This is a genomic window from Bacillus sp. KICET-1 (genome assembly GCF_027721405.1).
Taxonomy (GTDB): Bacteria; Bacillota; Bacilli; order Bacillales; family Bacillaceae; genus Bacillus; species Bacillus velezensis.
In genome coordinates this window covers 395,412-626,097 of the sequence record NZ_CP113515.1, presented here as the reverse complement: position 1 = coordinate 626,097, position 230,686 = coordinate 395,412, and the positions used below count along the sequence as shown (strand labels likewise).

The 230,686-nt window shown below is 48.4% G+C and carries 204 protein-coding genes, 5 pseudogenes, 1 riboswitch and 1 other annotated feature (1 of these 211 running past the window's edge); of the genes and pseudogenes, 146 read left to right on the top strand and 63 right to left on the bottom strand.

Annotated features, from left to right (window positions below; all coding sequences use genetic code 11):
• The first annotated feature begins 67 nt into the window (after positions 1–67).
• On the top strand, positions 68–1,135 hold the full coding sequence (locus tag OVA33_RS03110; protein WP_041481818.1) for a branched-chain amino acid aminotransferase: 1,068 nt from the start codon (positions 68–70) through the stop codon (positions 1,133–1,135).
• A 40-nt stretch (positions 1,136–1,175) separates the two neighbouring features.
• Here the strand turns inward: OVA33_RS03110 and OVA33_RS03105 are convergent, their stop codons facing one another.
• From OVA33_RS03105 to OVA33_RS03090, 4 genes are all read right to left on the bottom strand, one after another.
• Positions 1,176–2,579: an amino acid permease gene (locus OVA33_RS03105; RefSeq protein ID WP_162886252.1), complete on the bottom strand. Its 1,404-nt coding sequence runs from the start codon at positions 2,577–2,579 to the stop codon at positions 1,176–1,178.
• Between the two features lie 113 nt (positions 2,580–2,692).
• Entirely contained in the window at positions 2,693–3,640 is a 948-nt protein-coding gene (mmuM, locus tag OVA33_RS03100; RefSeq protein ID WP_017419331.1) for a homocysteine S-methyltransferase, read from the bottom strand.
• 115 nt (positions 3,641–3,755) lie between these two features.
• Positions 3,756–5,192: an alanine/glycine:cation symporter family protein gene (locus tag OVA33_RS03095; RefSeq protein WP_017419332.1), complete on the bottom strand. Its 1,437-nt coding sequence runs from the start codon at positions 5,190–5,192 to the stop codon at positions 3,756–3,758.
• Positions 5,193–5,216: 24 nt separating this feature from the next.
• The gene (locus tag OVA33_RS03090; protein WP_017419333.1) at positions 5,217–6,200 is read right to left on the bottom strand and encodes a glutaminase; all 984 of its coding nucleotides are present in this window, start codon (positions 6,198–6,200) and stop codon (positions 5,217–5,219) included.
• A gap of 243 nt (positions 6,201–6,443) precedes the next feature.
• On the opposite strand from OVA33_RS03090, the gene OVA33_RS03085 reads away from it, so the two are divergent.
• The 4 genes from OVA33_RS03085 to OVA33_RS03070 all read left to right on the top strand — a co-directional run bounded on the left by OVA33_RS03085 (position 6,444) and on the right by OVA33_RS03070 (position 10,449).
• Positions 6,444–7,736 carry a two-component system sensor histidine kinase GlnK gene (locus OVA33_RS03085; protein ID WP_017419334.1) on the top strand — a complete coding sequence of 431 codons (1,293 nt, stop codon included), beginning with the start codon at positions 6,444–6,446 and terminating at the stop codon, positions 7,734–7,736.
• A gap of 1 nt (position 7,737) precedes the next feature.
• The gene (locus OVA33_RS03080; RefSeq protein WP_017419335.1) at positions 7,738–8,685 is read left to right on the top strand and encodes a glutamine utilization two-component system response regulator GlnL; all 948 of its coding nucleotides are present in this window, start codon (positions 7,738–7,740) and stop codon (positions 8,683–8,685) included.
• A gap of 295 nt (positions 8,686–8,980) precedes the next feature.
• The gene (locus OVA33_RS03075) at positions 8,981–9,901 is read left to right on the top strand and encodes a macrolide 2'-phosphotransferase (protein ID WP_065180914.1); all 921 of its coding nucleotides are present in this window, start codon (positions 8,981–8,983) and stop codon (positions 9,899–9,901) included.
• A gap of 48 nt (positions 9,902–9,949) precedes the next feature.
• Positions 9,950–10,200 (top strand) — a binding site (T-box leader).
• Between the two features lie 87 nt (positions 10,201–10,287).
• Complete coding sequence (locus OVA33_RS03070) at positions 10,288–10,449, top strand: tryptophan RNA-binding attenuator protein inhibitory protein (RefSeq protein ID WP_014416821.1); 162 nt, start codon at positions 10,288–10,290, stop codon at positions 10,447–10,449.
• Positions 10,450–10,490: 41 nt separating this feature from the next.
• On the opposite strand, the gene OVA33_RS03065 is transcribed toward OVA33_RS03070, so the two are convergent.
• Entirely contained in the window at positions 10,491–10,874 is a 384-nt protein-coding gene (locus OVA33_RS03065; protein ID WP_003156684.1) for a DUF2512 family protein, read from the bottom strand.
• 153 nt (positions 10,875–11,027) lie between these two features.
• Between OVA33_RS03065 and OVA33_RS03060 the strand changes: the two genes are divergently transcribed.
• The 4 genes from OVA33_RS03060 to tatC all read left to right on the top strand — a co-directional run bounded on the left by OVA33_RS03060 (position 11,028) and on the right by tatC (position 14,468).
• A complete protein-coding gene (locus OVA33_RS03060) occupies positions 11,028–11,456 on the top strand; it encodes a cell wall hydrolase (protein ID WP_003156683.1) in 429 nt (142 codons plus the stop codon).
• Between the two features lie 263 nt (positions 11,457–11,719).
• Complete coding sequence (locus tag OVA33_RS03055; protein ID WP_017419337.1) at positions 11,720–13,471, top strand: alkaline phosphatase D family protein; 1,752 nt, start codon at positions 11,720–11,722, stop codon at positions 13,469–13,471.
• Positions 13,472–13,483: 12 nt separating this feature from the next.
• Entirely contained in the window at positions 13,484–13,681 is a 198-nt protein-coding gene (locus OVA33_RS03050) for a twin-arginine translocase TatA/TatE family subunit (protein WP_003156681.1), read from the top strand.
• A 61-nt stretch (positions 13,682–13,742) separates the two neighbouring features.
• Positions 13,743–14,468: a twin-arginine translocase subunit TatC gene (gene tatC, locus OVA33_RS03045; RefSeq protein WP_017419338.1), complete on the top strand. Its 726-nt coding sequence runs from the start codon at positions 13,743–13,745 to the stop codon at positions 14,466–14,468.
• Here the strand turns inward: tatC and pcp are convergent.
• Complete coding sequence (pcp, locus tag OVA33_RS03040) at positions 14,465–15,112, bottom strand: pyroglutamyl-peptidase I (RefSeq protein WP_063636920.1); 648 nt, start codon at positions 15,110–15,112, stop codon at positions 14,465–14,467. The two genes, tatC and pcp, sit on opposite strands and share 4 nt — an antisense overlap.
• 71 nt (positions 15,113–15,183) lie before the next feature.
• Between pcp and OVA33_RS03035 the strand changes: the two genes are divergently transcribed.
• Entirely contained in the window at positions 15,184–16,311 is a 1,128-nt protein-coding gene (locus OVA33_RS03035) for an aminotransferase class V-fold PLP-dependent enzyme (RefSeq protein WP_025650178.1), read from the top strand.
• A gap of 36 nt (positions 16,312–16,347) precedes the next feature.
• On the opposite strand, the gene lmr(B) is transcribed toward OVA33_RS03035, so the two are convergent.
• Both lmr(B) and OVA33_RS03025 read right to left on the bottom strand, forming a co-directional pair.
• Complete coding sequence (lmr(B), locus tag OVA33_RS03030; RefSeq protein ID WP_007609218.1) at positions 16,348–17,787, bottom strand: lincomycin efflux MFS transporter Lmr(B); 1,440 nt, start codon at positions 17,785–17,787, stop codon at positions 16,348–16,350.
• 36 nt (positions 17,788–17,823) lie between these two features.
• Positions 17,824–18,390 carry a transcriptional regulator LmrA gene (locus OVA33_RS03025; protein WP_017419341.1) on the bottom strand — a complete coding sequence of 189 codons (567 nt, stop codon included), beginning with the start codon at positions 18,388–18,390 and terminating at the stop codon, positions 17,824–17,826.
• A 177-nt stretch (positions 18,391–18,567) separates the two neighbouring features.
• On the opposite strand from OVA33_RS03025, the gene OVA33_RS03020 reads away from it, so the two are divergent.
• The 4 genes from OVA33_RS03020 to OVA33_RS03005 all read left to right on the top strand — a co-directional run bounded on the left by OVA33_RS03020 (position 18,568) and on the right by OVA33_RS03005 (position 22,794).
• Entirely contained in the window at positions 18,568–19,683 is a 1,116-nt protein-coding gene (locus OVA33_RS03020; RefSeq protein ID WP_017419342.1) for a type II asparaginase, read from the top strand.
• A gap of 196 nt (positions 19,684–19,879) precedes the next feature.
• Positions 19,880–20,524: a lipase EstA gene (locus OVA33_RS03015; protein ID WP_017419343.1), complete on the top strand. Its 645-nt coding sequence runs from the start codon at positions 19,880–19,882 to the stop codon at positions 20,522–20,524.
• A gap of 137 nt (positions 20,525–20,661) precedes the next feature.
• On the top strand, positions 20,662–21,732 hold the full coding sequence (locus OVA33_RS03010; RefSeq protein ID WP_017419344.1) for a helix-turn-helix domain-containing protein: 1,071 nt from the start codon (positions 20,662–20,664) through the stop codon (positions 21,730–21,732).
• A gap of 129 nt (positions 21,733–21,861) precedes the next feature.
• On the top strand, positions 21,862–22,794 hold the full coding sequence (locus OVA33_RS03005; RefSeq protein WP_014416832.1) for an aldo/keto reductase: 933 nt from the start codon (positions 21,862–21,864) through the stop codon (positions 22,792–22,794).
• A gap of 43 nt (positions 22,795–22,837) precedes the next feature.
• Here the strand turns inward: OVA33_RS03005 and OVA33_RS03000 are convergent, their stop codons facing one another.
• Positions 22,838–23,833, bottom strand: a complete 996-nt coding sequence (locus tag OVA33_RS03000; protein ID WP_017419346.1) for a DUF5105 domain-containing protein — start codon at positions 23,831–23,833, stop codon at positions 22,838–22,840.
• A 122-nt stretch (positions 23,834–23,955) separates the two neighbouring features.
• Here OVA33_RS03000 and OVA33_RS02995 point away from each other — a divergent pair, with 122 nt between their 5' ends.
• Both OVA33_RS02995 and OVA33_RS02990 read left to right on the top strand, forming a co-directional pair.
• Positions 23,956–25,362, top strand: a complete 1,407-nt coding sequence (locus tag OVA33_RS02995) for a YcdB/YcdC domain-containing protein (RefSeq protein ID WP_110085287.1) — start codon at positions 23,956–23,958, stop codon at positions 25,360–25,362.
• A gap of 200 nt (positions 25,363–25,562) precedes the next feature.
• The gene (locus OVA33_RS02990; protein ID WP_063636917.1) at positions 25,563–26,921 is read left to right on the top strand and encodes a YcdB/YcdC domain-containing protein; all 1,359 of its coding nucleotides are present in this window, start codon (positions 25,563–25,565) and stop codon (positions 26,919–26,921) included.
• Here OVA33_RS02990 and OVA33_RS02985 read toward each other — a convergent pair.
• Positions 26,918–27,421, bottom strand: a complete 504-nt coding sequence (locus tag OVA33_RS02985; protein ID WP_021495286.1) for a peptidoglycan L-alanyl-D-glutamate endopeptidase CwlK — start codon at positions 27,419–27,421, stop codon at positions 26,918–26,920. The two genes, OVA33_RS02990 and OVA33_RS02985, sit on opposite strands and share 4 nt — an antisense overlap.
• 109 nt (positions 27,422–27,530) lie before the next feature.
• Here OVA33_RS02985 and OVA33_RS02980 point away from each other — a divergent pair, with 109 nt between their 5' ends.
• Together OVA33_RS02980 and OVA33_RS02975 are read left to right on the top strand one after the other, a co-directional pair.
• Positions 27,531–28,652: a response regulator aspartate phosphatase gene (locus OVA33_RS02980; protein ID WP_014416837.1), complete on the top strand. Its 1,122-nt coding sequence runs from the start codon at positions 27,531–27,533 to the stop codon at positions 28,650–28,652.
• Between the two features lie 116 nt (positions 28,653–28,768).
• Complete coding sequence (locus OVA33_RS02975; protein ID WP_017419351.1) at positions 28,769–29,545, top strand: glucose 1-dehydrogenase; 777 nt, start codon at positions 28,769–28,771, stop codon at positions 29,543–29,545.
• A 3-nt stretch (positions 29,546–29,548) separates the two neighbouring features.
• Here OVA33_RS02975 and OVA33_RS02970 read toward each other — a convergent pair whose 3' ends face one another.
• Positions 29,549–30,787 (bottom strand): MFS transporter, encoded by a 1,239-nt coding sequence (locus OVA33_RS02970; RefSeq protein WP_017419352.1) that lies wholly within the window; start codon positions 30,785–30,787, stop codon positions 29,549–29,551.
• Positions 30,788–31,137: 350 nt separating this feature from the next.
• Between OVA33_RS02970 and OVA33_RS02965 the strand changes: the two genes are divergently transcribed.
• The 4 genes from OVA33_RS02965 to OVA33_RS02950 all read left to right on the top strand — a co-directional run bounded on the left by OVA33_RS02965 (position 31,138) and on the right by OVA33_RS02950 (position 35,521).
• Positions 31,138–32,817, top strand: coding sequence for a glycoside hydrolase family 13 protein (locus OVA33_RS02965; protein ID WP_128974173.1), 1,680 nt, complete (start codon positions 31,138–31,140; stop codon positions 32,815–32,817).
• A 185-nt stretch (positions 32,818–33,002) separates the two neighbouring features.
• Complete coding sequence (locus tag OVA33_RS02960; protein WP_128974174.1) at positions 33,003–33,974, top strand: metal ABC transporter substrate-binding protein; 972 nt, start codon at positions 33,003–33,005, stop codon at positions 33,972–33,974.
• Positions 33,975–34,028: 54 nt separating this feature from the next.
• Positions 34,029–34,724 carry a metal ABC transporter ATP-binding protein gene (locus OVA33_RS02955; RefSeq protein WP_063636915.1) on the top strand — a complete coding sequence of 232 codons (696 nt, stop codon included), beginning with the start codon at positions 34,029–34,031 and terminating at the stop codon, positions 34,722–34,724.
• On the top strand, positions 34,682–35,521 hold the full coding sequence (locus tag OVA33_RS02950; protein ID WP_007409044.1) for a metal ABC transporter permease: 840 nt from the start codon (positions 34,682–34,684) through the stop codon (positions 35,519–35,521). Before OVA33_RS02955 ends, OVA33_RS02950 begins: the two co-directional genes overlap by 43 nt.
• Before the next feature lie 44 nt (positions 35,522–35,565).
• On the opposite strand, the gene OVA33_RS02945 is transcribed toward OVA33_RS02950, so the two are convergent.
• A complete protein-coding gene (locus OVA33_RS02945) occupies positions 35,566–36,561 on the bottom strand; it encodes an LLM class flavin-dependent oxidoreductase (protein WP_017419355.1) in 996 nt (331 codons plus the stop codon).
• 275 nt (positions 36,562–36,836) lie between these two features.
• Between OVA33_RS02945 and OVA33_RS02940 the strand changes: the two genes are divergently transcribed.
• From OVA33_RS02940 to OVA33_RS02895, 10 genes are all read left to right on the top strand, one after another.
• Positions 36,837–37,433 carry a TerD family protein gene (locus OVA33_RS02940; protein ID WP_015239102.1) on the top strand — a complete coding sequence of 199 codons (597 nt, stop codon included), beginning with the start codon at positions 36,837–36,839 and terminating at the stop codon, positions 37,431–37,433.
• A gap of 23 nt (positions 37,434–37,456) precedes the next feature.
• Positions 37,457–38,038 carry a TerD family protein gene (locus OVA33_RS02935; protein ID WP_003156648.1) on the top strand — a complete coding sequence of 194 codons (582 nt, stop codon included), beginning with the start codon at positions 37,457–37,459 and terminating at the stop codon, positions 38,036–38,038.
• A gap of 32 nt (positions 38,039–38,070) precedes the next feature.
• Complete coding sequence (locus OVA33_RS02930) at positions 38,071–38,649, top strand: TerD family protein (protein WP_003156645.1); 579 nt, start codon at positions 38,071–38,073, stop codon at positions 38,647–38,649.
• Between the two features lie 38 nt (positions 38,650–38,687).
• The gene (locus OVA33_RS02925) at positions 38,688–39,461 is read left to right on the top strand and encodes a TerC family protein (RefSeq protein ID WP_003156644.1); all 774 of its coding nucleotides are present in this window, start codon (positions 38,688–38,690) and stop codon (positions 39,459–39,461) included.
• 73 nt (positions 39,462–39,534) lie between these two features.
• A complete protein-coding gene (locus OVA33_RS02920) occupies positions 39,535–41,157 on the top strand; it encodes a YceG family protein (protein WP_063636914.1) in 1,623 nt (540 codons plus the stop codon).
• A 6-nt stretch (positions 41,158–41,163) separates the two neighbouring features.
• Entirely contained in the window at positions 41,164–42,252 is a 1,089-nt protein-coding gene (locus OVA33_RS02915; RefSeq protein WP_007609246.1) for a toxic anion resistance protein, read from the top strand.
• A gap of 115 nt (positions 42,253–42,367) precedes the next feature.
• On the top strand, positions 42,368–43,570 hold the full coding sequence (locus OVA33_RS02910) for an MFS transporter (protein ID WP_063636913.1): 1,203 nt from the start codon (positions 42,368–42,370) through the stop codon (positions 43,568–43,570).
• Positions 43,571–43,952: 382 nt separating this feature from the next.
• Entirely contained in the window at positions 43,953–45,209 is a 1,257-nt protein-coding gene (gene opuAA / locus OVA33_RS02905; RefSeq protein ID WP_003156640.1) for a glycine/proline betaine ABC transporter ATP-binding protein OpuAA, read from the top strand.
• Positions 45,210–46,058: a glycine/proline betaine ABC transporter permease subunit OpuAB gene (opuAB, locus tag OVA33_RS02900; RefSeq protein ID WP_003156639.1), complete on the top strand. Its 849-nt coding sequence runs from the start codon at positions 45,210–45,212 to the stop codon at positions 46,056–46,058.
• Positions 46,058–46,939 carry a glycine betaine ABC transporter substrate-binding protein gene (locus OVA33_RS02895; protein WP_007409051.1) on the top strand — a complete coding sequence of 294 codons (882 nt, stop codon included), beginning with the start codon at positions 46,058–46,060 and terminating at the stop codon, positions 46,937–46,939. The genes opuAB and OVA33_RS02895 overlap by 1 nt, the downstream gene beginning before the upstream one ends.
• A gap of 34 nt (positions 46,940–46,973) precedes the next feature.
• Here OVA33_RS02895 and OVA33_RS02890 read toward each other — a convergent pair whose 3' ends face one another.
• A complete protein-coding gene (locus OVA33_RS02890; RefSeq protein WP_015239106.1) occupies positions 46,974–48,095 on the bottom strand; it encodes a M20 peptidase aminoacylase family protein in 1,122 nt (373 codons plus the stop codon).
• A gap of 133 nt (positions 48,096–48,228) precedes the next feature.
• Between OVA33_RS02890 and OVA33_RS02885 the strand changes: the two genes are divergently transcribed.
• The 4 genes and pseudogenes from OVA33_RS02885 to OVA33_RS02870 all read left to right on the top strand — a co-directional run bounded on the left by OVA33_RS02885 (position 48,229) and on the right by OVA33_RS02870 (position 53,679).
• Complete coding sequence (locus OVA33_RS02885; RefSeq protein WP_063636912.1) at positions 48,229–49,662, top strand: YfcC family protein; 1,434 nt, start codon at positions 48,229–48,231, stop codon at positions 49,660–49,662.
• A gap of 91 nt (positions 49,663–49,753) precedes the next feature.
• Positions 49,754–50,243 (top strand): annotated as a pseudogene (locus tag OVA33_RS02880) (DUF6773 family protein).
• A 232-nt stretch (positions 50,244–50,475) separates the two neighbouring features.
• Positions 50,476–52,455, top strand: a pseudogene (gene amyE, locus OVA33_RS02875) (alpha-amylase).
• A gap of 270 nt (positions 52,456–52,725) precedes the next feature.
• Positions 52,726–53,679 (top strand): L-lactate dehydrogenase, encoded by a 954-nt coding sequence (locus OVA33_RS02870; protein ID WP_017419362.1) that lies wholly within the window; start codon positions 52,726–52,728, stop codon positions 53,677–53,679.
• 41 nt (positions 53,680–53,720) lie between these two features.
• On the opposite strand, the gene OVA33_RS02865 is transcribed toward OVA33_RS02870, so the two are convergent.
• A complete protein-coding gene (locus OVA33_RS02865) occupies positions 53,721–55,253 on the bottom strand; it encodes an MDR family MFS transporter (protein ID WP_071181514.1) in 1,533 nt (510 codons plus the stop codon).
• A 114-nt stretch (positions 55,254–55,367) separates the two neighbouring features.
• Here OVA33_RS02865 and OVA33_RS02860 point away from each other — a divergent pair, with 114 nt between their 5' ends.
• The 3 genes from OVA33_RS02860 (at position 55,368) to OVA33_RS02850 (ending at position 57,348) form a co-directional block, all read left to right on the top strand.
• Entirely contained in the window at positions 55,368–55,829 is a 462-nt protein-coding gene (locus OVA33_RS02860) for a MarR family transcriptional regulator (RefSeq protein WP_017419364.1), read from the top strand.
• 63 nt (positions 55,830–55,892) lie between these two features.
• The gene (locus tag OVA33_RS02855; RefSeq protein WP_007409057.1) at positions 55,893–56,522 is read left to right on the top strand and encodes a LysE family translocator; all 630 of its coding nucleotides are present in this window, start codon (positions 55,893–55,895) and stop codon (positions 56,520–56,522) included.
• A 64-nt stretch (positions 56,523–56,586) separates the two neighbouring features.
• Positions 56,587–57,348: a YqcI/YcgG family protein gene (locus tag OVA33_RS02850; RefSeq protein WP_017419365.1), complete on the top strand. Its 762-nt coding sequence runs from the start codon at positions 56,587–56,589 to the stop codon at positions 57,346–57,348.
• Position 57,349: 1 nt separating this feature from the next.
• Here the strand turns inward: OVA33_RS02850 and OVA33_RS02845 are convergent, their stop codons facing one another.
• Positions 57,350–58,678 carry an amino acid permease gene (locus OVA33_RS02845; protein WP_025650190.1) on the bottom strand — a complete coding sequence of 443 codons (1,329 nt, stop codon included), beginning with the start codon at positions 58,676–58,678 and terminating at the stop codon, positions 57,350–57,352.
• Between the two features lie 124 nt (positions 58,679–58,802).
• Here OVA33_RS02845 and OVA33_RS02840 point away from each other — a divergent pair, with 124 nt between their 5' ends.
• Together OVA33_RS02840 and nadE are read left to right on the top strand one after the other, a co-directional pair.
• Positions 58,803–59,399, top strand: a complete 597-nt coding sequence (locus tag OVA33_RS02840) for a DUF1989 domain-containing protein (protein WP_011996295.1) — start codon at positions 58,803–58,805, stop codon at positions 59,397–59,399.
• Between the two features lie 134 nt (positions 59,400–59,533).
• Complete coding sequence (gene nadE, locus OVA33_RS02835; RefSeq protein WP_007409061.1) at positions 59,534–60,352, top strand: ammonia-dependent NAD(+) synthetase; 819 nt, start codon at positions 59,534–59,536, stop codon at positions 60,350–60,352.
• 45 nt (positions 60,353–60,397) lie between these two features.
• On the opposite strand, the gene OVA33_RS02830 is transcribed toward nadE, so the two are convergent.
• The 3 genes from OVA33_RS02830 to OVA33_RS02820 form a co-directional block, all read right to left on the bottom strand.
• A complete protein-coding gene (locus OVA33_RS02830) occupies positions 60,398–60,682 on the bottom strand; it encodes an antimicrobial peptide LCI (RefSeq protein WP_017419366.1) in 285 nt (94 codons plus the stop codon).
• Positions 60,683–60,861: 179 nt separating this feature from the next.
• The gene (tmrB, locus tag OVA33_RS02825) at positions 60,862–61,455 is read right to left on the bottom strand and encodes a tunicamycin resistance ATP-binding TmrB (RefSeq protein ID WP_063636910.1); all 594 of its coding nucleotides are present in this window, start codon (positions 61,453–61,455) and stop codon (positions 60,862–60,864) included.
• A gap of 53 nt (positions 61,456–61,508) precedes the next feature.
• Positions 61,509–62,297 carry a sugar phosphate isomerase/epimerase family protein gene (locus OVA33_RS02820; protein ID WP_017419368.1) on the bottom strand — a complete coding sequence of 263 codons (789 nt, stop codon included), beginning with the start codon at positions 62,295–62,297 and terminating at the stop codon, positions 61,509–61,511.
• Between the two features lie 217 nt (positions 62,298–62,514).
• On the opposite strand from OVA33_RS02820, the gene OVA33_RS02815 reads away from it, so the two are divergent.
• The 9 genes from OVA33_RS02815 (at position 62,515) to OVA33_RS02775 (ending at position 73,270) form a co-directional block, all read left to right on the top strand.
• Complete coding sequence (locus OVA33_RS02815; RefSeq protein ID WP_017419369.1) at positions 62,515–63,825, top strand: MFS transporter; 1,311 nt, start codon at positions 62,515–62,517, stop codon at positions 63,823–63,825.
• 125 nt (positions 63,826–63,950) lie between these two features.
• Complete coding sequence (locus OVA33_RS02810) at positions 63,951–64,511, top strand: shikimate kinase (protein WP_003156609.1); 561 nt, start codon at positions 63,951–63,953, stop codon at positions 64,509–64,511.
• Between the two features lie 140 nt (positions 64,512–64,651).
• Positions 64,652–65,608 carry a cephalosporin C deacetylase gene (cah, locus tag OVA33_RS02805; protein WP_025284201.1) on the top strand — a complete coding sequence of 319 codons (957 nt, stop codon included), beginning with the start codon at positions 64,652–64,654 and terminating at the stop codon, positions 65,606–65,608.
• Positions 65,609–65,673: 65 nt separating this feature from the next.
• A complete protein-coding gene (locus tag OVA33_RS02800; RefSeq protein ID WP_063636909.1) occupies positions 65,674–66,459 on the top strand; it encodes a nucleotidyltransferase domain-containing protein in 786 nt (261 codons plus the stop codon).
• Positions 66,460–66,646: 187 nt separating this feature from the next.
• Entirely contained in the window at positions 66,647–67,558 is a 912-nt protein-coding gene (locus OVA33_RS02795; protein WP_087920787.1) for a proline dehydrogenase family protein, read from the top strand.
• A gap of 17 nt (positions 67,559–67,575) precedes the next feature.
• Complete coding sequence (pruA, locus tag OVA33_RS02790) at positions 67,576–69,123, top strand: L-glutamate gamma-semialdehyde dehydrogenase (RefSeq protein WP_003156602.1); 1,548 nt, start codon at positions 67,576–67,578, stop codon at positions 69,121–69,123.
• Positions 69,124–69,214: 91 nt separating this feature from the next.
• Positions 69,215–70,669, top strand: coding sequence for a sodium/proline symporter PutP (putP, locus tag OVA33_RS02785; RefSeq protein WP_017419372.1), 1,455 nt, complete (start codon positions 69,215–69,217; stop codon positions 70,667–70,669).
• A 156-nt stretch (positions 70,670–70,825) separates the two neighbouring features.
• A complete protein-coding gene (locus OVA33_RS02780; RefSeq protein WP_003156600.1) occupies positions 70,826–72,061 on the top strand; it encodes a proline utilization transcriptional regulator PutR in 1,236 nt (411 codons plus the stop codon).
• A gap of 198 nt (positions 72,062–72,259) precedes the next feature.
• Entirely contained in the window at positions 72,260–73,270 is a 1,011-nt protein-coding gene (locus OVA33_RS02775; RefSeq protein ID WP_017419373.1) for an NAD(P)/FAD-dependent oxidoreductase, read from the top strand.
• 53 nt (positions 73,271–73,323) lie between these two features.
• On the opposite strand, the gene cobA is transcribed toward OVA33_RS02775, so the two are convergent.
• From cobA to OVA33_RS02755, 4 genes and pseudogenes are all read right to left on the bottom strand, one after another.
• On the bottom strand, positions 73,324–74,763 hold the full coding sequence (gene cobA, locus OVA33_RS02770) for a uroporphyrinogen-III C-methyltransferase (protein WP_017419374.1): 1,440 nt from the start codon (positions 74,761–74,763) through the stop codon (positions 73,324–73,326).
• A 66-nt stretch (positions 74,764–74,829) separates the two neighbouring features.
• Positions 74,830–75,150 carry a nitrite reductase small subunit NirD gene (nirD, locus tag OVA33_RS02765; RefSeq protein ID WP_017419375.1) on the bottom strand — a complete coding sequence of 107 codons (321 nt, stop codon included), beginning with the start codon at positions 75,148–75,150 and terminating at the stop codon, positions 74,830–74,832.
• Between the two features lie 20 nt (positions 75,151–75,170).
• The gene (gene nasD, locus OVA33_RS02760) at positions 75,171–77,588 is read right to left on the bottom strand and encodes an NADPH-nitrite reductase (protein WP_063636908.1); all 2,418 of its coding nucleotides are present in this window, start codon (positions 77,586–77,588) and stop codon (positions 75,171–75,173) included.
• Between the two features lie 120 nt (positions 77,589–77,708).
• Positions 77,709–77,837, bottom strand: a pseudogene (locus OVA33_RS02755) (hypothetical protein); the annotation flags it as partial.
• A 147-nt stretch (positions 77,838–77,984) separates the two neighbouring features.
• On the opposite strand from OVA33_RS02755, the gene OVA33_RS02750 reads away from it, so the two are divergent.
• The 5 genes from OVA33_RS02750 (at position 77,985) to OVA33_RS02730 (ending at position 82,772) form a co-directional block, all read left to right on the top strand.
• Positions 77,985–79,187, top strand: a complete 1,203-nt coding sequence (locus tag OVA33_RS02750) for a GTP-binding protein (RefSeq protein ID WP_014416870.1) — start codon at positions 77,985–77,987, stop codon at positions 79,185–79,187.
• 64 nt (positions 79,188–79,251) lie between these two features.
• Positions 79,252–80,388 (top strand): zinc-dependent alcohol dehydrogenase, encoded by a 1,137-nt coding sequence (locus OVA33_RS02745; RefSeq protein ID WP_007609290.1) that lies wholly within the window; start codon positions 79,252–79,254, stop codon positions 80,386–80,388.
• 14 nt (positions 80,389–80,402) lie between these two features.
• On the top strand, positions 80,403–80,837 hold the full coding sequence (locus OVA33_RS02740; protein ID WP_014416871.1) for an RDD family protein: 435 nt from the start codon (positions 80,403–80,405) through the stop codon (positions 80,835–80,837).
• Positions 80,838–80,953: 116 nt separating this feature from the next.
• Entirely contained in the window at positions 80,954–81,232 is a 279-nt protein-coding gene (locus tag OVA33_RS02735) for a YckD family protein (protein WP_263612330.1), read from the top strand.
• 103 nt (positions 81,233–81,335) lie between these two features.
• Positions 81,336–82,772, top strand: coding sequence for a glycoside hydrolase family 1 protein (locus tag OVA33_RS02730; RefSeq protein WP_104843069.1), 1,437 nt, complete (start codon positions 81,336–81,338; stop codon positions 82,770–82,772).
• A 40-nt stretch (positions 82,773–82,812) separates the two neighbouring features.
• Here OVA33_RS02730 and comJ read toward each other — a convergent pair whose 3' ends face one another.
• The 4 genes from comJ to hxlA all read right to left on the bottom strand — a co-directional run bounded on the left by comJ (position 82,813) and on the right by hxlA (position 85,189).
• A complete protein-coding gene (gene comJ / locus OVA33_RS02725) occupies positions 82,813–83,211 on the bottom strand; it encodes a competence protein ComJ (protein ID WP_007609299.1) in 399 nt (132 codons plus the stop codon).
• A 20-nt stretch (positions 83,212–83,231) separates the two neighbouring features.
• Positions 83,232–83,669 (bottom strand): NucA/NucB deoxyribonuclease domain-containing protein, encoded by a 438-nt coding sequence (locus tag OVA33_RS02720; protein WP_003156588.1) that lies wholly within the window; start codon positions 83,667–83,669, stop codon positions 83,232–83,234.
• Positions 83,670–83,999: 330 nt separating this feature from the next.
• Complete coding sequence (gene hxlB, locus OVA33_RS02715) at positions 84,000–84,557, bottom strand: 6-phospho-3-hexuloisomerase (protein WP_025650327.1); 558 nt, start codon at positions 84,555–84,557, stop codon at positions 84,000–84,002.
• Positions 84,554–85,189, bottom strand: a complete 636-nt coding sequence (gene hxlA / locus OVA33_RS02710; RefSeq protein WP_015239130.1) for a 3-hexulose-6-phosphate synthase — start codon at positions 85,187–85,189, stop codon at positions 84,554–84,556. Before hxlA ends, hxlB begins: the two co-directional genes overlap by 4 nt.
• Before the next feature lie 231 nt (positions 85,190–85,420).
• Here hxlA and OVA33_RS02705 point away from each other — a divergent pair, with 231 nt between their 5' ends.
• The 6 genes from OVA33_RS02705 to OVA33_RS02670 all read left to right on the top strand — a co-directional run bounded on the left by OVA33_RS02705 (position 85,421) and on the right by OVA33_RS02670 (position 113,964).
• Complete coding sequence (locus tag OVA33_RS02705) at positions 85,421–85,783, top strand: transcriptional activator HxlR (protein ID WP_007409352.1); 363 nt, start codon at positions 85,421–85,423, stop codon at positions 85,781–85,783.
• Between the two features lie 590 nt (positions 85,784–86,373).
• The gene (gene srfAA / locus OVA33_RS02700) at positions 86,374–97,128 is read left to right on the top strand and encodes a surfactin non-ribosomal peptide synthetase SrfAA (RefSeq protein WP_117363978.1); all 10,755 of its coding nucleotides are present in this window, start codon (positions 86,374–86,376) and stop codon (positions 97,126–97,128) included.
• A 21-nt stretch (positions 97,129–97,149) separates the two neighbouring features.
• Positions 97,150–107,910, top strand: coding sequence for a surfactin non-ribosomal peptide synthetase SrfAB (gene srfAB / locus OVA33_RS02685; protein WP_128974176.1), 10,761 nt, complete (start codon positions 97,150–97,152; stop codon positions 107,908–107,910).
• A gap of 34 nt (positions 107,911–107,944) precedes the next feature.
• Positions 107,945–111,781 (top strand): surfactin non-ribosomal peptide synthetase SrfAC, encoded by a 3,837-nt coding sequence (gene srfAC, locus OVA33_RS02680; RefSeq protein ID WP_063637001.1) that lies wholly within the window; start codon positions 107,945–107,947, stop codon positions 111,779–111,781.
• Between the two features lie 19 nt (positions 111,782–111,800).
• The gene (gene srfAD, locus OVA33_RS02675; protein ID WP_061861841.1) at positions 111,801–112,532 is read left to right on the top strand and encodes a surfactin biosynthesis thioesterase SrfAD; all 732 of its coding nucleotides are present in this window, start codon (positions 111,801–111,803) and stop codon (positions 112,530–112,532) included.
• A 121-nt stretch (positions 112,533–112,653) separates the two neighbouring features.
• Positions 112,654–113,964, top strand: a complete 1,311-nt coding sequence (locus OVA33_RS02670; protein WP_025650007.1) for an aminotransferase class I/II-fold pyridoxal phosphate-dependent enzyme — start codon at positions 112,654–112,656, stop codon at positions 113,962–113,964.
• A 35-nt stretch (positions 113,965–113,999) separates the two neighbouring features.
• Here the strand turns inward: OVA33_RS02670 and OVA33_RS02665 are convergent, their stop codons facing one another.
• The 6 genes from OVA33_RS02665 to OVA33_RS02640 form a co-directional block, all read right to left on the bottom strand.
• Complete coding sequence (locus OVA33_RS02665) at positions 114,000–114,674, bottom strand: 4'-phosphopantetheinyl transferase family protein (protein ID WP_014416880.1); 675 nt, start codon at positions 114,672–114,674, stop codon at positions 114,000–114,002.
• A gap of 98 nt (positions 114,675–114,772) precedes the next feature.
• A complete protein-coding gene (locus OVA33_RS02660) occupies positions 114,773–115,402 on the bottom strand; it encodes a YczE/YyaS/YitT family protein (protein WP_017419384.1) in 630 nt (209 codons plus the stop codon).
• Positions 115,403–115,501: 99 nt separating this feature from the next.
• Positions 115,502–116,245, bottom strand: a complete 744-nt coding sequence (gene tcyC, locus OVA33_RS02655; protein WP_017419385.1) for a cystine ABC transporter ATP-binding protein TcyC — start codon at positions 116,243–116,245, stop codon at positions 115,502–115,504.
• Positions 116,246–116,257: 12 nt separating this feature from the next.
• Positions 116,258–116,962, bottom strand: coding sequence for an amino acid ABC transporter permease (locus OVA33_RS02650; RefSeq protein WP_003156375.1), 705 nt, complete (start codon positions 116,960–116,962; stop codon positions 116,258–116,260).
• The gene (gene tcyA, locus OVA33_RS02645) at positions 116,949–117,746 is read right to left on the bottom strand and encodes a cystine ABC transporter substrate-binding lipoprotein TcyA (RefSeq protein WP_020955311.1); all 798 of its coding nucleotides are present in this window, start codon (positions 117,744–117,746) and stop codon (positions 116,949–116,951) included. Before tcyA ends, OVA33_RS02650 begins: the two co-directional genes overlap by 14 nt.
• A 129-nt stretch (positions 117,747–117,875) precedes the next feature.
• Positions 117,876–118,748, bottom strand: a complete 873-nt coding sequence (locus OVA33_RS02640; protein ID WP_063637000.1) for a transcriptional regulator BsdA — start codon at positions 118,746–118,748, stop codon at positions 117,876–117,878.
• A 91-nt stretch (positions 118,749–118,839) separates the two neighbouring features.
• On the opposite strand from OVA33_RS02640, the gene OVA33_RS02635 reads away from it, so the two are divergent.
• From OVA33_RS02635 to OVA33_RS02620, 4 genes are read left to right on the top strand one after another with little or no spacing between them, the layout of a single operon-like run.
• Positions 118,840–119,454 (top strand): non-oxidative hydroxyarylic acid decarboxylases subunit B, encoded by a 615-nt coding sequence (locus OVA33_RS02635; RefSeq protein ID WP_104843074.1) that lies wholly within the window; start codon positions 118,840–118,842, stop codon positions 119,452–119,454.
• Positions 119,455–119,456: 2 nt separating this feature from the next.
• Positions 119,457–120,878, top strand: coding sequence for a phenolic acid decarboxylase BsdC (bsdC, locus tag OVA33_RS02630; RefSeq protein WP_017419387.1), 1,422 nt, complete (start codon positions 119,457–119,459; stop codon positions 120,876–120,878).
• 17 nt (positions 120,879–120,895) lie between these two features.
• Positions 120,896–121,123 (top strand): non-oxidative hydroxyarylic acid decarboxylases subunit D, encoded by a 228-nt coding sequence (locus OVA33_RS02625; RefSeq protein ID WP_017419388.1) that lies wholly within the window; start codon positions 120,896–120,898, stop codon positions 121,121–121,123.
• Positions 121,123–121,584, top strand: coding sequence for a hypothetical protein (locus OVA33_RS02620; protein ID WP_017419389.1), 462 nt, complete (start codon positions 121,123–121,125; stop codon positions 121,582–121,584). Before OVA33_RS02625 ends, OVA33_RS02620 begins: the two co-directional genes overlap by 1 nt.
• Positions 121,585–121,626: 42 nt before the next feature.
• Here OVA33_RS02620 and OVA33_RS02615 read toward each other — a convergent pair whose 3' ends face one another.
• Entirely contained in the window at positions 121,627–123,105 is a 1,479-nt protein-coding gene (locus OVA33_RS02615) for a peptide MFS transporter (protein ID WP_017419282.1), read from the bottom strand.
• Positions 123,106–123,383: 278 nt separating this feature from the next.
• Here OVA33_RS02615 and OVA33_RS02610 point away from each other — a divergent pair, with 278 nt between their 5' ends.
• Positions 123,384–125,129: a right-handed parallel beta-helix repeat-containing protein gene (locus OVA33_RS02610; RefSeq protein ID WP_017419281.1), complete on the top strand. Its 1,746-nt coding sequence runs from the start codon at positions 123,384–123,386 to the stop codon at positions 125,127–125,129.
• A 92-nt stretch (positions 125,130–125,221) separates the two neighbouring features.
• On the opposite strand, the gene OVA33_RS02605 is transcribed toward OVA33_RS02610, so the two are convergent.
• A complete protein-coding gene (locus OVA33_RS02605) occupies positions 125,222–125,443 on the bottom strand; it encodes a YczF family membrane protein (protein WP_014720711.1) in 222 nt (73 codons plus the stop codon).
• Positions 125,444–125,564: 121 nt separating this feature from the next.
• On the opposite strand from OVA33_RS02605, the gene gerKA reads away from it, so the two are divergent.
• The 10 genes from gerKA (at position 125,565) to OVA33_RS02555 (ending at position 136,352) form a co-directional block, all read left to right on the top strand.
• Positions 125,565–127,205 (top strand): spore germination protein GerKA, encoded by a 1,641-nt coding sequence (gerKA, locus tag OVA33_RS02600; RefSeq protein WP_063636999.1) that lies wholly within the window; start codon positions 125,565–125,567, stop codon positions 127,203–127,205.
• Entirely contained in the window at positions 127,192–128,418 is a 1,227-nt protein-coding gene (locus OVA33_RS02595; protein WP_063636998.1) for a Ger(x)C family spore germination protein, read from the top strand. The genes gerKA and OVA33_RS02595 overlap by 14 nt, the downstream gene beginning before the upstream one ends.
• A 24-nt stretch (positions 128,419–128,442) precedes the next feature.
• The gene (locus OVA33_RS02590; protein WP_063636997.1) at positions 128,443–129,561 is read left to right on the top strand and encodes an endospore germination permease GerKB; all 1,119 of its coding nucleotides are present in this window, start codon (positions 128,443–128,445) and stop codon (positions 129,559–129,561) included.
• Between the two features lie 168 nt (positions 129,562–129,729).
• Complete coding sequence (locus OVA33_RS02585; RefSeq protein WP_117364003.1) at positions 129,730–131,055, top strand: LLM class flavin-dependent oxidoreductase; 1,326 nt, start codon at positions 129,730–129,732, stop codon at positions 131,053–131,055.
• A 13-nt stretch (positions 131,056–131,068) separates the two neighbouring features.
• On the top strand, positions 131,069–131,560 hold the full coding sequence (locus OVA33_RS02580; protein WP_003156352.1) for a GNAT family N-acetyltransferase: 492 nt from the start codon (positions 131,069–131,071) through the stop codon (positions 131,558–131,560).
• A gap of 28 nt (positions 131,561–131,588) precedes the next feature.
• Positions 131,589–132,380, top strand: a complete 792-nt coding sequence (locus OVA33_RS02575) for an amino acid ABC transporter substrate-binding protein (RefSeq protein WP_014416894.1) — start codon at positions 131,589–131,591, stop codon at positions 132,378–132,380.
• Between the two features lie 22 nt (positions 132,381–132,402).
• Positions 132,403–133,077 carry an amino acid ABC transporter permease gene (locus OVA33_RS02570; protein ID WP_007410261.1) on the top strand — a complete coding sequence of 225 codons (675 nt, stop codon included), beginning with the start codon at positions 132,403–132,405 and terminating at the stop codon, positions 133,075–133,077.
• Between the two features lie 13 nt (positions 133,078–133,090).
• Positions 133,091–133,840, top strand: coding sequence for an amino acid ABC transporter ATP-binding protein (locus OVA33_RS02565; RefSeq protein WP_003156349.1), 750 nt, complete (start codon positions 133,091–133,093; stop codon positions 133,838–133,840).
• 17 nt (positions 133,841–133,857) lie between these two features.
• On the top strand, positions 133,858–135,009 hold the full coding sequence (locus OVA33_RS02560) for a M20 peptidase aminoacylase family protein (RefSeq protein WP_063636995.1): 1,152 nt from the start codon (positions 133,858–133,860) through the stop codon (positions 135,007–135,009).
• Positions 135,006–136,352: an MmgE/PrpD family protein gene (locus OVA33_RS02555; RefSeq protein WP_025650001.1), complete on the top strand. Its 1,347-nt coding sequence runs from the start codon at positions 135,006–135,008 to the stop codon at positions 136,350–136,352. The genes OVA33_RS02560 and OVA33_RS02555 overlap by 4 nt, the downstream gene beginning before the upstream one ends.
• A 103-nt stretch (positions 136,353–136,455) precedes the next feature.
• On the opposite strand, the gene OVA33_RS02550 is transcribed toward OVA33_RS02555, so the two are convergent.
• Both OVA33_RS02550 and OVA33_RS02545 read right to left on the bottom strand, forming a co-directional pair.
• Positions 136,456–137,139 (bottom strand): ABC transporter ATP-binding protein, encoded by a 684-nt coding sequence (locus OVA33_RS02550; RefSeq protein ID WP_025650000.1) that lies wholly within the window; start codon positions 137,137–137,139, stop codon positions 136,456–136,458.
• Between the two features lie 14 nt (positions 137,140–137,153).
• Positions 137,154–138,587, bottom strand: a complete 1,434-nt coding sequence (locus OVA33_RS02545) for an ABC transporter permease (RefSeq protein WP_128974177.1) — start codon at positions 138,585–138,587, stop codon at positions 137,154–137,156.
• A 212-nt stretch (positions 138,588–138,799) separates the two neighbouring features.
• On the opposite strand from OVA33_RS02545, the gene OVA33_RS02540 reads away from it, so the two are divergent.
• From OVA33_RS02540 to OVA33_RS02525, 4 genes are all read left to right on the top strand, one after another.
• Positions 138,800–139,483: a two-component system response regulator YclJ gene (locus OVA33_RS02540; RefSeq protein WP_014416901.1), complete on the top strand. Its 684-nt coding sequence runs from the start codon at positions 138,800–138,802 to the stop codon at positions 139,481–139,483.
• Positions 139,470–140,897, top strand: coding sequence for a two-component system sensor histidine kinase YclK (locus tag OVA33_RS02535; RefSeq protein ID WP_088056326.1), 1,428 nt, complete (start codon positions 139,470–139,472; stop codon positions 140,895–140,897). The genes OVA33_RS02540 and OVA33_RS02535 overlap by 14 nt, the downstream gene beginning before the upstream one ends.
• 158 nt (positions 140,898–141,055) lie before the next feature.
• Complete coding sequence (locus OVA33_RS02530; RefSeq protein WP_014304340.1) at positions 141,056–142,204, top strand: Rap family tetratricopeptide repeat protein; 1,149 nt, start codon at positions 141,056–141,058, stop codon at positions 142,202–142,204.
• The gene (locus tag OVA33_RS02525; RefSeq protein ID WP_003156334.1) at positions 142,188–142,307 is read left to right on the top strand and encodes a phosphatase RapC inhibitor PhrC; all 120 of its coding nucleotides are present in this window, start codon (positions 142,188–142,190) and stop codon (positions 142,305–142,307) included. The genes OVA33_RS02530 and OVA33_RS02525 overlap by 17 nt, the downstream gene beginning before the upstream one ends.
• Positions 142,308–142,457: 150 nt before the next feature.
• Here OVA33_RS02525 and OVA33_RS02520 read toward each other — a convergent pair whose 3' ends face one another.
• Both OVA33_RS02520 and OVA33_RS02515 read right to left on the bottom strand, forming a co-directional pair.
• Positions 142,458–142,568 carry a YjcZ family sporulation protein gene (locus tag OVA33_RS02520; RefSeq protein WP_369878517.1) on the bottom strand — a complete coding sequence of 37 codons (111 nt, stop codon included), beginning with the start codon at positions 142,566–142,568 and terminating at the stop codon, positions 142,458–142,460.
• Between the two features lie 79 nt (positions 142,569–142,647).
• Positions 142,648–144,012 carry an aspartate kinase gene (locus OVA33_RS02515; RefSeq protein WP_025649998.1) on the bottom strand — a complete coding sequence of 455 codons (1,365 nt, stop codon included), beginning with the start codon at positions 144,010–144,012 and terminating at the stop codon, positions 142,648–142,650.
• A gap of 413 nt (positions 144,013–144,425) precedes the next feature.
• On the opposite strand from OVA33_RS02515, the gene OVA33_RS02510 reads away from it, so the two are divergent.
• From OVA33_RS02510 to OVA33_RS02495, 4 genes are read left to right on the top strand one after another with little or no spacing between them, the layout of a single operon-like run.
• On the top strand, positions 144,426–145,379 hold the full coding sequence (locus tag OVA33_RS02510) for an ABC transporter permease (protein ID WP_015239156.1): 954 nt from the start codon (positions 144,426–144,428) through the stop codon (positions 145,377–145,379).
• Positions 145,369–146,316 (top strand): iron chelate uptake ABC transporter family permease subunit, encoded by a 948-nt coding sequence (locus tag OVA33_RS02505; RefSeq protein ID WP_014416905.1) that lies wholly within the window; start codon positions 145,369–145,371, stop codon positions 146,314–146,316. The genes OVA33_RS02510 and OVA33_RS02505 overlap by 11 nt, the downstream gene beginning before the upstream one ends.
• Entirely contained in the window at positions 146,310–147,068 is a 759-nt protein-coding gene (locus OVA33_RS02500; RefSeq protein ID WP_012116804.1) for an iron ABC transporter ATP-binding protein, read from the top strand. Before OVA33_RS02505 ends, OVA33_RS02500 begins: the two co-directional genes overlap by 7 nt.
• A gap of 21 nt (positions 147,069–147,089) precedes the next feature.
• Complete coding sequence (locus OVA33_RS02495) at positions 147,090–148,034, top strand: siderophore ABC transporter substrate-binding protein (protein WP_063636990.1); 945 nt, start codon at positions 147,090–147,092, stop codon at positions 148,032–148,034.
• Between the two features lie 41 nt (positions 148,035–148,075).
• Here the strand turns inward: OVA33_RS02495 and OVA33_RS02490 are convergent, their stop codons facing one another.
• From OVA33_RS02490 to OVA33_RS02475, 4 genes are all read right to left on the bottom strand, one after another.
• The gene (locus OVA33_RS02490; RefSeq protein ID WP_063636989.1) at positions 148,076–149,500 is read right to left on the bottom strand and encodes an MDR family MFS transporter; all 1,425 of its coding nucleotides are present in this window, start codon (positions 149,498–149,500) and stop codon (positions 148,076–148,078) included.
• Positions 149,501–149,517: 17 nt separating this feature from the next.
• On the bottom strand, positions 149,518–150,393 hold the full coding sequence (locus tag OVA33_RS02485) for a TetR/AcrR family transcriptional regulator (protein WP_003156326.1): 876 nt from the start codon (positions 150,391–150,393) through the stop codon (positions 149,518–149,520).
• A 160-nt stretch (positions 150,394–150,553) separates the two neighbouring features.
• A complete protein-coding gene (nfsA, locus tag OVA33_RS02480; protein WP_063636988.1) occupies positions 150,554–151,300 on the bottom strand; it encodes an oxygen-insensitive NADPH nitroreductase in 747 nt (248 codons plus the stop codon).
• 16 nt (positions 151,301–151,316) lie between these two features.
• The gene (locus tag OVA33_RS02475) at positions 151,317–151,604 is read right to left on the bottom strand and encodes a putative quinol monooxygenase (protein WP_025649995.1); all 288 of its coding nucleotides are present in this window, start codon (positions 151,602–151,604) and stop codon (positions 151,317–151,319) included.
• 141 nt (positions 151,605–151,745) lie between these two features.
• Between OVA33_RS02475 and OVA33_RS02470 the strand changes: the two genes are divergently transcribed.
• Complete coding sequence (locus tag OVA33_RS02470) at positions 151,746–152,060, top strand: ArsR/SmtB family transcription factor (protein ID WP_025649994.1); 315 nt, start codon at positions 151,746–151,748, stop codon at positions 152,058–152,060.
• Positions 152,061–152,087: 27 nt separating this feature from the next.
• On the opposite strand, the gene gabR is transcribed toward OVA33_RS02470, so the two are convergent.
• A complete protein-coding gene (gene gabR, locus OVA33_RS02465) occupies positions 152,088–153,497 on the bottom strand; it encodes a MocR-like transcriptional regulator GabR (RefSeq protein ID WP_063636987.1) in 1,410 nt (469 codons plus the stop codon).
• Positions 153,498–153,604: 107 nt separating this feature from the next.
• On the opposite strand from gabR, the gene gabT reads away from it, so the two are divergent.
• The 4 genes and pseudogenes from gabT (at position 153,605) to gdh (ending at position 158,232) form a co-directional block, all read left to right on the top strand.
• Positions 153,605–154,912, top strand: coding sequence for a 4-aminobutyrate--2-oxoglutarate transaminase (gene gabT / locus OVA33_RS02460; protein ID WP_063636986.1), 1,308 nt, complete (start codon positions 153,605–153,607; stop codon positions 154,910–154,912).
• Between the two features lie 105 nt (positions 154,913–155,017).
• A pseudogene (gabD, locus tag OVA33_RS02455) lies at positions 155,018–156,407 on the top strand (succinate-semialdehyde dehydrogenase).
• A gap of 155 nt (positions 156,408–156,562) precedes the next feature.
• Positions 156,563–157,426 carry a RhaT/GlcU family sugar-proton symporter gene (locus OVA33_RS02450; RefSeq protein WP_014416913.1) on the top strand — a complete coding sequence of 288 codons (864 nt, stop codon included), beginning with the start codon at positions 156,563–156,565 and terminating at the stop codon, positions 157,424–157,426.
• Between the two features lie 20 nt (positions 157,427–157,446).
• Positions 157,447–158,232, top strand: coding sequence for a glucose 1-dehydrogenase (gene gdh, locus OVA33_RS02445; protein WP_007609424.1), 786 nt, complete (start codon positions 157,447–157,449; stop codon positions 158,230–158,232).
• A gap of 45 nt (positions 158,233–158,277) precedes the next feature.
• On the opposite strand, the gene OVA33_RS02440 is transcribed toward gdh, so the two are convergent.
• Genes OVA33_RS02440 through OVA33_RS02430 form a run of 3 tightly spaced genes read right to left on the bottom strand, consistent with a single transcriptional unit; the run spans position 158,278 to position 161,135 of the window.
• Entirely contained in the window at positions 158,278–158,889 is a 612-nt protein-coding gene (locus tag OVA33_RS02440) for a YcnI family copper-binding membrane protein (RefSeq protein ID WP_007410287.1), read from the bottom strand.
• A 12-nt stretch (positions 158,890–158,901) separates the two neighbouring features.
• Positions 158,902–160,530: a copper resistance CopC/CopD family protein gene (locus tag OVA33_RS02435; RefSeq protein WP_063637004.1), complete on the bottom strand. Its 1,629-nt coding sequence runs from the start codon at positions 160,528–160,530 to the stop codon at positions 158,902–158,904.
• 32 nt (positions 160,531–160,562) lie between these two features.
• Complete coding sequence (locus OVA33_RS02430) at positions 160,563–161,135, bottom strand: DeoR family transcriptional regulator (RefSeq protein WP_017419264.1); 573 nt, start codon at positions 161,133–161,135, stop codon at positions 160,563–160,565.
• Between the two features lie 176 nt (positions 161,136–161,311).
• On the opposite strand from OVA33_RS02430, the gene OVA33_RS02425 reads away from it, so the two are divergent.
• The 5 genes from OVA33_RS02425 (at position 161,312) to OVA33_RS02405 (ending at position 165,313) form a co-directional block, all read left to right on the top strand.
• Entirely contained in the window at positions 161,312–161,653 is a 342-nt protein-coding gene (locus OVA33_RS02425; protein WP_003156306.1) for a hypothetical protein, read from the top strand.
• A gap of 175 nt (positions 161,654–161,828) precedes the next feature.
• Positions 161,829–163,268, top strand: coding sequence for a PTS mannitol transporter subunit IIBC (locus OVA33_RS02420; RefSeq protein ID WP_014720723.1), 1,440 nt, complete (start codon positions 161,829–161,831; stop codon positions 163,266–163,268).
• Between the two features lie 25 nt (positions 163,269–163,293).
• Entirely contained in the window at positions 163,294–163,725 is a 432-nt protein-coding gene (locus OVA33_RS02415; protein ID WP_012116817.1) for a PTS mannitol transporter subunit IIA, read from the top strand.
• A 1-nt stretch (position 163,726) separates the two neighbouring features.
• A complete protein-coding gene (locus OVA33_RS02410) occupies positions 163,727–164,848 on the top strand; it encodes a mannitol-1-phosphate 5-dehydrogenase (RefSeq protein WP_063636985.1) in 1,122 nt (373 codons plus the stop codon).
• 69 nt (positions 164,849–164,917) lie between these two features.
• Positions 164,918–165,313 (top strand): 3-hydroxyacyl-ACP dehydratase FabZ family protein, encoded by a 396-nt coding sequence (locus OVA33_RS02405; protein WP_063636984.1) that lies wholly within the window; start codon positions 164,918–164,920, stop codon positions 165,311–165,313.
• A 38-nt stretch (positions 165,314–165,351) separates the two neighbouring features.
• Here the strand turns inward: OVA33_RS02405 and OVA33_RS02400 are convergent, their stop codons facing one another.
• Entirely contained in the window at positions 165,352–165,516 is a 165-nt protein-coding gene (locus tag OVA33_RS02400) for a hypothetical protein (protein WP_003156294.1), read from the bottom strand.
• A gap of 127 nt (positions 165,517–165,643) precedes the next feature.
• Here OVA33_RS02400 and OVA33_RS02395 point away from each other — a divergent pair, with 127 nt between their 5' ends.
• The 9 genes from OVA33_RS02395 to OVA33_RS02355 all read left to right on the top strand — a co-directional run bounded on the left by OVA33_RS02395 (position 165,644) and on the right by OVA33_RS02355 (position 173,054).
• Positions 165,644–166,393 (top strand): Cof-type HAD-IIB family hydrolase, encoded by a 750-nt coding sequence (locus OVA33_RS02395; RefSeq protein WP_003156292.1) that lies wholly within the window; start codon positions 165,644–165,646, stop codon positions 166,391–166,393.
• 206 nt (positions 166,394–166,599) lie between these two features.
• The gene (locus tag OVA33_RS02390) at positions 166,600–167,364 is read left to right on the top strand and encodes a 5-oxoprolinase subunit PxpA (RefSeq protein ID WP_007609444.1); all 765 of its coding nucleotides are present in this window, start codon (positions 166,600–166,602) and stop codon (positions 167,362–167,364) included.
• A 22-nt stretch (positions 167,365–167,386) separates the two neighbouring features.
• The gene (locus OVA33_RS02385; protein WP_017419260.1) at positions 167,387–168,601 is read left to right on the top strand and encodes an NRAMP family divalent metal transporter; all 1,215 of its coding nucleotides are present in this window, start codon (positions 167,387–167,389) and stop codon (positions 168,599–168,601) included.
• Positions 168,602–168,605: 4 nt separating this feature from the next.
• Positions 168,606–169,400, top strand: coding sequence for a putative hydro-lyase (locus OVA33_RS02380; RefSeq protein ID WP_025649988.1), 795 nt, complete (start codon positions 168,606–168,608; stop codon positions 169,398–169,400).
• Between the two features lie 29 nt (positions 169,401–169,429).
• Positions 169,430–170,161, top strand: coding sequence for a 5-oxoprolinase subunit PxpB (pxpB, locus tag OVA33_RS02375; protein ID WP_021495106.1), 732 nt, complete (start codon positions 169,430–169,432; stop codon positions 170,159–170,161).
• A gap of 2 nt (positions 170,162–170,163) precedes the next feature.
• Complete coding sequence (locus OVA33_RS02370; RefSeq protein WP_117364005.1) at positions 170,164–171,171, top strand: 5-oxoprolinase subunit C family protein; 1,008 nt, start codon at positions 170,164–170,166, stop codon at positions 171,169–171,171.
• Positions 171,172–171,188: 17 nt separating this feature from the next.
• On the top strand, positions 171,189–171,938 hold the full coding sequence (locus OVA33_RS02365) for an IclR family transcriptional regulator (RefSeq protein ID WP_063636982.1): 750 nt from the start codon (positions 171,189–171,191) through the stop codon (positions 171,936–171,938).
• Positions 171,939–172,002: 64 nt separating this feature from the next.
• Positions 172,003–172,644, top strand: a complete 642-nt coding sequence (locus tag OVA33_RS02360; RefSeq protein ID WP_017419256.1) for a GDSL-type esterase/lipase family protein — start codon at positions 172,003–172,005, stop codon at positions 172,642–172,644.
• Positions 172,645–172,838: 194 nt separating this feature from the next.
• Entirely contained in the window at positions 172,839–173,054 is a 216-nt protein-coding gene (locus tag OVA33_RS02355) for a YczI family protein (protein WP_369719110.1), read from the top strand.
• Here the strand turns inward: OVA33_RS02355 and OVA33_RS02350 are convergent.
• Positions 173,025–173,345, bottom strand: coding sequence for an antibiotic biosynthesis monooxygenase family protein (locus OVA33_RS02350; protein ID WP_017419255.1), 321 nt, complete (start codon positions 173,343–173,345; stop codon positions 173,025–173,027). The genes OVA33_RS02355 and OVA33_RS02350 overlap by 30 nt on opposite strands.
• Positions 173,346–173,501: 156 nt before the next feature.
• On the opposite strand from OVA33_RS02350, the gene OVA33_RS02345 reads away from it, so the two are divergent.
• From OVA33_RS02345 to OVA33_RS02305, 9 genes are all read left to right on the top strand, one after another.
• Positions 173,502–175,505 (top strand): penicillin-binding transpeptidase domain-containing protein, encoded by a 2,004-nt coding sequence (locus tag OVA33_RS02345; RefSeq protein WP_017419254.1) that lies wholly within the window; start codon positions 173,502–173,504, stop codon positions 175,503–175,505.
• Between the two features lie 113 nt (positions 175,506–175,618).
• Positions 175,619–176,521, top strand: coding sequence for an aldo/keto reductase (locus OVA33_RS02340; RefSeq protein ID WP_063636981.1), 903 nt, complete (start codon positions 175,619–175,621; stop codon positions 176,519–176,521).
• 299 nt (positions 176,522–176,820) lie between these two features.
• The gene (locus OVA33_RS02335) at positions 176,821–178,905 is read left to right on the top strand and encodes a BglG family transcription antiterminator (protein WP_063636980.1); all 2,085 of its coding nucleotides are present in this window, start codon (positions 176,821–176,823) and stop codon (positions 178,903–178,905) included.
• Between the two features lie 222 nt (positions 178,906–179,127).
• Complete coding sequence (locus OVA33_RS02330; RefSeq protein ID WP_063636979.1) at positions 179,128–180,642, top strand: class I adenylate-forming enzyme family protein; 1,515 nt, start codon at positions 179,128–179,130, stop codon at positions 180,640–180,642.
• A 158-nt stretch (positions 180,643–180,800) separates the two neighbouring features.
• Complete coding sequence (locus tag OVA33_RS02325) at positions 180,801–181,661, top strand: SDR family oxidoreductase (protein WP_063636978.1); 861 nt, start codon at positions 180,801–180,803, stop codon at positions 181,659–181,661.
• A gap of 12 nt (positions 181,662–181,673) precedes the next feature.
• Entirely contained in the window at positions 181,674–182,177 is a 504-nt protein-coding gene (locus tag OVA33_RS02320) for a D-lyxose/D-mannose family sugar isomerase (RefSeq protein ID WP_014304360.1), read from the top strand.
• A gap of 86 nt (positions 182,178–182,263) precedes the next feature.
• Positions 182,264–182,887 carry a GNAT family N-acetyltransferase gene (locus tag OVA33_RS02315; protein WP_038456983.1) on the top strand — a complete coding sequence of 208 codons (624 nt, stop codon included), beginning with the start codon at positions 182,264–182,266 and terminating at the stop codon, positions 182,885–182,887.
• Between the two features lie 6 nt (positions 182,888–182,893).
• Positions 182,894–183,316 (top strand): pyridoxamine 5'-phosphate oxidase family protein, encoded by a 423-nt coding sequence (locus OVA33_RS02310; RefSeq protein ID WP_003156270.1) that lies wholly within the window; start codon positions 182,894–182,896, stop codon positions 183,314–183,316.
• 497 nt (positions 183,317–183,813) lie between these two features.
• Complete coding sequence (locus tag OVA33_RS02305) at positions 183,814–184,623, top strand: lipid II flippase Amj (RefSeq protein WP_014416933.1); 810 nt, start codon at positions 183,814–183,816, stop codon at positions 184,621–184,623.
• Between the two features lie 37 nt (positions 184,624–184,660).
• Here OVA33_RS02305 and OVA33_RS02300 read toward each other — a convergent pair whose 3' ends face one another.
• Positions 184,661–184,951 carry a DUF3817 domain-containing protein gene (locus tag OVA33_RS02300; RefSeq protein ID WP_063636977.1) on the bottom strand — a complete coding sequence of 97 codons (291 nt, stop codon included), beginning with the start codon at positions 184,949–184,951 and terminating at the stop codon, positions 184,661–184,663.
• A gap of 176 nt (positions 184,952–185,127) precedes the next feature.
• Here OVA33_RS02300 and OVA33_RS02295 point away from each other — a divergent pair, with 176 nt between their 5' ends.
• From OVA33_RS02295 to OVA33_RS02250, 10 genes are all read left to right on the top strand, one after another.
• Positions 185,128–185,562 (top strand): transcriptional regulator LrpC, encoded by a 435-nt coding sequence (locus OVA33_RS02295; RefSeq protein WP_007410180.1) that lies wholly within the window; start codon positions 185,128–185,130, stop codon positions 185,560–185,562.
• 63 nt (positions 185,563–185,625) lie between these two features.
• Positions 185,626–187,812: a DNA topoisomerase III gene (locus tag OVA33_RS02290; protein WP_003156261.1), complete on the top strand. Its 2,187-nt coding sequence runs from the start codon at positions 185,626–185,628 to the stop codon at positions 187,810–187,812.
• 233 nt (positions 187,813–188,045) lie between these two features.
• Positions 188,046–189,131, top strand: coding sequence for a hypothetical protein (locus OVA33_RS02285; protein ID WP_017419246.1), 1,086 nt, complete (start codon positions 188,046–188,048; stop codon positions 189,129–189,131).
• Positions 189,112–189,960: a diguanylate cyclase domain-containing protein gene (locus tag OVA33_RS02280; protein WP_025649983.1), complete on the top strand. Its 849-nt coding sequence runs from the start codon at positions 189,112–189,114 to the stop codon at positions 189,958–189,960. Before OVA33_RS02285 ends, OVA33_RS02280 begins: the two co-directional genes overlap by 20 nt.
• Positions 189,950–191,677 carry a DUF2334 domain-containing protein gene (locus OVA33_RS02275; RefSeq protein WP_025649982.1) on the top strand — a complete coding sequence of 576 codons (1,728 nt, stop codon included), beginning with the start codon at positions 189,950–189,952 and terminating at the stop codon, positions 191,675–191,677. Before OVA33_RS02280 ends, OVA33_RS02275 begins: the two co-directional genes overlap by 11 nt.
• Positions 191,670–192,932: a glycosyltransferase family 2 protein gene (locus OVA33_RS02270; RefSeq protein ID WP_017419244.1), complete on the top strand. Its 1,263-nt coding sequence runs from the start codon at positions 191,670–191,672 to the stop codon at positions 192,930–192,932. The genes OVA33_RS02275 and OVA33_RS02270 overlap by 8 nt, the downstream gene beginning before the upstream one ends.
• A gap of 5 nt (positions 192,933–192,937) precedes the next feature.
• Positions 192,938–195,043 (top strand): cellulose biosynthesis cyclic di-GMP-binding regulatory protein BcsB, encoded by a 2,106-nt coding sequence (locus tag OVA33_RS02265; protein WP_025649981.1) that lies wholly within the window; start codon positions 192,938–192,940, stop codon positions 195,041–195,043.
• Positions 195,044–195,177: 134 nt separating this feature from the next.
• Positions 195,178–195,324: riboswitch (cyclic di-AMP (ydaO/yuaA leader) on the top strand.
• Positions 195,325–195,480: 156 nt separating this feature from the next.
• On the top strand, positions 195,481–197,301 hold the full coding sequence (locus OVA33_RS02260; protein ID WP_128974178.1) for an APC family permease: 1,821 nt from the start codon (positions 195,481–195,483) through the stop codon (positions 197,299–197,301).
• 53 nt (positions 197,302–197,354) lie between these two features.
• Entirely contained in the window at positions 197,355–197,801 is a 447-nt protein-coding gene (locus OVA33_RS02255) for an NUDIX hydrolase (protein ID WP_017419242.1), read from the top strand.
• Positions 197,802–197,858: 57 nt separating this feature from the next.
• Positions 197,859–199,580 (top strand): pyruvate oxidase, encoded by a 1,722-nt coding sequence (locus OVA33_RS02250; RefSeq protein ID WP_014304370.1) that lies wholly within the window; start codon positions 197,859–197,861, stop codon positions 199,578–199,580.
• A 161-nt stretch (positions 199,581–199,741) separates the two neighbouring features.
• Here the strand turns inward: OVA33_RS02250 and OVA33_RS02245 are convergent, their stop codons facing one another.
• The 5 genes from OVA33_RS02245 to OVA33_RS02225 form a co-directional block, all read right to left on the bottom strand.
• Complete coding sequence (locus OVA33_RS02245; RefSeq protein ID WP_022552619.1) at positions 199,742–199,972, bottom strand: hypothetical protein; 231 nt, start codon at positions 199,970–199,972, stop codon at positions 199,742–199,744.
• A 380-nt stretch (positions 199,973–200,352) separates the two neighbouring features.
• Positions 200,353–200,910 (bottom strand): hypothetical protein, encoded by a 558-nt coding sequence (locus tag OVA33_RS02240; protein ID WP_017419238.1) that lies wholly within the window; start codon positions 200,908–200,910, stop codon positions 200,353–200,355.
• A 96-nt stretch (positions 200,911–201,006) separates the two neighbouring features.
• Positions 201,007–201,291 carry a hypothetical protein gene (locus tag OVA33_RS02235; protein ID WP_014720743.1) on the bottom strand — a complete coding sequence of 95 codons (285 nt, stop codon included), beginning with the start codon at positions 201,289–201,291 and terminating at the stop codon, positions 201,007–201,009.
• A gap of 515 nt (positions 201,292–201,806) precedes the next feature.
• A complete protein-coding gene (locus tag OVA33_RS02230) occupies positions 201,807–202,073 on the bottom strand; it encodes a hypothetical protein (RefSeq protein ID WP_014416946.1) in 267 nt (88 codons plus the stop codon).
• A gap of 105 nt (positions 202,074–202,178) precedes the next feature.
• On the bottom strand, positions 202,179–203,456 hold the full coding sequence (locus OVA33_RS02225; RefSeq protein ID WP_088056325.1) for an Nramp family divalent metal transporter: 1,278 nt from the start codon (positions 203,454–203,456) through the stop codon (positions 202,179–202,181).
• A 655-nt stretch (positions 203,457–204,111) separates the two neighbouring features.
• Here OVA33_RS02225 and OVA33_RS02220 point away from each other — a divergent pair.
• Positions 204,112–204,465, top strand: a complete 354-nt coding sequence (locus tag OVA33_RS02220) for a hypothetical protein (protein WP_007410203.1) — start codon at positions 204,112–204,114, stop codon at positions 204,463–204,465.
• A 58-nt stretch (positions 204,466–204,523) separates the two neighbouring features.
• Here OVA33_RS02220 and OVA33_RS02215 read toward each other — a convergent pair.
• The 3 genes and pseudogenes from OVA33_RS02215 to OVA33_RS02205 form a co-directional block, all read right to left on the bottom strand.
• Positions 204,524–204,739: pseudogene (locus OVA33_RS02215) on the bottom strand (DUF2188 domain-containing protein); the annotation flags it as partial.
• A gap of 57 nt (positions 204,740–204,796) precedes the next feature.
• Positions 204,797–205,204: a DUF5360 family protein gene (locus tag OVA33_RS02210; protein ID WP_063636974.1), complete on the bottom strand. Its 408-nt coding sequence runs from the start codon at positions 205,202–205,204 to the stop codon at positions 204,797–204,799.
• Entirely contained in the window at positions 205,201–205,566 is a 366-nt protein-coding gene (locus OVA33_RS02205; protein ID WP_017419236.1) for a DMT family transporter, read from the bottom strand. The genes OVA33_RS02210 and OVA33_RS02205 overlap by 4 nt, the downstream gene beginning before the upstream one ends.
• A gap of 166 nt (positions 205,567–205,732) precedes the next feature.
• Here OVA33_RS02205 and OVA33_RS02200 point away from each other — a divergent pair, with 166 nt between their 5' ends.
• The 4 genes from OVA33_RS02200 (at position 205,733) to OVA33_RS02185 (ending at position 207,839) form a co-directional block, all read left to right on the top strand.
• A complete protein-coding gene (locus OVA33_RS02200) occupies positions 205,733–206,539 on the top strand; it encodes an EcsC family protein (protein ID WP_063636973.1) in 807 nt (268 codons plus the stop codon).
• A 100-nt stretch (positions 206,540–206,639) separates the two neighbouring features.
• Positions 206,640–207,011: a glucose starvation-inducible protein GsiB gene (gsiB, locus tag OVA33_RS02195; RefSeq protein ID WP_012116853.1), complete on the top strand. Its 372-nt coding sequence runs from the start codon at positions 206,640–206,642 to the stop codon at positions 207,009–207,011.
• 133 nt (positions 207,012–207,144) lie between these two features.
• The gene (locus OVA33_RS02190) at positions 207,145–207,486 is read left to right on the top strand and encodes a cupin domain-containing protein (protein WP_063636972.1); all 342 of its coding nucleotides are present in this window, start codon (positions 207,145–207,147) and stop codon (positions 207,484–207,486) included.
• On the top strand, positions 207,480–207,839 hold the full coding sequence (locus OVA33_RS02185) for a DUF4937 domain-containing protein (RefSeq protein WP_021495086.1): 360 nt from the start codon (positions 207,480–207,482) through the stop codon (positions 207,837–207,839). The genes OVA33_RS02190 and OVA33_RS02185 overlap by 7 nt, the downstream gene beginning before the upstream one ends.
• Positions 207,840–207,875: 36 nt before the next feature.
• On the opposite strand, the gene OVA33_RS02180 is transcribed toward OVA33_RS02185, so the two are convergent.
• A complete protein-coding gene (locus OVA33_RS02180) occupies positions 207,876–208,697 on the bottom strand; it encodes a manganese catalase (RefSeq protein WP_014416954.1) in 822 nt (273 codons plus the stop codon).
• Between the two features lie 83 nt (positions 208,698–208,780).
• Positions 208,781–209,833 carry a TRAP transporter substrate-binding protein gene (locus OVA33_RS02175; protein ID WP_017419232.1) on the bottom strand — a complete coding sequence of 351 codons (1,053 nt, stop codon included), beginning with the start codon at positions 209,831–209,833 and terminating at the stop codon, positions 208,781–208,783.
• A gap of 80 nt (positions 209,834–209,913) precedes the next feature.
• Here OVA33_RS02175 and OVA33_RS02170 point away from each other — a divergent pair, with 80 nt between their 5' ends.
• The 8 genes from OVA33_RS02170 (at position 209,914) to OVA33_RS02135 (ending at position 218,261) form a co-directional block, all read left to right on the top strand.
• The gene (locus tag OVA33_RS02170; RefSeq protein WP_063636971.1) at positions 209,914–211,536 is read left to right on the top strand and encodes a two-component system sensor histidine kinase DctS; all 1,623 of its coding nucleotides are present in this window, start codon (positions 209,914–209,916) and stop codon (positions 211,534–211,536) included.
• Positions 211,511–212,182 (top strand): response regulator, encoded by a 672-nt coding sequence (locus tag OVA33_RS02165; RefSeq protein WP_063636970.1) that lies wholly within the window; start codon positions 211,511–211,513, stop codon positions 212,180–212,182. Before OVA33_RS02170 ends, OVA33_RS02165 begins: the two co-directional genes overlap by 26 nt.
• A 108-nt stretch (positions 212,183–212,290) precedes the next feature.
• On the top strand, positions 212,291–213,547 hold the full coding sequence (gene dctP, locus OVA33_RS02160) for a C4-dicarboxylate transporter DctP (RefSeq protein WP_007410214.1): 1,257 nt from the start codon (positions 212,291–212,293) through the stop codon (positions 213,545–213,547).
• Between the two features lie 185 nt (positions 213,548–213,732).
• Entirely contained in the window at positions 213,733–214,782 is a 1,050-nt protein-coding gene (locus OVA33_RS02155; protein ID WP_128974179.1) for an AI-2E family transporter, read from the top strand.
• 101 nt (positions 214,783–214,883) lie between these two features.
• Positions 214,884–215,810 (top strand): ABC transporter ATP-binding protein, encoded by a 927-nt coding sequence (locus OVA33_RS02150; protein ID WP_012116860.1) that lies wholly within the window; start codon positions 214,884–214,886, stop codon positions 215,808–215,810.
• Positions 215,803–216,570: an ABC transporter permease gene (locus tag OVA33_RS02145; protein ID WP_007410217.1), complete on the top strand. Its 768-nt coding sequence runs from the start codon at positions 215,803–215,805 to the stop codon at positions 216,568–216,570. The genes OVA33_RS02150 and OVA33_RS02145 overlap by 8 nt, the downstream gene beginning before the upstream one ends.
• A 94-nt stretch (positions 216,571–216,664) precedes the next feature.
• Positions 216,665–217,000, top strand: coding sequence for a hypothetical protein (locus OVA33_RS02140; RefSeq protein ID WP_003156210.1), 336 nt, complete (start codon positions 216,665–216,667; stop codon positions 216,998–217,000).
• Between the two features lie 115 nt (positions 217,001–217,115).
• The gene (locus tag OVA33_RS02135) at positions 217,116–218,261 is read left to right on the top strand and encodes an acyl-CoA dehydrogenase family protein (protein WP_071181548.1); all 1,146 of its coding nucleotides are present in this window, start codon (positions 217,116–217,118) and stop codon (positions 218,259–218,261) included.
• A 25-nt stretch (positions 218,262–218,286) separates the two neighbouring features.
• Here OVA33_RS02135 and fbpB read toward each other — a convergent pair whose 3' ends face one another.
• Positions 218,287–218,433: a Fur-regulated basic protein FbpB gene (gene fbpB, locus OVA33_RS02130; RefSeq protein ID WP_003156206.1), complete on the bottom strand. Its 147-nt coding sequence runs from the start codon at positions 218,431–218,433 to the stop codon at positions 218,287–218,289.
• Complete coding sequence (locus OVA33_RS02125) at positions 218,420–218,599, bottom strand: Fur-regulated basic protein FbpA (protein ID WP_025649970.1); 180 nt, start codon at positions 218,597–218,599, stop codon at positions 218,420–218,422. Before OVA33_RS02125 ends, fbpB begins: the two co-directional genes overlap by 14 nt.
• A 216-nt stretch (positions 218,600–218,815) precedes the next feature.
• Here OVA33_RS02125 and OVA33_RS02120 point away from each other — a divergent pair, with 216 nt between their 5' ends.
• On the top strand, positions 218,816–219,709 hold the full coding sequence (locus tag OVA33_RS02120; protein WP_017419229.1) for a cation diffusion facilitator family transporter: 894 nt from the start codon (positions 218,816–218,818) through the stop codon (positions 219,707–219,709).
• Here the strand turns inward: OVA33_RS02120 and OVA33_RS02115 are convergent.
• Positions 219,706–220,023 carry a thioredoxin family protein gene (locus tag OVA33_RS02115; protein ID WP_003156200.1) on the bottom strand — a complete coding sequence of 106 codons (318 nt, stop codon included), beginning with the start codon at positions 220,021–220,023 and terminating at the stop codon, positions 219,706–219,708. The two genes, OVA33_RS02120 and OVA33_RS02115, sit on opposite strands and share 4 nt — an antisense overlap.
• Before the next feature lie 153 nt (positions 220,024–220,176).
• On the opposite strand from OVA33_RS02115, the gene OVA33_RS02110 reads away from it, so the two are divergent.
• From OVA33_RS02110 to OVA33_RS02090, 5 genes are all read left to right on the top strand, one after another.
• Complete coding sequence (locus OVA33_RS02110) at positions 220,177–221,262, top strand: D-alanine--D-alanine ligase (RefSeq protein WP_017419228.1); 1,086 nt, start codon at positions 220,177–220,179, stop codon at positions 221,260–221,262.
• Between the two features lie 76 nt (positions 221,263–221,338).
• Complete coding sequence (locus tag OVA33_RS02105; RefSeq protein WP_017419227.1) at positions 221,339–222,709, top strand: UDP-N-acetylmuramoyl-tripeptide--D-alanyl-D-alanine ligase; 1,371 nt, start codon at positions 221,339–221,341, stop codon at positions 222,707–222,709.
• A gap of 330 nt (positions 222,710–223,039) precedes the next feature.
• Positions 223,040–224,524, top strand: a complete 1,485-nt coding sequence (cshA, locus tag OVA33_RS02100; RefSeq protein ID WP_003156196.1) for a degradosome RNA helicase CshA — start codon at positions 223,040–223,042, stop codon at positions 224,522–224,524.
• Positions 224,525–224,639: 115 nt separating this feature from the next.
• Positions 224,640–225,119, top strand: coding sequence for a PH domain-containing protein (locus tag OVA33_RS02095; RefSeq protein ID WP_003156195.1), 480 nt, complete (start codon positions 224,640–224,642; stop codon positions 225,117–225,119).
• Positions 225,109–226,575 (top strand): PH domain-containing protein, encoded by a 1,467-nt coding sequence (locus tag OVA33_RS02090; RefSeq protein ID WP_071181549.1) that lies wholly within the window; start codon positions 225,109–225,111, stop codon positions 226,573–226,575. Before OVA33_RS02095 ends, OVA33_RS02090 begins: the two co-directional genes overlap by 11 nt.
• Here the strand turns inward: OVA33_RS02090 and OVA33_RS02085 are convergent.
• Positions 226,572–227,171: a rhomboid family intramembrane serine protease gene (locus tag OVA33_RS02085; RefSeq protein ID WP_003156193.1), complete on the bottom strand. Its 600-nt coding sequence runs from the start codon at positions 227,169–227,171 to the stop codon at positions 226,572–226,574. The two genes, OVA33_RS02090 and OVA33_RS02085, sit on opposite strands and share 4 nt — an antisense overlap.
• Before the next feature lie 92 nt (positions 227,172–227,263).
• Between OVA33_RS02085 and acpS the strand changes: the two genes are divergently transcribed.
• The 5 genes from acpS to ndoA form a co-directional block, all read left to right on the top strand.
• Positions 227,264–227,629: a holo-ACP synthase gene (gene acpS / locus OVA33_RS02080; protein ID WP_007609580.1), complete on the top strand. Its 366-nt coding sequence runs from the start codon at positions 227,264–227,266 to the stop codon at positions 227,627–227,629.
• A gap of 164 nt (positions 227,630–227,793) precedes the next feature.
• On the top strand, positions 227,794–228,801 hold the full coding sequence (locus tag OVA33_RS02075) for a LolA family protein (RefSeq protein ID WP_007410230.1): 1,008 nt from the start codon (positions 227,794–227,796) through the stop codon (positions 228,799–228,801).
• Between the two features lie 116 nt (positions 228,802–228,917).
• Complete coding sequence (gene alr / locus OVA33_RS02070; RefSeq protein WP_065180972.1) at positions 228,918–230,087, top strand: alanine racemase; 1,170 nt, start codon at positions 228,918–228,920, stop codon at positions 230,085–230,087.
• 119 nt (positions 230,088–230,206) lie between these two features.
• A complete protein-coding gene (gene endB / locus OVA33_RS02065) occupies positions 230,207–230,488 on the top strand; it encodes a type II toxin-antitoxin system antitoxin EndoAI (RefSeq protein ID WP_003156188.1) in 282 nt (93 codons plus the stop codon).
• A 5-nt stretch (positions 230,489–230,493) separates the two neighbouring features.
• A protein-coding gene (gene ndoA / locus OVA33_RS02060; protein ID WP_003156187.1) for a type II toxin-antitoxin system endoribonuclease NdoA crosses the window boundary here: on the top strand, positions 230,494–230,686 show its 5' portion. Its footprint extends 158 nt past the window's final position; the window shows 193 of its 351 coding nt (coding positions 1–193); it begins with the start codon at positions 230,494–230,496; its stop codon lies beyond the right edge, outside the window.

The window sequence follows — 230,686 nt, the reverse complement described above, 5'->3', positions numbered from 1 at the left end:
GACAGAAAAAACATGCAGCCCAGAGAAGACTGAAAATTTAAACAATTAGAAGAAAGGTGTGCTTTTGTTGAATCAACTGATTGAAAGACGTAAGGTCACAGCTAGAAAAGAAAAACCGGATTCCGCTTCATTGGGATTTGGCAAGTACTTCACAGATTACATGTTTGTCATGGATTACGAAGAGGGGAGAGGGTGGCATGATCCGAGAATCACACCTTATGAACCGGTCCATCTGGATCCTTCCGCATCGGTTTTCCATTACGGGCAGGCCGTATTTGAAGGGCTTAAGGCTTACAGGTCAGAAGACGGACGGGTGTTGATGTTCCGTCCTGACCAAAATATAAAACGGCTGAATAAATCGTTACGGCGGATGAGCATGCCGCCTCTTGACGAGAAGCTGGCGCTGGAAGCATTGATACAATTGGTGGAGCTGGAGCAGGAATGGATACCGATAGAAAAAGGAACCTCTTTATATATCCGTCCGTTTGTGATTGCGACTGAGCCTTCTTTAGGCGTCCGGCCTTCAAAGCGTTACAAGTTCATGGTTGTTTTGACGCCGGTCGGTTCGTATTACGGCGATCAGCTGAAACCGATCCGCATTTATGTGGAGGATGAGTATGTGCGCGCCGTCACCGGCGGAGTGGGCGACGTCAAAACGTCCGGAAATTATGCGGCCAGCTTACAGGCTCAGCGGAAAGCCGAAGAACTGGGGTATGATCAGGTGCTTTGGCTCGACGGAGTGGAAAAGAAATATGCCGAAGAGGTAGGCAGTATGAATATCTTTTTCATCATAAACGGAGAGGCCGTAACGCCGGCGTTAAACGGAAGCATTCTCGGGGGCATCACACGCGCATCTGTGATAGAGCTGTTAAAAAGCTGGGGCATCCGTGTCAGAGAAGAACAGGTCGCCATTGATGACATCTATGAGGCTGCGATGAGAGGCGAGGTGTCAGAGGTATTCGGTACGGGAACCGCGGCCGTCATCTCGCCGGTCGGCGCGCTGCACATTCACGGAGAAACGATTGAGCTGAATAACGGTTTGATCGGTGAAGTGTCAGAAAGGCTCTATGAAACGATTGCCGGCATCCAAGTCGGGAAGGTGCGGGATTCGTTCAGATGGGTGGTTGAAGTATAAATGAAAAAAGAACCCTTGCGCTGCAGGGTTCTTTTTTCGGTTATTGGGATTTTACGGCTTGCACGCGGGCTCTGCTTTTCCGGTTTTTCAAGTAATAAGCGGTGTAGCAAACGGCCATAAATGCAATTCCGCAATAAAGGGCGATGGCCTGGTTCGGATCAAAAGCGATGCCGATACAGGAGGCGAGGCACAGGAGAAAGGCCGCTATCGGTACGGCCGGATATCCCGGCGTCCTGTATTTCAAGTCTGAAAGCTGGTGCCCTTCTGTAAGAAACCGTCTTCTGAACAAAAATTGCGATGCGGCGATGCTCATCCACACAGCCACTACCGCAAATCCTGAGACGGAGACGAGAACAAGATAGACTGTATCCGCTGCAAATACGCTTGACAACAACGACAGAATGCCGCCGATCATACTGAAGATCAGAGCGTTAAAAGGAATGCCTTTAGAGGTCAGCCTGGCAAAGGCGGGATGAAGCTCCCCTTCTTTAGACAGGGACCACAGCATACGTGATGACGCGTACAGCCCTGAATTGGCCGCGGACAGAAGCGCCGTTAAAATGACGAAATTCATCAGATCGGCCGCATAAGGCACGCCGACTCTGTCAAATACCGTGACAAACGGGCTTTCAATCACACCGGCTTCCTTGATGGAGATCATCCCTGACAGCACAAAAATCGTTCCGATAAAGAAAAGCGCCAGCCGCCAGACTGTGGTCTTAATGGCGCGCGGAACGGTTTTTTCCGGATCGGCGCTTTCCCCGGCGGCGATTCCGATCAATTCCGTCCCTGAAAAGGCGAAATTTACTGAAAGCATCGTCATCAGTATCGGGAAAAAGCCATTTGGAAAAAGGCTGCCGCCATCCGTAAAGTTCGACAGCATAGGTGCGGCCTCACCGCTTTTCATCGGGACGAGGCCGAACATCGCCGCTCCGCCCAATAAAATAAACAGTAAGATGGCTAAGACTTTAATGCTTGAGAACCAAAACTCCGATTCAGCAAAAAATTTCACGGAGAAGGCGTTTAATAAAAAGATGAAAAGAGCGAATACCGCACTCCACATCCAAACTGAAGTATGCGGGAACCAGCGCTGCATGAAGAGCCCGGCCGCCGTGAATTCAGAGCCCAGCGCCACCGCCCACGTCAGCCAGTACAGCCATGCGACCGTAAAGCCCGTCGCGGGCCCGATATAGGTCTTCGCATAGGTGTGGAATGCGCCCGTCACCGGCATGGCCACTGACAGTTCACCGAGGCAAAGCATGACAAGATAGACGATGCCCGCGCCCAAAAGGTAAGCGAAAATGGTGCCCGCCGGACCCGCCTGATGAATGGTATACCCAGAGCTTAAAAACAGCCCCGTTCCGATCACACCTCCGAGTGATAGCATAAAGAGGTGTCTGCTTTTCATACTTCTCTGAAAATTCGTCTCGTTCTTGTTGTTCATTTTTTTCCAACTTTCTGCGAGGGCCGTTCTAATAAAAAATCTCATGCCGGCGAACGGCACGAGATTCCGGCGAACCGGCTTTTTGAATAGAATATACAAACTATTCCGATTAGTCAAGTTGTTTTTAAGGTTTTGGCCCAATCGGCAATGGCTTGGATGTCCGCGGGTTTCGTCCGGCAGCAGCCTCCGATCAGGCTCACGCCGTTTTCGTACCAGCTTTGCGCGCTTTTTCCGAAATGGTTTTCGCACGCTGCGCCTTTCCAGGTTTTTGTCACCGGGTCATATTGTTCACCGGAGTTCGGATAGGCGATAATCGGTTTGGATGCTGCCCGTTTGATTTCTTCTATCAGCGGCGGAATATGTTCGATCGGTGTGCAGTTGATGCCGATCGCTGCGATTTGGCTGCAGGAGTCAAGCAGGGACGCGCATTCGGAAATAGGCGTGCCTTCGCTGATATGCCGTCCGTCTTTAGCGCTGAAGCTGATCCATGCATAAGTGCCGGGGAATTCCTCCAGCAGCCTTGTGATCGCTTTTGCTTCTGACAGGCACGGAATGGTCTCACAGGCCAAAAGATCGGCACCGGATTCTATGAGGGCTTTCATCCGGGGGCGGTGAAAGCTGATCAGCTCATCTTCCGTCAGTCCGTAATGCCCGCGATATTCAGAGCCGTCAGCGAGGCTCGCGCCGTAAGGTCCGATAGAAGCGGCGACCAAAGGTTTGGGCCGGTGTAAACGGTTTTCTTCATGCGCCCAAAATTCATCGCGTGCTTGTGCGGCAAGTTCAACAGATGTCTGAATGAGACGTATCGCATCGGTTTCCGGGATGCCGCGCGCTGCAAATCCTTCAATTGTCGATTGATAACTGGCGGTGATCGCGCAATCAGCGCCGGCGGCAAAATATTCTGCATGCACCTGTTTGATCAGTTCGGGTCTCTCCAAAAGAATTTTGGCCGACCACAGATCGTCATGTAAATCACAGCCCATCCGCTCAAGCTCGGTTGCCATCGCGCCGTCTATGATCATAACCGGGTATTCATTTAATATTTGTGTAATGGGATTCATAGGCCTTCCTTTCTGACTTTACTGAAAATATATAAAAAGGGTAATGGACGCTATTCTCTTTGTCAATGAACCGGCGGAAAAAAGGTGTTCAGGACGCTGCCCGAACACCTTTTGTTTAGGAAATGTTTTTGCCTTTCGCGCTTTTCGCGATATCTGAATACTCCCAGCATTCGATCCCGTCATCATCAGGGAGCACATCTCTGTAAAAGACGGGGTCCTTTCCGGCTTTCTTTTGCCGGGCATAATCGCTCAAAGCGGCAAACGCTTTTTTCGACAGAAGGAAAATCGCGATTAAGTTCACGACCACCATTAAACCCATGAACAAGTCAGCCATATCCCACACAAGCTGGACTTTGGAAATACAGCCGAACAGTACCATTCCGAGCACGCAGATGCGGTAAATGAACAGCCATTTTTTATTCTGGCTTAAAAATCCGATATTGGTTTCTCCGTAATAATAGTTGCCCATCAGAGCGCTGAAGCCGAACAAAAGCATTAAGACGGCAAGGAAACCTGACGCCCACGCGCCGATATGGTCGCTCAAGGCGGCCTGAGAAAGCGCGATGCCGCTCAGTCCCGGCTGGTGATAAGCGTCTGAAAATAAAATGATAAGCGCCGTGCTTGTACAAATGACGAGCGTATCCGTCAGGACGCCGAATGCCTGAATGAGCCCCTGTTTCACCGGGTGGCTCGTCGTAGCTGTCGCCGCCGCGTTCGGAGCGCTTCCCATACCCGCTTCATTTGAGAAAATCCCGCGTCTTACACCTTGCATCAAGGCCGCACCTAAAGCGCCGCCCGCTGCCTGATCAATGCCGAACGCATTTTTTATGATTAGCGACAGAACGCCGGGCAATTGGGTGATGTTCGTCAGAATGACAAAGAAAGCGACACCGATATATAAAACGGCCAAGACGACTACGATGTATTCCGCCATTTTCGCAATTCGTTTGACGCCGCCGAAGATTACGCCGCCGAAAACCAAGATTAAAATAATGCCCAATGTAAGCCGGCTGGTGCCGAATGCGTTTTGAAAGGCGACGCTGATCGTATTGGATTGAACGGAATTAAAAACAACCCCGAATGACAGTGTGATTAATACGGCGAACAGCGCGCCCATCCAGCGTTTCTTCAGGCCTTTTTCCATGTAATAGGCAGGTCCGCCGCGGAATCCGTTTTGATCTTTTACTTTATAAATTTGGGCCAGCGTGCTTTCAACAAAGCTTGAAGCCGAACCGATGACTGCGATAATCCACATCCAGAAAATAGCGCCCGGACCGCCGAGTGCGATCGCAATGGCGATTCCGGTAATATTCCCGGTTCCGACACGCGCCGCCATACTGATGCAAAATGCCTGAAACGGGGAAATGCTGTTTTTTGTCCGGGCGGCCGCGCCTTCCTTCAAAACCCGGATCATTTCCTTCAGCATGCGGACTTGCAGACCCTTTGATCTGAACGTAAAAAACAGTCCCAGAGAAAGAAGCAGTACGATTAACAGTTTTGACCATAAAAAATCATTTGCCGAGCCGATTACATTTTCAAGGAATTCCTGCATCCAATCACCTCTTGGTTCATTTGATTAAAAAATACTGAGCTCCCACTCCTGTGCAATATGTTTCAGCAGCATGCCGCCGGTCAGGCTGTTGCCGTATTCATCAATGGCCGGACCGTAAATGCCGATGCCGCAGCCGTTATGAAAAGGCTGCTCTCTTCTGGCGCTTGGGGGAACCAATGCCATGATGCCGCCGGATACCCCGCTTTTGGCCGGGACGCCGACGAAAGCCGCATATTTGCCTGACGCATTGTACATCCCGCACGTCAGCATCAGGGCTTTGGCGAGTTTCGCGACATCTTTCGGAATGACCTGTTCCCGTCGGATCGGATGGTAGCCGTCATGGGCAAGTATCAATCCGATTAAAGCGATGTCCTCGGTTGTACTCTCCATGGCGCACTGCTTTAAATACACTTCAAGCGTTTCTTCCACATCCGCCTCGAGAAAGTTCGTTTCTTTTAAATAGTAGGCGAGCGCTCTGTTCCGATGTGCGGTCTGCCATTCAGAACGGAAGACCTCCTCGTGAATGTGAGGCCGTTTTCCTATTAATTTTTCAAAAACGGAAAAGAGATATTCTAATTTATTATGCGCCGTTTCACCCGGAAGCAGCGAGGCGACGGTAATGGCGCCGGCATTGATCATCGGATTGAAGGGCTTCCCGGGTTTATGGATTTCAAGCCGGATGATAGAATTAAACGCATCACCCGTCGGTTCCACGTCCACACGATCCAGCACATAAGGAATGCCTCTGGACATGCAGGCGGCAATAAAGCTGATGACTTTTGAGATGCTCTGCAATGTGAACGGCACATTCCATTCACCGGCATGAATCATTGAGCCATCCGGCTCTAATATACAAATGCCCAGCTGAGAGTCGTTGATTTCTCCGAGGGCGGGTATATAATTTGCGCTTTTTCCATTGACGGAAAACGGTCGGTAATGCTCGACCCAATCTTGTAAAAGTGAAGCCAGTTCCTCTTTTTCAAGGCGCTCTCTGACCATATCTTTCATAACATTCCTCCTCTATTGCAAGCCTGTCCGAAGCGGAAACCGGTCTTGGAAAACGTTTTCAAAAATAGCGTGTTCCATGTTAATGTATAATGACATCTACAGAATCATACAAAATACGACAAAATCATTCTTAAAATAAGCCGATAGATTTATAAATCAGCCGGAGCGTCCCGCCATTCGGGTCTAAAGAAATTTGCGGACTGTATCGGTCTTGTTCAAAATAGACAGAAGAAGGAAGTGATTGTGATCAGGCTCGACTATTTACTGAAAAAAGACGGCTATCTTTTCGCCCTTATGCTGATCACCGTGCCGCTGGCGGGGGAACTGAAATTTTACCCCCTGAATGAGGTATATCGGATCAGCTTCGGCGCCCCGGCTTTTTTCTTTTTTCTTCTGCTGCTTCGGCATGTGCCGGCGGTATTGTCAGGGCTGTTGACAGGTGCAGCCGTTGTGGCATTCCGGATCGGCCTGGCGTGCTGGGGGGGAGAGCATGCCGGATTTACGGCGGCTTTTTTCAGCCAATATCCCAGTTTCTTTTTTTACTTTACATATGCCTGTTTGTTTTATGTGCTGAAGGTCAGGCTTTTTTGGGATCGGCCGCTCATGATCGGGTTTCTCGGTTTTCTCATTGAAATGGCGTCCGATGCCGTTGAAATGACGGTTCAGTTTTCCGGCGGCAAGCAGATTATGATGCCGGACAAGCTGGCGGATATTGCGGTTATCGCTGTTTCTCACACATTTATTGTGCTGAGTTTTTTCAACGTGATGAAGCTGCACGAATCTCAGGTCAGGGAAAAACAAACGAGAAAGCAGCATGAGCACATGCTGATGATTGTGTCTAACTTATATGAAGAAACGATTCATCTGAAAAAAACGTTAAAAACGACGGAGCATGTGACGAAAGAATCCTATCAGCTGTATCGGGAAATGAGCGGGAACGACCGGGAGCTCGGGAGCCGAATGCTGCGCCTTGCGGGAGAAATTCATGAAGTGAAAAAAGACAATCAGCGAATATTCGCCGGTCTGTCGAAGCTGATTTCAAATGAGAGATTCCGGGATTACATGAATGCCGCCGATCTGGTCGGCCTCGTTATCCGCATCAATGAAAAATACGCCGAATCTTTAGGCAAAGACATTCAATTCAAAAGCGTGATTGAAGGAGAACACCCCGATTATCACGTCTTTACCGTCCTGTCGATCTTAAATAACCTGACCGCCAATGCCGTCGAAGCCATGGGTGACAGGGGTGAGATCCGCCTCGCGCTGCGCAGGGCTGAGGGGGAGATGGCCGAATTTGAGGCGGAAGATGACGGTCCCGGCATCCCGGAAAAAATCGGAGAGGTAATCTATGATCCCGGATTTACGTCCAAATACGATGAATTCGGCACACCTTCAACGGGCATTGGGCTTTCATACGTGAAGGAAATCGTAACCGAACTTGACGGAGACATTTCCTTTCATAACAAGCCAAAAGGCGTCATATTTACGATTAAACTGCCGGTGAAGCATTTGATTGCAGAAAGGATGAACTCATAATATGCGTTTTTTTATAGCTGATGATGACCGGGCGATCCGTTCCATTTTAAAACAGATGATTGAGGACGAGGACTTAGGCGAAGTCGTCGGTGAGGCAGAGGACGGAAGCCAGATTGAAGGGCATTATCTCCATTTCAAACAAGTCGATATTTTATTAATTGATCTGCTGATGCCGGGTCGGGACGGGATTGAGACGATCCGGCATCTTCAGGGGTCGTACAACGGAAAAGCAGTGATGATATCGCAGGTGGAGGCAAAGGAAATGGTGGGAGAAGCTTATTCTCTCGGCATCGAATACTTTATCCATAAACCGATCAACAAAATCGAGATCGTCACCGTTTTGCGAAAAGTAAAAGAGCGGATTGAACTGGAAACGTCGATCGGCGACATCCAACACTCGTTAAGCCGTCTTATTCAGCGGAATGAGCCGAAAAAAAGCGGGCCAGGGAGTGTGCGCGAGAAATCAATCAAAGAAACAGGAAAATTTCTTTTATCGGAATTAGGCATCGTGGGAGAAAGCGGGGCGCATGACCTCATGGCCGTCCTTCACTATTTATTTGAGGATGAACAGGCGGAAAGAAACATCCCGTCTTTAAAGCAGATGTTTACAAACGCCGCCATCCGGAAGCTGGGGCCTGCGGCGGCACAAGCTGAGGTTAACAGAGAAATCAAAGCCTCGGAACAGCGGATCAGAAGGGCCGTCATTCATTCGTTAAACCATTTCGCCTCATTGGGCACAACTGATTTTTCAAACCCCAAATTTGAATATTACGCCTCGAAATTCTTTGATTTCCCCGCTGTCAGCAAGAGAATGAAAGAAATGCAGGCTAAGGAAACCGTGCCGCTTTCTCCGGTTAAAGTAAATATGAAAAAATTCATTCACGTCTTTTTTTTGGAGGCGAAAGATTTACGTGAAGGATCAAAATTTGTCAGCGGAGGCAGCCGGTAAGCTGATAAATAGGGTTTACGTATATAAGGTTTTTGTGTAAAATAATGTTAACTAAGAAGGAACGGAGGGATCCTGATGGCTGATCAAATTCCGGTTTTCGCACTAATGAAATAGTGTCAAAGTCTCTGCCTTGAGCGCGGAGGAAACCGGGATTGTCTGCCTGAATAAGGAACCTGACAGTAATAGTGAGGGGGCGGCGATTATGCCGCCCTCTTTTTGGCGTCTTCACATATCTCTTTCTCCTCCGCCTCAGGCGAAGCTCTGTGTCAGTAAATAAGGGAAATGGGGAAACGAAATGACAAAACAAAGGGAAATAGAATCCGTTTTGAACATCGCAAAGGAAAATGGCTTACGGTTAAAATATGAAGGGGCGGACATAAATGAAACGGGTATGGACTTCCAAGTCGTATTTGCTGAAGATGACAGCGGCATGACATGGGTGCTCCGAAAGCCGCGCCGTCCCGATGTTATCGATAGAGCGGCTGCAGAAAGCGGCGTTCTCGCGTTTCTCCGCAGCCATGCCGCGGTAGCAGTGCCCGATTGGCGGATTCATACACCGGAACTGATCGCTTATCCGAAACTGGACGGAATACCCGCTGCCGCAATTGATCTGGATAAGAAACAGTATGTCTGGAATATGGAACACGAGCCGCCTTCAGACGGTTTTGTCGGCTCGCTTGCCGCGTCATTAGCTGAGCTGCACGGGGCAGACCCGGATGCGGCCTCCAGATCCGGAATTGAAATCATAAAACCGGATGACGTCAGGCAAAGGGCGGCGGAATCAATGGATCACATAAAAAAAGAAATCGGGGTCTCAGAGCCGCTTTGGAAAAGATGGCAAACGTGGATAAATGACAGTTCGTACTGGCCTGATTTTTCCGCGCTGATCCATGGCGACTTGCATCCTCCGCATATTTTGATCGGCGAAAATCAGCGTGTGACGGGTCTCCTCGATTGGACGGAGGCAAAGGTTGCCGATCCGGCCAAGGATTTTGTCCTTTATCAAGTGATATTAGGAGAAAAAGAAACAAAACGGCTGATGAAGAGCTACGAAGCTGAAGGCGGGCGCGTCTGGCCGAAAATGCAGGAGCATGTGACAGAATGGCAGGCCGCTTATCCCGTGGAAACGGCGAAATTCGCGCTTCAGACGGGGCAAGAGGAGCATATGCAAATGGCGCGGGACATGCTCGGCCTGTCCAATCCGAAAGGTTATTGACTTCCGCCGGATGACAGCGTATGATACATTTTAAAATAAAAGAACGGATGAACAATGCTGAGGAAGAGTAAGTACGCATCAGCGCGCGGGGTTCAGAGAGTCGGTGGCCGCTGTGAACCGATCCCCGTCCGGTGCCAAATGGGCTTCTGAATTGCTGCGCTGAAATGACAGTAGGCGGTGCCGGGATTCTTTCCCCGTTATCAAGAAAGGAGTATTGAAACCGTGTGTTTCTGTACTTTTTGAGAGAATGGCTCTTCAGCCGTTAATAAAGGTGGCACCGCGAAAACCTCGTCCTTTGATGGACGGGGTTTTTTGTGTTGTTAAGGAGGTGATGGCCATGGAAAGTGAATGGAGACGGACAGACAATCAAAAAAGGAGGGATATTCATGGTGATCGCAACCGACGATCTTGAGCTCACGTGTCCGCATTGTGAAGGAACCGGCCAGGAGAAGGAAGGGACGCCCTGTCCGAAGTGCGGCGCGAAGGGCGTCATATTGACGGCTCAAGGAAACACGCTGCTGCATTTTATCAGAAAGCATATTGATTAGTGAAATCAAACGAAAAAGGCCGTTATCCGGCCTTTTTTACGTTATTCGGACCGGGGTTCTAAAAAACGGGACCCGCCCAAGTCTTTTCTCATCAGATAGATATGGAAAAAATATTCTCCGACGGCGATGATGACGGCGGAAATAAGGGCGGCAAACGCCAGTCTTCCCCCGGAAATGCCCATGGACAGCGGCATTCCCATCAGCCAGACAACAAGAAACGCGATTCCGAAATCAGCGGACGCCGCCGTGATATTATTCCATCTCGGAAGCACGTACAAGTCGCCCGTAAAGTAGGAAACGGCTCCCAGCACAATGGTCATCAGCAGCACGTCGCCGAATGTAAAGCGAAAACCTAAGCCGAGTATCAGATACAGAATAATGATGGTCATAATGCCTTTAATGGCAAGCGCTTTAATGTGTTCCATGCGAATTCCTCCTTATGGAAATCATGTTAGTATGTTTCCTCATAACGTGAAATATAAACCCTTTTTTCGTGAACATTTGTTTTCTGGCTTTTGGCTGTCATCACTGGGCCGCTGCTGAATATGATGAAAGGAGAAAATACGGGAGGTGTCATGATGGCAGTCGTAAAAGCGTCGAGCGCCGATGTCGATCTAATGGCAAGGCTGCTCAGGGCGGAAGCGGAAGGCGAAGGGAAGCAGGGAATGCTTTTGGTCGGCAATGTGGGAATCAATAGGGTGCGGGCGAATTGTTCTGATTTTAAAGGCCTGCGCACCATCAGGCAGATGGTGTTTCAGCCGCACGCGTTTGAAGCGGTGACTCACGGATACTTTTACCAGAGACCGCGTGAATCCGAGCGGAGGCTTGCCCGCAGGAACATTAACGGAGAACGGTTTTGGCCGGCTAAATTCAGCCTGTGGTATTTTAAGCCGCCGGGCAACTGCCCGCAGACTTGGTATGGCCAGCCGTTTGTCGCCAGATTCAGATCCCACTGCTTCTATCAGCCGACAGGTGAGACGTGCGAAAACGTGTACAATACATTTTAATCCCGGGCGCACCGTTCTTAGAATGAACGGTGTTTTTTTAATGTTTTGTGAAGAAAAATAGGAAAAAAGTGCGCTTGACGGATGACAAGCCAAAAAGAAACAGAGGGGGTTTTCTCCCGGCGGGGCAAGGTTTGTCGAAACAATGTGAAAAATGTCTCCCGCCGTCCATTTTTCAGCCTTACAAACCCTTCACACTTCTTCATAGCGGTTTAACATTTCTTTTTTATAATAAGGGCGATCAATGAGACGAAAGGGGAACTGACATGACACATGACGGCCGTTTAGATGAATGGATCAAGGAATTGGAGAACAAAAGCTTTCAGAACAATACGTTTGACCGCCGCGCATTTATACAGGGCGCCGGGAAAATCGCCGGTCTTTCCCTCGGGTTAGCGATCGCGCAATCCATCGGCGCGTTTGAAGTGAATGCCGCTCCGAAATTTTCAAACTATCCGTTCACCCTCGGCGTAGCCTCCGGCGACCCGCTGTCTGACAGCGTCATTCTCTGGACGCGTCTTGCCCCGGACCCGCTGAATGGGGGCGGCATGCCGAAGCAGGCCGTGCCGGTAAAATGGGAAATCGCTACTGATGAACATTTCCGTCACATCGTCAAACGCGGAACGGAAATGGCCAAGCCGAATCTCGGACACTCCGTCCATGTCGAGGCGGACGGGCTCAAGCCCAATAAAGTGTACTATTACCGGTTTAAAAGCGGGCATGAGCTCAGTCCCGTCGGCCGGACGAAAACGCTGCCCGCTCCCGGCGCTGACGTATCCGCCATGACGTTTGCATTTGCCTCATGCCAGCAGTATGAACACGGCTATTATACGGCGTATAAACATATGGCGAAGGAAAAGCTTGATCTCGTGTTCCATCTCGGAGATTACATTTATGAATACGGACCGAACGAATATGTGTCAAAAACAGGAAATGTCAGGACGCACAGCAGCGCTGAAGTGTATACACTGTCAGATTACCGCAACCGTCATGCCCAATACCGCTCTGATGCCAATCTGAAAGCCGCCCACGCCGCATTTCCGTGGGTCGTGACGTGGGACGATCATGAGGTGGAAAACAATTATGCCAATATTATCCCTGAAAAAGGCCAATCCGTGGAAGCGTTTGTGCTCAGGAGGGCCGCCGCTTATCAGGCTTATTATGAACACATGCCGCTCAGGCGCATGTCATTGCCGAACGGTCCTGATATGCGGCTGTACAGGCAATTTTCTTATGGCAATTTGGCATTGTTCAATGTGCTTGATACAAGACAGTACAGAGATGATCAGGCCAACGGCGACGGGAATAAGCCGCCTTCTGATGAGTGGAGAGACCCGAAGCGTACATTGATGGGGACAGAACAGGAGCAATGGCTCTTCGGCAATTTAGCCGCCTCAAAAGCGAAGTGGAATGTGCTGGCGCAGCAAATCTTTTTCGCGCAATGGAATTTCGGAACAACCGCCAATCCGATATACAGCATGGATTCATGGGACGGCTACCCGGCGCAGCGGGAGCGGGTCATCAATTTTATAAAAAGCAAAAACCTGAACAATGTCATCGTGCTGACGGGTGATGTTCACGCAAGCTGGGCGTCAAACCTGCATACCGATTTTAACCAAACGAATTCAAAGATTTTCGGAGCCGAATTCGTCGGGACTTCCATTACATCTGGAGGAAACGGGGCGGATAAACGGGCCGATACGGATCAGATCTTAAAACAAAACCCGCATATTAAGTTTTTCAACGATTACCGCGGCTATGTCCGCTGTACGGTGACCCCTGCCCAATGGAGAGCGGATTACAGAGTGGTGCCGTACGTGACGGAGCCGGGGGCTGAGGTATCCACGCGGGCTTCATTCATTTATCAGAAAGACCAGACGGGGATTCGGAAGGTCTCTCAAGCGGCGGTTGCAGGCGGTTTAAAGCAGTCAAACGAGGTGGAAGAGGATCGTTTCTTCGCCCATAACAATGCGCATGAAAAGCAAATGAGAAAGAAACGGGCCAAAATCTCACAATAAGGAGGCACACTCATGTTTTCAAATATCGGCATTCCCGGGTTGATCCTGATCTTCGTCATCGCTCTCATCATTTTCGGACCTTCAAAGCTTCCGGAAATCGGCCGTGCCGCCGGCCGCACGCTGCTTGAATTTAAAAGCGCCGCAAAAACACTGGTCTCAAATGAAGAGCCGGACAAGCAGACGGCTGAGAAAGACAAAACGGCAGGCTGAATCCTGACATGGGGGCAGACGAATCCGCTTCTGCCTCTTTCTCTATAAGGAGGATGTACGATTGGATAAAAAAGAAACCCACTTGATCGGGCATTTAGAGGAAGTCCGGCAGCGTCTCATTAAAACCGTTATCGCCTTTCTCGTGTGTTTTATCGGCGCCTGCTGGTTTGTGCAGGATATTTATGACTGGCTGATCAAGGATTTGGATGGCAGGCTGGCCGTTTTAGGGCCGAGCGAGATTTTATGGGTGTATATGATGATTGCGGGAATATGGGCCCTTACGGCAACGATTCCGGTTGCGGCCTTTCAGCTCTGGCGTTTTACGGCGCCGGCCTTGACCCCGTTTGAACGCCGCGCCGCTTTGCTTTACATTCCGGGGCTTTCGGTTTTGTTTATCATCGGAATTTCCTTCGGGTATTTTGTGCTGTTTCCGATTGTGCTCGGATTTTTAACACAATTGTCCGCCGGCCATTTTGACATGGTATTTACGGCGGACAAGTATTTTACCTTTATGCTGAATCTTACATTGCCGTTCGGATTTTTATTTGAAATGCCTCTGGCCGTCATGTTTCTGACACGGCTCGGAATCGTGAATCCAACCCGGCTGGCAAAGGCGCGGAAGCTTTCGTATTTTGTGCTGATCGTCGTCTCTGTGCTGATTACGCCTCCGGATTTTATGTCTGACTTTCTCGTTATGATTCCGCTGCTTGTCCTCTATGAAATCAGTGTGACGCTGTCCCGCATCGTTTACCGGAAGAAATGGGCCGAGGCGCCGTCTGCAGCTTAGTGAAGTTCGCCTCCGCCGGTCTCAATATCGTCCTCATGCGCCGCGGCGGTCACCGCGGCGATTTTGAGCGCTTTTGTCACGAGATCCAGGCTGAGGCTCGGCGCAGACTTCTGCAAGGTTTGCTCCGGAATGTACGGGATGTGTATAAACCCGCCGCGGATGTGGGGATGATGGCAGGCGATTTCATCCATCAGGCCGTAAAAGAGATGATTGCATACAAACGTCCCCGCCGTGTAGGATACAGCCGCGGGAATGCCTTCCTTTTTGATTTCCTCAACGATCCGTTTGATCGGAAGGCCGGTCCAATAGGCCGCGGGACCGTCTTGAGAAATGTTTTCCCCGACAGGCTGGTTTCCTTCGTTATCCGGTATGCGCGCCTCATTGAGATTGATCGCGACCCGTTCCGGCGTGATCTGCATTCTGCCGCCTGCCTGTCCGACACAGATGATAATGTCAGGCTGATGCTTTTTGATCGCCTTGCGCAGCACGGCAAGAGACTTATAAAAAACGGTCGGCACTTGTTCGGATACGATAGAGGCGGAGCCCTCAGCGGCACCGTTCAGCCGTTTGACCGCTTCCCATGAAGGATTGACAGTTTCCCCGCCGAAGGGGTCAAAGCCTGTCAGCAATACTTTTTTCTCCATATAAAACCCTCCTTTTCTTTTTACCATACTCTATAATGGACATATATTCCTGCCGAAGGGGGAAACATGTCTTGAATTCGCCTCTGATGCAATACCGATCTTTATTTCCGGCGCTCCGCACACATACGATGCTCGCCAGCTGCTCTCAAAGCGCTCTTGCCCTGCCGGTTTCAAAAGCGATCAATGACTACCAGGAAAGCCTGCTTCAGCATGGCGGAAACTGGGAAGAAGCCATTGGACGTACGGAGCAGGCAAGGTGTGAATTTGCGAAATTGATCGGCGCCCATCCTGAAGAAATCGCCGTTTTACCTTCAGTAACGGCTGCTGTCTCTGCCGTCGTTTCTGCTTTACCGGATTGCCGAAAGAAACAGGCGGTGTATACGGAATTGGATTTTCCGGCGATCGCCCACATTTTGAAGGCACAGACTGAGATGGAGCTTTCAGTCGTGCCGTCTGAAGATGGAATGATCCCGCTAGAGCGGTATGAGACGTACATATCGGAACAGACGCTTTTCACCTGTGTGCCCCATGTGTCATATACGTCGGGGTTTGTCCAGGATATGAAGCGCATTGCCGAGATATCCGCAAAGAAGGGATCGCTTCTTTTTGTCGATGCTTATCAATCGGCGGGGCACATCCCGATTGATGTAAAAGAATGGGGAGTTGATATGCTGGCCGCGGGTGCGAGAAAGTATATGCTCGGCATACCGGGAACGGCGTTTCTTTATGTCAGAAAGGAACTTGCCGAACGGCTGAAGCCGAAAGTCACCGGGTGGTTCGGGCAGCAGCGGGCGTCGATGCTGGATTTAACCCGTTTTTCTTATGCGGACGGAGCCAAACGCTTTGAGACCGGGACCCCGGCATTTATCAGCATATATGCGGCACAGGCGGCTTTATCTCTATTAAACGATGCCGGCACAGACCGCATTCACCGGGAAGTAAAAAAACTCAGCGCATTTGCGTATGAATACGCTTCTGAAAAAGGACTGAATCTCACAGGGCCGCCGTCTGCCGATGACAGACCCGGCATGATTTCCATACGGGATGAAAAAGCGGCGGAAACGGCTGCGCTGTTGAGGCGGAAAAACATCGTATGCGCACCCAGCGGACAAATCATCCGGCTGGCGCCTCATTTCTATAACACGGCTGACGATCTGATCTATGCGATTGATGAACTGGCTGAAGCGCGCGGTATATAAAAAAAACAGCAGACTCACGGGGAGCCTGCTGTTTTCTTATGAATGATTCACTTTGACCCGTTTCATAAAGAAAGCGCTGATCAAGCCGATAACGGCGACAATCATCGCGAAGATAAAGGCGTGCTGGACGCCCGCAATCAGCGCGTGAGAGTATGCGGAAGGATCATTCGGGTTTTTCGCGGTGCTCATATAATTTTTCTGGCCGGCCGCCATGATGCTGACCGCCACCGCAGTGCCGATTGCGCCGGCCATCTGCTGGAGCGTATTCATAATGGCTGTTCCGTCCGGATAAAATTCCGGCGGCAGCTGATTTAAGCCGTTCGTTTGCGCCGGCATCATGATCATGGAAATGCCGATCATCAGGCATGTATGAAGCGCGACAATCAGAAGCGCCGTAGAAGCGCCGTTAATGTTTGAGAAAAACGAAAGCACAGTTGCCGTGATGACAAATCCGGGAATGACAAGCCACTTCGGCCCGTATTTATCAAACAGACGTCCCGTCACCGGAGACATAAAGCCGTTTAAAATACCGCCCGGCAGCAGGATGAGCCCGGACGTAAACGCCGTCAGCATCAGTCCGCTTTGTAAATACATAGGCAATAGGAGCATTGTCGATAAGATAACCATCATACAGATAAACACAATCACGACACCGAGAACAAACATCGGATAGCGGAAAGCGCGCAGATTCATCATCGGCTGCTTCATTGTCAGCTGCCTGATGGAAAATAAGATGAGCGCGATCGCACCGACAGTGAGTGAACCGATAACCGTCGGGCTTGACCAGCCGTCTGATCCTTCGCCCGCATTGCTGAATCCGAATACGATGCCGCCAAACCCGATCGTAGACAGAATAATGGAAAGCACGTCAATTTTCGGTTTTGTAATGTCAGACACGTTCTGCATGTAGGCGATGCCGAATAAAAGAGCCAACACAAGAAACGGCAGGGAAATCCAGAAAATCCAATGCCAGTTCAAATGCTCTAACACAAGCCCTGAAAACGTCGGACCGATCGCAGGAGCGAACATGATGACAAGCCCGATCGTCCCCATCGCCGCTCCGCGCTTATGCGGCGGGAAGATGACGAGGATTGTATTAAACATCAGCGGCAGCAGCAGCCCGGTTCCTAAAGCCTGCACGATTCTTGCCGCCAAAAGAAACGGAAAGCTCGGCGCAAGCGCTGCAATCAGCGTGCCGATAATGGAAAAAGCGAGTGAAACGATAAACAGCTGTCTCGTCGTAAACCATTGCAAAAGCAGACCTGATACCGGCACAAGAATACCGAGAACGAGCAGATAGCCCGTCGTCAGCCACTGGACGGTCGCAGGAGTGATATGTAGCTCCTTCATCAGATCAGTCAGGGCGATATTCAGCGCCGTTTCACTGAACATGCCGATAAACCCTGCCGTCAGCAAAGAAATCATGATCGGCATGACTTTATATTGTTTGGAAGGCTGAGCGTTTTCCAAAATCATTCTCCTCTCTTTCTATACGTACATGTCTCTCGTATTTTATGTCTTCAGCAGGTTGGGGATTTGTTTAGAAATATGGAGGATCGGCATTTTGTCTTTTTTGGCTAAGGACACAATGATGCCGCCTTCTATCATGGCATTTAAAACAGTGCTGATTTCCGCCGCTTTCTCATCAGAAAAACCGGCTGATCTTAATTTGCCCGCGAACAGATTCTCCCATTCCTGATAAGCGCTTTGACAGGCCTGCCGGAGCTTTTCGCTCTTTAAAGCAGTCTCGGCAGCCAGTAAACCGACAGGAAACCCTTCAAAATTCTCCGGACATGTGAATTGCCGTGATAAGTCCTGTAAAAACGCTTGAATGCTTTCCGCAGGATCAGGATAGGCATCAAGGCTTTCTTTTATTTTCATACGGATATAATGGCTCATTTCATTGACAGCCTCAATGGCGAGCTGCTCTTTGCCGTCCGGAAAATGATAGTAAAGAGAACCTTTCGGCGCACCGCTTTCTTTAATAATCTGATTCAGTCCCGTGCCGTAATACCCCTGAAGCTGAAACAGCCTGGTTGCCGCGGCGAGGATTTTTTCACGAGAATCTCCATAGCTCATAATGTTCCCACCTTACTGATTTGTGACAAATTTAAAATATAGTGACTGGTCTATTATCTGGATTTCGCATGACGGTGTCAAGAATTTTTAACGGTTATTTTCTTCGGAAGGTTGCCTGACAAGCGCGTTGACCGGTGAGAGGAAAATCTTCATAAATAAAGAAAAGGAGAGAAAAGAATGAAAAAACAATTCATGCCCTTCATTACATTTATCACGGCTCTGCTCTTCATCGCGGCCGGCTGCTCCCAATCTCCTCAAACGAAAGAAACACCGCCCCAGATGGCAGCCGCAGCCTCTGCGAAAAAAGACGGACTTCCGAATATTAAAATTCTTGCCACCGGCGGCACAATTGCAGGCGCTGCTCCTTCGAAGACGTCCGCTACGGAGTACAGGGCGGGGGCAATCGGAGTTGATGCCCTGATTCAGGCCGTTCCGGAGATAAAAGAGGTCGCGCATGTGAGCGGAGAACAGGTTGTGAATATCGGCAGCCAGAATATGAATAACGAGACACTGCTGAAACTTGCAAAACGGGTAAACAAGCTGCTCAAGTCTGATGATACAGACGGCATTGTCATTACACATGGAACAGACACACTTGAGGAAACCGCCTACTTTCTCAATCTGACGGTCAAAAGTGACAAGCCCGTTGTTGTCGCCGGGTCAATGCGGCCGTCCACGGCGATCGGAGCGGACGGGCCGTCCAACTTATATAACGCTGTAAAAACAGCGGCTGCGCCTGATGCGAAAGGCAAGGGGACGCTTGTCGTATTAAATGACAGAATCGCTTCGGCGCGCTATGTGACAAAAACCAATACAACCGCGGCCGACACATTCAAATCGGAAGAAATGGGTTATATCGGAACAATTGCTGATGACGTCTATTTTAATAACATCATGACCCGAAAGCATACGAAGGATACAGATTTCAAGATAGATAAACTTGATAAACTGCCGCAGGTCGATATTATATACGGCTATCAAAATGACGGAAGCTATCTCTTTGAAGCCGCCGTAAAATCAGGAGCGCAAGGCATTATTTTTGCAGGCCCGGGAAACGGCTCAATGTCTGATGAGGCCCAAAAAGGCGCCGTAAAGTCGGTCAAAAGCGGGCTGGCGGTCGTCCGCTCCACAAGGACGGGAAACGGAACGGTAACACCTAATCGAGAGTATGAAAAAGACCATTTGACAGCTTCAAACTCTCTCAACCCTCAAAAAGCGCGGATTCTTCTGATGCTTGCGCTGACAAAAACGCATGATCCTAAGCGGATTCAAACCTATTTCAATGAGTACTAGGAGTAGAGAACCGGGTGTTCTCTCCTTTGTTGGTATGCCGTATTAAAGCATAAGCGTGCTTTCGGGAAAGGGGCGTCTTTCTCATTTTTCCGCTCTTTTTTTAATTGTTGAAAACAGTAAAAAATACACTATTTTTTCCTTTTCTCCTCTAATAGAATGAAAACTGCAAAAATATTACATAGCAGGAGGAAAGTTCATGAAACATATAAAAAGCAAAATCCTAGTCATCCTTACAGTTTGTATGCTGTCCGTCATTTCCGTATTTGCCTTCCAGCCGACCGTATCGAAAGCCTCCTCAGGGCATAACCCTGTTGTCATGGTCCACGGAATCGGCGGGGCGTCCTTTAACTTCGCGGGAATCAAAACATACTTGGCATCCCAAGGCTGGTCAAGAAAAGAGATGTACGCCATTGATTTCTTAGACAAAACCGGAAACAACAGACACAATGCGCCGAGACTGTCCAATTACGTGAAAAAAGTGCTCAGCGAAACAGGTGCGAGTAAAGTCGATATCGTCGCGCACAGCATGGGCGGAGCCAACACACTCTATTACATTAAAAATCTTGACGGCGGAGACAAAATCGCAAACGTCGTAACACTGGGCGGAGCGAACGGCCTTGTGACCAACCGGGCGCTTCCGGGGACTGATCCGAACCAAAAGATTTTATATACATCGATTTACAGCTCAGCGGACTTAATCGTCATGAACCCGCTGTCACGGCTGATCGGCGGGAAAAACGTGCAGATTCACGGTGTCGGACACATCGGACTTTTGATGAACAGCCAAGTAAACGGGCTGATTAAAGAAGGTCTGAACGGCGGCGGACAAAATACAAATTAACAGTTTCAAAGCCCCGGAGAATGAGAATATCCCGGGGTCTTTTTTTTCTTCCATATTCTTTTTTCGCCGTAAACCAAGCCCTCTGAAGTTATTTTTGTTAAAATAATAAAGTTATATCAGAATTCGGAGGGTTTATTGTGGGAAAAGTGAAAAGAAATGCCCCTTGCCCATGCGGCAGCGGGAAGAAATATAAAAAATGCTGCGGAAGCAAAGAAGCTGCCATTCCGGCAGACATCGCGGCAAAAGAAGCGAAACAGATTCAGGAAAGCCTAATGGAGTACGCCTTTACAGCACATAGAGACGGCATATCATCATTTATTAACCAGCACGCATTCATTACGGAGCTGGACAGACAGACAAAAGACATCGGAGTCTTCAACCTCGGCATCTGGGGAATTTTCTTCCGTCCGCTGGCAGGCGGCAAGACGATTTTTGAAGAATATCTTCAGAAAAAAGCCGGCGGGATCAACCGCCCGAAAACACGGGAAATCGTTGAATCATGGAAAAGCATGACACCTGCCGTTATGGTGCTTGAAGATGTGAAAGAAGGAATGATTCACTTTGAAGATGTGATGACGAAAAAACAATTCAAAGTGGAAATGGACGTCAGCCAGCAGGATCTTCCGCCGGCGGGAAGCCTGATTCTCGGCTATCCGATCCACGAAGCGGAAAAAGCGGAGTTCTTCATGCAATTTACGATCTTCCCTGTGAAGCGGACCGAAGCTCTAATCAGCAAAGTGAAAAAGGCGGCGGCCCCGGCCCTTGCGGAAGGCAAATCGCCTGAGCGCTTTATGCAGGAAAACTTCGACACTGTGCTGGCCGCTCTTTTAACAACTGCGGAAGAGTCTGAGCAGGCTGCTGAAGAAAAACAGACGGAGTGGGCGAACGACATGGAGAAGGAAACGGCGGACGCCATTGAAAAAGGCCTGAGCGGGGATGAATACCCGGCTGAGCTGGTTCCGGCCGTGATTGATCTGTGGAAAACGTTCTGTGTCAAAAAAACACCGACGATCAGAAAGCCTGAAGCTTTCGCGGCGGCGGTCGAATATTACGTGAACAGCATTTCTCTGAACGGCGCGTCCGTTTCTCAAGCCAAGCTGGCGAAGAAGTACGGCGTCAGCGCCTCAACGATTTCCAGCCGCTATAAGGAAATCGAGGGTGCTCTCACGGATGAAGCCGAACGCTTCGCCGCAGCTCTGACATCTTAATACACAGCAAAAAAACCTTGAAGGGCAAACGCTTTTCAAGGTTTTTTCTATAGATAGGCTCTCAGGCAGGATAATTCTTACCGGTTATCTAATACTAAACAGAGCGATAAAAGGAAGGGAGCCTGAGCCATGGATGAGACACGTACGCTGGGCAGGACGGATTTACGGGTAAAGCGTATCGGCTTTGGCGCTAATGCGGTCGGAGGACATAATCTGTTTCCGAATCTTAATGATGAAACGGGAAAAGAACTCATCCGCACAGCGCTGGACGGCGGCGTCAATTTTATTGATACGGCGTTTATATACGGTTTGGGGCGTTCCGAAGAGTTAATCGGTGAAGTTGTCGCAGAGCGCGGCGTGCGGGACAGCCTCGTGATTGCGTCAAAAGGCGCGCACAAAGAGGTCAACGGACAGATCGAGCTGGACAACAGCCGTGAATTTCTCCGGAGTGAGGCGGAAAACAGCCTGAAGCGGCTGAAAACAGACGTGATTGATTTGTATTACGTCCACTTCCCTGACGGCAAAACACCGCTCTCCGAAGTGGCGGGCACGCTAAAAGAACTGAAGGACGAAGGGAAAATCAGAGCAATCGGCGCGTCCAATCTCAGCTTCCGGCAATTGCAGGAGTTTAACGCCGACGGCTATTTAGAGGTTTTTCAATCGGAATATTCACTGATTCAGCGTGAGGCGGAGCACGATCTGCTGCCTTATTGTGAAAAGAACGGCATTTCCTTTATTCCTTATTTTCCGCTTGCTTCCGGCTTGCTGACGGGAAAGTTTACAAAAGACACAGTCTTTGAGGACAGCCGAAAGAACAGGCCGCCGTTTCAGGGAGAAGCTTTTCACCAAAACCTGGAGCGAGTGGATAAGCTTCGGGCCGTTGCGGAAGAAAAAGGGGCGCAGACAGCGCATATCGCACTCGCATGGCTTCTGTCGCAGCCGGCGGTGGATGCGATCATTCCCGGAGCCAAACGCCCCGACCAGCTGAAACACAATCTGGACGCGCTTCATGTGCAGTTAACCGAGGATGAGGTTCAATTTATCAGTGACATCTTTAAGTGAAAATAAAAAAAGGAAATAGCCTGCGCTATTTCCTTTCTTGTTGTCAGGACGTTTTCAAAAACGCTTCTGTCAATCCTTCCAGATCGGCGTCTGTATCCAGATACCACTGGCCGCGGGCGTTTTTCTTCATCTCGATTTCTCTTGTAACGGAAGAAGAAGCCGGTTTCAGGCGCATAAACTCTTCCGGATAGACAGAAAGAAGGTGGCTGACAATTTCGTTTTCATCAGCATCAGGGTGCTTTCCGGCATAGTCTTGCACGCGGTCTTGCAGCTGGCCCGCAAGCGGAGACATATCAAGCGGCGTCACTTTTGCTTCAAGGACGGCTTTTTTGCCTGACATGGATTTGGTATGCACCTTGAGCTCCGTGTTATCCCGAAGCGCTGATGACATGGCGTCAATAATAGCGGTAATGGCTTTTGAATCCGCCTGTTCTTGTGAAATGCCTGCTGAGGTGATAAAGCTGGCTTTCGCCGATTCCTGATATGCGGCGGCCGTCATTTTTTCATTTACACCGGTCAGGCGGGTGAAATCTTTATTGTGCTTGCCGTACAGCATCACATCAATGTAGGCGGATAATGCGTCCGCCGGGTCAGGTTTTGCGTTTGAGGCTGTGCCTTTGACTTTCAGTTTATAAGATAAAGGCTTCGCGTCTTTTGCCTGCGGCTGATATACCAATTCATAGGATTTGCCTTCGTCAGCCGTGAAGTACAGATTGCCCGTCACTGTCTTACCCGCATGAAGCGTGCCGCTCTGCAACAAGTCTTCCTTATCGGCCTTGGCTGTTTTTGCGTCATCCTGATAAAGCGAGAAGTCGCTGCTTTTGACGGTAAGCGGGTCTTTGCCCGTATTTTTGACGGTGACCGTTACTTTCAGCGCGGCCGAATGTTCAGTATCGTCTGAAGCGGCCCATGCCGTCTCTTTTATTTTCACTTTCGCCGTGCTGCTTTCCTGGCCGCCGCTCGTTTCGCTGCTGCATGCGGCGGTAAATGCCGTGAGAAGCAGAATGAAAAACACGGCGCTCATTTTTTTGATGGACATCTGGTTTACCCCCTGTTGTTATTAATTCGATAGTCATGAAGACAGACAGGTTAATTATACTAGTTTTGTATAAAAGAGTCTTGGTAATCATCAATCTTTTTGGAAGAAAAGGAAGTGTTATGATGAAAAAAGAAGAGTTGAAACAGCTGGCTCTCCGAATCGGAAACGTACCTGCCCGCTATGAGAGTAATGTGGAAGAATACCAGGAAGATGAGGTTCTGTTTTGGTGGGAAGATAAGAATGATCCGGAAGCCGGCATCATGGTCGAATTAGACCGGGACGGAAAACTGAAATACTTATCCCGTCCGGCTTTCCGGACTGATCTGCCGCCTCTTTCGGAATCGGACATAGAAGAACGGATGCGGGCGTTTTTAGAAACCCATCGTCCTGGGGCATTGGTTGAGTTCGAATTGGAAAACAGCGGCTCCGCCAATGATGGTGATGTGAGATATTCCTATGTTCAGATGGCTGACGGTCTGCCGCTCCCGCTGACCGGGTTTTACGTCGATCTGTCTTTGACAGGGGAAGTAACCGGCTTTTCTTACCATGGGAAGGCCGATAATCTTGTAAGACCCGGAACAATTGCGGACAAGCGGGAAGCATTGGCTCACTTTGTCAAACATATTGAAGCAGAGCTGTTGTTCACCGTGCTGCATCAGTCCGTCTATGTGCAGGGGGATGACAAGCCCCATCTCGTCTATGAAATCGTGTCTCCGACGCGGCCGATATCGGCCGATCTGAAGGAAGAGGAAGAGAATGAAGAAATAGACGAATATGAAGAGCTGGAAGACGACACGCTGCCGTATGTCCCGATTTCACGCCCTGCACCTGAAGCGGAAAAGATGAGCATCAATGACATGATCGGGCTGCACGACGGTTTTTATAAAGAGAGGGAAAGCGATCTTGGAGAGGGCTGTATCGGCATTGCCTGGCGTCCTGAAAAAACAAAATCCGTACGGGAAGATAAAAGCTTTGAAAGTCTGTTAAAAGAACGGAATGAACACGTATTGAAAACAAGGTATGATAAAGAATCGGGCCGGCTCACCGGGGTGATGTCATTTATAAAAGTTGAAGGCGAACCGGTGTTTTCCGAGGAAGAATGCCATCACAGGGCCATCCGCTTTTTGTTCGCCATGTTTCCGGAAGCGGATCAGTATTTCCGGGTTCAATATGATGAACCGGATGATGAAGGAGAAAACGCAGGGCTTACATTTAAGGCTTGTCCGGGCGGTGTTGATTTGCGATTCGGAGAGGGGAGAATCTGTGTCAGCAAAAAGACGGGTCTTGTCACTGTATATATGCCGCCGGAAATTGATCCGAAAGAGCTCGAGGAAATCGATCCCGTTCCTTCATTGACATTGGGAGAGGCGAAGGACGCGATCCGCCGGGCCATCAAAGCAGAGCTCGCTTGGGATCGTTGTTACGATGACGACAGCTCCGGGAAAGTGTACAGGCTCGTATACAAACCGGTTTTCCCGCGGTTTATTGAGGCTCATACGGGAGAAGTGATTACGAGTTTAATAGGCTGAAGGTCATGGGCGTTCGTCCCGGGGCTTTCAGAGGGAATGTGACATTTGTATGAAAAAGTGCCGCTCTGAATACGGCTCTTTTCCCTCTTTGCTAAAAATAGACACATAAAAGGCACTTTCTTCCCTTTAAAAGGATAAGGGCGTTTTTATATAATAAAAAACAGTTCTTTTTTATACACTCTTCTGAAAGGATGACCCCATTGCTGAAAGAACATCTGAGAAAAAAAGCGCTGGAAATCGGGAACATACCGCCGCACTATGAGCTTGAAATAGAAGATTATGATGAAAAACAAAAAACGAAAGCCTATTATATATGGAAAGATCGTAACCAGCCGGATAAAACGGTCACGATTGAGCTGGGCGACGACGGATCTTTGCTTACTTATTCACGCAACGACTGTCCGGGTTCAGACATGCAGCTGTCAGACGCCGAATTAAAGCTGACGGCTCTTCGGTTTGCGGCGAGACACCGCCCGCTTACTTTTATGAATTTCATCTTTCAGGCGAGGGAAGAACGCAATGGGTGCATCCGATTTATCTATACAAAAAAAGTGCTCGGCCGGCCGCTTCCCGATTCAGGTTTTTTCGTTGATGTAACCAGGAGCGGCTTCGTCGTGCAGTTTATCTATTACGGGGATAAGGGTGAAGCGCCCGTTCCGGAAACATTCGTCGATCGGGAAAAAGTCGTCTCGCATTATATGAGTGTGCTGACATTCAGTCTCGTCTATGATGTGGTCAATTTTGAGAAAATACCGCGTCTCGTCTATGAACCGATTCTGCCGGCTTACAGCTATCCGGCCGGTGAAGATGATATCGTGCCGGATCAGCAGCTTTGCGAAGACAGGAATGAGCCGGCAAAACCGCTTCCCGCGTTTGAACATAAACGGGAAATCAGCCTGGATGAATTAATGGGGTTTACCGCGGATATGGTTCAGACGCGCCGGCGCGATCTCGGGGATGAGATCGGAACGACATGGCGGAAAGGGTCGGTTCCGGAACGGAAAGATTTGAGTATCGAAAGCTATTTTGAAAGCAGCAACAAAAATACAATGAAGATGAAAACGGACAAAAAGACAGGGAAAATGACAGCCTTTAAATCTTTTATTGAGCATCAAGGCCCGGCCTTTTATTCTGCGGAAGAGTGTGAGGCCGTCGCGCTTCAATTTTTATACAAACTTTATCCGAGAGCGGACGAGTTTTTTAAAATGAACCCGCTGAAAACGGACGGAAGGGGCAGGTTCCGCTTCCATTTTTCCATATGGCATCAGGATATTCCGCTGCGGTTCGGCGCTGCGAGAATACTTGTCAGTCCCGTAACGGGGCTTGTGGAAGCTTACATGGCGCCTGACATTGACCCGGAGCAGCTGGAGAAGATCAATCCGGTGCCGGCCGTTACTCCCGAAGAAGCAAAGGCCGCTTTTTTATCCGATTTCCATCTGCGGCTGGAGTGGCAGCGCGATTTTACGCCGTCCGGCAATGAAGGATATAAGCTTGTGTACAGGCCTGTCTATCCTCCGTACATTGATGCGCAAAAGCGAAAAAAGAAAAGGTTTTATTAGCCAGGGATCATTTGTAAATGAGGATAATCTTTAAAGCCTCTCCAATCGCCTCCCCAATCAAAACCGAGCGTTTTGGCAATCGATACGACCTCAAGCCAATCGGGCGTGCCGTTTCGGTTTCCGTCGTACGTCATATCCCAAATCAGGCTTCCATCCTTTTTTTGCAGGGCGAAGTCGATCGCAAGGCCGTAATTGTGGTAAGATTCCCCGCCTTTTGCGTAGGTGACGATATTTCCTTTTTTTGAACGTCCTTGACGGTACAATTCGTTTTGTTCCTCAATTGATCTGAAACCCTCTGTGATAACGACGGTGATGCCTTTTTTCAGAGCGGCCGTCTGCAATAGCTCCGCATTCTGTTTCACGAGCGGATGAAGAGCGTTTGGAATGGCTCTGTCTTGTAATGCCGTCTGCGGCCTCAATTCTTTCTGCACATAGGAAAAACATAGGTCTGCGGAAAAGAAGAGGATCAAAAGCAGCGCAATTCTGACTGATAGTTTCATGGTGAATTCTCTCTTTCTTTAATTGGTTAAAATCTTTGTTTGCTCACTGCCATAAATTTGCTATGATAAAATATAACATAATTAGTAGCCGGAGGAAGGAGGCAAATCTATGAAATCCAAGATTCCATCTGAAGAAGTGGCCGTAAAGATGAATGAATGGTATAAGCTGATCCGCGCGTTTGAAGCCGATAAAGCTGAAGCGCTGAAGCGGGAGATTCAATTTGAACTCGAAGATATGGAAGAGAACCAGGATTTATTGTTGTATTTTTCATTGATGGAATTTCGGCACCGCATCATGCTGGATAAATTAAAACCCATGAAAGACGGCGACTGCCAGCCTCCGTTCTCTGAAATGCTCACTGAGATTGAGATGAACCAGCAAAAGCTGACCGGCTTACTGGAATATTATTTTTACTATTTCAGGGGAATGTATGAATTTAAGCAGAAAAACTTCATCTCAGCGATTTCTCATTATAAGCGGGCTGAGGAAAAACTTGAATATGTGGAAGATGACATAGAGAAAGCCGAGTTTTTGTATAAAATTTCTGAGGTGTACTATCATATCAAGCAGACTTTCTTTTCGATGAATTACGCAGGACAGGCGCTTGATATTTACAAGAAATATGAATTATACGGAATGAGAAGGGTGCAGTGCAAATTTATCATTGCCGGAAATCTGATGGACGCCCAGCAGCATAAAAAAGCGCTGGAATACCTCGAATGCGCCTTGGAGCACGCGGAGCGGCTTGATGATCAATATATGATTGCTGCGGCCTATTATAATATCGGGCACTGTATGTACAGTCTGGGTGACTTTTGCAAGGCGGCGGAGGATTTTGAACGGGCGGCCGCCGGATTTGAAGCACACAGCTTCCGGCAGGTCATCCAGGCTGTTTTTTCACTCACGCATATCTACTTTAAAACGGAAAAATACAGTGAAGCCGCCGCCAGCTGCGCGCGGGGCATGAGAAGCGCGGCGGAATGGGAAGATGAGATCTATCTGACGAAATTCCGTCTGATTAAAGAGCTTTATCAGGGGGAAGGCGGACAGGATTCGCTCAAAGAGTATTTTGACATTCTGGAATCAAAAGAGCTGTTGGCTGACACAGAGGAACTGCTTCAGGACGCGGCTCATTTCTTTCATCAACGGGAGAACTACAAAGCGGCATCTTATTTTTTCAGCAGGCTTGTCGGCGTGCAAAAAAGGCTGCAAATGAACAACTACGCATAATGAAAAAAAAGAACGAGGGAGCTTCGGTTTCATCGTTCTTTTTATGATCCCTTTTGTTTTCAGCCGATCAAAACCGGGTACATGCTCTGTATTAACATCAGGGAGGAAAAGAGACAATGTATCAGGATTTACAGGGAAAAACAGCAATCGTAACAGGTTCTTCGAAAGGAATCGGAAAGGCCATTGCCGAACGCTTCGGCAAGGAGCGGATGAATGTGGTTGTGAACTACCTCGGTGATTCCGCCGGAGCGGAAGAAGCGGCGGACATCATTGAGAAAGCGGGAGGCCGAGCCGTCACCGTAAAAGCCGATGTATCCTCAGAAGAAGGGATTCAGGCGCTGTTTCATGCCGCGCAGGAGCATTTCGGGGGCGTGGACGTGATGGTCAACAATTCCGGCTTTAACGGAGCCGAAGCGATGCCCCATGAAATGAGCCTGGAGGATTGGCAAAGGGTCATCGACGTCAACGTGACCGGCACCTTTTTGGGGGCGAAAGCGGCACTGAAACATATGCTCGAGCGCGGCAAAAAAGGAACGGTCTTAAACATATCGAGCGTTCATCAGCAAATACCCCGCCCTGAAAACGTGCAGTACTCGGCATCCAAAGGCGGAATCAAAATGATGACGGAAACGATGGCGCTCAATTACGCAGACAAAGGCATCCGGGTGAATGCCATCGCTCCCGGCACGATCGCCACGGAGTCCAATAAGGATCTGGAAGATGAAACACATAAACAGGCCCAGCTGAAAAAAATTCCGATGAACGCCTTCGGAAAACCGGAAGAAGTCGCCGCGGCCGCCGCATGGATGGTGTCGGAAGAAGCGAGTTACGTGACCGGAACGACACTTTTCGTCGACGGAGGCATGACGCTTTATCCGTCTCAGCTGGAGTGAAAATTATACTAATTTCTCATTTTTAACGTCACTTTCTTCTTTTAGGAGACGCCAGTCTTCGTGTCGAAGTGAAGTGAACAGAAAAACAATATTTGTCAATATTATAATAAATGAGCCTGCCTGGAACACATGCAAAGTACCAAGTTTATGAGAAAAATAGCCTGCGGCTAAAACACTAAGGGGAGCCAGTAATGTTGAGATGAGCCTTGAACCGCTAAAAACTCGTCCTAAATAATCAGCAGGGACATGAGTCTGAAAAAGCAAACTTACAAGTCTGGAATTCAAACCTATGCTCCCCATTAAAATGGAATTAAGAATTCCGATTGTCAGCCAATGATCGCTGTGTGCAAGAATCAGTAAAGACAATGCAGTCATGAAAGATGAAATAAACAATGCATGTGCTGACTTGAAAAAACGGTGCACGTAGGGAAGAATAAGACCGCTAATGATTCCGCCTGCAGCACTTAGCGTATAAATGAAACCGATTTGTGTTTCCGTGATATGAAGCTCTTCTTTGAGTTTGAACATAATCATGAGAACCGCACCTGTTAACCCTAAATTTATAAATAGGTTCCATAACGTCAGCAGCTTGTAGACTTTAATCGAGAGGGTATATTTAAGACCCTCAAAACTTTTCCTGAGAATTTCCTTAGGAGTTGCAGCAGCTGTTATCTCTTTATCTGAGTAGTTTATTAATCTAAGCGAGAAGATAAGGATCAAAAAACCTGAAAACGTAAACCATAGGCTGTTAAATAAACCAAATATGGTTAATGATAAACCGGCTATTGAAGGGCCGATTGAAGTAGCTATTGATAAAGCGATCTGAGAAAAAGAATTAGCTGAGGGCAGATCACTCTTTTTCACGATTTCAGGAATGATAGATATGTCAGTTAAACCATACATCGCGATCAGCAGATCAATAAAAAAAGCAATAAATAAGACAAGGGGTGCCGTTAGGATCTGAAATTCATGGAAGATCGGAATGAAAGAAATGAGGAATGCCTGGGATATTGAAATGAAGATAAGTACCTTTTTTCTATTATATGAATCTATAACGGCACCGCCAAAATATGCTGCAAGAAAATCCGCCAAAAAACCTAAAGCGTAGCAAACCCCCATTAAAATTGGAGAGTTTGTGAAATAAAGTATTAATAAGGGGAGAACGAGGTCATATATATTTTCAGTTAATTTGTGTATAAAATTACTGCTGACAACAAAAAGAAGCGCTCTGTTTTTAATCATGATTTAATCCTTTCCGATAATGTTAAATACAATAAAGAGAAGAACTTAGGACAGCTAAGTTCTTCTCGATTACTCTACTCAATCGTAACTTCGTAATTGTCCCCTATTTCTTCCAGTAAGTCTTTGGCGCTTTTTGCTTCAATTGAGGCAGTGCCTTCTCATAAATCAGAATAATCAAATAATAACCAATTATTGCAATTTTGTAAATATATCTTGTAATAATTGGATTTTTTATTTTTCGGTCTGTGGCTCAAGTGGTCATATTGCGTTTGGGGAATATAGGGAAGACCTTGTTTACATTTAATAAAAATAAGGAAATCATCTATTAAAAATAAAGGAGATTAAACTTTATGGCGAGTGACTGGTGGAAAGACGCCGTTGTCTATCAAATCTATCCGCGAAGCTTTCAAGATACGAACGGCGACGGCATAGGCGACCTGCGGGGGATTATCGCGCGTCTCGATTATATAAAAGAACTTGGCGCTGATGTGATATGGATCTGCCCGATTTACCCGTCGCCAAACGTTGATAACGGCTACGATGTGACGGATCATCAAGCGATTATGGAATCCTACGGAACGATGGAGGACTTTCACAATCTGCTTACAGAATGCCGCAGCCGCGGATTAAAGCTTGTGATGGACTTCGTCTTAAATCATACATCCACGGAGCATCCTTGGTTCAAAGAGGCGGAAATGAATCAGGACAGCAAATACCGCGATTATTATATTTGGCGGCCGGGCACCACGGACGGCCCGCCGACCGATTGGGTGTCGGATTACGGACAATCCGTCTGGCAGTACGAAGAACATACGGGCGAATATTATCTGCATATGAACGCCGTCAAACAAGCCGATCTGAATTGGGAAAATCCCGAGGTTCGGCAATCAGTATACGAGATGATGAGATTTTGGCTCGATAAAGGCGTGGACGGATTGCGAATAGACCAGCTTCATCTTCTGTCAAAAAAAGAATATTTGCCGCCATATGAAGATTACATCGCCCGCCGGGCCGATCCGAAGCCTTTCCGGCCAAACGGGGCACGGATACATGATTACTTAAAAGAAATGACGAAAGAGGTATTTTCCAAATATGACGTGATGTCAGTCGGCGAGGCCGGATCAGTGACGCCTGAGGAAGGGCTCGTCTACACGGGAACCGATGAGCATGAACTGAATATGATTTTTCATTTTCAGCATATGGAGCTTGATCAAAAGCCGGGCCAAGAGCATTGGGATGTAAAACCGCTTGAGCTGTCCGATTTAAAGAAAGTGCTCACAGACTGGCAGGAAAAACTGGAACATCAAGGCTGGAATACGCTGTATTGGTGCAATCATGACCAGCCCCGGATCGTATCCCGTTTCGGAGACGAAGGCACATACCGCAAAGCATCCGCCAAAATGCTTGCCGCCCTGCTTTATTTCATGAAAGGCACGCCGTACATTTACCAGGGGGAAGAAATCGGCATGACAAACGCTCCGTTTGACAGAATAGAGGATTATCAAGATATTCAGACCGTCAATATGTATCATAAAAGGGTATTTGAAATGGGTCGTGACAGAGAAGAAGTCATGGCGTCCATTATGGCGAAAAGCCGCGATCATGCCCGTACACCGATGCAGTGGGACGGCAGCAAGAATGCCGGATTTACGGAGGGCGAACCGTGGCTGAAGGTCAATCCCAATTACAAAACCGTCAATGCTGCCGAGGCTCAGGATGATCCCGATTCTATATTGAACTTTTACAAAAAACTGATCCGCCTGCGAAAACAGTATGCTGATATCATAAAAGGCAGCTACACGCTGCTGTTTCCCGATGACCCGCAGCTGTTTGTGTATGAAAGACAGGCAAACGGACAAAAACTCATGTCCATCAGCAACGTATCGAAAGAAGAAGCCGCCTTTTATTGGCCGGACGGCTCCGAACCTGAAAGCGCCGAGCTGCTTCTCAGCAACTATGAAAATAACGGCGGCGCGGAATCCCGCATCACATTCCGCCCTTATGAAACAAGAGTCTATCTGCTTGCCTGATATGTGATACGACGCCCCCGTCCATACATGGCGGGGGCTTTTTAGGTAAATCGGATATCAATTTAGAAAAAAATATCTTGCAAAACGTAATTACTTCGTTTTATTATGGTATAGGTAACAAATGAAAGAGAAAGTACGCTTTGGAAATCGTCATCATTCTGATTTACAGAACAGGGGGAAACGGCTTGTTTAAAAAATGGAGCGGAATCATTGTCATTGCGGCATGCTTTTTAATCGCGGCGGGATGCGGCAATTCATCTTCAAAAGGTTCGTCAGGTTCTTCGAAAAGCGGCAAACTGCACGTCGTGACGACCTTTTATCCTATGTACGAATTCACGAAACAAATTGTCAAAGACAAAGGCGATGTAGACATTCTCATCCCGTCTTCGGTCGAACCCCATGATTGGGAGCCGACGCCGAAGGATATCGCCGGCATTCAAAACGCCGATCTTTTCGTATACAACAGCGAATATATGGAGACATGGGTTCCTTCAGCGGAAAAAAGCATGAGCTCTGATCATGCGAAGTTTGTAAAGGCGTCAAAAGGAATTGACTTACTCGAAGGTTCGGATGAAGATGAAGAGGAAGAGGAAGAGGAACATGGACACGGCGGTCATGACCACAGCCACAGCATGGACCCTCACGTGTGGCTCAGCCCGGTTCTTGCGCAAAAAGAGGTCAAAACCATTACGGCGCAGATCGTAAAACAGGACCCGAAGAATAAAGCATACTATGAGAAAAATAGTAAAGAATATATTGCAAAACTGCAGGATCTTGATAAACTATACCGTACAACATTAAATAAAGCGGCGAAAAAAGAATTGATCACACAGCACGCGGCATTCAGCTATCTCGCCAAAGAATACGGCTTAAAACAAGTCGCGATTGCAGGCCTTTCTCCTGAAGAAGAGCCGAGTGCGGCCAAACTGGCGGATCTCAAAACGTTTGCCAAAAAGCATGATGTGAAGATCATCTACTTTGAAGAAGTTGCATCGCCTAAAGTTGCAGATACACTTGCCGGTGAAATCGGCGCGAAAACGGAAGTGCTCAATACACTGGAAGGTTTAAGCCAAAAAGAACGGGATAAAGGCATCGGTTATATCGACATTATGGAGAAAAACCTTGATGCACTGAAAGATTCGCTATTGGTTAAATAACATAGTGTGCGCCGCGGGGTGCACACTATTTCTATGCGGGAAAGGAAGGTCAGCATGAATCTCGTTACATTACAAGATATCGTTTTTGGTTATTCGCATACACCGGTGCTTGACGGCGTGTCGCTGGAAATCAAAAGCGGCGAATTCGTCGGCATTACAGGGCCGAACGGCGCGTCAAAATCGACGCTGATGAAAGTCATGCTCGGCATGCTCAGACCTTGGGAAGGAACGGCCGAGATCAGTAAAAAAAACGCAGCCGGAAAACGCCTGACAATCGGCTATGTTCCGCAGCAGATTTCTTCATTTAACGCAGGATTCCCAAGTACTGTTCTGGAGCTTGTGCAATCAGGCCGTTATACGAAAGGAAAATGGTTTAAACGATTGAACGAAACGGATCACCACGAGGTGGAAAACGCGCTGAAGATGGTGGAAATGTGGGATTTCCGCCACCGGAAAATCGGCGATTTATCCGGCGGACAGAAGCAGAAAATCTGCATTGCGAGAATGCTTGCGAGCAATCCGGATCTGCTGATGCTTGATGAGCCGACAACAGCGGTTGATTATGAAAGCAGACAGGGTTTCTACGAATTTATGCACCATCAGGTGAAAAATCACAACCGCACCGTCGTCATGGTGACACACGAACAAAACGAAGTACAGCAGTATCTGGATAAAGTTATACGGCTTGAGAAGGGGGAAAAAGGCGGATGGAAATGTTTGACTTGGAATTCATGCGACGAGCTTTTCTAGCGGGAAGCATGATCGGAATTATGGCGCCGATATTAGGCGTATATCTCGTGCTGAGAAGACAGGCGCTGATGGCGGATACGCTGTCTCATATTTCATTGTCGGGCGTGGCCATCGGTTTTTTTCTCAGTACCAATATTACGGCGGCGAGCATTGTTGTCGTCACGATCGGAGCGATCGGCATTGAATACATGCGGCGGGCGTACCGTACATATTCAGAGGTATCTATCGCAATCTTAATGGCGGCCGGGCTGTCGTTTGCGATGTTTCTGATCAGCCTGTCAAAAGGCGGCGCATCGATGAGCATCGATCAATATTTATTTGGATCGCTTGTCACGGTCAGCCAGCAGCAGGTCTATATTATCGGAGGCATTACCCTGCTGATTCTGCTTTATTTCATTATATTAAACAGACCGCTCTATCTGCTTACCTTTGACGAGGCGACGGCGAAGACATCAGGCATTAACACAAACCTCCTGTCAATGTCATTCAGCATCGTGACGGGGCTGGCGATTTCGGTCATTATTCCGATTATCGGCGTGCTGCTCGTTTCCGCGCTCCTCGTACTGCCCGCGGCTTTTGCAATCCGTATTGCCAAAGGGTTTAAATGGGTGTTTGCGGCGGCTATTATTATTTCTCTTTTCAGTGTGTTCATGGGGCTGACGTCTTCGTACCAGCTCGGAACGCCTCCTGGGCCGTCAATCACTTTACTGTTAATCATTCTGCTTCTGCTCGGGTTTACGTTGCAGGGGATTTGGAATGCGTTTAAAAAAGGAAAAGAACGAAAAAATCGCCGTTAAGCGGTGCAGCAGTCTCATCTGCTGCTCCGTTTGACGGCTTTTTTTTACAGAAATATATCAGCAAGACGCTCATATGACTCTTTTTTTGCTTCGAAATCAAAGACGTTGCACAGCACCATTATCTCTTTTGTCTGATACCGCTCGGAAAGTTCAAGCAGACGGCGTTTCACTGCGGCAGGAGAGCCGATCACCATCCGCTTCCTGTTTTCTTCTATCTGTTTACGATCCTCCGGCGAATACGGATAAGCCTTCGCTTCTTCCACACTCGGCACGCGGCTGTCGGCGCCTTTTCCGACACGAAGAAGCCATAAATCCTGGCTTAACGCGAGTTCTTCCGCTTTCTCATCCGTAGCCGCGCATATGACGAAAATGGCACAGAGCGAGGCGGGAGCGGAAAAATGGGCGGAGGCCCGGAAATGGTCCCGATAGATCTGAAAAGCTTTTTCCCCGCGTTCCGGATTAATGAAATGGCCGAAGACATAGCCCGCACCTTGAAGAGCGGCGCGTCTGGCGCTGTTTTCCCCGAGTCCGAGCACCCAAAGCTGCGGGGCTGTTTCAATCAAAGGCGCTGTTTTTATTCCTGCATAAGCATGGTTCGAGGGAATCGAATCTGTCAGAAAGGATGATAAATCCTCAAGCTGCCTGTTGAATTCGGTCATGCTTTTCTTTACCCCGTCTGTGAGGGCGAGCCGGATTTTCGTTGTGCCGCCCGGTGAGCGTCCGACCCCGAGGTCAATCCGGTTCGGATGCAGCGCCTCAAGCTGACGGAAAGTTTCCGCGACTTTATAGGGGCTGTACTGCGGCAGCAGCACGCCGCCTGATCCGACACGGATGGATGTTGTGGCTGCGGCGGTATGAGCGATCATAATTTCCGGCGAAACGCTTGCGAGCCCTCTTGTGCCGTGATGCTCGGCAAACCAGTACCGCTTATAGCCCCATCCTTCGCTGAGGCGGGCGAGCTCTGCTGAACGGCGGAGCGTCTCGTGCGGCCCGTTTCCTTTGGATACGGGCGCCTGATCAAGTATGCTTAAATCAATCACTCGTCTGCCCCTTTCCTGACATGTATTGATACAAGGATAGGAAAAATGTTCAGTCCCCGTCAATTTCTTTGTTTTCTCTATTCTCTCCGGAACGAAGGAGAATATAGGAAGTAATTTTTCGCCGTTTTTCGCCAAAAATTCTTATGTTTTATGAAACTTTGATATAATAAAAGACGTATATCTTAATAAACACCGGGATTCTTGTCCCGGAATTTAGTGAAAATGCGCACTTGCGGCGTGCTTAGCGGCACCCTTACAGAATAGGAGTGAATCATATGGCGATCTCTTTACAAAAAGGACAGCGGATTGATTTAACAAAAGGAAAAGCCGGCCTGTCAAAACTGCTGGTCGGACTCGGCTGGGACCCTGTATCATCCGGCGGCTTTTTCGGAAAGCTGTTCGGCGGAGGCGGTGCCAATATCGACTGTGACGCTTCCGTATTGATGCTTGAAAATGATAAAATGACAGACAGCAAAAACGTCATCTATTTCGGCAATCTGAAAAGCCGGTGCGGCGGTGTCGTACATACGGGTGACAACCTGACGGGTGAAGGCGACGGCGATGATGAACAAATTCTCATCGATTTAGCGAAAGTGCCCGCTCAGATTAATAAACTTGTGTTTGTCGTCAATATTTACGACTGCGTCAGACGAAAACAGGACTTCGGCATGATTCAAAACGCGTTCATCCGCGTTGTTGATCAGGCTAATCGCGAAGAACTGGTGACTTACAATTTAAGAGATAACTATTCAGGCAGAACGAGCCTGATCGCGGCGGAAATCTACCGCCAGGACGGCGAGTGGAAATTCGCCGCAGTAGGAGAAGGCACAAACGATACAAAAATCGGCGATATCGTTAACCGATACGCCTAAACGATAAAAAGGAGAGTGCACTCATGGCAATTTCATTGGCAAAAGGACAAAAAGTAGATTTGACTAAAACAAATCCGGGTCTTTCTAAAGTCGTTGTCGGCCTTGGCTGGGATACAAACAAATACGACGGCGGACATGATTTTGATTTAGATTCCAGCGTCTTTCTATTAAATGAAGCAGGAAGATGCGCGTCGCCCGATGATTTCATTTTCTATAATCAGCTTGAAGGCGGAAACGGCTCTGTCGCACATTCAGGCGACAACCTGACAGGCCAGGGCGAAGGCGATGACGAAAGCGTAAGGGTCAACCTGAGCGCGGTGCCTGCCGCTATTGACAAAATTTCATTCGTCATCACGATTCATGAAGCGGAAGCGCGCGGCCAAAACTTCGGACAAGTTTCCAACGCGTTCGTGCGCATTGTCAATGAAGAAACAAATGAAGAGCTGATCCGTTATGATCTGGCTGAAGATTTCTCAATTGAAACAGCCATTATCGCAGGGGAGCTTTACAGACATAACGGCGAATGGAAATTTTCCGCGATCGGCTCAGGCTACCAAGGCGGACTGGCCCGTATTGCGACAGATTACGGCCTGCAAATCGGCTGAACCATATCAAACACAGAAGGGAGAGACAGCACATGGCTATTCAATTGGCGAAAGGACAGCGTGTTGATCTGACAAAAACGAACCCCGGTCTTACAAAAGCGGTGATCGGCTTAGGCTGGGATACGAACAAGTACTCCGGAGGGCATGACTTTGACCTTGACGCGTCGGCTTTTCTTGTCGATGCCCATGACAACTGTGTAAATGATCTTGATTTTGTTTTCTACAATAACCTGGAACACCCGAGCGGGGGCGTCATCCATACGGGAGACAACCGGACGGGCGAGGGCGAGGGAGACGATGAACAAATTATCGTCGACTTCTCAAAAATACCCGCAAATATTGAAAAGATCGGCATCACCGTCACGATTCATGATGCGGAAGCGCGCGGCCAAAATTTCGGACAAGTGTCTAACGCGTTCGTGCGCGTCGTCGATGAAAACAGCCAGAATGAACTGCTTCGTTTCGATTTAGGGGAAGACTTCTCGATTGAAACGGCGGTTGTCGTTTGTGAGCTTTACCGCCATGGGGCTGAGTGGAAGTTTAACGCCATCGGCAGCGGGTTTTCCGGCGGTCTGGCATCACTTTGCCGGAATTACGGCTTGCAGGTGTAAGCAGGAAATTACCGTTTTACTAAATAGGAGGAAAAAACTTGGATTTTCTACATCATATTATGTCGACCTACGCTTCCTTTTTTGATTGGAAAATGTGGGGTGAGGTGCTGACTGACCCTGTATCATGGGGGCTGATCGGTTCCTTGGTTCTGCTGGAAGGGCTGCTGTCGGCCGACAATGCGTTAGTGCTTGCGGTGATGGTAAGGCATCTGCCTGAAAAACAGCGGAAGAAAGCATTAACATACGGATTGTTCGGGGCATATATTTTCCGTTTTATCTTTATCGGGATCGGAATGCTGCTCATTAAGTTCTGGTGGATCAAAGTGCTTGGCGCGCTGTACCTGGCTTGGCTCGTCATTAAGCATTTCTGGATCGGAGAAGGTGATGACGATACGGAAGGCATGAAGAAAAATTCATGGATGGTCCGTACGTTCGGAATTTTCTGGGCCACTGTCGTTTCAGTTGAGTTAATGGATCTGGCCTTCTCTGTTGACAGCATTCTGGCCGCGTTTGCGGTATCGGAAAAAGTGTGGGTGCTCTTGATCGGCGGTATGCTTGGCATTCTCATGATGCGTACAGTCGCAAAAGTATTCCTTGTTTTAATTGATAAAATCCCTGAGCTTGAAAATACGGCTTTTGTGCTGATCGGGATTATCGCCGTGAAAATGGCGGCGAGCGCCTTTGATTATGAAATGCCGCACGTGGTGTTCTTCGGAATCATCATCGCTGCGTTTGTGGTAACGTTTATTATCCACTATTTCAACAAACAAAAGCAGGTTCAAGAGCAAACGGCTGCATCTAAAGAAGAATAAAACAAAAAAGGAGGGAGAGTTTCATTTCCTTCCTTTTTTGTACCGATAATCATGAAGAGAAAGGAGGAAAATGATGAAGCAGGAAGAATTGGTGATCCGAAAGGCCGAGCCGGAAAACGGTGACTGGGAAACGTTTCTGATGCGGCCGCTGCCGGAACGTCCCGGTTATGAGCGGGAAAACGGGCTGGCGTTTACCCGGCTTGCCGTCCGGATTTTGGGCACTCCTTATGATGAGACGGAGTATTACAATAAGCTTTTCGAGCTGTCTTCTCATGAAAACATCCATGTGTTAAGCGAGACGCTGGATAAGACCATCGCGCCTGAAACGTTTCAGGCGCTCCAGCACATCCATTCGGTCAATCAAAAAGAGAAAGGGCTTTCGGTTTCCAGGTTTGTCGCGTTTCTCGATGGAGGCAGGCTGCTTGCCAAACACGCTGATCCGCTTATGCACCGCCGGCTGAGAACCGCGTTTATGACGCTTTTGGAAACCTTTGCGGACCGGCATGAAAACGGGCTGAATCATCCCGATTTCCGGCGTGTGCTCTTGGATGTGTCAAAGTTTTCGCTGAACCACCTGAATCCATGGCTCGAACAAGCCGATATAGAGCGTGAGATGCCGAAGGTGGTGTGGTATGGAGACGCTACCAAAAGCCAGCTCTATTTTCTCTATTATATAATGCTGATCGGCTGTGACGTCCTATTGTTTCATCCGGCTGCGGAAGATCCGTTCAGCTTGATTGATCCGGATGAGGAACTCAGCTTTGTGATAAAGCTCCCCGCAACAGGCGGCCTTGAGCCATTCCCGAAAGAAAAGCCGGACAGAACGTCCACGACGGCCTACCGGTCAACGAAAGAAATTGAGCATGTGCTGAACCATGAGGAATCTATGATGTATAAGCCTTGGCAGTTCAGGGATCATACCCCGCAGTCCGTGACATTAAAAACGACGTATGATGAGTTATTTCTCATTGCGAAGGAGCGGGCGTTTATCCGGCCGCAATTTAAAGCGGACAGGGAGCGGGTGGCCGTTCCGAACCTTTTTGCGAAAGTGATGGGGGTTTCCAAAGATACGAAAGAATATTGGAACAGACTCCATACCGCCGCGGACTATCAGGAGACACACATGATCAGCAGTTTTCCGTTTACGGAAGAGCTGAAAGCCAACTACCAGTATCACTACAGTCAGGTTTTGAACGAAGAAGGAGCGATTGACGCGGACAGGCTGAAAAGAAGCAACATCTGGCAGTACAAGCATCTGCCTTCAGGTGTGCAGAGCGCCATCGCCAATGTGATTTCTGACATGTGCAGAAACCCCGGGCTGAAGGCTTTGCCCGGCGAGCAGGCAAGGGATGCCGCAATCTATTTGTTCCGCCAGGCGACGAACCTGCCCGCTTCGCTGCTGCAATTGATTCAGACGTTTGATTACGCCCAAACCGTTCCGAAACTCGTTTTATATCATACGGAACAAAATGGCGAACTCACACGTTCTGACGCCGCCGCTCTGTTGTTTTTAAATAAATTCGGCGTCGATATCATCCTGTATAATCCGCCGGGCCATCAGGACATTGAGCATTATATTGAAGAAAGCCAATTTGATGTCCATTGGCTGGAGGACATGGTGTTTCGGCAGGAATATAAGGAGCCGTCACTCGTAAGAAAGCTGTTTAGAACCATTACGCAAAAGCAGGGAGAGTAAATAAACATGACAGAAAATCAAAATCCGCTTGTTCTTGATAAAAATGAAGAGATTTCTGAACAAAAAGCAGATGACATCAGGGTGCAGCTGCGCCAAGACCCTGAGGTGCAGCGCATTTCGCAGCAGATTGATGTAAAAAACCAAATGGAGCTGCTGGAGTACGGAAAAGAACCGGCAGTTGAAATCTCGAAGTTCTCCGACCGCATCTTAAATATGATGAAAACAACAAGTGTCACGGATTCAGGCACAATGCTGACGCAGCTCGGAAAAATCATGGACCGTTTCGACAAAAATGATTTCGATGAACCAAAAGGATTTCTCGCTAAAATGTTCAAACGCGGCAACAGCATGATTGAAAAGATTTTTCAAAAGTACCGCACGTTGGGCGGAGAAATTGAAAAAATCCACGTCGAAATTTCAAAATACAAAGATGAAATGGCAAAGACGAACCATACGCTGGAAGAGATGTATGAAAACAACATTAACTACTACATGGAGCTTGAAAAATATGTCGTTGCCGGGCAGATGAAGCTTGAGGAAATGCAGGCGCTCATTCCTTCTTATGAAGAAAAAGCGGCAGGCGGAAACCAGCTTGCGCAAATGCAGCTCGATACGCTTCGTGACGGGCTTCAGGCGCTTGAGGAACGTGTCTATGATTTAGATATGGCGCGGATGGTGGCGCTGCAAACGGCGCCGCAGATCCGCCTCCTTCAGCGCGGAAATACGAAGCTCATCGGGAAAATCAATTCCGCTTTCGTCATTACGATTCCGATTTTCAAAAACGGCATCATTCAGGCTGTCACAGTCAAACGGCAAAAGCTTGTGGCTGATTCAATGAGCGAGCTTGACCGCCGCACGAATGAAATGCTGAAGCGCAACGCTGAAAATATTTCAAACCAAAGCGTGGAGATTGCCCGTATGGCAGGCCGTCCGAGCATTGACATTGAGACGATTGAAACGTCTTGGAATACGATTGTCAGCGGTATGCAGGAAACGAAACAGATCGAAGAAGAGAACAGACGTATCAGAGAAGACGGCGCGAAACGGATTCAACAGCTTCAGGATAATATTAAAAACGCAGTCTTAAAGAATTAACGAACACCCCGCTTGCTTACGGCAAGCGGGTTTTTTTTGCGAAAAAAGATAATGACAATGTGTAAAGACAGGTGTAAACTTATACGGTAATCATTTTCGATTTGAGGTGCTGCTTATGAACAAACAACCTGCCGTCACTCCGCGAAAACTTCTGGCGATTGCCGGAATGGGCTGGCTGTTTGATGCGATGGATGTCGGAATTTTATCGTTTATTATCGCCGCGCTTCACACTGATTGGAATTTAACACCCGATCAAATGAAATGGATCGGAAGCGTCAATTCCATCGGTATGGCAGCGGGCGCCTTTGTATTCGGAATGCTGGCCGACAGGATCGGCCGGAAAAAAGTGTTTATGATCACGCTGTTATTCTTTTCTGTCGGAAGCGGCATATCCGCTTTCGCAACGGGATTGACGGTTTTTCTCATATTGCGTTTTCTGATCGGAATGGGGCTTGGCGGGGAACTGCCTGTCGCCTCGACGCTCGTGTCAGAAGCGTCCGCTCCCGAAAAGCGGGGACGGACTATCGTGCTGCTTGAGAGCTTTTGGGCCGCGGGCTGGCTTCTTGCGGCGGTGATTTCCTACTTTGTCATACCGTCATTCGGCTGGCAGGCCGCGCTGCTCTTAACGGCGCTGGCCGCATTTTATGCGCTGTACTTGCGGAAAAGCCTTCCGGAATCACCGGCGCATCAGGCATTGCCGCAGAAAAAAAGCATACGCGGGCAGGCGGGAAGTGTCTGGACGAAACCGTATATCCGGCCGACGGTGCTGCTGTCTGTCGTTTGGTTCTGCGTCGTCTTTTCATATTACGGCATGTTTTTATGGCTGCCGAGCGTGATGCTGATGAAAGGCTACAGCATGATTGAGAGCTTCGAATACGTCCTTCTGATGACACTTGCCCAGCTTCCCGGATATTTCTCTGCGGCGTGGCTGATCGAAAAAGCGGGGCGGAAGACCATCTTAGTCATCTATTTGCTCGGAACGGCGGGCAGCGCTTATTTCTTCGGTGCCGCGGATTCATTGGCCATGCTGCTCACAGCGGGCATGCTGCTGTCCTTCTTCAATCTCGGCGCATGGGGCGTGCTTTACGCCTATACACCGGAGCAGTATCCTGCGGCGATCCGTGCGACCGGTTCCGGCACAACGGCGGCCGTCGGCAGAATCGGCGGCATTTTCGGTCCGCTTCTCGTCGGATCGCTTGCAGCCCGGAACGTTTCGTTTACAGTGATTTTCGCCGTCTTTTGTGCGGCCATCCTGATTGCCGTCATCACCATTATTATTCTCGGAAAAGAAACGAAACAGACAGAGCTTGCGCAATGAGCACCCTTTTGGGGTGCTTTTTTTAGTGAGCGGTCTGTTGACAGACCTATATTTTTCCTTAATATTCCTTATTTTTAGGAGGGGAAAACTTCTTTTTTCAGGACAATGTCGCGAAAAAATTCTTGTTTTTGTAAAAAAAGGATAGGAAATCAGTTTGCAGCACATTCGATGGAAACGTTCTCAAGCCTGATAAAAGCCCGGTTTCCTTTATAATTTATCCTCAATAAGGAGGATTAGAGAGTATTTAGAAGCATACCAGAGGAAAATAAGACACAGGGATGTTTTTAAAGTAATGATACAAAATAAAAAGGGATTATGATGTTTGTTTGACTTATTACAAACGTGTTACGGTATTAAAGATTGCTTATTATGGAGGGAAAATATGAATTTGGATGAGAAACCAATTAAGATAAAAGTCGAAAATGTATCTAAGGTTTTCGGAAAACAGACAAAAAAAGCCATTCAGATGCTGTCCAGCGGAAAAAACAAAAAAGAGATCCTGAAAGCTACCGGATCAACCGTTGGTGTCAATCAAGCAAACTTTGATGTATATGATGGGGAGATATTTGTCATCATGGGTCTATCGGGGAGCGGTAAATCAACTTTAGTTCGGCTGTTAAACCGGCTTATTGAACCGACTGCCGGGAATATTTATATTGATGGTGACATGATAACAAATATGTCAAAAGACCAGCTCCGGGAAGTGCGCCGGAAAAAAATCAGCATGGTCTTTCAAAAATTTGCACTGTTTCCGCACAGAACGATTCTTGAAAATACGGAATACGGCCTGGAGCTACAAGGCGTCGACAAAAAAGAGCGTGAGCAAAAAGCGCTTGATTCGCTTAAACTTGTCGGTCTTGAAGGCTTTGAACACCAATTCCCAGATCAGCTCAGCGGAGGAATGCAGCAGCGTGTCGGACTTGCCCGCGCATTGACGAATGATCCTGACATTCTTCTGATGGATGAAGCTTTCAGTGCGCTTGATCCGCTGATCCGCAAAGACATGCAGGATGAGCTTTTAGACCTTCATGACTCTGTCGGCAAGACGATCATCTTCATCACGCATGATCTTGATGAAGCATTGCGCATCGGCGACAGAATCGTGCTGATGAAAGACGGTAACATCGTTCAGATCGGGACGCCTGAAGAAATTCTGATGAGCCCGTCCAATGAATACGTTGAGAAATTCGTTGAGGACGTTGATTTATCCAAAGTTCTGACAGCGGGCCACATCATGAAGCGCGCTGAAACCGTGCGGATTGACAAAGGGCCTCGTGTAGCGCTGCAGCTCATGAAGAATCTCGGTATTTCTTCTATTTACGCCGTTGATAAACAGAAACAGCTTCTCGGCGTCATTCACGCGGCGGATGCGAAAAAAGCGGTGGAATCCGACTTATCGCTTCAGGATATTTTAAATACTGAATTTACGACTGTGCACGAAAGCACATACTTGACGGAAATTTTCGATGTCGTGTCTGATGCGAATATTCCGATCGCCGTCACGGACGATAAGGACCGCATGAAAGGCATTGTCGTAAAAGGCGCATTAATCGGCGCGCTTTCAGGAAATAACGATTATATAAATGTTGAAGATTCTGCTGAACAAGCTCAGGATTCTTCTGTTCAGGGGGTGAAGTAAATGGACAGATTGCCTAGAATTCCGTTAGCAGATATCGTTGACCGGTTTGTTGACTGGCTTACCATGACGTTCGGAGGTTTCTTTGACGGAATCTCAAACGGTTTGGCCGCTTTCGTAAACGCGATTGTGAGCGGTTTGGGTTTCATCCCGTCTATTTTATTGACTGTTATTTTTGCAGCTCTCGCTTGGTGGATCAGTACGAGAGGAATTGCACTCTTTACGTTAATCGGATTCCTTGTTATTGATTATTTGGGCTATTGGTCGCCGATGCTGCAAACGTTGGCGCTTGTCGTCACATCTGTTTTGATTTCCATTATTATCGGGGTTCCGATCGGCATATGGGCGTCTCAGAAAGAAACGGTCCGCCGCATTGTTACACCGATTCTGGATTTAATGCAGACCATGCCGGCTTTCGTATATCTGCTGCCTGCGATTTTCTTCTTTAATATCGGGGTTGTGCCAGGCGTCGTGGCATCTGTTATTTTCGCGATGCCTCCGACGATTCGCATGACGGTTCTCGGTATTAAACAAGTTCCGGCTGATTTGATCGAAGCGACGGAAGCATTCGGTTCAACGACGTCTCAGCGTCTGTTCAAGGTTCAGCTTCCGCTTGCCACAAAAACAATTCTTGCCGGTATTAACCAAAGCATCATGCTTGCTTTATCAATGGTCGTTATCGCGGCCATGGTTGGTGCGCCGGGTCTCGGTTCTGAAGTATACAGCGCCGTGACACAGTTGAAAACCGGTGTCGGAGTGGAAGCGGGTATCGCGATCGTTATCGTAGCGATTACACTCGACCGTATCACGCAAAACATTAAAGTGAAGAAGAAGAGCAGGGGGAATGCCTGATGCTTAAGAAAATCATCGGTGTCGGCGTTACCGCTGCGCTGGCTCTTTCTTTGGCTGCCTGCGGTTCGCAGACTGATGGTAAGGCAACGGCTGCGGACCAGGTGAACAAAACCATTATCGGTATTGATCCGGGATCGGGGATCATGGCCCTGACGGATGAGGCCGTGAAGGATTACGGATTGAAAGACTGGAATGTCGTCACGGCGTCAAGTGCTGCCATGACGGCGACATTGAAGAAATCATATGACCGGAAAAAGCCGATCATCGTAACGGGCTGGACGCCGCACTGGATGTTCTCCAGATACAAGCTGAAGTTCCTTGATGATCCGAAAAAAACGTACGGAACTGCCGAGCAGATTCATACAATTACAAGAACCGGCTTCAGTAAGGAACAGCCTAACGCGGCCAAAGTTCTCAGCCAGTTCAAATGGACGCAGGACGATATGGGAGAAGTCATGATTGCCGTTGAGGAAGGCGAAAAGCCGGCCAAAGCCGCAGCTGAATATGTGAAAAAACACAAAGACCAAGTGGCTCAATGGACAAAAGGCGCCCATAAAGTTAAAGGGGATAAAATCAACCTGGCTTATGTGGCGTGGGACAGTGAAATCGCAAGTACGAATGTAATCGGAAAAGTATTTCAAGACCTCGGCTATGACGTGAAGCTGACGCAAGTGGAGGCGGGACCGATGTGGACTGCGATTGCGACAGGCAGCGCGGATGCGTCATTGTCTGCTTGGCTTCCGAATACCCATAAGGCATATGCGTCTAAATATAAAGGCAAATATGAAGATGTAGGAACGAGTCTGACAGGCGTCAAGATGGGTCTGGTCGTTCCTCAGTATATGAAAAACGTCAATTCAATTGAAGATTTGAAGAAATAACGAAGAAAAGCAGCCCTGTAACGGGCTGCTTTTTTTATGCTTCAAACGATTTGAGGACGGCAGCCGTTAATATCTCAATGCCTGTAAAGATGGCGCTTCGGTCAAATGTCATTTGGGGATGGTGAAGCCCCGGCTCCAGACCGCATCCTAGGCCGAGCATCGTCGTTTTTAAGTTCGGCACCTTTAACCCGTAAAAGTGAAAATCCTCTCCTCCGGTTGTCACAAGAGGTTCATCCACATGTTCTTCTCCGAGAATGCCGCTTATCGCAGATGCCATGATGGCTTCCGCCTCTTTGTTTCGCTCGGCTGCCGGGAGGCTGTGTTCTTTTTGCAGTTCGATTTTTGCGCCGAATGCGGCAGCCGCCGCCTCACAGGCTCTTTCGGTTTCGGCGGTTAATTTCTCCATGGCGGCATTGGTTTGTGCGCGGAGATCAAGGCTGAACGATGCTTTTCCCGGAATGATATTGGAACTCTCACCGCCTGCCTGAAGCTTTGTCATCTTCACGGAATGCGGGATGCCGGGATCAAGATGAATGAAGCTGAGTTTTTGGACGAGAAGAGCGGCGATTTCGATACTGTTAAGGCCGAGATGCGGTCTCGCGCCGTGGGCTTCTTCTCCGATAATCAGGCCTTCTATATGCTGGCTTGAGCCATGCAGAATGGACGGTGCGCATCGGCCGTTTGCCGTTTCCTGTACGGGGCGCACGTGCACGCCGTATAAGAAATCAACATCATCCAGTACGCCTTTTTCAATCATTTTCAGCGCTCCGCCGCCTTTTTCTTCAGCCGGCTGAAAAATAAAGCGGATGGTGCCCTTCGGAAGTTTCGACTGACTCTTTAAAAGCATCATCGTGCCGAGCGCCATCGTCATATGTGAATCATGTCCGCATGAATGGTTCGCCTGAAAGACACCGTCCACTTCCTGCCACAGCGCGTCAATATCCGCCCGGACAGCCACAACAGGCGAGCCTTCTCCGATTTCGCCGACAACACCGGTACAATCATCAAACGTGCGGGTTCGGCAGCCGGCCTCTTTCAGTTTTTCAGTCAGATATTCAGTTGTTTGATATTCTTTCCAGCTTACTTCGGGATTGGCGTGCAGGTGGTCAAAAATATCCATAATGATTTGCTTTTCATGCGCTGTGAGTCTGTTCATGCCGTAAGTCCTCCTTCAAAAGCTGTCTGTTTTTTATTTTTGATATTGAAAACAGGCAATCGGTCTGTATATAATATAGCACATATCTGTATTTTCTGAATAGTTTATAAATTTAAAGCGGGATGGTGATGTTATGGCTGTGCCGAAGGCCGAACCTTTATTGAAAAAGAAGAAATTGTTTGTGATGCCTGATGCTTATGTGCTGCTGTTCATTGTCGCTTTACTATGCGCGATAGCATCGTACATCGTTCCCGCGGGGGAATTTGACAGGGTGACAAAGGGCAGTGTGACGTCCGCCGTCCCGGGAAGTTATCATTCTTTAGACCAGTCTCCTGTCAGCCCGATCGCTTTTTTTACCGCGATTCAGGAAGGGATGACAAGTTCCGCGCCGATTATTTTTTTAATCCTGTTTACGGGCGGAACCATTGCGATTTTGGAGAAAACGGGCGCCATCAATGGATTGATCAGTAATGTCATCAGTACGTTCCGCACCAAACAGCTGCTGTTTATTGCGATTGTCGGATCTCTATTTTCGATCCTCGGCACAACCGGCATCGTCGTTAATTCCGTGATCGGTTTTATTCCGATCGGCCTGATCGTCGCCCGTTCGCTGAAATGGGACGCCGTGGCCGGAGCGGCCGTCATTTATATCGGCTGTTATGCCGGGTTTAACGCGACGATTTTATCGCCTTCACCGCTCGGGTTATCACAAAGCATCGCGGAGCTGCCGCTGTTTTCCGGTATCGGCCTGCGGATTGCCGTCTACATTTGTTTTCTGTTATCATCTATTTTATATATTTATCGGTATACGAGAAAACTCAGAAAAGCAAAGGATGCCAGTCTGCTGGGGAACGATTGGTTTCCGGCGGCAGGTTCACTCCCGCAGGTTTCTGAACCGGAGGACAAGCATGTCCCGTTTACCGTCCGCCATAAATTGATTCTGGCTGTCACGGCATTGTCGCTTGCCGGCTTTTTATACGGTGCGCTTACTCTTGGCTGGTCTGATTCAGAGATGGCCGCCGTGTTCATTTTTATCTCAATCGTGTCCGGCCTGATTGCGGGAATGGCGGCAAATGATATCGCAAAAACATTTATTACAGGCTGTCAGGGGCTCGTTTACGGCGCGCTGATCGTCGGAATGGCGAGAAGCATTTCCGTTATCCTGGAACATGGAAAGCTGCTTGATACGGTAGTCAATGGACTTGCGTCACTGCTGCACGGCTTCAGCCCGATGGCAGGCGCCATCGGAATGTATATTTCCAGCGCCCTGCTTCATTTTCTGATTTCATCGGGCTCAGGGGAGGCGGTCGTATTTATTCCGATCTTGGCGCCGCTTGCCGATCTGATGGGCATCACGAGACAGGTCGCGGTTGAAGCGGTCATGCTCGGAGAAGGCGTCGTAAACTGTGTCAATCCGACTTCCGGCGTGCTGATGGCCGTACTGGCTGCCAGCGGCATTCCGTACGTAAAGTGGCTTCGCTTCATGATTCCGCTGGCGCTGATTTGGTTTGTCATCGGCCTCGTGTTTATTTGCATAGGCGTCCTGATCAATTGGGGTCCTTATTAATATTTTTGTCAATGATATTTCGGTTTATCATTATGAATCGGCAAGATATAATGGGAGTTGTAAGCCATTCTTAATAGTACGGGAGGAAGTCATGAATCAGCGTCGGAACGGACTTTCAAACGTGAATGGAAAGAGTGAGAGTGTGAAAGAGAAAGAACGAATGATTTGGTCAGAAGTCGGAATGCTTGTGGGCACACTGTCTTTGCTTGACATCATCGTACGCGGACTTGTTCTGAACTGTCCGTTTAGGGAATGGGCCGGAAGCTTGGCGGTTTTCTTCATTATAATTGTTTATTATTGCATCAGGGCGGGAGCGTCGGGGAATGCTCATGCCGAGAATAGACACCAAAGAAGAACTGCAAAAGCGGGTGAAGCAGCAGCGGATAGATTCAATTGCGGTCACTTTTGCGGCAGCGGCGCTTACGATGTACGACAGGGGGTTTCCCCATACATTCTTTGCTTGGCTGAAAATGATCTTTCTTTTTATCGTCTGCGGAGGCATTCTGTTTCTGCTTCGGTATGTCATTGTGAAGCTGTCTTACAGAAGAGCGATAAAAGAAATAAAAAAGAAATCATCTTGATGGTGGTTTCTTTTTTTGTTTATAAGAGAAAAGTCTTTTAATTTGATAGGAATATAGATTTGAATTCACTCTGCCGCGTTGCTTTGATAGAGAGTGTGTGGTAAGTTCAAATGTAAGCGTTAACAGAATTATCCAGTCTTCACAACAATTGAAAGGAGGAAGCTGAAGAAAGAGTAAGAGGAATTTTTGACTCCGCAGTCAGTCTTCAAAAATCAAATAAGGAGTGTCAAAAATGTTTAAAAAACGATTCAAAACCTCTTTATTGCCGTTATTCGCCGGATTTTTACTGCTGTTTCATTTGGTTTTGTCAGGCCCAGCGGGTGCAAACGCTGAAACTGCAAACAAATCGAATGAGGTGACCGATTCATCGGTCAAAAACGGGACCATCCTTCATGCATGGAATTGGTCATTCAATACGTTAACACAAAATATGAAAGAGATTCGTGATGCGGGTTATGCAGCCATTCAGACGTCTCCGATTAACCAAGTAAAGGAAGGGAACCAAGGAGATAAAAGCATGTCGAACTGGTACTGGCTCTATCAGCCGACATCGTACCAAATCGGCAACCGTTACTTAGGCACTGAACAAGAATTTAAGGACATGTGTGCAGCCGCGGAAAAGTATGGCGTAAAAGTCATTGTCGATGCGGTTGTCAATCATACCACCAGCGATTATGGCGCGATTTCTGATGAGATTAAGCGTATTCCAAACTGGACCCATGGAAACACACAAATTAAAAATTGGTCGGACCGATGGGACATCACTCAAAATGCATTGCTTGGGCTGTATGATTGGAATACTCAGAATACTGAGGTGCAAGCCTACCTGAAAGGTTTCTTGGAAAGAGCATTGAATGACGGAGCAGACGGGTTCCGCTATGATGCCGCCAAGCATATAGAGCTTCCGGATGATGGGAATTACGGCAGCCAATTTTGGCCGAATATCACAAATACATCGGCGGAGTTCCAATACGGAGAAATCCTGCAAGACAGCGCGTCCAGAGATACTGCTTATGCGAATTATATGAATGTGACGGCTTCTAACTATGGGCATTCCATCAGATCCGCTTTAAAGAATCGTAATCTGAGTGTGTCGAATATCTCCCATTATGCATCTGATGTGTCTGCGGACAAGTTAGTCACATGGGTGGAATCACATGATACGTATGCCAATGATGATGAAGAGTCCACATGGATGAGTGATGACGATATTCGTTTAGGCTGGGCAGTGATTGGTTCCCGCTCAGGAAGCACGCCTCTTTTCTTTTCCAGACCTGAGGGCGGAGGAAATGGTGTAAGATTTCCCGGAAAAAGTCAAATAGGAGATCGCGGGAGCGCCTTATTTAAAGACCAGGCGATCACTGCGGTCAATCAATTTCACAATGAAATGGCCGGGCAGCCTGAGGAACTCTCAAATCCGAATGGCAACAATCAAATATTTATGAATCAGCGCGGCTCAAAAGGCGTTGTGCTGGCAAATGCAGGATCGTCTTCTGTCACCATCAATACTTCAACGAAATTACCTGACGGCAGGTATGATAATAGGGCCGGCGCCGGTTCATTTCAAGTAGCGAACGGCAAACTGACAGGTACGATCAATGCCAGATCCGCGGCTGTTCTTTATCCTGATGATATTGGAAATGCGCCTCATGTCTTTCTTGAGAATTACCAAACAGAGGCAGTCCATTCTTTCAATGATCAGCTGACGGTCACCCTGCGTGCAAATGCGAAAACAACAAAAGCCGTTTACCAAATCAATAATGGGCAGGAGACAGCATTTAAGGATGGAGACCGATTAACGATCGGGAAAGAAGATCCAATCGGCACGACATACAACGTCAAGTTAACCGGAACGAACGGCGAGGGTGCATCGAGAACCCAAGAATACACGTTTGTCAAAAAAGACCCGTCCCAAACCAACATCATTGGCTATCAAAATCCGGATCATTGGGGCAATGTAAATGCTTATATCTATAAACATGATGGAGGCGGGGCCATAGAATTAACCGGATCGTGGCCGGGGAAAGCCATGACTAAGAATGCAGATGGAATTTACACGCTGACGCTGCCTGCGAATGCGGATACGGCCAACGCTAAAGTGATTTTTAACAATGGCAGCGCCTAAGTGCCCGGACAGAACCATCCCGGCTTTGATTATGTGCAGAATGGTTTGTATAACAACTCCGGTTTAAACGGTTATCTTCCGCATTAATGGATAGGGCTATCATTACATCAGCGTGCCGGCAAACCCTTGCTTCTGGGAAAAGGACAGCGCATCTTCAATCACGCTGAAAAGATGACAACATCCTAAAACGGTTCCGTTTTAGGATGTTGTCAACAATCTGGAAACCATCACCGATATTTTTTTGTCCAAAAATCAAACTTTTCTCTTGCGAAAGTTTGTGAAGTGTTGCACAATATATATGTGAAATACTTCACAAGTTAAAAACAGACACCACGAAACACTGGAGGATGAGCATACATGATGAACGAACGAGTGAACAAAGTAGCATTAATCGGAGCAGGTTTTGTTGGAAGCAGTTATGCATTTGCGTTAATTAACCAAGGGATCACAGATGAGCTTGTGATCATTGATGTAAATAGAGAAAAAGCCATGGGCGATGTCATGGATTTAAATCACGGAAAGGCATTTGCGCCTCATCCGGTCAAAACGTCTTACGGCACATATGAGGATTGCAAGGATGCCGATATCGTGTGCATCTGTGCCGGAGCCAATCAAAAACCGGGCGAAACGAGACTTGAGCTGGTCGAAAAAAATCTCGCCATTTTTAAAAGCATTGTCGGTGAAGTAATGGCAAGCGGATTTGACGGCATCTTCCTCGTTGCCACAAACCCGGTCGACATTCTCACTTATGCGACATGGACATTCAGCGGCCTGCCGAAAGAACGCGTCATCGGCAGCGGCACGACACTGGATTCTGCGCGATTCCGTTATATGCTGAGTGAATACTTCGGCGCCGCTCCGCAAAACGTACACGCCCACATTATCGGCGAGCACGGCGATACCGAGCTTCCTGTATGGAGTCACGCCAATATCGGCGGAGTGCCGGTACAGCAATTGCTGGAGAAAAATGCAGCTTACAAACAGGACGAGCTGGATCAGATCGTTGACGATGTGAAAAACGCGGCCTACCATATTATCGAGAAAAAAGGCGCGACATATTACGGAGTGGCGATGAGCCTCGCCCGCATCACAAAAGCGATTTTGCGTAATGAAAACAGCATTTTAACCGTCAGCACATATCTGGACGGCCAATACGGTGTAAACGACGTCTTTATCGGCGTTCCGGCCGTCGTCAATCGGAACGGCATCGCAGGTGTGACGGAACTTGAGCTGAATGAAACAGAACAGGCTCAATTCAGCCGCAGCGCACACGTGCTGAAAGATATTCTCGCTCCGCATTTCGCAGAGTAAACAAAAAAGCAGTACATGACAAACGCCATGTACTGCTTTTTTTAATTCGCTTTTTTCGCCATTTCCTGAGAGGTTTTTACTCTCGCTTTTCCCATAAACAAAATGGTAACGGCCGCAATGACGATCGGCGCCAGCGCAAGCGTAAATACATATGTGATGCTTTGCGACATGGCGTCAATAATGCGATCCAGAATGTGCGGCGGAATATGGGCGCGCGTGCCGGCCTGGAAAATGTCCTGCGGATTTCCGATGTTCTGCATCGCGCCGCCCGCTCCTTTCATGCCGCTGAATGAATCTGTGAGCTTGTTGGTAAACACATTCGTCTGGATGGTTCCGAAAATCGTCACACCGAGCGTCATACCGAATGATCTCAAAAACGAGTTTGTTGAGTTGGCGCTTCCGCGGTAACGCGGCTCCAGATCGTTCATGGACGCAGCCGGCAGCAGTGAGAAGTTGAAGCCGACGCCGAATCCTGAGATCAGCATGAATACCGTCAGCATCGTACGCGCCGTATCCGGTGTCATATTGGAAAGCAGCAGCATTCCGATAAAGAAAGCGACCACGGAAATCAGCATTAAATTGCGGAACCGCACTTTCGTCTGGAAAATTCCGCCGATCATACTTCCGATAACAGAACCGATCATCATCGGCGTCAAAATAAAGCCCGCGCTTGTCGCGGTGCTTCCGTACACAGCCTGAACGAAGATCGGGATAAACACCGCTAAAATGATGAACGTGGCTCCGTAAAGGAACGCCAGAATCTGTGCCGTAGCAAATAAACGGTTTTTAAACATCCAAAATGAGATAATCGGTTCTTCCGCTTTTCTTTCCACGATAAAAAAGGCGATAAAGAACACGGCGAACACAGCGAACAGACCGATGATCTGCACGGAGTTCCAATCATACGTTTTTCCGCCGAGCTCAAGAGCGAACATCAGACCGACAATGGAAACCACCAGCGTAATCGCGCCGGCCCAGTCGATTTTCTGCTTCTTGTGTTCAAGGGATTCTTTATAATAACGAAGAATGAAAAACAATGATAAAATACCGATCGGCACGTTGATGTAAAACACCCAGTGCCAGCTGATGGAGTCGGTAATGAGCGCGCCTAAAAGCGGCCCGAGAACGCTGGAAAGGCCGAAAACGGCACCGAACATGCCCGACATTTTCCCGCGTTTTTCCGGCGGAAATAAATCAAAAATGATCGTGAAGGCGATCGGCATCAGCGCGCCTCCGCCGATTCCCTGAATGACGCGGTAAATAATGAGCTGATCCATTGTTTGAGCGATTCCGCATAATGCAGATCCGATTAAGAAAAGAATAAGACCGAATAAAAAGAAACGCTTGCGTCCGTACATATCGGACAGTTTTCCGTAAATCGGCATACCGGCCATAACGGCTACCATGTATGATGCCGTCACCCACGCGAACTTATCGAAACTTCCGAGGTCCGCCACGATATTTCCCATCGCAGTGGCAACGATTGTATTATCCATAGCCGACATTAAAATGCCCAGCAAAAGACCGATGACGACAAACTTTGTCGTGGCGTCCTTCGCGGCTGTTTGTTCCATGCTTTTTTCCTCCCATACTTACTTTTGATCATTAAATTTGCTATGATCATATTAGATTTGCCGAAAATTATCTTGATCGTCAAGATAAATTGATTTTATAGGGAGGCCTGTCAGTTGTCAACAAGAAATACCAGAAGTGAGACGGAGGAAACCGCCATACAGTTATTCCGGAAGATGGCCACAAGGACGATCCTTTTTCATCAGGCGGCCGCTCAATCTCTCGGTCTGTTTCCGACCGATTTGAAATCAGCTGATATCTTAAATGAAGCAGGCCCGATGACCGCAGGCGAGCTTGGGAAAAAAACCGGCCTCAGCACAGGTTCGGTAACGGCGCTCATTGACCGGCTCGAAAAAGCGGGATATGTCATGAGGAAAAAAGACCCCGAAGACAAACGGCGGGTGATCATCGTGCCGCTGACGGCCGGAAAAGCGAATGTGAAGCAATTGTTCAGCTCCTTATCCCAGTCCACGATCAGCCTTTGCCGGCAATATAAAGAAGAAGAACTGCGGCTGATATTCGATTTTTTAGGAAAAGTGACGGACATAATGGAAGACGAGCTTGAGAAATTAAAATAATATATCATAGCACGGCCCATTCATGAATAACTTGTACAAGTTGCATGAATGAGGGGGAAGCCAATGAACATCTTTTTAAGCTACATCGTTCTCGGGCTGTCATTGTCAGCACCTGTCGGACCGGTCAATGCGGCGCAAATTGACAAAGGCATCAAAAACGGCTTTTGGCATGCATGGATTTTCGGTCTCGGCGCTATGGCCGCGGACGGGCTGTATATGATTCTGATCTATTTCGGGCTGTCTCAATTTTTGACCGCTCCTTTTGTAAAAACGTTTTTGTGGCTCTTCGGTTTTTTCGTGCTGACCTACACGGGAGTCGAAACGTTAAAAAATATCAGGGAAGCCATGAATGTCAGAAGCGGAAAAGGAAAACCGGCTTTTTACAAAACATTCGGCGCGGGATTTTTTATTTCTCTTTCCAATCCGCTGAGCATTTTATTCTGGCTCGGCATATACGGGAGCATTCTCGCCAAAACCGCTGAATCCTTCGATGCAAATCAGCTTTTGATTTACAGCTCGGGCATTCTTCTCGGCATTTTGATCTGGGATTTCTGCATGGCGGTCGCCGCGAGCACTTTCAGAAATCTCCTTCATGAAAAAGCGCTCCGCTGGCTGACGGGAGCGGCGGGTGTGTCTTTGATCGTTTTCGGGTTTTATTTCGGATGGCAGGGGATTCAAATGCTCATCTCATAAATAGAAGAGTCACCCATCGCCTATCTCCATCATAACGTATCATGACGATACTGGAGGTGGGCCGATGGCAAGCGGGCTGTACACAAAAAGTTGCCTTGAGGAAAAGTTGTTGGATCTGCCGAATTGGCAGAGAATCGCTTTTGAGCTTCTATCAGAAAAAGTAGGCGATAAAGCGGATACGTTTCCGTGCATTCCCGGACGTCAGGGATTTTTGACAGATCAGCTCCGGATATCCTTTGCGGGTGATCCCCGCGAAGAGGGAACCCCGGAGGAAGTGGGGATGCTGCTGTCAGAGTACGGAAAGATCTCAAGGAATACCGGAAGATACGCGTCGCTGCTTGTGATTTTTGATACGCCTGAGGATTTAGCTGAGCATTATTCCGTTGAGGCGTATGAAGAGCTGTTCTGGTCTTTTTTAAACCGGCTGAGCGGCTGCGACCCGAAAGACTGGCCGGAAGACATGCCGGAAGACCCTGAACATTATAAATGGGAGTTCTGCTTTGACGGCGAGCCGTATTTTATTCTGTGCGCGACGCCTGCGCATGAAGCGAGACAAAGCAGAAGCTTCCCGTTTTTTATGCTGGCGTTTCAGCCGAGATGGGTTTTCGAAGGATTAAACGATTCAACCGCGTTCGGACGAAACATGAGCCGGCTGATCAGAAAACGCTTAGAGGCGTATGATGAAGCCCCTCTTCATCCCCGATTGGGGTGGTACGGAGGAAAAAACAATTTAGAATGGAAGCAATATTTCCTCCGTGATGATGAGACGCAAGTGTCAAAGTGTCCCTTTTCTTATTTGAAGAGACTGTTTAAACCGACGAAATAAGCTATGATCCGGCAGGGCTGTGTCCCTGCTTTTTTTGTACGATCCATGTCACGATCGCAATGACGGCGAGAAAACAAAGGCTGACCAGAAAACCGGGCTGGCTCGATTTCTCAAACAGCGTCCCGGAGACGGCCGCGACAATCAGCACAAGGGCGATAACAATCTGTGCGGTTCCCATCTTTGTCGTTTCAAGCAGTTTCTTGCCCGAGAACAAAATGAACAGCCACGTATACAGAAGCATGAGGCCCGCCGCGGTTGTCATGTGTTCATATATGTTTTTCGGCAGCACCAATGACAGGATGATGGAGACGATGAGTCCGGCAAACGTCAATCCGAGCGCGGGCCAGCAGATTTTTTTGTTTTCCTTTAATCTGAAGCATTTCGGCGCATCCCCGTCATCGGCCATTGTACAAAGCAATGTCGTCACGGCAAACAGCGAGGCGACGAGCGTGGAAAACCCCGCAATAATAAAAATTCCGTTAAAAATATCAAGAATGATATCTAAATGAAAACCCTTCAGCGATGTAATAAACGGGCTGTCCTGTTCGGTGAATTTGCCCAGCGGCACTAACAGCAGCGCCAGGCCGAGAGAAATGACGTAAATCACCGCAAGTACGGCAAGCATCAACCGGCCTGATTTTGAGGCTTCCTCCGGTTTTTTCAAGTGTACGGTCATCAGCCCCAAGACTTCAATTCCTCCGAAGGCGTAAAACGCATAAATCAGTCCCGTCCATAACCCCATCGCTCCGTGCAGGAACAAATCCTTCGATTCGTTCGGCACCTGCACATCCGGTTTATGAGAAAATATACCGCACAGCGCCAATATGGCGATCACGATAAACATAAAAATCGCCGCCGTCTTGACAACAGCGAGCACATTTTCCGTTTTTTGAAAAACGGACAGCCCCGTAAATATAATCAAAAGACCGAGCACCGCATAGATGGAGGCGAAAATCCACAGCGGCACATTCGGAAACCAATGCTTCGTAAACAGCGAGATCGCTGTCAGCTGGCTTCCCGTGATCAGCATCTCGGACGACCAGTACACCCATCCGTTGCTGAAACCGGCCCAAGTGCCGAAAGCCTTTCTCGCATAAGCAAAAAAAGACCCCTTTTCGGGCTGTTTAGCCGAAAGCTTCGCGAGCTGCTCAAAGACAAAATAGGTGCCGAGCCCGGCAATAAGAAATGAGATCAGCGCGGAATATCCGCTTTTGACAATAGCGATGCTGGACCCGAGAAAAAAGCCCGTCCCGATTGTGCAGCCGACACCGATTAAGGAGAGCTGCCACCAAGCGAGATTTCCTTTAGGCTGGTCCTGTGATTTACCCATGAAGTTCAACCCCTTTATCAAAGCTTAGATTGCGGCCGTCAGAAGGGGAATATACATCCAATAAATTGCTTTACATGAAACAAACGGCCGGAGTTCATAATAGAAGAAAAAAAGGAGCAGTCTGATGACACAGCAATTTATCGTACCGCCGAAAAAAGGGCTCGGCCTGAAGGTTCACAAAGGGCAGATTATAAAAGTTGTCGATGTGGAAGGACAGCAGGTGGCTGATTTTACGGCATATCATGCCAAGGATTTTTATGAACATCTTGATCAGGGCGCGACGATCGATGCCAACCAGTCCATTCATGTAAAAACGGGTGATCATATTTATTCGAATTTATACAAGCCGATGCTGACGCTGATTGAGGATACAGTCGGCAAGCATGACCTGCTGCTTCCCGCCTGCCGTCCGGATATGAACAGGCTTTTATACGGAAAGCATAAAGATGAGCTCCAGGATACGTGCTATGACAATATGAGCGGGGCGCTTGAACCGTTCGGGGTGCCGCGGCCGCATATGCATTACCCATTTGCCATCTTTATGAACACGGTGCTCGATGAGAAGGGGAACTTATCAGTCGAAACGCCTCTTTCTGACGCGGGTGATTATGTACGGCTCCGTGCGGAAATGGATCTCGTCGTTGCATTTTCATCCTGTCCGATCGAAAAAGGAAAATGCAACGGCGACAGCATCACGGCGCTGCGGGTGGAAATCAGCTGATCCCGGTGTATTTGATTCACTTAAAATCCGCACCTGTGCTATATTTAACAAAGAGTCGTACATAGTGGCATGATTCATTTTCAGCATGAACGGGAAATGAATCATAAAGAAACAATGCAGGAGGAGTGATTGGGATGAGCATCCAGAAACAAATTATGAATGATCTCCATGTAAAACCCTCAATTGATCCGAAACAAGAAATTGAGGACAGAGTGAACTTTCTGAAACAATATTTGAAAAAAACAGGTGCCAAAGGCTTTGTGCTCGGCATCAGCGGCGGGCAGGATTCCACGCTTGCGGGACGCCTCGCCCAATTGGCGGCTGAAAGCATCAGAGAAGAAGGCGGAAACGCGGAATTTATCGCCGTCCGTCTTCCGCACGGCACACAGCAGGATGAGGATGACGCCCAATTGGCGCTCAAATTCATTAAACCTGATAAATCATGGACATTTGATATTAAGTCCGCTGTCAGCGCGTTCGCCGATCAGTACAAAAAAGACACGGGCGATCAGCTGTCTGACTTTAACAAAGGAAATGTAAAAGCCAGAATGAGGATGATCGCGCAATATGCCATCGGCGGACAAGAAGGGCTGCTTGTCATCGGAACCGACCATGCGGCTGAAGCGGTGACCGGTTTCTTCACGAAATACGGTGACGGCGGAGCTGATCTGCTGCCGCTGACCGGATTAACGAAACGCCAGGGCAGACGTTTATTAGAAGAGCTCGGCGCGCCGGAACGCCTGTATTTGAAATTACCGACGGCCGATCTGCTTGATGAAAAACCGCAGCAGACGGATGAGACCGAACTCGGCATCACATACAATGACATTGATGATTATTTAGAAGGCAAGGACGTTTCTTCCGAAGTGATTGAGGCGCTGGAAAAACGCTACCTCAGTACGGAGCACAAGCGCCAGGTGCCGGCATCAATGTTTGATGATTGGTGGAAATAGAATGAAAAAACCTCCCTTTTGAAAGGGAGGTTTTTGTTATCGTTTTTATTTATCTACACTTTCATAAACCCCTATCCAAATCCCTCTGCCGCTGTCATAAGTTTTACTTTTGAAAATCCACGTTGTTCCGTTTAAAACGAAAGAAGCAGCGAAATTGCCGTCAGGGCTTTGAACGAGCTTGATGGCATTAATGCCAACATCTGCTTTCGTTGAGATTGGGCTATTTTCCACGGATGAAGATGCTGTTGGTGATGCGGCAAAGGCAGGAGCGGCAGACATCAGTAAGGCAAGAGACAGCGCAGAACCGGTTAACACTTTTTTGAATTTCATTTCGAACACTCCCTTTTCAAATGAAATGTATTACAGTGTTAATAATTAGACGATTATCCATAAAATACTTTCTATGTTTCTGAAATTTTTTTCTTTATTTGAAAAAACATCCCTTCAGAGGGACTTTTTATTTATTGATCCATTTGCATGGGTCAGGGACATGTTTTCAAAACGTTTTTTTATTTGATGCGGATATGATTCAGCTTCACCATCAATCTGTCGGTGAATCTTCGAAGGCTGCCTCTCGAATCAGGCTCAAGAGGCAGATTTGCTTGGGCAGCGATCGTTTCTGCGACCTGCTGAATAGACATTTGGTCTGTATGGAGATGTTCTGTGAAGAGGCTATGAGACAGGCTGTTGATGCAGCGGTCGATTTGTTTTGCGGCCCAGGAGTTTTTTCCTTCCGCTCTGGTGCGCAGGCGTTTCAGCAATGTTTCCTTTGAAGCCAGCAGGGTAAAGTGGTGAATGGTCCGGCCATCCTGTCTCAGCCTGCTGATCATGTCATGGAAGTATTGATCGTTCGTAATGGTCATGGGCACAATGATGATGCCCTGATATGTATATGACAAATAGGAAAGCATGCTGTAATTGAATTCCCGCCACAGAGGGTAGCTTTGAAAGTCATCTTCAGCGATATCCGGCGGTATCATCGAACGCATCGCAAACCCCATCTTTTCAGGATCATATACGTAAGACGGTTTCAGTCTTCTGTGCAGCTCAAACGCTGTTTGTGTTTTTCCGGAACCGAAAGCCCCATTTATCCAAATGATCATCATGATATCCCCCTTTTTCTATATGATACAAAAAAGACCCTTCGATCGAAGAGTCAGCGGGAAAAAACAGACGTATATTCGCGGAGCGATTCCTTTATATGCGTAAAGGCATGTTCTCCAAAATACTCAAGAGAAACAAAACCGTCATATTGTCTGTTCATCAGCTCTTTTAAAAATGCTTTTTGATCGAGATCTCCTTGAAAAATCGGAGTTGGCTTGCTGAGATACCAGTTGTCAAAATTCCAGTGATAGTTTTTCAGATGAATGTGGCTGACGGTATGATACAGTTTTTCTAAAGCGGGCATTTGGTCAACGTGATTGACGTGTAGGTTGGAGCCGTCAAAAATGGTGCGGACCCGCGGATGTCCGACATCCTCCAAAAATGCCAGCGCCGCCTCCGGTGTATCCGCGTACGTATCGTAATGAATCTCAAGCCCGATATCGACTTCATAGTCATCTGCGAGCCGTGCCGCCTGCTGAAATTGATCAACCGCACGCTGCCACTTTTCCGGTGACGTCCGATGCGAAGGAAGATTGCCGGCAAAGACTCTGATCAAGGGACTGTGCAGCTGTCGTGCCGCGCTTAATGCCCTTTGAACATCCTTTAACGCCTGCTTTTCATCCTGAGTGGCGAAGTCAGTGTACAAACTGACGGCAGGCACCCCGATGCCTTCCTCCTGAAGCTGCTGATCAAGCCTGTCGAGCGGGCCGATTTCCTCTATATATTGTTTAGCGTGTCCGTACCACAGTTCGATTCCGTCAAAGGAGTGCTCCTTCGAGAAAGAAATGATGTCGAAAATATGCTTTTTTTTAAATCCTGTCGTGCAAAAACTCAGTTTCATCGGTAATCCTCCCGTAACTGTCTATCATATGTGTACTTTTTCCCCGGGTGCGATACGGATAAACAGGTGAAAAGGGCAGACACTTTTATAAGCGGGGTGTGTCTGCATCAGTTCAGTGCGGCACACAAATTGTTTAGCGCTTTTTTGCGTCAAAGTATTAAATAATTAACCGAAGTGTTGTACAATTAATTTCATTCGAGTAAGGGGGGAGAAGCCATTGAAAAAAGAAACGGAGCTGAGGGCCTTCAGTCCCGTCCGTAATAAACCGACTCGCGCTCGTTATGTGATATTGGTTCTTTTGTTTTTTATCACTGCGATTAATTATATAGACCGAGCCAGTGTATCTATTGTCGGCCCATCCATTCAACATTCGCTGAACCTAAGCCCCGCGCTTTTGGGCATCGTTTTTTCTGCGTTCAGCTGGACCTATACGGGGATGCAGATTCCAGGCGGGCTCATTTTGGATAAATTCGGGTCAAAACGGACATACGGAATTTCTTTATTTGTGTGGTCGGTTTTTACCGGAGTACAAGCTTTTGCGACAAGTTTCGGGTTTCTATTCGGCTGCCGCCTGCTCATCGGCATAGCTGAATCGCCGGCGTTTCCGGCAAACAACCGGATTGTCACGACATGGTTTCCAAGGCGGGAACGCGCCTTTGCGACGGGTGTTTATACGGCGGGGGAATATGTCGGGCTGGCGTTTGCCACACCGGTTTTATTCTGGGTGTTAACGGCATTTGACTGGCGCGCCGTATTTATTTCCTCAGGGGTGCTCGGAATTGTTTTCTCCATTTTCTGGTTTAAAATGTATCACGAGCCGAACGGGTATCGGAAAGTGAATCGTGAGGAGCTTGATTATATTAAAGAAGGCGGCGGACTGACTGAGGTGTCTGATTCAGCCGGCAGGATATCGTGGGCGGATTTCGTCCAGCTTCTAAAATACCGCAAGCTTGTCGGATTGTATATCGGCCAATTCGCCGTAGCCTCCACGCTGTTCTTCTTTTTGACATGGTTTCCGACTTATCTGGCGGAGGCAAAGCACATGGCTTTCTTAAAAGTCGGCTTTGCCGCATCAATCCCGTATATCGCCGCTTTTTTCGGCGTATTGTTCGGCGGATTTTGGTCTGACGGCATGATGAAACGGGGGGTGTCGGTGAACGTTGCCCGGAAAACGCCCGTCATCCTCGGTCTTCTGCTGACAGGCTCCATCGTGCTTGCGAATGTTACGGATTCTGCTCCCGCGGTTTTGACGATCTTATCCATTGCTTCTTTTGCGCAGGGCATGTCCAATATATCCTGGACGATGCTGAGTGAGGTCGCGCCAAGCGAAACAATCGGATTGGCAGGAGGCGTGTTTAACTTTTTCGCCAATATGGCCGGTATTATCACCCCGCTTATCATCGGGTTTATCGTTTCTGCGACCGGTTCATATAACGGAGCGATTCTGTTTGTCGGCGCTGTCGCATTTATCGGGGCATTTTCTTATATTTTCATTGTCGGAAAGGTGGAACGCATTAGGCTCCGATAGAAAGAAAAACTCATCTCTTCTTATAAAGGATGGGTTTTCTTTCATTGCATTATCTCTATATTTCAATATTGAGTTATCATATAATAAACATAACTTTTTCATTTCTTAGGAGGATTTCGCCGAAGATGAACGCAAAACGTGCCATTCCCGTAAGAGAAAGAAATATCGTACTGATCGGATTCATGGGTGTCGGAAAGACAACAATCGGCCAGCTGGTCGCTAAGAAATTATACAGAGACTTCATTGATATTGATCTGCAGATTGAGAAAGATTTCAATATGTCCATCCCTGAAATGTTTGAGAAAAAAGGTGAAGCCTTTTTCCGTCAGACCGAAAAGGATTATATATTAGATATTTGCCGCAATACGAAATTCAAGATCGTGTCGCTTGGGGGCGGTTCGTTTAAACAAGAGGAAATCAGACAGTGCTGCCTTGAAAACTGTCTCGTGCTCCATCTTGATTTATCATGGGAGAATTGGAAGCAGCGGGCTGATCTGCTGATTGAAAGCCGTCCCGTTCTGCATAACCGTTCCATGGATGAAATGCAGCAGCTCTTTAACGAGCGCCAAAGCATCTATGATAAACATAATTCAAAAGTGGCGACGGATAATCTGGAACCAGAAGAAATAGCCGATTATATCGTAGAAACGTTAAAAATCGGCTGGGACCTGTATCAGCCGATGTAAAAAGAGCCGTGACGCTGTGAGCGCACGGCTTTTTTGTTTTTAAACAAACGTTTATTAAAATGTTTAGAAAATGAGTGTAAAATCGTGTTAAGATAGAGTCAGAAAATTAAATCTTATAAAACAAAGGAGAATAATCGGATATGCAATTATACGACTTGCCGCTCGACCAACTGCAAACCTATAAACCAAATAAAACCGCTCCTCATGACTTTTCGGATTTTTGGGCATCATCATTACATGAGCTTGCAAAGGAAGAGGCAAAGCCTGAATTGACGGCTGAAAGCTACCCGGCTGACGGCGTGAAAGTATTCCGGCTGACATACCGGAGCTTCGGCAAGGCGGAAATTGAGGGATGGTACGCCGTTCCCGACCGGCAAGGACCGCATCCGGCCATCGTGAAATATCACGGCTACAACGCGAGCTATGACGGGGATATACATGACATCGTAAATTGGGCGCTTCACGGATATGCCGCGTTCGGCATGCTTGTCCGCGGTCAGCACAGCAGCACAGATACAAGCGTCTCACCGCACGGACACGTTCCCGGCTGGATGACGAAAGGGATTTTAGATAAAGATACATATTATTACCGCGGCGTGTACTTAGACGCCGTCCGGGCTTTGGAAGTCATCAGCGGCTTTGATGAAGTGGATGAGACGAGAATCGCCGTCATCGGGGGGAGCCAGGGAGGCGGACTTTCAATCGCCGCGGCGGCACTATCTGACATTCCGAGAGCGGTTGCGGCCGATTATCCTTATTTAAGCAATTTTGAGCGGGCCATTGATGTCGCTCTTGATGAGCCGTATCTTGAGATTAACTCCTTTTTCAGAAAGAACGGCAGCCCTGAGACGGAGAAGGCCGCGATGAATACACTGGCCTATTTTGATATCATGAATCTGGCGGACCGCGTAAAAGTTCCGGTGCTCATGTCCATCGGGCTGATTGACCGCGTGACCCCGCCGTCGACGGTGTTTGCCGCTTACAATCATCTGGAAACGGAAAAAGAATTGAAGGTGTACCGATATTTCGGACATGAATACATACCTTCTTTCCATACGGAAAAGCTGGCCTTTCTGAAAGCGCATCTGAAAGGCTGACAACAGCGAAAAGCCCAAGTACTTGGGCTTTTTTCAGGAATGATCACGGAAAAGGACGGATACAGATGGAACAAAGGATCATCGAAGAATTAAAACGAATTGAAGCACAGCACGGCGTCAAGGTGCTTTACGCCGTAGAATCAGGGAGCCGCGCATGGGGATTTCCGTCAAGCGACAGCGACTACGATGTGCGGTTTCTCTATGTGCCGAAAAAAGAATGGTACTTTTCGATCGAACCGCATAGGGATGTCATAGAAGAGCCGATTCATGACATGCTTGACATCAGCGGCTGGGAACTGAGAAAAGCGCTGCGGCTTTTTAAAAAATCAAATCCGCCTCTTTTGGAATGGCTCTCTTCTGAGATGATCTATTATGAAGCTTTCTCAGCGGCTGAAAAGCTTCGAAAACTGAAAATCCGCGCCTTTTCGCCTGAAGCCGGCATTTATCATTATCTCAATATGGCAAAACGGAATGAAAAAACGGAATTGCAGGGCAGTGAAGTGAAGATTAAAAAGTATTTTTATGTTCTGCGTCCTCTCCTTGCCTGCAGATGGATTGAAACGTTCGGCTCCGTACCGCCGATGTCATTTCCCGTACTGGCCGATGCCTTATTGACGGATGAAGCGCTCATTTCTGAAATCAATATACTGCTTACAAGGAAAAAAAGCGGTCAGGAGCTGGCTCCGGAACCGAGAAATACGATGATTCATGCGTTTATAGAAGAAGAAATAGAACGCATCGGGCACTATGTCAAAACCATCAAAACGCCGAAACCTGACATAACGGAGGAACTGAATCGGCTATTGATTCAGACCGTCGAAGAGGCGTGGGGGGAAAAAGGCGGAAATTGACGATTGCCGTCATTTCCGTCCGCCTTTTTTCGGCATAATCCGCCTGCTATCTAAGAAGCTGATTGTGGTAAAACCACAAAAATTTATCAGAATCTTTGTATTTTTAGAATATTGTGAGAGGATGTTTTGTCCATTTACAATAGACTCATACAAATACTTCTTAGATTGCGGGGTGTTAAGGTTGGAAGTGATTACAAGAGATTTTTTCTTATTTTTATCCAAGAGCAGCTTTCTCAATAAGATGGCGCGAAGCTGGGGAAGCCGGGTGGCAGCCGGCAAAATCATCGGAGGAATGGATTTCCGCAGTTCTATCCCGACAATCCGACATTTGAACAGCCAAGGGCTGTCAGTTACTGTCGATCATTTGGGGGAATTTGTCAACAGCGGTGATGTCGCGAAAGAACGCACCGAGGAGTGCATGCAGACCATCGCCTTAATCGCTGATGAACAGCTGAATTCCCAAGTGTCATTAAAAATGACGTCTTTAGGTCTTGATATAGATCTCGATCTCGTCTATGAAAATATGACGAAAATCCTCCAGACGGCTGAAAAACATAAAGTCATGGTGACGATTGACATGGAAGATGAAACGAGATGCCAGAAAACGCTGGATATCTTTAAAGACTTCCGGAGCCGGTATGAATATGTAAGCACCGTGGTGCAGGCTTATCTGTACAGAACGGAGAAGGATCTTGATGACCTCAGCCCGCTGAATCCGTTTCTGCGGCTTGTCAAAGGGGCCTATAAAGAATCGGAAAAGGTGGCCTATCCTGAAAAAAGCGACGTCGATGAAAATTATAAAAGACTCATCCGCAAACAGCTTTTAAAAGGACATTATACGGCAGTTGCCACGCATGATGACAAAATGATCGAGTTTACAAAACAGCTTGCCAAAGAGCACGGCATTCCAAACGACCGTTTTGAGTTTCAGATGCTGTACGGCATGCGCTCGCAAACCCAGCTCAGCTTGGTGGAAGAAGGATACCGCATGAGAGTCTACCTGCCTTACGGGGATGACTGGTACGGCTATTTCATGAGACGGCTCGCCGAACGCCCCTCAAACATCGCATTCGCCTTTAAAGGGATGACTAAGAAGTAAAAAAGGGAGAGATGACAATGACTACACCTTATAAACACGAACCATTCACAAATTTCCAAGATCAATCGAACGTTGAAGAATTTAAGAAAGCGCTTGCGACGGTAAATGAGTATCTGGGAAAAGATTATCCGCTCGTCATCAACGGTGAAAAGGTAGAGACGGAAGCGAAAATCGTTTCAATCAATCCGGCTGATAAAGAAGAAGTCGTCGGAAAAGTGTCAAAGGCGTCCCAGGAGCACGCTGAGCAAGCGATTGAAGCAGCTGCGAAAGCGTTCGAAGAGTGGAGATACACCTCCCCTGAAGAAAGAGCGGCCGTTTTGTTCCGCGCAGCTGCCAAAGTCCGCCGCAGAAAGCACGAATTCTCCGCCCTGCTCGTCAAGGAAGCGGGAAAACCTTGGAACGAAGCTGATGCGGATACGGCGGAAGCCATCGACTTTATGGAATACTACGCGCGCCAGATGGTTGAATTGGCAAAAGGCAAGCCGGTCAACAGCCGCGAAGGCGAGAAGAACCAATATGTCTACACACCGACCGGCGTAACGGTCGTCATTCCGCCATGGAACTTCCTCTTTGCGATTATGGCGGGAACGACGGTGGCACCGATCGTAACGGGCAACACGGTCGTTCTTAAACCGGCAAGCGCGACACCGGTCATCGCGGCGAAATTCGTAGAAGTGCTTGAGGAATCAGGTCTTCCGAAGGGCGTTGTCAACTTTGTGCCGGGAAGCGGAGCGGAAGTGGGAGACTACCTCGTCGATCACCCGAAAACAAGCATCATTACGTTTACGGGATCACGTGAAGTCGGTACGAGAATTTTCGAACGCGCGGCGAAAGTGCAGCCGGGACAGCAGCATCTGAAACGCGTCATTGCAGAAATGGGCGGTAAAGATACGGTTGTCGTTGATGAAGATGCGGACATTGAATTGGCGGCTCAATCCATCTTTACATCAGCATTCGGCTTCGCGGGACAAAAATGTTCTGCAGGTTCACGTGCAGTTGTCCATGAAAAAGTGTATGATCAAGTATTAGAGCGCGTCATCGAAATCACTGAATCAAAAGTGACGGCAAGCCCTGACAGCGCTGACGTGTATATGGGACCTGTCATCGACCAAGGTTCTTACGACAAGATCATGAGCTACATTGAAATCGGAAAAGAAGAAGGCCGTTTAGTAAGCGGCGGCACCGGAGATGATTCAAAAGGCTACTTTATTAAGCCGACGATCTTCGCTGACCTTGATCCGAAAGCCAGACTCATGCAGGAAGAAATTTTCGGGCCTGTCGTTGCATTTTCTAAAGTGTCAAACTTTGATGAAGCTTTAGAAGTGGCAAATAATACTGAATATGGTCTGACAGGCGCGGTCATTACAAACAACCGCAAACATATTGAACGGGCGAAACAGGAATTCCATGTCGGCAACCTGTACTTCAACCGCAATTGTACGGGAGCGATTGTCGGCTACCATCCGTTCGGAGGCTTCAAAATGTCCGGCACTGATTCAAAAGCGGGCGGCCCGGATTATTTGGCCCTTCACATGCAGGCGAAAACAATCAGTGAAATGTTTTAAGAGGGACTGAATGGGCATCCTCCTCGCGGGGGGTGTCCATTTCACCATAAACATATAAAGCGGAGGAGGAAATGCCATAGCAAACATTCAGTTGATTATTTCCATTTGTATTTATATGGCGGGCATGCTGTTTATCGGTTATTTCGCCTACAGACGGACGTCAAATCTGACGGATTACATGCTCGGGGGGCGTTCTTTAGGCCCTGCCGTCACAGCGCTCAGCGCGGGAGCGGCGGATATGAGCGGATGGCTCTTGATGGGGCTTCCGGGCGCCATGTTCTCGACAGGATTAAGCGGCGCTTGGATTGTGATCGGGCTTGTGCTCGGGGCATGGGCGAACTGGCTTTTCGTGGCGCCGAGGCTGAGAACGTATACTGAAAAAGCGGGGAATTCCATCACCATTCCGGGTTTCCTTGAAAATCGTTTCGGTGATCATACGAAGCTTCTCAGACTGTTTTCGGGTCTTGTCATTCTCGTCTTTTTCACATTTTACGTATCATCCGGCATGGTATCCGGAGGCGTCTTATTCAACAGCATTTTAGGGTTGAATTACCACACGGGACTGTGGGTCGTGACAGGCGTCGTTGTCGCCTACACCTTGTTCGGGGGCTTTTTGGCGGTAAGCTGGACGGACTTTGTCCAAGGGATCATTATGTTTGCGGCGCTTATTCTCGTGCCGATTGTGACGATTTTCCATACGGGCGGCCCGGGAGAAACCGTTGCCGATATCCGTTCCGTCAACCCGGAACTGTTTAATATGTTCAAAGGGACCACCGTCCTTGGCATTATTTCTTTATTTGCGTGGGGGCTCGGCTATTTCGGGCAGCCGCATATTATTGTGCGCTTTATGGCGATCACATCTGTGAAAGAGATCAAACGCGCCAGACGGATCGGAATGGGATGGATGATTTTGTCTGCACTCGGCGCGCTGTTTACGGGTCTTGCGGGAATCGCGTATTACCACCAGCGCGGGTTGAAGCTGGATGATCCGGAAACCATTTTTATTCAGCTCGGCAACATTCTGTTCCACCCGATTATTACGGGATTTCTCATTTCTGCGATTTTAGCGGCCATTATGAGTACGATTTCGTCTCAGCTGCTCGTTACGTCCAGTTCTTTAGTGGAGGACTTGTATAAGTCCATGTTCAGGCGTTCAGCTTCTGATAAGGAACTCGTATTTCTGGGGAGAATGGCAGTGCTTGCGGTGTCAATCGTCGCTCTGGTGCTCGCCTGGGAGAAAAACAACACGATACTTGGTCTTGTCAGCTATGCATGGGCGGGATTCGGCGCTTCATTCGGGCCGGTCGTACTGCTCAGTTTATTTTGGAAACGGATGACGAAATGGGGGGCACTCGCCGGCATGATTGCGGGAGCGATTACCGTAATCATTTGGGCGAATGCCGGTCTTTCAGACTTTTTGTACGAAATCATTCCGGGCTTTGCTGTAAGCCTTGCCGCTGTATTTGTCGTCAGCTTATTGACACAGGCTCCGTCAAAAGATGTCACAGATCAGTTTCATGACTACCGTGATACACTTTCTCAATAAAAGCAAGGAACGAGAGGAAGAAGGGACCGCCCTTTTTCCTCTTTTCACGATACAGGCTTTCGGATCATTCCGTTTTGGAGTATATGAATTTTTTTCTATACAAAAAGTCACCCCGCAGAGTATGATAAAGATAAAAAGAGCATAGGAGAAATAGGTATGGAAGAGCTTTTAGAGAGAGTTTTTTCATTTACGGACATTGATAAATTAATTGATTTTATCAGTTATGAATTGCAGAAGCCCGTTATTCTGGAAAGCGCGGATTTCTTTTTGCTTGCCTATAATTCTTATTACATTAATCACTTCGACTCCGCCAACCAGCAGACGATATTCTCAAAAAAATGCCCCGTGCAGATTTTTGAAAGGTTTCTGAAGGACGGGGTGATCGAAAAGCTGAAAACCGTTCCTGAACCGTTCCGTGTCGAAAAAATAGACAGTATCGGACTGAATCAGAGAGTGGTTGTAAGCGCAAAACATAAAGGGGAAGTGATGGGCTACATCTGGATTCAGGAGCTCGACCGAAACTTGACGGACGAGGAGCTCGATTTTTTATATGAAACTTCATTCCATGTCGGAAAAATCATCTATAAAACGAACCGGCTGAAACAGGAAAAGGAAGAGAGAGCGGAAGACCTGGTGAAACGGGCGATCTTTCAGCAATTCTCCTCTGAAAAGGAGTTCAGGCGGGAAGCGGAAAAGATGAACGCCGTGCTGCCGTCGGTTTTTTCAGTAGTCGTCCTGCATGCCGCAAATGGGGATGGGGAGGCAGTCGAAGATGTAAAGGAAAATATCAAATCGTACTTGAATTTGCGGGATAAAGTCAGTCACGTCTTAACCATTGATTCCAATATTGTCATCGTCGTCGCAAGCTTCTCGCAAAAAAGCTCCGGCACTTCGGCAGCATCTGAATTCATCCACAAACTGCTGACTCATTTTCACTTTCAGAAGATCCCCACTCCCATCTATATCGGAATCGGCAATGAATACAGCAGCATCCTGAAGCTCGGCAAAAGTTATATAGAAGCCCTTGAAGTCATAAAGGCCGCCGAAATTACCGGAAACCAGGAAAATATCCCGTACGAATACAGTAAGCTCGGGATTTACCGCTATCTTGAAAGCATCGAAGAAAAAAACGCCTCACTGGAATATGTAAACGATGATTTAGCGTTATTAAAAGCCAAAGACAGAGAAAGCAGCACCGAACTGCTGAAAACGTTAGAAATCTATCTCCTCAATAACTGCAAAACAAAACCAGCCGCAGAACAGCTTTTTATTCATCAAAACACATTGAACTACCGCATCAAACAGATTCTTGACATGACATCAATTAATTTAAACGACTTCAGGACAAGGTGCCAGCTGTATCTCGATATCATGCTGATGAAAAAGAGATAAAAAAGAAACCAGTCGCCGTACTGGTTTCAGTTTTAATACCTTCCCGCTTATCAATCTCAGAACCTCACTTCTGAATCACTCCTTTCCCGCAAGATGAGAAATGAATAAACACTGCTCCTCAATATGTGTTATACTTTCATTGATATTGATTCTCAATTAAAAATTTATGAAGTATAGATATAAACGGGAGGCAGAACGATGGCGGAAAATCATGAGGTGTACGACGTCACGATTATAGGCGGAGGCCCGATCGGCCTGTTTGCGGCTTTTTATTGCGGGATGCGTGAGCTGAAAACGAAAGTGATCGAGTTTTTGCCGCGGCTCGGAGGGAAAGTGTCTATGTTTTTCCCTGAAAAAATCATCCGTGATATCGGCGGAATACCCGGGATTGCCGGAGAACAGCTGATTAAGCAGCTGAAGGAGCAGGCGGCGACATTTGAGCCGGATATCGTGTTGAATCAGCGGGTGACCGGATTTGAACGGCTGGAGGACGGAACCATTGTGCTGGAAAGTTCCGAAGGGGAAAAGCACTATACACGCACGGTGATTTTGGCCGTCGGCATGGGGACGCTTGAGGTCAATGAACTTGACAGCGCGGATGCGAGCCGTTATTCGGGAAAGAACCTTCATTATAAGGTGGAGAAGCTTGATGCGTTTCGAGATAAGCATGTCGTGATTTCTGGAGGAGGAGATACCGCGGTTGACTGGGCGAATGAGCTGGAACCGATTGCGGCGTCTGTTACCGTCTTGCACCGCAGGGAGGAGTTCGGCGGTTTGGAAAGCAGCGTGGCGAAAATGAAGCGGTCTTCCGTGCGGGTGCTTGCGCCGTATCGTCTGAAGCTTCTCAACGGCACAGGGGAACGGATCGAGAGCGTCACCGTTTGCCAAACTGAGTCCGGACTTTCTGAAGTCATCAAGCTTGATGAGCTCATTATCAACCACGGGTTTAAAATTGATCTCGGCCCGATGAAGGACTGGGGGCTTGAGATAGAAGAAGGCAGGATTAAAGCTGACAGACATATGCGCACGAATCTTCCGGGCGTGTTTGTCGCCGGTGACGCCGCCCATTATGAAAGCAAGCTCAGACTGATTGCCGGCGGTTTCACGGAGGGCCCGACCGCAGTGAACAGCGCCAAAGCCTATTTGGACCCGCAGGCGGATCAGATGGCGATGTATTCGACTCATCATAAAAAATTGGTGACACAATAAAAAAGGGCTGACCCCGATGCTGGGCCCGGGGGTCAGAAAAGCATTCCGGCGTATCAGCTGTGAACGAGCATGTCTTTCATTTCATTTCGTATAAACGCAAATAACTGTTCCTGATTTTTCACGGCGGTAAACCCGCAGCCGGCGGGGACGTCTTCGCCCATGCAGATGACGGGAGGGCGGTTTCCTGACGGATTCGGTGATATGCCGATTTGTTTTCCGGCGCTGATCAAATGCTGAGCGGATTCTTTGCCCGTACAGATAATCATTTGCAGAGGAGACTCACTGATCGTGCGTTCGATCATGGAAGTGAACCGCTCATCCGCGATATGTTCATGGGTGATATAAAACGGGCATGATTTTGAGTCTGACAAGTTTTCTGCTGCTTGACGGCTTCCTACAATGAGCGAGTGCGGAGAATCATTTTGCCATTCGGATAGGAGAAAGCCCCGTTTTGTCAGTTCCGTCTTTGCAGCTTCGGTCGCTGCATTCAGGCTTGCGGTCACCCGGCGGATGTCGATCTGCTTGAATGCCAGTGTGTCAAAGAATTCGCATACCGCAAGGCGTGATGTGAAAAATAGTTGTTCAAAGGTGCTGATCTGTTTCAGGATGTTTTCGTTTGCGGGCATTTTTTTAACGATCCGCTTCGGCCATTCAATAACATCGGCGCCATACTCGCGCAGCTTGTCTGTCAGTGTATGTTCATCATCGCCATGAGTGACCACCATGATATGCCGCCCGATGAACGGTTTGCTTTCAAACCAGCTGTGTGTTTGAAAATTGACAATATCACCAATGATGATAATGGCAGGGTTGGTGATGTTTTGGCTTTGAACTTTTTCATGGATATCCTGAAGCGTTCCTTTAACGCTCCGCTGCCGTCCCCACGTCCCCCATTGAATGACGAGTACGGGAACGGAGGGGGATTTTCCGTACTCCATAAGCTTCCGGCATATAAATGACAGATTTTTAACGCCCATGTAAAACACAAGCGTTTGAACGCTTCGGGCAAGCCCTTCCCAGTCGAGATTCGGCCTGCCTTGCAATGATGTATCATGAGCGGTGATCATCGCGAAGGACGAAGCGAAATCACGATGGGTAACGGGGACTCCCGCATATAGCGGCGCTGCAATTCCCGAGGTGATGCCGGGCACCATTTCGTAGCGGATGCCATGCTGATGAAGCGCCTCTGCTTCTTCGCCGACCCTGCCGAACACACTTGGGTCTCCGCCTTTCAAGCGGACGACGGTGCAGCCCTCCGCCGCTTTTTCTATCAGCAGGGCATTTATCTCAGACTGTTTCATAAAATGGCGGTCGGGCAGCTTTCCGCAATAAATGAACCGGCAGTCCGGTGAGGCGTATTCTAGAAACTTTGGGTTTGCGAGCCGGTCATACAAAATGATATCCGCTTTCTCCAGAGCCTGTTTTCCTTTTACGGTGATCAGCCCCGGGTCTCCTGGTCCGGCACCGACAAAATATACGATTCCGTTTTTCATGATGGCGTCATCCCTTCAGCAATTTAAAAAATGAAGGACCACTTGAAAAAGTGATCCGGTCTTTGATCAATACAGGAGGTATACATTCTCTCCTTCGATCAGTGTTTCGTATGTTTTGACACAGCCATGGTCCGGCTCTTGGACTTTTCCGTCTCCTAAGGAGATTTTCCAGTCATGCATCGGGCAGAAGACGTATTCTCCGCTGACGATGCCTTCAGCCAGGACGCCTCCTTTATGGGGACAGCGGTTTTCGACGGCGCGGACGTTCCCGTCAGAAAGCTTAAATACGGCAAGCTCTTTATCTTCTATATATACGGTTTTTCCTAACTCCTCGGGTAATTCGTTTACATTGCCTATGCAAACCTTTGTCATATCTTTATTAACCATGTCCGTTCCCCCTTACTGTTTTATGAAGTCGTGACGACATTTTCGAATAGATCTTTAGATGCTTTTTTATCTTTAAGGAAGTATTGCCACGGATCTTTGTGGACAGAGAGTGTCTCATTCATTCGATCGTTGAGCTCCTGCCGTTTTTCCGGATCGTTTAATACGGATTGGACATGAGATAAACCGACGCGCTCAAGCCATGCGGATGTCCGCTCCAGATAGTTTGCCGTTTCTCTGTAGTACTGAAGGTAAGCACCCGCGTATTCTAAGACTTCTTCATTCGTTTTTACTTTCATCAGCAAATCACCGGCGCGCAAATGGGTTCCGCCGTTTCCGCCGACATAAAGCTCCCAGCCCCCGTCGATGCCGACAACGCCAAGGTCCTTAATGCCTGATTCCGCACAGTTCCGAGGGCAGGCGGACACGGCCATTTTAACCTTATGAGGCGTATTGAGCCCTTCGAATTTTTTCTCAAGCGCAATACCCAGTGCCATGGAGTCTTGTGTGCCGAAGCGGCAGAATTGTTCGCCTACGCACGTTTTTACCGTGCGGAGTGTTTTTCCGTACGCGTAGCCTGACGGCATATCAAGCTCGGCCCATACTTTCGGCAGATCTTCTTTTTTCACGCCGATGAGATCAATTCGCTGGCCGCCGGTCATTTTAACGAGCGGGATCTCATATTTGTCGACGACATCGGCGATCTTGCGGAGATCCTGAGAGTTGGTCACGCCGCCGTACATACGGGGCACGACTGAGTATGTTCCGTCTTTTTGAATATTGGCGTGCATCCGTTCGTTCACAAAACGGGATGTTCTGTCATCCTCGTATGTAGCCGGATTAATCATGCCTAAGTAGTAGTTGAGGGCAGGACGGCATTTGGAGCAGCCCTCCGGCGTTTTCCAGCCGAGCACGTTCATGATTTCTCTTGTATGGGACAGCCCTTTGGCTCTGATTTCTTCTACGACTTCATCTCTCGACAGTGAGGTGCAGCCGCAAATCGCTTCTTTTTGCGCGGACGCGTCAAATTCTGAGCCCAGTGTATATTGAAGAATGTCTTCCACGAGCGGTTTACAGCCTCCGCAGGAACGGGATGCCCCGGTGCATGCTTTGATTTCGTCCGTTGATGTGCAGCCTTTTTCCTGAATGGCTTGAATAATCGCGCCTTTTGATACACCGTTGCAGCCGCAGATGATTTCATCGTCGCTCATCGCCGCGGTCATGCTTGCGCCTGCTTCCTGGTCAAGAGGCTGTAAGATTGATATCTTGGAAGTTTCGGAGATATCGGCTTCTTTTTGAATCATTGAAAACAGGCGGCTGCCCTCGCTGCTGTCGCCGAACAAAACAGCGCCGACAATTTGATTGCCCCTCAGGACGATTTTTTTATAAATGCCGTCCTGCTCATCGAACACTTTAATCGCTTTTTTGTCCTCTGATTCGTTAAAGTCACCGGCAGAGAAGACTTCGACGCCTGATACCTTTAATTGAGTGGAGAGAACGGAGCCTTCATACGGTTTTGTTTCAATGCCGCAAATATGCTTTGCGAGCACTTTCGCCTGTTCATAGAGCGGCGCCACAAGACCGTATGCGATTCCGCGGTGCTCGGCACATTCACCGACCGCGTAAATGTGCGGAATGTCAGTCTGCATATAGTCGTTGACAATGATTCCGCGGTTTACCGGAATGCCGCTTTCTGTGCCAAGCTGTGTATTCGGGCGGATGCCGACCGCCATGACGACCAGATCAGCTTCGATGCTTGTGCCGTCTTTGAAGCGTATCCCTTCGACACGGTCAGTACCGAGAATTTCTTCGGTTTGCTTTTCAAGGAAAAAGGTCATGCCTTGTTTTTCTAATTCGTTTTGCAGCAGGCGTCCCGCCGCTGCGTCAAGCTGGCGCTCCATCAGGAATGGGGCGAGGTGGATGACAGACACGTCCATTCCGAGATTCAGCAGTCCGCGTGCGGCTTCCAAACCCAGCAGTCCTCCGCCGATGACGGCTGCTTTTTTATATTGTTTTGACGCGGCGAGCATCGTGTCTGTATCTTTTATGTCCCGGAATGCCGTGACGCCTTGTTTGTCTGCGCCCGGAATCGGAAGGATAAAAGGGACAGAGCCTGTCGCCAGGATGAGTTCATCGTAAGGCTGGATTCTGTCTGCATCGGTGATGAGGGTTTTGTTTTCCGTGTCGACTTTGATGACTGTTTCACCGGTATACAGCTGAATGTTGTTTTCTTTGTACCAGTTCCAATCGTTTAACGTAATGTCTTGAATGTCGGTATCGCCTTGCAGCACTTTTGACAGAAGGATTCGGTTATAGTTGGGATGAGGTTCGGCCCCGAATATTGTAATCTCAAATTCGTCTTTTGAAACACGCAGTATTTCTTCAATCGCTCTTACCCCGGCCATTCCATTTCCAACAAGGACTAGCTGTTTTTTTCCCATCAGATGATCCGCTCCTTATCTTTGTTTTTTTTTAGCGTAGCACAGCAAAAACAAATATTTAAGATGCATGTTATGAAATGTAACAAAAAATACTAAAAAATCTAAAAATTTTATGAAAAATTATATAGGGCTGATTCGTACCGCGCACATCTTAAAACCGGGCATTTTACAGTCCGGATCGAAGGCTTCACCAATTAAATCGTTGACGTTTTGCGTGTCAGACCAATGGATGGGGACAAACAATGTATGATGTCTGACTTTTACTTGATTTTAAACGGAGAATATATCAAAATAAATAGTAACGGTTACGATTTATAACAATGTACATCATGATGAAAAAGGGGCAGGTGCGGGATATAAATCGTAATCATTCTATTTTGTCAGGAGGCTATTTATATGAAAAAAATTCCGGTTACAGTATTGAGCGGCTATCTTGGTGCCGGAAAGACGACCGTTTTGAATCATATTTTACAAAACCGCAACGGTTTAAAAATTGCCGTCATCGTCAATGACATGAGCGAAGTAAATATAGACGCGGGATTGGTGAAGCAGGGAGGCGGCTTGTCAAGGACGGATGAGAAACTCGTAGAATTATCCAACGGCTGTATCTGCTGCACGCTGCGTGAGGATCTATTAGTCGAAGTTGAGAAACTCGCGAAAGACGGCAGATTTGATTATATTGTGATTGAATCAACAGGGATCAGCGAACCGATTCCCGTTGCCCAGACATTTTCTTATATAGATGAAGAAATGGGCATTGATCTGACAACATTCTGCAGGCTGGACACAATGGTGACCGTGGTGGATGCAAACCGCTTCTGGCATGATTTCCAGTCCGGTGACAGCCTTCTTGACCGGAAGGAAGCGGCGGGAGAAGAGGATGAACGGGTGATTGCCGATTTATTAATTGACCAAATCGAGTTTTGTGATGTGCTCATTTTAAATAAATGCGACATGGTGGGCGAAAAAGAGCTTGAACAGCTGGAAACGGTCCTTCGCGCATTACAGCCCCGTGCCAGACTGATCCGGTCCGTCCGCGGAGAAGTGCCCGCCGAATACATATTGAATACCGGTTTATTTGAGTTTGAGGAAGCGAGTTCATCAGCAGGATGGATAAAGGAACTGACGGCAGGTCATGAAGCGCACACTCCGGAAACGGAAGAGTACGGCATCACTTCGTTTGTGTACTCGCGGCGTCTGCCGTTTCATACCGCTCGTTTTGACAGCTGGCTGCATCAATCAATCCCTGACAACATTGTGCGCGCAAAAGGAATTGCTTGGTGCGCAACCCGCAACAGCCTTGCGCTGCTGATGTCTCAGGCGGGTCCGGCGGTTTCGATTGAGCCTGTTTCTTATTGGGTGGCGGCAATGCCGAAACTTGAGCAGGAGCAGATCAAACAGCAGGAACCGGAGATTCTGGAAGATTGGGACGACCAATTCGGAGACCGTCATACGAACCTGGTGTTTATCGGAACAGATTTAGATGAAGCAGCCATTACAAAGGAATTGGATCAGTGCCTGCTCACGCCGTCTGAGTTCGATTCCGATTGGTCGCAGCTTGAAGATCCTTTTCAATGGGATATTCAGCGGGCCGAATAACATACCGGCCAAGTTTAGAAGCAGGTGAAAAGGGAAGGAGTGATGAAAAAGGAGCTGACCAAGTGTGAAAGCACTGACATACCAAGGAAAAGAACATATGGAAGTGAAAGAAGTCCCGGCACCCGCCATTCAAGATGAGAGAGATGTCATCGTTCGAATCACCGCAACCGGGATATGCGGTTCAGACCTTCATTTATATAAAAACGGAATACCCGCCGATCCGGGTTATATCGTCGGGCATGAGCCGATGGGAATCGTTGAAGAAACGGGCAGTCAAGTCAAAAAGCTGAAAAAAGGCGACCGGGTCGTGATTCCTTTTAACATCGGCTGCGGAGAATGTCATTATTGCAAGCACCAGATGGAAAGCCAGTGTGATGAATCAAATCCAAACCCTCATACAGATGCCGGCGGCTTATTCGGTTTCTCGGAGTTTAACGGTAATTATCCCGGCGGGCAGGCTGAATATTTACGTGTTCCTTATGCTGATTTCTCTTCTTTTCTGGTTCCGGCAGACAGTGAGCTTGAAGATGAGCAGGTGCTGCTTCTGTCAGATGTCATGCCGACCGCCTTTTGGAGCGTCCAGCACAGCGGAGTGAAAAAAGGGGATACAGTCGTTATTCTGGGATCAGGCCCGATCGGCTTAATGGCGCAAAAATTCGCGTGGAAAAAAGGAGCTAAACGGGTTATCGCAGTTGATCAAGTCCCGCACCGCCTTGAACATGCGAGACGCATAAACGGAGCAGAGACCTTCAATTTTTCAGAACATGATGAGATCGGGAAACTGCTGCATGAACAAACGTCAGGGGGCGCGGATGTAGTGATTGATTGTGTCGGAATGGACGGCACGCCGCTTTCAAAAGAAAAAACAGAGCAAAAACCGAATCAGTTCGGAACGATCAGTCCGATTCTTACAGCATCAGAAGCCGTTAAGAAGTTCGGAACCGTGCAGCTCACGGGCGCATACATTTCTGAAGCGGACGGCTTTCCGCTCGGCGATTTTTTCACACGCAACGTTTCTTTAAAAATGGGCCAGGCACCCGTTATTCATCTGATGCCGATGCTGTATCAAATGATCGAACAAAATGAAATTGATCCGACGGATATCATTACACACAAAATGAGTCTTGCGGAAGCTCCTGCTGCATATGATATATTTGACAAAAAAGAAGATGGCAACATTAAAGTGATTTTGAAGCCATAGCGAGGAGAAACACGATGAATATTTACAGACCGGCGGGATTTTGGATCAGATTGGGAGCCGTGGTACTCGACTATTTAATTACTTCAGTGCCTTTGGCGATTATTTTTATGCTGGCAACAGGAAAAGATCCGAATGAGAGCGCAATGATCAGCATTATTTTGACTCTTTATGGTATTTTGCTCCCTGTATACTGGAACGGTTATGTTATCGGCAAAAAGATCTGCGGTATCCGCATCGTCAAAAAAGACGGAACTCAGGTAGGCTTTCTCACTATGATTTTGAGAGTGCTTGTGGGCGGCCTGATATATGGCGTGACGTTTGGAATCGGTGTGATCGTGAGCGCATTCATGGTCGGAATGAGAGAAGACAGACGGTCAATCCACGATTTTGTAGCAGGAACGTATGTCACATACGCGCTGCCGGACGAATCGATTGAAAAGAGCGAATAATTTCGCTCTTTTTTTGCATAAAAAATGGATGGGGGAGCAACATATAACAAACGTTAAAGGAGGAAAGAGTCATGAAAAAAGCTGCATTGTCTTTAGCTGCGTTTTTCATTACAGCAATGGTTTTCACAATGCCGGCACACGCCGCCGGAACAAAAATGCCTTCAACAATGTCACTCACGGAACAGCAGAAAAAAGAAATTGAATCACTTGAAAAAGAAGTGCTCGAAAAACGAAAACATGTCATATCCAAATATGTTGAGTACGGGGTCCTGCCGAAAGAAAAAGCAGAACATATTAAACAGCATATGGACAGGCGCTTTAACATGATGAAACAAAATGGGTTTGTCCCGAAGCCTCCGCCTCATAAATTGGAAAAGCGGCATCATCATTCTTAAGCATCCGGCAAGCCGGATGCTTTTTTGTTTTTATCGGGATTGCTCTGAAACGCGTTTCATAACGTATGATATCAATATCATACGCATCAGGAGGATGAAACACATGATACATAAAAAACAGGGCCTGTTCCCTGATACATTTCTATGGGGGTCAGCCTCGGCTGCCTATCAGGTTGAAGGAGCCTGGAATAAAGACGGTAAAGGACCTTCAGTATGGGACTTATTCACGAAAATACCGGGTAAAACGTTTAAAGGCTCAAATGGCGATACAGCAGTCGGCCATTATGAGCGCTATAAAGAAGATATCGCCTTGATGGCAGAAATGGGTTTGAAAGCTTACCGATTTTCTGTCAGCTGGCCGAGAATTTTTCCGAATGGCAGAGGGGAAATTAACGAATCAGGGATCGCATTTTACGAAGACCTGATCGATGAATTGATTTCTAACGATATTGAGCCGGTGCTGACTCTTTATCATTGGGACTTGCCTCAGGCGCTGATGGATGAATACGGCGGCTTTGAATCAAGAAAAATTATTGATGATTTTAATGATTACTGCATTGCGTTATACAAAAGATTTGCCGGCAAGGTGAAATACTGGGTCACGTTAAATGAGCAGAATTATAATTTTCATAACGGGTTTATAACAGCTGCACATCCGCCCGGCGTAAAGGACAGAAAACGATTTTATGCAGCGAATCATATCGCATTTTTAGCTAATGCCAAAGCGATTGAATCCTTCAGACAATATGTTCCTGACGGTTTGATCGGCCCGAGCTTCGCTTATTCACCGGCTTATCCGCTTACAAGTCACCCTGAAGACATAACTGCATTTGAAAACGCAGAGGAATTTATGAACCATTGGTGGCTTGATATGTATTGCCGGGGGACTTATCCGCAAATTCCTTTCAATTATTTAAAGGAAAAGAGCTGGGCGCCCGCCATTGAAGCCGGGGATATGGAATTGCTTGCGAAAGGCAAGCCGGATTTTATCGGTGTTAATTATTATCAGACGATTACGTACGAAAGAAATCCTCTTGATGGTGTATCGGAGGGGAAAATGAACACGACTGGTCAGAAAGGGACAAACCAGGATACCGGTATACCGGGGCTGTTTAAAACGAAAAAGAATCCTAACCTCGTGACGAGTAATTGGGATTGGACGATTGACCCGATAGGTCTGCGCATCGGCCTTCGGCGTATAACGAGCCGCTATGAGCTGCCGGTTTTTATAACAGAAAACGGGCTGGGGGAATTCGATAAAATAGAAGAAGACGGCTCAATTCAGGATGACTACAGAATTGACTATTTACGCTCCCATCTTGAACAGTGCAGAGAGGCCATTAGTGATGGAGTTCATCTCATCGGCTACTGCAGCTGGTCATTCACGGATCTGTTAAGCTGGCTGAACGGCTATCAAAAACGCTACGGTTTTGTCTATATCAATCGAGATGAAGAAGATGAAAAAGATTTGAAACGGATCAGGAAAAAAAGTTTTTATTGGTATCAGAATGTAATTGAAACAAACGGTAAAAGTTTATAAAAGTTCCCTGAGAGAAATATGATTCTCTCAGGGATTTCTTTTACATTGCGGCTGCATCAATAATATACGTATCCGCATGAAGATCGGATATTTCGGCAGGCACTGAATAACAGGTAAGGCTGTATCGGCCTTTCGGAATATGAAAGAAAAGCCGCTTTGACATCACGCTTTCAATCTCAATTCCATCTTTTACAGCCTCAAAGGGAACAGTCGCTTTTTTCTCATAGGATGGTACCGGTTCACTTGTGTTAAGCCTGAGGACGATAAATGCCCTCGTATTTCTCCTTGCTTCAAATGAAACAGCTCCGTCAGCTTCCGCATATCCTTTTTCAATGGCTTCATCGGTCCAATCGATAACAGGCGGTTCTGAATCTTTTTGGAAGATTGTAAATTGATGATAAGAAATGGCCAGTTCTTGCGGTTTCCATGATTTAATCAATGCGCTGTTCCTCCTGTTTTTTACTTGATTTTAAATAATACTCTCGTTCCGTCGGGATCATTGGTAAGCTGGTGTCCGACCCAAGAGCCGGCTCCGCGGTTGTCTGCCGGAGAAATATATTCTACGGAGGCATTATTTCCGCCCTGTTTACAAACCGCCATCGGCCATTCATCCCTATCGTATCCCGTTTTGACAGGCACATGTTTAAGAGATTGCTCACGCCGCTTATGTACTCCGTCTCTGTCAATGGTGCATATGCTGGAATGTCCTTCTTTTATCGCGTCCTTAATATGCTTTGCTGTTTCCGGATATCGATCGGACGGAAATAGGATTACTTTGTCGTAATCACTCTTCTGAACGGTCTGCTCGTTATCGGAGAAAAGATCACCCTTGATCAGGGCCGCGACTGCTCCGGCAATGATGATAAGAACAAGCAGCAGTGCTTTTAATGTTTTCAAGAGTATCAATCACCTCCAGTTATAAATTGCTGTTAAGCTGGTCCAAGAATAAAGCAGAATCGGCCGGCTGTAAAGCTGTTAAAATATATTTCTCAGCCGCAATTCAGCTGAATATCTGTAAAACCATCCGCACAAATCAACTTTATTCATTAAAAATTCGATCAGAAAGTGTTTTTTGCCGTTTCCCTATTCAGAAATGAATGGTTGCGGGTGTATCGTCAATTGACTTATTATAGCGATAAGCTCACCGGCGAGGTATCTTCGTCTGCGAGTGTCGTGCGAAACAGGACGATAAAAAGACGGCCATCTGATAAGAAGGCCGTCAGCAAATCATTCCAGATTCGCATGCTTTGTAAACATGTCTGCTGAATTCAGTTCTTTTATCTCCATGATTTTTAGAATAACCGCATCGTAAAACAGCAGAAGAGTTTGTTCGAATAAAGAACCCATCGGCTGAATCGTCTTTCTGTCTCCGCCGGTCTCTTCCTTAGGAGAGCCGGGAATCGTTATCGTAAGATCAGCAAGTTTGCCGAGACTTGAATCGGGGTTAATCGTTAATGCAGTGATGATGCCGTTAAGGCTTTTGGCTTTTTCAGCCGTATGAAGCAGACTTTTTGTTTCGCCTGAGCCTGAGCCGATGATGACGAGACCGCCTTCTTGGAGGGGAGGGGTAAGCGTCTCACCGACGATGTAAGCGTTCAGGCCGATGTGCATCATCCTCATGGCGAACGCTTTAGCCATAAAGCCGGAACGTCCCGCTCCGGACGTGAAGATTTGATCTGCCGATAAAATCTGATCCGCAAGCTTGTCAGCTTCACTGTCGGCTATTAATGCTGCGGTGCGGGATATTTCATTTAGTATTTCATGTAAGTATTCAGTCGTTTTCATGATCCTTGTGTGATCAGCTGTTTCATTTTAGCAGCAGCATCCGCTTTATTGTCAGCTCCCGTAATGCCTCCGCCGACAATGATTAAATCTGGGTTTTGTTTGATGGCTTCAGGAAGCGTATCAAGTTTAATGCCTCCGGCAATTGCGGTTTTAGCGCTCTTGACCGCTTTTTTAATCGCCGTCAGTTCCTCGAATGAATTTTTTCCTTCTGCTTGAAGATCATAACCTGTGTGAACACAAATATAATCAACACCGAGTTGGTCAATTTCTTTTGCCCGTGTTTCAAGGTTTTTTACGTTAATCATGTCGACGAGGATTTTTTTCTGCTGTTTTTTTGCTTCGGCAACCGCCCCTTTGATCGTTGAGTCGTCTGTCGCCCCTAAAACGGTGATGATGTCGGCTCCCGCTTCTGCCGCTTTCATAATCTCGTAACCGCCTGCATCCATGATTTTAAGATCGGCAAGCACTTTCAAGTGAGGAAAGGCTGTTTTCATTTCCTGCACGGCTTTCAGTCCTTCATTAATGACAACGGGAGTGCCGATTTCTACAACATCTATATATGGTTCGACCTCTTTCACAAGTTCAATTGCTTCCGGGATATTTACTAAGTCTAATGCCAGCTGTAATTCCACTTTATATCCACTCCTCTTTTTCATGTATTTCCATTCTATAGAGTGCCCCGCATGTTGAGAAGTACGCACTTTGAAGTCTAATAGTTACTTTGAGGATACTGTCCCCGCAGGCAATGCGCTTTGTTTCAGCAAAACTGCGTGGTAGTATAAACTGACGAAAGTTGTGTGAAAAAGTAAGCGTGTATGAATAGATAATGACCGTACAAAAAGTAAGAGGAAGGAGAATTGTCCGTGAGCCGAATGGATGAGAAAACGTTTAATTGCGAAAAGGAATTGACGCTTGCCGTGATAGGCGGGAAGTGGAAAATGCTGATTATGTGGCACTTGGGAAAAGAAGGGACGAAGCGGTTTAATGAGCTGAAAGCTTTAATTCCGGATATTACGCACAAAATTCTTGTGAATCAGCTCAGGGAGCTGGAGCAGGATCTGATCGTTCACAGGGAAGTTTACCCTGTCGTCCCTCCGAAAGTGGAGTATTCTTTAACGGCGCAAGGAGAAAGCCTTATGCCGATTCTGGACGCTATGTATAAGTGGGGAAAAGATTATATGGAATTAATCAACATTGATAAAACTGCAATAAAGGAATCTTTTTGAAGTGCTCTATGTAAAATAGAGTGCTTTTTTTGCGGTTTAATGAAATCATATTGCGAACATTCGGGCCGTCTGTTTCGGTTCTTGCGCTGTTTTTTCCGGGTCAGCTTACGTACGTAAATTTTTTTCATTCTGCCATAACTGGATATTCGACAGATTTTCATTATAGTTTAAAGATTTTTAATTTTACGTAAATAATATTTTTGAAAATAAATTGCGGGATGCCGCAAAATACCCTCTGGATTCGTCGGATTTTTTTCGGTGTGCCGCATGAAACTTTTCACCCATTTTTCGGTGATAAAAACAATATTTTCATATAAAGTGAACGTAAGTAGATATATAGAAATACATGCAGAAATAGGTAAACCTTTCGTGCTTACAATCAATGGCTTTTTGTCTTGATTTCTCATAAATTTGATGCCGCATTTCGGACTGCGCGGGTGAACGGATGACGGATTTCGGCGGTGATTGAATCGGGATCGTTTTTGGAGGTAAGTGGTTCTTTTGGCTTGAGAATGAGTTAGGGACATAGAGGGAGGCTGTTTCTAAGGGAGAATTGACAACTTTATCTTAAAAAGGGGAGGCGCACACATATGGAAATAACTTTTTATCCTTTAACAAATGCTCAAAAACGTATCTGGTATACAGAAAAATTCTATCCGAACACAAGCATTTCAAATCTAGCCGGTTTCGGGAAACTCATTTCTGAAGACGGCGTACAGGCTCATTACGTTGAGAAAGCGATACAGGAATTCGTCCGGCGGTATGAGTCGATGAGAATCCGTCTGCGGCTTGATGATGAGGGGGAGCCCGTTCAATATGTGAGCGAATACCGTCCGCTCTCTATCGGGCACACGGATATCAGGCAAGCCGGCTGCTCTGCGGACGAGCTGTCCAAATGGGGGCGTGAAGAAGCCGGCAAGCCTCTGGCGTTATATGATCAGGATTTATTCCGTTTTTCCGTGCACACGATCAGTGAAAATGAGGTCTGGTTTTACGCTAATGTGCATCACATTATTTCAGACGGGATTTCCATGACGATTCTGGGCAATGCGATTACTGATATTTATTTGGAGCTTTCAGGCGGGACAAGTGAGGAACAGACGGAGATTCCTTCTTTTATTGAGCATGTGCTGACAGAGCAGGAATATGTGCAGTCGAAGCGGTTTAAAAAGGATCGGGATTTTTGGAACGGGCAGTTTGAGACCGTGCCGGAGCTTGTGTCCCTGAAACGGAGCCAGGCAGATGCGGGTCTTAATGCGAAACGGTTTTCTCAAGAAATTCCTCACGACTTATATGGCCGCATTCATTCATTCTGCGAGGAGCATAAAGTCAGCGTACTGTCTCTGTTCCAGTCAGCTCTGATCACTTATCTCTACAAAGTGACCGGTCGTGATGACGTTGTCACGGGTACGTTTATGGGAAACCGGACGAATGCGAAAGAAAAGCAGATGCTCGGGATGTTCGTATCTACGGTGCCTGTGCGGACAAGCGTTGACGGAGGACAGTCGTTCTTGGAATTCGTTAAAGGCCGGATGAAGGATTTGATGAAAATTCTCCGCCACCAAAAGTATCCGTATAACCTGCTTGTCAATGATTTGCGCGCTTCGAAAAGTTCGCTGAGCAGATTGTTTACGGTGGCTCTGGAGTACCAGGTGATGCAGTGGCAGAAAAAAGAGAATCTGTCCTTCCTGACAGACCCTATTTTCAGCGGAAGCGGTACAAATGATATTTCAATTCATGTGAAGGAACGATGGGACACCGGGAAATTGACGATTGATTTTGACTATCGCAGCGACATTTTCAAGGGGGAAGAGATTGAATCTGTTTCTGAACGTTTGATCACGCTGATTGAAGATGCGATTTCATCTCCTGATCGCATAATTGATGAACTTACTCTTCTTTCTGAATCCGAGAAAGAGCGGCTGCTGAAACGGGCCTCCGGCAATCCGGTGAATTACCGCAAGGAGATGACGATTCCGGGGCTGTTTGAAGAGAAAGTGAAGTCACTGTCTGACAAACCCGCGGTTGTGTATGAAGGCCGAACATTGTCCTATCGCACATTGCATGAACAGTCAGGACGTATTGCCGGACGTCTTCTTCAAGCCGGGATATCAGCCGATTCTCCTGTCGCGGTGCTGCTTGGCCGTTCTGAGTGTGTCATTGCGGCAATATTGGGAATTTTGAAAGCGGGCGGCGCCTATGTGCCGATAGATCCTGACTTTCCGGCGGATCGGATTCAGTACATTTTGGAGGACAGCGGAGCGAAGGCTGTTCTGACGGAGGCCGGAATACAGGCGCCTGCAGCGGATGCCGAACGGATTGATTTTGACGAGGCTGTTCAGTATGAGACGGCTGCGGACGGTGTCGGCATTCAATCAGACCGGCTGGCTTACATCATCTACACGTCAGGTACAACGGGGCGGCCGAAAGGCGTGATGATTGAGCACCGGCAAGTTCATCATCTGGTGCAATCACTGCAGCAGGAGATTTATCAATGCGGTGAGCAGACATTAAGAATGGCGCTTTTGGCTCCGTTTCATTTTGATGCGTCCGTCAAACAGATATTCGCTTCGCTTCTTTTGGGACAGACGCTTTATATCGTGCCGAAAACGACTGTGACGAATGGCTCGGCACTGCTGGACTATTATCGTCAAAACCGGATTGAAGCCACTGACGGAACGCCTGCGCATCTGCAGATGATGGTTGCGGCGGGAGATGTCAGCGGAATTGAATTGCGCCACATGCTCATTGGGGGAGAGGGCCTGTCCGCGGCTGTTGCTGAACAGCTGATGACGCTCTTTCATCAATCGGGCAGGACGCCGCGTCTGACGAATGTCTACGGGCCGACAGAAACGTGTGTAGATGCGTCCGTGCATCAGGTGTCAGCGGATAACGGAATGAATCAACAGGCGGCGTACGTTCCGATCGGAAAACCGCTCGGCAACGCCCGTCTGTATATATTGGATAAGCACCAGCGGCTTCAGCCCGACGGCACGGCCGGTGAGCTGTATATCGCGGGTGACGGTGTAGGCCGCGGCTATTTAAATCTTCCGGATTTGACCGCAGAGAAGTTTTTGCAGGACCCGTTTAACGGAAGCGGCCGCATGTACCGCACGGGTGATATGGCGCGCTGGCTGCCGGATGGGACGATCGAATATATCGGCCGTGAAGATGATCAGGTGAAAGTCCGCGGCTACCGCATTGAGCTGGGAGAAATTGAAACGGTGCTCAGAAAAGCTCCGGGCGCGGCGCAGGCCGTCGTGCTGGCACGGCCGGATCAGCAGGGCAGCTTAGATGTCTGCGCATATATCGTTCAGGAAAAAGGAACCGAGTTTCACCCTGCCGAGTACAGGGAGTATGTGTCCAAGCACCTTCCTGATTACATGGTGCCCGCTTACTTTACAAAAACGGACGAAATTCCGCTCACGCCGAGCGGGAAGGCGGACCGCAAAAAGCTGTTTGCGCTTGATGTGCAGGCTGTCAGCTCATCTGAATATGCCGCGCCGAGAAATGAAACGGAGGAAATGCTCACCGTCATCTGGCAGGAAGTCCTCGGAATGGACAAGGCGGGCATTTATGATCATTTCTTCGAGTCAGGCGGTCATTCATTAAAGGCAATGACGCTTCTGACGAAAATTCATAAGCAAATGGGCGTTGAAATTCCGCTGCAATACTTGTTTGAGCATCCGACGATTGCGGCGCTTGCCGATTATGCGGAAAACCGAAACGAAGGACCGGCATTCAGTGCAATTGAGCCGGCTGAGAAGCAGGCGAGCTATCCGCTTTCGCTCGCTCAGCAGCGGACTTATATCGCAAGCCAATTTGAAGACGCGGGAGTCGGATATAACATGCCGGCTGCGGCCATGATTGAGGGCGCTTTAGACCGTGAAAAGCTTGAGCGTGCATTTTCTGCCTTAATCAGCAGGCATGAAGCGCTCAGAACATCGTTTCAATCAGAGGACGGCACGCCGAGACAAGTGATTGGCGAGCATGTTCCGTTTCATATTGAAATGATCGAAGCGCGCGGAAGAACGAATGAACAGGTCATGAAGGACTTTGTGCGCCGTTTTGATTTATCTGAGGCGCCGCTGTTCAGAATCGGCCTGCAAACGCTCGGTCACAATCGCCATCTGCTGCTGTTTGATATGCATCACCTGATTTCTGACGGGGTGTCTATTTCCATCATGCTGAAGGAACTGGCTGACATCTACGGGGGAAATCAGCTGCCTGAATTGCGCATTCAATATAAAGATTATGCCGTATGGCAGGCGGAACGGGCGAAAGAAGGCTACAAGAAGGAGCGGGCGTACTGGAAAGAAGTCTTCAGCGGGGAACTGCCGGTGCTTCAGCTGCTCCCTGATTATCCGCGGCCGCAGGTGCAAAGCTTTGAAGGTGACCGCGTGTCCGTCAAGCTGCCGAAAATGCTGCGGGAACGGCTGCAGAAGCTTGCCGAGAAAAACGGAGCCACCCTTTACATGGTGCTGTTATCGGCATACTATACGCTGCTTTCTAAGTATTCAGGACAGGAAGACATCATCGTGGGAACACCATCAGCGGGAAGAAACCACTCTGATACCGAGGGGCTTATCGGGATGTTTGTCAACACGCTTGCGCTGCGAAGCTCCGTGAAGCAGGGTCAGACATTTGCCGGCTTGTTAGGTCATGTGCGCAAGCAGGTGCTGGATGCGTTTTCCCACCAGGATTATCCGTTTGAGTGGCTGACCGAGGAGCTGAACGTGCCCCGGGACATGAGCAGGCATCCGATATTTGACACGATGTTCAGTCTGCAAAATGCTTCGGACGGAATTCCGGAGATCGGTAATCTGACGCTGTCTCTTCATGAAACAAACTTCAACATCGCCAAATTCGACCTGACCATGCAGGCCCGGGAAACAGCGGAAGGCATTGCGCTTGATTTGGATTATTGCACGAAGCTGTTTAAGCGCTCAACTGCGGATCGCATGCTTGCGCACTATGTCCGTCTGCTGGAGAGCGCGGCAGCTCAGCCGGATGCGAAAATCAGCGAATATGATCTGCTTTCTGAACGGGAGGCTTTGACTCAATTACAGCAATTCAACCCGGAACGCACGGTATACCCGAAAGAGCAAACGATCGTGCAGATCTTTGAAGAACAAGCCCGAAAGAACCCTGACCGGACGGCTCTTCAGTTCGAAGGGGAAACCCTGTCGTATCAGCATCTGAATGAACGCGCCAACAGGCTTGCGCGGCATATTCTTTCGGTCGGAGGCGGCGGAAAAACCGCGGCTGTTCTGTGTGAACGGTCAATGGATATGATTGTTTCCATTATGGCTGTGTTAAAAGCGGGGTCCGCCTATGTGCCGATTGATCCTGAGCATCCGGTTCAGCGGATTCAGCATTTCTTCCGCGACAGCGGGGCGAATGTGCTCATGACTCAGCAAAGCCTCAAGCCGCTTGCGGAAAAGGCCGGTTTTCAAGGCGTCATTGTGCTTGCTGATGATGAGGCGAGCTATGAAAAGGACTCTCGCAATCCAGCATTGCCGTTTGATTCCAAAACGATTGCCAATCTCACTTATACATCAGGCACGACGGGAACGCCGAAAGGAAACATCGTCACACATGCCAACATTTTGCGGACGGTAAAAAACACGAACTATTTGACTGTTTCTGAAGAGGACACAGTGCTCGGTCTGTCAAACTACGTCTTTGACGCTTTTATGTTTGATATGTTCGGTTCGCTGTTAAACGGTGCAAAGCTTGTGATCGTCCCGAAAGATACGGTGCTGGATATGTCACGCCTGTCCCGTGTGATCAAACGGGAGAACGTCAGCATTCTGATGATTACGACGGCCCTGTTCCACCTGCTTGTTGATATGGAGCCGTCCTGTCTGACGACGCTTCGGAAAATCATGTTCGGGGGCGAAAGAGCGTCTGTAGAACATGTCAAAAAAGCGCTGGCGGCAGTCGGAAAAGGAAGACTGCTTCATATGTACGGCCCGTCGGAAAGCACGGTGTTTGCGACATACCATCCGGTGGATGTCATTGAAGAGGATACGCTCTCCGTTCCGATCGGGAAACCGGTCAGCAATACGGAAGTCTTTATTATGAACTCAGCCGGACGCATTCAGCCGGCGGGTATCGCGGGAGAGCTGTGCGTCAGCGGGGAAGGTCTCGTAGAAGGGTACTACAACCGTCCTGAACTGACGGAAGAAAAATTTGTAGAGCATCCGTTTAAGGAAGGTGAACGGATGTATAAAACGGGCGACTTGGCCAGATGGCTTCCGAATGGCGATATCGAGTTTATCGGACGTATCGATCATCAGGTGAAAATCCGCGGTCAGCGGATTGAGCTTGGCGAAATTGAGCATCAGCTCCAAAGCCATGACCAGATTCAGGAATGCATTGTGCTCGCTGTGGATCAGGGCGCGGGTGACAAACTTCTTTGCGCGTATGTTGTCGGCCTCAGGGAAATCTCTTCCCGGGAGCTTAGGGAGCATACGGCGAAGGATCTTCCGGCTTATATGATTCCGTCCGTCTTTATTCAATTGGATGAACTGCCTCTTACAGGGAACGGAAAAATCGACAGGCGGGCGCTGCCGATGCCGGATGTGACCGCAGCGAATGCCGTGTCTTATACGGCGCCGCGCAACGAAACAGAACAAAAACTGGCGGATATTTGGGCTGAGGTGCTGCAAATGGAGCGGGTCGGCGTCCATGATCAGTTCTTTGAGATCGGAGGCCATTCGTTAGCGGGGATGAAACTGCTTGCCCTCATCCAGAAGACATTCGGCGTGCAGCTTACCTTAAAGGATCTGTTCACTTCTCCGACGGCTGCGGGGCTGGCGCAGCTGATTGAAGGGGCTGAGCGGAAGGCGGCTGAGAGCATCACACCGGCGGCCGAGCGGGAAACGTATCCGGTTTCTTCACCGCAGAAGCGGATGTTCGTGCTTCAGCAGCTGGAAGGCGCTGAAACAAGCTATAACATGCCGTCTGTGCTCCGCTTAAAAGGAAAGCTTGATGCAGAAAAGCTGAAATCCGTCATGAAACAGCTGACAGAACGCCATGAAGCCTTCAGAACGACATTTGACATAAAGGATGGAGAAACGGTTCAGCGCATATGGGCGGAAGCTGATATCGACATGGAATATTATGAAGCCTCTGAAGAAGATGCTGAACGGATTATTCAGAGCTTTATCCGGCCGTTCCGCCTGGATCAGCTTCCTCTCGTCAGAACGGGACTGGTCAAGCTGGCTGAACATGACCACCTGCTGCTGTTTGATATGCACCATATCATTTCGGACGGCGCTTCAGTCGGCGTGCTGATAGATGAACTGTCCCGATTGTATGGCGGCGAAACGCTTGAGCCGCTGCGGATTCATTATAAAGACTATGCGGTATGGCAGCAGAAATTTATTCAATCAGAGCAGTACCGCAAGCAGGAGGAGCATTGGCTTCGGGAGCTTGACGGCGAGCTTCCGGTATTGACGCTGCCGGCTGATTACAGCCGTCCGGCCGTGCAAACCTTTGAAGGAGACAAGCTGGTCTTTTCTCTGACTGAGGAACAGACGTCGGCTCTTCGCAGTCTTGCGAAACAAACGGATTCTACCATGTACATGGTGCTGCTGGCGTCATACAGCGTCTTTCTCTCAAAACTGAGCGGACAGCATGACATCATTGTCGGCTCGCCGGTTGCGGGACGGTCACATGCGGATCTCGCAAACGTCATCGGTGTTTTTGTGAATACACTCGCGCTTCGTACGTATCCGGAAGCGGACAAAACGTTCACGGACTATCTTAAAGAAGTGAAACAAACCGCTTTACATGCATTTGACGCGCAGGATTATCCGCTTGAAGACCTTCTGCAAAAGGTTGAGGTGCAGCGTGATACGAGCAGAAATCCGCTGTTTGATGCGGTATTCTCAATGCAAAATGCAAATGCGGAAGATCTGGTCATGGAAGGAATTGAGCTGAAGCACCATCCGTTTGACAGAAAAACAGCCAAGTTTGACCTGACAATGACGGCTGAGGACACAGACGAAGGCTTAACGTTTGTGCTTGAATATAACACCGCGCTGTTTAAACCGGAAACGGCAGAGACATGGAAGCATTACTGGCTTCAACTGTTAGAAGCAGCAGCGGAAAATCCGGCTGCGAAGCTTTCTGAGCTTTCATTGGTGAATAAAACAGAAAAACAAGCTCTCCTCAACGCATGGAAAGGAAAAACACTCTCTGTGCCGCGGGACAAAACGGTTCACCGTCTCTTTGAAGAAACGGCCGCCCGCCACGCGAACCGGCCGGCCGCGGCATATAACGGCGCGAAATGGACGTACGGCGAGCTGAACGCAAGGGCGAATCGCATCGCGCGCATTCTCATGGACTGCGGCGTCACGGCTGACGAGCGTGTCGGCATCCTGACGAAACCGTCCTTGGAAATGGCCGCGGGCGTACTCGGCGTCCTGAAAGCGGGCGCGGCATTTGTGCCGATTGACCCCGACTACCCGGAAGAGCGGATCATCTACATTCTGCAGGACAGCGGCGCGAAGCTTCTTCTCACACAGGAAGCGCTGGACGTGCCGGACAGCTACAACGGAGAAACGATTCTGCTTGACGGCGGACGCTCCATTCTGAGCCTGCCGCTTGATGAAAACGATGAAGCGAACCCGCAGACGGAAACAACGGCGGATCATCTCGCTTATATGATTTACACGTCAGGAACGACCGGACAGCCGAAAGGTGTCATGGTCGAACACCATGCGCTGGTGAACCTGTGCTTCTGGCATCACGACGCATTCGCCATGACGGCGGATGATAAAAGCGCCAAATACGCGGGCTTCGGTTTTGACGCCTCCATCTGGGAGATGTTCCCGACATGGACCATCGGCGCGGAGCTTCACGTCATTGACGAAGCGATCCGGCTGGATATCACCCGCTTAAATCACTATTTCGAAGAGCACGGCGTGACCATCACCTTCCTGCCTACGCAGCTCGCCGAACAATTTATGGAGCTGGAAAATACCTCTCTCCGCATGCTTCTCGTCGGCGGCGATAAGCTGAAGCGGGCGGTGAAACAGCCGTACACGATCGTCAACAACTACGGCCCGACGGAAAACACCGTCGTCGCGACAAGCGGCGTCATCAATCCGGAGGAAGGGTCGCTTTCGATCGGACGGGCGATTGCCAATACGAGAGCTTATATTCTCGGCGACGGCGATCAGGTGCAGCCGGAAGGCATTGCCGGTGAATTATGCGTGGCAGGCCGCGGACTTGCGCGCGGATACCTGAACCGTGAAGAAGAAACGGCGAAGCGGTTTACCGCCGATCCGTTCGTGCCCGGCGAGCGCATGTACCGGACCGGCGACCTCGTCAAATGGAACGCGCAGTGCGGCATCGAATACATCGGGCGTATCGACCAGCAGGTCAAAGTGCGGGGCTACCGGATCGAGCTTTCAGAAATCGAAGTCCGCCTCGCCCAGCTTGCGGACGTTCATGACGCAGCGGTGACGGCGGTGGAAGACAAAGCGGGCAATACCGCGCTTTGCGCCTATGTCGCGCCTCAGCAGGACGATATCGAAACGCTCAAAGCCGCGCTGAAAGACACGCTGCCTGACTACATGGTGCCGGCGTTCTGGGTGGAGATGGACGAGCTTCCGGTCACCGCAAACGGAAAGATTGACAAAAAAGCCCTGCCGGAACCGGACATTGAAGCGGGAAGCGCCGCGTACAAAGCGCCGGAAACGGAGATGGAGACGCTGCTTTCTGACATTTGGCAGGAAGTGCTCGGTCTTGACCAGATCGGCGTAAGCGATAATTTCTTCACGCTCGGCGGCGACTCGATCAAAGGCATCCAAATGGCGAGCCGCCTGAACCAGCACGGGTATAAATTGGAGATGAAAGACCTCTTCCAGCACCCGACCATCGAAGAACTCGTCTCTTATGTGGAGCGGACGGAAGGCAAGCAGGCCGACCAGGGCCCTGTCGAAGGTGAAGCGGAGTTAACGCCGATCCAGCGCTGGTTCTTTGAGAAAAACTTCACGGACAAACACCACTGGAATCAATCCGTCATGCTTCACGCGAAAGACGGCTTTGATCCGGAGATAACAGAAAAAACATTACATGTCCTGACGGTGCACCATGATGCGCTCCGGATGATTTATCGTGAACAAAAACCGTATTACAGAGGACTTGAGGATGTGTCTGTTGAACTGAACGTCTTTGAGCTGAACGGACCTGCTGAAGACCATGAGGACCGTATCGAAAGGGAAGCAGACCGTCTTCAAAGCAGTATTTCACTGGAAACAGGACATCTGCTGAAGGCCGGGCTCTTCCGGGCTGAAGATGGAGACCACCTTCTTCTCGCAATCCATCACTTAGTCGTGGATGGTGTATCTTGGCGGATTTTACTGGAGGACTTCACGTCCGTTTATACGCAGCTGAAGCAAGGCAATGAACCGGCGCTGCCGCCGAAAACACATTCATTCGCCGAATTTGCCGAGAGAATCAAAGAATACGCAAATACGAAGGCGTTTCTGAAAGAAGCGGATTACTGGAGAGAGCTTGAGGAAAAAGAGGTGTGCACTCAGCTTCCGAAAGACAGGCAGTCTGGTGATCAGCGCATGAAACATACGAGAACGGTCAGCTTCTCTCTGACGCCTGAACAAACTGAACAGCTGACGACAAACGTACATGAAGCCTATCACACCGAAATGAACGACATCCTGCTCACGGCGCTCGGACTGGCGCTGAAAGAGTGGACGGGTGAAGACACGATCGGCGTTCATTTGGAAGGCCACGGGCGCGAAGACATTCTTGACGGCTTGAATATCACCCGGACGGTCGGATGGTTTACGAGCATGTATCCGATGATCCTTGAGATGAAGCACGCCGACGATCTTTCATATCAGCTGAAACAAATGAAAGAAGACATCAGACACATCCCGAACAAAGGAGTCGGCTACGGTATTCTGCGTTATGTAACGGCGCCTGAGCATAAAGAGAATCTTTCATTTGAGATTGATCCGGATATCAGCTTTAACTACTTAGGCCAGTTTAATGAGATGTCGGATTCCGGCTTATTTACAAGATCCGGGATGCCGTCAGGACAATCGCTGAGCCCTGACACAGAGAAGCCGAATGCGCTTGATATTGTCGGATTTATAGAAAACGGGCAGATGACGATGACGTTTGCCTATCATTCTCTCGAATTTCATGAAAAAACCATTCAATCGTTCAGTGACAGCTTTAAAGGGCACCTCTTGAAAATCATAGATCACTGCCTGGCCCAAGACGGACCTGAGCTTACGCCTAGCGATCTTGGCGATGATGATCTGACGCTTGATGAACTTGATAAATTAATGGAAATTCTCTAACAGAAAAGACAGAGGTGACATATGAGCAAAAAATCAATTCAAAAGGTGTATGCACTCACACCGATGCAGGAGGGAATGCTGTATCATGCGCTGCTTGATCCGCATTCTTCCTCCTACTTCACACAATTAGAGCTTAGGATTCACGGAAGCTTTCAGCTGGAGCTTTTTGAAAAAAGCGTCAATGAGCTGATCCGGACATATGACATCCTGCGTACGGTATTCGTGCACCAGCAGCTTCAAAAACCGCGCCAAGTCGTATTGGCGGAGCGGAAGACGAAGGTGCACTATGAAGATATCAGTCAATTAGATGAAGCGCGCCAAACCGAATATATTGAACGCTATAAACGCGGCGTGCAGCAGCAGGGCTTTCATCTGGCGAAGGATATTCTCTTTAAAGCGGCGGTGTTCAGACTCAGTGAGAAGGAGCTGTATCTCGTCTGGAGCAATCATCATATCGTCATGGACGGCTGGAGTATGGGCGTTTTGATGAAAAGCCTGTTTCAAAACTATGAAGCGCTTCGTGCCGGCCGGCCCGCCGGGGGAAGCCAGGGCAAACCTTACTCTGACTATATCAAATGGCTCGGAGGCCGGGATTATGAGGAGGCGGAACAATATTGGAGCAGCCGCCTGGCGGATTTCGAACAGCCGAGCCTGCTCCCGGGCCGTCTGGCATCAGAAAAGAAAGACTACCAAAATGAAGAATATTCTTTTGTCTGGGATGAAGAGCTGGTCGCGCAGATTCAGCAGACCGCCAACCGGCATCAAGTCACGGGGCCTAACCTGTTTCAGGCCGTTTGGGGTGCGGTGCTCAGCAAATACAACTATACAGACGATGTGGTGTTCGGCACCGTCGTATCAGGCCGTCCTTCAGAAATCAACGGCATTGAAACGATGGCGGGGCTGTTCATCAATACGATTCCCGTCAGAATCAAGATTGACAAAGATGCAGCCTTTTCTGACGTGATGGCGGCAGTTCAGAAAAACGCCGTGGAAGCCGAGCGCTATGATTATGTGCCGCTCTATGACATTCAAAAGCGCTCCGCTCTGGACGGCAGCCTCTTGAATCATTTGGTCGCGTTTGAAAACTATCCGCTGGACAAAGAGCTGGAAAACGGGGGCATGGAGGAAAGACTCGGCTTTTCCATTAAAGTTGAACATGCTTTTGAGCAGACGAGCTTTGATTTCAATCTCATCGTGTATCCGGGAAAAACGTGGACTGTCAAAATCAAATACAACGGAGCGGCTTTCGCTCATGATGCCATCGAACGAACGGCGCATCATCTGACCTGCATGATGAAAGCGGCGGTCGGAACGCCTGATGCGCCCGTGCGGGAACTCGGCCTTGTTTCAGGCGAAGAAGAGCGGCAGATTGTTGAGATATTCAATGATACAAAAACGGCGCTTCCGGAAGAGGAGGCCGTTCACCGTTTGTTTGAAGCACAGGCAAACCGGACGCCTGCAAGCAGCGCAATAAAAGAAGCGGGACGCGAATGGACCTACCGTGAAGTGAACGAAGCGGCCAACCGCCTGGCGAGACGCCTTGTGAAGAGCGGGCTGGAAAAAGGCCGGACCGCCGCTATTATGAACGACCGGTCTGCGGAAACCGTTATAGGAATGCTTGCCGTCCTAAAAGCAGGCGGCGCATATGTGCCGATTGATCCGGCTTTTCCGGAGGACCGTCTCCGCTTTATGGCGGAAGACAGCTCGATTCGGCTCGTGCTGACGGTTCAGGCATATCAAGAACAAGCGGGCGCATTGCAAGTCCCGGTCGTCATGCTGGATGAAAGCGCGGATGAAACGGTAAGCGGAACAGACTTGAATCTTCCGGCCGGCGGCAACGACTTGGCGTATATCATGTATACATCCGGATCGACCGGCAAACCGAAAGGCGTCATGATTGAACACAGAAATATCATCAGGCTCGTCAAACATTCGAATTACGTGCCGGTTCATGAAGAAGACCGGATGGCGCAAACGGGAGCCGTCAGCTTTGATGCCGGAACCTTCGAAGTCTTCGGCGCATTGCTGAACGGAGCGTCATTGCACCCGGTGAAAAAAGAGACGCTGCTTGACGCCGGACAATTCGCCCAATTTCTGAAAGAGCAGCGGATCACGACCATGTGGCTGACGTCTCCGCTGTTTAATCAGCTTGCCCAAAAGGATGCCGGCATGTTTAACACGCTCCGGCACCTCATCATCGGCGGTGATGCGCTTGTGCCGCATATCGTCAGCAAAGTGAGGAAGGCATCACCGGAGCTGTCGCTTTGGAACGGCTACGGGCCGACGGAGAATACGACGTTTTCGACGAGTTTTCTCATTGATCAGGACTACGACGGCTCGATCCCGATCGGGAAGCCGATCGGAAATTCCACTGCGTACATTATGGACGAAAACCGCAACCTTCAGCCGATCGGCGCTCCCGGTGAGCTGTGCGTCGGCGGAAGCGGAGTGGCAAGAGGCTATGTGAATCTGCCTGAACTAACGGAGAAGCAGTTTGTCCGCGATCCGTTCAGACCGGATGAAATGATATACCGGACGGGGGACTTGGCGAAGTGGCTTCCGGACGGCACGATCGAGTTTCTCGGCAGAATTGACAATCAAGTAAAGGTCCGCGGTTTCAGAATCGAGCTCGGCGAAATCGAGGCGAAAATCAGCCAGGCGGAGAATGTGACGGAATCTGCGGCTGTGATCCGGAAAAATAAAGCGGATGAAAATGAAATCTGCGCTTACTTTACCGCAGACCAAGCCCTTTCGCCGGAAGACCTGCGCAAAACGCTTTCGGAATCACTTCCGGAATACATGATTCCCGCGCACTTCATCCAGATGAATCAGTTTCCGCTGACGGCGAACGGAAAAATTGATAAAAAAGCGCTGCCTGAGCCTCAGGCTGAAGCCGTTCAAAAAGAATACGAAGCGCCGAAAACGGAAGCGGAGCAGAAACTCGCGGACATTTGGGAAGGCATTCTCGGTGTAAAAGCGGGTGTGACTGACAATTTCTTCACGATTGGCGGACATTCTTTAAAAGCTATGATGATGACCGCTAAAATCCAGGAACACTTTCAAAAAGAAGTGCCGATTAAAGTGTTATTTGAAAAGCCGACCATTCAGGAGCTTGCGTATTATTTGGAGCATGAGAGCGAGGAGGAACAGCAGTTTGAACCGATCCGACAAGCGCCTTATCAGAAGCATTATCCTGTTTCCTCAGCACAGCGCAGGATGTATATCCTTAATCAGCTCGGACAGGCCAGCACGAGCTACAACGTCCCTGCTGTACTTCTGCTGGAAGGATCAGTAGACAAAAACCGTCTTGAAGAGGCCATGCAGGCATTAATCAACCGTCATGAGACACTGCGTACGTCGTTTGACATGGCAGATGGAGAAGTCGTGCAGACCATTCATAAAAATGTGTCGTTCGAGCTTGAAACCGCCGAGGGCCGGGAAGAAGATGCAGAAGAGCTGACAAAAGCCTTTATCAGGCCGTTTGCGCTCAATCATGCGCCGCTGGTCCGTTCGAAGCTGATCCGGCTTGAAGAAGATCGGCATCTTCTGCTGATTGACATGCACCACATTATTACGGACGGAAGCTCAATGGGCATTTTCATCGGTGATCTTGCGAAGCTTTATCAAGGCACGGAGCTTGAGCTGCCAAAGATTCATTATAAGGATTTTTCAGTCTGGCAGCGTGAAAAAGCAAATCTCGATCAGCACGAAGCTTACTGGCTTGATACGTTCAAAGGCGATCTGCCGGTGCTGGATCTGCCGCTTGATTTCCCGCGTCCTGCCGAGCGCAGTTTTGAAGGGGAACGCGTCATCTTCGGGCTTGATAAACAGGTGACGGCGCAGATTAAGAAGCTGCTGGCTGATACGGATACGACGATGTACATGTTCTTGTTAGCCGCTTTTCAAGTGCTGCTGTCCAAATATTCGGGGCAGGAAGACATCATAGTCGGGTCTCCGGCGGCCGGAAGACAGCATCCTGATCTCCAAGACGTGCCGGGCATGTTTGTCAACACTGTGGCGCTTCGGTCGCATCCTGCCGGCAAAAAAACGTTCAAGCAATTTCTGGATGAAGTGAAAACGGCGAGCCTTCAAGCTTTTGAGCATCAAAGCTATCCGCTTGAAGAATTAATTGAAAAACTGCCGTTAACGAGGGACACAAGCCGGAGTCCGCTGTTCAGCGTGTTATTTAATATGCAGAACATGGAGATCCCGGCCCTGCGGCTCGGAGATTTGGAGATTTCTTCTTACTCCATGCATCATCATGTCGCTAAATTTGATCTATCCTTAGAAGCGGCTGAGCGCGGAGAAGAGGTCGGATTGAGCTTTGATTACGCGAAAGCCTTATTTGCGGACGAAACCATCCGCCGCTGGAGCGCTCATTTTGTCAATCTGATTAAAGCCTGCGCTGAAAATCCGGATATTCAGCTGTCCGACGCAAGCCTGCTGTCCGCTCCTGAGCGGGAAGCGCTCCTTTCTGATGAAAAACGGACGGAAGCGGATCTGCCTGAGGGCACTTTTGTTTCGCTGTTTGAACGGCAAGCGCAAAAAACGCCTGATCTCACGGCGGTTGCGGGCGGCACAAGTCTGACATATCGTGAGCTTGATGAACGCTCGAACCGGTTTGCCCGCCACCTTCAGGCTTGCGGAACGGGCAGTGAGGACATCGTGGCCATTATGATGGATCGTTCGGCCGACTTGATTACCGCGATTCTCGGCGTCATGAAAGCCGGAGCGGCATTTCTCCCGATTGATCCGGAGACCCCTGAAGAGAGAATCCGCTACTCTCTTGAAGACAGCGGAACGAAGCTTCTGGTCGTTAATGAGAGAAACATGACCGCGGCCGCCGTTTATAAAGGAAAAACGGTCGTAATGGAAGACGGAGAATGGCAGAACGAAAGCGCCGACCGGCTTGAAACGGAGCCCGGCGCCGACCAGCTTGCCTATATCATTTATACCTCGGGAACAACGGGCAAACCGAAAGGCGTCCAGCTGGAGCACCGCAATCTAATCAATTATGTTACATGGTTCAGCCGTGAAGCCGGTTTGACCGAAGCTGACAAATCCGTGCTGCTGTCTTCTTACGCATTTGATCTCGGCTATACGGCCATATTCCCGATTCTTCAGGCGGGCGGCGAGCTGCACATTGTGCCGAAAGAGACGTACACCGCGCCTGATCAGCTTGGTGAGTATATACAGAAAAACGGCATTACGTATATGAAACTGACGCCGTCATTGTTCCATATGATCGTCAACACAGCCCGTTTTACGTCAGAACGCCGTTTCAGCCCGCTTCGTTTAGTGGTGCTCGGCGGAGAAAAGATCATCACGTCCGATGTCCGCAAGTTTCATGACGTATACGCCCATACCGACTTCATCAATCACTACGGGCCGACGGAAACGACGATCGGCGCCATTGCGGAACGGATCAATATGGAGCGTCTTGATCAATATGAGCAGCGTCCCGTCATCGGCCGCCCGATCGCAAATACCGGCGCGCTTGTATTGGACGGAGCAATGCAGCTCGTTCCTCCGGGCGCAAGCGGCGAGCTTTATATTACCGGGAAGGGGCTTGCCAGAGGATATCTTCACCGTCCGCAGCTGACGGCGGAGAAATTTCTCTCAAATCCTTTTTCACCGGACAGCCTGATGTACAAAACGGGAGATGTCGTCCGCAGGCTTTCTGACGGGACGATTGAATTTATCGGCCGTGCGGATGATCAAGTGAAAATCCGGGGCTACCGCATTGAATTAAAAGAGGTTGAAACTGTGCTGTTAAGCGTAAACGGCATTCAGGAGGCGGTCGTTCTCGCAGTCAGCGAAGGCGGGCTGCCGGAACTGTGCGCGTACTATAAAGCCGACAGCGGGCTGAAAGGCTCTGAGCTTCGCAAACGGCTTTCCGAAACACTGCCGTCTCATATGCTTCCGGCTTACTTCGTGCAGGTAGACCGCATTCCGCTCACAGCCAACGGAAAAACCGATAAAAACGCCCTCCCGAAACCGGGCGTCAGCCAAACGGCGCAAATTGCTTCAGCCTTGCCGGAAACGGAATTGGAGGAAAAGCTGTGCCGCATTTGGAAACAGACACTCGGTACGGATACGCTCGGCATCGACGATAATTTCTTCGATTACGGCGGGCACTCTTTAAAAGGCATGATGCTCCTCGCCAATATTCAGGCTGAACTGGACAAAACGGTTCCGTTAAAAGCGCTGTTCGAACAGCCGACTGTCCGCCTGCTTGCCGCATATATCGAAAAATCGGCGGTATCTGAGGGATATCGGATGATCACACCGGCAGACAGTGCAGACGCGTACCCGTTATCATCCGCCCAAAAACGGATGTACGTCCTGAACCAGCTTGACCGGGAGACAATCAGCTATAATATGCCGTCCGTTCTTCTGATGGAAGGAGAAGTCAATATTTCAAGGCTTCAGGAAGCGCTCAATCAGATGATCAATCGCCACGAATCTTTGCGGACGTCCTTTATCGATCAAAAAGGTCAGCCGATGCAGAAGATCGCAGAACAGGCTGACATTGACCTGCACATTTTTGAAGCAGCGGACGAGGAGAAAGCGGATCTTATCATTCAGGCATTCATTAAGCCGTTTGATCTGAGCGCGGCTCCGCTCATTCGGGCCGCTCTTGTCAGACTGAATGAAAAGAAACACCTGCTGCTGCTGGATATGCATCATATTATTGCCGACGGCGTGTCCAGAAGCATGCTGGTCAAAGAGCTCGCTCACCTTTACAAAGGCGGGAGCCTGCCGTCGCCGAACCTGCACTATAAAGACTTCGCCGTCTGGCAGAATGAACCTGAGCAGGCCGAACGGATGAAAGACCATGAGCGTTATTGGCTCTCCGCATTTTCCGGCGAGCTTCCTGAATTGAATCTGCCGACTGATTTCCCCCGTCCGCCGGTTCAAAGTTTTAAAGGACAATACGTCCGTTTCAGAGCGGGGCGTGAAACGGAAAAAGCGGTGCGTGAATTAATGGAATCATCAGGAGCGACTCTTCATATGGTGCTTCACGCCGCGTTCCATGTCTTTTTGAGCAAAATCACGGGGCAGCGCGATATCATTATCGGCTCGGTGACCGCCGGAAGAACGAACGCCGAAGTTCAGGAAATGCCGGGGATGTTTGTCAATACGCTTGCGCTTCGCAATGAAACGCGCAAAGAGCAGACCTTCGCCGGGCTGCTCGAACGGGTGAAACAAACCAATCTCGACGCGCTGGCGCATCAGGATTATCCGTTTGAGGATCTGATCGGAAAGCTTGACCTGTCGAGAGATATGAGCCGAAATCCGTTGTTCCAAGTCATGGTGACGACAGAAGATCCGGATAAAGAAACACTGGAACTGGAGAACCTGCGCATCACTCCGTATGAGTCAAACCAAGGCACGGCGAAATTCGATCTGACACTCGGCGGATTTACGGATCAAGAAGGCCTCGGCCTTCAGTTTGAATATGCGACTGATCTGTTTAAAAAAGAAACAATTGAAAAGTGGAGCGCCGGGTTCCTGCGGATTCTGAAGCAAGCGGCAGAAAGTCCGGACAGAAAGCTGCCTGAGATTTCACTGATCAGCGATGCTGAAAAACAAGCCCTCCTCAACACATGGAAAGGAAAAACACTCTCTGTGCCGCGGGACAAAACGGTTCACCGTCTCTTTGAAGAAACGGCCGCCCGCTACGCGAACCGGCCGGCCGTGGCATATAACGGCGCGAAATGGACGTACGGCGAGCTGAACGCAAGGGCGAATCGCATCGCGCGCATTCTCATGGACTGCGGCGTCACGGCTGACGAGCGTGTCGGCATCCTGACGAAACCCTCCTTGGAAATGGCCGCGGGCGTACTCGGCGTCCTGAAAGCGGGCGCGGCATTTGTGCCGATTGACCCCGACTATCCGGAAGAGCGGATCAGCTACATTCTGCAGGACAGCGGCGCGAAGCTTCTTCTCACACAGGAAGCGCTGGACGTGCCGGACAGCTACAACGGAGAAACGATTCTGCTTGACGGCAGCCGCTCCATTCTGAGCCTGCCGCTTGATGAAAACGATGAAGCGAACCCGCAGACGGAAACAACGGCGGATCATCTCGCTTATATGATTTACACGTCAGGAACGACCGGACAGCCGAAAGGTGTCATGGTCGAACACCATGCGCTGGTGAACCTGTGCTTCTGGCATCACGACGCATTCGCCATGACGGCGGATGATAAAAGCGCCAAATACGCGGGCTTCGGTTTTGACGCCTCCATCTGGGAGATGTTCCCGACATGGACCATCGGCGCGGAGCTTCACGTCATTGACGAAGCGATCCGGCTGGATATCACCCGCTTAAATCACTATTTCGAAGAGCACGGCGTGACCATCACCTTCCTGCCTACGCAGCTCGCCGAACAATTTATGGAGCTGGAAAATACCTCTCTCCGCATGCTTCTCGTCGGCGGCGATAAGCTGAAGCGGGCGGTGAAACAGCCGTACACGATCGTCAACAACTACGGCCCGACGGAAAACACCGTCGTCGCGACAAGCGGCGTCATCAATCCGGAGGAAGGGTCGCTTTCGATCGGACGGGCGATTGCCAATACGAGAGTTTATATTCTCGGCGACGGAGATCAGGTGCAGCCGGAAGGCATTGCCGGTGAATTGTGCGTGGCCGGCCGCGGACTTGCGCGCGGATACCTGAACCGTGAAGAAGAAACGGCGAAGCGGTTTACCGCAGATCCGTTCGTGCCCGGCGAGCGCATGTACCGGACCGGCGACCTCGTCAAATGGAACGCGCAGTGCGGGATCGAATACATCGGGCGTATTGACCAGCAGGTCAAAGTGCGGGGCTACCGGATCGAGCTTTCAGAAATCGAAGTCCGCCTCGCCCGGCTTGCGGACGTTCATGACGCAGCGGTGACGGCCGTGGAAGACAAAGCGGGCAATACCGCGCTTTGCGCCTATGTCGCGCCTCAGCAGGACGATATCGAAACGCTCAAAGCCGCGCTGAAAGACACGCTGCCTGACTACATGGTGCCGGCGTTCTGGGTGGAGATGGACGAGCTTCCGGTCACCGCAAACGGAAAGATTGACAAAAAAGCCCTGCCGGAACCGGACATTGAAGCGGGAAGCGCCGCGTACAAAGCGCCGGAAACGGAGATGGAGACGCTGCTTTCTGACATTTGGCAGGAAGTGCTCGGTCTTGACCAGATCGGCGTAAGCGATAATTTCTTCACGCTCGGCGGCGACTCGATCAAAGGCATCCAAATGGCGAGCCGCCTGAACCAGCACGGGTATAAATTGGAGATGAAAGACCTCTTCCAGCACCCGACCATCGAAGAACTCGTCTCTTATGTGGAGCGGACGGAAGGCAAGCAGGCCGACCAGGGCCCTGTCGAAGGCGAAGCGGAGTTAACGCCGATCCAGCGCTGGTTCTTTGAACGAAACTTTACCGACAAACACCACTGGAATCAATCCGTCATGCTTCACGCGAAAGACGGCTTTGATCCGGACCTGGTGGAAAAAACCCTGCAAGCATTGATTGAACACCATGATGCGCTCCGCATGGTTTACCGTGAAGAAAGGGAAGGCATCATTCAGACATACCTCCCTGTCACAGAATGCAAGGCAAGCTTTGACATCGTTGATCTGTACGGAACTGACGAGGATATGCTGAAAAGCCAGATTCAGCGGCTTGCCGATCATCTTCAGGGCAGTCTTGATCTGGAGAACGGCCCGCTGTTAAAAGCGGAGCAATACCGGACAGAACAAGGCGATCATCTGTTAATCGCGGTTCACCATCTCGTCGTGGACGGGGTTTCATGGAGAATTCTGCTTGAGGATTTCGCTTCAGGTTATAAACAGGCGCAGCAGCAAAACAGCATCGTCCTCCCGCAAAAAACCCACTCCTTTAAAGATTGGGCGGAGGCGCTGAACACATTTGCGCAATCAGAAGAGCTGAAAAAGCAGGCGGATTATTGGGCACAGGCAGATGCGGAAGAACTCCGGCCGCTGCCGAAAGACCATGATCCGAACAAACGGCTCGTCAAACATACGGCGGCCGTGAAATGTGAATTAACTGAGGAAGAAACGGCACAGCTGCTTACAGATGTTCATCATCCGTACGGAACGGAAATCAACGACATTCTGCTCAGCGCGCTCGGCTTAACGATCGGTGAATGGACGGAAAACGGCAAAGTCGGCATCAACTTAGAAGGACACGGCCGGGAAGAAATCATACCGAATGTCAATATTTCACGGACGGTCGGCTGGTTTACGGCCCAATATCCTTTGATTCTGCAAATCAGCAAGGAAGACGGCGTCTCTTCCGTCATTAAAACGGTAAAAGAGACGGTGCGGCGCGTTCCTGATAAAGGTGTAGGATACGGGATTCTCCGGTATCTGTCATCCGATGAAACAGAACAAGGCGCCGCGCCTGAAATCAGTTTTAACTACTTAGGGCAGTTTGACAATGAAGTGAAAACGGAATGGTTTGAGCCGTCTCCATATGATATGGGACGTCAAGTCAGCGAAGAGTCAGAGGCGTTATACGCACTGAGCTTCAGCGGGATGGTTACAGGCGGCCGCTTCGTCATTTCCTGCTCATACAATCAGGAAGAATATGAAAGAAGCACCGTCGAAACACAGATGCAGCGGTTTAAAGACAATCTCTTAATGATCATCCGCCATTGCACGGCCAAAGAAGAGAAAGAATTTACGCCGAGCGATTTCAGCGCGCAGGATCTTGAAATGGATGAAATGGGAGACATCTTTGACATGCTTGAGGAGAATTTAACGTGACAAAAACAGATCACAGAAGGGGGGAGCGGAGCAGATGAGCCAATTCAGCAAAGATCAGGTTCAGGACATGTATTATTTGTCGCCGATGCAGGAGGGAATGCTGTTTCATACTCTCCTGAATCCCGGCCAAAGCTTTTATATCGAACAAATGACAATGAAAGTAAAAGGCAGCTTGAATATCAAATGCCTTGAAGAAAGCATGAATGTGATCATGGACCGGTACGATGTATTTCGTACCGTGTTCATTCACGAAAAAGTAAAAAGACCGGTCCAAGTCGTATTGAAAAAACGTCAGTTTCAGATAGAAGAAATCGATCTGACACATGTAACGGACAGCGAGCAAACAGCCAAAATCAATGAATACAAAGAACAGGATAAGATCAAGGGCTTTGATTTGACGCGGGATATTCCGATGCGGGCAGCCATTTTTAAAAAATCGGAAGAAAGCTTTGAATGGGTGTGGAGCTACCACCACATCATTTTGGACGGCTGGTGCTTCGGCATCGTCGTGCAGGATCTGTTTAAGGTATACAATGCCCTGCGCGAACAAAAGCCGTACAGCCTGCCGCCGGTCAAACCGTATAAAGACTATATCAAGTGGCTTGAAAAGCAGGATAAACAAGCATCACTGCATTACTGGCGCGGGTACTTAGAAGATTTTGAAGGACAAACGACATTTGCGGAGCAAAGAAAGAAACAAAAGGACGGCTACGATCCGAAAGAGCTGCTCTTCTCACTGCCGAAGCAGGAAACAAAAGCATTTACCGAGCTTGCAAAATCGCAGCATACCACTTTGAGTACGGCGCTGCAGGCGGTTTGGAGTGTATTAATCAGCCGCTACCAGCAGTCCGGCGATTTGATCTTCGGCACAGTCGTTTCCGGGCGCCCCGCAGAAATCAAAGGCGTTGAACATATGGTCGGGCTGTTTATCAATGCTGTTCCGAGGCGGGTGAAGCTGTCTCGGGATACCACATTTAACGGCTTGCTCAAGCAGCTGCAGGAGCAATCGCTGCAGTCTGAGCCGCATCAATATGTGCCGCTCTATGACATCCAAAGCCAGGCCGATCAGCCAAAGCTGATTGACCACATCATTGTGTTTGAAAATTATCCGCTTCAGGATGCAAAAAATGAAGAGAACAGTGAAAACGGCTTTGATATGGAGGATGTACACGTTTTTGAGAAATCGAATTATGATCTCAACCTGATGGCTTCTCCAGGTGATGAGATGCTGATTAAGCTTGCCTATAACGGGAATGTGTTTGATGAGGCGTTTATCCTGCGCTTGAAATCTCAGCTTCTCACAGCGATTCAGCAGCTCATCCAGAAGCCGGATCAGCCTGTCAATACGATCAGACTTGTTGATGAAAAGGAAAGAGAGCTTCTGCTTACCGGCTTAAACCCGCCGGCTCAGACTCATCAGGCGAAGCCCCTGACGGATTGGTTCAAGGAAGCGGTGAATGTAAATCCTGATGCGCCGGCGCTTACGTATTCCGGCCAGACTCTTTCCTATCGTGAATTAGATGAGGAAGCGAACCGTCTTGCGCGCCGTTTGCAAAAGCAAGGTGCGGGCAAAGGCTCCGTTGTCGCGTTGTACACGAAGCGCTCGCTTGAGCTGGTGATCGGCATTCTCGGTGTATTAAAAGCAGGAGCGGCTTATCTGCCGGTTGATCCGAAGCTGCCGGAGGACCGAATCTCGTACATGCTGGCTGACAGTGCGGCAGCCTGTCTGCTGACACATCAGGAGATGAAAGAAAAAGCGGCTCAGCTGCCGTATACAGGAACAACACTTATCATCGATGATCGGGCACGGTTTGAGGAACAGGCAAGCGATCCTGCAGCCGCAATTGATCCCGATGATCCGGCGTATATTATGTATACGTCCGGCACAACCGGAAAGCCGAAGGGCAATATCACCACTCATGCCAATATTCAAGGATTGGTCAAGCATGTAGATTACATGGCATTTTCTGAAAAAGATACGTTCTTATCTGTTTCCAATTACGCCTTTGACGCATTTACCTTTGATTTCTACGCATCAATACTGAATGCGGCACGGCTCATTATCGCAGATGAACATACACTGCTTGATACAGAACGGCTCACTGATCTGATCCGGCAGGAGAATGTCAATGTCATGTTTGCGACAACCGCACTTTTTAATCTTCTCACCGATGCGGGAGGGGAGTGGCTGAAGGGGCTTCGCTGTGTGTTATTCGGGGGTGAGCGCGCGTCAGTGCCTCACGTCAGAAAGGCGCTTGAGATCATGGGGCCTGGCAAGCTGATTAATTGCTACGGGCCGACTGAGGGCACGGTGTTTGCGACAGCTCACGTCGTGCATGATATCCCGGATTCCATTTCCTCATTGCCGATCGGAAAGCCGATCAGCAATGCCAGTGTTTATATTCTGAACGGGCAAAATCAGCTTCAGCCGTTCGGAGCTGTCGGTGAACTGTGCATCAGCGGAATGGGTGTATCAAAAGGGTATCTGAACCGTCCTGACCTGACGAAGCAAACGTTTATCCCAAATCCGTTCAAGCCGGGAGAAACGCTTTACCGCACAGGGGATTTAGCACGCTGGCTGCCGGATGGAACAATTGAATACGCCGGGCGTATTGACGACCAGGTCAAAATACGCGGACACCGGATTGAGCTTGAAGAAATCGAAAAGCAGCTGCAGGAATACCCGGGTGTGAAAGATGCGGTCGTTGTTGCAGACCGCCATGAGTCCGGAGATGCATCAATCAACGCCTACCTCGTGAACCGGACGCCGCTTTCAGCTGATGACGTAAAGAGGCGCCTGAAAAAACAGCTTCCTGCTTACATGGTGCCGCAAACCTTTACTTTCTTAGAGGAGCTTCCTTTAACGACAAACGGGAAGGTCAATAAACGGCTGCTGCCGAAACCGGATCAGGCTCAGGCGGCGAAAGAATGGATCGGGCCTCGAAACGCGACGGAAGAAACGATTGCGCGCATCTGGTCCGACATCCTCGGCAGACAGCAGATTGGGATTCATGATGATTTCTTCGCGCTCGGAGGACATTCCTTAAAAGCGATGACGGCAGCGTCGCGCATTAAAAAAGAGCTCGGTGCTGATATCCCGGTGCAGCTGTTGTTCGAAGAGACGACAATCGCAGACATTGCCGGTTATCTGCTTCACGGTGAAGAAAAAGGAATGAAAGATCTCACCATCATGAATAAAAATCAGTCTGACACACTGTTTGCGTTCCCGCCGGTTCTCGGTTACGGGCTGATGTACCAGCCGCTGGCAAAACAGCTGTCCGGCTATCGAATCTGCGCGTTTGATTTTATCGAAGAAGACAACCGCATCGAACGCTACACAGAGCTGATCAATCAGCTCCAGCCGGAAGGACCGGTCAAGCTGTTCGGATACTCGGCAGGCTGCACGCTCGCCTTTGAAACGGCCAAACGGCTTGAAGCCGAAGGACGTGAAGTGGAGCGGCTGATCATGGTCGATTCCTATAAAAAACAAGGCGTCAGCGACTTAGAAGGCCGCACCGTAGAAAGTGATGTCCAGGCGCTGATGAAGGTAAACCGGGACAATGAAGCGCTGAATAACGAAGCCGTCAAAGAAGGTCTCGCCAAAAAAACAAACGCGTTTTATTCTTATTTCGTGCATACCGTCAGCACCGGCACGGTCAATGCGGATATAGATCTATTAACGTCAGAACCGGACTTTGTAATGCCGCCGTGGCTCGCTGCGTGGGAGGAAGCCACGACAGGTGAATACCGTGTGAAAAAAGGCTGCGGCACTCACGCAGAAATGCTTCAGGGAGAATGTCTCGAAAGGAATGCGGCATATTTGCTCGAATTCCTAAGGAAGGAACATCTGAAGCTGACAACTTCACGATAGAAAAGGAGGAAGCCCGCCAATGGTCCAGCTCTTTAAATCGTTCGATACCACGGAAAAAACGCAGCTTATCTGTTTTCCGTTCGCAGGAGGCTATTCCGCATCATTCCGCCCGCTCCACACCTATCTTCAAGGTGAGTGTGAGATGCTTGCCGCGGAACCGCCGGGACACGGAACAAATCAAATGTCCGCCGTTGAGGATTTTGAACAGCTTGTCAGTTTATACAAGCAGGAGTTGAATCTCCATCCTGACCGCCCGTTTGTGCTGTTCGGCCACAGTATGGGAGGCATGGTCGCTTTCAGGCTGGCGCAAAAGCTGGAGCGGGAGGGCATTTACCCGCAGGCCGTGATCATCTCAGCCATTCAGCCGCCGCATGTGGAAAGGAAAAAAGTGTCTCATCTTGATGATGAAAAATTTCTCGCTCATATTATCGAACTGGGCGGAATGCCGCAGGAGTTAGTGGAGAATAAGGAGGTCATGTCATTTTTCCTGCCTTCTTTCAGATCCGACTACCGCGCGCTTGAAAGCTTCCGTCCGTCTGATTCTCACATGATTCAATCACCCGTCCATATTTTTAACGGGCGGAAAGATAAAAAATGTATCAAAGATGCGGACGGATGGAAAAAATGGGCCGGCAATCCCGTATTTCATGAGTTTTCGGACGGCCACATGTTCATATTAAGTGAAACTGAAAAAGTGGCGGAACGAATCTATGAGATTATTAACAGGAGCACTGCAGGCCAATTGTTATAGGATATGACAGACAGCATTCGCTGTCTGTTTTTTGTAACAAAATCCGCCCGTGAGTTTTCTCATTTATCAAAAATTTTATGTTATGATTTGATGGAATATAATTTTGAAGGGATTGTCGTACATGAATGATGCAGCAAAAGAGCTGAACAGAACATTATCTGAAGAAAACCCGTACGTGCTTCATATGCTTTCTGATTTGGGCAGAGAGTTGTTTTATCCGAAAGGGGTGCTGACACAATCGGCGGAAGCGAAAGCCAAGGCCGGAAAGTATAATGCCACGATCGGGATTGCCACCTCACAAGGCGAGTCCATGCACTTTTCCCATATTCAAGAGACACTGTCCGCCTATAACCCCGATGATATCTACGATTATGCTCCGCCGCAGGGAAAAGAGCCGCTCAGACAGGAATGGCTGAAAAAAATGCGTCTCGAAAATCCTTCATTAGCCGGCAAAGACATCAGCACGCCGATCGTGACAAACGCTTTAACACACGGGCTGAGCATTGCCGCCGACTTGTTCGTCAATGAAGGGGATGCGCTGCTTCTGCCTGATAAATATTGGGGAAATTACAATTTCATTTTCGGTGTCCGGCGCAAGGCATCCATTGAGACGTACCCGCTTTTTCAGCAGGATGGGCGTTTTAATGCGGCGGGGCTATCCGAGCTGCTGAAAAAGCAGAAAGAAAAGGCGATTGTTGTGCTGAATTTCCCGAATAATCCGACAGGCTATACGCCGGGGGAAGAGGAAGCGTCAGAAATCGTCAGCGTGATTCTGGAGGCGGCGGAGGCCGGCAAAGAGATTGTCGTGCTCGTAGATGATGCGTATTACAATCTGTTTTACGATGAAACGGCCATTCAGGAATCCATCTTCAGCAAACTCGCCCAAGTGCACGACCGGGTGCTTTGCGTGAAAATAGACGGCGCGACGAAGGAAAATTACGCATGGGGATTCCGCGTCGGTTTTATTACGTACAGCACAAAAAGCGAAAAAGCGCTGCGCGTGCTCGAGGAAAAAACAAAAGGGATTATCAGGGGAACGATTTCAAGCGCCCCGCACCCGTCCCAAACATTCATGCTTCGGGCGATGCAGTCACCGGAATACGAGAAAGAAAAATCGCTGAAATATAACATCATGAAAAAACGGGCTGACAAAGTGAAAGCCGTTCTTGCAGAAAACAAGCATTATGAAGACGTATGGACGCCTTATCCGTTTAACTCGGGTTATTTCATGTGTGTCCGGCTGAAAGACATAAACGCCGGCGAATTGAGAGTGTCGTTGCTTGAAAAGAGAGGAATCGGAACGATATCCATTAATGAAACCGATTTGCGAATCGCATTTTCATGTGTTGAAGAAGAACACATCGCGGATCTGTTCGAAGAAATTTATCAAGAAGCAAAGCAGCTGCAGAAACAGGCGGAAATATCAGGCTGACAAAAAAGGAGGGGGCCACCCTCCTTTTTCTATGCTTACAGCAGCTCTTCATACGTTTTCATCTCAATCCCGTCACAAAAATCGGGATGCGCCGCACAAACGGCCAGCTTATACTCCTCGTCCGCATCATATGTGCGGATGAAACAAGGTTCATGTCCGTCCGGGAGCTCAATGGACACATGGCCGTCGTCTTTAAGGCGGACGCTGAATGAATCAAGCGGCAGGGAAAGCCCTTTTCCGGCCTGTTTGATAAAGCTTTCTTTCATCGACCACAGGTGGTAAAAATAATCGGTCTGCTGATCGGGGTGTTTCGCTTGCAGATCACTGTATTCCGTCGGCGAAAAAAAACGTTTGGCGATATCAATTGTGCCGGGCTTCATTTTTTCAATATCAATGCCGATCGGTTTTGAATCAACGGCACACACGATCCAGCGCCCGGAATGGGAAATGTTAAAGTGCATGTCCGGAAGCGCGGGGATGTACGGCTTTCCGTATTCCTGGACGCTGAATGAAATCCCGGCCGGATCAAGTCCGTAAGCCTTCGCCGCAGCGGTGCGGATCAGCATGTCGCCGATCAAGGTGCGGTGAGCATCCTCCTTATGGTAAAAGCGCCGGCATTTTTCCCGCTTTTCGGCGGACACGGCCGCCATCATCCGATCCTCTTCCTCTGCAGAAAGCGGGCGGTCCATATATACTCCGTAAATCTTCATGTCCAGATCCTCCGTCTGAAAATATTGTCAAAACCATCCTATCATATCAGACGAAAGCTGTCCGAAAATAAAAAAACAAAACCGTTTCGGCTTTGTTTTTAATGAACGGACGTTGCCCGCCCGGAGATCGCGTATGTTAACAGTTTAGAGGACTGCGGCAAAGAAAAACGCAGAATCAGCCCCGTCAAAACAGCCGTAATAATGGTACCGGCGCCGATCGGTCCGCCCATCATCCAGGCTGCGGCAAGAATCGTCAGCTCAATGCCGTTCCGCACCCATTGCACGTTCCAGCCCGTTTTTTCAGATATCAGCATCATCAGAGAGTCCCGGGGGCCCGCGCCGAGCCCTGCTGATACGTAAATACCGACGCCGCAGCCGATCAGCAGCAATCCGATAGAAAAAAACACGGCCGCTAAGGAAAAAGCGTGCGCCTCAGGAAGCAGAAACGAAAAGAAATCAATAAACATTCCCATCAGCACCATGTTTAAGATAGCGCCGATTTTCGGGAGTGTCCTCGTGAACAGGCAGGTTAAAGCGACGATGACCGCGCCGACCACGATGGACCATTGGCCGACAGAAAGCCCGAAATGCTGAAAAAGCCCATAATGAAAGGCATCCCAAGGGCTGATGCCGAGAGCTTTTCCTTTAATGGTTAACGATACCCCGAAAGACAAAATTAACAGACCGGCAAAATAAAACGTCCAGCGCATCACGAATTCCCGCTTCAAAGAGGTCCCTTCTTTCATAAAATTTCATTAATTGTCATTGTAGCATAACCGCCAAAAAAAAGAAGAAGCGAAATCAGTGTTTCGCTTCTTCTCCCGCTCCTACAAAGGATTCAGTATACGATTTAAAAACCGCTGCGTGCGTTCTTCTTTCGGCGCGGAAAAAATGTGGGACGGCGGTCCTTGTTCCACAATGACGCCGCCGTCAATGAAAATGACTTCATCGGCCACTTCCTGCGCGAATTTGATTTCATGGGTGACGACGACCATCGTCCAGCCTTCGTTTGCCAAATCCTTAATCACTTTGAGCACCTCGCCGACCAGCTCCGGATCAAGCGCTGACGTCGGTTCGTCAAACAGCATCAGCTCGGGCTGAATCGCAAGCGCGCGGGCGATGCCGACACGCTGCTGCTGACCGCCGGAAAGCTGGAACGGATATAAATCCATTTTGTCTTTCAGTCCGACTTTTTCCAGAAGCTCCATCGCTTCTTTTCTGACTTGCTCCTTGTCGCGCTTTTGCACTTGAATGGGTCCTTCCATGACGTTTTCAAGCGCCGTGCGGTGAGGAAACAGATGATACGCCTGAAAGACCATGCCTGATTTGCGGCGGAGGCGAAGAATATCAGCCTGCTTCACTTTTTTGGAGAAATCTATTGCAAAATCTGAGAATGCCAGCTCGCCGCGATTGGGGATCTCAAGCGCGTTCAGACAGCGCAGAAGCGTCGTTTTTCCTGAACCGGACGGTCCCAGAATGGCGATGACTTTCCCTTTTTCTATCTCCATATCTATCTTTTTTAAAATTTCATTCTGTCCGAATGATTTATTTAATCCTTTGACGGAAAGCATATCGAAACCTCCTTATTTGGCCACATAACGGTCGAGACGCCGTTCGATCACATGCTGTACGATTGACAGCAAGAAGCAGATGATCCAATAAATAAAGGCGGCTTCAATATAGATGACCAAGATTTGATCAAGGTTTTGCGCGCCGATTTCCTGCGCTTTTCTGAACAGCTCCGCGACGAGAATCTGTGACGCGAGAGATGTATCCTTGATCAGGCTGATAAATGTATTTGATAATGGCGGAATGGACACGCGAAACGCCTGCGGCAGGATCACGCGGAACAATGTCTTGCGATAGGTCATGCCGATCGTATAACCGGCTTCCCATTGCCCTTTCGGCACGGATGAAATAGATGCCCGGATGATTTCAGAAGCGTAGGCGCCCACGTTTAATGAAAACGCGATGACTGCGCTTGGGAAAGGGTCCAGCGTAATATTAAATGTCGGGAACAGATAAAAAATGATGAACAATTGAACGAGAAGAGGAGTGCCGCGCACCGCTGATACGTATACGCTGAACACCCATCTCAATGGTTTCATATTTGACATTCTGGCGAGCGCCGTAATCAGCGCGATGATCATTCCGAAAATAAAGGAAAGAATGGTAAGGGGGATCGAGTAATAGATTCCCCCGGAAAGAATCGGCCAGAATGACTGCTGCACCAAATCCCATGGAATGGCTGTTGCAATCACGGGCTCCGGCATGTTACTTAGAAACATCTTCGCCGAACCATTTTTTCGCTATTTTAGAAAGAGTCCCGTCCTCTTTCATTTCTTTTAATGCTTTGTTGACGTGAGTCACAAGTTCGCCGCTTCCTTTTCGGAATGCGAAATACGTCTGCTGCGGCTGGCCTGCTTCAAACGCGATTTTCACGTTTTTATTGCCGGACGTTTTTAAGTAGTTCAGTACGGCAAGTTTATCGTTGTAAGTCAGATCAGCGCGGCCCTGCTGAATGAGCTGAAGGGATTGAGCCATGCCTTCAACGCCTTCAATTTTCGCGCCGGCTTCTTTCGCTAATTTATTGTAATTGCTTGTTAATGACTGAGCCGCTGTTTTTCCTTTGACATCAGCCTCTTTCGCAATCGTGCTGTCTTTTTTCGTCACGACGACTGCATTTGACGTTGTGTATTTATCAGAAAAATCATATTGGTTTTCACGGCCTGTTTTGCCGACTTGGTTGGCGACGACGTCAAACCGTTTCGCGTTTAATCCGGCAAACATGCTGTCCCATTGCGTTTCTTTGAAGTCAGCTTTCAGACCGAGGCGTTTCGCGACTTCTTGAATCACTTCAACATCATATCCGGTCAGTTTGTCACTCTTTTTATCATGGAAGGTAAACGGTTCGTACGTTCCTTCTGTGCCGACGGTCAGTACGCCTTTTTTCTTGACAGAAGCCCAAAGATCGCCGTCTTTTGACTTAGATCCGCTGTCCTGTGAGTTTCCGCAGGCTGCAAGCATTGCGATGCTGACCATCATGAACAAAGCGAATAATGCTTTTTTCATCTTCTTTATTCCCCACTTTTCTGAGTAGTTTTATTGAGAAAAAATAGCTCCCAATTGTAAAGGATAACTTTTTTTTAGTATGAGTCAAGTAATTGGTTTTCATAAGCGGGAATTCTTCGTGTTCCGAGATCAAAATAATTCCAAAAACTGTTTGACGGGCTTCGGCAGGTAGCTGTCTTTCCTCCAAATGACGGCCGGTGTCATGACAAACGGGTTGTCTTCGATGATAACCGTTTTGACATGCGAGCGCATATGGACGGGAATCATCGTCAAAGGCAGAATCGTGGCGCCGAACCCTGACGATACGAGGCTCAAAAGCGTCGCGGAGTCATGACATTCACAGACAACCTGAAGGTCGAGACCGTACTGTTCACAAACTTGGAGGACTTGGTCATACACACCTCTTCCATTGACGGTGCGCAAAAGGATCAGAGGCAAAGAGGCGATGTCATTCAGTTTAATCGTTTCACCGCACAGTCGTTTTGAATGCTCGGACAGCACCAATACACACGGAATGTCTTCAAGCTCCTTCGATTCAATGCCGTCGTTTTTAATCAAGGTGGTGGTCACGGCGGCGTCAATCTGCCGGGTTTCCAGAAGCTCGAGCAGTGAGACGGGTTCATCTTCCCAAATGTTAAAGGTGAGATGCGGAAACCGCTCTTTCATCTGTGACACTTTCTCAAGCATGAGCGCTGCGCAGTAAATGGTTGACCCGACGGCAAGTGTGCCGGCCACTTCTTCCTTCAGCTCTTGTACCTCGATTATGGCATCCTCAAACTTATGAAGAATCTCTTTCGCTCTTTTCAAAAAGACATTTCCTTCATATGTAAGGGTCATTTGTTTCTTTTTATTGCGGTCAAACAGAATGACGCCCAATTCTTCTTCGAGCTGTTTCAGCTGTCTGCTTAAAGGCGGCTGTGCCATATGAAGCTTTTTGGCGGCCGTCGTGATTTTCTGCTCTTGGGCAATGGTGATGAAATAACGCAATTGCCGGATATCCATGAGAACGCGCTCCTTTCTTTTATACCTTTAAGGTATGATACATAGATTTAACGAATATTTTTCATATGGATATATCAGGAGTATGATGGTTTTGACACCACATTTCAAGCGTAAAGGAGGGGTCAATATGAAGCTCGTCATCGGAATGACCGGGGCAACGGGAGCCATATTCGGGATCAGGCTTTTAGAATATTTAAAAGCCGCGGAGATCGAAACCCATCTTGTCGTGTCTCCTTGGGCAAATGTCACCATTACACATGAAACCGATTATACGTTAAAAGATGTCGAGAAACTGGCGTCCTATACGTATTCTCACAAAGACCAGGCAGCGGCGATTTCAAGCGGTTCGTTTGAAACGGACGGGATGATCATCGCTCCGTGCAGCATGAAATCACTGGCAAGCATCCGCACCGGAATGGCTGACAATCTGCTGACAAGGGCGGCTGACGTCATCCTGAAGGAGCGGAAAAAACTTGTGCTGCTGACTAGAGAAACGCCGCTCAGCCAAATCCATTTAGAAAATATGCTAACGCTTACAAAAATGGGTTCCGTCATTCTTCCGCCGATGCCGGCATTTTATAACAAGCCGGCTGACATGGATGAATTGATCGACCATATTGTGTTCCGGACGCTCGATCAGTTCGGCATCCGTCTGCCGGAAGCGAAACGGTGGTACGGAATTGAAAAACAAAAAGGAGGAATCTGATAATGGCCTATCAGGATTTTAGGGAATTTCTCGCCGCTCTTGAAAAAGAAGGGCAGCTCTTAACCGTCAATGAAGAGGTAAAACCGGAGCCGGACCTGGGCGCCGCCGCGCGTGCAGCCAGCAATCTCGGGGATAAAACCCCTGCGCTTTTGTTTAACAATATTTACGGACATCACGATGCTCAGGTGGCTCTGAATGTCATCGGCTCGTGGCCGAATCACGCGATGATGCTCGGCATGCCGAAAGATACGCCTGTAAAAGAACAATTCTTTGAGTTCGCCAAACGGTACGATTCATTTCCGGTATCGGTCAAACGGGAAGAAACTGCGCCGTTTCATGAAAATGAAATAACGGAAGACATCAATCTTTTTGACATCCTTCCGTTATTCAGAATCAACCAGGGAGACGGCGGCTATTATTTGGATAAAGCGTGCGTCATTTCCCGCGATCTTGAAGACCCGGACAATTTCGGCAAGCAGAATGTCGGCATTTACAGAATGCAGGTGAAGGGAAAAGACCGCCTCGGCATCCAGCCCGTGCCTCAGCATGATATTGCGATTCATCTTCGCCAGGCTGAAGAACGGGGCGTGAATCTTCCCGTTACGATCGCGCTGGGCTGTGAGCCGGTGATTACGACGGCCGCGTCAACTCCGCTGTTATACGATCAATCCGAGTATGAAATGGCCGGAGCGATTCAAGGGGAGCCTTACAGAATCGTCAAATCCAAGCTGTCCGACTTAGACATCCCGTGGGGCGCCGAAGTCGTTCTGGAAGGAGAGATTCTCGCGGGAGAACGGGAATACGAAGGCCCTTTTGGTGAGTTCACGGGTCATTATTCAGGCGGCCGCAGCATGCCGGTGATCAAAATCAAACGTGTATATCATAGAAACAATCCGATTTTTGAACATTTGTACTTAGGCATGCCGTGGACGGAGTGCGACTATATGATCGGCATTAATACATGTGTGCCTCTTTACCAGCAGCTGAAGGAAGCATATCCGAACGAAATCGTCGCCGTCAATGCCATGTATACGCACGGTCTGATCGCCATCATTTCAACGAAAACACGATACGGCGGCTTTGCTAAGGCGGTCGGCATGCGCGCCCTGACAACACCGCACGGACTCGGCTACTGCAAAATGGTCATTGTCGTGGATGAGGATGTCGATCCGTTTAATCTGCCGCAAGTCATGTGGGCGCTTTCAACGAAAATGCATCCGAAACACGACGCAGTCATTATTCCTGACCTGTCCGTTCTTCCGCTTGACCCGGGGTCTGATCCGGCAGGGATGACACACAAAATGATTCTTGACGCCACAACGCCTGCCGCGCCGGAAACAAGAGGCCATTATTCGCAGCCGCTTGATTCTCCGCTGACAACAAAAGAGTGGGAACAAAAACTGATGGACTTAATGAATCAATAAGAAAGGATGAGTTTGCAATGAAAACATGCCCGCGCTGTGAATCGAAAAAAGGAGAAACCGTCAGCCAATCGCCGGTCAAAGGCGCTTGGGAAATATACCAATGCCAAACCTGCTTTTTTACATGGAGATCCTGTGAACCGGAAAGCATCACGAATCCGGAAACATTCAACCCGGCATTTAAAATTGATCCGAAAGAAACGGAGACGGCCACACATGTTCCCGCTGTTCCGGAAAGAAAAGCGTAATGCTGACGGAGCATTTGCCGGAAGCCCTTTACACGCTTTTAGACGGGACGGAGCTTGAGAAAAAGCAGCACGATGCATTTGTACTGCAATCCGTGACAAAACAAGGCCGTCCGCACGCGGCCATGATCAGCGCCGGTGAGATTCTGGCCGTGAGCAGCACAAATCTCCGGATCGCCTTATGGAAAAACACGACGACTGTAAAAAGCCTGCTGCATTCGGGACAAGCTCTTTTCATCGCCTGGCACGGTGGAGCCGCCTATTACGTCACATTGGAATGTAAGGCGCTTCCGCCGCTGAAAGAGGCGAAACACGAGCGGGAACGGTTCAGCTGCCGCGTGATCACCGTCAAGGAAGATCGGGCGAAATACGCGGATCTGACATCCGGACCGGCCATCCAGCTCCACGAACCGGAAGATGTCTTGAAGAGATGGAGAGAAACACTTGAGGAGTTAAAACGATAGACGCATAAAAAAAGCCTGCGGACGATTCCGCAGGCTTTTCTTTTATTGTACGCCTTTCATCGCCCGTTTAATGACGGGAGACAGAAGAATTAAAATAATACCGAGAATGATCGAAACAAGACCGATTGAGCCGAAGTAGGCCGCTTCAGAAATCTTATCAAACAAACCGACTACTTTTGCGTTCAGGGCTTGACCGCAGGCGTTTGTTAAAAACCACATGCTCATCGTCTGCGCTGAGAAAGCTGCAGGCGCAAGTTTTGTTGTGACGGATAAACCGACCGGTGAAAGGCAAAGCTCACCAAGCACAACCAAAAGGAAGCTGAGCACAAGCCAAAGCGGGCTCACAAGCTCGCCGCTTCCGCCCATAACCGGAAGCACCATGACTAAAAATGATAATCCGGCAAGGATAATGCCGATCGCGAATTTAATCGGTGTTGAAGGCTGGCGTTTGCCGAGCTTCATCCAGATCCACGCGAACACCGGCGCAAAAATAACGATGAATAACGGGTTCAGAGACTGGAACCATGAAGACTCAAGATGCATGCCCGCAAAGGAAAGTCTCGTGCGCTGATCCGCATATAAAGCAAGAATCGTCGCGCCCTGCTCCTGAATCGCCCAGAACATTGCCGCTGCAATAAACAGCGGAACATAAGCCGCAAGCCGTGATTTTTCCGTTTTCGTCGCTTTTTTGCTTGTGAACATCACGATAAAGTAAATAACCGGAATGACAATGCCGAGGATACTGACGGTGTCAATCACACGCTGGATCGTCAGCCAGCCGGTTTGAATCAGAACGATAATAACGGCTGCTGCGATGACCACTCCGATTCCCGTGCCGATCACTGATGATTTAGAAATCGGATTCGGTACATTGGAGCCTGCTTTGCCGAGGTATTTCTTTCTCGTAAGAGCGAAAACAATCAGTCCGAGGAACATACCGGCCGCGGCGCATCCGAAGCCTAAGTGGTAGTTGTACTTCTGTCCGAGTGTTCCGACAATTAGCGGCGCAAGCAATCCGCCGAGGTTGATCCCCATGTAAAAGATGCTGAAACCTGAGTCGCGGCGCTCGTCTTCCTTCATATATAAATCTCCGACAACGCTGGATACGTTTGGTTTAAGCAGGCCGGTTCCGATAATGATCAGAGCCATGCTGGTAAAAAACGCCGCCGTGCTGCCGGGGAAGGCAAGAGCGATGTGCCCGAACATAATTAAAATTCCGCCGTAAAATACGGTGTTTGCCGTGCCGAATACCCGGTCGGCCAGCCATCCGCCGATGACGCTCGACATATATACGAGAGATCCGTATATGGACATGATGGCAACTGCGGTCGTTTTATCAAAGCCGAGACCGCCATGAGCGACTTCCGTGTATAAATAGTAAAGCAATATGGCTCTCATACCATAGTAGGAGAAACGCTCCCAAAATTCGGTGAAAAACAGTGTGAACAAGCCGCGGGGATGACCGAAAAAGCCTCGTTGCGGCACAGTTTCTGTTATAGATTCCTTATCAATAGATGCCACCTGAGCCAACCCTTTCTTAAAAAAGTGTATTACAAAAATCATATTCTTATATAATACTTGTGTCAATATAATTTATACTGAATTCAAAAAAATCCAGAATGAAAAGATATTAAAACGTTTAATATAGACGAATTTTCCTGATTCCAATGACTTATTTTGTTATATTATCTGACTAAACTATCTTTATAAACTTTTTTAATAAAATTTAAAGTATGTACAGGCGGAGCGGGATATGGCGGAATAAGATGACAATAAGAGAGGAAGGAGGAGATTATCACTTGCCGAATCGTATATTGGATATTACGGATTGCGGTGTGGCAGCAGACGGGACTGCCGATGTGACGGCCGCCATCAATCAATGCTTGGCCAAAGCTGTCAGTGAGGGCAGTCATACGGTGTTTTTTCCGCCCGGAACATATAAAATCAACGGCACGCTCGGCGGTGACAAAAGCCAGCCGTTTAGGAACGCGGGAATTAATGTGCCGAGCCATCTCTCCATCATCATGGATCCGGAATGCACGATTAAAGTGTCGCCGAACAGCTCCTGGGGTTATTCGGCTTTCTATATAGGCAGGCGGGAAAATGTCACTATCACCGGCGGCCGCATCATCGGGGAACGGGATGAACACACGTATACCAATGTTCCTTTACGGTCGACTCATGAATGGGGATTTGGTATCTGTATTGAAGGCAGCAGCAATGTGCTGATCGAAAATGTGAAAATATCGGATTTTACGGGAGACGGCATTATTGTCAGCCCGCTCGGTTTAAAAACAAACAGTGATTACGAAACATCAGAACGTGTGACCATCCGCCGCTGTGAGATCAGGCAGTCAAGACGGAACAACATTTCAATCACCGGCTGCAATACCGTTACGGTGGAAGAATGCGTGATTGAAGACGCCGGGCAAGGGAACGGAACGGCTCCGAAATTCGGAATCGATATTGAATCGTACGGAGAAGGCGATATTGATTATGAAGAAGCTCTTTATATTACGGTCCGCAACAACTTCTTTTCCGGAAACGCCGCAAGCTCAGTCACCAATTTTAACGGATATAATGTGTTAATTGAAGGAAATCATTGCGATAACACAATCAGCTACGGGTACGGGGCACATACCGTCATTTCGGGGAATGTCTTCTTTCGGTCAGACGGCGGCTCAAGGACCGCAGTCGCCGGACAAGGTGTGTCACAAGGACAGGACAGCAGCAATGCCGTCATTTCCAACAATCTGATTACCGGGTTTTCCACCGGAATAGATGTAAGGGGAAAAAGCGTCCTCGTCACCCACAACAAAATTAATCAATTTGAAAATACGGGCATTTCCGTCTATCAGGCAGAAGATGTGACCGTTGACGGCAATGTCATTGAAAACGGACGTTCCGAAACGAGACGAAGCACGGGGATGCGGGCGACGCTTTCGGAGAACGCCGTCTTTACGAATAACACTCTGAATCAGGTGACAGACGGAATCAGCATGTCGGCCGGCAGTATCATTGTAAAACAAAATGTGCTGAAATCGTTCAGCCGGGGCATATGGGTCACAGGCGGAAATGCCGTTATTGAAGGAAATACGCTGATTCCGAATGCGTATCAGGGCGCCGCGGAGTCCTATGCCGTATCTGTGACAAATGACGCCGGGGCTGTCATCAAAGGCAATCTCTTTAAGAACTATAAAAACTATCCCATTTTCAGTTCAACATCCTCGGGAACCTCTGTCATCAGCAACCGCTTTGAATCATCACCGCTTATCGTTACCGTGTATCTGAACTCAGGCACGCATGAAGTCATAGACAATACGCTCACGATCAACCGAACGGCGGGCAGCCCGATCGGCATCTATCTGAACGGAGCCTCCAATTCCCTCGTGTCGGGCAATACCATCAACAACCTTTCCGCCGCTTCTGCTTCCGCCATCCAAACCAATTCCTCCGTAAGTACTAAAATCATCGGCAACCGCATTATCAAAGGCGTCATTGTGAAACACACGACAGATACGGAAAGCGGAAATATCGTCATCTGAGAACAATCTGCGCCGGAAACATAAAAAGAACACATGAACTCCGAAAGAAGGAGGGATGTGTTCTTTTTTGACACAATACAGCCGTGCGCCTGTCAGGCATCTTTTTTACCTGATTTATATAAAACGATCATTTCTCTGATTAAAAAGAGGGCGAATAAAAACAGCATCAGCCATTCTGAGAAGGTGGTCAATTTAAAAGCGGACAGGTTGTTTTGGACCGCTCCATAGAAACTGAAACCTTGCAGCATATCCATCGTTACTGAAATGATCAGACAGGCAGCAAGCAAAAAAAATGAAACCCCCAATATTTTCATGCGCATCACTCTCCCTTTTTATCCTTTTCGATTACGCAGAACTTATACAGACTTTCCGCCGTGCATAATCTTTTGCCGTACAGGAAGAATATGAAAAAAACGAGGAAAGGTTTTTTGCGATATGCCGCCATTTTTTAAGCAGAAGAAACAAAAAAAAGCCGATCAAAACGACCGTGGCAATGAAGACAGAAAAGAACCGGAAAACAAATCAGACAAAGAGCGGGAGGAGCCGATCTCCCTCAGCTTAGAGAAAAATATGAAGAAGCTGTCTGCGAGGTTCGGCAACAGTGCTGATGTCGTTATCCGCCGGCTGAAAATCGGAAAGGAAGAGCTTCCGGCCGCGATTGTGTATATCGCCGGTTTGGTAGACGAACAGCTTGTCAGCCAATCTCTTCTGGAAGATTTAATCGATATTCCGTCCGTTCAGCCGGAACAAGCGGTCTGCCTGATATACGAAAAAACGCTTGCGATCGGCGGAGTAAAAGAGGAAGAGAAATGGAAAAGCCTTTTTGCCGGGCTGGTGGCGGGCAGCACGCTCATTTTTGTCGACGGGGCTGACAAGGCGCTGATCGCCAGTACGGAAGGAGGGGAACACCGGTCCATTCAAGAGCCGAGCACTCAGGTGTCCTTCCGCGGCCCGCGGCAGGGATTCACAGAATCTCTGCAAACCAATATTTCCATGATCCGCAGGTATGTAAAAACGCCTGATGTATGGGTTGAAAAAATGGAGATCGGACACGAGACGAATACGGACGTCGCGCTGATGTATATCAACGGAATTTGTGAAAAAAAGCTGATTAAGGAAGTCCGCAAGCGGCTGAAGCACATTGATATCGACAGCATTCTGGAATCCGGCTACATTGAGCAGCTTATAGAAGACGCGCCGTTTTCCGTGTTTCCCACTGTGTATCATACGGAACGTCCGGACGTTGTTGCGGGAAATCTGCTGGAAGGAAGATTTGCGATTATCGTGGATGGAACGCCGTTTGTTCTCCTCGCACCGGCCTTATTTATTCAATTTTTTCAATCAGTTGAGGATTATTATTCACGATTTGATATCGCTACAAGCATCAGGCTGCTTCGGGTTTTGATATTCTTCATTTCACTGGTGGCGCCGGGGATTTATGTGGCGGCGGCGACCTTTCATCAGGAAATGATTCCGACGCAGCTGCTGATTGTCATCGCCGCCCAGCGGGAGACGGTCCCGTTTCCGGCCGTCATTGAAGCGCTGACGATGGAAGTGGCCTTCGAGATTCTCAGGGAGGCGGGCGTCCGTCTTCCGAGAGTTGCGGGTTCCGCCGTTTCTATAGTTGGAGCGCTCGTCATCGGCCAGGCCGCCGTACAGGCCGGCATCGTTTCCCCGGCCATGGTTATCGTCGTCGCGCTGACGGCGATTGCCAGCTTTGCGACCCCGGCTTTTGACATGGCGATATCTGCGCGCCTGATCCGGTTTCTCTTTATTCTGTCGGCGGCGGTCATGGGATTTTACGGGCTGATTCTGGGCATTATCATGATGTTTGTCCATCTGTGCGGCCTGCGTTCATTCGGATTTCCGTATATGTCCCCGCTCGCTCCTTTAACCCCGGGCGGGCTGAAAGATTCCCTCCTCCGCGCTCCGTTATGGGCGGATGAAAAAAGGCCGGGACTGCTCGTGCAGGAAAACAACAGGCGCCAAGGGGAACATCAAAGACCGAAACCGGAGACTTCCAGAGGAATGGTTAATAAAGATCTAGAAGAGGGCGACGGTAATGAAAAGACGTAAATGGATGCTTATCCTTTGTACGATGGTTTCCCTTATGTTTGTATCCGGATGCTGGGATAAAAGGGAGCTGACCGATTTGGCGGTGATCTCCGCCATCGGTATTGACCGGACCGAAACGGGAAAATATGTCCTTCATTTTCAAATTATCAATCCGGGAAATGTGGCCGGCGGTCTGCAGGGCGGCGGAGCGGGAGACCGGCCTCCGGTTTCCGTCTATTCGGTGTCCGGAGACAATATGACGGAAGCTTTGAGAAAAGGCTCGATGAAAGTGTCCAGAAGGCTCTATTTTGCGCATACGAATCTCGTGGTGTTCAGTGAAAAACTGGCGAAAGAGGAAGGGCTCAGTTTTATTCTGGACAATCTTGACCGCGACACCGAATTCAGGACGACCGCAACCGCGGTTATCGCGCATAATTGCAAGGCTGAAGACATTATTAAAGTGCTGACGCCGATTGATAAAATCCCTTCCAATAAAGTGAACAAGACGCTCAGCTTCACGCAGGAACAATACGGCAGAGTCATTAAAACCAGCCTTCAGGACGTTCTGATTGATCTCGCTTCTCCGACCGGGTCGCCGTTTATACCGGGTTATGAAATGCACGGAGACGAAAAAGCCGGCCCTACAATGGAAAATACGCAGACGACTGAACCGAAAGCAGTGCTGTCAGCGGACGGACTGGCGGTGTTCAAAAAGGATGGGAGGCTGGATTACTGGATTGAGGATGACGACAGTGTGGGGGCTGTATGGCTGCTCAATAGGATCAAGCATACGTTCATCAATGCGGATTGGAAGAACGTTAAGCATGCAATCAGTCTGCAGGTCACCCGCCAGAATACGAAGGTGACGGCCACTTTTCCGGGCGGGAAACCGCATATTCACGTTCATGCTGAGGTCGAGGGGCTGGTGGACGCCGTCAGATACCCTTTCCATCTGTCTGATCCGAAAGTGCTGATGACCATGCAAAAGGCGCTCAGCGCGCAGCTTGACAAAGATATCACCAAATCTATTGAAGATATTAAGGCTCATAAGAATGATTTCATCGGCTTCGGAGACCTGATTTATCGGCAGCATCCGCATAAATGGAAAAAGTTAAAAGGGAAGTGGGATGAAGAAATCTTTCCTAATCTCCCCGTGGATGTAAAAACGGAAGTCATCATCAGAAGAACGGGCTTGCGGAATAATCCTCTTTCAGACGAGCTCCAGCATGATTGATTTGAGGAGAAAGGAGCAAAGCACATGGAAAATGCCAAAATCGGCACGCGTCAGCTGTTTATTATGATCATTTTGTTTGAATTGGGCAGTTCGTTATTGATCCCGCCGGGCACGATGGCCGGACGGGATGCATGGCTGTCCGTGCTTCTCGGGTGCGTTGTCGGTCTCGGACTTTTCTACGTTTATCAGGCGCTGTATCAGTATTTTCCTGAGTCTTCTCCGAGAGATTACATGAACGAACTGATCGGCAGGCATCTGAGCTGGGCGGTCTTTCTTCTCTATATTCTCTATTTTGCTTATATCGCCGCCCGTGTATTGAGGGATTTTGGCGAAATGCTTGTCACCTTCGCCTATCAGGACACACCGCTTGTCATTGTGAATGCCATGCTGATGATTGCTGCGATATTTGCGGTCAGAAAGGGAATTGAAGTCATAGCGAGAGCCGGCGAGCTGCTGTTTGGCATTATGTATTTCCTGACGGCCATCGGGCTGATCCTCCTTATCAGCTCCGGCACGATAAACCTCAGATTTCTCCAGCCTGTCTTAGCGGAAGGCATGGGGACAGTCATTTATTCCGTGTTTAAACAGACCATGTTCATCCCGTTCGGTGAATTAATCGTGTTTGTCATGATTTTCCCTTACTTAAAAGATCGGAAAAAAGTGAAGAAAACAGGATTTCTGGCGATTATCATCAGCGGTCTGTTTTTGGCGATGTCGGTGGCGATTAATATTTGTGTGCTGGACGTCAACTTAATGCTCCGCTCTCAATTCCCGCTGCTGAGCACCATACAGACGATTAAAGTGGAAGAGTTTTTAGACCGGCTGGATGTCTTTTTTATGCTCGTGCTCGTCATCGGCGGTTTTTTCAAAGTCAGTCTTTTTACATATTCGGTTGTCGTGGGGGTCTCCACGCTGTTTAAAGAGAAAAATCCGTCCCAGCTGGCCTTGCCGGTCGGATTGGGAGTACTGATTCTCTCCATCAGCATCGCAAGCAATTTTTCGGAACACATGAATGAAGGCTTAAAAATTGTGCCGATCTATATTCATCTTCCGTTTCAAGTGCTGTTCCCCGTTTTGCTGCTTATCATTGCCGTGATCAAGAAAAAAGTCAAAGGGAGCGTCTATACAGTTTCGAAGAAATAACCCGGCCGGTGCGCCGGGTTTTTTTAAATATCATGATTTTTGTCTTCATGCATTGACAAACTTGCCTGACAATTGTACATTTTGATTTATTCTTATAAAATTACTAGGAAATATAGGTTTAGTGGTGTTAATATTTTCCGAACCGTATTTCAGAATAGAAGGAGATCCATCATGACAAAGAAAAAAGAAATCAAACTCGGTGTGTTTCTCGCGGGCACCGGCCATCATGTCGCTTCTTGGAGACATCCTCAGGCACCGGCGGACGCGAGCATGAATTTGGATTATTTCAAAGAACTGGCGAAAACGGCTGAGCGGGGGAAATTGGACATGCTGTTTTTGGCGGACAGTTTATCAATAGACGGCAAATCACATCCGAATGTGCTGACGCGCTTTGAGCCGTTTACGCTGCTGTCGGCGCTCGCTCAGGTCACATCCCGCATCGGTCTGACGGCGACCGCATCTACCACATACAGCGAACCGTTCCATATCGCGAGACAATTTGCATCGCTTGATCATCTTTCCAACGGCCGCGCGGGCTGGAATGTCGTCACATCTTCGATTGAATCGACCGCGCTTAATTTCAGCGGCGAAAAGCATCTTGAGCACCATCTCAGATATCAGCGCGCGGAAGAATTCGTTGAAGTCGTCAAAGGATTATGGGATTCGTGGGAGGAAGACGCCTTTATCTGTGACAAAGAATCAGGAGCATTTTTTGATAAAGACAAAATGCATGAATTGAACCATAAAGGAACATATTTCTCCGTGAGAGGGCCGTTAAATGTCGCCCGCACACCTCAAGGGCGCCCGGTCATTATTCAGGCCGGATCATCAGGAGACGGAAAAGCGCTGGCCGCCAAAACGGCGGAGGTCATTTTCACCGCGCAAAATCATTTGGAATCCGCGCAGGATTTCTATCAATCTATTAAAGAACAAGCGGCTTCTTTCGGCCGTGATCCTGAAAAAATCGCGATCATGCCGGGAATTTTTCCCGTTATCGCCGATACCGAAGAAGAAGCAAAGGCAAAATATGAAGAGCTCCAAGACCTCATCATTCCGTCTGTCGGCCTGAACATTCTGCAAAACTATCTGGGCGGCGTCGACCTTTCCGCCTTCCCGCTTGACGGCCCGCTGCCTGAATTGGATGCGGATGCGTCGAATGCCGTTAAAAGCCGGTTCAAGCTCGTTCAGGAGATGGCCAAACGCGATAACATGACCATCCGCGAACTTTACAAATATGTGGCGGGTTCAAGAGGCCATCATATCTTTGTCGGAACGCCGGAACAGCTTGCCGATAAGATGGAAGAATGGGTCGGAAAACAAGCTTGTGACGGTTTTAACATCATGCCGCCGCTTTTGCCTGAAGGTCTCACTCTTTTTGTAGACAAAGTGATTCCGATTTTACAAGAACGGGGCGTGTTCAGAAAAGAGTATGAAGGAACGACGCTCAGAGAACATTTCGGACTGGAAAAACCGGCAAACCGATATGCCGGCTAAAGGAGGGCTCATCATGTCAAGACAATACCGGCTCGCAACGGAGGCAGACGCTGATGAGCTGCTTTCACTGACACTGCGGGCGTATGAACCGATCCGCAAGCTCGGCATCAACTTTGCCGCTGCCACGGCGGATAAGGAGCTCGTTTTGAATAACATACAAAAAAACGCCTGTTACGTTTTGGAAGAAGACGGACGGATTCTGGCGACGATTTCTCTGCGGATGCCGTGGGGGCCGAATCCCGGGCCGTATGGTGTCCCTCATATTTGGTGGTTCGCCGTCGATCCTGAAACCGGAAAAAAAGGGACGGGCTCGGACATGCTGGAGTGGCTGGAGAATACAGTGCTCCGCGATACATTAAAAGCGCCTTTCGTGTCACTGGGCACAGCGGACAAGCATCCGTGGCTGATCGGCATGTACGAGCGGAAAGGCTACGTCCGTGCAGGCGAAAAGGATTTAGGAAAAGGGCACATCACCATTTATTTAAAAAAACAATTGCAGGATTAACATTTTAATAGGAAAAGGCGGGATTTCAATGAAGAAGAAAACATGGGCTTTGCTGCTGTCTGCCGCGCTTTTGGCGGTCTTATCAGCATGCGGAAACGGAAAAGAAAGCGAAGGCGGCGATAACGTACTGCATGTAGGCGCCACCGGACAAAGCTATCCGTTCGCATATAAAGAAAACGGCAAGCTGACCGGCTTTGACGTGGATGTCATGGAAGCCGTCGCGAAAAAAATCAACATGAAACTGGACTGGAAGCTGCTTGAATTCAGCGGTCTGATGGGAGAGCTCCAGACCGGCAAACTCGATACCATCTCTAACCAGGTCGCTGTCACGGACGAACGCAAGAAAACGTATAACTTTACAGAACCGTATTCGTATGCGGGCACTCAAATCGTCGTCAAAAACGATAACAAAGACATCAAATCAGTCAACGATCTAAAAGGAAAAACAGTGGCGGCCGTTCTGGGCTCAAACCACGCGAAAAACCTTGAGAGCAAGGACCCGGATAAAAAAATCAACATTAAAACATATGAAACACAAGAAGGCACGCTGAAAGACGTGGCTTACGGACGGGTTGACGCTTATGTAAACAGCCGCAGCGTCCTGATCGCCCAGATCAAAAAGACCGGTCTGCCTCTGAAATTAGCAGGAGACCCGATTGTCTATGAAAAAGTCGCTTTCCCGTTTGCGAAAGATGCGGCTCACGATAAAATCCGCAAAAAAGTAAACAAAGCCATTGAAGACCTGCGGAAAGACGGCACTCTGAAAAAGCTGTCTGAAAAGTACTTTAACGAAGATATCACAACGGAAGCAAAGCATTAAGAAACGGCGGTGAAATTCGAGAATGAACAGCATTGATTGGGGATTTATGTTTTCAGCTTTTCCCGCGTTAATCGAAGCCTTGCCGATCACATTACTAATGGCCGTCGCGGCCATGGTATTTGCCGTGATCGGCGGCCTTATATTAGCGCTTATCACAAAAAATCGTGTTCCTGTGCTTCACCAGCTGTCAAAGGTGTATATTTCATTTTTCCGGGGCGTGCCGACGCTCGTGCAGCTTTTCTTAATTTATTACGGCCTGCCTCAGCTGTTTCCCGGAATGAGCAAGATGACGGCGTTAACTGCGGCGATTATCGGGTTAAGCCTGAAGAATGCCGCCTACTTGGCCGAAATCTTCCGCGCGGCGCTCAACTCAGTCGATGAGGGGCAGCTTGAAGCCTGTCTGTCTGTCGGAATGACAAAATCCCAGGCGTACAGACGGATCATTTTCCCGCAAGCCGTCAGAAACGCGCTTCCCGCGACGGGAAATACATTTATCGGCCTGTTAAAAGAAACATCGCTCGCCTTTACATTAGGAGTGATGGAAATGTTCGCCCAAGGAAAAATGTACGCATCAGGCAACCTCAAATATTTTGAGACGTATTTAGCCGTCGCGGTCATGTACTGGATTCTTACGATTATTTACAGTGTGCTGCAGGATCTGCTCGAACGGGCGATCAGCAAGCCTTATCGCACATAGGAGGAGGCTCAGGATGATACAAGTCAGACATATTCGAAAAGCATTTAAAGACCTTACCGTACTTGACGGGATCGATCTTGAGATCAAAAGCGGCGAAGTCACGGCCATCATCGGCCCGTCAGGCTCGGGAAAATCAACGCTCCTCCGCTGTTTGAATCTGCTGGAGCGCCCGGATGACGGCATCATTGAAATCGGTGATGCAAAACTGAATGCAGCGTCCTATTCGCGCAAAGACGTTCATAAGCTTCGCCAGCAGACGGCGATGGTGTTTCAGAATTACAACCTGTTCAAAAACAAAACCGCCCTGCAAAATGTGACAGAGGCGCTGATCACCGCGCAAAAGAAACCGAAAAAAGAAGCGGAACAGATCGGTATGGATCTGCTGCGGCAAGTCGGTTTAGAACACAAAGCGGACAGCTACCCGATTACGATGTCAGGCGGGCAGCAGCAGCGGATCGGGATTGCGCGCGCCTTGGCTGTTGATCCTCACGCGATTTTACTGGATGAACCGACTTCGGCCCTTGACCCTGAGCTTGTAGCCGGGGTGCTCCAAGTCATCAAATCAATTGCCGAAAAACAGACAACCATGATCATTGTCACGCATGAGATGGCTTTTGCTCGTGAAGTGGCCGACAAGGTTATTTTTATGGCAGACGGACGCATCATCGAACAGGGAACGCCGGAAGAGCTGTTTGACAATCCGCAGAACGAACGGACGAAAAAATTCATTAAGCAAGTGGGAGAGCCCGCCGAACTTGTCTAAGAAGGGAAGAAGAAGAAATGGCAAATGAAACGTATGAATCATTAAACAAACGTTTAATCAATATCCGCCGCGACCTTCATGAACACCCTGAGCTGTCAGGCGAGGAATACGAAACGACGAATAAAATCCGCCGCTGGCTGGAGGAAGAAGGAATCACGGTTCTTGATGTGCCGAAACTTCAAACCGGAGTGATCGCTGAAATCAAAGGAGACAAAAGCGGCCCCGTCATCGCCGTCAGAGCGGACATCGACGCACTGCCGATCGAAGAGAAAACAAACCTTCCGTTTGCTTCGCGAAACAGCGGCGTGATGCACGCCTGCGGCCATGATTTCCATACGGCATCTATTCTCGGCACGGCTTTCTTATTAAATGAGAGAAAGCATGAGCTGAAAGGAACGGTGCGGTTTATTTTTCAGCCCGCAGAAGAAATCGCCGCCGGAGCAAGACAGGTCATTGAAGCCGGCGCGCTTGACGGTGTATCGGCGATATTCGGCATGCATAACAAACCTGACCTCCCCGTCGGCACGGTCGGACTGAAAGAAGGCCCGCTGATGGCGAGTGTCGACCGCTTTGAAATCACCGTTAAAGGAAAAGGCGGCCACGCCGGAATCCCTGATAACAGCATTGATCCGATTCAGGCGGCAGGGCAGATCATCGGCGGCCTGCAATCAGTTGTCAGCAGAAATATCAGCTCGCTTCACAATGCCGTCGTCAGCATCACAAGAGTTCAGGGCGGCAGCTCTTGGAATGTCATCCCGGACCATGTTGAAATGGAAGGCACCGTCCGGACGTTTCAAAAGGAAGCGCGTGACGCTGTTCCGAAACATATGAAGCGGGTTGCTGAAGGAATCGCGGCCGGATTCGGGGCAGAGGCTGACTTCCGCTGGTTTCCTTACCTGCCGTCAGTGATGAACGACGCCCGTTTCATACAGGCGGCGGAACAAACGGCTGAAGATCTCGGGCTTCAAACCGTTCGGGCAGAACAGTCGCCCGGCGGCGAAGACTTCGCGCTATATCAAGAAAAAATCCCCGGCTTCTTCGTCTGGATGGGAACAAACGGAACAGAAGAATGGCACCATCCCGCCTTCACACTCGACGAAAAAGCGCTCCCGAAAGCGGCTGAGTTTTTCGCCCGGCTTGCCGTCAATGTATTGGAGCAGACGGAATGAATACGGAAAATCTGACGGCCGGACTTGCTCAGGCCGTCATGTCGTCTGTACCGGAAACATCCGCCGAAGCGATGAAAGAAGCGCGCAAAGGACTGCTTGATTTTACAGCGGCGGCTTGTGCGGGGAGACGGGATAAAGGAGTTGAAAAGCTGGTAAAACTGGCCGAAGAAGAAGGCGGGGTGCCGATAGCGCCGCTTATCGGCAGAAATCAAAAAACCACGCCGTCCCAATCCGCGCTCATTAACGGATTCATCGCACATGCGCTTGATTTTGACGATGTTCATTCTGATGTAAGAGGACATCCGAGCGCGGTCATCCTTCCGGCTTTGATTGCAGCCGCATCAGCCGGCCGGATAGACAAGAGCCGTTTTCTCGGCGCTTATGTGACGGGAATCGAAGTGATGGCGCGGCTCGGCGAGTCAGCTGGAAGGCATCATTACGAGAAAGGCTGGCACAATACAGGAACGTTAGGTGCCATTGCGGCCGCATGCGCCGTCGGATTCGCGGAGAATCTGAATCAAACCCAATTGCAGAAAGCAATCGGGTTTGCGGCTGCCCGCTCCGGAGGCATGAGAGTGCAATTCGGGACAGAAATGAAGCCGCTCCACGCCGGACTGGCCGCTCAAGCCGGGTTGTTCGCCGTAAAGCTTGCAAAGGCCGGTTTCGGCGGCTCAGTTCATGCGCTCGACGGGGAGAAAGGTTTTTTCGGACTGTACGGCGATCTTGAACGGGCAGAAACCCTGCTTGTAAACGGGTGGGGAAAACCTTGGCGGATTGTGAGCCCGGGACTTTGGTTTAAGGTTTATCCGTTTTGCTCGGCGGCTCATCATGCGGCGGACGCCATTCTCAAGCTGAAGGCCGAACATGGTCTCACTTTCGGCCAAACGGAACGGATCGAAGTGATTTATCCGCCGGGCGGGGACGCCGCATTGACAGAACGGCGCCCGAAAACAGGCGAAGCGGGACGGTTCAGCGTGGAATATGTGATCACCTTAGCTTTGCACGGTAAGGATTTTTCAGTTGAACATTTCACATCCGAGCCGATTCCGGAATCCTTTCAAAAAGGATTTGAGCGGATTCACCGCAGCTGCGATGAACAAATTCAGCCGGCTGAAAACGCCGTTCCGAAGGGCCGTTTTACAATTGTACGGGTTACGGCTTCCGGCGGTCATGTCTATGAAACACGTATCGACTGTCCGAAGGGAGCGCCGGGAAACGGCCTTTCTGAAAAAGACATTGAAGACAAACTCCGGCTCGCTTTGCCGGGGGAAGAGGAAAAGGCGGAAGAATTGATCAAAGCAGCCCGACAATCAAATATGGACCGTTATTTACAGCTGATATAAATAAAAAGAGCGGGGGGATGCAGCCCTCGCTCTTTTTACGTTCACTTCTATTGAATAGGGGGATATAGGGTGCGCCCCTGTCTGCGCTGGCAGGGGCGCGGTATCAGGAAACGGCCGTGCCGTTTTCTTTTACCGTGAAACCTCCTCTTAATAAGCGGATGTTGATATCCGAAACTTTGGCAATTTGTTCGTCGTGCGTAACCATGATGACGCATTTGCCGTCTTTATGCGCCAAGTCCTGAAAGAGCCGGACGATTTCCTTTGACGTATCCTCGTCGAGATTTCCCGTCGGCTCGTCCGAGCAAATCAAATCCGTGTCACAGCAGAAAGCCCGCGCAATTGAAACGCGCTGCTGCTGTCCGCCGCTTAATGTCAGCACCCGCTGACGGGCCTGCTGTTCGGTGAAGCCGACTTTTTTCAGCATGCTGAGCGCGAACGCATCTTTGTTGTTCTCCTTAGAGCCGGTGATTTCCATCGCCGTTGTGACATTCTGGAGCGCCGTCATATACGGGATCAGATGATAAGATTGAAAGACGATAGAGACATATTGATTTCTGAATTTGGTTAATCCGATTTTGGAGATGTCTTCTCCGTTATAAAGGATGCTTCCCTCTTTAGGTGTGTCAAGGCCGCCCGCCAGAGACAGAAACGTTGTTTTTCCCGTTCCGGAGGCGCCGACAATTGTATAAAACTTCCCTTTTTCAAAGCTGATCGTTATATCCTGAAACAGCGGCTGTGATTTGTCTTGGTACCAGTAGCCGGTCTGTTGAAAGGTTAATAGGCTCATTATGCTGCCTCCTCTTATTCCTGCTTGGTCAGGATCGTTTTAGGGTGAAGCCGCATGACTGATACAGACGGCAGTAATGTGGCGATGACGGCAATTGCGACGCCGATCCCGCTAAGAATCAGAAGGTCATTCAGCGAGACGTTTACCTGCATTGTACTGATGACATCCGCGCCGGATGAATGCTGACCGAACATGCCGCCTCCCCGCAGCATTTCTCCTCCGCCCCAGCCGCTTGTTTGCTGCGAATCACCGGCTGAGCCGACCTGCTGGGAAAGAAGCTGATTTCCGAGCTGATTCGCCACAAGGCTGCCCGTGACGGATGCGATCCCGATGGCGATAACCGCGACAACCAGAATTTCCGTTAAGAATTGTCCGATGAGCTTCCAGCGCTTTTCGCCGATCGCCATCAAGACACCCATTTCATACTTACGTTCCCTGATCGACATCATCACGATCAACCCAAGAATGACCGCGCCCGCGATGGATACAAGGTATACCACGTTTTTAGAAAATGACGCGACATTTTCAATCGGGCCGACCATTTGCTGATACACCTGATCATTTGTCGTCAGCGCGTAGGTTTTATCATCTATAGATGTTTTTTTCGCAGCCGCAACGAATGAGTCAATATATTTGGCATCATCCATATAATAAACGGCTGAGCTGATTTTGTTTTTGTTATCAGACCCTTTTAACGCCGCCGCGGCGGTGTAAGGCGTATAGATTTTATTGTCAGGATTTAAGAATGAAAAATGCTGTGCCTGATCGTCTCCTGATGATGTTGTTTTATAGATTCCCACAATTTTAAGCTTCGTTTTCACAGAATCAGCCGCTGCTGAGGAAACGGTAATGGAGCCTCCGACCTTCAGCTTGTTTTGATCTGCCAGCGTTTCATTAATCACGGCGACTTTTGTGTCCGCATCTGTTTTTGTGATGGCGCGTCCGTCAGTGATTTTTGAGCTCCCGTCCGTGAAATCATCAAGCAATGCCGTAGAGAGCACGCCTTCGATCGAGATATCCGCTGAAATCATCTGTCTTCCGCCGCCTTGAAAACGGCCGGCGCCGGAACTGTTATCGGCTGATTCGCCTGAGCTTTTTATCGCATCAAAGCTTTCTGCATTTGCTGACGCTGTCGTGAGGAAGTTGTAATTTTTAACATGCTGTAAAGATGTAAGCTTCTTGGCATCTGAGACGGAAATCGGTGTTGATTCAAACGTCCTCTTTTCACCGTCTTTTTGCTGCTGCGCCATTTGCTTTTGGCGGTCAGCCTGGAGTGTGACGCTCCCGCCGAGCTGCTGCCTTGCCAGTTCGCTTGATTTCTTTGCCGCTGACTGGATCGCAAGACCGGACAGGGCAAAAATGCAAATCACTGAAAACACAACCAGCTGCAAAAATGTTTTTCCCTTTTTTGCCTTCATGCTCCAAAAGGCTCTTTTTATAAAGTTCATGTCTGTTCCTCCGTATGGATGTCAGATCTTGTAAAACCGGCCTTCTTTAGCACCGGCCATCCGATATGTATATAGTAGGAGAAATGTATGAAAAAAATATGAACAAACTATTTCCGGGTGATGAAATAAAAACTAACATTTGTGAAACCCGAAAACATCCGGGTAAAATGGTGCTATTATAAGAAAAAGCGTCAAGATAAGCGGAGGAACAAATGAAGATATTAATGATAGAAGATAATATAAGCGTATGCACCATGACGGAAATGTTCTTTTTTAAAGAAGGATTTGAAGCCGAATTTGTCCATGACGGAGTGGAAGGCTATCAGCGGTTCACGGAAGAGGACTGGGATTTGGTCATTCTGGACATTATGCTCCCATCCATGGACGGAGTGACGATCTGCCGGAAAATAAGAGAGACGAGCAGTGTGCCGATTATTATGCTGACCGCAAAGGACACGGAGTCTGATCAGGTGATCGGGTTTGAAATGGGGGCCGACGACTATGTCACCAAGCCGTTCAGCCCGCTGACACTAGTAGCGCGGATTAAAGCGGTGATTAGAAGATACCGGGCGACGGGGCAGGCCGTAAAAAGCGACGACTTGATCGAAACGGCGTGTTTTTCAATCAATAAGAAGACGCGGGAAGTGTTTCTGCACGGAAAACCTGTCGAGAATCTGACGCCGAAGGAATTCGATCTGCTCTTTTATCTCGCACAAAACCCGCGCCAGGTTTTTTCGAGAGAGCAGCTGCTTGAGCAGGTGTGGGGCTATCAATTTTACGGCGATGAACGTACGGTTGATGTTCATATTAAACGGCTGCGCAAAAAACTGTCCAGTGACGAAAAACCGTTTTTATACACGGTGTGGGGGGTAGGATACAAATTTGATGAGGATTAAATACTTATATCAGCTGCTGTTAAGCCATGTCAGCATTTTGATTTTGGCCTTTTTCATCATCATTTCCCTGTTTTCGCACTTTGTGAAAGATTTTGCGTATCAAAATAAAGTGGATGAGCTGTCATCTTACGCCCAGCAGATCACAAGTGAGCTGAACGGCCGTGATCTTGATCTGCGCCGCCTGTATCCGTATCAGGACATGTTAAAAACGCGCGAGACCAGGTTTATTATTTTTGATGAACATCAGCAGCCTTACTTTTTTCCTGACGATATGCCGCCGCGCGAGAAGCTGAAAAGTAAAGAGTGGCACATGCTGAAGCAAGGGAAAACCGTTCAGATCAGAGCGGAGATGAACCGTTTTAATACGGAAGGCTTGGAAGTATCGCTTGTCGCAAAACCGCTTTTTATCAACGATCAATTTAAAGGAGCGGTGCTGCTCGTGTCTCCCGTCAGAGGGGTTGAACAGATGATCAGCCAGGTCAACCGCTATATGATTTACGCGATCATCAGCACCCTTATCATCACGATTCTGCTGAGCTGGCTTTTATCTAAATTTCACGTCAAGCGGATTCAGACATTGCGGGATGCGACCGGAAAAGTGGCATCCGGTGATTACGATATTTCGCTCAAGAACAGCGGCGGCGATGAAATCGGCATGCTGGCGTCCGATTTCAACATCATGGCCAAAAATCTGAAGCAATCGAGAGAGCAGATTGACCGCCTTGAAAAACGGAGGCGCCAATTTATCGCCGATGTCTCCCATGAGCTGAGAACGCCTTTGACGACCATTAACGGACTTGTGGAGGGGCTTAACAGCAACACCATCCCGGAAAAAGATAAAGAGAAATGCTTCTCGCTGATCAGCGAAGAAACGAAGCGGATGCTCAGGCTCGTGAAAGAAAACCTGGATTATGAAAAAATCAGATCCCAGCAAATCAAACTGGACAAGCTCAGCCTGCCGCTCATCGAGGTGTTTGAAATTATTAAAGAGCATCTCAATCAGCAGGCGGAGGAAAAACAAAATCAGCTGCGTATTCAAGTGGAGGACGGCGTCAAAGTGTTCGCCGATTATGACAGGCTGATCCAGATTCTCGTCAACATCACGAAAAACAGCATTCAATTTACGCAAAAGGGAGACATCACGCTGCGCGGGTATGAAGGCTATAAAGAAACGGTGATTGAAATCGAAGACACCGGGATCGGTATCTCCAAAGAAGAAATTGAGCATATATGGGAGCGGTTTTATAAGGCGGACGTGTCCCGGAGGAATACGGCATACGGCGAATACGGACTCGGCCTGTCCATCGTCAGGCAGCTCGTCGAAATGCACAAGGGTACGATAGATATTGACAGCGAAAAAGGAAAAGGCACGACCTTTACAATCCGCCTTCCGCTGAATACGAAAAATGAATAATCTTGAAACCGGCGGTCCCGTCTGGCCGCCGTCTGTTTTAACTCCACTCGGAAAATTGCGCTCTGCCGAAACAAAGTTTGCGTGTTTTTCGGGATGGAAAGAGACGGAAACGTGATAAAATAACTGGTAAACAGGTCTTGGATGGGGAGGGTGAAGGAATGAAGAGCGGGTTAATTCCTTCTTCAGCAGTCGGGCAGAAAATTAACGAGTGGTATCGATACATCAGAACATTCAGCGTGCCGGATGCAGAGATCTTGAAAGCTGAGATCAAACAAGAGCTTGACCGTATGGAGCCTGATTCAAACTTAGTGCTTTATTATTCCCTCATGGAATTTCGCCATCAGCTGATGCTGGACTACTTGGAGCCGCTGGAAAAACTGAAGATAGAAGACCAGCCGACCCTGTCGGAAATTCTTGATAACATTGATAACAGCCAGGCCGGCCTCAAAGGGCTTCTCGATTATTACGTCAACTTTTTCAAAGGCATGTTTGAATTTGATAAAAGAGAATTTATCTCAGCGATTACGTATTATAAACAAGCTGAGAAAAAACTGGCCTTCGTATCGGACCACGTGGAACGGGCGGAGTTTTATTTTAAAGTGGCCGAAGCTTATTATCATATGAAACAAACGTATTTTTCTTTGATACATATAAAAAACGCTTATGAAATATACGTAGAGCAGGACACATATAACGTCCGGATCATTCAATGCCATTTTGTATTCGGCGTCAATTTAATGGATGAAAGGCGCTTTGAACAGGCGGCCAAACATTTTCAGCACGCTCTGCAAATGGCCGAAAAAGAACAAAAAGCGCAGCTTGTCGGGAGGGCGCTGTATAACCTCGGACTGTGCTACTACAATCAGGACCGCATCGGCGAAGCGATTCCGTACTTTGAACGGGCGGTCGATACATTTGAATCACAAAGAATCGTCAATTCTCTTCCTCAAGCATATTTTCTAATCACACTCATTTACTTTAAACTCGGAAAAAAAGAAAAAGCGTCGGAATATCACAAGCGGGGATATGAATATGCTAAAGAAACAGACGATCCCGTTTACACGGTAAAATTCGAATGGCTGCAGGCTCTGTATCAGGCGAAACCGGATGAGGAAACAATCAGCGCGTGTTTCCGTTACCTGGAAGATAAAAATTTATACGCCGATATAGAGGATTTAGCACTAGAAGCAGCTAAATATTACTATGAACAAAATTGCTTTAAAATTTCTTCTGACTATTTTCTGAAAGTCGAAGAGGCAAGGAAACAAATACAAAGGAGTGAGGGTTTGTATGAAATTGAAATCTAAATGGTTTGTTATTTGTTTAGCAGCCGCCGCGATTTTTACAGTGACAGGTGCAGGCCAGACAGATCAGGCTGAATTCCATGTAGCTGAAAGAGGAATGACGTGAGAAGAAAATAACCTGAACAAAGGAAAAGACTGCCTGGGAATATTCCCGGCAGTCTTTTTTTTTGCGCGGCCGGGCTCGGACAGCAGCGGAAAACAAAAGAAAACGCCGCAGGTCAAAACCCGCAGCGTCCTCATATAGACGGAGTGATGCTTAGAAACCGCCAACGAAGGCAGTACCAACAATAATCAACAGGATAAATAAAACAACGATCAAAGCGAAAGAGCTGACTCCTGAATATCCTGACATGAGCTTCACCTCCATATTGTCTATACCATACAATATGTAAAAGAAGCTGCTTTGTAAGGGATATTAGTGGACAAGAGAAAAAAGAGGCGGTGTCCTATGAGAGTAAGACTCCGGCGAAAAACTCGTCATACAGCGCCCGCACCGCGTGTTTTTCCTGTTCTTCTTTCACCCCGAACATCATGCTGACTTCCGATGACCCCTGATTGATCATCTCGATGTTGACGCCGGCTTCGGACAGTGCTTTGGATGCCCTGGCGGTTGTGCCGACATTATGGCGCATCGCTTCCCCGACGACCATAATCAGCGCCAGATTGTGCCTGACTGTGACTTCATCTGCTTGAAGTTCCTGCTTCAGACGGGTGACGAGCCTGTGTTCCAGTTCTGAGTCCATCTGATTGTGCCGAAGGATGATCGTGATGTCGTCAATGCCGGATGGAACGTGTTCATACGTCAATCCTTCTTCCTCCAAAATGTGAAGGGCTTTGCGGCCGAAACCGATTTCCCGGTTCATTAAATATTTGCTTATGTAAATGCTGCAAAAGCCCGTGTCGCTTGCGATGCCGATGACTGGCCCGTTCGTATTGTCACGGCTGCTGACGACGCGCGTTCCTTTCGCATCCGGATTATTCGTATTCTTAATCTGAACGGGGATGCCGGCCCGAAATGCGGGAATCAGCGCTTCATCATGAAAAACGGAAAACCCGGCATAGGAGAGCTCACGCATTTCCCGATACGTCAGTTCGTTAATTTCTTTCGGATGCCGCACGATTGACGGGTTGACGGAATAGACGGCGTCCACATCAGTAAAGTTTTCGTACAGGTCGGCTTTTAAGCCGTTAGCGAGAATGGAGCCGGTAATATCTGAGCCGCTCCGGGAAAACGTCACAATCTCATGCTCCTTCGTGTAACCGAAAAATCCCGGAAAAATGATCAAGCCTTCACGGTTTCTCAGACGGTACAAATGATCATAAGATTCAGGGAGCACCTGCGCGCTTCCGGGTTCATTCGTCACAAACAGCCCCGCTTCTTTCGGACTTACGTATTCCGCTTTCACGCCCTGCCGTTGGAAGTAGGCTGCGATCAGCTTCGCGTTGTTGTCCTCGCCGCTCGCTTTCACCGCATCCATATATTGTTCGGGATTGGCTTTGCTGTTGTTTAAGAGAGCGAATAGGTCACTGCGGATTCTTTCTATAATAGAGAAATCCAGGTTCAGCTCACGCGCGATGGCGGCGTACCGTTCAATGACCGGTTCGGCAAGCTCAGGCGCTGCACCTTTTTGCAAATAATGCTCCGCACAGCTGATTAACAGATCCGTCACCTTTGTATCGTCCGAGAAGCGTTTTCCCGGCGCCGATACGACGACGGCTTTCCGCGAGGGGTCAGCCGTCACGATTTGAAACACTTTCTCAAGCTGGGCTCCTGACGCAAGAGAGCTGCCTCCGAATTTTACAACTTTCATGATTTACATCCCCTAATATTTAAATTTTCTCACAAATTTAATTTTTATTATCTCTCTTTCAAACATGTAAATCAAGGATTTTTTCTACGTGGGGAGAACATTTGTATTTTCATGGAGGAATTTTGCCGCTGTTTGTCAGATTTTTTTCCCTCAAGCGTGTCATCATGTGCAAAAAATGATAAGCAGCCAAATGAAGGTTATAGAAAATCCTGCAAATTCTTGATAGACTGATTGTAAGACAATTTAGTGTACGGCCCGCGGATGACCGCTTTTGAAAGCAAAACTGTATTGACTGCGCTTGGAAAGATGATAAGATTATAATTGTCGTTGATAATGATAATCATTACGAGTGGGATATATGGGAGTTGTTTGGCAATCAGTCATACCGTTTGTGATGGGTGCAGGGAGGCAGCATGAAGCTACGTTACTTACTTTTGCTACTGGCGGTTTTGGCGTGTACTTCTATATTTATCGGTGTAGAAGATTTGTCGCCGCTGGATATTTTTCATTTAAATAAAGAACAGGCAGGTACATTGTTTGACAGCCGGCTGCCGCGTTTGGTGAGCATTATCATCGCCGGCATGAGCCTGAGCATCTGCGGATTAATCATGCAGCAGATCAGCCGGAATAAATTTGTATCGCCAACGACTGCGGGAACGATGGACTGGGCAAGGCTCGGAATTTTGATTTCATTAATGCTTTTTACGTCAGCGAGTCCGCTTGTGAAAATGTCTATCGCTTTCGTTTTCGCGTTGGCGGGAAATTTTCTTTTCATGAAAATCCTCGAGAGAATCAAGTTCAATGATGCGATTTTTATTCCTCTCGTCGGTTTAATGCTTGGGAACATCGTCAGCTCAATCGCCACGTTTATCGCATATAAATACGACCTGATCCAAAACCTGTCATCTTGGCTGCAGGGAGATTTCTCACTGGTTGTCAAAGGCAGGTATGAGCTTTTATATCTGAGTATCCCGCTGGTGATCATCGCTTATGTCTATGCGGATAAATTTACGGTGGCGGGAATGGGAGAGAGCTTTTCCGTCAATCTCGGCCTGAAATACAAACGCGTCGTCAATATCGGTCTGATTATCGTGTCTCTCATCGCTTCACTGGTGATCCTGACCGTCGGGATGCTGCCGTTTCTCGGTTTGATCATTCCCAATATGGTGTCGATTTACAAAGGGGACAACCTGAGGAGCAGCCTGCCTCACACAGCTCTCTTGGGCGCTGTTTTTGTGCTGTTTTGCGACATTTTGGGAAGGGTGATCATCTTCCCGTACGAAATTTCCATCGGCCTGATGGTCGGTGTTATCGGCAGCGGCATCTTCCTGTATATGCTGTTAAGGAGAAAAGCATATGAGTCATAATAAAAAAATTACGCTGCTGGCGGCGCTCGCCATGATATGTATCGGATTCTTTCTGTTCTACGGACTGGGCAATTGGGAATACTCCCTGCCGAGACGATGCTTCAAAGTGCTTGCCATGATGCTCACAGGGGGAGCGATCGCGTTTTCAACGGTCATCTTCCAGACGATTACAAATAACCGCATACTGACACCGGGCATTTTAGGCCTCGATTCCCTGTATATGCTCATTCAGACCGTCATCGTGTTCCTGTTCGGTTCAATGAATATCGTCATGATGAACAAAAATCTTAATTTCGTCATCTCCGTCGGGCTGATGGTGCTCTTGTCACTCGTTTTGTATCAGCTCATGTTTAAAGGCGAGGGGCGGAACGTGTTTTTTCTTCTGCTTGTCGGCGTCGTGTTCGGCACGCTGTTCAACAGTCTGTCATCCTTTATGCAGATGCTGATTGATCCGAATGAGTTCCAGGTTGTTCAGGACAAAATGTTTGCCAGCTTTAACAATATCAACACCGATCTTTTATGGTTTGCCGGTGCTGTCTTTCTTCTGACGGGCATTTATGTCTGGCGGTTCACGCGGTTTTTTGACGTGCTGTCCCTCGGCAGGGAGCACGCCGTCAACCTGGGGATTGACTACGATAAGCTTGTGAAACAGATGCTCATTGTCGTCGCCATTCTTGTGTCTGTCTCTACGGCTCTTGTGGGGCCGATTATGTTTTTAGGACTGCTTGTCGTCAATCTGGCGAGAGAGTTTTTAAAAACCTACAGGCACACGTATTTAATCGCGGGTTCTGTCCTGATCAGCATTGTCGCGCTCGTCGGAGGCCAGTTCGTCGTGGAGAAAGTGTTCACGTTTTCCACGACGCTGAGCGTCATCATTAATTTTGCCGGCGGGATTTATTTTATCTATCTGCTGTTAAAGGAGAATAAATCATGGTAGAGGTCAAAAATGTAAGCAAACAATACGGAGGGAAAACCGTCCTTGAGAAAACGTCTCTATCCATTCAAAAGGGCAGGCTCACCTCATTTATCGGTCCGAACGGCGCGGGAAAAAGCACGCTGCTGTCTATCATGAGCCGGCTGATTAAGACGGATTCCGGGGAAATCACGGTCGACGGGCAAGAGATCGGGGCCTGCAAAAGCAACGATCTGGCGAAAAAAATCAGCATCTTGAAGCAGACGAACCAAATCAATATCAGACTGACAATTAAAGACCTGGTCAGCTTCGGCAGATTTCCGTATTCCCAAGGGAAACTGACGGATGAAGATTGGGTGCATATCAACCAGGCCCTCAGTTATATGAAGCTGGATGAATTAAAGGATAAATACCTCGATCAGCTCAGCGGAGGCCAGTGTCAGAGGGCGTTTATCGCGATGATCATCGCTCAGGATACGGACTATATTTTTCTCGATGAGCCGCTGAACAATTTAGATATGAAGCATTCCGTTGAAATGATGAAGCTATTGAAGCGGCTTGTGGAAGACTTCGGAAAAACGGTCGTCGTAGTGATTCACGATATCAACTTCGCATCCGTATATTCAGACCATATCGTCGCTCTGAAAAACGGCCGGATCGTCAAAGAAGGGCCGGCGGAGGAGATCATTGAAACCTCCGTGCTTGAAGATATTTATGATATGACCATCCCGATTCAAGAGATTGACAGTCAGCGGATCGGTGTGTACTTTTCTTAAAAACCAGATGAGGTGAAAATCATGAAAAAAATCGCATTGCTATTCATTGCGCTAGTTACGATTTTTGTTGTTTCTGCATGCGGAAACGGGGACAAAACATCAGGCAAATCAAAAGAAACAATCACAATCAAAGATGACCTGAACAAAGAAGGAGTCAAAGTGCCGAAGAATCCGAAAAAAGTCGTCGTATTCAACTTCGGAATGCTGGACACGATGGATGAACTCGGTTTACAGGATCACGTGGCGGGACTTCCGAAACAAAACCTTCCAAAATACTTATCTTCATATAAAAGTGATAAATACGCCAATACCGGCGGTTTAAAAGAACCGGATTTTGAAAAAGTCGCGGATATTGATCCGGATTTAATCATTATCGCCCACAGACAATCTGATTCTTATAAAGAGTTCTCGAAAATCGCGCCGACGATTTATCTTGATGATGACTATACAAACTACGTTGACAGATTCAAGCAAAACACCGAAGTGATCGGCAAAATCTTTAACAAAGAAAATGAAGTGAAAGATAAGCTTGCGAAAATTGACAAATCCATTGCCGATCTGAAGAAAAAGACAAGCAGCACGGATAAAAACGGATTAGTGGTGATGGCGAACGACGGCAAAATCAGCGCGTTCGGATCTAAATCAAGATACGGCTTCATTCATGATGTGTTCGGCGTCAAACCGGCTGACAAAAACATCGAAGCCTCACTGCACGGACAAAGCATTTCCTATGAATATATCGCCAAAACAAACCCTGATTACATGTTTGTCGTTGACCGCGGAACAGCGATCGGCACAAAATCTTCAACAAAACAAGTGGTTGAAAATGATTATGTAAAATCGGTGAAAGCCGTGAAAAACAACCATGTTGTCTACCTTGATTCAGCTACATGGTATTTATCAGGAGGCGGCCTGGAATCCATGGCGCAAATGGTGAAAGAAGTAAAAGACGGAATCGAGAAGTAAAAAAAGAACCCGGTCACATACGTGATCGGGTTCTTTTTGGTTTACCGCGTAACGGCCTGCTGCTGCTCGGGCTGACGCGGTTTTTTCTTCAATGTAAAAGATAGGAGGAAGCCGGCCAGCGCGATGCAGGCGGCTACGACAAATGCCGCATTCATGCCGTGCAGGGCAGCGTTTGCCGGAGTTGACGCATTGGCGTGCGCGGCCTGGCTGCTCATCACGGAAACCAGCAGCGCCGTACCGATAGAACCGCCGACTTGGCGGACGGTATTGTTCATAGCTGTGCCGTGCGGAATTAAGTGGCGCGGCAGGGCATTGATTCCCGCTGTCGTCACCGGCATCATAATCATGGCTGTTCCCAAAAGCCGCGCGGTATAAACGACGACAATCCAAATGAGAGACGTCGAGTCCGTCAGATTCATAAACGGCAGGGACGTGAGCAGGATGATGAAGAATCCGGTCATCGCAAGGCCTTTTCCTCCGATTCTGTCAAACACCCGGCCGATAAACGGAGACATCATCCCCATCACAATCGCGCCCGGCAAAAGCATTAATCCGGTATCAAACGCGGATACGCCCCGGACCTTTTGCGTGTAAAGCGGGAGAATGGTTTCCGTTCCGATCAGCAGCGCGAAAACAAGCGTTCCGAGCAGGGTGGTCAGGCTGAAAATCCCGAAAGAAAACACACGGAATTCCAGCATCGGTTTTTTGAGCTTCATCTGTCTTGCGATAAAGAAAATCAGCGCGGCCGCTCCGACAAGCAGCGAAGTCAGCACTTCAGTACTGGTCCATCCTGAGGAACCGGCGCTTGAGAAGCCGTAAAGCAGCCCGCCGAATCCGAGGGTCGATAAGATCACGGATAAAATATCAATCTGTGTTTCTCGTAATGTCGTGACGTTTTTCATCAGAATAATCGCTAAAAGCAAATCGATGACTGCGATCGGGAAGATGATGTAAAACAAAGACCGCCAAGAGAATGCTTCAACCGCCCATCCGGAAAGCGTCGGGCCGATCGCCGGCGCGAACGAAATAACCAAGCCGACCATACCCATGGCGCGGCCGCGCTTTTCCATCGGGAAAATCGTGAGAAATACCGTCTGCATGAGCGGCAGCATAATTCCGGCGCCGGCCGCCTGAATAATCCGGGCCGTTAAGAGCACCGGAAAGTTCGGGGCGAATGCGCCGACAATGGTGCCCGCCGTGAAAATACTCATAGCGGAAATCAGGAGGGTGCGGCTCGTAAATTTCTCTATTAAAAATGCGGTAATCGGGATTAAAATCCCGTTCGTCAGCATAAACGATGTTGTCAGCCATTGCGCTTTGTTGGCGTCTATATTGAAGTCATTCATAATGTGCGGCAGCGCCGTGATAAGCAGTGTCTGGTTCAAAATGGCGACGAACGCTCCCGCCAAAAGAATCCCGACAATGACAGAGCGGTTGTATGGTGCAGTTTCAATACTCTTATTCAAGCTGATTCCTTCTTTCTTTATAGTTTGAGCAATGTTTTAACGGCTGCAAGCGGCTGGTGCAGCGGTCCGGCCTGCTCCAAATAACCGATGAGCGCTTTTATAAGAAAATCCCGCGGCTGTTTGTCCGCTGATTCTTTCTCCAGCATAACCGCCGCGGAAGCGAGTCCTGCGGCATCATATTTTTCCTCCGGAAGGGCTGAGACAGCTTCTTTCAGTTCCTTCAGGCTTTCAGCCAGCAATACGGTTTTGTCTTTCGGCTCAAATGAGGAAGCGGAGGCGGTATAAAGGTCAATCATCTCCTGAGGCAAAGCGGTTTCGGTTTTCCTGTTTTCGACGATGAGATTGAGATGGCGGATGATAAAGTCCGTGAGCGGCTCCAGAGCGAGCGGTTCTTTTTCCAGCTTAATCAGCGTGATGCATTCTCTCAGGAGCCCCTGCAGGACGATCACCAGCTCCCATACATAAGGAATAATGTCTTCGCCGTACGTCTGAATCAGTGAATCGCGATGCCAGCAGATAAAGGTGGAGCGGGCCCTGTGAATATGCCGTTTTACCCGCTCATTAATGGAAGAGGGGCTTCCGTACATCAGCATATTAAAAAACTGCTGATTGCGCCTGAAGCCTTCAAGCTCAGCCATCAGTTTTTTGGCAAACCGTTCCTCAGGGGAGAGGCTTGTTTCTTCATTCAATAATGAAGCGGCCGCTACCATCTGTTTCTGGTTAAAATCGAGCAGCTCCAGGAGCAGGTCTTCCTTTGATTCAAACAGCTTATATAAAGATGCTTTGGAGACTTTGCACTCCTCTGCGATCGCCTGCATCGAAACCGACGAAAAGCTTTTTCCGGAAAAAAGCTTCCTTGCCGCCAGCAGAATATCCGTTTTCTTATCATTCATAAGCCCAGATTCCTTCTTTCGTCACAATAGAAAACCCATCGGTTCACAGAAAACCAATGAGTATATGATGAAAATATTAACAAAAATTTTCACATAGTGTCAACGCTTTTGTTTGAGAAATAGAAAAAACCTGCCGGAGTGTTCCGGCAGGCTGATACGTTTATTTATCCGTCTTAAATCCTTGTTTTTCAAGCATTTCACGAATGTGAGGATAATAAACCTGCTTATAGTAGGAAGTGATGCCTTGTGACCAGTTTCTTGTTTCCTGTCCGTCGGTGCGTTTTTTCATGTATTCGGACATCTGCTTGTCATAGGCCTCGATATGGGTTCTTACATCTTCTTCTTGATACGTTTCATGATGCAGAACGGCTGCTTGCGGCAGACGCGGTTTTTTCGCGGAGCGGTCTGCCGGATGGCCGATGACGAGACCGGAAACCGGGAAAACGTATTTCGGAAGTTTCAGCAATTCAATGAGTTCGTCAGGCTTGCCGCGCACGGCGCCGATCGGCACAGTGCCGAGTCCCATTGATTCAGCCGCAGCCGTTGCCGTACCCAGCGCAATCCCGACATCTACGGCTCCGACTAGAACGGACTCTAAACCGTTCGTGATCTCAAGCGGTGTATCATTATATTCTTCAAGCGCAATTTTGGCGCGGTTAAAATCAGCGCAGAATAAAAGGAAAACAGGCGCTTGGTCAATCCACGGCTGGCCGCCGGCCAATTCGGATATTTTTTTCTTCCGCTCCTTATCTTTCACCGCAATAACGGTAAATTGCTGGCCGTTAATGGAAGTCGGCGCTGCCTGAGTTGCTTGGATGATAAGATCCAGCTGATCATCCGATACGGGTTCATCTGTGTAGCTGCGGATGGAACGGTGGTCTGTTAATATTTGAAGGACTTCGTTCATGTCATTCATCCTTTCGTTACTCTGGCAGTTCTGTGCGGACGACGTCAAGCGGCGCACTCAGCACTTCTTTTGCTTTTGCCACGAATCCTTGGAAATGGTCAGTTGCGTTGTGGAATTTCATCGCTTCTTCATCTTTCCATTGCTCAAGCATAACGAATGTATTTTCCTCACCGACTTTTTCGAAAAGGTCGTATTGCACATTTCCTTCTTCCGCGCGTGAATGCTGAACAAGTGATTGCGCTTCTCCTAAAAATTCCTCGCGTTTATCCGCTTTTACTTTCATGTAAGCCTGTAAGACGATCATTGTTATTCCTCCTGATTGGGTTTATTTGTTATAGTTCGAATATTATCGAACTAACTGTAACATGTTTCGCAGTGAATGGTAAAGGAAAAACCCTCACCGCCTAAATTGTCACCCGCCGCTTTTATGTGTTACATTTGACTTATGAACATTCCAAACCATCCTGAAACCGACCGCTTACAGCTGACAAAGGTTCTTCATGCTCTGAGTGATCCGCTCCGCTTAGAGCTGGTCAAACAATTGGCGGAAACAACAGAAAAAACGTGCGGAACCTGCGCTGATGTCCGGGTCGCTAAATCAACGCTGTCCCATCACTTCAAAGTGCTGCGGGAAGCGGGGATCGCCCAAGTGCGCATAGACGGGAAGCACCGTTATTATTCCCTGCGCAAAGATGATTTACAAGCGGCGTTTCCCGGCCTGCTGGAGGCGATTTTGCAGACAGAACAGGACCGCTGGTAAATAAGTCCCCGAATTCCGGGGGTTTTTTTATGCGCCGAAAACCGCCCGGTAAAGCCTGAGGACGCCTTCTTGAATATCGCTCTCCTTCAGGCGGGCGAACCCCAGAATGAGCTGCGGCTTATTTGAATCGCCTCCCGTTTTCAGACGGAACCGGCTCATCGCAAACAGATCGAGCTGTTCTGCATCCGCCCGTGCCAATATCACTTTTTCTGAACGGGCGCAGTCAAACTCAGTGACAAAATGAAGCCCCGCATTGGCGCCCTTTACACTGATTCTTTCTCCGAATGTTTCTTCCAAAGCCGAAATGAGGCGTTCCCGCATGTTCTTATAATGCTGCTTCATCTTTTTAATATGTTTCTGATATTCACCTGAGTCGATAAATTCTTTCAGCGCGAGCTGGGCAAGCGTGCTGCACGTATGCAGGTCATACGTTCTCTCTTTGAACGTCCGCAAAAGCCCGGGCGGCAGAACCATATAGCTGATGCGCAGACCTGGGAAAAGGGATTTTGAAAAGGTCCCCATGTAGATGACATTTTGAAACCGGTCAAGGCTTTGAAGCGCCGGTATCGTATCGGCGTCATATTTAAATTCACTGTCATAATCATCTTCAATGATGAAGCGGCCGTTCTGTTCGGCGGCCCAGTTTAAAAGCTGAATCCGCCGGGAAGCGGGCATGATCACGCCTGAGGGGAATTGATGGGAAGGCGTGGTGATCAATACACAGGGCCGGCGTTTTTCGATTTCGGCCATGGACATGCCTTTTTCATCAAGGCTGATCGTCGCAACCTTTTTCCCGAGGCTTTGCAGCAGCCGGTACATCCTCATATATCCCGGGTTCTCCATGGCGTACAGCGCGTCTTTTGGCAGCAGTTCCGTCAGCAGCTGCATCAGCATTTGCGTGCCCGCCCCGAGCACGATTTGTTCCGGGCGGCATGTAACGCCCCTTGTCAGGGAAATAAGCCGCGAAATGGTTTCACGGACTTCATATAAGCCTTGCGGATGGACGAGGTCTCCGAGTGTATAAAATGAACGGGCGGCTGCTTTATGCTCACAGCGGAACCAGCTTTTCAGGGGAAAATGCGCCGTATCCACGCTCATATGAGAAAACGAAATCCAGCCGCTCTTATCCGGCTCCCGCTCTTTTAAATCTTCAGGCAATGAGAGCGAAGGCGTTTCTTCATGATAAACCGTATCAATTTCCTCCACGAAAAAGCCTTTTCTTTCGACTGCATATAAATAACCTTCCGAAAGCAGCTGCTGATAAGCTGAATTCACTGAATTCACGCTGACCTTCAGCGTCTCGGCAAGCTCCCGTTTAGACGGCACCTTTGTATGAGGCATCAGGCTGCGTTTCAAAACGGCCGCTTTTATGTGCTGATAGATCTGCTGATAGATATAATCCGCCGTTTCCGAATGGTCAATGGAAATCGTCAGCATCCAGACCCTGCTCCTTTCTGATACCATGGAAAAATTGATTTTGGTACTTTTCATCATACCAAAAAGAAGTCAGAATGATAAGAAAACAATGCAGGGGGATGGAATCTATGAGTCGAACAGCATCATCGGAAGTGACAACAGCCCAGTGGCAGCAAAAACGGGATCAATTCGTTTCCAAGGGGGTCGGCAACGGAAACCGCAGCATGGCGGTAAAAGGGGAAGGGGCGCTTTTGTACGATTTGGACGGCAGACGATTCATTGATTTTGCCGGAGCGATCGGAACGCTGAATGTCGGCCATTCCCATCCGAAAGTGGTGGAGGTCGTGAAGAAACAGGCGGAGGATCTGATTCACCCGGGATTTAACGTCATGATGTATCCGTCTTATATTGAGCTGGCCGAAAAACTTTGCGGCATTGCGCCGGGAGATCATGCGAAAAAAGCGATTTTTCTCAATTCGGGGGCGGAAGCGGTGGAAAACGCCGTGAAAATCGCCAGAAAATATACGAAGCGCCAGGCTGTCGTGTCATTTACAAGAGGGTTCCACGGCCGCACGAACATGACGATGAGCATGACGAGCAAGGTGAAGCCTTATAAATTCGGTTTCGGCCCGTTTGCCTCAGAGGTGTATCAGGCGCCGTTTCCTTACTATTATCAAAAGCCGGCCGGCATGAGCGACGAGCAGTATGACGACTTTATCATCAGCGCTTTTGAGGATTTCTTTATCGCCGCAGTTGCACCGGAAACCGTCGCCTGTGTCGTAATGGAGCCGGTTCAGGGAGAAGGCGGCTTCATCATTCCTTCAAAACGTTTCGTGCAGCACGTCGCCGCTTTTTGTAAAAAACACGGTATCGTTTTTGTAGCGGATGAGATTCAGACCGGTTTTGCCAGAACGGGAACGTATTTTGCGATTGAACATTTCGAAGCCGTTCCGGATTTGATCACCGTATCCAAATCACTTGCGGCCGGATTGCCGCTGAGCGGCGTCATCGGCCGGGCGGAAATGCTTGATGCCGCCGCGCCGGGGGAACTCGGTGGCACATATGCGGGAAGCCCGCTCGGCTGTGCGGCTGCGCTCGCGGTCTTGGATATTATTGAAGAAGAAGGGCTGAATCAGCGTTCCGAAGAGATCGGCCGGATCATCGAGCATCAAGCGCTCGAGTGGAAAAAAGAGCATGCCTGCATCGGAGAAGTGCGCAGACTCGGCGCGATGGCGGCCATCGAAATTGTCAAAGATCCGCACACGCGGGAACCGGATAAAGCAAAAGCCGCGGCGATCGCTAAAACGGCGAACGAGAACGGACTGCTGCTGCTGACGGCCGGCATTAACGGCAACATTATCAGATTCCTGACGCCGCTTGTGGTGACGGATGAGCAGCTCAAAGAAGGCCTTTCCATTATCGAAGCAGCTCTGTGAGTTCAATTATTGGAATGCCGCCGGATGTGTCTGCTATCATGAAAGTGTGAGATACATCAACAAGCATTCAATGGTTTTACTATAGGAAAGAAAGGAATGTTCAATATGCCAGAACAATTAACAGTGTACAACCCGGCAACGGGAGAGGCGATCGAAAGCATCCCCCAGCAGACGGCCGAAGATGTTGAAAAAGCGATTGAACGTTCACATCAAGCGTTTCAATCATGGTCCAAAACATCAGCGGGAGAACGTGCCTCACTTTTGAGAAAATGGTATGAGCTGATTGTTGAAAATAAAGAAGAACTTGCGGAATTAATTACGAAAGAAAACGGCAAACCGTACGAAGAAGCGGTCGGAGAAGTTTTATACGGCGCCGGCTATATTGAATGGTTCGCCGAAGAAGCAAAACGGATTTACGGCAGAACCGTACCTGCGCCGACAACGGGCAAACGGATTGTCGTCACCCGTCAGGCGGTCGGCCCGGTAGCCGCGATCACGCCGTGGAATTTCCCGAATGCGATGATTACAAGAAAAGCCGCGCCCGCTTTGGCGGCAGGCTGTACGTTCATCATCAAACCGGCGGAGGATACGCCGCTTTCCGCTTACGCCCTTGCGCGCCTCGCATATGAAGCGGGAATTCCGAAGGACGTGCTGCAAGTGGTGATCGGTGACGGAGCCGAAATCGGAAACGTCTTCACCAGCAGCCCGAAAATCCGAAAAATTACTTTCACCGGCTCAACGCCTGTCGGCAAAATCCTGATGAAAAACAGCGCCGACACCGTAAAACATATGTCAATGGAGCTTGGCGGACATGCGCCGCTGATCGTGGATGAAGACGCTGATCTTGATCTGGCGGTAGCCCAAACAATGGCCTCTAAATTCAGAAATGCCGGCCAAACCTGCGTCTGTGCGAACCGGCTGATCGTACACGAATCCGTAAAAGACGAGTTTGCGAAAAAACTGAGTGAAGAAGCTGCGAAACTCAAAGTCGGAAACGGTCTTGAAAAAGGCGTAAACGTCGGCCCTGTCATCAACAAAAAAGGCTTCGATAAAATCGTCGGCCAAATTAATGACGCCGTGGAAAAAGGCGCAAAAGTGCTGACGGGCGGAACGTATGACCAAAACGATGAAAAAGGATGCTATTTCGTGACGCCGACCGTGCTGTCAAACGTAGATACATCCATGAACATCATGCATGAAGAAACATTCGGCCCGGTTGCGCCGATCGTTACGTTTCTCAGATATTGATGAAGCGATCAAGCTTGCGAACGATACGCCGTTCGGGCTTGCGGCTTATTTCTTCACAGAAAACTACCGCCGCGGCATCTATATTTCTGAACAGCTTGAATACGGCATCATCGGCTGGAATGACGGCGGTCCGTCCGCGGTTCAAGCGCCGTTCGGAGGAATGAAAGAAAGCGGCATCGGCCGTGAAGGCGGTACGGAAGGCATTGAACCGTACCTGGAAACCAAATACATGTCTATCGGACTTTAATGAGCCGAAAAGAAAGCCCCGCTTCTAAGCGGGGCTGTTTTTTATTGAGCAGTCTGCCGGTGAATATCGCCGGCAGGCTTTTTTGATCTTGCGGGAATAATCGGTTCGATTCCAGACAAAATAACAGCAAATACGATTGAAAGAAGGTCGCCATCATGGATATATTACTGGCTCTTCTCCCGGCTTTATTTTGGGGGAGCATCGTGTTATTTAACGTCAAATTAGGCGGCGGGCCTTACAGCCAGACGCTGGGAACGACAATCGGGGCGCTCATCGTTTCGTTTGTGCTGTATCTGTTTGTCCACCCGGTGCTGTCTGGGCGCATTTTTATTGTCGGCATCATCTCGGGGCTGTTTTGGTCGCTCGGCCAAAGCAATCAGCTTAAAAGCATACAGCTGATGGGCGTTTCAAAAACGATGCCGATATCAACGGGAATGCAGCTCGTCTCGACTTCTTTGTTCGGTGTGATCGTATTCAAAGAATGGTCAACCCCGATCGCGATTACGCTGGGTATTCTCGCCCTTATTTTTATCATCGTCGGGATTGTGCTCACATCTTTAGAAGATAAAAAGGGGCGGGCGGACGGAGAACCGGGAAACTTAAAAAAAGGCATTGTCATCCTGCTGATCTCCACGCTCGGTTATTTGGTCTATGTCGTTGTGGCCCGGCTGTTCGGCGTATCCGGATGGTCAGCGCTTCTGCCGCAGGCGATCGGGATGGTCATCGGGGGACTACTCCTGACGTACAAGCATAAACCGTTTAATAAGTACGCCCTCAAGAACATTCTGCCGGGAATCATCTGGGCGCTCGGGAATATGTTTCTGTTCATCTCACAGCCGCGCGTCGGAGTTGCGACAAGTTTTTCCCTTTCTCAAATGGGGATCGTCATCAGCACGCTCGGCGGAATCTTCATTCTCCGTGAGAGCAAAACGAAGCGTCAGCTGGTCGCCATTGCCATCGGGATTATCCTGATCATTGTGGCCGCGGTATTCTTAGGCGTTGCGAAATCAAATTCATAACAAATGCAGGAGGTTTGAACATGTACACGGATTTAAAAGGAAAAGTCGTTGCCATTACGGGAGCTTCATCAGGATTAGGAAAAGCGATGGCGATCCGCTTCGGACAGGAGCAGGCGAAAGTAGTGGTTAACTACTATAGTAATGAAAAAGACGCTCAAACCGTTAAAGAAGAGATTCAAAAAGCGGGAGGCGAAGCGGTCATCGTTCAAGGAGACGTCACAAAAGAAGAAGATGTCAAAAACATCGTGCAGACCGCAGTGAAGGAATTTGGCACATTGGATGTCATGATCAATAACGCCGGCATGGAAAATCCGGTTCAGTCGCATGAAATGCCGCTCAAAGACTGGAACAAAGTCATCAATACCAATCTGACCGGCGCTTTCTTAGGAAGCCGCGAAGCCATTAAATATTACGTAGAGAATGATATTCAAGGAAACGTCATTAACATGTCAAGCGTACATGAAATGATTCCATGGCCGCTGTTTGTTCACTACGCGGCGAGTAAAGGCGGCATCAAATTGATGACGGAAACGCTGGCGCTTGAGTACGCGCCGAAGCGCATCCGTGTTAACAATATCGGACCGGGCGCCATCAATACGCCGATCAACGCGGAAAAATTTGCGGATCCCGTTCAGAGAAAGGATGTGGAAAGCATGATTCCGATGGGATATATCGGTGAGCCGGAAGAAATCGCGGCTGTCGCCGTCTGGCTTGCTTCAAAGGAATCAAGCTACGTAACCGGCATTACGCTGTTTGCTGACGGCGGAATGACAAAATATCCGTCATTCCAGGCAGGACGCGGATAAGAAAAAAAGCGATCGCAGGCTCTTTAGAGCCGGATCGCTTTTTGCTTACGCGCGTTTTTTCTTTACAAGCGCCGCGATGGAAAGGATAATCGCCGCAGCTGACAGAACGATGGCCGCAATATCAAGCGCTGATACGCCGGATTTGCTTTCTTCGTTTGACTGTTCAGCTCCGTGCGCATCCGTCACGCTGGCCGATTTCGTGATTTTCGTAATTGAGTGAGGCGTGTCGGCTTTCTCATCACCCGTCCATTCTACAATGCTGCCGTCTTTGTAATATTGGTAAGCGTCCCAAGCGGCATCTCCGCTCTTTTCAGGATTTTTCGCAACGAACGTGAACTGCTGGAATTGGCCGGGCTGAATGCCGCCGTCCTTTGCTTCCCAAGTGACGGAGACCGCTTTGTCATCATGTTTGGATACGGATGTTTTCCAGCCCGGAATCGGCTGATACTGCTGAAATTCAACGCCTGCGGGCATTTTCAGCACGACTTTCGTTGTCGGCTCATTCTTTTCCACAGGCACTTTCATCGTGTACGTTTCCCAAGAACCGGCCGCGGATTCCGCGGGTTTGACTGAGACGTGGGCGCTTGCTGTCGCCGTAAAACCGACGAGTGACAGGGTCACGGCGGATATGAATAATAAAGCCTTTTTTTTCAACATGAGATACACTCCTTAGTTTGTCGTTGAGAATATTTGGTTGATTTCATTAAAATCGTTTGTCAGCCCGTGGACTTTGATCTTCCAGTTTCCCTTTTCGGTGATGGATAGGTTGGCGGCTTCAAATGTGCCTTCCTTCGTCTTCTTCAAATCAAAGGTGCTTTCATGCTGTTTGCCGCTGAAGCCCGTCTGGTAAACAGTGACCGTAAATTGCTGAATGTCTTTTACCAAGCTGCCGTTATGATCGGTGACAATGACTTGAAATTCATTTTTACCCGGCTGGTTCGGCGTAATGTGCAAGGACAGGGTCTCCCCGTTTCCGATCGTTTCTGAGCCGTTAAAAGGCAATGGCGCAGGCGGCGGCGGGCTGGGCAGGCTTGTGAAGACGGCGGTTGTGAATAACACCGCAATGCCTATTGCCCATTCGGCCTTTATCGTTGCGCTGATGCTCCTTTTTCTGCTGAACTTCGTCATCCATACGTGAACGGCGCCGAGCGCAAGCATGATGACAAACAGTCCGATTTTCAAAAGGAGCGTCTTACCGTAAGCGGTGTGAAAGAGTGAATCAAACGTGCGGATAATGAAAAATCCGTTCAGTACACCTGAAAATAACAGCACGCCGACAGAGGCGAACGCCCAAGGAGAAAACCGTCTGACCGTTTCCCAAGCGATGGTTTTATCGGGTTTTCTCCACTCTGATGAAAGAAGCAGCACAAGCGCGGCGATACCGCCCATCCATACAGACGCGGCCGATAAATGGAGAAAGTCCATTGCGATGCCGACCGCTTTTTCGTCGATAACCGCCGCGTGCCCGGCGAATGCTTTTGCCAAAAGCGAAGCGAAGCAGAACAACAGCGGCGCCGTCCAGTACGCAAATGACCGGAATGCTTTCTTCTTCAGCAGCGGGATCATGGACAGGGCGAGCAGGATAAATAAGCTGATCTGGATCATCCAGACGTACCCGCCTGCCGTTTTCAGAAGCGTTTCTTTTACATAGTCCGGCTGAAACGCGGCGCTCCAAGCGCCGCCCGCGTTTTCTTTCGTCTGGATCGGGAGCTGGCACACGAGCGCGAGCCCCGTTAAACATAAAGAAATCACGAGCAGCTTTACAGTTCGTTTTGCTTTTGATGAATCTTTATTATTTCTGTACCAAAACAGATGGAAAAAAGCCGTGCCGATAAACAGGGAGAGAGCGGTGTACAAAATACCGCGGTCGATGGCCGCTTCAGGATGAAGCGCCGCTTGCGATGATGTCTGCTCCTGAAGTTCTCCGCCGGCTTTTCCGATACTGAAAGGGATGACGCCGGATACCGGATGTCCGTCGGCCGATACCGCGTTCCATTCCGCTCTGTAAATATCATGCGGCAGATTTTTTTTTAATGCCGCGGTCATGATGCGGGCATTATTTTTTTGAATCACCGTTTTGCCCGCGTCAACCCGTTCACCGGATGAATTATAGACCTTAATGGAGTGGAAGCCTTCTTCAATCTGTTCATTAAACTCAATTTCAATCTGCTTCGGCGCTTGTTTTAATTCGCTGTTCTCACCCGGATTTGAGTTTGTGATGTAGGCGTGGGCGAAGCTTGTTTTCGGAATCAAAACAAGGAACAGCAAAAAGATGAGCCAGCGTTTGTTCTGTCTCATGGATGATGACACCGCCTTCCGGTTGGTTGTTGTTATGTCTTGCTGCAGGTGCATCCCTTCTGCCTGTCGTGTAAGATGATGTCCGCCGCCTCGTCAAAGGTGCAAATGACCCCGCCGAATCCTTTTTGAAACCGTTCTGCGTAATCAAGCGTTGAGAAGGGAATCGCCTGAGGCCGGCAGCAGTGAAGGTCAATATCGGCATGGACTAAAAAGTATGCGGAAGCTGCCGTCAGCGTCGTCTGAAGAAGAAAATCCTTACAAATGACGTGGGACGCTTCTTCCTTTTTATCCTCATACCGCAAAATCGCGCAATGAATGCAGCACATCTGCTCAACGGTTTGTGAAACGGTAATAAGCTGAACAGAATACGAATGCTGAATCGGCCGCAGGCAATAGCCGCATTGATTGGCGCTTCGTTCTGAAGCGGGAGGGAGCGTAATGCCGCCGGGTGTCCGGATAATCCGGTTTGCATCCGCCAGCTGATTGACGTCTCTGTACACGGTCATCTCGGAGACGCCGAATCTCTCGCTTATGTCAGAGATTTTCAGCGCGCCCTCTTCTTTCAGCCATTCAAGCAAGGTTTGCTGTCTGTGAATCGGAAGCAATTCTGCATCCTCCTTTTTATGCGAATGAGTGATGAACCTCCCTCTAAGAGTAGATGTTTTCACAAATGCACACAAGAGCCTGATGATGAAATATGTGAAAAAATGTTGAACAATCACAAATGTAAAACACGCAGTCGGACTCTGTTATAATAGAAGAGTTGAATGGAGGAATAAACATGAAAGAAACGACCTGCCCGAACTGCGGCAAGCCGATTACAGGCGACATGGTCAGATCATCGATGATCCCGTGCCAGTTTCAGTGCGGGCATTGCCATGTGAAATTGCGTGAATATAAAGTATCAGCCCCGATTATGGCTGCGGCTATTGCGATCACGGTGCTTTTGATTTATCTTGTGCAGATGGCCAGAACCGCCGTCATGCCGATGTTTCCGGCAGCGCGGTATGTGCCGGCCGCCATTTTCGCGCTCGTATGTGCGTATCCGGTGTTTATTGTCAGTGAGCGGCTCATTGCCAAGCTCGTCGTCACAAAAGGACACATTATATACAGAAAGCGGTAAGACACCTTTGATGAGGTGTCTTTTTTTTGTTAAGGATTTGTCACAGTCTCTGTGCCAAACTCCTCTTTACTTTTCATTGAATGGGGATTGTAAGCGTTTTATGATGAAGACACAGGGGAGAGAGAAACCCCGTGTCTTATTTATTTTCATCTGAAGGCAGGCAAACAGGGAGGGAATGAACATGCAGCAAGAACAGCAAGCTGGCATGAAAGTGAAGATACAGCGGTTCGGCAGTTATTTAAGCGGTATGATCATGCCGAATATCGGCGCATTTATCGCATGGGGAATTATCACCGCGCTGTTTATTCCGGCGGGATGGTTTCCCAATCCGCAGCTGAATACATTGGTAAGCCCGATGATTACGTATCTTCTGCCGCTTTTAATCGCATATACGGGCGGAAAAATGATCTATGATCACCGCGGGGGAGTCGTCGGAGCGACGGCCGCCATCGGAGTCATTGTCGGAGCGGACATTCCGATGTTCTTAGGGGCAATGATTATGGGGCCTTTGGGCGGTTATCTCATTAAACAATTAGATCGTGTGTTTAAAGATAAAGTCAGACAGGGTTTTGAAATGCTGATCAACAACTTCACGGCGGGAATTATCGGCGCGGTGCTGACGATTATCGCGTTTTATGCGATCGGCCCGGTCGTCCTGTCTCTTAACAAATTGCTGGCGGCGGGTGTGGAAGTCATTGTCCACGCGAATTTGCTGCCGATTGCAAGCGTTTTCGTAGAACCGGCGAAAGTCCTGTTCCTGAATAACGCGATCAACCACGGCATTTTAAGTCCGATCGGAATCGAGCAGGCCGCCAAAGCGGGTAAATCCATTCTGTTCTTAGTGGAAGCGAACCCCGGACCGGGACTCGGTATTTTACTGGCCTATATGTTCTTTGGGAAAGGCTCTTCAAGATCAACAGCTCCCGGAGCGGCGATCATTCATTTCTTCGGGGGGATTCATGAAATCTATTTCCCTTACATTTTAATGAAACCGATGCTGATCCTCGCGGCGATCGCCGGGGGAGCGAGCGGACTGCTTACATTCTCGATCTTTAACGCGGGTCTTGTCGCCGCATCATCTCCGGGAAGCATCATCGCCATTTTGGCGCTGACGCCGAAAGGAAGCTATCTCGGCGTGCTGGCGGGCGTCATCGTTGCCGCGGCCGTATCGTTTATCGTCTCGGCGCTTATTCTGAAATCGTCTAAAGCGGGCGAAGAAGATTTGACAGCCGCGGCGGAAAAAATGCAGGAAATGAAAGGCAGGAAAAGTGAAGCGGCGGCCGCATTGGCAGACAAAGAGGAAGAGCCGGAAAACAGCGCCGCTGATATTTCCGCTGACCAAGTCAGCCGCATTATCTTCGCATGTGACGCGGGTATGGGATCGAGCGCAATGGGCGCCTCCATTTTAAGAAACAAAGTGAAAAAAGCAGACCTGGATATTGATGTGACAAATACGTCGATCAATAATCTTCCGAATGACGCGGATATCGTCATTACGCATAAGGACCTGACTGACCGCGCGAAAGCGAAGCTGCCGCAGGCGGTGCACATTTCGGTTGATAATTTCTTGAACAGCCCGAAATACGATGAACTGATTGAAAAGCTTAAAAACTAATCAAACAGAAAGAGGGATCTTCATCATGGAAGTATTGGCTAAAGCGAACATCAAACTGAACCAGACGGTGAACTCAAAAGAGGATGCCATCCGTCTCGCGGGACAGACATTGATTGATAACGGCTACGTGAAGAACGGCTATGTGGAAAAAATGTTCGAACGTGAAGAAACATCATCCACGTTTATGGGGAATTTCATCGCGATCCCGCACGGCACGGAAGATGCAAAGGATGAGGTGCTTCATTCAGGCATTTCCGTCATCCAGATTCCGGACGGTGTTGAATACGGTGAAGGCAATACGGCAAAGGTCGTTTTCGGTATCGCCGGAAAAAACAATGAACACTTAGACATCCTGTCAAACATCGCCATCATCTGCTCAGAGGAAGAAAACATCGAACGGCTGATCAGTGCAAAGACGGAAGAAGAACTGGCCGCTATTTTCAGCGAGGTGAACTGACATGATTGCCCTTCATTTCGGAGCGGGAAACATCGGGCGGGGCTTTATCGGCGCTTTGCTCCATCATTCCGGCTATGACGTAGTTTTCGCTGATGTGAATGAAACGATGGTCAGCCTTCTCAATGAAAAGAAGGAATATACCGTGGAGCTTGCCGACGGCGGCAGGCAGACAGAAATCATCGGCCCCGTTTCAGCCATCAACAGCGCGGTGCAAGAACAAGAGCTGTACGGGCTGATCAATGAAGCGGCGATCATTACGACGGCGGTGGGCCCGAACGTTCTCAGACTCATCGCCCCGTCCATCGCGGAAGGTCTGAAGCGCAGAACGTCCTCTGAGCCTCTCAATATCATTGCCTGTGAAAATATGATCGGCGGCAGCAGTTTTCTGAAAAAAGAAGTTTTCGGACATTTGACGGAAGCGGAGCGGGAACTCGTGAACCGGACAGTCGGCTTCCCGGATTCTGCGGTAGATCGGATCGTGCCGATTCAGCACCATGAAGATCCGCTGAAAGTATCCGTAGAACCGTTTTTTGAATGGGTCATAGACAGAACCGGCTTTGCCGGCGATCAGCCGGTACTTAAAGGCGCGTTGTTTACGGATGATCTTACGCCTTTCATTGAGAGAAAGCTGTTTACCGTCAATACCGGGCATGCCGTCACGGCGTATGTCGGCTATCAGCGCGGATTAAAAACCGTCAAAGAGGCCATCGGCCATCCGGAAATCCGGCGTGTCGTGTACGATGCACTTTCAGAAACGGGCGAGTACTTGGTGAAAGCGTACGGCTTTAAGCAATCCGAACATGAGCAGTACATGAAAAAAATCATCGGCCGCTTTGAAAATGAATACATCACGGATGATGTGACAAGAGTCGCCAGATCACCGCTCAGAAAACTCGGAGCGAATGACAGATTAGTAGGGCCGGCCAAAAAAATAAAAGAACCGAACGCGCTGGCGGAAGGTATCGCCGCCGCCCTGCGCTTTGACTATCAGGATGATCCGGAAGCGGTTGAGCTGCAAAAGCTTATCGCGGAAAAAGGCACGAGCGGCGTTCTTCAAGACATTTGCGGTATTCAGCCGCATGAACCGCTGCATGGCATCGTGCTCAAAAAGCTCAATCAATAAAAATGAACCCGCGTCGGGGGGACGCGGGTTTTTTCTTGCGTTATAATGAGAGGGAAGGGAGGCTGCGTGATGAATCAGAAGCTATTGCCCCATCGTTTTCCGTTTCTTTTGATTGACGGCACGACGAACAGTGAAGCCGGAAAATGGGCGGGTGCTTACAAAAACATCAGTGAAAATGACTGGTTTATAACTGAATCCCAAAAAGAGATGCCATTTTCGCTCGTCGTTGAAGCAATGGCCCAAACGGCGGCTTGCGCGGGAATTACCGGCGGTGACGGCCTCGGTCTCTTATCCGCGGTGAAGAAAGCGGAAAGGTTAGGTGCCGCTTTGCCGGGAGACCGTCTGGATCTTTTTTTTGAGGTCACGCGAATCAGACGCGGTTTTGTGTTCGGCCGGGCGAAAGCGTCCGTTGCCGGGAAGCCTGTGGCGGAAGCGGAGCTCAGCATATTTATCCAGCCATCGTAAAAAAAGCCGCCTCCAGCGGCGGCTTTCGGACAAGTCTGTTATTTTGTATCATAATCTCTTTCACTTTGTGAATTGTCCCTTTGGTCATGTTTGTGTTTTTCGTCATTGGCGTTCTCTTTCAGCTCTTCCAGCGGAATCGGATCGGTTAAATCATGATGTTCAGGATTTTCATTCGGTTTGTTCTTTTGTTTTCTTTCTTTCATCCTCCATCACCTCAGTATTTCTTTTCCTCAACGTTCTCCCCGCCAAACGCAGGAAGCGGTTTTTTGTTCCTGTGGGTCATATGTATTAAAATAGAGACGACTACATTATAAAAAGTGAGGTACATATATGCCGATACAAAGAGAAGACGCAGATATTAAACTGATCGCGATTGATATGGACGGAACTCTGCTCAATGACGAGCAGCTCATCCCGGAGGAAAACCGGCGGGCGATCAAGGAAGCGGAGGCGAAAGGAATTCACGTCGTCATCAGCACAGGACGCACGCTGATGACCTGCCGCGAACTGGCTGAGTCTCTCGAGCTGTCATCCTTTTTAATCACGGCAAACGGCAGCGAAATCTGGGATTCCAACTTTGAGCTGGTTGAGCGCAAGCTTCTCCATACCGATCATATTCAAAAATTATGGGATCTGAGGAATAAGCACAACACGAATTTCTGGGCCTCTACCGTCGATAGAGTGTGGAGAGGGGAATTCCCGGAAACGATTACGGATCATCAGTGGCTCAAGTTCGGATTCGAAATCGAGGATGACGAAGTGCGGAATGAGGTGCTGAAAGAGCTCAAGGAATACAAGGAGCTCGAGATCACAAACTCCAGTCCGATCAACATCGAAGTCAATGCCCTCGGTATCAACAAAGCGGCTGCGCTGGCGAAGGTATCGGAAAAACTCGGCTTCACGATGGAAAATGTGATGGCCATGGGTGACAGTCTGAATGACATTGCCATGATTGAAAAAGCGGGTGTCGGCGTCGCCATGGGGAATGCGCAGGACATTGTGAAAGAAACAGCCGACTGGGTGACTGATGTCAACACGGAAAACGGGGTCGCCAAAGCGATCCGCCACTGGGTGTTATAATAGAAAAAAGAGAGAGTCTCAGTATGAGGCTCTCTCTTTTTTGTTTTGTCAGATTTGTGACTAGGTCCATGGTAGGTTTTCTGACAAAAGGATGTTCAAACCTGTCAGAATTAAATATAATGAAGAGAAATCCAACAATTCGGAATAGTCATTCCGAATAGCGGAATGATAATAATATAAAACGTTTACAATACAGGAGGGATCTTATGTTTCAGATTGACATCAATTGTGATTTAGGAGAGAGTTTCGGTGCTTATAAAATCGGGCTGGATGAAGAGATTTTGGACTATGTGACATCTGCAAACATCGCCTGCGGCTTTCATGCGGGTGATCCCAGCGTGATGCGCAAAACGGTTGCGCTTGCGGCGGAAAAAGGCGTGAAAATCGGCGCTCATCCCGGGCTGTTCGATCTGCAGGGATTCGGGCGGCGGCAGATCGCGATTACACCCGAGGAAGCGTATGATCTGACGCTGTACCAAATCGGCGCGCTGTCAGGGTTTTTAAAAGCAGAAGGTGTCGAGATGCAGCATGTGAAGCCGCACGGCGCTTTATATAATATGGCCGCCGTCAATCCCGGCCTGTCAGAAGCCATCGCTCAGGCGGTCTGTCATTTTGATCCCGGGCTTATTCTTTTCGGGCTTTCCGGAAGCGAGCTGATTAAAGCGGGAGATCGAATCGGACTGAGGACGGCAAGCGAAGTGTTTGCGGACCGCACCTATCAGGAAGACGGCACGCTGACGCCGCGTTCAGAGCCGGATGCGCTGATTCAGGATGACAAAAAAGCGGTCGGTCAAGTAATTCAAATGGTGAAAGACAGCACGGTGACATCACGTAAGGGACAAGCTGTAAGCCTGAAAGCGGACACGGTCTGCATTCACGGAGACGGAGCCCACGCCCTCACATTCGCAAAAACAATCAAAAAAGAATTAAAAGCGGCAGACATTCAAATCAGCGCGCTTGCAAAAGACTGAGCAGCAGAGGGAGGAAGACAGCATGGAGCAAAAGAAAAAAACAGCCGGAAAGGCTTCCGGCAGATGGTCGCTTCTTTTAGGCGCGACATTTTTGATGGCGACATCATCAATCGGGCCCGGCTTTCTGACGCAAACGGCCACGTTTACCAATACATTGGCGGCAAGCTTCGGCTTTATCATTTTAATTTCTATTATTTTGGACATTTTCGCGCAAACCAATGTATGGCGGATTATCGCGGTTTCCGGAAAGCGCGGCCAAGAGATTGCCAATATGGTGCTTCCGGGCGCCGGTTATGCCATTGCTTTTCTGGTCGTGCTCGGCGGACTTGCGTTTAATATCGGAAACATCGGCGGCGCGGGTCTCGGTCTTCAAGTATTATTCGGGATCAAACCGGAGATCGGCGCTTTAATCAGCGCAGCGGTCGCGGTGCTGATTTTTGTCATAAAGGAAGCCGGAAAAGTCATGGATCGTTTTATGCAGATCGCCGGCATCGTCATGATCGTATTGACGGTGTATGTTGCCGTAACGACGGCTCCGCCGGTCGGACACGCCGTTGTGAAAACTTTTATGCCTGATCATATCAGTGTGCTGGCGATCGTGACGCTTGTCGGCGGCACAGTCGGCGGATACATTACATTTGCCGGCGGCCACCGTTTGCTTGATTCAGGCATCCAAGGGAAGGAAGTCATTCCTCAGGTCACGAAAAGCTCCATCACAGGCGTTCTGATTACATCGATTATGCGGATTGCCCTGTTTCTCGCCGTGCTCGGCGTCGTCTCAAAGGGCCTGAGCATTGATCCTGATAATCCCGCGGCTTCTGTATTCCGGCTTGCGGCGGGAAATGTAGGCTATAAAATTTTCGGCGTCATCATGTGGTCTGCCGCTATCACGTCTGTCATCGGCGCCGCCTATACATCGGTGTCATTCTTCAAATCGTTTTCGGCAAAAATCGAAAAGCACTCACATGGCGTAATTATCGGCTTTATCATCGTATCCACTCTTATTTTTGTCACGATCGGCCAGCCTGCCAAAATTCTGGTCGCGGTCGGTTCGCTTAACGGCTTAATTCTGCCGCTTGCATTAGCGATGATTCTGTTGGGCGCTTATAAGAAAAAAATCGTCGGCGATTACAAGCATCCGATCTGGCTCACGATTGCAGGGGCGATCGTAGTGGTTGTCATGGCGGTTATGGGCATCTATACATTATTCACGCAGATGCCGCAGCTATGGAGCTGATGATATGAAAAAACATATGAGAGACATGAGCCCCGAAGAAATCAGACAGCTGATCAGGAAGGGGCAGATGACCGGGCCGACGGCGGGGGTGGCCGCTTCTTACGCACAAGCCAATCTCGTCGTTTTGCAAAAGGATCTTGCCTTTGATTTTCTCTTATTCTGCCAGCGCAATCAAAAGCCTTGTCCGGTGCTTGACGTGACGGATGCGGGTTCACCCGTTCCGGCAATAGCGGCGCCGGGAGCTGATATCCGGACGGACTTGCCGAAATACAGGATTTATCGGCATGGCGTGCTTACTGAAGAGGTAACGGATATTACGCCGTATTGGAAGGATGATGATGTCGGGTTTTTGATCGGCTGCAGTTTTTCATTCGAGCAAGCCCTTATCAATCAGCACATTCCAATCAGGCACATCGATGAGGGTGTGAATGTCCCCATGTATAAAACAGACATTGACTGTGTTCCGGCGGGCCCGTTTTCGGGAAAGATGGTCGTCAGCATGAGACCGATTCCGGAAAGGCTTGCAGTCCGCGCGGCGCAGGTCACGTCACGTTTTCCCGCCGTGCACGGCGCCCCCGTCCGCATCGGAAATCCGCAAAGCATCGGTATCAGCGATTTGCATCAGCCGGATTTCGGAGATGCCGTAACGGTGCGGGAAGGTGAAGTTCCCGTATTCTGGGCTTGCGGCGTTACACCCCAGGCGGTGATCATGGAAGCAAAGCCTGACATCGTAATAACACATTCACCGGGGCACATGCTGATCACCGATATACGAAATGAATCGCTTGCTGTCCTGTAAGTGAGAAAGAATACAACGAGGTGATGACAATGATGCAGTATAGCGGAAATACAGCGCTTGATATACAGCCGTACGGTGATTCCGCCGTTATCATCCGCTTTGGCGGGCACATCAGCGAAGAGGTCAACAGCCGGGTGCATGCGGCGGCAGCCTGTATGGAAGAACGGCCGTTTCCGGGCTTCGTTGAATGTATTCCGGCATTCACAAGCTTAACGATCTTTTATGATATGTATGCCGTCTCAAACATAAAAAAAGGCGTCTCTCCTTTTGCCCTGGTCAAGAAAGAAGTGACAGAACGTCTCAGTCATATAATGACCGACCGCCAGGAAGAGCGCCGGGTGATGGAAATCCCCGTTTGCTACGGCGGTGATTTCGGTCCCGATTTAGAAGAGGTCGCTGAGATGAACGATCTGACCCCGGAAGACGTCATCCGCATTCATACTGAAGGCGAATATCTCGTTTATATGCTCGGATTTGCGCCGGGATTTCCGTTTTTAGGAGGAATGTCTGAGCGGATCAGAGCGCCGAGAAAGGCGTCGCCAAGGCCGTCCATCCCGGCCGGTTCAGTAGGAATCGCGGGAATGCAGACCGGTGTGTATCCGATATCCACTCCCGGCGGCTGGCAGCTGATCGGCAGCACCCCGCTCCGGCTTTTCAGGCCGGAAGAACATCCGCCGAGTCTTTTGAGAGCGGGCGATACGGTGAAATTCGTCCGGATCACAGCAGAGGAGTACAGCCGCATCAAGGAGGGAGCCGAATGAGTATGAAAGTGGTAAAACCCGGTCTCTTGACGACGGTTCAGGACACGGGACGGACGGGATATCAGAAATACGGTGTATTGGGAAGCGGCGCAATGGATACGATCTCTCTGCGCATCGCCAATCTTCTTGCCGGAAATCAAGAAAAAGAGGCGGGGCTTGAAGTTACGCTCATGGGGCCAGGGCCTTCCTTTGAGTTCTCAGAACCCGCGGTTATTGCCGTTACGGGAGCTGATTTCGCCTTTCATATTAATGGGGAGCCCGCCCCTCTGTGGAAACCGGTTTTGATAAAGGAAAACAGCGTCGTCTCATTCGGGCCGTGCAAGATGGGGAGCCGCGCATATCTCGCCGTCGCGGGGGGATTTGACGTGCCCGCCGTCATGGAAAGCAAAAGCACGTATGTCAGAGCGGGGATCGGCGGCTTTTGCGGAAGAGCGCTGCAAAAAGATGATGAGCTGCCGCTCGGCCGTATGACGCCATGTTCGGAATCAATCGCGGACCGTCTGAGCGATTCTTTCGGACAGCATGGTTTCTCAGCGCCTGATTGGTCTGTCAGCAGCAGAGGATTTCTGCCGCTGAAAAAAAATCCGGTCATACGAGTGCTTGAAGGCGCTCAATTTCACGCTTTTACAGAAGAAGCAAAATTACGTTTTTATCAAGAGTCATATACGGTCACGCCTCAATCCGACCGAATGGGCTACCGGCTGAAGGGCGCTCCGCTTGAATTGCGGGAGTCGCTGGAAATGGTATCTGAGGCCGTGACGTTCGGAACGGTGCAGGTGCCGCCGGACGGCAATCCGATTATTCTGCTGGCTGACAGACAGACGACGGGGGGCTATCCGCGGATGGCGCATATCATATCCGCCGATCTTCCTCTCGTCGCCCAAACGATGCCGGGGGAACACATTACGTTCCGGCCCGTTTCGCTGGAGGAAGCGGAAATGCTGCTTTTGGAGAAGGAACAGCAGCTGAAGGAGCTGAAAGCAAGGCTCAAAATGGAATGGCTGATCTGACAAAGGGGCTAAAGACCATGGAAAACAAAAACAAAACCGTCATCAAATCAATGGAACTGCTTCATTTGTTTCTGACTGAACCGAGCCTGAGCTTAAATGAGCTGGTTTCTCTATCGGAAATGCCGAAGACTTCGGTTCACCGGATGGCAAGCTCACTGGAGGAAACAGGGTTTCTCACCCGGGCGGCGGACGGCCGTTATCAGCTTGGTCTGATCTTTTTACAATTCGGCCAGCTCGTCTCTGAACGTCTGGATATCAGGAAAATAGCCAAACCGATTATGGAAGAGCTGTGCAGCGAAGTGGATGAGGCCGTTCAGCTGATCATGAGGGACGGGGATGAAGCCATTTACGTCGAAAAAATTGAAGGCACCCAAACCGTCCGCCTGTATACGGCGATCGGCCGCCGGTCGCCGCTGTACGCGGGAGCGTGCGCCAGAAGCATTCTATCGTTTCTGCCAAAAGAGGAGATTGACACATACATTCAGAAGACAAAGCTTGCCGCAATCGCCTCAGGCACGATGACGGATCGGGCTGAACTTCTTCAATCCATTGAAAGATCCTTGCAATCAGGGTATACGATCAGCTATTCGGAATTAGAAGATTACACGGCGGCGATCGGAGCGCCGATTTTCAATCACGAAGGTAAGGTGGCTGCCGGAATCAGCATCGCCGGCTTCGAAGCCCGGTTTTCAGAGGACAGGCTGCCATATTTAACCGAAAAGGTCAAAAACGCAGCACAGCATATTTCTGAGAAATTGGGTTATTGACCGAGCCAATTTTTCTTCACTCGCGTACATTACAATATCGATAGTAACGAGTGGAGGAAAGTAAATGGGACTTGTTTATACGGCGCTGGGGGATTCTTTGACGACGGGGAGGGGGGCCGGGCCGTTTTCCGCCGGTTTTGTCCAGCGGTTCGGGCGTATGCTGGCAGAAGATTTACAGACAAGAACTGACGTATCCATCTTTGCCAAATCAGGCCTTGAGACGGGAGAAATTCTCGGGCTTATGTCCTTGCCGTACATTCAGAGGCGGATTCAGGCTGCTGATATGATTACGATTACAGGCTGCGGCAACGATTTGATCGATTCGGTTCAGGCATATCAGCAAACATCGGACGCTTCGGTGTTCACCAGCGTGTCCAGTCACTGCCATGAGAACTTTGAAAAGATGATAGCCAAGATCGCTGCCTTAAAAGGGCCGCACCCGTCTCCTTATGAGATCCGCGTCTTTAATTTATACAATCCTTTCCCGGGAATCTCCATTGCAGAAAAATGGATATCCTCTTATAATGCGCACCTCAGCACACTCGCATCGGCGCCGCACGTCAAAATCGCCGACGTCCACAGCGCTTTCAAAGGAAAAATGAATGAATATCTCTCTCATGACCGCGTACACCCCAACAGCAAGGGATATGAAGTCATGGCATGCGTCCTGCGGGCGCTCGGATACGGAAGCCTCGCCCGCTCATAACGCGCGCTCCTTTTCATCGGGAGCGCGCTTTTCGTGCTCCTTAAAACAAACTTAAAATTGTCCGACTTTCGTTCTATCCGCGCAAAAAATACGCTAGAATAATGGGGGATAAAGACAGAAATAGAATTGTGTTCAAAAAATGATAACAGAAAGGATGGATTGCTTTGCTGCGCGCCTTAAAACTGTCACTCGCGATGCTAATTATTATACTTGCGGCCGCCGCATTTACGTATGCGGAACATACCTCTGTCATACAGCCGGTTATGCTCGTGTTTCTCGGTGCGGTCATGTTCATTCAGGGGCTGGAGGAAAAACGGAAAGAAAACGACGGTTCCGGGAAATTCAATATCTATACCGCCGTTTTTGTATGGTCGATCTCCTTAATCGGTTTTACGCTTCACGCGATCTGAGTCTGATAGATCCTCAAAATGCTCCACAACGGGAAATGGTGAATAAAAACGGTGCAGTAAGGCTTTCCATTCCTGATAATCCGGCGATCCGCGAAAGCCTTTTGTATGATCTTCCAATGTCTCCCATTCCACAAGCAGCAAATATTTATGCGTCTTTTCCATACATTTGGACAAGGAATGGGACAGATAACCTTTCATGCCCGCGATAATCGGCTCCGCCCGGCGGAATGCCTCTTCGAATTCCCCCTCAAGACCTTCTTTTACATACAGCATGGCTGCTTCTCTGATCATCTGAAATTCCCCCTTTTTTTAATAGATACATTGTATAAGGATATGGCCCGTGACGGCAGGAAAAACAAAAAAATTTTAAACACTATGAGAAAAAAATCCTTGCCAGTCTGATTTGGTTTAGGAGAAAATAACAGTTGGAAGGCAGGGGAATAGACAGTGAAAAAAGGGTTATACCTATTACTTTTACTCGCAGGAATCATAGGTTTGATCGGCTGCTCGAAAACGGAATCGGCCGAAGACAGAATGAAAGATTTCGTAAAAGACTGGAACGGCGGTCATTACGATAAGATGTACCAAAGCCTCACCCAGGATGAAAAGAAAAAACTATCCAAAAAGGATTTTGTAAAACGATATGAAACCATTTATGAACAAGCAGGGGTCAAAAATCTGAAAGTCACTGCAGAAAAACAGGACGAAGACGACAAGAAAAAAGATGACCTCCAGCACATCGATTATAAAGTCAGCATGGATACAAAAGCAGGGAAGGTCGCTTTTGAAAACACGGCCGTCCTGAAAAAAGAAAAAACAGACGATGGGGAATCATGGAACATCGACTGGAATCCTTCTTTTATTTTCAAACAGCTTTCCGATGACAAAACCGTGCAGATCGCAAATGAAGAACCGAAGCGCGGACAAATTTACGACAAAGACGGAAAAGGTCTCGCCGTGAATACCGAGGTGCCGGAAATCGGCATTATCCCTGGAAAACTCGGCAAGGATAAAGACAGCGTGATCAAAAAACTGTCTGAAAAACTGGACCTTTCTGAAGACGATATCAAAAGCAAACTGAACCAGGGCTGGGTAAAAGACGACTCCTATGTCCCGATTCAAAAAATCAGACCGGATGATGAAAGCAAGGTCAAAAGCCTGCTCGCATTAGACGGCGTGACGAAAACGAAAGTCAGCTCCCGCTACTATCCGTACGGCGAAAAAGCGGCCCATCTGACCGGCTATATTAAAACCATCACAGCGGAGCAGCTGAAAAAAGCGAAAGACGGCCAATACAGCGATACTTCCAAAATCGGCATCGCCGGCCTTGAGAATGTATATGAAGACAAGCTGCGCGGCACGACCGGCTGGAAAATTTACGTCCCGCAAACAGGTGAGGTCATTGCTGAAAAGAAAGCCGAAAGCGGGCGGGATATTCATGTAACGATTGACATGAAAACGCAGACGAAGCTGTATGATTCTATGAAAGACGACAGCGGAGCGGCAGTCGCCCTCGAACCGCAAACGGGAGAGACCCTCGCGCTCGTCAGCGCACCGTCTTATGACCCGAACGGCTTTATTTTCGGCTGGAGCGGCAAAGAATGGAAAAAGCTGAATGAAGATAAAAACAATCCGTTTTCAGCGAAATTCAACAAACTTTATGCGCCGGGATCAACGATTAAACCGATTGCCGCGGCAGTCGGCCTGACAAACGGCACATTGAAAGCGTCGGAAAAGAAAAAAATCACCGGTAAAGAGTGGCAGAAAGATTCGAGCTGGGGCGGTTACCATGTCACACGCGTATCAGAGCGCCTGAATGAAGTGGATCTCGAAAACGCGCTGATCACATCGGACAACATCTACTTTGCGCAAAATGCCATAGATGCCGGAGCGGACGCGTTTACAAAAGGATTAAAAACATTTGGCTTTGATGAAGAGATTCCGTACCAATTTCCGATTGAAAAGTCCTCAATCGCTAACGGCAAGCTTGATTCCGAGATCCTTCTCGGAGATACGGGCTACGGCCAGGGGCAGATGCTGATGTCTCCTCTGCACTTAGCGGCTGACTATACCGCATTTGTAACAGACGGAAATCTCGTCAAACCGACATTGATCAAAGACGGAGAAAAAACACCGCAAATCTGGCATAAGCAAGTGGTGTCGAAAGCCAATGCCGAAGAAATCACAAAAGGGCTGAGAGGCGTCGTTGAAGATCCGCGCGGCTCTGCATATCAGCCGGCCGTAAGCGGCATTACCGTAGCCGGAAAAACCGGCACAGCCGAGCTGAAAACGTCTAAAGAAGATAAAGACGGCAAAGAAAACGGCTGGTTTGTCGGTTACGATTATAAAAAGAAAGACCTCTTGATCGCGATGATGATTCAAGACGTCAAAAAACGCGGCGGAAGCCATTACGTCGTTGAAAAAGCGAAAAAGCAGTTTCAGAATCATTAAATGACGATTTTTGCGGGCTGAAAGGAAAATCGGCCGCCGAAGCAGAATGAAACAGCATGGGCAATTCCTGAAAACAGAGATACAAGAGGCTCTAAGAAAAAGGGGGATTTCACATGCAGCGCATTCAATTGGCTGAAGACCTGGAATTTTCAAGAGTGATACACGGGCTTTGGCGTCTGAACGAATGGAATGTTTCAGACGGAGAGCTGCTGAATCTGATTGAATGGTGTATCAGCCAAGGCATCACCACCTTCGACCATGCCGATATATACGGCGGTTATACGTGTGAAAAGCTGTTCGGCGGCGCTTTGTCCCTTTCGCCTTCAATAAGGGAGCGAATCGAAATCGTCACAAAATGCGGGATTGTCATTGAATCACCGGAGCGGCCCGGAAACAAGTCGCATCATTATAATACGTCGAAGTCTCACATCTTAGCGTCGGCGGAGCAGTCGCTTTTGAATCTGAATACGGATTATCTGGATGTGCTGCTCATTCACAGACCGGACCCGCTTATGGACCCGGAGGCTGTGGCTGAAGCGTTTCACACGCTGAAAAGCTCGGGCAAGGTCAGATATTTCGGGGTATCGAACTTTAAAGCGCACCAGTACAGAATGCTCGAATCCTATTTGGATGATCCGCTCATCACAAACCAAATTGAAATCTCGGCGTACGAGCTGCAAAATATTCATGACGGCACGCTGGATTTCTGTCAGGAAAAACGCATTCCGCCGATGGCGTGGTCACCGCTTGCGGGCGGGAGCGTTTTTACAGGACAATCAGATAAGGACCTCCGAATCCGTGCCGCGCTTCGTTCCGTACAGGAAGAAATCGGCGCCGCTTCCATTGACGAAGTCATGTACGCATGGCTGTTCACCCACCCGGCAGACATCATGCCGATTGTCGGCAGCGGAAAAGAGAACCGCATTTCCGCCGCGGTGCGTGCATCCGCATACAAACTCAGCCATGATCAGTGGTTCCGGATTTATACCGGTGTCCAAGGCTGCGATATTCCATAAACAGAACAAACGCCCGGAAGGTATCTTCCGGGCGTTTGTTTATGTGGTGTGCAATGTCTAAAAACAAGTAAGGTCACTTTGAAGTATAGCCGTGCGGATCAAGAGTAACAAGCGTCATGGCATATTATCTGACACATTTTTCTTTTTCAATACTGTCACACGGCCCAGTGCCAAATTGCCATTTGAAAATGGTTGAATAATCATTGAAAGCGTTTTATATTATAATTTACACCACTTTCCCCGGCAGCACTCCCCATATGCCATACTTCTCACAACTAGAAAATCTGGAGGCGCGTTTCATGTATATGACAGCGAGAGAACAAAAATTAATGAAACATCTATTACTGCAGAACCGTTACGAGACAGTGCATGAACTAGCAGAAGCTTTACAAGTCAGCACAAGAACCGTTCACCGCGAGTTAAAAACAATCAAACCGATAATGGAATCATTCGGTCTGGCACTTGATAAACAGCCCGGCAAAGGACTGAAAGCGGTAGGAAACCCGGAGGACAAACAAAAACTCCTGTCAGACCTGTCCTATGAACAGCATGAATACAGCGCTGAGGAGCGGAAACTTTTAATTCTATGTTCTCTATTAGAGTCGCAAGAGCCGATCAAGCTCTACAGTCTGGCGAACGAATTGCAAGTGACAAACGCGACAATCAGTTATGATCTGGATGAGCTGGAGACTTGGATTGCGCCCTTCGGCTTGACGCTGATCCGAAAAAGGGGCTTCGGCATTCAGCTGACGGGGCCGGAAAATGCGAAACGGAAAATCGTCGGCAATCTCATCGTCAACCGGCTTGATATTCAGAGCTTTTTGGAAGCGGTTGAATTCAATATTAAAGGAAAACCTGACGATGCTGAAAAAATGTTCGGCGTCGTAAATAAAGCGGAACTTTTGAAAATGGACCGGCTCTTGATTCAGCTCAAGGAAAAAATCGCGATCGCCTTATCTGACAGCTCATACATGGCGCTTGCGGTTCATTTAACCTTTGCAATGGACCGGATCAGACTCGGAGAAACCATCACGATGGAGGCTTCGGAACTAAAAGCGCTGCAGCAGACGAAGGAGTACGGCTCTGCGCTGGAAATGGCAAAAGAGCTTGAAAAAGCGTTCGGCGTTTCAATTCCGGAAGCTGAGATCGGTTATATCACCATTCATTTGCGGAGCGCCAACCGCCAATACAAAACGGAATTCAAACCGGAAAACATTGAAGTTGAAACGGCCTTGCAAACGAAGCAGCTGATCGGCTTCATTTCTGAAAAAATCAAAATTGATCTGACGGAAAACGGTTCTTTATACGACGGTTTAATCGCCCATCTGGAGCCTGCGATCAACCGGGTAAAAGAAAATATCGACATGTACAACCCGATGACCGAGCAAATTAAACGCGACTACTTTCTGCTGTACATGGCCGTAGAAGAAGGAATGGAAAAATTCTTTCCGGGGCTTCTTTTCTCTGATGATGAGATCGCTTTCATCGTTCTTCACTTCGGCTCCGCTCTGGAAATCAAACGGGAAGAAGCGAAGATCAAAGCGCTGATCGTCTGTTCTAGCGGCATCGGGTCGTCCAAAATGCTCGCATCCAGGCTGAAAAAAGAGCTTCCGGAAATCCGTTCCTTTGATATGTCTTCCCTCATCGAACTGAAGGACCGAGACATCACCGCGTATGACATGATCGTATCCACCGTTCCGATCCCGTATGGAAACATTGATTACGTCATGGTCAGTCCGCTTTTAAACGAAGAAGACGCTGATCAGGTGAAGCAGTACATCAAAAGAAAAATTCCGCTGATTCTTGACAAAAAAAGAAACGGTAAAAGAGAAGAGAAGCAGCCGGAGACGCCTGATATGCTGGAAGCGGCCGGCCGTATGGCACATTATGCGGCGGTTATCCAAAGCGTGCTGCGGAACTTTTCGGTCAAATCCATTGAGTCAAACACGGCGTATGAGCTGTTTTTGAACCGTATGTTTGACATGCTGGAGCAAGAAGGATTTGTCCGTAATGCCAAACAAACTGCACAGCGCCTTGCAGAGCGTGAACGACAGGGCGGACTCGGCATTCCGGGAACGGCGATGGCCCTGTACCATCTCAAAAATGAAGAAATTGTCACGCCTTTTTTCAAAATTTATGATTTGACAGCTCCATGCAGTGTCAAAGGCATGGACGGAAATTCCCTGACCGTCGGCCGCGCTTTGGTGATGATGGCGCCGGCTGATATGCCTGCTGAAGGGTCGGAAATACTAAGTGCGGTCAGTTCGGCCATCATCGAGTCCGAAGACAGTATAAAAGCCTTCCAGACTGAGGATGAGGCCGATTTATACAAACGTTTAAACAAGCTGTTTTATCATTTCATTCGGGAGAAAGGACAGCGGTAAACAGGAAGCGCACACCTCATGTGGGGTGTGTTTTTTTATGCATGTATGAGGGTAAGGGGAAGGGAAGAAACTAAAAACACGGGACTATTGTATCATTCACCGATGGAATAGTTCTAAAACAAAATAGTTTTACAAGTTATATTTTTTGGTTTAAAATGGGTTGCGTGAGAAAGAAAATCTGACAGAGTTTTTTTGTGATTTATCATTATGGGAGATGAAAATATGGAGACATTACAGCATCTGATTCTGCATGACATTTCAAATAGCGAAGAGATCGAAGCTGTAAAAAGCGGTGCGTATACCCTGACCTACGCGGAATATCGAAAACGAATCAACCAGCTTGCACAAGCGCTTCTTGATAAAGGAATAAAAAAAGGCGACAGAGTGGCGATGCTTTGCAAAAACGGCCACGCGGCATCCATTGTCATGTTTGCGGCACTCGAAATCGGCGCGGTGGTTGTGCCGGTCAGCTGGCAATTAACACCTTACGAAATGAAAGGCATTTTAGCAGCCTGTGAACCGAAAGCTGTCTTTTTCGGCACTGAATTTAAAGAGATTATGGAAGAAGTTCTTCCTGCGCTGGTATCTTCTCTTAAACTGAAGGTCGAGACAGGAACAGCTGCGGAGACAACGCCTGAGTTTGACGCTTTATTGACAGGCTCCGGTGATACACCGGATGTCGAAACGGTGTCTGAAAACGATACGGCATTGCTGATGTTTACCTCAGGTACAACCGGCAATCCGAAACGCTGCATGATCACTCACGGCGGTATATACAACTACGTAAACGCGACATTGGCTTACACGGGGAGAATGCAGCATGTCCGCTTCTTAGCATGCCATCCGAATTACCATACGAGCGCGATTATCTGCCAGATGGTCGGCACGATGAGCGGAACGACATTCATTATGACAGACAATCAGGACCCTGTGGAAAACTTGAAGCTCATCGAAAAAGAAAAAATACAAACCATCATGGCGCTGCCAGTCTATTTCACATACCTGCTGAAAGCATGGGAAACGCATCAGACTGACATGTCTTCTATCGTTTATATGATGACGGGAGGAACAAAGGTGCCAAGCAGTCTGATTCAGCATTATCTTGACATCGGCATTCCGCTCATGCATGGATATGGAAGCACGGAAGCGTGGGGCATCAGCTCTTGGAATCCGCAAATGGGAATGGATAAAGCCGCTTCCGCGGGTAAACCGATGGAAGAAGTGGACGTCCGCGTTGTAGATCCGGAAACAGGTGAATTCCTTCCGCAAGGTTCAATCGGAGAAGTCGCTGTGAAAAGTCCGTTTTTATTCAAAGGCTACGAAGGTAACGAAGAAGCGACACGAAAAGTGCTGAAAGACGGCTGGTTCCATACCGGCGATTCCGGCTATGTGGATGAAGACGGATTTATCTTTATCACCGGACGTTATAAAGATGTCATCATCTACGGCGGCGATAATATTTATCCCGACCAGATTGAAGAAGTCATTCAGCAAGTGCCGGGAATTCTCGAAACAGCGGTTGTCGGTATCCCTGATCCGCTTTACGGCGAAAAGCCGAAAGCGTTCATCGTGACAAACGGCAGAGAAGACCTGACAGAAGAAGAAGTGACCCGATTCCTGCAAGAACGTCTTGCTGCCTTTAAAATTCCGGACATTGAGTTCGTCAGCGAACTTCCGAAAAACAACCTTGGAAAAGTGAGAAAAGACGTGCTCCGCAAACAAGCGGTACGTTCATAATAGAGAACAAAAACCCGGCTGCCAGCCGGGTTTTTTTCTTGCGTTCCATGTGAAACATTTTTCTCCGAAAACGTTTTGAACTGTCTCAATCATGTTTATCCGGAAGACAGCAGAGGTAGACAAGAAATATGACAACGAACCAGAAGGAGGAACTTGACATGGAAAACTATCCGAAGGAATTCCCGGCGGAATCACAAAACCGCCAGCCGGGCATTGAAAGCGAAATGAATCCGGCGCCTGTTTACGAATACAAACAATATAAAGGCGCTGACAAATTAAAAGGAAAAACCGCGCTCATCACAGGGGGCGACAGCGGTATCGGACGCGCCGTTGCGGTTGCTTACGCGAAGGAAGGCGCAAATGTCGCGATCGTCTATTTTGATGAACACGATGATGCGGAAGATACAAAAAAACGAGTGGAAGAAGAAGGCGTAAAATGTCTGTTAATCCCCGGCGATGTCGGTGAGGAAGACTTTTGCAATGAAGCCGTTGAAAAAACGGTTGAAGAATTCGGGCGTCTTGATATTCTCGTGAATAACGCCGCGGAACAGCATCCGAAAGAAAGCATTAAAGACATCACAAGCGAGCAGCTTCACAGAACCTTTAAGACAAACTTTTACTCACAATTTTATTTGACTAAAAAAGCGATTGATTACATGAAGCCGGGCAGCGCGATCATCAATACGACATCCATTAATCCTTACACAGGCAATCCGCAGCTGATTGACTACACGGCTACGAAAGGCGCGATTAACGGTTTTACGAGATCCATGGCGCAAGCGCTCGTCAACGATGGTATCCGTGTCAACGCCGTGGCGCCGGGGCCGATCTGGACACCGCTTATCCCGGCGACATTCTCAGAAGAAACGGTCGCTTCCTTCGGTCAGGATACGCCGATGGGCCGGGCAGGCCAGCCTGTTGAGCATGTCGGATGCTATGTGCTCTTGGCCTCAGACGAATCCTCTTATATGACCGGACAGACGCTGCATGTCAACGGCGGCAGATTTGTGACCACATAAGGAGGCAGACCGATGACGATATCGAAGCATGACGTGAATGCATACTATCAAAAAGCGGGAATCGTTCTGACTGATGATGAAGTCGAAGACATTCAAATCATGGATTACGGTCTAGGCAAGCTTGAGGAAACCGGGCTTCAGCTGTTTATTTACGTGAATACCGACCGCTACTGTTCGAAAGAATTGGTGCTCTTCCCGCGCCAGACGTGTCCGGAACACCGCCATCCGCCGGTCGGCGGCGAGAAGGGAAAACAAGAGACATTCCGCTGTCGCTGGGGGAAGGTGTATCTCTACGTGGAAGGCGAAAAGACAGAGAACCCAAGCGTCCTCCCGCCGGAAGAAGACAAGGAATACTACACCGTCTGGCATGAGATTGTGCTTGAGCCAGGCGGACAATACACCATTCCGCCGGATACGAAGCATTGGTTTCAAGCGGGAGAAGAAGGGGCGGTCGTTACGGAAATGTCATCGACAAGCACGGATGATCACGATGTTTTCACCGACCCGCGCATTTAAGGATGAGGCTGCACGCCTCATCTTTTTTGTATGGAAAAAAATGAATTTACCTGTATAATGGCTAATAAAGGAAAGAAGGTGCGGTCGTGTTTTCCTGTCAAATCCGGGAACATCTGACGATCAGATTGCTTGCCAAAGAAGATACGGACGAATTGTATTCTGTTATGAAGCGAAATCAAAACCATCTCAGCGAATGGCTCAGCTGGGCGGAAGAACTGGCTGATATTGATACGTACCGAGATGTGATCATCCCTGAATGGCGCTATAAATACGCGGAAGAGAATGGGTTTGACGCCGGAATTTTTGTGAAGGGCCGGTTTTGCGGCATGATCAGCATCCATAATGCCGATCCAGTCAATCAAAAAGCAGAGATCGGCTACTGGCTGGATCGAGAGCATGAAGGATTCGGCATTATCACCGCAAGCTGCCGGGCGGTCATCACCCATGCATTTCAGGACCTCGGGCTGAACCGCATCATGATCAGCGCGGCTGAAAAAAACACGAAAAGCAGGGCGGTGGCGGAACGGCTCGGATTTCAGAAAGAAGGACTGACGAGAGAAGGCATTTTCGTACAGGGCGCCTATCATGACACGGTGAACTACAGCATGCTGAAGCGGGAATGGAGCGAAGATCGGCAGAAGAGCACATTTCTTGGTTTAAATGTCTCCCCAATGTGGAAAAGTAACAGCGGAGACGTTAAAAAGGAGTGATTCTTCATGAATCAAAATGAAATCAAAGAAAAAGTGCTTGAAGTACTGGATCATCATAAAGTCGGTTCGCTTGCGACGGTAGAGCAAGGCAAACCGCATTCACGCTACATGACATTTTTCCATGACGGCTTAACGATTTACACGCCGACGAGCAAAGACACTCATAAAGCGGAAGAAATTGAAAACAATCCGAATGTTCATATTCTGTTAGGGTATGACTGCGAAGGATTCGGTGACGCTTATGTGGAAGTGGCCGGAACCGCCAAACTGAACAACTCAGCCGATTTAAAAGAAAAGCTGTGGGATCCGAAACTGGAACGCTGGTTTGACGGAAAAGACGATCCGAACCTGGTGATTCTTGAAATTGAACCGAAGCAGATCAAGCTCATGAACGCGGGTGAAAAAACGCCGGCCGAGCTGGAACTTTAATAAATCATTTGATCATTCAGGGGCAATCTGTTATACTTAATTGCTAAGTGACAACATGCAAATAAAAAAGAAAGTAAACTTCTTTTTTCTGTTTTGATATAGAAGCTTCAGGCTTCAACGGACAGCTTGAAAAAAAGCTGAGCTTATTCTTTTCCTTCTGACATTCGCCCCTAACGAAGAGATGGAAAAAAGACTTTTTGTTTTACAATTCACACCGGCGCGGCTTCGGAGCCGCAGTGACGATTGAGAGGTAGGGCTTTCGTTGTCTTGTGTTCAAGAACTTCCATGGTGTTTACTTTCGAAGAATGATTCTATCGGAACTGTTAATACGAATCACCCGCGGGCTAAGGCGGGCAACCATATATTATTTATTTGCGTAAGAAAAGAATAAGACAAAACCGCGCCGGGCATCCGGGCGGTTTTTTTATGTAACCGGCCGAAACCTCGCCGCAGTCTGCAGAGTCTAATCAGTAGAAAAGATTTGGAGGAATCATACATTGCACGTTATTACTTCACAAGTACTGTTTATCTTCTGTTTTCTGCTGCTGATACATTCGATTGAAACGCTTGCCTATGCAACACGCCTTTCCGGCGCGAGAGTCGGTTTTATCGCGTCCGCGCTGTCATTATTTAATGTCATGGTCATCGTGTCGCGCATGTCAAACATGGTTCAGCAGCCGTTTACCGGACATCTGATTGATGCCGCCGGATCAAACGCCCTGTCTCTTGTGGGCGCCCAGTTTCGATTTTTAATATTCGGCTCCACGGTCGGAACGATACTCGGCATCTGTCTTTTGCCGACATTCGTCGCGTTATTCACCAGGGCGATTATACACTTGGCGGACGGAGGAGGCTCCGTTATGCAGGTATTTAAAAAAGGATTTTCACTGAACGGGCTGAAGCATGCGCGTTCTTATATCAGACTGCCGTCAGTCTCCTATTTAAAGGGGCTTCAATTCCGAATGATCCCGAAACGCTTGTTTGTCATTAATATGGTCATTACGTCTATTTACACGATCGGTGTTCTGTCCGCTCTGTACGCCGGCCTTCTGGCGCCTGAGCACAGCACGACGGCCGTGATGGCATCAGGCTTAATCAACGGAGTTGCGACTATGCTGTTGGCTGTGTTTGTTGATCCGAAAGTTTCCGTACTGGCAGACGATGTGGCGAAGGGCAAGCGCAGCTACGTCTCCTTAAAATGGACATCATTGACGATGGTCACATCAAGGGTCGCGGGCACGCTTCTCGCTCAGCTCGTATTCATCCCCGGCGCTTATTATATCGCCTGGGTGACGAAATGGATGTAACGCATGAAAAAAGCTCCTCTTCTGCAGAGGAGCCTTTTTATTGATAATGTCTCAGGCCGCGATCATAAATAAAATTACCGAACGGAATAAAGGCCGCGATAAAACCGGCGGCTGACCATTTCACATGCCATTTGACAGTGAACGCCGCATACGCCAGCACCGCCAGATAAATGATAAACAAACCGCAGTGAATGGAACCGGCAATGGTGACGGCGAGCGGATGATGAGCCCAATACTTCAGCGGCATTGCGATAAACAGCAGCACCAAAAGCGACATTCCTTCAATAAACCCCATCGTGCGAAGTCTGCCGATCGGCGTGTGTAACATACAGCTCCCTCCTGTCGGACATCTTTTTTCCTCTATACTATAAGCAAAGGGCAGTCCTAATATGACCATTTCGCGTCTGTTCCTAAAAAAACCTTCATTAATTCAGCCTGTTGTTCTTGTCATTTTTCGGATTTCTCTTGATAATATAGCCAAAAGGGTAAGGAAGGACTACAGTCATGAAACTAGATAATGTGGATCTGAGCATCATTAAAGAGCTGCAGCGGGACAGCCGCCTGTCCATGCGGGAGCTTGGCAGAAAAATCAAATTGTCAGCCCCGTCCGTCACAGAGCGTGTCAGACAGCTTGAATCCTTCGGCGTTATTAAACGCTATACATTGGACATTGATCAAAAAAAGATCGGACTTCCCGTTTCCTGCATTGTCGAAGCGACGGTAAAAAACGGAAAATACGATCAATTCAAAACCTACATTCAATCCATTCCCAACATTGAATTTTGTTTTCGGGTCGCCGGCGCGGCGTGTTATATGCTGAAGATGAACGCGGACAGCCTGGAAACGATCGAACACTTCATTAACCGCACCTCTCCGTATGCCCAAACCGTGACCCACGTCATTTTCTCAGAAATTGACACAAAAAACGTCCTCGATTAGAGAGAGCGTGAGGAAGTCTGTTATAATAACAGGATGATTGTGAAAGAAAGAGAAGTGAAAAGCATGTCAAAAACAGTTGTATTAGCTGAAAAACCTTCAGTCGGCCGGGACTTGGCCCGCGTGCTGAAGTGTCATAAAAAAGGAAACGGATATCTTGAAGGCGACCGCTACATCGTCACATGGGCGCTCGGACATCTGGTAACGCTCGCTGACCCTGAAGGATACGGCAAAGAATTTCAATCATGGCGGCTTGAGGATCTGCCGATTATTCCTGAGCCTTTAAAGCTCGTCGTCATTAAAAAAACAGGAAAACAGTTCAATGCGGTCAAAGCTCAGCTTGTCCGGAAAGACGTCAGCCAGATCGTAATCGCTACAGACGCAGGACGGGAAGGGGAGCTTGTGGCCCGCTGGATTATCGAAAAGGCAAACGTCCGCAAACCGATTAAGCGGCTGTGGATTTCTTCTGTGACAGATAAGGCGATTAAAGAAGGATTCCAGAAGCTCCGCAGCGGCAAAGAGTACGAAAACCTGTATCATTCCGCGGTTGCCAGAGCGGAAGCGGATTGGATCGTCGGCATCAATGCGACCCGCGCCCTGACGACGAAATTTAACGCGCAGCTGTCATGCGGACGCGTCCAGACTCCGACACTGGCGATGATCGCCAAGCGTGAAGCGGATATTCAGGCGTTCAAACCCGTTCCTTATTACGGTCTCCGCGCGGCGGCTGATCAGATGACGCTGACATGGCAGGATAAAAAAACAAAGCAGACAAGAACATTCGATCAGACGGTGACCGGCCGTTTGGCAAAAGATCTGCAAGGAAAGCCGGCAGTCATTTCAGAATTGAAAAAAACGGCGAAGAAAAGCTTCGCTCCCGGTCTTTACGACTTGACGGAATTGCAGCGGGACGCTCATAAGCGCTTCGGTTTCTCCGCAAAAGAGACGCTGTCCGTGCTTCAAAAGCTGTATGAACAGCATAAGCTTGTCACTTACCCGCGGACAGATTCCAGATTCCTTTCCGCAGACATCGTGCCGACTTTAAAAGACCGTTTAAACGGCATGGAAGTTAAGCCGTACGCACAGTACGTCAATCAAATACTGAAGCGGGGCGTCAAAGCGCATAAAGGATTCGTCAATGATGCGAAAGTATCGGATCACCATGCCATCATTCCGACAGAGGAGCCGCTGATCCTTTCAAGCCTCAGCGACAAAGAACGAAAACTTTACGATCTGATTGCCAAACGTTTTCTCGCCGTGTTAATGCCGGCGTTCGAATACGAAGAAACAAAGGTTACAGCCGATATCGGCGGCGAAACATTTACCGCAAAAGGGAAAACGGTTCAATCGCCTGGCTGGAAAGCCGTGTATGATATGTACGAGGATGACGACGATCATGAGGAAGACAAAGACCAGACGCTCCCGGATCTTCAGCAGGGTCAGCGCCTCACTGTCTCATCATTGAAAGAAACGAGCGGACAGACGAAACCGCCGGCGCGCTTTAATGAAGGCACGCTGTTATCCGCAATGGAGAACCCAAGCGCCTTTATGCAGGGAGAAGAGAAGAACCTAGTGAAAACATTGGGTGAAACCGGCGGACTCGGAACAGTCGCCACCCGCGCTGATATCATTGAAAAACTGTTCAACAGTTTCTTAATCGAGAAAAAAGAAAAAGATATTTTCATTACGTCAAAAGGGAAGCAGCTCTTACAGCTCGTCCCGGAAGATTTAAAATCGCCGGCCTTAACCGCTGAGTGGGAGCAAAAGCTCTCCGCCATCGCAGCGGGCAAACTGAAATCCGCCGTGTTCATTAAAGACATGAAAACATATGCGGGCAAAACGGTGAAGGAAATCAAAAACAGCAGCCAAACTTTCAGACATGACAACATTTCAGGCACCGCCTGCCCTGATTGCGGCAAAATGATGCTTAAAGTCAACGGCAAACGCGGCACGATGCTCGTATGTCAGGATCGTGAGTGCGGCAGCCGGAAAACGCTGGCAAGAAAAACAAACGCCCGCTGTCCGAACTGTCATAAGAAAATGGAGCTTCGCGGCCAGGGTGAAGGCCAAACCTTCGCATGTGTATGCGGCCACCGGGAGAAACTGTCCGTCTTTGAAAAGCGCAAGGCGAAAGATAAATCCGGACGCGCATCCAAGCGGGACATCAACTCTTATATGAAAAGCCAAAACAAAGAGGAGCCGATGAACAACGCGCTGGCAGAACAGCTGAAAAAACTCGGCCTGGATAAATAAATCAGAGAAAGGCAGCATTTGTAACGAAATGCTGTCTTTTGTTGTGTTTTTTACTGTAATGGGAATACGATCCATGTGAAGAGGGAAAAGGTGAGCAGGCGGTGCTCCCATTTAAAATTTCCCAATGTGAAAAAATGCTAGTATTCTTTTATCGTTTCCTATATAGTAAAAATACTTTGTGAAAAAATAAGATATGGGTCTAAAAAAGGATTTGTAAAATAGGAGGATAGACTGTGAAGCAATTCGTTTTTCGTCTGATGATCCTTTTGATTTCGATTGTTCTGACGGCGGGGTGCGCGGAGGCCGGCACTGAAAAACAGGCGGCGGCCGAATCGTCCGGACCGCTTCAGCCCGCAGAGCATTTTATTTATCATAAATTGATGAACGGGCGGGGGATGATCCGGACGAACATATCCGGTGAGCCGGAATATTTATCTGAGTCTCTCGGACTATGGATGGCATTTTTGCTGAACAGGAAAGATGAACGGCAGTTTCAAGCGCAATATCAGCTTCTCACCGATTCGTTTCTGACGAAAAACGGGCTTGTGTCGTGGAAGATTGACGGGAATAAAGCGAGCGGCACCAATGCCTTAATTGACGATTTCAGAATTATGAACTGTCTGAATGAGGCCGGAACCCTGTGGGGTAACAGTGAATACGGGAAAACAGCGGTGCAGATCGGGAAGGCGCTGGAAAAATACAATACGAATGACGGGTATTTTACGGATTATTATGATGCCGCTTCAAATGCCGCATCAAAGACCGTGACGTTGTCCTATGTCGACCCCGGCGCCTTACAGATGCTCAGAGAAAAGGGGATTATCGATGAGAAAACGGAAAACCGGAACCTTGATGTTCTCAATCTTGCGCCCCTGAAAAATGGTTTTCTGCCGAAATCGTTCAATACTGAAACAAAGGAATACAAATATGACAGCGAAGTGAATGTCATCGACCAGCTGTACGCCGCCGTGAATCTGAAGCGGGGCGATGACAAAGCCGCCGCGCTGTCAAAATGGATCATAGAAGAATGGAAGTCGCGCGGACAGCTGTACGGACGGTACATCGCAGACACGAAGGAGCCGGCGGTTCAATACGAATCACCGTCCGTTTACGCCCTGGCCGTTCTTTTTTTAGCAGAACAAAAAGCTGATCCGGCTGTCATCAAGCCGCTTTATGAAAGAATGACTTCATTTGAAACACTGGACACGCTGAAACCTGATTACGGCGGCTATATGAGCGGGGGCGATACACATTCTTTCGATAACCTGCTGCCGCTTCTGGCTGAAAGGAAATTGTTTAATGAAAATATCATTCAATGAATCACAAAAACTGTGCAGCTACACAGCAGTTATGCTGGTGCTGCTGTCTTTTTTTATTTACTATGCGTCTCAGCAATCCGCAGGGCTTCTGATAACCTGCATCACATTGCTTGTCACGGGAGCCGGCATATGGTTCGGGGCAATCTACGCGCTCGTCATCACCTTACTCGTCTTATTTGTTCTCGGCAGCCTGCTCCTGTGGTTTCAGACCGGGGGCTTTATGGCGTCTGCCGGTGCCGAAAGTCTGCAGGTGCTGGTCATTTGGGGGATTGCGCTGCTGCTCTTTTCTTACATAGCGGGAAGGATTCACGAGTTGGCGAAGGGGCTTGAGCGCTCAGTGAAACAGCTGCGTGAAGAGATTACGAGCTTTGTCGCCGTCGACAGGGTGACCGGCTTTGACAACCATCTGCGGATGAAGCTGGAGCTTTCTGAGGAAATCAAGCGGGCGGAACGCTACGGCAATTCCTTCGTCTTTTTGCTGCTGCACATGCATTATTTCAAGGAATTCAAATCCCTCTACGGAGAAAAAGAGACCGACCGCCTGCTGGCATTTATCAGCCGCCAAATCCGGTCAAGCGTTCGGGAAACAGACAAAAAATTCAGGCCGTCCGCCGAACGGTTCGGCATCGTGCTGACCCATACGCCTGAAAAAAACATGCCGGCCGTTCTGGCGAAGCTGAAAAAGGAATTGGATACGTACCGGCTGCAAAACGGTAAATACGTCTCCATCACCTTCCGTGTATGTTACTTGGCGTACCGAAAGGATTTACAAACGGCCGAGCAATTTTTAAATGAACTGGAAAACGAGATGATGATGAATGAACTCTAAATGGATACGTCTCTTACTCTCGGCGCTCTTCATGATTTCGGCGGTTTATGTTCCCCTTACGGCGGAAGCAAAAGACAAAAAGGACGGCATTCTCATTATTTATACAAGCACGGACGGCAAAGAAACCGCTGAGGTCAAAATGCTTGATCTGACCGCGGGCCATTTCTCATCAGCCGTCACCGTGAAAAGCGACGGAGACATCACAGCCGCGGACCTCAAAAAGAATCGGCGCGTCATCTATTACGGCGTCACGAAAAAAAAGCTCAGCACATCATTTGTGTCACTGATCAGCAGTATGCCGCAGCAGCTTATCAGCATCGGCTATAACGCCGGACAGTTCCGCCAATTTGCGGGTTTGTCCCTGACAGAGAAAGAAACGGTATACCGCATTTACAGCAAGAAAGAAAAAACAGACATGCCGCTTGAAAAAGGAATGTCCGTGCTCGGCGTATCGGGAGTAAAAGGAAAGCCCCTTTATACATACCGGTCCGGTGACGGCGGCACCCGCCCTTTTATGTGGAAAACGGCGCGCTCTGACTATTATTTCGGTGTGACGAGCCTGTTAAATGATTCGTTTCTGACGGCGAAAGCGCTGCGCAGCGCTTTCGGAGAATCAGCGGGCGGCACCCTCCTTTATTTGCGGCTTGAAGACATCAGTCCAATGTCAGATGAAACATTGCTTTACGAAGCGGGCTCTTACCTGCATAAAAGACACATTCCGTTTATTCTGGCGGTCATTCCGGTCTATCTCAATCCGGAAAACGGAGAAAAAGTATACCTGGCGGACAAGCCGAAAATGGTAAGTGTCCTGAAAAAACTTCAGCAAATGGGCGGCAGCATCATTATTCACGGCTACACGCACGCATACCGATACAGCGAAACGGGAGAAGGCTTTGAATTTTGGGATGCCAAAGCGGATCAGCCGATTACGTCAGAAAATGCGGATGATACTCCGGTCAAGCTTGAAAAGGAACAGGATTTTCCGAATGAAAAAGCGTACCGGGCGTATGTGAAGCCTTTCCGTGAAAAAGAAAACATCTACACGAGAACGAAGCTGGAGCAGGCGATTGACGATCTGACAGAGCTCGGCCTTTACCCGCTGTCATTCGAAGCGCCGCACTATACGATGTCTGAAGAAGGCTACAAAATCGCATCTTCTTATTTCTCCAGCATTTTCGGACAAGTGCAGCTCAGCGGCACGACGTGGAAAACCTCGGGCGCCCCTCCGTTCGTCTCAAAGCCGGCTATGCTGGACGGGATGACGCTGTACCCTGAAACAATCGGTTATGCCGATAACTCAAAGGAAAATCCGCTCGGAGATATGGAGAATCATATTTCGCAGATGATTGATTTCGGCGGCGGAGTGGCGGGCGGTTTCTACCATCCGTATCTCGGCATGAAATACCTCCCCGAGCTCGTCAATCAGATGGAGCGGATTCCCGGCGGCGAGTGGCTCGATCTGAAGAAAACGAAGCAAACGGTAACGTCGGACAGCGTCAGGATCAAAACGGACGGGGACGGAACCATTCATGTGGAAAACAAGATTCATCCGATAACGGCCTTTTTCAATCACCATCAGCAGACGCCTCTGGAAAAAGCGCTTTGGATTCTCTCCGGCGTGGTGTTATTGTTTATCATCATGTTCGCCTGCTACGTTCTTTATTTGCGCGCCACATTAAAAAAACGAATCTTTAAGGAGAGAAGAAGCCTTGAGTAACATTCTGTTTTTTATCTCATTAAGTTTAATATGGGTGATGCTTCTCTATCATATGTTTCTGATGCAGGGCGGATTCAGGCATTATATGACCTTCGAACGGAACATTCCGAAATGGCGCGCAAAGATGGGGGAGCTCCCGAAGGTCAGCGTGCTCATTCCCGCGCATAATGAGGAGGTCGTCATCAGGCAGACGCTGAAGGCGATGGTGAACCTGTATTATCCGAAAGACAGGCTTGAGATCATCGTCGTTAATGATAATTCCTCCGACCGGACGGGAGACATCGTCAATGAATTTTCCCGTCAGTATGACTTCATTAAAATGGTCATCACAAAGCCCCCGAACGCCGGAAAAGGAAAATCTTCGGCGCTGAACTCAGGGTTCGCGGAATCGAACGGAGACGTGATCTGCGTGTATGATGCGGACAATACGCCGGAAAAAATGGCGGTGTACTACCTGGTTCTCGGTCTGATGAATGATGAGAAAGCGGGAGCGGTTGTCGGGAAATTCCGTGTCATCAACGCGGCCAAAACGATTCTGACGAAGTTTATCAATATTGAAACCATCTGCTTTCAGTGGATGGCGCAGGGCGGCAGATGGAAATGGTTCAAAATCGCCACCATCCCGGGGACGAACTTCGCGATCAGGCGGAGCATTATCGAACAGCTCGGCGGCTGGGATGATAAGGCGCTGGCGGAGGATACCGAGCTGACCATCCGCGTGTATAATCTCGGCTACCATATCCGCTTTTTCCCGGCGGCCGTGACATGGGAGCAGGAGCCTGAGACATGGAAGGTCTGGTGGCGTCAGCGGACAAGATGGGCGCGCGGCAACCAATACGTCGTTCTCAAGTTTTTATCCCAATTTTTCAAGCTGAAACGCAAGCGGATCATCTTCGATCTGTTTTATTTCTTTTTTACGTATTTTTTGTTTTTCTTCGGTGTGATCATGTCAAACACGATTTTTATCATCAATCTTTTTTACGACCTGCATCTGGCAGTCGGGTTTTTGGCGATGATTTTGTGGATACTGGCCTTTTTCCTGTTTATGACTGAGGTCATGATTACTTTAAGCATTGAAAAAACAGAAATGAACAAACAAAACTTCTTTATCGTATTTCTGATGTACTTTACATACTCTCAGGCTTGGATCGTGCTCGTCATCTGGTCATTATTCACAGAGATCAAGCACCGCTTGTTCAAGCAGGAAGTCAAGTGGTACAAAACGGAGCGATACAATCAAAATAAAAGCGGGTGACCTTTTTGAAAAAAGCGATCATATTGATAACCGGCCTTTTGCTATTGATGTATAACGGGCAGGCGGCCGCGGCCCGGGAACTGAAAACGGACGGTTCCGCCCTCGGAACAAGCGCCGGCGCAAAAGAGCAGCAGGCGCTGACTGGCGATCTGATGACACTGTACGGGGCGAAAGACAGCGCAGAGCTGACCTATCAGATTCCTGCGGGAGCTTCGAATGCCGATCAGTCGCTTCTGATTGATTACGAGGCGTCAAACTTATTAATTGCCCCGTCTTCTTTAACCATCGCCATTGATGATGAACCCGTCAAATCCATAAAGCTTGACGGCAGTTCCAAGCGGAAAACGGTGAAGCTCAATCTCAGCAAAAGCCAATCCGCCCAAGGCTATCACAATGTATCATTACGATTTTACGGCGTATTAAAAGAGGGCGTCTGCGTCAGGCAGGATACGTCAGGCAACTGGATAAAAATTTATCCGGACAGCCGGCTTGTACTTTCAGAAGCAAGCAAGTCAAAGGGAGCGGATCTCGGCCATTTCCCGTATCCGTTTGCCCAATCAGGCAATACGGGTGAAGAAACCGATATTATTCTTCCTGACAAACCGACCTCGGCGGAAGCTGAAGCCGCAGTCAAAACAGAAGCATTTCTAAAAACGGCAGACAGCAGGCTGAAGGTATCCTATGTAAAAGAATCCGACGCCGGCAAAATCAGCAATCCGTCAATTGTCATCGGCGCTGATCGGCATTGGAACGGCAAAATAAAAGATCTTTTCGAACAGGGGAACATCAAAGCGGAAGACAACAAACTTCTTCTCGCTGAACGGGTTCTGACATCAGGGGACAAACGGCAGCCCGTCCTGTTTGTCACGGCGCAATCAGACAAAACGCTGGCGGATAAAATCCGCGTCATCACGGACAGCGCTTATTCAGGCCAGCTGGGCGGAGATACTTTGACAATCGGCCGCCTTCAGCCCGCTGCGGAAAAGACAGGAAATAAACTGACATTAGAGGACTTCGGCGCGGGAAATGTAACGGTCGGATCAAACAAAACGGCGTCAGAGCACTTCTTTTACCCTGCGGCGGCCGCTGTTGATAAAGACGGTAAGGTCAAGCTTTCACTTACATTAAAAACGTCGGAATCGATCCGGACGAAGGCGGATTCAGCAAATGACGCCGAGAGAGCGGAGCTGAACGTTATGGTCAACGGACAGCCGAATGCGGTGCGTCTTGATGATCTCGGCAATAAAGATAAAGACGGCTTTTACCACGTCTCAATCCCGATTGATCCGAAGCTTTTGCGAAGCAGCAGGTACATTGATCTGCAATTTGTCACATCAGGCTTGAAACATAACAATCCGTGTATCGACCGTGACGAAAACAAATGGGTCTATATTGATAAAAGCAGCACGCTGACGTATCCGGTAAGCGATGCGGCGCAGAAAGCTGATTTCGCGCAATGGCCGCTCCCGTTTGCGGGCGGCGGGAAAGAGAAAACAGTGATCGTCATCCCGGATGACGTAAACATGCAGACACTGAAAGAGCTTTCTCTGGTGGCGGATTCATTCGGAAACGGCTTTACCGTAAAGACGGCATCAGACATGAAGGAAGCGGACGCCAAAGGCCGGAATGTTGTGTTTATCGGAGGCCTGCCGCAAATTCCGCTTTTGAAATCAAACGCCTCTAAGCTTCTCGTGCCCTCAGACCGCAGCGGAGCTTACGATGTCTCTTCGTTTCAAATGCTGAATGAGACAACGAAACAAGTCGCGTTTACACAGGAATCACCTTGGGACTCCGGCCGGAGCATCGCTGTTTTTGCTCCGTTATCAGGAAGCGGCGCGTCTGTCACAAAAGAGCTGATCAGCTTTTTAGACAGCACAAGCGATGCCGCAACCGTCATTAACGAAACGGCCGGCCGGCAGCTGTTTTCGAATCATCAGCAAATCAAGTCCGATGACAGCAGTCCATCGGCTGATACGAAAAGCCGTTCCGCACCACTGAACGTTACGTATATCGCTGTTTTCGCGGCGCTTATGATCATTGCGGCCGGCCTGATCTGGCTGACGGCAAGAAGGAAAAAAAGAAAAACGGATCATGAAAAAAGCGAAGAGTAATGAAGGAAAAAGAGGCTGTTAACAGGCCTCTTTTTTTGTATTTTTATTTCCATTTCTGGCGGCGGTTTTTTTATTTTTGAAACAGCATAAAAGCCCCTTTACAACTGAACGGGACGGGAGTATGATCTCTTTTATAATCTATATCGCTTAATCTGTAATCAGAGCGGGGGAACCAATTTGCGGCGCGTAATGCCGCTTGGGGTGAATCCTTTTTCAGGTAGGGCCAACTCTCATCAGCCCGAATCCGACAGCTAACCTCGTAAGCGTTCATGAGAGGAGATGAATGAAACCTGTGCACGATTATGGCGCAGGGGCATCCGTTTGCCTCTGTGTCTTTTTGCTGTGCTGAAATATGGCATGCAATCGTTATTCGGAGACATCATAGCAGTAAGAGTTTGTAAATCAAACGGAAAATGAAAAAAAGGGGAAAACAACAAATGTACCATTCAATCAAAAGATTTTTGATTGGGAAACCGCTGAAATCACAGGCGGCCGGAGAGCAGAAACTCACGAAACTCAAGGCGCTCGCCATGCTTTCTTCAGACGCGCTGTCATCAGTTGCTTACGGAACGGAACAGATTCTGATCATTTTGGCTGCGGTAAGCGCGGCCGCGTTTTGGTATTCCATTCCGATCGCAGCCGGTGTTCTCATTTTGCTGCTTGCTTTGATTCTGTCCTACAATCAGATTATTTACGCTTATCCGCAAGGCGGGGGCGCTTATATGGTTTCAAAAGAAAACCTTGGTGAGAAGCCGGGTCTGATTGCGGGCGGCTCATTGCTTGTTGATTATATTCTGACGGTGGCGGTAAGCATTTCTGCCGGAACTGACGCCATTACATCGGCATTTCCGGCCCTGCACCCGTATCATTTGCTCATTGCTGTTTTGCTTGTAATTCTGATTATGATTTTAAATTTGAGAGGACTGTCAGAGTCGGCGTCCATTTTGGCGTATCCCGTCTATCTGTTTGTGGCGGCGCTTGTCCTTTTGATCGTCGTCGGACTGTTTAAGCTTATGACGGGCCAGGTTCATCCGGCCGAACACACGCCGATCGGCACACCCGTGGCGGGCATCACGCTGTTTTTGCTGCTGAAGGCCTTTTCATCCGGCTGTTCGGCACTGACCGGTGTGGAAGCCATTTCAAACGCGATCCCGGCCTTTAAAAATCCTCCGGCAAAAAACGCGGCCCGCACTTTGGCCATGATGGGGATTCTGCTGGCGATCTTATTTACGGGGATTACGGTGCTGGTGTACGGATACGGCACGGGACCGAAGCATGACGAAACCGTTATTTCGCAAATCGCCGCGGAAACTTTCGGACGGCATACGGTGTATTATTTCATTCAAGGCGTTACATCCTTGATTCTCGTGCTTGCGGCGAATACGGGCTTTTCCGCTTTTCCGCAGCTGGCGTTTAATTTAGCGCGCGATCAGTATATGCCGAGAATGTTTACGGTACGAGGCGACCGATTAGGATTTTCAAACGGAATTATCTTTCTCGGTATCGCGTCCATCTTGCTCATTCTTTTATTCGGCGGCCGCACGGAACATTTAATTCCGCTTTATGCCGTCGGCGTGTTCATTCCGTTTACGCTGTCGCAGACGGGAATGTGCATCAAGTGGATCAGGCAGAAGCCGAAGGGCTGGGCGGTAAAAATGCTGATCAACTCATGCGGGGCCGCCATTTCATTTATGGTGCTGTGTATTTTATTCGCGACGAAGTTCAATCTTGTCTGGCCGGTGCTGTTATTCATGCCTGCTGTCGTCATGCTGTTTTTCGTCATTAAAAATCACTACACCGCGGTCGGCGAACAGCTGCGGGTCGTTGATCAGCAGCCTGAGGAAATCAGGGGAACCGTCGTCATCGTGCCTGTCGCCGGTGTCACCACCGTCGTCCAAAAATCGATTCAGTATGCGAAATCATTATCGGATCAGGTCATTGCGGTTCATGTTTCCTTTGACAGAGAAAACGAAAAAAAGGTGGAAAAGCGCTGGGAAGAACTTCATAACGGCGTCCGCCTCGTCACCCTTCATTCCTCATACCGCAGTCTGGTTCACCCGTTTGATAAGTTTTTAGAAACGGTCGAACAAAAAGCGAAAAAAGAACAGTTCTCCGTGATGGTGCTGTTTCCGCAATTCATTACGAAAAAACGCTGGCAGACCATCCTTCACAACCAATCAGCCTTCTTGCTCCGAGTCCGGCTGTTTTGGAAGAAGGACATAATCGTCGCCACCCTGCCGTATCATTTTAAAAAGTAACGGCAAAGACCGCAGGCTGAAATGCCGCGGTCTTTTTTGTAAAGGAGGACGCCATGGCTCAAGGCGCTTTTGTCATCATTCAAAATGACGGGCGGGACATATTGCTCGTAAAACGAAAAGACATTCCCTTATGGGATTTGCCCGGGGGCAGGATCGCAGAAGGTGAAACACCTGAATCCGCAGCCGTAAGAGAGGCCTTCGAAGAAACCGGTTATAACGTGACCATCATAAAAAAAGCCGGTGAGTATGAAAGGCCGGCATTTGAAGATACACAACATGTCTTCATCGGAGCCATTACCGGAGGAACACCGCTGATGAACGGGCCGGAAACCGCCGCATTACGCTGGTTTTCCCCAAACCGGCTGCCGCTGTTCATGGTGCCGAACAGGAAACTCCAAATAAAAGACGGACTCAATGGGGCGGCAAATCGTAAGGCAGTCCTTAAAGACCGAAATCTGTTATCCATCCTTGATCTGCTGAGAAAAAAGCTGAGAGTATAGCCCGTGTTTCAACCCGTATGAAAAAGGGGATGAATACAGGTAAAAGGAGGATGCAGTATGCCAAGTAAAACAGCAGGACACGTAATGACGGAGCTGCTTGAACAATGGGGAGTCGGTCATATATACGGCATTCCCGGAGACAGCATTAATGAATTTATCGAAGAACTGAGACATGAACGAAATAACCTGACATTCATCCAAACCCGGCACGAAGAAGTCGCAGCCCTGGCCGCCGCGGCTGAGGCAAAACTGACCGGGCAGATCGGTGTCTGCCTTTCAATCGCAGGACCGGGGGCCGTTCATCTGCTGAACGGTTTATACGACGCCAAAGCGGACGGCGTTCCGGTGCTGGCGATTGCGGGACAGGTGGCTTCCGATGAAATCGGCCGTGACAGCTTTCAGGAAATCAAATTAGAGCAAATGTTTGAGGACGTGGCGGTATTCAACCAGCAAGTACATACGGCAGAAGCGCTGCCCGATCTTCTGAATCAGGCGATCCGCACGGCTTACAGCAAAAAAGGCGTTGCCGTTTTAACCGTTTCTGATGATTTATTCGCGCAAAAAATCAAACGGGAGCCGGTTTACACATCGCCGATATACCTCAAAGCTGATATAGAGCCGAAAAAAGAACATCTCGTGACATGCGCGCAATATATTAACAACGCAAAAAAACCGGTCATTCTCGCCGGCCAAGGGTTAAAATCAGCAAAAGAGGAGCTGCTCGCATTCGCCGATAAAGCGGCCGCTCCGATTGTCATTACCCTTCCGGCAAAAGGTGTCGTGCCTGACAGCCATCCCCACTTTCTCGGGAATCTCGGGCAAATCGGCACAAAGCCCGCCTACGAAGCAATGGAGGAATGCGATCTGCTGATCATGCTCGGCACATCGTTCCCATACAGGGATTATCTCCCGGATGATACGCCTGCCATTCAGCTTGATTCGGATCCGGCGAAAATCGGGAAGCGCTATCCCGTCAATGCGGGAATCGTCAGTGATGCGGCTCTGGGGCTGAAAGAGCTGACGGAATACATTGAATATAAAGAAGACAGAAGATTTTTGGACGCCTGCACCGAGCACATGAAGCATTGGTGGAAGGAAATCGAAAAGGATGAAACCGAAGCGACTCATCCGCTCAAGCCGCAGCAGGTCATTGCCCGGCTTCAGGATGCCGCCGCAGAGGACGCCGTCCTGTCGGTGGATGTCGGAACGGTTACGGTGTGGATGGCCCGCCATTTTAAGATGAAGAAGCAGGACTTTATCGTCTCAAGCTGGCTCGCCACGATGGGATGCGGGCTTCCGGGAGCGATTGCCGCAAGCCTTGCCGAACCTGAGCGGCAGTCCATCGCCATTTGCGGAGACGGCGGATTTTCAATGGTGATGCAGGATCTGCCGACGGCTGTTAAATACAAACTGCCGATTACGGTTGTCGTTTTAAACAACGAAAATTTAGGCATGATTGAATATGAACAGCGGGTCAAAGGCAACATTGACTACGTCACCCAGCTGCAAAATATGGATTACGCCGCTTTTGCAGAAAGCTGCGGGGCAAAAGGCATCAAAGTGACGAAACACGAGGAATTGGCTCCCGCTTTTCATGAAGCGCTCAACTCAAATGAGCCGGTCGTCATCGACGCCGTCATCGGCGACGAGCCGCCGCTTCCGGGAAAAATCACTTACGGCCAAGCGAAGGGCTTCAGCAAATACATGCTGAAAAACTTCTTTGAAAACCAAAAAATCGAAATGCCGTCTCTAAAGAAAAGCTTAAAACGGCTGTTTTAAGAAGCCGGCGCTTATAAAAAAATAAACAGGCAGCATGCCTGTTTATTTTTTTGTTGGGCGGCTTGCTTGCATATAGCCGTCCTAAACGAAAACGGAGATTGTGAAAAGCCACGGCTGGCGAGCGATGGCTGATCAAAAAACTCGTGAAGGACCAGTGCAATTCATCTCAAGAACAGCCAGAGAGCGGTCACAACAGCGATCATAAAGTAATCTCCATCATTCAGTGTAGTTCCATTTTTGACAAACACAAGTGCCGTACGGTTTGTCTTTGTCCCTTTCGGGGTTTTAAGCGCAATGTTCTTCCCTATATTGTAATAAACAATTTTAAACAAATAATATGCCAGCGAACAGAATAAAAAGAGCAACATGAACTTGCCAATAAACAATATCATGTTTCATTACTTCCTTTTGCAGTTTTTTCGTTTGAATATATGACGGAAAAGTCAGGATGTTATATAAAAGGAGAAGTATTTTACAGAGGCTGGTGTTATTCATTAATGAACGGTTCGCCGCAACATCCCCAGATCCGGAATCATTTCAAAACGAAAGAGAAGCCCGAGGATTATTAAAAAACAGTCCCTAATGTGTCCGCTTTTTTTTGGAAATTTGATCTAAGATGAACATAAAGAGGGTGAATAAGAAGGACACCGTAATCATATCTATCAGAAATATATTAGGAGTATCTTTTATTAATAGCAGCCATACCACCTGCAAAACTAAAGAAATAGAAAAATAAGATATATATGTCATGATCCTCATATTTGTTACCCCCTTAGCCTAATTTCTCTTTTGTGATCTTATCCAAATTAGTAAAAAGGATATCCAATCCCGAAAATAAGAAAGTGATGAACAATGAAAGAAGCACTTCTCCACCTTGAAATATAGATATGTTCTCAATGATATGATTGGAAACGTATTGAATTGAGAAGTAAACAGCAGCCCATGCAAAAATGAATTCAAGGATATAGGCTGACCAAGCAGGCAATGTCAAAACATGAGTCATTCCTTTTACAATTGCCGTAAGGATAAGCATATAAACTAAAGCTAAAATACTGACGACGACAGAAAATATGTATAAGTCTGAAAGTGAACCATATATGATATATTCTCCGAAAAAGTGATGTATTGTTACAGCTGCAAAACAAATAATCAGGCTGGGGACAGTCACAGCGAAGAACAGAGAGAATCCAATAAGTGCGATGAATGCTGCATGAGCTAAGCGGTTTGGCGGTGTATCCACGATCTCTTTTTTTAATAGAATCATAAAAATAAGAGATGAAATCACAAGGCAGCATAAGAAAGTGAGCAAAACAGTAAAAAAGACAGTCATGTGACATCTCCAATGAAAAAGTGCTATTAGAGTGAATCTAACAGCACTTTGCATTTACTTCATACGTATTTTCCTGACGATCATTTATGAATGATTTTAAAATGCTTTCATTGCTAAAGTTGTCAAATGAGCGAGGTTTTTAGCCTGACTGTCAGAAAGTCCGGACTTTTTAAGTGAAAGATAAAGATTCTTTTCCACGTCAGTCCAGCTTAAGGCGACATACTCGTTCAGCATTTTCTTTAAAACCGGTTCTATGTGTTGATTGAAAACGGATTCGAGTTCATTTCTTATTTTCTTTCCTGCTAATTTTTCAACAAGATTGAATAATTTTGTTTTATTTTTCAGCACTTCTCTGATTACATCTTTGACTGGTTTTGACACAGATGCATCGCTTTGTGCTTTAAGTCCGTAGGAAAATTGCGTATCAGTCTGATAAAAAAATGATTTGGTCGTTCCAGTGGCATTGGCAGTATTATTATGATTTTCTTTAGCTAAGGATGCGGGGACAAAAGTAGTAGTTACAAGGGCTAAAGATGCGGCAAACAGAATGCCTTTAGCTGCGTGTCTAATGGGAAATCCTCCTTTAGAAATGTAGTGTAGAGAGAAATGAAAGTCTATGTATTTAGGCGGGACCGATATGATCCGCTTTGAACATTTCCCCTCTCAGATACCATTCTATCAATAGGTATTTTTGGGGTAAATAGGATTTTCATACAGTATTTTTCTTATAATTCAAAATCTTCTTTAGCAGGATTCATTTTGGCTGCAGTTTCGATGATGGGACATGGGCTGAAGCCTATATAACACATGTACAGGCTGATTGAGGCGGAATCACATTATCGGAGCGGTTTATAATTCAGGGTTAATGAATAAAAATAAACAGGCGGCATGCCTGTTTATTTTCGTTTGCGTGAAAGAGCGAAGAAAAACGGGAAGGCGGAGCCGGCCAATAACGTACCGAATAAAAACATGCCCCCGATGAACACATGATAGTTCACCCCGCCGATCCAAAGCCCCGTGATTAAGGAAACGATGCTTAATGCGATCATCAAAAAGCCGGGAATCAGACGTTTCTTACCCGTTGTCCGATAAGCAAAAAGAGAACAGAAGATGCCGATGACAATCGGCACAATCCACAGATAAAAAAGGATAAATACTGACATAAGCAAAACTCCGATTTTTCTTCTATCATACCAAAAACGCCCGGAAAAAGATACGAACGGCACCCGGCGCCAAAAGAAAAACCGGCCGCTATGGCCGGTTTTTTTCTAACGGAAGGAATCGTAGATCACAAACAGATTAAGCGCGATCACCAAAACCGCAATCAGCCAGGCGAGAGCCGTCACCCATTTTCGGTTCGTCAGGGCGCCCATCAGGCGTTTGTTGCTTGTAAACATAATCAGCGGCACGAGCGCAAAGGCGATGCCGAATGAAAGAACGACCTGGCTCCATACGAGCGCTTCTGTGGCGTTGACCCCCGAGATAATGATGATCATCGGCGGAATGATGGTAATGAAACGCCGCAAATAAAGCGGGATACGGTAACGGATGAAGCCCTGCATGATAATATCGCCTGACAATGTGCCGACAGAAGAGCTTGAAAGCCCTGCGGCCAGCAGCCCGATCCCGAAGAGAATGGCTGAAGCCGGCCCGATATAGTGGCCGAATTGCTGATAAGCCACGTCTAAATCTTCTACATACAGCCCGTTCTTGAAGAAAAGCGCGGCAGCGACGATGAGCATGCTTGCGTTAATCGCCCCGGCGATCACCATCGCGATAAGTATGTCAATCGTCTCGAATCTAAAAATCTTTTTCCGCTCACTATCCGTTTTTCCGACGACACGGCGCTGTGTCAGTGCGGAATGTAAGTAAATGGCATGCGGCATCACGGTTGCGCCGAGTATCCCGGTTGCCAAGAGCACACTGTCCATTCCGTCAATTTTCGGGATAAACAGCCCTTCGAGAACGGAGGCAGCATCAGGTTTGGCAAAGAAGGTTTGCAGAGCGAAGGCGATCACCACGACAAACAGAAGTCCGGCGATGCCCGCTTCCAGCGCCCGGTAACCCCTGCGCTGCAGCTCTAAAATCGCGAATGATCCGATCGCCGCGATAATGGCCGCTTCAACCATCGGTATGCCGAACAGCAGGTTGAGCCCGAGCGCCGCCCCGATAAATTCTGCCAGATCAGTTGCCATAATCACCAGTTCACCCTGTATCCACAGCCCGGCGGATACCCATTTCGGATACCGGTCTCTGGCGATTTCCGGAAGGTTTTTACCCGTGGCAATGCCGAGCTTCGCGGAAAGAACTTGAATTAAAAAAGCCATCAAGTTTGAAAAGAGGATGACCCACAGCAGCATATACCCATATTTCGAACCAGCTGAGATATTCGTAGCGAAGTTTCCCGGATCAATGTAGGCAATCGCCGCGATAAAGGCGGGGCCTAAAAAAGGCAGAAGCCGCTTGAATCCCTTGCTTTTACCGTCAAGTGCATCCTGCACGGCTTTTGATTGCAGTGATTGTGCTGAGATGTCTTTGCTCATTATGTCTCACCTAAATTCCGATAGATTTTTAGCTAAATAACAAAAAGTTTCCTAGATGCAAATTATTTTATCTACATCATAAATCCGCTATTATGAGATGTCAAGTTCTTTATGTTCAATAAACCGGTACATTGATGCCCTGTTTTATCTATGATATGTATCCCGCCGAAGAAAGGTCCGAAAATGAAAACGGCATCGTTCCGGGAAAGAAGCGATGCCGTTCGCAAAGCGTGTTTCCGCGTCCGATCATGCGCGGATGCGCGGAGCGTTCTTTTAAAAAGGTGAAAAGAGGACACTTGCCCATATAACTTCACAACTTTCTGTCCGCCCAACTGATTTGAGAAAAAGACGCTGTATTTCCTCCGTTTTCCCGGGTAAATAGAATAATAATGTTTCTTTCCATTGGAAGATAAAACCTTTCTGTACCATTCAAATGAGCTCCGGAAAAACTCCGGCCGCTCTGAATAAACGTTTGAATCAACGATATATCAGTGATTCCAGTCCAATAAACCGCTGTTATCTATCAATTAAAGAATCGGCATGGCCACTTGCGAAGAAAAGAAGTTGGAGCATTAGACTTATTTCAGTCTCCCGGGCAAAAAAGTATAATAACGTCAGGAAAGCTTTCCAGCCATATGATAAAAGAGGGGGAATTTTCTTGGTACGTCGTTTGTCGATCATTTCTTTAGCCATGATTTTTGCTGTTTCTTTATTCGCTTTTGGCGGCTCTGCATCAGCAGCAGCTTTCAAACCTAAAGCTGAACCGGACGTTTCCATTTTAGCCAGCGGGGGTACAGTCGGTATTTACGGTGCTAATATGCGCTCATGCTCTAAGGTCAGCTGTTCAACGATCACAACATTCTCAAGCGGTAAAAAAATTACAGGTTCTTGGGTAACCGGAGAATATGTTCAAGGCCACTACACTAATTCTAATAAATGGCTGAAAGTCACGTATGCAGGAGCGACAGGCTACGTTTCAGTCACCACACTATCTTATTATTACGGTTTATAATCAGAAAAACCCCGTTCTCTTGAGAGCGGGGTTTTTCCTTTATTCCGATTCAATTTCCGCGTTTCGTTTCATCATCGTGTTTCATCAGCTGATCGATTTCTTCCTTAGAAGCGTTTTTTTTCCACTCTTTCGCCTGACTTGTCGCAATGGGAATGGCCCGTCCTTCTTCATAACCCTCATCTATCATCGCATTCGCGATTTCGATCGCTTTTTTCTTCACAGGTTCCTCGAGATTCTTCAATGATTGCGGATAATCCTTCATAGACCAAGGCATGTCTATCACTCCTTTATGAAAAGTGTTTCCCGCCTGAAGAAAAAGAAAACCGCCTCATCAAAAAGAATGACAGCTATTTTTATGAGAGACCAGCAATTTCCGAATAAAATATAAAGGATAAAGAAGCAAGTACAGATTGAATGCCCACCACATAAGATCAAAATCACCGATAAATACCCAAAAGGCAATCGCTTGCAGGCCTGAACAAAAGGTCAGCACAAGTGATATTAATGCGAAAGAGCGCCATAACGCATGTTTCCGTTTATAAAGAAACAAGCTGTACAGCCCGGTTATCGAAATGAAAATATCTAAGGGAAAGAATGACCAGTTCCAGGCCATTATCATGGCATTATCATAATCTTTAAACACCATGTTTTTTGGAATCCACTCAAAAAAAGTAACAATCCAATAAACGATAAATCCAATATCTGTAATGAAGAAGAGAACCTTTAATCCTTTCATCATCTGTTTCTGTCCGTATGAACGCTGATGCCGTTTGATGACGTTTCACTTTCAGAAATAAAGTTTAAGGAAACGACACCGATGATGATCAGAAGAACAGAGACGGCTTTTATGACAGAGAACTGTTCATGAAAGAAAAAAATTCCGATCATGGAAATCAGCACGATCCCCATTCCCGACCAGACCGCATATGCGATGGAGACACTTATATATTTCAAAGTCAAAGTAAGAAAACAAAGGCTGCCGATATAAAACAATAACAATAAAATACTTGGGACAAGTTTTGTAAATCCATTTGATAATTTCATGCTGACCGTACCCAATACTTCAAAAATAATCGCTAAACTTAAATAAATCCATTGCATACAGCATTCTCCTTCAATCGTATTATTCAAAATTATACAATATATAGAATTTGAAGAAAATTAAACAATGGAATGTTTTCCGGATAAAAAGTCCGGCCGGGTGTAAAAAGAAAACGCCATAAAGGTATACTATGTAGAAAGAAATCAGAAAGGACGTGCAGGACGGGTGACAGAAGAGCGGACAGACCTGGAAAGACAACTGAGAGACATTCAAAAATGGGAAAAGGCGCAGCAGAGGGCGATGTTCTGGCAAACATTCACCCGCTTGCCGTTTCAGCTTTTGGACAAGCTGACACCGCAATTTATTAAGAGGAAAATCGGACTCATACTCGATGAAACGGGAACGTTTATTCAGTCAGGCGGACAGTACCTTACATCAGAAAAGCGCATCATGAAAAAGTTTCAAAAACGGCTGCCGCACGGTACATGTCAAACGCTTCACGACATCCGCAATGCGCCGCTTGCCGTTATGGACGAAATCGCAGAAGCCATAGCGCGTACAAGCGTAAAGGCCGCGACGGTGCAGGGAGCCGCAACGGGAGTCGGCGGCGTGTTTACGCTTGCGGCAGACATTCCGGCGATGCTCGGCCTGTCCTTAAAGACGCTGCAAGACATCGCGGTTTCTTACGGCTTTGATCCGAAAGACAAAAAAGAACGCGTGTTTATCGTCAAATTGCTTCAGCTTGCATCCAGTGACGTCATCGGAAAAAAAGCGATCCTGCAAGATTTACGGCAATATGATCAAAACGACCGCGCCTATCAGCGCGTCGCCTCGCAAATCCAAGGCTGGCGGGAAGTCGTTTACAGCTACCGCGATACGTTCGCCGCGAAAAAACTGCTGCAAATGGTTCCGGCCGCAGGCATCATCTTCGGCGCGTCCGCCAACCGTTCAGCTTTAGAAAGCATCGCGGAAACAGGCATCATGCTTTATAAAAAACGCCGGATTCTAAAACGCATGAAGGATACAGAATAATAAAAAACCACCCGAAAACACATTCAATGTGTTTTCTTTGTTTAGCAGTTCTGAAATCGGGAAACCAACAACCAACACCAATTAAAGGAGGAATTCAAAAATGGCACAAGATAATAACAAAATGAGCAGAGAAGAAGCAGGTAAAAAAGGCGGAGAAGCGACAAGCAATAACCATGACAAAGAATTCTATCAGGAAATTGGTCAAAAAGGAGGAGAAGCCACAAGCAAAAATCACGACAAAGAATTCTATCAGGAAATCGGTGAAAAAGGCGGAGAAGCCACAAGCAAAAATCACGACAAAGAATTCTATCAGGAAATCGGTGAAAAAGGCGGAGAAGCCACTAGCAATAACCATGACAAGGAATTCTATCAAGAAATCGGCCAAAAAGGCGGAGAAGCCACAAGCAAAAATCATGACAAAGATTTTTATAAAGAAATCGGCCAAAAAGGCGGAAACAGACGAAGCAGCTAATAAAAGCATAAAGGCAGACAACCTGCAGATCAAAAGTGATCCGGCGCATCAGCTGGATCGCTTTTTATTTTGGGGAAATCTTGATCTGAGCCGCCGTTGCGATACAATTAAATGAAAAAGGGGTTTTTCACTCGTGTCTGACATGCTGAATTTGCTCGCTATCGCCAATAAAGTCAAAGAAAAACACGACAATTTTTCAATCGCGGAGATCAATGACCACTGTGTGCGCCTCGCAGTGTTTACGGGAGAATATGACTGGCACCATCACCCTGACTCAGATGAATGGTTCATCGTTCTGGAAGGGGAGCTGCTGATTGATTTTAAGGACAAAGAAACCGCAGTGCTCAAAGCAAATGACAGCCTGCTCATCCCGAAAGGCAAGATTCACCGCACCCGCTCTTACGTCAGAACCGTGAATCTCTGTGTTGAGCATACGCATGCGAAAACAGTCATCACAGAGGGACTGCCATGCTGATCAAAAAGATTGTATGTGAAACAGACGCCGCAAACGCTGAAGCATTTGCGCAAGCACAGTCAAGGTGGGGAGCATTATCATGTGTAAATGGCTTCGTCAAACAGGCCGGCGGCTGGCGGAAAAACGCAGACGGCCTGTTCATCGCAGAGATCATCAGCGTTTGGGAGAACAGACAAGCCTATGATGATTTTATGGAGAACGAACATGACCGCATATACGAAGAAAACGAGCAGAAGGCTGCGATTCTTTCAATAGAAGTGATGCTGTACGAAGAGGATGAACCTGTCATTTATAAGCTGTTACATCATCCGGACATCCGATACGAACCGGACTGGACGGTTCTGAAGGCATAATGAAAGCCCAAAACAGTTTGTTTTGGGCTTGTGTCTTTACTCGCGTCCGGGAAGCGTGTTATGGACATACGGCGGGACGGGATCCAGCTTAGCTATTTCGCCGTGCGCTTTCGGTTCCTTTTCGTATTCGAATGGTTCTCCGTCCGGCGCTGTTTCCTTCAGCCAATTTTGTTCAGCGCTTTCTGCTCCATCTGAGAAATGAATAAGCTTATGGGAGAATGACTGTTTTTCCAGCGCCTTCGGGAAGGTGGAAGGAACGATCGGACCTTCCTGTTCTTCTAATTCTTTAATGGCCGCAAGCCATTGGTTTTGATGCATGGTATCGCGGGCCAATAAAAAGCTGAGCATATCTTTCACGCCTTTATCATCGGTCATTTCATACAGGCGTGCGACTTGAAGCCTTCCTTGTGATTCGGCGTTCAGATTGGCGCGGAAGTCTGCCAGAAGGTTTCCGCTTGCGACGATATAGCCTGCGCTCCACGGAACGCCCGTGCTGCTCTCCGGCATTGCGCCGAGTCCTGAGACAATTGCATGATGCGGATTCATCCCGCCTAAAATGGACCCGATGACCGGATCATCAGCCGCTTTTTCCTGCTCTGCCAGCGGGGCGTCTTCTAACAGTCTCGCAATCATCGTCGCGATCATTTCGACATGGCCGATTTCTTCCGTCGCGGTATCCATCAGAAGATCCTTATATTTTTCATTGCCCCGTGTATTCCATCCTTGGAACAAATATTGCATGGCGACGGATATTTCCCCGTATTGTCCCCCTAAAATTTCCTGCATCTTTTTTGCGAACAGCGGATCAGGACGATCCGGTTTAGCCGGATGCTGCAGTTTTTTCGTATGTGTAAACATGTCTCCATCTCCTTTTTTGATCTGTCCCTATTTACTTCCCCGGCGGGAAAAGGGATGAAACGGAGATGGGCGTATTGGTCCTGCTAAGGCTCGCGGCGCAAGGATAACAAATCCTGCACAAGCCCGCGGCCGATCACCTGTTCATATTGTCCGTAAATCGGGTCGAGGCGTTTCATCCATGTGTTCTTTTCCGCTTTGCTCAGCACATGAATATGAATGGATGAATTCTTCTTTATCTCTTCAAGCTGGTCTTTATTCATTTTCTCAGCGGAGGCTTCGTTCCATTCCGTCGTTTCTCTCATCGCCTCCGTTAAGATGGTTTTCGTTTTTTCTGTCTGCGAATTCCAGAAATGCTCGTCGGTCATCACGGCATAACCGAGGTACCCGTGATTGCTGATTGTCAAATAATCTTGAACATTATAAAATTTTTTAGAATAGATATTTGAAATCGTATTTTCTTCTCCGTCTACGAGATTGCTTTCCAAGAGCTGAAACGTGGAATTAAAGGAATCCTGCCGCGGGTGCGCGCCGAGCAGACGGTACTGGTCTTCGATCACGCTGCTCGGCATGATCCTGAGCGCCTGTCCTTTCAAATCGTCCGGAGTGAAGATCGGCCCTTTATTTGACGTGAGCTGCTTAAACCCGTTCGTCCAGTACGCCAGTCCTTTCAAATGATGCTTTTCTAATGAAGCGAACAGGCGTGTGCCGATTTTGCCGTTGAGGCCTTCTTGCACGGCTTTATAGTTTGTAAACGCGTACGGCAGATCCAAAACACCCCATTCGGGAGACAGTGATCCGAGCTTTGAGGTGGAGGGAGCGATGAATTGCACGTCCCCGTTTTGGAGGGCGTTTATTTCTTCATTATCTGAATAGAGGCTCCCGTTTGGAAACACCTCTACTTTAATGGTGCCGCCGGACTTTTGATAGACAAGGTCCGCAAACTTATTCGCCGCCCGCCCTTTAGGCGTGTTCTCAGCAACGACATGGCTGAATTTGAAAACGATTTGATCTTTCAGGCCTTCCTGTTCGTCATCATAATACGGTTCTTCCGTTGAGAAACGATCATGAAAGCCGATGAATAAAGCGGTTCCGATACCGAGTACCATCAGGCTGAGACAAGTCAGCAAGCTTTTCATCGAAAACCCCCTCCGCCATTTTCTATAACAAGCATAATCGGGCGGGCCGTTTTCGTAAAGAGACGGAAAGGAAGAGGCCAATGACGAAAAAAAAGCTCACCATCCGCTGGAAAATCACCATACTTTCGTATATCGTCGTGCTTTTTACCTTTTTGATCGTCGGCATCGTGCTGATCGGCAATATTCAGCATACAGAGGAGCGCGAGCTGAAAAAACGGCTGATGAATACCGCGCGGACGGTATCTGAGATGACCGATGTCAAACGCGCCCTAGAGCAGAAAAAACAAAGGGAAGACGTGCGCCATGCGGTCGAAGAAATAAGGATCATCAATGAAGCGGACTACATCGTCGTTATGGATATGGATCATATTCGCTATTCACATCCCGTCAGCACAATGATCGGAAAGCGTTCAAGGGGTGAGGACGAAGCCGCGGCGTTCGCCGAGCACATTTATTTTTCCGAAGCAAAGGGAGAGATCGGCACCGCCGTCCGCGCTTTTTATCCCATCAAAGACCGGGATTTGAATCAGATCGGCGTCGTTCTGGCCGGTAAAACGCTGCCCGGATTCGGTGAAATTCTTCTTCAGCTGAAACATGAAATACTGTTTATCGTTCTGCTGGCGCTCGGGTTCGGACTGGCCGGCTCCTTTTTGCTGGCCCGCCACATCAAAAAACAAATGTTTTGGCTGGAGCCCCATGAGATCGTGAGAATGTATGAGGAACGGACCGCTACGTTTCATTCGATGAATGAGGGCGTCATCGCGATCGATAATCAGCATCACATCACCATTTTTAATGAAAAAGCGAAGCAGATATTCAATGTCAGACAAGAGACCGATGGCAGGCTGATCTGGGACGTGTTAAAAGATTCGCGGCTCCCTGAGATCGTCGAGCGGAACCGAGCCGTATATAATGAAGAAATCCAAGTCAGCGGAAAGGTGATCATGAGCAGCAGAATTCCGATCGTCATGAAAAAGAAGGTCATCGGAGCCGTCGCCATTTTTCAGGACAGGACGGAAGCGGCGAAAATGGCGGAAGAACTGACAGGCGTGAAAAATTTTGTCGATGCGCTCAGAGTCCAAAATCATGAACATATGAACAAGCTTCACACCATCGCGGGACTCATTCAGCTCGGAAAATCAGAAAAAGCGCTCCAGCTTGCTTTTAAGGAATCATCAGAACAAGAAAGCGTCACCGATTTTCTTCATCAGGCCATTCAGAATGACGCTGCGTCGGGGCTGCTGTTAAGCAAAATCAAAAGAGGAAAAGAGCTTGGCATTTCTGTGAAAATTGATGAAAACAGCAGTTTCTCGGCATTTCCGGAGCATGTCGACCAGCATGACATTGTCGTCCTGCTCGGCAATTTAATTGAAAATGCGTTCGGCGCATTCGAAACAGCGGACACGGAGGACAAACATATTGACATCAGTATCGAGCAAAATGATGAAGTGCTTGCTATATTAATAGAAGACAACGGAAGCGGGATTTCCGATCAGCACATCCCGCGCCTTTATGACAAAGGGTTTACCGTCAATAAAACGGGAGGAACGGGATACGGCTTGTACCTCGTCAAACAAATCGTCGACAAAGGGATGGGCGTTATTGAAGTCGACACACGGCAGGGACAGGGAACGGCATTTTCTATTTTATTTCCGATGAAGGGGGAGGAATCATTCGATGGACATCAAGGTGCTGCTTATTGAAGATGATCCGATGGTGCAGGAGGTGAATAAAGAATTTATCACCGGTGTTTCGGGGTTCAGCGTCATCGCCACAGCCGCTGACGGAGACGAGGGAATCAGGCTTATTAAAGATCTGCGGCCCGGGCTCGTGGTATTAGACGTATATATGCCGAAAAAAGACGGAATTAAAACGCTCCAGGAAATCAGAAAACAAAAGTTCGAAGTGGACGTCATCATCGTCTCGGCCGCAAAAGACAAAGAAACAATCCAGCTTATGCTGCAAAACGGTGCGGCCGACTATATTTTGAAGCCGTTTAAGCTGGAGCGGATGAGACAAGCGCTCGAAAACTATAAACAATATAAACGGAAAATTGAAGAGCATGACACCATGTCGCAAGAGCAGCTTGACATGCTGCTTAAAATTCCGCAAAATCCGTCCCGGGATCTGCCGAAGGGGTTAAATCATTTTACGATGAATGAAATTTTGACCTATATGAAACAGCAGACGGAGCCGCTTTCAGCTGAAGAAGCCGCCAAAGCGCTCGGAATCGCCAGAGTGACGGCGCGGCGTTATCTTGATTTTCTTGAGAAGGACGGCCAGATTAAGCTCGACATTCAATACGGGGGAGTGGGCCGGCCGGTTAACCGCTACAAATTCGTCCGCTAGCCGAGACCAAAAAGACCAAAATGTCCGTTATGATCATAAGCTTCCCCTCTTTGTTTGAAAACGCTATCATTTTCATATAGACGCAGCGAGAGGCAAGGGGGAGTAGGGATGAAAATTTTCAAAAATCTTACGGTGCAGGTCATCACGGCGGTTATCATCGGCGTCATTGTCGGACTCGTATGGCCTGAGGCCGGGAAGCAGATGAAGCCGCTCGGCGATACATTTATCAATGCGGTAAAAATGATTATCGCACCGATCATATTCCTGACGATCGTGCTTGGCATCGCCAAGATGGGAGACATGAAAAAAGTCGGCAAAGTCGGGGGAAAAGCATTTATTTATTTTGAAGTCGTGACCACCATCGCCCTTATTATCGGACTTCTGGTCGTCAATATCATGAAACCCGGTGAGGGGCTTGATTACAGCAAGCTTGAAAAAGGGGATGTCTCCCAGTACACGCAAAACGGGGGACAGGGGATTGACTGGATTGAATTTATCACTCACATCGTTCCGTCAAATATGGTTGACGCTTTCGCAAAAGGCGACATTCTTCAGGTCTTATTCTTTTCTGTTTTATTCGGTGTCGGCTTGGCGGCGCTCGGTGAAAGAGGCAAAAGCATTATTGATTTCTTTGATAAACTGTCGCATGTTTTTTTCAAAATCATCGGCTACATCATGCGCGCGGCGCCGATCGGCGCATTCGGGGCCATGGCCTATACGATCGGGCACTTCGGCCTTGATTCCATCAAGCCGCTGGCGAGTCTGATGCTGTCTGTATACGTTACGATGTTCCTGTTTGTATTTGTCGCTTTGAATATCATTTGCAAACTATTCGGTTTCAGCTTGTGGAACTATCTCCGTTTTATTAAAGATGAACTGCTCATCGTTCTCGGCACAAGCTCTTCTGAGTCCGTCCTTCCGCGGATGATGGATAAAATGGAGCGCTACGGCTGTTCCAAATCGGTTGTCGGCCTTGTCATTCCGACGGGATATTCTTTTAACCTGGACGGCACCTCGATTTATCTGTCCATGGCGACGGTTTTTCTGGCGCAGGTGTTCGGCGTTGACCTTACCATCGGCCAGCAGGTTACGATCATTCTCGTGCTGATGCTGACATCAAAAGGCGCGGCGGGCGTAACCGGAAGCGGATTTATCGTGCTCGCCTCCACTTTATCGGCGCTTCAGGTTATTCCGCTGGAGGGGCTGGCGCTGCTCCTCGGCGTCGACCGCTTTATGAGTGAAGGAAGGGCGATCGTCAACCTGATCGGAAACGGAATCGCCACCATCATCGTAGCCAAGAGTGAAAATGAGTTTGACGAAGTGAAAAGCACACAGGCCGTAAAAGAAATGAAAACGGCGGTATAAAAGGAAAGGAACGGCATGCATCGGGCATGCCGTTCTTTTTTTCGGCCGCCATGAGTAAAAAAGATAAATTTGTTCAAATTTATTAGGAGGTGGACAAAGACCTTAGCGTCATTTTGTTATATAATTTACAATTAGAGAGTGAAAGATGAAATCTAAGGGCTTTTTGTCCTAGCAGGAGTGTATAAATGGCGGCTATTTTTAAATTTTTTCAGCATCCGGGTGTCAGACGTTTTTCGGTTTTTCTTGTTTTGACTGGGGTGTTAGTTGTATTCCGAAGTATGATTAATTTGATTTTGCTTACGTTTATTTTTACTTTTCTGATGGATCGGCTGGAGACTGTCATCCGGCACGTGTTGAACCATTTTTTCCGGATCAGCCAGAGGGTGGTCATCACCATTTTATATATTGCGCTGGCTGTCGGGGCGACTGTCGGAGGCTTTGTCTTTTACCCGATTGTTGCCAAGCAGATTGAACAGCTGATTAAGCAGATCAAGCACATCGCGTATCATCCCGATGTCATTCCGTTTTATGATGAGATATCGAGCGTGTTCGGCGATATCAATATCGGTTCCTATGTAAAAGAAGGTTTTAATGTACTGTATACATACTTGGCCGATATCAGCACTTTCGGTTTGCAGGTCGTGATGTCACTGATTCTCAGCATGTTTTTCCTGTTCGAGAAAAAGCGGCTCATGGAGTTTATGAAAAAATTTCAGCACAGCAAGCTGTCTGTTTTTTACTACGAACTTGCTTTTTTCGGCAGCAAATTTGCGAGAACATTCGGCAAAGTGCTTGAAGCCCAATTTATTATCGCGCTGGTGAACTGTATCCTCACCTTGATCGCATTGGCGATTCTGCATTTTCCGCAGCTGTTCGGCCTGTCAATCATGGTCTTTTTCCTCGGGCTCATTCCCGTGGCGGGTGTGGTGATTTCGCTCATTCCGCTCAGCATCATCGCGTATACGACGGGCGGCGCTGCGTATGTCATCTACATCGTGCTGGTCATTTTCGTCATCCATGCGATTGAGACGTACTTCCTTAATCCGAAACTGATGTCAGCGAAAACGGAACTGCCGATCTTTTTTACCTTTACGGTTCTGATTTTCTCGGAACATTTCTTCGGCATTTGGGGCTTGATTATCGGAATTCCGATTTTTGTGTTCCTGCTTGATATTCTGGATGTCGTCAATAATGAAGAGAAGGAAAAAAACGGACCGGTCCCGGATAAGACATAACGTCGGCTCCGGCTCTTCACGAATATATGACTAATGTTATAATGCAGACAGTGCCTAAGTACGGGCACTGTTTATTTTTTGTGAAAAAGGAGGAAGGCTGTATGACTGAGCCGATTTTACATATTGAAGGCCTTGACAAAACAATAGGCAAAAAGCACATTTTAAAAAACATCAGCATGGATGTCAGGCAGGGCGAGATCATCGGTTTGCTCGGTCCGAACGGGTCGGGAAAAACCACACTTATCCGAATCATCGTCGGTCTTTTAAAGAAAAACAGCGGCACGATTACAATTAACGGCTTTCAGCACGATGCTGATTTCGAAAAAGCGCTTGAATCCGTCGGAGCGATCGTGGAAAATCCTGAATTCTACCCGTACCTGACGGGGTGGGAAAATCTGAAGCACTTTGCCAACATGCACAAAAACATCAAAGAGGACAGGCTTCAGGAAGTCATCGAGCGGGTCGGGCTCACAAATGCCGTTCATGACAAAGTTAAAACGTATTCCCTTGGTATGCGTCAGCGTCTCGGGATTGCACAGGCCATTCTTCACCGTCCGAATCTGCTCATTTTAGATGAACCGACAAACGGGCTTGATCCCGGCGGAATGAAGGATTTCCGCGATCACTTAAAGGAACTCGCGGAGCTTGAAGGGACGAGCATCCTTTTTGCGACGCATTTATTGCGTGAAGTGGAGGACCTTTGCGACCGTGTCATCATCATTCAAAAAGGTGAGATCAAAACAGAGGTTGTTCTGCGCGGCGCTGAGGAAAAAGAAGAAAAAGCCGTCCTCGACATTCAGCCGGCTGACGAAGCATTTGAATGGCTGTCCCAACAGCAATTTGCTCCGGAGAAAAACGGCGGGGGCATTACCGTCACCGTAGCGAAGAAGGACATCCCGGCATTAAACCGTGCGCTCGTCGGACAAGACTTCCTCGTGTATTCCATCATGCCGTATGCGGAATCGCTGGAGGATGAATTCATGAAAGTGACGACGGCGCTTCAAGAGGAGGGGGAGACGAATGTTTAAATTGACAGCGAATGAGCATATGAAACTCTTTAACCGAAAAGTCTCATTGGTGGCGCTGATTCTGATGGCCGTTCTCCAATTTATTATGGCGCTTGTCATTAAACGGCTTGTCATCAGTTCCGGAACGGATGAGAATTTCATCGGCTATATGGCGTACGCGCCCGGGCTGAATATTCTGCTTGAGGCGTTAACAATCGTGATCGCGGCAACGATCATTTCCGCTGAATTTGATAAGAAAACGATCAAATTTTTGTTAATCCGCCCGGTAAAGCGGGAGCGGATTTTTGTATCTAAACTCATTACCGTATTTTTGGTCAGCTTGTACCTGTATGCGGCGTACTATATTCTGTCTCTGCTGTTCGGCATGGCTTTCTTCGGCGTGTCGGTGACATCTGAATCAGGGACGCTTCTGATGAACACCCTGAAAGTAATCGGCACGAACTGGGTCGAGGCGTTTGCGATGGCATGCTTTGGCTTGTTGTGTTCTTCTGTATTCCGAAACAGCGCAACGGCCGTCATTTTGTCATTTATCGTGCTGTACGGCGCAAAATCACTCGTGACGATTATGTCGCTCTTCCAAAACAAATGGGGAAGTTTTCTGCTGTTCGCAAATACTGACCTGACGCAATATATGAGCGGGGCGAAGCCGCTGTTTGCGGGAATGACGCCGTTATTTTCCGCAGGCATTATCATTATCCATATCGTATTCTTCTTAGCCGTCGCTTGGTGGAGCTTTTGCAAACGAGATGTTCGGGTATAAAGTAAAGGAATGACATTTTTGTGAAAAAGATCACGATAAATCAATAATTTATGCTATTTTGATTTATAATAAAGGTAATGACGGAGGTGCTCACTTGAGAAATTTTATTACCGCATTACCGATTGTGTTATTGCTTGGTTTTTCCTTTGTGTCATTCATGTTTCAATTCGAACATCTTGTTTATTTCAGGCTTGCGCTGGGTTTGTTTTCTACAGTGGGGCTGTTTCTCTTATATAAAATGAAGACGGGATTCCGTTATTTCATCATCTACCTGTATGCAAGCTGGATCGTGCTTGCGGCGGTTACCGCGTTTGAAGAGCCGATTTTTTCAAGCTTTTTCTTTGGCGGGCTTGTGATGACGATGGGTTATCTCACATATATGCTGATTTATCTCGGGCTCAAGCAGGACCGCGGCCCGGAAGCAGTCTGAACGCGCTATTCCATGGAATAGCGTGTTTTTTTTGTACAGCCTCACAGTTGCGAAACGAGACTTGAATCTCTATAATACTTATTAACTTTATCGGAATTATAATGGGGGGATTCCAGTGTCTTTATGGATACAGAATGAACGGCAGCGGGAATGGATGGAAAAAATCGGCCTGCTTGCAGACGAATTTCAAAAAACAGCCGCGCTTGATGATGAGGCGGGCCGTTTTCCTGCGGAGAAAATTCAAAGACTGCGCGACGCGGGATATACGGCGTTAACGGTACCTGAGGCATTCGGCGGTGCAGGCATTTCCGTTTATGATATGGTGCTGTTTCAGGAACGGCTGGCACGGGGAGACGCGGCCGTTGCTCTCGGAATCGGCTGGCATTTATCCGTCATGGGTGAGCTCGGAGAAGGAAACAGCTGGGATGAAGGTGTCTTTTCATTTATCACAGAAGAGGTGAAAAAGGGAGCCGTCCTGAACAGGGCAGCGACGGAACGGCAGACCGGCAGTCCGACGAGGGGAGGAAGACCCGGCACCTCCGCTGTCAAAAAAGACGGAAAATGGGTGCTGAACGGCCGAAAAACCTTTACAACCCTTTCACTGACTTTGGATTATATGCTTGTGACGGCATGGATTGAAGAAAAACAAACGACCGGTGTTTTTCTCATTCATAAAGATCAGGCAGGCGTTTCAGTCGAAGAAACATGGGATATGATTGCCATGAAGGCGACCGGAAGCCATGATCTCCTTTTAGATCATGTCACGGTCAGTGATGAGCGGCTTGTGGAGCTTATCAGCGGGCCGAGAGCGGCGAAAGTGAATGGCTGGCTGCTTCACATTCCCGCTGCTTATCTGGGTATCGCTCAAGCGGCAAGGGACTATGCCGTCCGGTTTGCATCCGAATATTCGCCGAACAGCCTGAACGGACCGATTAAAGACGTGCCGGCCGTTGGGCAGCGTGTCGGGGAAATGGAGCTCGAATTGTTAAAAGCGAGACAGTTTCTCTTCACGGCGGCGCAAATGTATGATGACCCGAAACGCCGCCCTTTCATCAAAAGCGAGCTCGGCGCCGCAAAACATATTGTGACAAATGCCGTCCTTTCTGTTGTTGATAAAGCAATGAGAATCACCGGCGCAAAAAGCCTGGAGCGAAATAATCCGCTTCAGCGGTATTACCGGGATGCCCGGGCCGGCCTTCACAATCCGCCGATGGACGATGCGGTCATCGGCAAATTAGCGGCGGAAGCCTTTGAGCAATAAAAAAAGAGCCTGAAAAAGGCTCTTTTTATGTATGGCTGTTGTGCCGGAGCAGTTTTTGATGCTTGCGGTCAATTCTGTCATAGATCACATTCATCAGCTTTTGATTATTCATAATGGCCGCCTTGTTTTCTTTTATCAGCTGTTCGTATGTTTTTATTTTACGTTTCGCCATGAGCCCGCACCTTCCTTACATATTTGTATTCGCTTTCTAATTCTCCGAGCGATAATTGATATAAATGCCGTTCCGACTTTTTGTATATTCCGTTATTGATCAGCAAATGGATCAGATGTTTTTTTCGTCCTTCAACTGATGATCTGAGCTGAGGAGAAGACCTCATGATTACCCTCCTAATCAAATGATATTGAGAATCATTATCAGTTAATGAAAGTATACAATGGGCATATTCATATGTAAAGGAAAAATACCGCCAATTTTTCGACAAAAAGTTTCCCGGGGAATAATGCTGTCGAATTGATTGTGTTTCTGTCAGATCAAAGCTGCTATTTTTCCGCTTTTCCATCCATACTATGAATGAGAATGGAGGAGTCCTTACATGAATGATCAAACGGCAAACTTAAAACGGGGCGAAAAAGGCGCGATTCTTAATATCGCCGCGTACCTCATCCTTGCCGCCGTCAAACTGGTGATCGGTCTTATTTATCATTCCGAAGCGCTCAGAGCGGACGGGTTAAATAATGCCACGGATATTGTCGCATCACTGGCTGTGCTGATCGGGCTCCGGATTTCCCAGCGACCTGCGGACAGTGATCATGCCTACGGACATTATCGGGCTGAAACAATTTCTTCATTAATTGCGTCTTTTATTATGATGGCGGTCGGTATTGAAGTGCTGATCGGAGGAGCAAAGGCGATTGTCAGCGGAACGGAGGCCGAGCCGAGCTTCATTGCGGCATGGACGGCGCTCGGAAGCGGGATTGTAATGTACGGCATGTATGTATATAACAGCCGTCTTGCGGATCGGGTTAAAAGTTCTGCGCTTCATGCGGCGGCGAAAGACAGCCGTTCTGACGCCTATGTCAGTATTGGGGCGTTTATAGGCGTCTTAACGGCCCGGCTTCATCTGCCGTGGATTGATCCGGTCATTGCTTTTCTGATCGGAATCATCATCTGTAAGACGGCATGGGACATCTTCAAAGATGCATCCCACTCATTGACGGACGGATTTGATCTGAAAGATTTGGAGCCGTATAAACACACAGTGAAAGAAATAAAAGAGGTCAGCAGGCTGAAGGATGTGAAAGCAAGGTATTTGGGGAGCACGGTTCATGTGGAAATGGTCATTACGGTAGATCCGGGACTGTCTGTGAAAGAAGGCCACGAAGTAGCCGATGAGGTCGAATATGCAATAAAACATGAACATGATGTGACTCATGTCCATGTTCATGTAGAGCCTGAAGTCATAAACAAAGATCGTGAAACGAATTAAATATGCTGTGATAAAAATTCTGTGACTTCTTCGGGCGTTTTCGCGTTTGCGCTGTGAAGATGCGCTTTCTTTTCGCCGTTTTTAAAGATCAGAAGGCTCGGTATGCCCATTACCTGATATTTGTCGGCAAGCTCAGGGAGCTCGTCTCTGTTCAGCTCATACCAATCATTTTGATTATATTCTTCCAAAATATCGCCGATGAACATATTCATGCGCGTGCAGTCAGGGCACCAGTCAGCGAAAAATTTCACGATGATTTCCTTGTCGGATTGAATAAGTTCATTAAATTGTTCTGTTGTACTGATTTTTTTCATATGACACATCTCCTTTTCCATGCCATTTTAATATAAAATAAAAAGGAATTACATACAAATGCTTTCATATTCAGAATGCCCAAAAATAATTAGATCATTTTCTGAGGAAAGTGATAAGATAGTAAAGATGAATTGTTGTGGGGGGAATATCCATTGAAAACAAGTCTAGGATTGGTGTACGGCGGAAAGTCAGCCGAACACAATGTATCGCTGCAGACAGCATTAGCTGTAACAAAAGCGCTTAATACTGAGAAGTTTGATATACATCCGATTTACATCACTGAAAAAGGAGAATGGCAAAGAGGCCCGCTGCTGACTGAGCCGGTTTCCAACGTGAAAATGCTTCAGCTGGAACAAAACGGTGAAAGTTTCGCTCTATCAGCATTGAACCGGGAAATGTTTCCTGAAGCGTCGCCTGACGAAAAGGCGCCGATCGATGTCGTATTTCCGCTTCTCCACGGACCGAACGGTGAAGACGGCACCATTCAGGGTCTGCTGGAATTGCTGAACGTTCCTTATGTCGGCAACGGGGTGCTTGCATCATCAGCCGGCATGGATAAAGTCATCATGAAGCATTTGTTCGCTCAAGCGGGGCTTCCGCAGGCGAAGTACGCCGCTTTCTTAAAAAAGGACTGGAAACAGACGTCGGACAGCTGCTTACAGCAGGTTGAAGAGGAGCTGGGATATCCGTGCTTCGTCAAACCGGCGAACCTCGGATCAAGCGTCGGAATCAGCAAATGCAGAAACCGTGAAGAGCTTGAAAAAGCCTTCGAACTGGCTTTTGAGTATGACCGGAAAATTGTGGTGGAAGAAGGAATCGCCGGCAGAGAAATCGAAATCGGCGTACTCGGAAATGACGAACCGAAATGCTCCGCCGTCGGTGAAATCGCGCCGAAAACCGACTTTTACGATTACAAGGCGAAATATGAAGACGGCGACACGGATTTAATGATTCCCGCGCAAGTGACGGATGAACAATATGCGGAAATCAGCGAGATGGCGATTAAAGCCTTCAAAGCGATTGACGGATCAGGCCTTGTCCGCGCCGATTTCTTCCTGACCAATGACGGTCAAGTGCTCATTAACGAAGTGAACACAATGCCGGGCTTTACGCCATTCAGCATGTTCCCGCTGCTTTGGAAAGAAGCAGGCGTAGATTACAGTGATCTGATCGAACAGCTGGTTGAGCTGGCAAAAGAACGCCATGCCGAAAAACAGCTGATTAAACATACATTTTAATGAAGACGGACACTGCCTGAAGGGGCAGTGTCTTTTCCCGTAACAGACAACATTTTCAGAAAGCGAGGTGCCACCTTTGATAAAGCGAACTGTAAAGCGAATCGCAGACATGGTCAAAGGCACACTGACAAATCCCGTATTTGAACAAACAATGATTGAGGGCGCCGCAACCGATACGCGGACTTTGGAAAAAAATCAGCTGTTCATTCCTTTAATAGGCGAGCATTTTAACGGCCACACCTTTGTGCCGCAAGCATTCGAAAAAGGCGTTTCCGCGGTGTTGTGGGACCGATCTGAACCGAATCCGCCGGAAGAGCGTGCTGTCATCCTTGTCGATGACACGCTGGAGGCGCTGCAAACATTGGCAAAAGCTTATTTGAAAGAGCTCGGCACACGGGTTATCGGGGTGACTGGGAGCAACGGAAAAACGACAACGAAAGACATGCTTCACGCCGTTCTCGGCACGCAGTACCGCGTTCACAAAACCGCCGGCAATTTCAACAACCATATCGGCCTGCCGCTGACCGTGCTTGCCATGCCTGAAGATACAGAAATCGCCGTTTTAGAAATGGGAATGAGCGCGAGAGGCGAAATTGATTTTCTGAGCCGTCTTGCTGAACCGGAAGCTGCCGTCATTACCAATATCGGCGAATCCCACATGCAGGATTTAGGCTCAAGAGAAGGAATTGCGGAGGCAAAACTTGAAATTATAAACGGACTTCGGGAAGACGGCGTTCTGTTTTATTTCGGGGATGAGCCGCTGCTTCGCGAAAAGACGTACACTTGCCGGACAACGACATACGGCGCAGGCGCGGACAATGATCTCCGCCTGAAAGAAATAAAACAGGCGGAAGAAGGCACATACTTTAATATCGACGGGATCGACCGTTCTTTCTTTATTCCCGTTCTCGGCAGACATAATGTGATGAATGCCATGGCCGCATACGCCGCCGGCATCTATTTCGGCATTACGCCGGAAAATGCCGCTCTGGGACTGAGCCGCCTGAAGGTGACGGGGATGAGATTGGAACTGGTCAAAACGGAAAACGGCATCTCGATCGTAAACGACGCATATAATGCGAGCCCGACGTCAATGAAAGCGGCGGTCGAATTAATCGAAACGATGAAAGGCTATCGGAAGAAAATGCTCGTGCTCGGTGATATGCTTGAACTTGGTGATGAAGAAAAAGCATTCCACGAAGAATGCGGTGCTGCGGTCAATCCGGCGGAAATCGACCATGTATTTACTTACGGCACACTCGGCGCATTCATCGCTGACGGAGCACGCCGGCATTTTGAAGAAGGGCGCGTCAGCCATTATCTTGACAAAAAAGAACTGCTTCACGCCATACAGGATATGGCCGCTTCCGGCGATCTCCTTCTGTTTAAAGCATCGAGAGGTATGAAGCTCGAAGAAATCGTTAAAGATTTATTAGAGAAGCACTGAAAAAATAATGATCAGCATCATAAAAATATACAAAAATGAAGAAACTAATTCAGGGTGAAATAATTCTGTCCGTATGAAAAAGAAAGACCGCCGGCTGGGAAATCCCGTCCGGCGCGGGGTCCGGCCCCGTTCGCGGGAAGAATCCGGTCAGGCCGCTTCCGGCCGCCTGACCATCTCGCCTTATTGAAAAACACATAGTGTAATGGTAAGATTAAACGTAAAGTAATTCGGGCTTTGTATACGTATGATCCTGTCCTTTGGATGAAAGGGCGGTTTTTAGTGGTAAATCACGACATTACTGAAACAGCAATCAGAAGGAGTTTGAATAATTTGACTATAACGTTTCAAGATTTCCAATTAAGTTCTGATCTCATGAAATCAATCAATCGTATGGGATTTGAAGAAGCAACACCGATTCAGGCACAAACGATTCCGCTCGGACTTTTAAATAAAGATGTCATCGGACAAGCGCAAACAGGTACAGGTAAAACAGCTGCGTTCGGTATACCCCTTGTTGAAAAAATGAACCCCGAGTCTCCTAATATTCAAGCAATCGTAATCGCGCCAACCCGTGAATTAGCCATTCAAGTATCTGAAGAGTTATATAAAATCGGACAAGATAAGCGTGCGAAAGTGCTGCCTATTTACGGCGGTCAGGATATCGGACGTCAGATCCGCGCATTGAAGAAAAACCCGCATATCATCGTAGGTACGCCGGGGCGTCTTCTTGACCATATCAACCGCCGCACGATCCGTTTAAACAACGTGAACACGGTTGTCATGGACGAGGCTGATGAAATGCTGAACATGGGATTCATTGATGATATTGAATCCATTCTCTCAAACGTGCCGAGCGACCACCAAACGCTCTTATTCTCAGCAACAATGCCTGCGCCGATCAAACGGATCGCAGAGCGTTTCATGACTGAGCCGGAACACGTAAAAGTAAAAGCGAAAGAAATGACTGTGTCCAACATTCAGCAGTTCTACTTGGAAGTGCAGGAGCGCAAAAAATTCGATACGCTGACTCGTCTTCTTGACATTCAGTCTCCGGAACTTGCGATTGTATTCGGCCGTACAAAACGCCGTGTTGACGAATTGACGGAAGCGCTGAACCTTCGCGGATATGCGGCTGAAGGAATTCACGGCGACTTAACGCAGGCGAAGCGTATGGTAGCGCTCCGCAAGTTTAAAGAAGGTGCGATCGAAGTGCTTGTAGCGACTGACGTTGCTGCCCGCGGACTTGATATCTCAGGTGTTACCCACGTTTACAACTTTGACGTGCCTCAAGATCCTGAAAGTTACGTTCACCGTATCGGAAGAACGGGACGCGCAGGAAAAACGGGTATGGCGATGACGTTTATCACACCGCGTGAGAAAAACATGCTTCGCGCGATCGAACAAACGACAAAACGCAAAATGGACCGCATGAAAGAGCCGACGCTTGACGAAGCATTAGAAGGTCAGCAGCAGGTGACGGTTGACCGTCTGCGTACGGCGATCAGCGAAAACAACCTGAACTTCTACATGACGGCAGCTGCGGAATTGTTAGAAGATCATGATGCAGTGACAGTTGTGGCTGCAGCCATTAAAATGGCGACAAAAGAGCCGGACAGCACGCCTGTACGCCTCACTGATGAAGCGCCGATGGTCAGCAAACGCTATAAAAACCAGCGTACTTCTAAGCGCAGAGACGGCCAAGGCGGCGGCTACCGCGGCGGCAAAGGGAAAAACAACAACCGTTCTTCCTACGATAAAAAACGCTCAAGCGACCGCCGTTCTTCAGGTGACAGACGCCAGAAAAAATCATACTAAAACACTGGAAGCGGACCCTTTTACGGGGTCCGCTTTTTTTGATATGCCGGAAAGTGAATCTTTTTTGCAAATCAGCCGTATTTGTATGTATGATAAAAAATGGGAGGTAGGTATGTTGAGAGCACAGCCAAAAAATCGAATCAGTCCAAGCGGCTTAAAAGTCTGGCGTCTTCAGGAAATCATCCTGTCCGCCTTCTGTCTTCTGGCCGTTATAGCAGCAGCTGTTTTAAGCCATTTCTTCCATTGGCCGTATTGGATCACCGGAGTCCTCGGCATCATTTGGGTCATCGGTTCAGTGATATCCGTCTATGCCATACCGAAAATCAGGCACAGGATCTGGCGCTATGAGGTCCATGAAAATGAAATTGATATTCAATCCGGCATTTTTATAGTCAAACGGGTCATTGTGCCGATGGTGAGGGTGCAGCACGTAGATACTTCACAAGGCCCGCTCCTCAGAAGGTACCGTCTGGCCTCAGTCAAAATCTCCACGGCGGCAACCGTTCATTCCATTCCGGCGCTTGATATGGAGGAAGCTGACCGGCTGAGGGATTCCATTTCCCGTCTGGCAAGGGTGACGGAAGATGATGTCTGAGCCGAAACGTCTGCACCCGGCGGCCGTGATTTTGAACTTATTCCATATTATTATCGAAACCATTAAAAACATTATTCTGCCATTTTTTCTCGTCTATATTGTTAATTCCAACCACTTCATCCGCTTTTACGGAGGCATTGCGCTCGCCGTCCTGCTTATCTGGCTGATTACGGCAAGTGTGATCGAGTGGAGAAAATTTACATACCGGATTGAGGACGGAGAATTCAGAATTGAAGAAGGCTTGTTTTTTACGAAAAAGAGATACATCTCCATTGACCGGATTCAATCAATGAATACGAGTGCCGGCATCATTCAGCAGCTGTTTAAGCTTGTTAAGCTTCAAATCGAAACGGCCGGCGACGGGAAAGACGCCGAGGCTGTCTTATCCGCCATTACTGTGGAAGAGGCGGAACGGATCAGAGCGGCTGTTTTTCAGCAAAAAGCGGAGCAAGAAGAACGAGGGGAGACCGCAGCGGAGCAGGAGCCGATGCGCGGGGAAGATGTGCAATCCGTTTACCGCCTGTCTGTGGGTGAGCTGCTTATGGCCGCCTCAACATCCGGGGGGATCGGTGTCATCATCTCAGCGGTATTTGCCCTCTTTTCTCAGATTGATGAAGTACTTCCGATGGACTGGCTCTATGACAGGTTTTCCTTTCTCAAGCATGCGAGCATCGGCATATACGCCGTGATCATTTTCATAGGATTGTTCATCGCCTGGCTGTTAAGCATCGCCGGTATGATGATCAAGCATGCCAACTTTAAGATAGAAAAAAAGGAACACGAATTGGTCATTACGAGAGGAATTATTGAAAAACATCAAGTGACGATCCCGCTCCGTAAAATCCAAGCCATTAAAATGAAAGAAAATGTGATCAGGCAGTTATTCGGATACGCGACGGTTGCGATTGTCAGCGCCGGAAGTGCGGGGAATGAGAAAGAAGGAGCTCAGACGATTCTGTTTCCGATCATCCGCAAATCAAAGCTCGGTGTGATGCTGAACGGTTTCACACCGGATTACGTACTGGAAGAAAACAGGAATCATTTGCCGAAAAGGGCGCTGCGCCGGTATTTATTCCGCTCCGTTATCTTCTCGGTTTTCGTGATCATTCCGCTTTGTATTCTGTTTAAACCGTGGGGATATGCATCGCTCCTTGTGCTTCCCGTCGAACTGGTGCTGGGCTACGCCTCATTTAAGAGCGCGTCATGGTGCTTAAACGGCGGCCGGCTGCAGCTCACCACACGGCTGATCGGGAAGACGACCACGATTATGCTGAGAAGAAGAATGCAGATGTTTGAAGTCAGCCGCTCCTTTCTGCAAAAAAGAAGGCGGCTCGCATCTGTGGCTACCGCAGTGAAATCAGCTCACCACATGGAGCATGTCATGCTGAAGGATGTCAGCGAGGAAGATGCCGAACGCATCGGACGCTGGTATTCATATGAAAAAGCGGACGATTAATACCGCCGCTTTTTTTGCTGCACGCATAAAAAGGAAAGCAAAAATCCGCCTGCCAGTCCGAACAAATGCGCCATAATGTTAATATTAGAGTTGATAAACGTCGACAGCACCGCGATGATAAGCAGGGTCATAATCATTTTCGACTGATCCCGGCCGATCAGCTCCTTGCGGAAAACAGTCAGAAACACATACACGCCGAAAAGTCCGAAGATCGCGCCGGATGCGCCGACATGCACATAATCAAGCGGTTCGGCAAGATACGTGCCGATATTGCCGATAATGCCCGATGCGATGTACACAATCAGAAAACGGACTTTTCCGAGCATCTGCTCAAGCGGGGGCGCGAATAAAAAGAGAGACATGGAGTTAAACAAAAGGTGAGTGAAATTCGCGTGTAAAAACATCGGTGTCACCAGCCGCCACCATTCTCCCGAGGAAACGCCGTAATTATAGCCGGTCACAGCATCTGACCACATCATGACGGAATGAAGCGGCATACTGAAAAACAGCCATAAGAACGCCTGCAGCGCCAAGATACAGCTGACGGCCGGATAACGTCTGATAAAAGTCTGGAAATTTTCCGTTCGTATAAACATCGCAAGCCCCTTTGCATCTGATTTGTTACATATATAGTAACACGTTTATGACATTAACCGTTTTTTAGTACGGACTTTTAGGAGGAATTCACATGATTTTCGGAATCGGAATCGACATCGTTGAACTGCACAGAATTGAAAACATGCTCAGCCGGCAGGCGAGGTTTCCGCAAAGAATATTGACGGAGGCTGAATACGCCCGTTTTACATTGCTGTCGGATAAAAGGAAAATTGAATTTCTCGCGGGAAGATTTGCGGCAAAAGAAGCCTTTTCGAAAGCATACGGCACAGGTATCGGCAAAGAGCTCAGCTTTCAGGATATTGAAACCGGAAACGACACGGCGGGAAAGCCTGTGCTGGCCTGCGCCAAGCTTGACGGCGCGGCGGTTCACGTCTCCATTACCCATACAAAAGAATACGCCGCGGCACAGGTCGTGATTGAAAGGTTGTCACGCTAGTCTGCATATTAGCCGAAACCCCTTCATATATTTGATAGTGCATTAAGGGAGACAAGTTGTTTGAGGCTTTTATGGTACGCGTCCGTCCGTTCAGGGCGTACCGTTAAAGTCAAACAAGCGATTTCTTCCCTTTACATCAATTGAGAAGAAGGGGTTGAAAAAAGGTGAGAAAAAGCTTTGTTTTGCTTTTAACGGGACTGCTTGCCGTCCTTATTCTTTCGGCCTGCGGCCAAAAGTCACAGGAAGATATCGTGAACGGTTTAGATAAGAAGGCGAAAGAATACACCTCGTATAAAGCGAAAGCCAAAATGACCATTGAAACGGGGAGTGATCCGCAAGTATACAATGTGGAAATCTGGCATAAAAAACCTTCCCTGTACCGGGTCTATCTGGAAAATCCGAAAAAAGACCAAAACCAAGTCATTTTACGGAACGCCAACGGAGTCTTTGTCCTCACGCCGTCTTTAAATAAGAGCTTCAGATTCCAAAGCGACTGGCCGAATAACAGCAGCCAAGTATATTTGTTTGAGTCACTTGTAAAGGACGTGCAGCATGACAAAGACGCCGTCTATTCCGCCAAAGATAAAAAGTACACGTTTGAAACAAAAACAAACTATCAGCACAACAAAATGCTGCCGACTCAGGAAATCACTTTCAACAAAAAGGACATGAGCCCGTCGCTCGTTAAAGTTATGGATACAGACCGGAAAGTGATGGTAAAAGTCGAATTCAAAAGCTTTGAATTCAACAAGCCGTTTGATAAAGACTCTTTTGACGAGAAGAAAAATATGACGCTTTCCCAGATGGACGTCGCCACAAGCGCCAAGCCGTCTGATTCATTTGCGGTCAAAACACCGCTTCAAGTGCCGGCCGGCGTCAAAAAGCTTGAAGAGAAAGATATTTCAACGGCGGACGGCAAACGGATCGTCATGACTTACGGCGGAGAAAAATCATTCACCCTTATTCAAGAAAAAGCCCATATCGCAAAAGCCGCCTCTGCCGTCACGCTGAAAGGCGAACCGGTTAATCTCGGCTTCACGGTGGCCGCATTATCTGATACGTCTTTAACGTGGACATATGACGGAGTGGATTATCTTCTGTCATCACAGGATCTGACAAAAGATGAAATGGTGGCCGCCGCCAAAAGCATGCAGGGACAGTCGTCAAAATAACGTCAAAAAAGAGGCCGCCGCTGTCGGTCTCTTTTTTGATTCCATTTCACTTTACAGAATAATTTTAGTATGATAATAAAAATATGAATTGAAAATAATGCTAGGAAGTGTATCGAATGAACACAGCATCCTTTTACAGAGAAACGTGGGCGGAAATCAACCTGTCCGCGATTAAAGAAAATGTCACGCATATGAAAAAACACATCGGGCAAAACGTCCATCTCATGGCGGTTGTAAAGGCGAACGCTTACGGCCACGGAGATTTGGAAGTTGGGAAAGCCGCGCTTGAAGCGGGTGCCTCTTGTCTTGCCGTAGCCATACTGGATGAAGCGATTTCATTGAGAAAACGGGGCATTACAGCGCCGATTCTCGTGCTTGGCGCCGTGCCGCCCGAATATGTACAAGCAGCTGCCGAGTATGACGTAACACTCACGGGATATTCTGTTGAATGGCTTCAGGAAGCCGCGCGCCACCTCGGAAGTGCAACAGTGCCGTTCCACCTGAAAGTCGACACCGGCATGAACAGACTCGGAGTCAAAACGGAGGAAGAAATCCAAAGCGTGTTAAAAATCCTCAGCCAAAATCCCGGTTTAGTCTGTAAAGGCGTATTCACCCATTTTGCTACCGCGGATGAGAAAAACAGAGATTATTTCCTCTTCCAGTTTGACCGCTTTAAAAAATTAATCGCTCCGCTTCCTTTAAAAGAATTGATGGTGCACTGCGCGAACAGCGCTGCCGGACTTCGCCTTAAAAAAGGCTTCTTTAACGCGGTTCGTTTCGGCATCAGTATGTACGGGCTTCGTCCTTCTGCTGACATCCAAAGCGAAATTCCGTTTCAATTAAAGCCGGCTTTTGCGCTGCACTCTGTGTTATCCCATGTGAAAAAGATCCGCAAAGGGGAAAGCGTCAGCTACGGCGCAACATATACGGCAGAGAAGGATCAATGGATCGGAACGGTTCCCATCGGCTATGCAGACGGGTGGCTCCGCAAGCTGAGCGGCACGTCTGTGCTGATCGGCGGCAAACGGATGAACATCGCGGGAAGAATCTGCATGGATCAATTGATGGTCGAATTAGATCACTCTTATCCGCCGGGCACCAAAGTCACCCTGATCGGCAGCCAGAAGGGAGAAACGATCACGATGGATGAAATCGCAGGGCGGCTTGGGACGATTAATTACGAGGTCCCTTGTACCATTAGTTCCCGCGTTCCCCGTATGTTTTTGGAAAATGAGAGTATAATGGAAGTAAGAAATCCTTTACTGCAAGATAATACAAACAAGTAGCCGTCATCCGGAAAAAGAGAATTTATAAAACAGCTTTGCTTGACGTTTGAATAATGGTATCATTATGTCTGGATGGATGAATTGGTCGTATCCGTAAGTTTGGTGGAGGTGTATGTTTTTTGTCTGAATCCAGCGCAAGAACCGAAATGAAAATCAGCTTGCCCGAAAACTTAGTAGCTGAATTGGATGGTGTAGCGATGCGGGAGAAACGAAGCAGAAACGAACTGATATCACAAGCAGTGAGAGCGTATGTCAGCGAACGGACAACTCGCCATAACCGTGATTTGATGAGACGCGGGTATATGGAAATGGCGAAAATCAACTTGAATATCTCTTCTGAGGCTCACTATGCTGAGTGCGAAGCAGAAACGACCGTTGAGCGCTTAGTCAGCGGAGGATAATCATTTTGATTGTAAAGCGCGGCGATGTTTATTTTGCTGATTTATCTCCTGTTGTTGGCTCAGAGCAAGGCGGCGTACGCCCGGTTTTAGTGATCCAAAATGATATCGGAAATCGCTTTAGCCCGACTGCTATTGTTGCAGCCATAACAGCCCAAATACAGAAAGCGAAATTACCAACCCACGTCGAAATTGATGCAA

Excerpts from the sequence above, each read along its gene's own strand:
- gerKA (WP_063636999.1), top strand. The coding sequence starts at position 125,565 with ATGCCGCCATTTTTTAAGCAGAAGAAACAAAAAAAAGCCGATCAAAAC.
- acpS (WP_007609580.1), top strand. The coding sequence starts at position 227,264 with ATGATTTTCGGAATCGGAATCGACATCGTTGAACTGCACAGAATTGAA.
- OVA33_RS02640 (WP_063637000.1), bottom strand. The coding sequence starts at position 118,748 with ATGGATATCCGGCAATTGCGTTATTTCATCACCATTGCCCAAGAGCAG.
- srfAB (WP_128974176.1), top strand. The coding sequence starts at position 97,150 with ATGAGCAAAAAATCAATTCAAAAGGTGTATGCACTCACACCGATGCAG.
- pcp (WP_063636920.1), bottom strand. The coding sequence starts at position 15,112 with ATGGAGAAAAAAGTATTGCTGACAGGCTTTGACCCCTTCGGCGGGGAA.
- OVA33_RS02085 (WP_003156193.1), bottom strand. The coding sequence starts at position 227,171 with ATGTTTATACGAACGGAAAATTTCCAGACTTTTATCAGACGTTATCCG.
- OVA33_RS02205 (WP_017419236.1), bottom strand. The coding sequence starts at position 205,566 with ATGCAATGGATTTATTTAAGTTTAGCGATTATTTTTGAAGTATTGGGT.
- OVA33_RS02395 (WP_003156292.1), top strand. The coding sequence starts at position 165,644 with ATGCCGATACAAAGAGAAGACGCAGATATTAAACTGATCGCGATTGAT.
- OVA33_RS02510 (WP_015239156.1), top strand. The coding sequence starts at position 144,426 with ATGAAGCTACGTTACTTACTTTTGCTACTGGCGGTTTTGGCGTGTACT.
- OVA33_RS03055 (WP_017419337.1), top strand. The coding sequence starts at position 11,720 with ATGACACATGACGGCCGTTTAGATGAATGGATCAAGGAATTGGAGAAC.
- OVA33_RS02290 (WP_003156261.1), top strand. The coding sequence starts at position 185,626 with ATGTCAAAAACAGTTGTATTAGCTGAAAAACCTTCAGTCGGCCGGGAC.
- OVA33_RS03060 (WP_003156683.1), top strand. The coding sequence starts at position 11,028 with ATGGCAGTCGTAAAAGCGTCGAGCGCCGATGTCGATCTAATGGCAAGG.
- OVA33_RS02410 (WP_063636985.1), top strand. The coding sequence starts at position 163,727 with ATGATTGCCCTTCATTTCGGAGCGGGAAACATCGGGCGGGGCTTTATC.
- OVA33_RS03050 (WP_003156681.1), top strand. The coding sequence starts at position 13,484 with ATGTTTTCAAATATCGGCATTCCCGGGTTGATCCTGATCTTCGTCATC.
- OVA33_RS02450 (WP_014416913.1), top strand. The coding sequence starts at position 156,563 with ATGGATATATTACTGGCTCTTCTCCCGGCTTTATTTTGGGGGAGCATC.
- gdh (WP_007609424.1), top strand. The coding sequence starts at position 157,447 with ATGTACACGGATTTAAAAGGAAAAGTCGTTGCCATTACGGGAGCTTCA.
- OVA33_RS02870 (WP_017419362.1), top strand. The coding sequence starts at position 52,726 with ATGATGAACGAACGAGTGAACAAAGTAGCATTAATCGGAGCAGGTTTT.
- OVA33_RS02810 (WP_003156609.1), top strand. The coding sequence starts at position 63,951 with ATGAACGCAAAACGTGCCATTCCCGTAAGAGAAAGAAATATCGTACTG.
- nfsA (WP_063636988.1), bottom strand. The coding sequence starts at position 151,300 with ATGAACGAAGTCCTTCAAATATTAACAGACCACCGTTCCATCCGCAGC.
- OVA33_RS02840 (WP_011996295.1), top strand. The coding sequence starts at position 58,803 with ATGACACAGCAATTTATCGTACCGCCGAAAAAAGGGCTCGGCCTGAAG.
- pxpB (WP_021495106.1), top strand. The coding sequence starts at position 169,430 with ATGATGCAGTATAGCGGAAATACAGCGCTTGATATACAGCCGTACGGT.
- OVA33_RS02090 (WP_071181549.1), top strand. The coding sequence starts at position 225,109 with ATGATGTCTGAGCCGAAACGTCTGCACCCGGCGGCCGTGATTTTGAAC.
- OVA33_RS02440 (WP_007410287.1), bottom strand. The coding sequence starts at position 158,889 with ATGTTGAAAAAAAAGGCTTTATTATTCATATCCGCCGTGACCCTGTCA.
- gabR (WP_063636987.1), bottom strand. The coding sequence starts at position 153,497 with ATGCTGACGATTTCCATTGACCATTCGGAAACGGCGGATTATATCTAT.
- OVA33_RS02595 (WP_063636998.1), top strand. The coding sequence starts at position 127,192 with ATGAAAAGACGTAAATGGATGCTTATCCTTTGTACGATGGTTTCCCTT.
- bsdC (WP_017419387.1), top strand. The coding sequence starts at position 119,457 with ATGGCCTATCAGGATTTTAGGGAATTTCTCGCCGCTCTTGAAAAAGAA.
- OVA33_RS03090 (WP_017419333.1), bottom strand. The coding sequence starts at position 6,200 with ATGAAAGATATGGTCAGAGAGCGCCTTGAAAAAGAGGAACTGGCTTCA.
- OVA33_RS02625 (WP_017419388.1), top strand. The coding sequence starts at position 120,896 with ATGAAAACATGCCCGCGCTGTGAATCGAAAAAAGGAGAAACCGTCAGC.
- OVA33_RS02405 (WP_063636984.1), top strand. The coding sequence starts at position 164,918 with ATGAATCAGAAGCTATTGCCCCATCGTTTTCCGTTTCTTTTGATTGAC.
- OVA33_RS02295 (WP_007410180.1), top strand. The coding sequence starts at position 185,128 with ATGAAACTAGATAATGTGGATCTGAGCATCATTAAAGAGCTGCAGCGG.
- OVA33_RS02915 (WP_007609246.1), top strand. The coding sequence starts at position 41,164 with ATGACAGAAAATCAAAATCCGCTTGTTCTTGATAAAAATGAAGAGATT.
- OVA33_RS02275 (WP_025649982.1), top strand. The coding sequence starts at position 189,950 with ATGAACTCTAAATGGATACGTCTCTTACTCTCGGCGCTCTTCATGATT.
- OVA33_RS02730 (WP_104843069.1), top strand. The coding sequence starts at position 81,336 with ATGATACATAAAAAACAGGGCCTGTTCCCTGATACATTTCTATGGGGG.
- OVA33_RS02400 (WP_003156294.1), bottom strand. The coding sequence starts at position 165,516 with ATGAAAGAAAGAAAACAAAAGAACAAACCGAATGAAAATCCTGAACAT.
- OVA33_RS02590 (WP_063636997.1), top strand. The coding sequence starts at position 128,443 with ATGGAAAATGCCAAAATCGGCACGCGTCAGCTGTTTATTATGATCATT.
- OVA33_RS02970 (WP_017419352.1), bottom strand. The coding sequence starts at position 30,787 with ATGATTAAAAACAGAGCGCTTCTTTTTGTTGTCAGCAGTAATTTTATA.
- OVA33_RS02230 (WP_014416946.1), bottom strand. The coding sequence starts at position 202,073 with ATGTCAGTATTTATCCTTTTTTATCTGTGGATTGTGCCGATTGTCATC.
- srfAD (WP_061861841.1), top strand. The coding sequence starts at position 111,801 with ATGGTCCAGCTCTTTAAATCGTTCGATACCACGGAAAAAACGCAGCTT.
- OVA33_RS02555 (WP_025650001.1), top strand. The coding sequence starts at position 135,006 with ATGAATACGGAAAATCTGACGGCCGGACTTGCTCAGGCCGTCATGTCG.
- OVA33_RS02890 (WP_015239106.1), bottom strand. The coding sequence starts at position 48,095 with ATGAACAGACTCACAGCGCATGAAAAGCAAATCATTATGGATATTTTT.
- OVA33_RS02425 (WP_003156306.1), top strand. The coding sequence starts at position 161,312 with ATGAAAGAAACGACCTGCCCGAACTGCGGCAAGCCGATTACAGGCGAC.
- OVA33_RS02995 (WP_110085287.1), top strand. The coding sequence starts at position 23,956 with ATGAAAAAAGAAGAGTTGAAACAGCTGGCTCTCCGAATCGGAAACGTA.
- OVA33_RS02530 (WP_014304340.1), top strand. The coding sequence starts at position 141,056 with ATGAAGAGCGGGTTAATTCCTTCTTCAGCAGTCGGGCAGAAAATTAAC.
- OVA33_RS03005 (WP_014416832.1), top strand. The coding sequence starts at position 21,862 with ATGGATGAGACACGTACGCTGGGCAGGACGGATTTACGGGTAAAGCGT.
- OVA33_RS02620 (WP_017419389.1), top strand. The coding sequence starts at position 121,123 with ATGCTGACGGAGCATTTGCCGGAAGCCCTTTACACGCTTTTAGACGGG.
- OVA33_RS02650 (WP_003156375.1), bottom strand. The coding sequence starts at position 116,962 with ATGTTTCTAAGTAACATGCCGGAGCCCGTGATTGCAACAGCCATTCCA.
- OVA33_RS02515 (WP_025649998.1), bottom strand. The coding sequence starts at position 144,012 with ATGAAAGTTGTAAAATTCGGAGGCAGCTCTCTTGCGTCAGGAGCCCAG.
- OVA33_RS02985 (WP_021495286.1), bottom strand. The coding sequence starts at position 27,421 with ATGAAACTATCAGTCAGAATTGCGCTGCTTTTGATCCTCTTCTTTTCC.
- OVA33_RS02210 (WP_063636974.1), bottom strand. The coding sequence starts at position 205,204 with ATGATGAAAGGATTAAAGGTTCTCTTCTTCATTACAGATATTGGATTT.
- OVA33_RS02300 (WP_063636977.1), bottom strand. The coding sequence starts at position 184,951 with ATGTTACACACGCCGATCGGCAGACTTCGCACGATGGGGTTTATTGAA.
- OVA33_RS03000 (WP_017419346.1), bottom strand. The coding sequence starts at position 23,833 with ATGTCCATCAAAAAAATGAGCGCCGTGTTTTTCATTCTGCTTCTCACG.
- opuAB (WP_003156639.1), top strand. The coding sequence starts at position 45,210 with ATGGACAGATTGCCTAGAATTCCGTTAGCAGATATCGTTGACCGGTTT.
- OVA33_RS02335 (WP_063636980.1), top strand. The coding sequence starts at position 176,821 with ATGTATATGACAGCGAGAGAACAAAAATTAATGAAACATCTATTACTG.
- OVA33_RS02280 (WP_025649983.1), top strand. The coding sequence starts at position 189,112 with ATGAAAATATCATTCAATGAATCACAAAAACTGTGCAGCTACACAGCA.
- OVA33_RS02250 (WP_014304370.1), top strand. The coding sequence starts at position 197,859 with ATGCCAAGTAAAACAGCAGGACACGTAATGACGGAGCTGCTTGAACAA.
- OVA33_RS02520 (WP_369878517.1), bottom strand. The coding sequence starts at position 142,568 with ATGGAGGTGAAGCTCATGTCAGGATATTCAGGAGTCAGCTCTTTCGCT.
- OVA33_RS02935 (WP_003156648.1), top strand. The coding sequence starts at position 37,457 with ATGGCAATTTCATTGGCAAAAGGACAAAAAGTAGATTTGACTAAAACA.
- OVA33_RS02365 (WP_063636982.1), top strand. The coding sequence starts at position 171,189 with ATGGAAAACAAAAACAAAACCGTCATCAAATCAATGGAACTGCTTCAT.
- OVA33_RS02965 (WP_128974173.1), top strand. The coding sequence starts at position 31,138 with ATGGCGAGTGACTGGTGGAAAGACGCCGTTGTCTATCAAATCTATCCG.
- OVA33_RS02930 (WP_003156645.1), top strand. The coding sequence starts at position 38,071 with ATGGCTATTCAATTGGCGAAAGGACAGCGTGTTGATCTGACAAAAACG.
- OVA33_RS02245 (WP_022552619.1), bottom strand. The coding sequence starts at position 199,972 with ATGATATTGTTTATTGGCAAGTTCATGTTGCTCTTTTTATTCTGTTCG.
- OVA33_RS02330 (WP_063636979.1), top strand. The coding sequence starts at position 179,128 with ATGGAGACATTACAGCATCTGATTCTGCATGACATTTCAAATAGCGAA.
- OVA33_RS02580 (WP_003156352.1), top strand. The coding sequence starts at position 131,069 with ATGTCAAGACAATACCGGCTCGCAACGGAGGCAGACGCTGATGAGCTG.
- OVA33_RS02545 (WP_128974177.1), bottom strand. The coding sequence starts at position 138,587 with ATGAACTTTATAAAAAGAGCCTTTTGGAGCATGAAGGCAAAAAAGGGA.
- OVA33_RS02670 (WP_025650007.1), top strand. The coding sequence starts at position 112,654 with ATGAATGATGCAGCAAAAGAGCTGAACAGAACATTATCTGAAGAAAAC.
- OVA33_RS02780 (WP_003156600.1), top strand. The coding sequence starts at position 70,826 with ATGGAAGAGCTTTTAGAGAGAGTTTTTTCATTTACGGACATTGATAAA.
- OVA33_RS02320 (WP_014304360.1), top strand. The coding sequence starts at position 181,674 with ATGACGATATCGAAGCATGACGTGAATGCATACTATCAAAAAGCGGGA.
- OVA33_RS02435 (WP_063637004.1), bottom strand. The coding sequence starts at position 160,530 with ATGAGACAGAACAAACGCTGGCTCATCTTTTTGCTGTTCCTTGTTTTG.
- OVA33_RS02855 (WP_007409057.1), top strand. The coding sequence starts at position 55,893 with ATGAACATCTTTTTAAGCTACATCGTTCTCGGGCTGTCATTGTCAGCA.
- OVA33_RS02940 (WP_015239102.1), top strand. The coding sequence starts at position 36,837 with ATGGCGATCTCTTTACAAAAAGGACAGCGGATTGATTTAACAAAAGGA.
- OVA33_RS02550 (WP_025650000.1), bottom strand. The coding sequence starts at position 137,139 with ATGAGCCTATTAACCTTTCAACAGACCGGCTACTGGTACCAAGACAAA.
- OVA33_RS02120 (WP_017419229.1), top strand. The coding sequence starts at position 218,816 with ATGAATGATCAAACGGCAAACTTAAAACGGGGCGAAAAAGGCGCGATT.
- alr (WP_065180972.1), top strand. The coding sequence starts at position 228,918 with ATGAACACAGCATCCTTTTACAGAGAAACGTGGGCGGAAATCAACCTG.
- OVA33_RS02255 (WP_017419242.1), top strand. The coding sequence starts at position 197,355 with ATGGCTCAAGGCGCTTTTGTCATCATTCAAAATGACGGGCGGGACATA.
- OVA33_RS02155 (WP_128974179.1), top strand. The coding sequence starts at position 213,733 with ATGGCGGCTATTTTTAAATTTTTTCAGCATCCGGGTGTCAGACGTTTT.
- OVA33_RS02865 (WP_071181514.1), bottom strand. The coding sequence starts at position 55,253 with ATGGAACAAACAGCCGCGAAGGACGCCACGACAAAGTTTGTCGTCATC.
- OVA33_RS02845 (WP_025650190.1), bottom strand. The coding sequence starts at position 58,678 with ATGGGTAAATCACAGGACCAGCCTAAAGGAAATCTCGCTTGGTGGCAG.
- OVA33_RS02475 (WP_025649995.1), bottom strand. The coding sequence starts at position 151,604 with ATGATCGTCTTACAGGCTTACATGAAAGTAAAAGCGGATAAACGCGAG.
- OVA33_RS02310 (WP_003156270.1), top strand. The coding sequence starts at position 182,894 with ATGAATCAAAATGAAATCAAAGAAAAAGTGCTTGAAGTACTGGATCAT.
- OVA33_RS02830 (WP_017419366.1), bottom strand. The coding sequence starts at position 60,682 with ATGAAATTCAAAAAAGTGTTAACCGGTTCTGCGCTGTCTCTTGCCTTA.
- OVA33_RS02150 (WP_012116860.1), top strand. The coding sequence starts at position 214,884 with ATGACTGAGCCGATTTTACATATTGAAGGCCTTGACAAAACAATAGGC.
- OVA33_RS03080 (WP_017419335.1), top strand. The coding sequence starts at position 7,738 with ATGCGTTTTTTTATAGCTGATGATGACCGGGCGATCCGTTCCATTTTA.
- tcyC (WP_017419385.1), bottom strand. The coding sequence starts at position 116,245 with ATGCTTTCCGTCAAAGGATTAAATAAATCATTCGGACAGAATGAAATT.
- OVA33_RS02350 (WP_017419255.1), bottom strand. The coding sequence starts at position 173,345 with ATGATCAGAGAAGCAGCCATGCTGTATGTAAAAGAAGGTCTTGAGGGG.
- OVA33_RS02950 (WP_007409044.1), top strand. The coding sequence starts at position 34,682 with ATGGAAATGTTTGACTTGGAATTCATGCGACGAGCTTTTCTAGCGGGA.
- OVA33_RS02505 (WP_014416905.1), top strand. The coding sequence starts at position 145,369 with ATGAGTCATAATAAAAAAATTACGCTGCTGGCGGCGCTCGCCATGATA.
- OVA33_RS02485 (WP_003156326.1), bottom strand. The coding sequence starts at position 150,393 with ATGAATGATAAGAAAACGGATATTCTGCTGGCGGCAAGGAAGCTTTTT.
- OVA33_RS02355 (WP_369719110.1), top strand. The coding sequence starts at position 172,839 with ATGCTAATTATTATACTTGCGGCCGCCGCATTTACGTATGCGGAACAT.
- OVA33_RS02895 (WP_007409051.1), top strand. The coding sequence starts at position 46,058 with ATGCTTAAGAAAATCATCGGTGTCGGCGTTACCGCTGCGCTGGCTCTT.
- OVA33_RS02560 (WP_063636995.1), top strand. The coding sequence starts at position 133,858 with ATGGCAAATGAAACGTATGAATCATTAAACAAACGTTTAATCAATATC.
- tcyA (WP_020955311.1), bottom strand. The coding sequence starts at position 117,746 with ATGAAAAAAGCATTATTCGCTTTGTTCATGATGGTCAGCATCGCAATG.
- nadE (WP_007409061.1), top strand. The coding sequence starts at position 59,534 with ATGAGCATCCAGAAACAAATTATGAATGATCTCCATGTAAAACCCTCA.
- OVA33_RS02955 (WP_063636915.1), top strand. The coding sequence starts at position 34,029 with ATGAATCTCGTTACATTACAAGATATCGTTTTTGGTTATTCGCATACA.
- nasD (WP_063636908.1), bottom strand. The coding sequence starts at position 77,588 with ATGGGAAAAAAACAGCTAGTCCTTGTTGGAAATGGAATGGCCGGGGTA.
- srfAA (WP_117363978.1), top strand. The coding sequence starts at position 86,374 with ATGGAAATAACTTTTTATCCTTTAACAAATGCTCAAAAACGTATCTGG.
- OVA33_RS02750 (WP_014416870.1), top strand. The coding sequence starts at position 77,985 with ATGAAAAAAATTCCGGTTACAGTATTGAGCGGCTATCTTGGTGCCGGA.
- nirD (WP_017419375.1), bottom strand. The coding sequence starts at position 75,150 with ATGGTTAATAAAGATATGACAAAGGTTTGCATAGGCAATGTAAACGAA.
- OVA33_RS02165 (WP_063636970.1), top strand. The coding sequence starts at position 211,511 with ATGGACATCAAGGTGCTGCTTATTGAAGATGATCCGATGGTGCAGGAG.
- OVA33_RS03065 (WP_003156684.1), bottom strand. The coding sequence starts at position 10,874 with ATGGAACACATTAAAGCGCTTGCCATTAAAGGCATTATGACCATCATT.
- OVA33_RS02240 (WP_017419238.1), bottom strand. The coding sequence starts at position 200,910 with ATGACTGTCTTTTTTACTGTTTTGCTCACTTTCTTATGCTGCCTTGTG.
- pruA (WP_003156602.1), top strand. The coding sequence starts at position 67,576 with ATGACTACACCTTATAAACACGAACCATTCACAAATTTCCAAGATCAA.
- hxlB (WP_025650327.1), bottom strand. The coding sequence starts at position 84,557 with ATGAAAACGACTGAATACTTACATGAAATACTAAATGAAATATCCCGC.
- cobA (WP_017419374.1), bottom strand. The coding sequence starts at position 74,763 with ATGAAAAACGGAATCGTATATTTTGTCGGTGCCGGACCAGGAGACCCG.
- OVA33_RS02975 (WP_017419351.1), top strand. The coding sequence starts at position 28,769 with ATGTATCAGGATTTACAGGGAAAAACAGCAATCGTAACAGGTTCTTCG.
- OVA33_RS02125 (WP_025649970.1), bottom strand. The coding sequence starts at position 218,599 with ATGAGGTCTTCTCCTCAGCTCAGATCATCAGTTGAAGGACGAAAAAAA.
- OVA33_RS02820 (WP_017419368.1), bottom strand. The coding sequence starts at position 62,297 with ATGAAACTGAGTTTTTGCACGACAGGATTTAAAAAAAAGCATATTTTC.
- OVA33_RS02170 (WP_063636971.1), top strand. The coding sequence starts at position 209,914 with ATGACGAAAAAAAAGCTCACCATCCGCTGGAAAATCACCATACTTTCG.
- OVA33_RS02850 (WP_017419365.1), top strand. The coding sequence starts at position 56,587 with ATGGCAAGCGGGCTGTACACAAAAAGTTGCCTTGAGGAAAAGTTGTTG.
- OVA33_RS02570 (WP_007410261.1), top strand. The coding sequence starts at position 132,403 with ATGAACAGCATTGATTGGGGATTTATGTTTTCAGCTTTTCCCGCGTTA.
- OVA33_RS03075 (WP_065180914.1), top strand. The coding sequence starts at position 8,981 with ATGACAAAACAAAGGGAAATAGAATCCGTTTTGAACATCGCAAAGGAA.
- OVA33_RS02740 (WP_014416871.1), top strand. The coding sequence starts at position 80,403 with ATGAATATTTACAGACCGGCGGGATTTTGGATCAGATTGGGAGCCGTG.
- mmuM (WP_017419331.1), bottom strand. The coding sequence starts at position 3,640 with ATGAATCCCATTACACAAATATTAAATGAATACCCGGTTATGATCATA.
- OVA33_RS02575 (WP_014416894.1), top strand. The coding sequence starts at position 131,589 with ATGAAGAAGAAAACATGGGCTTTGCTGCTGTCTGCCGCGCTTTTGGCG.
- OVA33_RS02115 (WP_003156200.1), bottom strand. The coding sequence starts at position 220,023 with ATGAAAAAAATCAGTACAACAGAACAATTTAATGAACTTATTCAATCC.
- srfAC (WP_063637001.1), top strand. The coding sequence starts at position 107,945 with ATGAGCCAATTCAGCAAAGATCAGGTTCAGGACATGTATTATTTGTCG.
- OVA33_RS02605 (WP_014720711.1), bottom strand. The coding sequence starts at position 125,443 with ATGAAAATATTGGGGGTTTCATTTTTTTTGCTTGCTGCCTGTCTGATC.
- fbpB (WP_003156206.1), bottom strand. The coding sequence starts at position 218,433 with ATGGCGAAACGTAAAATAAAAACATACGAACAGCTGATAAAAGAAAAC.
- dctP (WP_007410214.1), top strand. The coding sequence starts at position 212,291 with ATGAAAATTTTCAAAAATCTTACGGTGCAGGTCATCACGGCGGTTATC.
- OVA33_RS03020 (WP_017419342.1), top strand. The coding sequence starts at position 18,568 with ATGAAAAAACAATTCATGCCCTTCATTACATTTATCACGGCTCTGCTC.
- OVA33_RS02175 (WP_017419232.1), bottom strand. The coding sequence starts at position 209,833 with ATGAAAAGCTTGCTGACTTGTCTCAGCCTGATGGTACTCGGTATCGGA.
- cah (WP_025284201.1), top strand. The coding sequence starts at position 64,652 with ATGCAATTATACGACTTGCCGCTCGACCAACTGCAAACCTATAAACCA.
- OVA33_RS02665 (WP_014416880.1), bottom strand. The coding sequence starts at position 114,674 with ATGAAGATTTACGGAGTATATATGGACCGCCCGCTTTCTGCAGAGGAA.
- OVA33_RS02800 (WP_063636909.1), top strand. The coding sequence starts at position 65,674 with ATGGAACAAAGGATCATCGAAGAATTAAAACGAATTGAAGCACAGCAC.
- OVA33_RS03105 (WP_162886252.1), bottom strand. The coding sequence starts at position 2,579 with ATGAACAACAAGAACGAGACGAATTTTCAGAGAAGTATGAAAAGCAGA.
- OVA33_RS02500 (WP_012116804.1), top strand. The coding sequence starts at position 146,310 with ATGGTAGAGGTCAAAAATGTAAGCAAACAATACGGAGGGAAAACCGTC.
- OVA33_RS02470 (WP_025649994.1), top strand. The coding sequence starts at position 151,746 with ATGAACATTCCAAACCATCCTGAAACCGACCGCTTACAGCTGACAAAG.
- OVA33_RS02325 (WP_063636978.1), top strand. The coding sequence starts at position 180,801 with ATGGAAAACTATCCGAAGGAATTCCCGGCGGAATCACAAAACCGCCAG.
- OVA33_RS03095 (WP_017419332.1), bottom strand. The coding sequence starts at position 5,192 with ATGCAGGAATTCCTTGAAAATGTAATCGGCTCGGCAAATGATTTTTTA.
- opuAA (WP_003156640.1), top strand. The coding sequence starts at position 43,953 with ATGAATTTGGATGAGAAACCAATTAAGATAAAAGTCGAAAATGTATCT.
- gabT (WP_063636986.1), top strand. The coding sequence starts at position 153,605 with ATGAGTCGAACAGCATCATCGGAAGTGACAACAGCCCAGTGGCAGCAA.
- OVA33_RS02370 (WP_117364005.1), top strand. The coding sequence starts at position 170,164 with ATGAAAGTGGTAAAACCCGGTCTCTTGACGACGGTTCAGGACACGGGA.
- OVA33_RS02385 (WP_017419260.1), top strand. The coding sequence starts at position 167,387 with ATGGAGCAAAAGAAAAAAACAGCCGGAAAGGCTTCCGGCAGATGGTCG.
- gsiB (WP_012116853.1), top strand. The coding sequence starts at position 206,640 with ATGGCACAAGATAATAACAAAATGAGCAGAGAAGAAGCAGGTAAAAAA.
- OVA33_RS02420 (WP_014720723.1), top strand. The coding sequence starts at position 161,829 with ATGAACATGCAGCAAGAACAGCAAGCTGGCATGAAAGTGAAGATACAG.
- OVA33_RS02565 (WP_003156349.1), top strand. The coding sequence starts at position 133,091 with ATGATACAAGTCAGACATATTCGAAAAGCATTTAAAGACCTTACCGTA.
- OVA33_RS02180 (WP_014416954.1), bottom strand. The coding sequence starts at position 208,697 with ATGTTTACACATACGAAAAAACTGCAGCATCCGGCTAAACCGGATCGT.
- OVA33_RS02540 (WP_014416901.1), top strand. The coding sequence starts at position 138,800 with ATGAAGATATTAATGATAGAAGATAATATAAGCGTATGCACCATGACG.
- OVA33_RS02920 (WP_063636914.1), top strand. The coding sequence starts at position 39,535 with ATGAAGCAGGAAGAATTGGTGATCCGAAAGGCCGAGCCGGAAAACGGT.
- OVA33_RS02360 (WP_017419256.1), top strand. The coding sequence starts at position 172,003 with ATGGGACTTGTTTATACGGCGCTGGGGGATTCTTTGACGACGGGGAGG.
- OVA33_RS02735 (WP_263612330.1), top strand. The coding sequence starts at position 80,954 with ATGGTTTTCACAATGCCGGCACACGCCGCCGGAACAAAAATGCCTTCA.
- OVA33_RS03015 (WP_017419343.1), top strand. The coding sequence starts at position 19,880 with ATGAAACATATAAAAAGCAAAATCCTAGTCATCCTTACAGTTTGTATG.
- OVA33_RS02340 (WP_063636981.1), top strand. The coding sequence starts at position 175,619 with ATGCAGCGCATTCAATTGGCTGAAGACCTGGAATTTTCAAGAGTGATA.
- OVA33_RS02390 (WP_007609444.1), top strand. The coding sequence starts at position 166,600 with ATGTTTCAGATTGACATCAATTGTGATTTAGGAGAGAGTTTCGGTGCT.
- OVA33_RS02495 (WP_063636990.1), top strand. The coding sequence starts at position 147,090 with ATGAAAAAAATCGCATTGCTATTCATTGCGCTAGTTACGATTTTTGTT.
- OVA33_RS03025 (WP_017419341.1), bottom strand. The coding sequence starts at position 18,390 with ATGAGCTATGGAGATTCTCGTGAAAAAATCCTCGCCGCGGCAACCAGG.
- OVA33_RS02885 (WP_063636912.1), top strand. The coding sequence starts at position 48,229 with ATGGCTGTGCCGAAGGCCGAACCTTTATTGAAAAAGAAGAAATTGTTT.
- tmrB (WP_063636910.1), bottom strand. The coding sequence starts at position 61,455 with ATGATCATTTGGATAAATGGGGCTTTCGGTTCCGGAAAAACACAAACA.
- OVA33_RS02145 (WP_007410217.1), top strand. The coding sequence starts at position 215,803 with ATGTTTAAATTGACAGCGAATGAGCATATGAAACTCTTTAACCGAAAA.
- OVA33_RS02260 (WP_128974178.1), top strand. The coding sequence starts at position 195,481 with ATGTACCATTCAATCAAAAGATTTTTGATTGGGAAACCGCTGAAATCA.
- OVA33_RS02380 (WP_025649988.1), top strand. The coding sequence starts at position 168,606 with ATGAAAAAACATATGAGAGACATGAGCCCCGAAGAAATCAGACAGCTG.
- OVA33_RS03070 (WP_014416821.1), top strand. The coding sequence starts at position 10,288 with ATGGTGATCGCAACCGACGATCTTGAGCTCACGTGTCCGCATTGTGAA.
- OVA33_RS02910 (WP_063636913.1), top strand. The coding sequence starts at position 42,368 with ATGAACAAACAACCTGCCGTCACTCCGCGAAAACTTCTGGCGATTGCC.
- OVA33_RS02415 (WP_012116817.1), top strand. The coding sequence starts at position 163,294 with ATGGAAGTATTGGCTAAAGCGAACATCAAACTGAACCAGACGGTGAAC.
- OVA33_RS02185 (WP_021495086.1), top strand. The coding sequence starts at position 207,480 with ATGCTGATCAAAAAGATTGTATGTGAAACAGACGCCGCAAACGCTGAA.
- OVA33_RS02980 (WP_014416837.1), top strand. The coding sequence starts at position 27,531 with ATGAAATCCAAGATTCCATCTGAAGAAGTGGCCGTAAAGATGAATGAA.
- OVA33_RS02525 (WP_003156334.1), top strand. The coding sequence starts at position 142,188 with ATGAAATTGAAATCTAAATGGTTTGTTATTTGTTTAGCAGCCGCCGCG.
- OVA33_RS02775 (WP_017419373.1), top strand. The coding sequence starts at position 72,260 with ATGGCGGAAAATCATGAGGTGTACGACGTCACGATTATAGGCGGAGGC.